Source organism: Enterococcus sp. DIV1094 (genome assembly GCF_017316305.2).
Taxonomy (GTDB): domain Bacteria; phylum Bacillota; class Bacilli; order Lactobacillales; family Enterococcaceae; genus Enterococcus_B; species Enterococcus_B mangumiae.
This window is the reverse complement of the sequence record NZ_CP147250.1, coordinates 2,851,443-3,082,128: the sequence shown is the minus strand read 5'-3', so window position 1 is coordinate 3,082,128 and position 230,686 is coordinate 2,851,443. Positions and strand designations below refer to the sequence as shown.

The 230,686-nt window shown below is 39.0% G+C and carries 208 protein-coding genes, 3 pseudogenes, 1 riboswitch and 1 other annotated feature (2 of these 213 only partly in view); of the genes and pseudogenes, 185 read left to right on the top strand and 26 right to left on the bottom strand.

The window, feature by feature from the left end; all coding sequences use genetic code 11:
• Nucleotides 1–707, top strand: partial view of a carbamate kinase gene (gene arcC, locus DOK79_RS14575; RefSeq protein WP_206857130.1) — the 3' portion only. The gene continues 247 nt to the left of window position 1, outside the view; only the last 707 of its 954 coding nucleotides appear in the window; the start codon falls outside the window, past its left edge; the stop codon is at nt 705–707.
• A gap of 536 nt (nt 708–1,243) precedes the next feature.
• Nucleotides 1,244–2,935: an arginine--tRNA ligase gene (gene argS / locus DOK79_RS14570; RefSeq protein ID WP_206857134.1), complete on the top strand. Its 1,692-nt coding sequence runs from the start codon at nt 1,244–1,246 to the stop codon at nt 2,933–2,935.
• A 104-nt stretch (nt 2,936–3,039) separates the two neighbouring features.
• On the opposite strand, the gene DOK79_RS14565 is transcribed toward argS, so the two are convergent.
• Nucleotides 3,040–3,525 carry an arginine repressor gene (locus DOK79_RS14565; RefSeq protein ID WP_206857135.1) on the bottom strand — a complete coding sequence of 162 codons (486 nt, stop codon included), beginning with the start codon at nt 3,523–3,525 and terminating at the stop codon, nt 3,040–3,042.
• A 371-nt stretch (nt 3,526–3,896) separates the two neighbouring features.
• On the opposite strand from DOK79_RS14565, the gene rpsB reads away from it, so the two are divergent.
• From rpsB to DOK79_RS14470, 19 genes are all read left to right on the top strand, one after another.
• Nucleotides 3,897–4,679 (top strand): 30S ribosomal protein S2, encoded by a 783-nt coding sequence (gene rpsB, locus DOK79_RS14560; RefSeq protein ID WP_010735184.1) that lies wholly within the window; start codon nt 3,897–3,899, stop codon nt 4,677–4,679.
• Nucleotides 4,680–4,775: 96 nt separating this feature from the next.
• Nucleotides 4,776–5,657, top strand: coding sequence for a translation elongation factor Ts (tsf, locus tag DOK79_RS14555; protein ID WP_206857136.1), 882 nt, complete (start codon nt 4,776–4,778; stop codon nt 5,655–5,657).
• Nucleotides 5,658–5,887: 230 nt separating this feature from the next.
• Entirely contained in the window at nt 5,888–6,610 is a 723-nt protein-coding gene (gene pyrH / locus DOK79_RS14550) for a UMP kinase (RefSeq protein WP_206857138.1), read from the top strand.
• A gap of 3 nt (nt 6,611–6,613) precedes the next feature.
• Nucleotides 6,614–7,171, top strand: a complete 558-nt coding sequence (gene frr, locus DOK79_RS14545) for a ribosome recycling factor (RefSeq protein ID WP_206857141.1) — start codon at nt 6,614–6,616, stop codon at nt 7,169–7,171.
• Between the two features lie 179 nt (nt 7,172–7,350).
• A complete protein-coding gene (locus DOK79_RS14540; protein WP_206857143.1) occupies nt 7,351–8,157 on the top strand; it encodes an isoprenyl transferase in 807 nt (268 codons plus the stop codon).
• On the top strand, nt 8,154–8,954 hold the full coding sequence (locus tag DOK79_RS14535) for a phosphatidate cytidylyltransferase (RefSeq protein ID WP_206857145.1): 801 nt from the start codon (nt 8,154–8,156) through the stop codon (nt 8,952–8,954). The genes DOK79_RS14540 and DOK79_RS14535 overlap by 4 nt, the downstream gene beginning before the upstream one ends.
• Nucleotides 8,955–9,154: 200 nt before the next feature.
• Nucleotides 9,155–10,423 carry an RIP metalloprotease RseP gene (rseP, locus tag DOK79_RS14530; protein ID WP_206857147.1) on the top strand — a complete coding sequence of 423 codons (1,269 nt, stop codon included), beginning with the start codon at nt 9,155–9,157 and terminating at the stop codon, nt 10,421–10,423.
• A 60-nt stretch (nt 10,424–10,483) separates the two neighbouring features.
• Nucleotides 10,484–12,193, top strand: coding sequence for a proline--tRNA ligase (locus tag DOK79_RS14525; protein WP_206857148.1), 1,710 nt, complete (start codon nt 10,484–10,486; stop codon nt 12,191–12,193).
• 410 nt (nt 12,194–12,603) lie between these two features.
• Nucleotides 12,604–16,956 carry a PolC-type DNA polymerase III gene (locus DOK79_RS14520; RefSeq protein ID WP_206857149.1) on the top strand — a complete coding sequence of 1,451 codons (4,353 nt, stop codon included), beginning with the start codon at nt 12,604–12,606 and terminating at the stop codon, nt 16,954–16,956.
• A 205-nt stretch (nt 16,957–17,161) separates the two neighbouring features.
• Complete coding sequence (gene rimP, locus DOK79_RS14515) at nt 17,162–17,635, top strand: ribosome maturation factor RimP (protein ID WP_010735193.1); 474 nt, start codon at nt 17,162–17,164, stop codon at nt 17,633–17,635.
• A 22-nt stretch (nt 17,636–17,657) separates the two neighbouring features.
• Nucleotides 17,658–18,845, top strand: a complete 1,188-nt coding sequence (gene nusA / locus DOK79_RS14510; protein WP_206857151.1) for a transcription termination factor NusA — start codon at nt 17,658–17,660, stop codon at nt 18,843–18,845.
• A gap of 23 nt (nt 18,846–18,868) precedes the next feature.
• Complete coding sequence (gene rnpM / locus DOK79_RS14505) at nt 18,869–19,162, top strand: RNase P modulator RnpM (protein WP_086283647.1); 294 nt, start codon at nt 18,869–18,871, stop codon at nt 19,160–19,162.
• Nucleotides 19,159–19,470, top strand: a complete 312-nt coding sequence (locus tag DOK79_RS14500; protein ID WP_206857152.1) for a YlxQ-related RNA-binding protein — start codon at nt 19,159–19,161, stop codon at nt 19,468–19,470. The genes rnpM and DOK79_RS14500 overlap by 4 nt, the downstream gene beginning before the upstream one ends.
• 12 nt (nt 19,471–19,482) lie before the next feature.
• On the top strand, nt 19,483–21,885 hold the full coding sequence (gene infB, locus DOK79_RS14495) for a translation initiation factor IF-2 (RefSeq protein ID WP_206857157.1): 2,403 nt from the start codon (nt 19,483–19,485) through the stop codon (nt 21,883–21,885).
• A 24-nt stretch (nt 21,886–21,909) separates the two neighbouring features.
• Entirely contained in the window at nt 21,910–22,257 is a 348-nt protein-coding gene (gene rbfA, locus DOK79_RS14490; RefSeq protein ID WP_010735198.1) for a 30S ribosome-binding factor RbfA, read from the top strand.
• Nucleotides 22,258–22,769: 512 nt separating this feature from the next.
• Nucleotides 22,770–23,693 (top strand): tRNA pseudouridine(55) synthase TruB, encoded by a 924-nt coding sequence (gene truB / locus DOK79_RS14485; protein ID WP_206857158.1) that lies wholly within the window; start codon nt 22,770–22,772, stop codon nt 23,691–23,693.
• A 7-nt stretch (nt 23,694–23,700) separates the two neighbouring features.
• Complete coding sequence (gene ribF, locus DOK79_RS14480; protein ID WP_206857160.1) at nt 23,701–24,645, top strand: riboflavin biosynthesis protein RibF; 945 nt, start codon at nt 23,701–23,703, stop codon at nt 24,643–24,645.
• Nucleotides 24,646–24,837: 192 nt separating this feature from the next.
• Complete coding sequence (locus tag DOK79_RS14475) at nt 24,838–25,623, top strand: glucose-1-dehydrogenase (protein WP_206857162.1); 786 nt, start codon at nt 24,838–24,840, stop codon at nt 25,621–25,623.
• A 10-nt stretch (nt 25,624–25,633) separates the two neighbouring features.
• Entirely contained in the window at nt 25,634–26,485 is an 852-nt protein-coding gene (locus DOK79_RS14470; RefSeq protein WP_206857163.1) for a GRP family sugar transporter, read from the top strand.
• Nucleotides 26,486–26,531: 46 nt separating this feature from the next.
• On the opposite strand, the gene DOK79_RS14465 is transcribed toward DOK79_RS14470, so the two are convergent.
• The gene (locus tag DOK79_RS14465; RefSeq protein WP_206857168.1) at nt 26,532–26,990 is read right to left on the bottom strand and encodes a helix-turn-helix domain-containing protein; all 459 of its coding nucleotides are present in this window, start codon (nt 26,988–26,990) and stop codon (nt 26,532–26,534) included.
• 1,033 nt (nt 26,991–28,023) lie between these two features.
• Between DOK79_RS14465 and DOK79_RS14460 the strand changes: the two genes are divergently transcribed.
• From DOK79_RS14460 to DOK79_RS14390, 15 genes are all read left to right on the top strand, one after another.
• Nucleotides 28,024–28,284: a PqqD family peptide modification chaperone gene (locus DOK79_RS14460; RefSeq protein ID WP_206857169.1), complete on the top strand. Its 261-nt coding sequence runs from the start codon at nt 28,024–28,026 to the stop codon at nt 28,282–28,284.
• 529 nt (nt 28,285–28,813) lie between these two features.
• Nucleotides 28,814–29,701, top strand: coding sequence for a 6-phosphofructokinase (locus DOK79_RS14455; RefSeq protein WP_206857170.1), 888 nt, complete (start codon nt 28,814–28,816; stop codon nt 29,699–29,701).
• Between the two features lie 508 nt (nt 29,702–30,209).
• Entirely contained in the window at nt 30,210–31,499 is a 1,290-nt protein-coding gene (rsxC, locus tag DOK79_RS14450) for an electron transport complex subunit RsxC (protein WP_206857171.1), read from the top strand.
• Nucleotides 31,496–32,482 (top strand): RnfABCDGE type electron transport complex subunit D, encoded by a 987-nt coding sequence (locus tag DOK79_RS14445; RefSeq protein WP_206857172.1) that lies wholly within the window; start codon nt 31,496–31,498, stop codon nt 32,480–32,482. The genes rsxC and DOK79_RS14445 overlap by 4 nt, the downstream gene beginning before the upstream one ends.
• A gap of 271 nt (nt 32,483–32,753) precedes the next feature.
• Nucleotides 32,754–34,490 (top strand): glycosyl hydrolase family 28-related protein, encoded by a 1,737-nt coding sequence (locus DOK79_RS14440; RefSeq protein WP_206857173.1) that lies wholly within the window; start codon nt 32,754–32,756, stop codon nt 34,488–34,490.
• 441 nt (nt 34,491–34,931) lie between these two features.
• Nucleotides 34,932–35,297, top strand: coding sequence for a DUF4180 domain-containing protein (locus tag DOK79_RS14435; protein ID WP_206857175.1), 366 nt, complete (start codon nt 34,932–34,934; stop codon nt 35,295–35,297).
• A 40-nt stretch (nt 35,298–35,337) separates the two neighbouring features.
• Nucleotides 35,338–35,847 carry an AAA family ATPase gene (locus DOK79_RS14430; RefSeq protein ID WP_206857176.1) on the top strand — a complete coding sequence of 170 codons (510 nt, stop codon included), beginning with the start codon at nt 35,338–35,340 and terminating at the stop codon, nt 35,845–35,847.
• 1,270 nt (nt 35,848–37,117) lie between these two features.
• Entirely contained in the window at nt 37,118–37,372 is a 255-nt protein-coding gene (locus tag DOK79_RS14425) for a hypothetical protein (protein ID WP_206857179.1), read from the top strand.
• A gap of 263 nt (nt 37,373–37,635) precedes the next feature.
• The gene (locus tag DOK79_RS14420) at nt 37,636–38,166 is read left to right on the top strand and encodes a hypothetical protein (protein ID WP_206857180.1); all 531 of its coding nucleotides are present in this window, start codon (nt 37,636–37,638) and stop codon (nt 38,164–38,166) included.
• 401 nt (nt 38,167–38,567) lie between these two features.
• Complete coding sequence (hemW, locus tag DOK79_RS14415; protein WP_206857183.1) at nt 38,568–39,749, top strand: radical SAM family heme chaperone HemW; 1,182 nt, start codon at nt 38,568–38,570, stop codon at nt 39,747–39,749.
• Between the two features lie 233 nt (nt 39,750–39,982).
• Complete coding sequence (gene hrcA / locus DOK79_RS14410; RefSeq protein ID WP_206857185.1) at nt 39,983–41,026, top strand: heat-inducible transcriptional repressor HrcA; 1,044 nt, start codon at nt 39,983–39,985, stop codon at nt 41,024–41,026.
• Between the two features lie 80 nt (nt 41,027–41,106).
• Nucleotides 41,107–41,652, top strand: coding sequence for a nucleotide exchange factor GrpE (grpE, locus tag DOK79_RS14405; protein ID WP_206857187.1), 546 nt, complete (start codon nt 41,107–41,109; stop codon nt 41,650–41,652).
• A gap of 55 nt (nt 41,653–41,707) precedes the next feature.
• Nucleotides 41,708–43,537, top strand: coding sequence for a molecular chaperone DnaK (gene dnaK, locus DOK79_RS14400; RefSeq protein WP_010735218.1), 1,830 nt, complete (start codon nt 41,708–41,710; stop codon nt 43,535–43,537).
• A 341-nt stretch (nt 43,538–43,878) separates the two neighbouring features.
• Nucleotides 43,879–45,045: a molecular chaperone DnaJ gene (gene dnaJ, locus DOK79_RS14395; protein ID WP_206857188.1), complete on the top strand. Its 1,167-nt coding sequence runs from the start codon at nt 43,879–43,881 to the stop codon at nt 45,043–45,045.
• Nucleotides 45,046–45,160: 115 nt separating this feature from the next.
• A complete protein-coding gene (locus tag DOK79_RS14390; protein WP_339092451.1) occupies nt 45,161–46,597 on the top strand; it encodes an IS1182 family transposase in 1,437 nt (478 codons plus the stop codon).
• 48 nt (nt 46,598–46,645) lie between these two features.
• Here the strand turns inward: DOK79_RS14390 and DOK79_RS14385 are convergent, their stop codons facing one another.
• The gene (locus tag DOK79_RS14385; protein WP_206855960.1) at nt 46,646–47,329 is read right to left on the bottom strand and encodes an HAD family hydrolase; all 684 of its coding nucleotides are present in this window, start codon (nt 47,327–47,329) and stop codon (nt 46,646–46,648) included.
• Nucleotides 47,330–47,339: 10 nt separating this feature from the next.
• Nucleotides 47,340–48,116 carry a DeoR/GlpR family DNA-binding transcription regulator gene (locus DOK79_RS14380; RefSeq protein WP_206855962.1) on the bottom strand — a complete coding sequence of 259 codons (777 nt, stop codon included), beginning with the start codon at nt 48,114–48,116 and terminating at the stop codon, nt 47,340–47,342.
• Between the two features lie 226 nt (nt 48,117–48,342).
• Here DOK79_RS14380 and lacG point away from each other — a divergent pair, with 226 nt between their 5' ends.
• The 5 genes and pseudogenes from lacG (at nt 48,343) to DOK79_RS14360 (ending at nt 53,423) form a co-directional block, all read left to right on the top strand.
• Nucleotides 48,343–49,743: a 6-phospho-beta-galactosidase gene (lacG, locus tag DOK79_RS14375; protein WP_206855963.1), complete on the top strand. Its 1,401-nt coding sequence runs from the start codon at nt 48,343–48,345 to the stop codon at nt 49,741–49,743.
• 16 nt (nt 49,744–49,759) lie between these two features.
• On the top strand, nt 49,760–50,077 hold the full coding sequence (locus DOK79_RS14370; RefSeq protein ID WP_206855965.1) for a PTS lactose/cellobiose transporter subunit IIA: 318 nt from the start codon (nt 49,760–49,762) through the stop codon (nt 50,075–50,077).
• Between the two features lie 11 nt (nt 50,078–50,088).
• Nucleotides 50,089–51,364, top strand: a pseudogene (locus DOK79_RS14365) (PTS transporter subunit EIIC); the annotation flags it as partial.
• Nucleotides 51,365–51,459: 95 nt separating this feature from the next.
• Nucleotides 51,460–51,771: pseudogene (locus tag DOK79_RS15535) on the top strand (lactose/cellobiose PTS transporter subunit IIB); the annotation flags it as partial.
• A gap of 20 nt (nt 51,772–51,791) precedes the next feature.
• Nucleotides 51,792–53,423, top strand: coding sequence for a glycoside hydrolase family 53 protein (locus tag DOK79_RS14360; RefSeq protein ID WP_206855967.1), 1,632 nt, complete (start codon nt 51,792–51,794; stop codon nt 53,421–53,423).
• Between the two features lie 59 nt (nt 53,424–53,482).
• Here the strand turns inward: DOK79_RS14360 and DOK79_RS14355 are convergent, their stop codons facing one another.
• The gene (locus DOK79_RS14355) at nt 53,483–54,220 is read right to left on the bottom strand and encodes an amino acid ABC transporter ATP-binding protein (RefSeq protein WP_206855969.1); all 738 of its coding nucleotides are present in this window, start codon (nt 54,218–54,220) and stop codon (nt 53,483–53,485) included.
• A 1-nt stretch (nt 54,221) separates the two neighbouring features.
• A complete protein-coding gene (locus DOK79_RS14350) occupies nt 54,222–55,715 on the bottom strand; it encodes an amino acid ABC transporter substrate-binding protein/permease (protein ID WP_206855972.1) in 1,494 nt (497 codons plus the stop codon).
• Between the two features lie 293 nt (nt 55,716–56,008).
• On the opposite strand from DOK79_RS14350, the gene uvrB reads away from it, so the two are divergent.
• The 10 genes from uvrB to DOK79_RS14300 all read left to right on the top strand — a co-directional run bounded on the left by uvrB (nt 56,009) and on the right by DOK79_RS14300 (nt 69,828).
• On the top strand, nt 56,009–58,003 hold the full coding sequence (gene uvrB, locus DOK79_RS14345; protein ID WP_206855974.1) for an excinuclease ABC subunit UvrB: 1,995 nt from the start codon (nt 56,009–56,011) through the stop codon (nt 58,001–58,003).
• A gap of 11 nt (nt 58,004–58,014) precedes the next feature.
• On the top strand, nt 58,015–60,834 hold the full coding sequence (uvrA, locus tag DOK79_RS14340) for an excinuclease ABC subunit UvrA (RefSeq protein WP_206855978.1): 2,820 nt from the start codon (nt 58,015–58,017) through the stop codon (nt 60,832–60,834).
• A 255-nt stretch (nt 60,835–61,089) separates the two neighbouring features.
• Nucleotides 61,090–62,355: a D-aspartate ligase gene (locus DOK79_RS14335; RefSeq protein ID WP_206856155.1), complete on the top strand. Its 1,266-nt coding sequence runs from the start codon at nt 61,090–61,092 to the stop codon at nt 62,353–62,355.
• 3 nt (nt 62,356–62,358) lie between these two features.
• Nucleotides 62,359–63,075 carry an amino acid racemase gene (locus DOK79_RS14330; protein WP_206855981.1) on the top strand — a complete coding sequence of 239 codons (717 nt, stop codon included), beginning with the start codon at nt 62,359–62,361 and terminating at the stop codon, nt 63,073–63,075.
• 223 nt (nt 63,076–63,298) lie between these two features.
• Nucleotides 63,299–64,183: an RNase adapter RapZ gene (gene rapZ, locus DOK79_RS14325; protein ID WP_010735232.1), complete on the top strand. Its 885-nt coding sequence runs from the start codon at nt 63,299–63,301 to the stop codon at nt 64,181–64,183.
• A complete protein-coding gene (locus tag DOK79_RS14320) occupies nt 64,180–65,178 on the top strand; it encodes a gluconeogenesis factor YvcK family protein (RefSeq protein ID WP_206855984.1) in 999 nt (332 codons plus the stop codon). The genes rapZ and DOK79_RS14320 overlap by 4 nt, the downstream gene beginning before the upstream one ends.
• A 34-nt stretch (nt 65,179–65,212) precedes the next feature.
• Nucleotides 65,213–66,148, top strand: coding sequence for a DNA-binding protein WhiA (gene whiA / locus DOK79_RS14315; protein WP_010735234.1), 936 nt, complete (start codon nt 65,213–65,215; stop codon nt 66,146–66,148).
• A gap of 204 nt (nt 66,149–66,352) precedes the next feature.
• Nucleotides 66,353–67,726, top strand: a complete 1,374-nt coding sequence (locus DOK79_RS14310) for a LuxR C-terminal-related transcriptional regulator (protein WP_206855987.1) — start codon at nt 66,353–66,355, stop codon at nt 67,724–67,726.
• A gap of 23 nt (nt 67,727–67,749) precedes the next feature.
• Nucleotides 67,750–68,052 (top strand): hypothetical protein, encoded by a 303-nt coding sequence (locus tag DOK79_RS14305; RefSeq protein ID WP_206855989.1) that lies wholly within the window; start codon nt 67,750–67,752, stop codon nt 68,050–68,052.
• Between the two features lie 66 nt (nt 68,053–68,118).
• Complete coding sequence (locus DOK79_RS14300) at nt 68,119–69,828, top strand: response regulator transcription factor (RefSeq protein WP_206855994.1); 1,710 nt, start codon at nt 68,119–68,121, stop codon at nt 69,826–69,828.
• A 136-nt stretch (nt 69,829–69,964) separates the two neighbouring features.
• On the opposite strand, the gene DOK79_RS14295 is transcribed toward DOK79_RS14300, so the two are convergent.
• Entirely contained in the window at nt 69,965–70,480 is a 516-nt protein-coding gene (locus DOK79_RS14295) for a DsbA family protein (RefSeq protein ID WP_206855997.1), read from the bottom strand.
• A 301-nt stretch (nt 70,481–70,781) separates the two neighbouring features.
• Here DOK79_RS14295 and nifJ point away from each other — a divergent pair, with 301 nt between their 5' ends.
• The 4 genes from nifJ (at nt 70,782) to glmM (ending at nt 78,041) form a co-directional block, all read left to right on the top strand.
• Nucleotides 70,782–74,462 (top strand): pyruvate:ferredoxin (flavodoxin) oxidoreductase, encoded by a 3,681-nt coding sequence (nifJ, locus tag DOK79_RS14290; RefSeq protein WP_206856000.1) that lies wholly within the window; start codon nt 70,782–70,784, stop codon nt 74,460–74,462.
• Nucleotides 74,463–74,623: 161 nt separating this feature from the next.
• Nucleotides 74,624–75,508 carry a diadenylate cyclase CdaA gene (gene cdaA, locus DOK79_RS14285; RefSeq protein ID WP_010735241.1) on the top strand — a complete coding sequence of 295 codons (885 nt, stop codon included), beginning with the start codon at nt 74,624–74,626 and terminating at the stop codon, nt 75,506–75,508.
• On the top strand, nt 75,505–76,662 hold the full coding sequence (locus DOK79_RS14280; protein WP_206856003.1) for a CdaR family protein: 1,158 nt from the start codon (nt 75,505–75,507) through the stop codon (nt 76,660–76,662). Before cdaA ends, DOK79_RS14280 begins: the two co-directional genes overlap by 4 nt.
• A gap of 23 nt (nt 76,663–76,685) precedes the next feature.
• Complete coding sequence (gene glmM, locus DOK79_RS14275; RefSeq protein ID WP_206856006.1) at nt 76,686–78,041, top strand: phosphoglucosamine mutase; 1,356 nt, start codon at nt 76,686–76,688, stop codon at nt 78,039–78,041.
• 73 nt (nt 78,042–78,114) lie between these two features.
• On the opposite strand, the gene DOK79_RS14270 is transcribed toward glmM, so the two are convergent.
• On the bottom strand, nt 78,115–79,074 hold the full coding sequence (locus DOK79_RS14270) for a helix-turn-helix domain-containing protein (RefSeq protein WP_206856008.1): 960 nt from the start codon (nt 79,072–79,074) through the stop codon (nt 78,115–78,117).
• 95 nt (nt 79,075–79,169) lie between these two features.
• Between DOK79_RS14270 and DOK79_RS14265 the strand changes: the two genes are divergently transcribed.
• Nucleotides 79,170–80,099, top strand: coding sequence for an ABC transporter ATP-binding protein (locus DOK79_RS14265; protein ID WP_206856010.1), 930 nt, complete (start codon nt 79,170–79,172; stop codon nt 80,097–80,099).
• 1 nt (nt 80,100) lies between these two features.
• Nucleotides 80,101–80,859, top strand: coding sequence for an ABC transporter permease (locus DOK79_RS14260; protein ID WP_206856012.1), 759 nt, complete (start codon nt 80,101–80,103; stop codon nt 80,857–80,859).
• Between the two features lie 97 nt (nt 80,860–80,956).
• Here the strand turns inward: DOK79_RS14260 and glmS are convergent, their stop codons facing one another.
• Complete coding sequence (gene glmS, locus DOK79_RS14255; protein ID WP_206856014.1) at nt 80,957–82,765, bottom strand: glutamine--fructose-6-phosphate transaminase (isomerizing); 1,809 nt, start codon at nt 82,763–82,765, stop codon at nt 80,957–80,959.
• A gap of 388 nt (nt 82,766–83,153) precedes the next feature.
• Here glmS and DOK79_RS14250 point away from each other — a divergent pair, with 388 nt between their 5' ends.
• The 7 genes from DOK79_RS14250 (at nt 83,154) to yihA (ending at nt 89,914) form a co-directional block, all read left to right on the top strand.
• Entirely contained in the window at nt 83,154–83,444 is a 291-nt protein-coding gene (locus DOK79_RS14250) for a hypothetical protein (protein WP_206856016.1), read from the top strand.
• A gap of 11 nt (nt 83,445–83,455) precedes the next feature.
• Nucleotides 83,456–84,481: a signal peptide peptidase SppA gene (gene sppA / locus DOK79_RS14245; RefSeq protein WP_206856018.1), complete on the top strand. Its 1,026-nt coding sequence runs from the start codon at nt 83,456–83,458 to the stop codon at nt 84,479–84,481.
• Nucleotides 84,482–84,621: 140 nt separating this feature from the next.
• A complete protein-coding gene (locus DOK79_RS14240; protein ID WP_242543281.1) occupies nt 84,622–85,332 on the top strand; it encodes an RDD family protein in 711 nt (236 codons plus the stop codon).
• Between the two features lie 81 nt (nt 85,333–85,413).
• Nucleotides 85,414–86,349: a hypothetical protein gene (locus DOK79_RS14235; RefSeq protein WP_206856022.1), complete on the top strand. Its 936-nt coding sequence runs from the start codon at nt 85,414–85,416 to the stop codon at nt 86,347–86,349.
• A gap of 152 nt (nt 86,350–86,501) precedes the next feature.
• Nucleotides 86,502–87,788, top strand: a complete 1,287-nt coding sequence (tig, locus tag DOK79_RS14230; protein WP_206856024.1) for a trigger factor — start codon at nt 86,502–86,504, stop codon at nt 87,786–87,788.
• A gap of 179 nt (nt 87,789–87,967) precedes the next feature.
• Nucleotides 87,968–89,212 (top strand): ATP-dependent Clp protease ATP-binding subunit ClpX, encoded by a 1,245-nt coding sequence (clpX, locus tag DOK79_RS14225; protein WP_206856026.1) that lies wholly within the window; start codon nt 87,968–87,970, stop codon nt 89,210–89,212.
• A 114-nt stretch (nt 89,213–89,326) separates the two neighbouring features.
• Nucleotides 89,327–89,914 carry a ribosome biogenesis GTP-binding protein YihA/YsxC gene (gene yihA, locus DOK79_RS14220; protein ID WP_206856029.1) on the top strand — a complete coding sequence of 196 codons (588 nt, stop codon included), beginning with the start codon at nt 89,327–89,329 and terminating at the stop codon, nt 89,912–89,914.
• A 68-nt stretch (nt 89,915–89,982) separates the two neighbouring features.
• Here the strand turns inward: yihA and DOK79_RS14215 are convergent, their stop codons facing one another.
• Nucleotides 89,983–90,132, bottom strand: a complete 150-nt coding sequence (locus tag DOK79_RS14215; protein ID WP_206856032.1) for an SPJ_0845 family protein — start codon at nt 90,130–90,132, stop codon at nt 89,983–89,985.
• A gap of 126 nt (nt 90,133–90,258) precedes the next feature.
• On the opposite strand from DOK79_RS14215, the gene DOK79_RS14210 reads away from it, so the two are divergent.
• The 21 genes from DOK79_RS14210 to DOK79_RS14110 all read left to right on the top strand — a co-directional run bounded on the left by DOK79_RS14210 (nt 90,259) and on the right by DOK79_RS14110 (nt 119,225).
• The gene (locus DOK79_RS14210; RefSeq protein WP_206856035.1) at nt 90,259–91,584 is read left to right on the top strand and encodes a hypothetical protein; all 1,326 of its coding nucleotides are present in this window, start codon (nt 90,259–90,261) and stop codon (nt 91,582–91,584) included.
• Between the two features lie 297 nt (nt 91,585–91,881).
• Nucleotides 91,882–92,634, top strand: a complete 753-nt coding sequence (locus tag DOK79_RS14205) for a DeoR/GlpR family DNA-binding transcription regulator (RefSeq protein WP_206856038.1) — start codon at nt 91,882–91,884, stop codon at nt 92,632–92,634.
• Nucleotides 92,631–93,545 carry a 1-phosphofructokinase gene (pfkB, locus tag DOK79_RS14200; protein WP_206856039.1) on the top strand — a complete coding sequence of 305 codons (915 nt, stop codon included), beginning with the start codon at nt 92,631–92,633 and terminating at the stop codon, nt 93,543–93,545. Before DOK79_RS14205 ends, pfkB begins: the two co-directional genes overlap by 4 nt.
• Before the next feature lie 18 nt (nt 93,546–93,563).
• The gene (locus tag DOK79_RS14195) at nt 93,564–95,492 is read left to right on the top strand and encodes a PTS fructose transporter subunit IIABC (protein WP_206856042.1); all 1,929 of its coding nucleotides are present in this window, start codon (nt 93,564–93,566) and stop codon (nt 95,490–95,492) included.
• A gap of 179 nt (nt 95,493–95,671) precedes the next feature.
• The gene (locus DOK79_RS14190; RefSeq protein WP_206856045.1) at nt 95,672–97,885 is read left to right on the top strand and encodes a hypothetical protein; all 2,214 of its coding nucleotides are present in this window, start codon (nt 95,672–95,674) and stop codon (nt 97,883–97,885) included.
• The gene (locus tag DOK79_RS14185; RefSeq protein ID WP_206856048.1) at nt 97,885–98,409 is read left to right on the top strand and encodes a hypothetical protein; all 525 of its coding nucleotides are present in this window, start codon (nt 97,885–97,887) and stop codon (nt 98,407–98,409) included. The genes DOK79_RS14190 and DOK79_RS14185 overlap by 1 nt, the downstream gene beginning before the upstream one ends.
• A 30-nt stretch (nt 98,410–98,439) precedes the next feature.
• The gene (locus tag DOK79_RS14180; RefSeq protein ID WP_206856050.1) at nt 98,440–99,042 is read left to right on the top strand and encodes a hypothetical protein; all 603 of its coding nucleotides are present in this window, start codon (nt 98,440–98,442) and stop codon (nt 99,040–99,042) included.
• A 21-nt stretch (nt 99,043–99,063) separates the two neighbouring features.
• Entirely contained in the window at nt 99,064–99,315 is a 252-nt protein-coding gene (locus DOK79_RS14175) for an LPXTG cell wall anchor domain-containing protein (protein WP_206856052.1), read from the top strand.
• Between the two features lie 238 nt (nt 99,316–99,553).
• Nucleotides 99,554–101,722: a hypothetical protein gene (locus DOK79_RS14170; RefSeq protein ID WP_206856055.1), complete on the top strand. Its 2,169-nt coding sequence runs from the start codon at nt 99,554–99,556 to the stop codon at nt 101,720–101,722.
• A gap of 576 nt (nt 101,723–102,298) precedes the next feature.
• Nucleotides 102,299–104,503, top strand: a complete 2,205-nt coding sequence (locus DOK79_RS14165) for a hypothetical protein (RefSeq protein WP_206856058.1) — start codon at nt 102,299–102,301, stop codon at nt 104,501–104,503.
• 94 nt (nt 104,504–104,597) lie between these two features.
• Entirely contained in the window at nt 104,598–105,005 is a 408-nt protein-coding gene (locus tag DOK79_RS14160) for a hypothetical protein (protein WP_206856062.1), read from the top strand.
• Between the two features lie 235 nt (nt 105,006–105,240).
• Entirely contained in the window at nt 105,241–107,484 is a 2,244-nt protein-coding gene (gene pcrA / locus DOK79_RS14155; RefSeq protein ID WP_206856064.1) for a DNA helicase PcrA, read from the top strand.
• 20 nt (nt 107,485–107,504) lie between these two features.
• A complete protein-coding gene (gene ligA, locus DOK79_RS14150; RefSeq protein WP_206856069.1) occupies nt 107,505–109,547 on the top strand; it encodes an NAD-dependent DNA ligase LigA in 2,043 nt (680 codons plus the stop codon).
• Between the two features lie 93 nt (nt 109,548–109,640).
• Nucleotides 109,641–109,946 (top strand): Asp-tRNA(Asn)/Glu-tRNA(Gln) amidotransferase subunit GatC, encoded by a 306-nt coding sequence (gatC, locus tag DOK79_RS14145; RefSeq protein WP_010735262.1) that lies wholly within the window; start codon nt 109,641–109,643, stop codon nt 109,944–109,946.
• Nucleotides 109,946–111,418, top strand: coding sequence for an Asp-tRNA(Asn)/Glu-tRNA(Gln) amidotransferase subunit GatA (gatA, locus tag DOK79_RS14140; RefSeq protein ID WP_206856072.1), 1,473 nt, complete (start codon nt 109,946–109,948; stop codon nt 111,416–111,418). The genes gatC and gatA overlap by 1 nt, the downstream gene beginning before the upstream one ends.
• The gene (gene gatB / locus DOK79_RS14135; protein ID WP_206856073.1) at nt 111,415–112,845 is read left to right on the top strand and encodes an Asp-tRNA(Asn)/Glu-tRNA(Gln) amidotransferase subunit GatB; all 1,431 of its coding nucleotides are present in this window, start codon (nt 111,415–111,417) and stop codon (nt 112,843–112,845) included. The genes gatA and gatB overlap by 4 nt, the downstream gene beginning before the upstream one ends.
• Before the next feature lie 9 nt (nt 112,846–112,854).
• Nucleotides 112,855–113,895: a diacylglycerol kinase gene (locus DOK79_RS14130; protein ID WP_206856076.1), complete on the top strand. Its 1,041-nt coding sequence runs from the start codon at nt 112,855–112,857 to the stop codon at nt 113,893–113,895.
• Nucleotides 113,896–114,061: 166 nt separating this feature from the next.
• Nucleotides 114,062–115,426 (top strand): 23S rRNA (uracil(1939)-C(5))-methyltransferase RlmD, encoded by a 1,365-nt coding sequence (gene rlmD / locus DOK79_RS14125; protein ID WP_206856078.1) that lies wholly within the window; start codon nt 114,062–114,064, stop codon nt 115,424–115,426.
• 821 nt (nt 115,427–116,247) lie between these two features.
• A complete protein-coding gene (locus DOK79_RS14120; protein WP_206856080.1) occupies nt 116,248–117,162 on the top strand; it encodes a hypothetical protein in 915 nt (304 codons plus the stop codon).
• A 27-nt stretch (nt 117,163–117,189) separates the two neighbouring features.
• Entirely contained in the window at nt 117,190–118,143 is a 954-nt protein-coding gene (locus DOK79_RS14115) for an ATP-binding cassette domain-containing protein (protein ID WP_206856082.1), read from the top strand.
• 20 nt (nt 118,144–118,163) lie between these two features.
• The gene (locus DOK79_RS14110; protein WP_206856084.1) at nt 118,164–119,225 is read left to right on the top strand and encodes an extracellular solute-binding protein; all 1,062 of its coding nucleotides are present in this window, start codon (nt 118,164–118,166) and stop codon (nt 119,223–119,225) included.
• A 106-nt stretch (nt 119,226–119,331) separates the two neighbouring features.
• On the opposite strand, the gene DOK79_RS14105 is transcribed toward DOK79_RS14110, so the two are convergent.
• Complete coding sequence (locus tag DOK79_RS14105; RefSeq protein WP_206856086.1) at nt 119,332–119,532, bottom strand: hypothetical protein; 201 nt, start codon at nt 119,530–119,532, stop codon at nt 119,332–119,334.
• 2 nt (nt 119,533–119,534) lie between these two features.
• Here DOK79_RS14105 and DOK79_RS14100 point away from each other — a divergent pair, with 2 nt between their 5' ends.
• The 3 genes from DOK79_RS14100 (at nt 119,535) to DOK79_RS14090 (ending at nt 121,592) form a co-directional block, all read left to right on the top strand.
• Entirely contained in the window at nt 119,535–120,887 is a 1,353-nt protein-coding gene (locus tag DOK79_RS14100) for an ABC transporter permease (protein WP_242543279.1), read from the top strand.
• A complete protein-coding gene (locus tag DOK79_RS14095) occupies nt 120,888–121,394 on the top strand; it encodes a metallophosphoesterase family protein (RefSeq protein WP_206856092.1) in 507 nt (168 codons plus the stop codon). It begins immediately after the preceding gene.
• Between the two features lie 69 nt (nt 121,395–121,463).
• Entirely contained in the window at nt 121,464–121,592 is a 129-nt protein-coding gene (locus tag DOK79_RS14090) for a hypothetical protein (RefSeq protein WP_277989376.1), read from the top strand.
• 139 nt (nt 121,593–121,731) lie between these two features.
• On the opposite strand, the gene DOK79_RS14085 is transcribed toward DOK79_RS14090, so the two are convergent.
• Entirely contained in the window at nt 121,732–123,225 is a 1,494-nt protein-coding gene (locus DOK79_RS14085) for a helix-turn-helix domain-containing protein (RefSeq protein ID WP_206856094.1), read from the bottom strand.
• 188 nt (nt 123,226–123,413) lie between these two features.
• Between DOK79_RS14085 and DOK79_RS14080 the strand changes: the two genes are divergently transcribed.
• Together DOK79_RS14080 and DOK79_RS14075 are read left to right on the top strand one after the other, a co-directional pair.
• A complete protein-coding gene (locus tag DOK79_RS14080) occupies nt 123,414–126,032 on the top strand; it encodes a BspA family leucine-rich repeat surface protein (RefSeq protein WP_206856098.1) in 2,619 nt (872 codons plus the stop codon).
• Between the two features lie 156 nt (nt 126,033–126,188).
• The gene (locus DOK79_RS14075; protein WP_339093339.1) at nt 126,189–126,419 is read left to right on the top strand and encodes an LPXTG cell wall anchor domain-containing protein; all 231 of its coding nucleotides are present in this window, start codon (nt 126,189–126,191) and stop codon (nt 126,417–126,419) included.
• Nucleotides 126,420–126,484: 65 nt separating this feature from the next.
• Here the strand turns inward: DOK79_RS14075 and DOK79_RS14070 are convergent, their stop codons facing one another.
• On the bottom strand, nt 126,485–128,272 hold the full coding sequence (locus DOK79_RS14070; protein WP_206856104.1) for an ABC transporter ATP-binding protein: 1,788 nt from the start codon (nt 128,270–128,272) through the stop codon (nt 126,485–126,487).
• Nucleotides 128,259–130,007, bottom strand: a complete 1,749-nt coding sequence (locus tag DOK79_RS14065; RefSeq protein ID WP_206856105.1) for an ABC transporter ATP-binding protein — start codon at nt 130,005–130,007, stop codon at nt 128,259–128,261. Before DOK79_RS14065 ends, DOK79_RS14070 begins: the two co-directional genes overlap by 14 nt.
• Before the next feature lie 100 nt (nt 130,008–130,107).
• Between DOK79_RS14065 and DOK79_RS14060 the strand changes: the two genes are divergently transcribed.
• The gene (locus DOK79_RS14060) at nt 130,108–130,878 is read left to right on the top strand and encodes a MerR family transcriptional regulator (RefSeq protein WP_206856108.1); all 771 of its coding nucleotides are present in this window, start codon (nt 130,108–130,110) and stop codon (nt 130,876–130,878) included.
• 39 nt (nt 130,879–130,917) lie between these two features.
• Nucleotides 130,918–131,147: a binding site (T-box leader), on the top strand.
• An 83-nt stretch (nt 131,148–131,230) separates the two neighbouring features.
• Nucleotides 131,231–132,361, top strand: coding sequence for a 5-methyltetrahydropteroyltriglutamate--homocysteine S-methyltransferase (locus tag DOK79_RS14055; protein ID WP_206856109.1), 1,131 nt, complete (start codon nt 131,231–131,233; stop codon nt 132,359–132,361).
• Nucleotides 132,362–132,866: 505 nt separating this feature from the next.
• Here the strand turns inward: DOK79_RS14055 and DOK79_RS14050 are convergent.
• Complete coding sequence (locus DOK79_RS14050) at nt 132,867–133,895, bottom strand: LacI family DNA-binding transcriptional regulator (RefSeq protein WP_206856113.1); 1,029 nt, start codon at nt 133,893–133,895, stop codon at nt 132,867–132,869.
• Between the two features lie 114 nt (nt 133,896–134,009).
• On the opposite strand from DOK79_RS14050, the gene DOK79_RS14045 reads away from it, so the two are divergent.
• The 3 genes from DOK79_RS14045 to DOK79_RS14035 are packed head-to-tail and all read left to right on the top strand — an operon-like array spanning nt 134,010 to nt 139,039.
• On the top strand, nt 134,010–136,244 hold the full coding sequence (locus DOK79_RS14045; protein ID WP_206856116.1) for an alpha-galactosidase: 2,235 nt from the start codon (nt 134,010–134,012) through the stop codon (nt 136,242–136,244).
• Nucleotides 136,228–138,105, top strand: coding sequence for a glycoside hydrolase family 2 TIM barrel-domain containing protein (locus DOK79_RS14040; protein ID WP_206856119.1), 1,878 nt, complete (start codon nt 136,228–136,230; stop codon nt 138,103–138,105). The genes DOK79_RS14045 and DOK79_RS14040 overlap by 17 nt, the downstream gene beginning before the upstream one ends.
• Entirely contained in the window at nt 138,086–139,039 is a 954-nt protein-coding gene (locus DOK79_RS14035; RefSeq protein WP_206856121.1) for a beta-galactosidase small subunit, read from the top strand. The genes DOK79_RS14040 and DOK79_RS14035 overlap by 20 nt, the downstream gene beginning before the upstream one ends.
• A 43-nt stretch (nt 139,040–139,082) precedes the next feature.
• Here the strand turns inward: DOK79_RS14035 and DOK79_RS14030 are convergent, their stop codons facing one another.
• Together DOK79_RS14030 and DOK79_RS14025 are read right to left on the bottom strand one after the other, a co-directional pair.
• On the bottom strand, nt 139,083–140,810 hold the full coding sequence (locus DOK79_RS14030; RefSeq protein ID WP_206856123.1) for a cache domain-containing sensor histidine kinase: 1,728 nt from the start codon (nt 140,808–140,810) through the stop codon (nt 139,083–139,085).
• A complete protein-coding gene (locus DOK79_RS14025; protein WP_206856125.1) occupies nt 140,807–142,306 on the bottom strand; it encodes a response regulator in 1,500 nt (499 codons plus the stop codon). The genes DOK79_RS14030 and DOK79_RS14025 overlap by 4 nt, the downstream gene beginning before the upstream one ends.
• A 224-nt stretch (nt 142,307–142,530) precedes the next feature.
• On the opposite strand from DOK79_RS14025, the gene DOK79_RS14020 reads away from it, so the two are divergent.
• The 47 genes from DOK79_RS14020 (at nt 142,531) to DOK79_RS13790 (ending at nt 183,816) form a co-directional block, all read left to right on the top strand.
• A complete protein-coding gene (locus tag DOK79_RS14020; RefSeq protein ID WP_206856127.1) occupies nt 142,531–143,820 on the top strand; it encodes an ABC transporter substrate-binding protein in 1,290 nt (429 codons plus the stop codon).
• 367 nt (nt 143,821–144,187) lie between these two features.
• Nucleotides 144,188–145,057 (top strand): carbohydrate ABC transporter permease, encoded by an 870-nt coding sequence (locus DOK79_RS14015; protein ID WP_206856129.1) that lies wholly within the window; start codon nt 144,188–144,190, stop codon nt 145,055–145,057.
• A complete protein-coding gene (locus tag DOK79_RS14010) occupies nt 145,054–145,932 on the top strand; it encodes a carbohydrate ABC transporter permease (protein ID WP_206856131.1) in 879 nt (292 codons plus the stop codon). Before DOK79_RS14015 ends, DOK79_RS14010 begins: the two co-directional genes overlap by 4 nt.
• Before the next feature lie 366 nt (nt 145,933–146,298).
• Nucleotides 146,299–146,982 carry a DUF1538 domain-containing protein gene (locus DOK79_RS14005; RefSeq protein ID WP_206856134.1) on the top strand — a complete coding sequence of 228 codons (684 nt, stop codon included), beginning with the start codon at nt 146,299–146,301 and terminating at the stop codon, nt 146,980–146,982.
• Nucleotides 146,979–147,752, top strand: a complete 774-nt coding sequence (locus tag DOK79_RS14000; protein WP_206856136.1) for a DUF1538 family protein — start codon at nt 146,979–146,981, stop codon at nt 147,750–147,752. Before DOK79_RS14005 ends, DOK79_RS14000 begins: the two co-directional genes overlap by 4 nt.
• Nucleotides 147,749–148,123 (top strand): P-II family nitrogen regulator, encoded by a 375-nt coding sequence (locus tag DOK79_RS13995; RefSeq protein WP_206856140.1) that lies wholly within the window; start codon nt 147,749–147,751, stop codon nt 148,121–148,123. The genes DOK79_RS14000 and DOK79_RS13995 overlap by 4 nt, the downstream gene beginning before the upstream one ends.
• A gap of 198 nt (nt 148,124–148,321) precedes the next feature.
• Nucleotides 148,322–148,993 (top strand): hypothetical protein, encoded by a 672-nt coding sequence (locus DOK79_RS13990; RefSeq protein ID WP_206856142.1) that lies wholly within the window; start codon nt 148,322–148,324, stop codon nt 148,991–148,993.
• Between the two features lie 37 nt (nt 148,994–149,030).
• Nucleotides 149,031–149,480: a hypothetical protein gene (locus tag DOK79_RS13985; protein WP_206856147.1), complete on the top strand. Its 450-nt coding sequence runs from the start codon at nt 149,031–149,033 to the stop codon at nt 149,478–149,480.
• 48 nt (nt 149,481–149,528) lie between these two features.
• Complete coding sequence (locus DOK79_RS13980; RefSeq protein WP_206856157.1) at nt 149,529–150,149, top strand: HAD-IA family hydrolase; 621 nt, start codon at nt 149,529–149,531, stop codon at nt 150,147–150,149.
• Between the two features lie 52 nt (nt 150,150–150,201).
• Nucleotides 150,202–150,606: a DUF1149 family protein gene (locus DOK79_RS13975; RefSeq protein ID WP_206856149.1), complete on the top strand. Its 405-nt coding sequence runs from the start codon at nt 150,202–150,204 to the stop codon at nt 150,604–150,606.
• A 209-nt stretch (nt 150,607–150,815) separates the two neighbouring features.
• Nucleotides 150,816–152,207, top strand: a complete 1,392-nt coding sequence (locus DOK79_RS13970) for an L-cystine transporter (protein WP_206856151.1) — start codon at nt 150,816–150,818, stop codon at nt 152,205–152,207.
• 217 nt (nt 152,208–152,424) lie between these two features.
• Nucleotides 152,425–152,730 (top strand): TIGR04197 family type VII secretion effector, encoded by a 306-nt coding sequence (locus DOK79_RS13965; protein ID WP_339092406.1) that lies wholly within the window; start codon nt 152,425–152,427, stop codon nt 152,728–152,730.
• Nucleotides 152,731–152,759: 29 nt separating this feature from the next.
• Nucleotides 152,760–153,002 carry a hypothetical protein gene (locus tag DOK79_RS13960; RefSeq protein WP_207115340.1) on the top strand — a complete coding sequence of 81 codons (243 nt, stop codon included), beginning with the start codon at nt 152,760–152,762 and terminating at the stop codon, nt 153,000–153,002.
• Nucleotides 153,003–153,018: 16 nt separating this feature from the next.
• Nucleotides 153,019–153,381 carry a hypothetical protein gene (locus DOK79_RS13955; RefSeq protein ID WP_206857207.1) on the top strand — a complete coding sequence of 121 codons (363 nt, stop codon included), beginning with the start codon at nt 153,019–153,021 and terminating at the stop codon, nt 153,379–153,381.
• Between the two features lie 138 nt (nt 153,382–153,519).
• Nucleotides 153,520–153,945 (top strand): hypothetical protein, encoded by a 426-nt coding sequence (locus DOK79_RS13950; protein ID WP_206857209.1) that lies wholly within the window; start codon nt 153,520–153,522, stop codon nt 153,943–153,945.
• A 50-nt stretch (nt 153,946–153,995) separates the two neighbouring features.
• Nucleotides 153,996–154,325, top strand: coding sequence for a hypothetical protein (locus DOK79_RS13945; RefSeq protein WP_206857211.1), 330 nt, complete (start codon nt 153,996–153,998; stop codon nt 154,323–154,325).
• A 343-nt stretch (nt 154,326–154,668) separates the two neighbouring features.
• Complete coding sequence (locus tag DOK79_RS13940; protein ID WP_206857213.1) at nt 154,669–155,178, top strand: hypothetical protein; 510 nt, start codon at nt 154,669–154,671, stop codon at nt 155,176–155,178.
• 577 nt (nt 155,179–155,755) lie between these two features.
• Nucleotides 155,756–156,214, top strand: coding sequence for a hypothetical protein (locus DOK79_RS13935; protein ID WP_206857214.1), 459 nt, complete (start codon nt 155,756–155,758; stop codon nt 156,212–156,214).
• Between the two features lie 926 nt (nt 156,215–157,140).
• On the top strand, nt 157,141–157,524 hold the full coding sequence (locus tag DOK79_RS13930) for a hypothetical protein (protein ID WP_206857215.1): 384 nt from the start codon (nt 157,141–157,143) through the stop codon (nt 157,522–157,524).
• A gap of 385 nt (nt 157,525–157,909) precedes the next feature.
• Nucleotides 157,910–158,107: a hypothetical protein gene (locus tag DOK79_RS13925; protein WP_206857216.1), complete on the top strand. Its 198-nt coding sequence runs from the start codon at nt 157,910–157,912 to the stop codon at nt 158,105–158,107.
• Nucleotides 158,108–158,207: 100 nt separating this feature from the next.
• Nucleotides 158,208–158,615, top strand: coding sequence for a contact-dependent growth inhibition system immunity protein (locus DOK79_RS13920; RefSeq protein ID WP_206857217.1), 408 nt, complete (start codon nt 158,208–158,210; stop codon nt 158,613–158,615).
• A 256-nt stretch (nt 158,616–158,871) separates the two neighbouring features.
• A complete protein-coding gene (locus DOK79_RS13915) occupies nt 158,872–159,237 on the top strand; it encodes a hypothetical protein (protein WP_339092397.1) in 366 nt (121 codons plus the stop codon).
• A gap of 15 nt (nt 159,238–159,252) precedes the next feature.
• Entirely contained in the window at nt 159,253–159,654 is a 402-nt protein-coding gene (locus DOK79_RS13910; RefSeq protein ID WP_242543309.1) for a hypothetical protein, read from the top strand.
• A gap of 107 nt (nt 159,655–159,761) precedes the next feature.
• Nucleotides 159,762–160,151, top strand: a complete 390-nt coding sequence (locus tag DOK79_RS13905) for a hypothetical protein (RefSeq protein WP_206857219.1) — start codon at nt 159,762–159,764, stop codon at nt 160,149–160,151.
• 181 nt (nt 160,152–160,332) lie between these two features.
• Nucleotides 160,333–160,704, top strand: a complete 372-nt coding sequence (locus tag DOK79_RS13900; RefSeq protein ID WP_206857220.1) for a VOC family protein — start codon at nt 160,333–160,335, stop codon at nt 160,702–160,704.
• Between the two features lie 190 nt (nt 160,705–160,894).
• Complete coding sequence (locus DOK79_RS13895; RefSeq protein WP_206857221.1) at nt 160,895–161,833, top strand: rhodanese-related sulfurtransferase; 939 nt, start codon at nt 160,895–160,897, stop codon at nt 161,831–161,833.
• Between the two features lie 194 nt (nt 161,834–162,027).
• Entirely contained in the window at nt 162,028–162,765 is a 738-nt protein-coding gene (locus DOK79_RS13890) for a metallophosphoesterase family protein (RefSeq protein ID WP_206857222.1), read from the top strand.
• A 162-nt stretch (nt 162,766–162,927) separates the two neighbouring features.
• Entirely contained in the window at nt 162,928–165,108 is a 2,181-nt protein-coding gene (locus tag DOK79_RS13885) for a Tex family protein (RefSeq protein ID WP_206857225.1), read from the top strand.
• Entirely contained in the window at nt 165,105–165,572 is a 468-nt protein-coding gene (locus DOK79_RS13880; RefSeq protein ID WP_206857227.1) for a SprT family protein, read from the top strand. Before DOK79_RS13885 ends, DOK79_RS13880 begins: the two co-directional genes overlap by 4 nt.
• A 19-nt stretch (nt 165,573–165,591) precedes the next feature.
• A complete protein-coding gene (locus DOK79_RS13875) occupies nt 165,592–166,350 on the top strand; it encodes a YdcF family protein (RefSeq protein WP_206857228.1) in 759 nt (252 codons plus the stop codon).
• 137 nt (nt 166,351–166,487) lie between these two features.
• On the top strand, nt 166,488–167,822 hold the full coding sequence (gene murC / locus DOK79_RS13870; RefSeq protein WP_206857230.1) for a UDP-N-acetylmuramate--L-alanine ligase: 1,335 nt from the start codon (nt 166,488–166,490) through the stop codon (nt 167,820–167,822).
• Nucleotides 167,823–168,149: 327 nt separating this feature from the next.
• On the top strand, nt 168,150–168,623 hold the full coding sequence (locus tag DOK79_RS13865) for a MaoC/PaaZ C-terminal domain-containing protein (RefSeq protein WP_206857232.1): 474 nt from the start codon (nt 168,150–168,152) through the stop codon (nt 168,621–168,623).
• Nucleotide 168,624: 1 nt separating this feature from the next.
• Nucleotides 168,625–169,305 carry a Bax inhibitor-1/YccA family protein gene (locus DOK79_RS13860; RefSeq protein ID WP_206857234.1) on the top strand — a complete coding sequence of 227 codons (681 nt, stop codon included), beginning with the start codon at nt 168,625–168,627 and terminating at the stop codon, nt 169,303–169,305.
• A 250-nt stretch (nt 169,306–169,555) separates the two neighbouring features.
• Nucleotides 169,556–172,201: a DNA polymerase I gene (polA, locus tag DOK79_RS13855; protein WP_206857236.1), complete on the top strand. Its 2,646-nt coding sequence runs from the start codon at nt 169,556–169,558 to the stop codon at nt 172,199–172,201.
• A 140-nt stretch (nt 172,202–172,341) separates the two neighbouring features.
• Nucleotides 172,342–173,178, top strand: coding sequence for a DNA-formamidopyrimidine glycosylase (gene mutM, locus DOK79_RS13850; protein ID WP_206857245.1), 837 nt, complete (start codon nt 172,342–172,344; stop codon nt 173,176–173,178).
• Complete coding sequence (gene coaE / locus DOK79_RS13845) at nt 173,151–173,771, top strand: dephospho-CoA kinase (protein WP_206857277.1); 621 nt, start codon at nt 173,151–173,153, stop codon at nt 173,769–173,771. Before mutM ends, coaE begins: the two co-directional genes overlap by 28 nt.
• Nucleotides 173,772–173,829: 58 nt before the next feature.
• Nucleotides 173,830–174,162 carry a CsbD family protein gene (locus tag DOK79_RS13840; protein ID WP_206857247.1) on the top strand — a complete coding sequence of 111 codons (333 nt, stop codon included), beginning with the start codon at nt 173,830–173,832 and terminating at the stop codon, nt 174,160–174,162.
• A gap of 466 nt (nt 174,163–174,628) precedes the next feature.
• Complete coding sequence (gene nrdR / locus DOK79_RS13835) at nt 174,629–175,114, top strand: transcriptional regulator NrdR (protein WP_206857248.1); 486 nt, start codon at nt 174,629–174,631, stop codon at nt 175,112–175,114.
• Between the two features lie 22 nt (nt 175,115–175,136).
• Nucleotides 175,137–176,519 carry a replication initiation and membrane attachment family protein gene (locus DOK79_RS13830; protein WP_206857251.1) on the top strand — a complete coding sequence of 461 codons (1,383 nt, stop codon included), beginning with the start codon at nt 175,137–175,139 and terminating at the stop codon, nt 176,517–176,519.
• A complete protein-coding gene (gene dnaI / locus DOK79_RS13825) occupies nt 176,519–177,445 on the top strand; it encodes a primosomal protein DnaI (RefSeq protein ID WP_010735315.1) in 927 nt (308 codons plus the stop codon). The genes DOK79_RS13830 and dnaI overlap by 1 nt, the downstream gene beginning before the upstream one ends.
• A gap of 188 nt (nt 177,446–177,633) precedes the next feature.
• Complete coding sequence (locus tag DOK79_RS13820; RefSeq protein ID WP_206857252.1) at nt 177,634–178,065, top strand: lipoprotein; 432 nt, start codon at nt 177,634–177,636, stop codon at nt 178,063–178,065.
• Between the two features lie 229 nt (nt 178,066–178,294).
• Nucleotides 178,295–178,987, top strand: a complete 693-nt coding sequence (locus DOK79_RS13815) for a tRNA (adenine(22)-N(1))-methyltransferase (RefSeq protein ID WP_206857255.1) — start codon at nt 178,295–178,297, stop codon at nt 178,985–178,987.
• Between the two features lie 2 nt (nt 178,988–178,989).
• The gene (locus DOK79_RS13810) at nt 178,990–180,114 is read left to right on the top strand and encodes a Nif3-like dinuclear metal center hexameric protein (protein ID WP_206857258.1); all 1,125 of its coding nucleotides are present in this window, start codon (nt 178,990–178,992) and stop codon (nt 180,112–180,114) included.
• Between the two features lie 14 nt (nt 180,115–180,128).
• On the top strand, nt 180,129–181,361 hold the full coding sequence (gene pepT / locus DOK79_RS13805; protein WP_206857260.1) for a peptidase T: 1,233 nt from the start codon (nt 180,129–180,131) through the stop codon (nt 181,359–181,361).
• 200 nt (nt 181,362–181,561) lie between these two features.
• Nucleotides 181,562–182,500: a diacylglycerol/lipid kinase family protein gene (locus tag DOK79_RS13800; RefSeq protein ID WP_206857269.1), complete on the top strand. Its 939-nt coding sequence runs from the start codon at nt 181,562–181,564 to the stop codon at nt 182,498–182,500.
• On the top strand, nt 182,481–182,753 hold the full coding sequence (locus DOK79_RS13795) for a DUF1294 domain-containing protein (RefSeq protein ID WP_206857271.1): 273 nt from the start codon (nt 182,481–182,483) through the stop codon (nt 182,751–182,753). Before DOK79_RS13800 ends, DOK79_RS13795 begins: the two co-directional genes overlap by 20 nt.
• 10 nt (nt 182,754–182,763) lie before the next feature.
• On the top strand, nt 182,764–183,816 hold the full coding sequence (locus tag DOK79_RS13790; protein WP_206857273.1) for a lysylphosphatidylglycerol synthase transmembrane domain-containing protein: 1,053 nt from the start codon (nt 182,764–182,766) through the stop codon (nt 183,814–183,816).
• Between the two features lie 129 nt (nt 183,817–183,945).
• Here the strand turns inward: DOK79_RS13790 and DOK79_RS13785 are convergent, their stop codons facing one another.
• Nucleotides 183,946–185,241 (bottom strand): ISL3 family transposase, encoded by a 1,296-nt coding sequence (locus DOK79_RS13785; protein WP_339092378.1) that lies wholly within the window; start codon nt 185,239–185,241, stop codon nt 183,946–183,948.
• Between the two features lie 316 nt (nt 185,242–185,557).
• Between DOK79_RS13785 and clpB the strand changes: the two genes are divergently transcribed.
• The 8 genes and pseudogenes from clpB (at nt 185,558) to DOK79_RS13745 (ending at nt 195,871) form a co-directional block, all read left to right on the top strand.
• Entirely contained in the window at nt 185,558–188,167 is a 2,610-nt protein-coding gene (gene clpB / locus DOK79_RS13780; RefSeq protein WP_206858872.1) for an ATP-dependent chaperone ClpB, read from the top strand.
• Between the two features lie 281 nt (nt 188,168–188,448).
• Complete coding sequence (locus tag DOK79_RS13775) at nt 188,449–188,793, top strand: helix-turn-helix domain-containing protein (protein WP_242543336.1); 345 nt, start codon at nt 188,449–188,451, stop codon at nt 188,791–188,793.
• A gap of 23 nt (nt 188,794–188,816) precedes the next feature.
• On the top strand, nt 188,817–190,355 hold the full coding sequence (locus tag DOK79_RS13770) for a BglG family transcription antiterminator (protein WP_242543337.1): 1,539 nt from the start codon (nt 188,817–188,819) through the stop codon (nt 190,353–190,355).
• A 1-nt stretch (nt 190,356) separates the two neighbouring features.
• On the top strand, nt 190,357–190,806 hold the full coding sequence (locus DOK79_RS13765; protein WP_206858874.1) for a PTS sugar transporter subunit IIA: 450 nt from the start codon (nt 190,357–190,359) through the stop codon (nt 190,804–190,806).
• Nucleotides 190,807–190,829: 23 nt separating this feature from the next.
• Complete coding sequence (locus DOK79_RS13760; protein ID WP_206858876.1) at nt 190,830–191,144, top strand: PTS fructose transporter subunit IIB; 315 nt, start codon at nt 190,830–190,832, stop codon at nt 191,142–191,144.
• A gap of 27 nt (nt 191,145–191,171) precedes the next feature.
• A complete protein-coding gene (locus tag DOK79_RS13755) occupies nt 191,172–192,281 on the top strand; it encodes a PTS fructose transporter subunit IIC (protein WP_206858878.1) in 1,110 nt (369 codons plus the stop codon).
• A 2-nt stretch (nt 192,282–192,283) separates the two neighbouring features.
• Entirely contained in the window at nt 192,284–194,866 is a 2,583-nt protein-coding gene (locus DOK79_RS13750) for a glycoside hydrolase family 38 C-terminal domain-containing protein (RefSeq protein WP_206858880.1), read from the top strand.
• A 66-nt stretch (nt 194,867–194,932) separates the two neighbouring features.
• Nucleotides 194,933–195,871: pseudogene (locus tag DOK79_RS13745) on the top strand (GRP family sugar transporter).
• 80 nt (nt 195,872–195,951) lie between these two features.
• Here the strand turns inward: DOK79_RS13745 and DOK79_RS13740 are convergent.
• Genes DOK79_RS13740 through DOK79_RS13730 form a run of 3 tightly spaced genes read right to left on the bottom strand, consistent with a single transcriptional unit; the run spans nt 195,952 to nt 198,345 of the window.
• On the bottom strand, nt 195,952–196,620 hold the full coding sequence (locus tag DOK79_RS13740) for a hypothetical protein (RefSeq protein WP_206858882.1): 669 nt from the start codon (nt 196,618–196,620) through the stop codon (nt 195,952–195,954).
• A complete protein-coding gene (locus DOK79_RS13735; RefSeq protein ID WP_206858883.1) occupies nt 196,613–197,107 on the bottom strand; it encodes a nucleoside 2-deoxyribosyltransferase in 495 nt (164 codons plus the stop codon). Before DOK79_RS13735 ends, DOK79_RS13740 begins: the two co-directional genes overlap by 8 nt.
• A 20-nt stretch (nt 197,108–197,127) precedes the next feature.
• On the bottom strand, nt 197,128–198,345 hold the full coding sequence (locus DOK79_RS13730) for a GNAT family N-acetyltransferase (protein WP_206858884.1): 1,218 nt from the start codon (nt 198,343–198,345) through the stop codon (nt 197,128–197,130).
• A gap of 148 nt (nt 198,346–198,493) precedes the next feature.
• On the opposite strand from DOK79_RS13730, the gene lepA reads away from it, so the two are divergent.
• The 13 genes from lepA (at nt 198,494) to DOK79_RS13665 (ending at nt 208,498) form a co-directional block, all read left to right on the top strand.
• Nucleotides 198,494–200,329, top strand: coding sequence for a translation elongation factor 4 (gene lepA, locus DOK79_RS13725; RefSeq protein WP_206858886.1), 1,836 nt, complete (start codon nt 198,494–198,496; stop codon nt 200,327–200,329).
• Nucleotides 200,330–200,503: 174 nt separating this feature from the next.
• Complete coding sequence (locus tag DOK79_RS13720; protein WP_206858888.1) at nt 200,504–200,767, top strand: hypothetical protein; 264 nt, start codon at nt 200,504–200,506, stop codon at nt 200,765–200,767.
• A gap of 627 nt (nt 200,768–201,394) precedes the next feature.
• Complete coding sequence (locus DOK79_RS13715; protein WP_206858889.1) at nt 201,395–202,531, top strand: Fic family protein; 1,137 nt, start codon at nt 201,395–201,397, stop codon at nt 202,529–202,531.
• Between the two features lie 360 nt (nt 202,532–202,891).
• The gene (locus tag DOK79_RS13710; RefSeq protein ID WP_206858891.1) at nt 202,892–204,280 is read left to right on the top strand and encodes a C39 family peptidase; all 1,389 of its coding nucleotides are present in this window, start codon (nt 202,892–202,894) and stop codon (nt 204,278–204,280) included.
• Between the two features lie 261 nt (nt 204,281–204,541).
• Nucleotides 204,542–204,901, top strand: a complete 360-nt coding sequence (locus DOK79_RS13705) for a YxeA family protein (protein ID WP_206858893.1) — start codon at nt 204,542–204,544, stop codon at nt 204,899–204,901.
• A 255-nt stretch (nt 204,902–205,156) separates the two neighbouring features.
• Complete coding sequence (gene rpsN, locus DOK79_RS13700; RefSeq protein ID WP_206858896.1) at nt 205,157–205,426, top strand: 30S ribosomal protein S14; 270 nt, start codon at nt 205,157–205,159, stop codon at nt 205,424–205,426.
• 18 nt (nt 205,427–205,444) lie between these two features.
• The gene (gene rpmF / locus DOK79_RS13695; protein ID WP_206858898.1) at nt 205,445–205,612 is read left to right on the top strand and encodes a 50S ribosomal protein L32; all 168 of its coding nucleotides are present in this window, start codon (nt 205,445–205,447) and stop codon (nt 205,610–205,612) included.
• 30 nt (nt 205,613–205,642) lie between these two features.
• Nucleotides 205,643–206,023 (top strand): hypothetical protein, encoded by a 381-nt coding sequence (locus DOK79_RS13690; RefSeq protein ID WP_206858901.1) that lies wholly within the window; start codon nt 205,643–205,645, stop codon nt 206,021–206,023.
• Between the two features lie 39 nt (nt 206,024–206,062).
• A complete protein-coding gene (locus tag DOK79_RS13685; RefSeq protein ID WP_206858902.1) occupies nt 206,063–206,470 on the top strand; it encodes a NusG domain II-containing protein in 408 nt (135 codons plus the stop codon).
• A gap of 288 nt (nt 206,471–206,758) precedes the next feature.
• Nucleotides 206,759–206,923, top strand: a complete 165-nt coding sequence (locus DOK79_RS13680) for a type II toxin-antitoxin system HicA family toxin (protein ID WP_206858984.1) — start codon at nt 206,759–206,761, stop codon at nt 206,921–206,923.
• Between the two features lie 34 nt (nt 206,924–206,957).
• A complete protein-coding gene (locus DOK79_RS13675; protein WP_206858904.1) occupies nt 206,958–207,386 on the top strand; it encodes a type II toxin-antitoxin system HicB family antitoxin in 429 nt (142 codons plus the stop codon).
• A gap of 273 nt (nt 207,387–207,659) precedes the next feature.
• Nucleotides 207,660–208,013: a BMC domain-containing protein gene (locus tag DOK79_RS13670; protein ID WP_206858906.1), complete on the top strand. Its 354-nt coding sequence runs from the start codon at nt 207,660–207,662 to the stop codon at nt 208,011–208,013.
• A 50-nt stretch (nt 208,014–208,063) separates the two neighbouring features.
• A complete protein-coding gene (locus DOK79_RS13665; protein WP_206858908.1) occupies nt 208,064–208,498 on the top strand; it encodes a EutP/PduV family microcompartment system protein in 435 nt (144 codons plus the stop codon).
• A 46-nt stretch (nt 208,499–208,544) separates the two neighbouring features.
• A riboswitch (cobalamin riboswitch) is annotated at nt 208,545–208,736 on the top strand.
• A gap of 126 nt (nt 208,737–208,862) precedes the next feature.
• On the opposite strand, the gene DOK79_RS13660 is transcribed toward DOK79_RS13665, so the two are convergent.
• Entirely contained in the window at nt 208,863–209,771 is a 909-nt protein-coding gene (locus DOK79_RS13660) for a PocR ligand-binding domain-containing protein (protein WP_206858910.1), read from the bottom strand.
• Nucleotides 209,772–210,050: 279 nt separating this feature from the next.
• Between DOK79_RS13660 and DOK79_RS13655 the strand changes: the two genes are divergently transcribed.
• From DOK79_RS13655 to DOK79_RS13570, 18 genes are read left to right on the top strand one after another with little or no spacing between them, the layout of a single operon-like run.
• Nucleotides 210,051–210,332 carry a BMC domain-containing protein gene (locus DOK79_RS13655; protein ID WP_206858911.1) on the top strand — a complete coding sequence of 94 codons (282 nt, stop codon included), beginning with the start codon at nt 210,051–210,053 and terminating at the stop codon, nt 210,330–210,332.
• 10 nt (nt 210,333–210,342) lie between these two features.
• The gene (gene pduB, locus DOK79_RS13650) at nt 210,343–211,152 is read left to right on the top strand and encodes a propanediol utilization microcompartment protein PduB (RefSeq protein WP_206858914.1); all 810 of its coding nucleotides are present in this window, start codon (nt 210,343–210,345) and stop codon (nt 211,150–211,152) included.
• Between the two features lie 20 nt (nt 211,153–211,172).
• The gene (locus tag DOK79_RS13645; protein WP_206858916.1) at nt 211,173–212,834 is read left to right on the top strand and encodes a propanediol/glycerol family dehydratase large subunit; all 1,662 of its coding nucleotides are present in this window, start codon (nt 211,173–211,175) and stop codon (nt 212,832–212,834) included.
• Between the two features lie 12 nt (nt 212,835–212,846).
• A complete protein-coding gene (locus DOK79_RS13640; protein ID WP_206858917.1) occupies nt 212,847–213,524 on the top strand; it encodes a propanediol/glycerol family dehydratase medium subunit in 678 nt (225 codons plus the stop codon).
• Between the two features lie 13 nt (nt 213,525–213,537).
• Nucleotides 213,538–214,044 carry a diol dehydratase small subunit gene (locus tag DOK79_RS13635; RefSeq protein ID WP_206858918.1) on the top strand — a complete coding sequence of 169 codons (507 nt, stop codon included), beginning with the start codon at nt 213,538–213,540 and terminating at the stop codon, nt 214,042–214,044.
• 29 nt (nt 214,045–214,073) lie between these two features.
• On the top strand, nt 214,074–215,903 hold the full coding sequence (locus DOK79_RS13630) for a diol dehydratase reactivase subunit alpha (protein ID WP_206858920.1): 1,830 nt from the start codon (nt 214,074–214,076) through the stop codon (nt 215,901–215,903).
• Nucleotides 215,896–216,255 (top strand): glycerol dehydratase reactivase beta/small subunit family protein, encoded by a 360-nt coding sequence (locus DOK79_RS13625; protein ID WP_206858921.1) that lies wholly within the window; start codon nt 215,896–215,898, stop codon nt 216,253–216,255. Before DOK79_RS13630 ends, DOK79_RS13625 begins: the two co-directional genes overlap by 8 nt.
• Nucleotides 216,252–216,770: a BMC domain-containing protein gene (locus DOK79_RS13620; RefSeq protein WP_206858929.1), complete on the top strand. Its 519-nt coding sequence runs from the start codon at nt 216,252–216,254 to the stop codon at nt 216,768–216,770. The genes DOK79_RS13625 and DOK79_RS13620 overlap by 4 nt, the downstream gene beginning before the upstream one ends.
• Nucleotides 216,771–216,783: 13 nt before the next feature.
• Nucleotides 216,784–217,065, top strand: coding sequence for a BMC domain-containing protein (locus DOK79_RS13615; RefSeq protein WP_206858931.1), 282 nt, complete (start codon nt 216,784–216,786; stop codon nt 217,063–217,065).
• Nucleotides 217,058–217,684 (top strand): phosphate propanoyltransferase, encoded by a 627-nt coding sequence (pduL, locus tag DOK79_RS13610; RefSeq protein WP_206858934.1) that lies wholly within the window; start codon nt 217,058–217,060, stop codon nt 217,682–217,684. Before DOK79_RS13615 ends, pduL begins: the two co-directional genes overlap by 8 nt.
• Before the next feature lie 16 nt (nt 217,685–217,700).
• Complete coding sequence (gene eutJ, locus DOK79_RS13605) at nt 217,701–218,540, top strand: ethanolamine utilization protein EutJ (RefSeq protein WP_206858937.1); 840 nt, start codon at nt 217,701–217,703, stop codon at nt 218,538–218,540.
• A gap of 9 nt (nt 218,541–218,549) precedes the next feature.
• Nucleotides 218,550–219,035 carry a PduM family microcompartment protein gene (gene pduM, locus DOK79_RS13600; RefSeq protein WP_206858938.1) on the top strand — a complete coding sequence of 162 codons (486 nt, stop codon included), beginning with the start codon at nt 218,550–218,552 and terminating at the stop codon, nt 219,033–219,035.
• On the top strand, nt 219,029–219,292 hold the full coding sequence (locus DOK79_RS13595) for a EutN/CcmL family microcompartment protein (protein WP_071867455.1): 264 nt from the start codon (nt 219,029–219,031) through the stop codon (nt 219,290–219,292). Before pduM ends, DOK79_RS13595 begins: the two co-directional genes overlap by 7 nt.
• Nucleotides 219,293–219,305: 13 nt before the next feature.
• Complete coding sequence (locus DOK79_RS13590; protein ID WP_206858941.1) at nt 219,306–220,292, top strand: cob(I)yrinic acid a,c-diamide adenosyltransferase; 987 nt, start codon at nt 219,306–219,308, stop codon at nt 220,290–220,292.
• Nucleotides 220,292–221,692, top strand: a complete 1,401-nt coding sequence (locus tag DOK79_RS13585) for an aldehyde dehydrogenase family protein (RefSeq protein ID WP_206858942.1) — start codon at nt 220,292–220,294, stop codon at nt 221,690–221,692. Before DOK79_RS13590 ends, DOK79_RS13585 begins: the two co-directional genes overlap by 1 nt.
• 11 nt (nt 221,693–221,703) lie before the next feature.
• Entirely contained in the window at nt 221,704–222,819 is a 1,116-nt protein-coding gene (locus DOK79_RS13580) for a 1-propanol dehydrogenase PduQ (protein WP_242543338.1), read from the top strand.
• Nucleotides 222,820–222,833: 14 nt separating this feature from the next.
• The gene (locus DOK79_RS13575; protein ID WP_086334715.1) at nt 222,834–223,553 is read left to right on the top strand and encodes an MIP/aquaporin family protein; all 720 of its coding nucleotides are present in this window, start codon (nt 222,834–222,836) and stop codon (nt 223,551–223,553) included.
• A gap of 24 nt (nt 223,554–223,577) precedes the next feature.
• A complete protein-coding gene (locus tag DOK79_RS13570) occupies nt 223,578–224,768 on the top strand; it encodes an acetate/propionate family kinase (RefSeq protein ID WP_206858943.1) in 1,191 nt (396 codons plus the stop codon).
• Nucleotides 224,769–225,147: 379 nt separating this feature from the next.
• On the opposite strand, the gene DOK79_RS13565 is transcribed toward DOK79_RS13570, so the two are convergent.
• A complete protein-coding gene (locus DOK79_RS13565) occupies nt 225,148–226,164 on the bottom strand; it encodes a hypothetical protein (protein ID WP_242543339.1) in 1,017 nt (338 codons plus the stop codon).
• A gap of 415 nt (nt 226,165–226,579) precedes the next feature.
• On the opposite strand from DOK79_RS13565, the gene DOK79_RS13560 reads away from it, so the two are divergent.
• Entirely contained in the window at nt 226,580–227,374 is a 795-nt protein-coding gene (locus DOK79_RS13560; protein ID WP_206858944.1) for a MerR family transcriptional regulator, read from the top strand.
• A gap of 119 nt (nt 227,375–227,493) precedes the next feature.
• On the opposite strand, the gene DOK79_RS13555 is transcribed toward DOK79_RS13560, so the two are convergent.
• The 3 genes from DOK79_RS13555 to DOK79_RS13545 all read right to left on the bottom strand — a co-directional run bounded on the left by DOK79_RS13555 (nt 227,494) and on the right by DOK79_RS13545 (nt 229,096).
• Complete coding sequence (locus DOK79_RS13555; protein ID WP_206858946.1) at nt 227,494–227,658, bottom strand: hypothetical protein; 165 nt, start codon at nt 227,656–227,658, stop codon at nt 227,494–227,496.
• A 304-nt stretch (nt 227,659–227,962) separates the two neighbouring features.
• Nucleotides 227,963–228,112 (bottom strand): hypothetical protein, encoded by a 150-nt coding sequence (locus tag DOK79_RS13550; RefSeq protein WP_010735353.1) that lies wholly within the window; start codon nt 228,110–228,112, stop codon nt 227,963–227,965.
• A gap of 237 nt (nt 228,113–228,349) precedes the next feature.
• Nucleotides 228,350–229,096, bottom strand: a complete 747-nt coding sequence (locus DOK79_RS13545) for a hypothetical protein (RefSeq protein ID WP_206858947.1) — start codon at nt 229,094–229,096, stop codon at nt 228,350–228,352.
• A 413-nt stretch (nt 229,097–229,509) separates the two neighbouring features.
• On the opposite strand from DOK79_RS13545, the gene DOK79_RS13540 reads away from it, so the two are divergent.
• The 3 genes from DOK79_RS13540 to DOK79_RS13530 form a co-directional block, all read left to right on the top strand.
• Nucleotides 229,510–229,986, top strand: coding sequence for a flavodoxin family protein (locus tag DOK79_RS13540; RefSeq protein WP_206858949.1), 477 nt, complete (start codon nt 229,510–229,512; stop codon nt 229,984–229,986).
• Nucleotides 229,987–230,171: 185 nt separating this feature from the next.
• Nucleotides 230,172–230,372: a cold-shock protein gene (locus tag DOK79_RS13535; RefSeq protein ID WP_206858950.1), complete on the top strand. Its 201-nt coding sequence runs from the start codon at nt 230,172–230,174 to the stop codon at nt 230,370–230,372.
• A gap of 75 nt (nt 230,373–230,447) precedes the next feature.
• Nucleotides 230,448–230,686, top strand: the 5' portion of a protein-coding gene (locus DOK79_RS13530) for a GNAT family N-acetyltransferase (protein WP_206858951.1). Its footprint extends 211 nt past the window's final position; 239 of the gene's 450 nt are visible here — the first part of the coding sequence; the start codon lies at nt 230,448–230,450; its stop codon lies off the right edge, out of view.

The following is a 230,686-nucleotide window of genomic DNA, read 5'->3' as shown; positions in this document are numbered from 1 at the left end:
CGGAAGGCTCAATCGGTTACTGGTTACAAAATGCAATGGGTGAAGTGTTGAAAGAAAAAGGCATCGATAAAGATGTCGTTTCTTTAGTAACACAAGTCATCGTTGATGAGAATGATCCTTCATTCAAAAATCCGAGCAAACCAGTGGGACCTTTCTATACAGAAGAAGAAGCAAATGAACAAATGAAGGCTGATTCTTCCGTAACATTCAAAGAAGATTCTGGTCGTGGCTGGCGTAAAGTTGTTGCTTCACCAAAACCGATCTCAATCAAAGAAGCTCGTGTCATCCAAACATTAGTGGAGCAAGGTGTCATCACGATTTCTGTTGGCGGTGGCGGTATTCCAGTAGTGGAAACAGCGACAGGTCTTGAAGGAAAAGAAGCCGTGATCGATAAAGATTTTGCTTCTGAAAAATTAGCTGAGATCATTGGTGCAGATTTATTGATCGTGTTGACTGGCGTCGATAACGTGTATGTAAATTATCAAAAACCAGATCAAAAGAAATTAGAAACAGTTGGCGTTTCAGAAATGAAACAGTACATTGCTGAAAACCAATTTGCCCCAGGAAGTATGTTGCCAAAAGTGGAAGCAGCGATTGCATTTGTTGAAGCTCGCCCTGCTGGAAAAGCAATTATTACTTCTTTAGAAAACATTGAGAATCTATTGGCTTCAGAAGAAGGAACGATCATCGTTGCGGATGAAGCATAAGCTCTTTCTCACAGTTTTACCTTAACCGTGTGTATAAAATGTCCAGTTGGTTTTTATTCTCCTTTAGACCTCCTGGACATTTTAGGTTGTGAGAAAAGCGCTTTGACCTGAGCAATAAGATAGAAAATCAGAAAATAGCTTCTCATATTTTTTGGTTTTTTAGCTTATTGTTGAAGGTCAGCTTTTCGAACACCGTTTATTTATGAAGAAAACTCTAGCCAGTCGATTGGATTTCTGCTATAATTCAATCAAGTTAAATAAGAACAATGTTTGCTGAACAAGAGAGTAATTGGTGTCATTTCGTTCAAAGCGAGTCTGGGTAGAGTGGAAGCCGGACGAACAAATCCCAATGAAGCGCACTTGGAGAACTCTGTTTTAGACAGACGGTCGTCTACCGATATCAGATGGAGCAGGTCCTTTTTTAGGACAATTGGAGTGGTACCGCGGGAATTCTCGTCTCTAGTAAATTCATGGATAGTATGGATTTGCTAGAGATTTTTTTGTTTTACAGCAAACAATATATAGGAGGAAAATAGATGAATAACAAAGATGTTGTTGCAAAAGCACTATATGAAGTAGTACAAGATGACTTGACGTTGGAGCAAGTTGCCCAATTATTGGAAAATCCAAAATCAGCAGAACATGGAGATGTCGCATTTCCTGCGTTCTCATTAGCAAAAATTTTCCGTAAAGCACCTCAACAGATCGCGGCGGATCTAGCAGAAAAAATCGATGCCACGAATTTTGAAAAGATCGAAGTCGTAGGTCCATATTTGAATTTCTTTATGAACAAAGAAATCATCAGTAAGCAAGTATTAGGTACTGTAGTGAAGGAAAAAGAACACTATGGCGACAGCACGATCGGAAACCAAGGAAGTGTGCCGATCGATATGTCTTCGCCAAACATTGCCAAACCGATCTCAATGGGTCACCTACGTTCGACAGTGATCGGAAACTCGATTGGTTTCATCATGGAAAAACTAGGCTATCAACCAGTACGTATCAACCATTTAGGCGACTGGGGAACACAATTTGGTAAATTGATCGTTGCTTACAAAAAATGGGGTTCAGCTGAGTCGGTAAAAGCAGAACCAATCAATGAGTTATTACGTTTATACGTCCAATTCCACGAAGAAGCTGAAACACAACCTGAATTAAATGATGAAGCTCGTTCTTGGTTCAAACGTCTAGAAGAAGGCGACGAAGAAGCAATGGAGCTATGGCAATGGTTCCGTGACGAATCAATGAAAGAGTTCAACAAAATCTATGATTTATTAGAAGTTCGCTTTGATTCATTGAACGGTGAAGCTTTCTACAATGACAAGATGGATGAAATCGTTGAATTACTTGAAGAAAAACATCTCTTGCAAGAAGATAAAGGAGCAGAGATCGTTGACTTATCTGCTTATGATCTGAATCCTGCATTGATCAAAAAATCAGATGGTGCGACACTTTATATCACACGTGACTTGGCAGCTGCTTTGTACCGTAAACGTACGTATGATTTCAGTCAATCATTGTATGTCGTTGGGAATGAGCAAAGCTATCACTTCAAACAATTGAAAGCTGTTTTGAAAGAACTAGGCTTTGACTGGTCAGATGATATGCACCACATCCCATTTGGTTTGATCACACAAGGTGGTAAAAAACTATCAACACGTAAAGGGAAAATCGTTTTACTAGAAGAAGTATTGAATGAAGCGATCGACTCAGCAAAACAACAAATCAGTGAAAAGAATCCTGATTTGGAAAACAAAGATGTCATTGCAAAACAAGTGGGTGTCGGTGCCGTTATTTTCCACGATTTGAAAAATGATCGTTTGAATACGTTTGACTTCAACCTTGAAGAAGTTGTTCGTTTTGAAGGGGAAACAGGACCTTACGTACAATATACTCATGCACGTGCAATGAGCTTGTTAGATAAAGCAGGTTTTGTCCCTTCTGAAGAGCAAGATTATGCGTTGAACGATGAAAATAGTTGGGAAGTCGTGAAGCTTGTACAGAAGTATCCTGAAACAGTGCTTCAAGCGGGTGAAAAATATGAGCCATCGATTATTGCGAAACACGCAATCAAATTGGCACAAGCATTCAACAAATACTATGCACATACAAAAATCTTAGCGGATGATGAACAAAAAGAAGCACGCTTAGCATTAGTTTATGCGGTGACTGTCTTGCTGAAAGAAGACTTACGTCTATTAGGATTGCATGCTCCGGAAAAAATGTAATAAGTTAAAATTCATTTATCCAATACAAAAGAAAAAAATGCTAGAGGATTGACACAAAAAAGGAGTAGAAATCGCAATTGATTTCTACTCCTTTTTTCTATTGATTATTGGTCAAAAATAGAGGTTTCAGTCGGATGATGCAAAAATTTTTCAACTAACTGCGCATCTTCATCATCTTTTGAAATAATGATCGTTGTATCGAAACCAGCGATGGTACTGACGATATGTGGCGGTTTGATTTCATCTAATACAGCAGCAAACAACGGGGCATTATCTGGTAAGGTATGGACGATGGTCAAAAAATGGACACGTTCCACTTTCAACACGATATCTTCAATCATTTGGATCAAACGCTTTTCATCTTCGCTTTTTGACTCTGCCGATTCTTTTTCTTTGAAAAGAACAAAATGGGACACCCCGTTCTCATCAGGGGCTTTGACGATTTTTAAGTCACGAATATCTCTTGAAATCGTCGCTTGTGTAGCAGAGACGCCCATTTCGGTCAACTTGCTTAACATTTCATCTTGTGTACGGATCGTATAATCTTCAATGATTTGTTTAATTAATATGTGTCGCTCATTTTTTCGCATCCTACTTCTCCTTTAACGAAACATTTCACAAGTATCATAACAAAAAAACGTTGATTTGCCCATCTTTATTTTTGATCTAGCTTTCGATTTTCACGAATGCCTTATAAAAATCTCGCAAAAGAAAAGAATCAAAAAGAGTCTTGAAGAGAAAAGACAAAAAAACGTATAAGTTGATATTTTTTCTTGAAATTTCGTTGCTTTTCAGTTAAACTATTGAATGTTGAGCAGAAAAAGACTATCTTCGGGTATCTTGATCGTCTGTTCGATAAATCCACATTCTTGTTGGATCGTTGGTCGGTGCTTGAAAAAGTTGGCTAGCGAGTTGGAAGACAAGAAGAGGGAAAATAAAAACCAAATCGGAGGAAACAAACATGGCAGTAATTTCAATGAAACAATTACTAGAAGCCGGCGTACACTTTGGTCACCAAACTCGTCGCTGGAACCCAAAAATGAAGAAATATATCTTCACAGAAAGAAACGGAATCTACATTATTGACTTACAAAAAACAGTTAAATTAGTAGATGCAGCTTACGATTACATGAAGAGCGTAGCAGAAGAAGGCGGCGTTGCTTTATTCGTAGGTACGAAAAAACAAGCACAAGAAGCGATCAAAGATGAAGCAACTCGTGCTGGACAATACTTTGTAAACCACCGTTGGTTAGGTGGAACATTGACAAACTGGGATACGATCCAAAAACGTATCGCTCGTTTGAAACAAATCAATGCAATGGAAGAAGATGGAACTTTTGCTGTTCTACCAAAAAAAGAAGTTGCTGGTTTGAACAAACAACGTGAACGTCTTGAAAAATTCTTAGGTGGTATCGCTGATATGCCAAGAATTCCAGATGTAATGTACATCGTTGACCCACGTAAAGAACGTATTGCTGTTCAAGAAGCACACAAATTGAATATCCCAATCGTAGCAATGGTTGATACAAACTGCGATCCAGATGAGATCGATGTAGTTATCCCATCAAACGACGACGCGATCCGTGCCGTTAAATTGATCACTTCAAAAATGGCTGATGCTTTCATCGAAGGTAATCAAGGGGAAGATCAAGTTGTTGAAGAAGATTTTTCAGCAGAAAACACTGCAACTTCAATCGAAGAAATCGTTGATGTTGTAGAAGGCGACAACTCTTCAGCAGAATAATTTTTAAATGATGGAGCTGTTTCAAAGGCTAGGCGACAAGCCTCACTCTCCTTTGAAACAGCTTTTTTTAAAGAAAATAATTAGGAGGAAGTAAAAATGGCAGATGTTACAGCTAAAATGGTAAAAGAACTACGCGATATGACTGGCGTAGGAATGATGGATGCGAAAAAAGCATTGGTTGAAGTAGAAGGCGACATTGAAAAAGCAGTTGATCTTTTACGTGAAAAAGGAATGGCTAAAGCTGCGAAGAAAAACGATCGTATCGCCGCTGAAGGTCTTGCTTCAGTTGCAGTGAAAGGAAATACTGCAGCAATCGTTGAAGTTAACTCAGAAACTGACTTCGTTTCTAAAAACGAAATGTTCCAAGATTTAGTAAAAGAAATCGCTGAACTAGTTGCTGAAAACAAACCAGCTGACATGGACGAAGCAATGAAAATCAAAACATCAAAAGGTACAGTTGAATCTGACTTGATCGAAGCAACACAAGTTATCGGAGAAAAAATCAGCTTCCGTCGTTTCGAAGTAATCGAAAAAGATGACAATGCTGCATTTGGTGGATACCTACACATGGGTGGACGTATTGCTGTATTAGCTGTTTTAGAAGGAACAACTGACGATACAGTTGCTAGAGACGTTGCAATGCACGTAGCAGCAATCAACCCTCGTTATGTAAACGAAACTCAAATTCCTGAAGCTGAATTAGATCACGAACGTACAGTTTTGACTGAACAAGCGTTGAACGAAGGCAAACCAGCGAACATCGTTGAAAAAATGGTTGAAGGACGTTTGAGCAAATTCAAAGCTGAAATCGCATTGGTTGACCAACCATTCGTTAAAGATCCTGATATGACTGTTGAAAAATACGTTGCTTCTAAAGGCGCAACTGTGAAAACATTTGTCCGCTTTGAAGTCGGCGAAGGTATCGAAAAACGTGAAGATAACTTTGTTGAAGAAGTAATGAACCAAGTGAAAAAATAATCCAGTTTACGGACTTGATTAATGGGTACGATGTTTGGTCCAAAGAAAGTGAAGAGTTTTCTTCATTTTCTTTGAGACCGCATTGGCCACATCGCTTATTTGAATGAAATGAGGAGCAGCGACATTCGTCACAGCTCTTTTTTTTAGGGCAAGAGATGTGTGTAGGTATTTTCGTGCCTAAACTATCTGGATATGGTAGAATGTCAATAGAAAATATTGGAGGAATGAACATGGTCACACCAAAATATCAGCGTGTCGTCTTAAAATTAAGTGGAGAAGCTTTAGCCGGAGATGAAGGGTTTGGGATCAAACCGCCAGTTATCAAAGAAATCATCCAAGAAATCAAAGAAGTCCACGAGTTAGGTGTTGAGATGGCAATTGTTGTCGGCGGTGGAAATATTTGGCGCGGTCAAATCGGTGCACAAATGGGGATGGAACGTGCACAAGCAGATTACATGGGCATGTTAGCGACTGTGATGAACGCTTTAGCATTACAAGATACATTAGAAAATGTCGGTGTTCCTACACGCGTCCAAACTTCCATTGAAATGCGACAAATCGCAGAACCATATATCCGTCGTAAAGCAGAGCGTCATTTAGAAAAAGGGCGTATCGTTATTTTTGCCGGTGGTACTGGTAACCCGTATTTTTCTACAGATACAACTGCTGCATTACGCGCAGCTGAAATTGGCGCTGACGTTATTTTAATGGCTAAGAACAATGTTGACGGTGTTTATTCTGCCGATCCAAAAATCGATTCAAGCGCAGTGAAATTCGATGAATTGACACATATGGAAGTCATTGCAAAAGGGTTACAAGTAATGGATTCAACTGCTAGCTCATTGAGCATGGACAATGATATCCCACTACTTGTATTCAATCTTAACGAACATGGAAACATTCGCCGAGCAATCTTAGGTGAAAATATCGGAACAACCGTAAGGGGGAAATAAACAATGGCAGATGCAATTATGACAGAAGCAAAAGACAAAATGCAAAAAGCAGCACAAAATCTACAACGTGAACTTGGACAGATCCGTGCCGGTCGTGCGAATGCGAGCTTGTTAGATCGTATCACTGTTAATTATTATGGCGCACCAACACCGTTGAACCAGTTGGCTTCGATCCAAATTCCAGAAGCACGTGTATTGATGATCACGCCATTCGATAAAAGCGTCCTTCAAGATATTGAGAAATCAATCATGGCAAGTGACATTGGGATCAGCCCAACAAATGACGGAAATGTGATCCGTTTAGTGATTCCTCAGTTGACAGAAGAACGTCGTAAAGAATTAGCGAAAGACGTAAAAAAAGAAGCTGAAAATGCGAAAATCGCTGTCCGCAATATTCGTCGTGATGCAATCGATGAATACAAGAAACAACAAAAAAATGGCGATATCACAGAAGACGATTTGCGTGACTTAGAAAAAGAAGTGCAAACTCTGACAGATAACAGCATCAAAGAAGTCGACAGTATTGCTGCTGACAAAGAAAAAGAATTACTGGAAGTATAAGAATCAACAAAAACAGGTGGACAGTAAGCAATGCTGTCTCCTGTTTTTTACTTTTCGACTAAGAAATACTAAAAAATCCTTTGAATTTGCATAAAAAAAGGGTATACCATAGGAAATAACGTCAGATATTGCTATAATAATAGAGATAGCTGTAATTTTTTAGTATGGGAGGAAAAAGAATGTTACGTTTTTTTCCGCAAAAAAACAAATATATTCAAGAAAAAAGTGAACACCATTTTGATGCTGAGAGGGATATCCCGAAACATATCGCCATCATTATGGATGGGAATGGTCGTTGGGCACAAAACCGTCGCCTTCCACGGGTAGCCGGTCATAAAGAAGGAATGGAAACTGTTAAGAAAGTCACCAAAAAAGCTTCTCGTCTTGGGGTAAAAGTATTGACACTCTACGCGTTCTCTACTGAAAACTGGAAACGTCCAAAAGACGAAGTCAATTTTTTGATGCAATTACCAGTCGATTTTTTTGATACGTTCGTTCCTGAGTTGATTGCTGAAAACGTCAAAGTCCAAGTGATGGGCTACGAAGAGTTGTTGCCTGCGCATACACAAGATGCAGTTCGTCGTGCCATTGAACAAACGAAAGATAATACGGGGATGATTTTAAACTTTGCGTTGAATTATGGCAGTCGGGCAGAAATCATCTCGGCAGTCAAAGCAATCAGTGAACAGGTAAAAGAAAATGATCTTTCTCCGGAAGAAATCGACGAGGAAATGATTGCGGATCATTTGATGACCGGATTTTTACCTCCTGAACTTCGTGATCCTGGATTGGTCATTCGCACAAGTGGCGAAGAACGAATCAGCAACTTTTTGTTGTGGCAGATCGCATACAGTGAATTATATTTTTCAAAAGCATTATGGCCAGATTTTGACGGCGCTCACTTGGAAGAAGCAATTGCTTCTTATCAACATCGGGACCGTCGTTTTGGTGGAGTAAAAAGCGTAGATAAAGGAGAACAATCATGAAGCAACGTGTGATCACTGCGGTAGTAGCGTTAGCATTATTTATTCCGATCATTTGGATCGGCGGCATTGGTCTTGAATTAGTAGCCGCTCTATTAGCAGTCGTTGGTGTCTATGAGCTTTTTCGAATGAAAGGCTTGACACTACTAAGTTTTGAAGGAATCCTTTCTGCTATCGGAGCAGTATTTCTTGTTTTGCCGAAAGAAAGATGGTTTTTCTTTCTACCTGAACAAACGAATGAGTTTATGTTATTTTATTTAACAGTGATGATCCTGTTAGGCGCAGCCGTCTTTTCAAAAAACATGTACACGATCGATGAAGCTGGTTTTCCAGTCGTAACCAGTCTGTACGTCGGTTTTGGCTTTCAGAACTTTGTCAGTGCACGTACAGAAGGAATCAACGTACTATTGTTTGGGTTATTCATCGTTTGGGCAACCGACATTGGTGCTTATCTAGTTGGTCGACGTTTTGGCCAGCGCAAGCTATGTCCCGAGATCTCACCTAATAAAACGATTGAAGGGGCATTGGGAGGAATCGCTAGTGCAGTAGTTGTTGCATTATTGTATTTCTTATTATATCCACCGCAAGAATTGTTTGGTCATGGATTACTGATCATGTTACTTCTGACAATCATCCTTTCGATCGTTGGACAATTTGGGGATCTAGTTGAGTCAGCCATCAAACGTCACTATGAGGTCAAAGATTCAGGGAATATTTTACCAGGGCATGGAGGAATCTTAGATCGATTCGATAGTCTGTTATTCGTCTTTCCAGTCATGTATTTATTTGGATTGATATAAGTAAAAAATTCTGTAAAAGAAGCTTCCAAAGCGGTCAGTCAGCTACGCGTCAACAAGACATGATCGATGAGGAGATTCTTTACAGGATTTTTATTTTTTTACATCTTAATCGGTGCTTGGTGAAGTGTGGATAATATGGTAAAATTAAGTAGTTTTATTTTAACTGAATAAAAATAATGATAAATGTAAAGGAGAATAGGATGAGAACAATTATCACGTTCATTATCGTTTTTGGCATCTTAGTGATCGTACATGAATTTGGCCACTTCTTCTTTGCGAAACGATCAGGAATCCTAGTTCGCGAGTTTGCCATCGGCATGGGACCTAAAATCTACGGTCACCAAGCAAAAGACGGCACGACTTATACATTGCGTTTGTTACCGATCGGTGGCTATGTGAGAATGGCTGGGAATGGGGATGACGAAACGGAAATGGCACCAGGAATGCCGTTGTCACTCTTAATGGATTCAGATCAAGTCGTAAAGAAAATCAACTTGAGTAAAAAGATCCAATTGACGAATGCGATCCCAATGGAATTGATCCGTTATGATCTTGATGAAGCACTGACGATCACAGGTTATGTGAATGGCGATGAAACACAGGAAGTAACGTATGCAGTCGATCACGATGCCTCGATCATTGAGGCAGATGGAACTGAATTGAGGATTGCGCCGAGAGATGTACAATTCCAATCAGCAAAATTATGGCAACGGATGTTGACCAACTTTGCTGGTCCGATGAATAATTTTATTTTAGCGATTCTATTATTCATCGTGTTAGCGTTTATGCAAGGTGGCGTGACAGTCACAAATACGAATCAAATCGGTGTCGTTTCGCCGGATGGAGCTGCAGCTGCAGCCGGTTTGCAAGAAAATGATGAGATTCTGCAAGTGGATGGAAAATCGATCCAAACATGGAATGATCTAACAGCGATCATTACTGAAAATCCAGATAAACCGCTTGATTTTGAAGTCGAACGTAATGGTCAAGTTTCTACGATTGAAGTAACGCCGAAATCGGTTGAGTCAAACGGTGAAAAAATTGGTCAGCTTGGGATACAAGCACCTATGAAAACTGGCTTCTTTGATAAAATCATTGGCGGGACTCAACGTGCATTCAGCAGTTCATTAGAAATATTCAAAGCATTAGGTTCGTTATTTACAGGCTTTAGCTTGGACAAATTAGGTGGCCCTGTGATGATGTTCCAATTATCTTCTGAAGCAGCAAACCAAGGTGTAATGACAGTCATCGGGTTGATGGCGATCTTGTCAATGAACTTAGGAATCGTCAATTTATTACCGATCCCCGCATTAGACGGCGGTAAATTAGTACTGAATATTTTTGAAGGTGTTCGTGGCAAACCACTTAGCCAGGAAAAAGAAGGCGTATTGACGCTCGTTGGTTTTGGCTTCCTGATGTTGTTGATGGTATTAGTGACATGGAATGACATTCAACGATTCTTTTTCTAGAAAAAGTAGGGTATAATGACATGCGTTAGATTATTTGAGGAATAAAGGAGTTTATATATAATGAGACAATCAAAAATGTTGATCCCAACATTAAGAGAGGTTCCAAACGATGCAGAAGTATTAAGTCATCAAATCTTATTACGTGCTGGCTATATCCGTCAGGTATCAGCTGGGATCTATTCTTATTTACCACTTGCGAATCGTGTGTTAGAAAAATTGAAAACGATCATGCGCGAAGAATTCGAAAAAATCGGGGCAGTGGAGATGTTGATGCCTGCGCTTTTACCAGCTGAATTATGGCAAGAATCTGGTCGTTATGAAACATATGGCCCAAACCTATATCGTTTGAAAGATCGCAACGATCGTCAGATGATTTTAGGACCAACACATGAAGAAACATTTACAGAGTTGATTCGCGACGAAGTCAATTCATATAAAAAATTACCTTTGAATCTTTACCAGATCCAAGCAAAATATCGCGATGAGAAACGTCCTCGTTTTGGTCTATTACGTGGTCGCGAGTTTATTATGAAAGATGCTTATTCTTTCCATGCGTCACAAGAGAGTTTGGATGAAACGTACAAAGATTATGAGAAAGCATATACAGAGATCTTCAAACGTTGTGGTTTGGAATTCCGTGCGATCATCGGTGACGGTGGTGCCATGGGCGGAAAAGACTCAAAAGAATTTATGGCGATCTCAGAAATCGGTGAAGACACGATTTGTTATTCAACAGAAAGTGACTATGCCGCTAACTTAGAAATGGCGACAAGTTATTATGTACCTAAAAAATCCCATGAAACACAATTGGAAATGGAAAAGAAAGAAACACCAAATGTGAAAACAATCGATGAGGTGGCAGCTTTCTTTGATGTTCAACCACAAAAGATCATCAAATCTGTTTTGTTCACAGCGGATGAACAACCTGTCTTAGTTTTAGTTCGAGGCGACCATGAAGTCAACGATGTAAAATTGAAAAACTTCTTAGGCGCAGATTTCTTAGAAGAAGCAACAGAAGACGAAGCGAAAAAATATTTAGGTGCTGATTTTGGTTCAGTTGGACCGATCGGCGTATCTGAAGACGTGAAAGTCTATGCAGATCGTCATGTCCAAGATCTGGCAAATGCTATCGCTGGAGCGAACGAAACTGGCTACCATTATATCAACGTCAATCCAGAACGTGATTTTAACGTGTTAGCTTACGAAGACTTACGCTTTGTCCAAGAAGGCGATCCTTCACCAGACAATAATGGCGTGTTAGCATTTACTCGTGGAATCGAGATCGGTCATATCTTCAAACTAGGTACACGTTACAGTGAATCGATGGGTGCCACTGTTCTTGATGAAAATGGTCGTGAGAAACATGTCATCATGGGTTGCTATGGTATCGGTGTAAGCCGTTTGCTATCAGCGATCGTTGAACAAAATGCAGATGAAAACGGCATTAACTGGCCAAAAGGCATCGCACCATTTGATCTACATGTCGTACAAATGAACTTAAAAGACGAATTCCAAACGAATTTGACGAATGAAGTGGAAAAAGCGATGAATGAAGCAGGTTATCAAGTACTTGTTGATGACCGCAACGAACGTGCCGGTGTAAAATTTGCTGATTCTGATTTGATTGGTTGTCCAATCCGTATCACGATCGGTAAAAAAGCAGTAGACGGAATCGTCGAAGTAAAAATCAAGAAAACAGGTGAAATGGTCGAAGTTCGTAAAGATGAACTCGTGAACACTTTACCGATTTTATTGAATCAAGGCGAATAAGCATAAATATGAAAAAGTCGTATCGGTCTGTGAATAGACGGAAGCGGCTTTTTCATTTCCTTTGGTGGATTGTGGGAGACGGTATTCAGGAAGCAGCACTTCAATAATAAGCCAAAAAAATCAAAAATGAAAAAGCCATTTTCGATTTTCTTGTCTTATTATTCAGCGCTGAACGCTTCTTTCACAACCTATGATAAACGGTGTTCGAAAGCCAACTCCTTCAATATTAAGTCAAAAATTGAAAAAATATGAAAAGCTATTTTCTCAATTTCTGCCTTAATACTTGGAGTTGACCGGCTTTCTCACAACCTTGATGAAAATTTCTCCAAAAAGGGTTATACTAGTTAGTATTGAAAAGTAAGGGTCGGAAATGGAATGATTTCTGGTCTTGACAGAAAGGGCGTATATTTTTGTCAGAAAAACGAGAGTTATTTGAGAAGTTATTGGAACAGATCCAATTAGAAGAAACAGAAAAATCACATCCGCTTATTTCTGCTGGTGAAATGGAACGTGTGGTCGTCCATCGTAAATCTCGTCTTTGGGAATTTACTTTACGGTTCCCAGCTATTTTACCTGTCATGATCTATCGCTCGTTGATGCAACATGTCATGCTTGCATTTAAAGAGATCGCTGAGGTGAAGATCACGATCCAAGCGGAGGATCAATCGTATGATGAGCAACTTCTGCAAGATTATTGGTCACAAGCATTAGAGAGTCAGCAATGCGATACGCCTTTAGTACAAAAGGTTCTAAAGACACAAGTGCCGACGATCAAAGACCATAAGGTGATTTTGCCGGTGGATGGAGAAGGGGCTATTGGTTATCTTAAACAACAATACTTGCCATTAGTGGAACAGTTGTTTGTCAGCTATGGCTTTCCTAAGTTCCGTATTGAACCAGAAGTCGATGAACAGCAAGCAGAAAGAGTGCTAAAGCTGTTTGAAGAAAGAAGACAAGAACAAGCGGAAGCATTTATGAAACAAGCTGCTGAAAGTTTGATTGTCCATGAACAAAAGAAAAAAGAGCGCAAAGAGCAGTTGCCAACGCTTGATGGCCCAATCCAACTAGGTAGAAATATTCCAAATGATGAGCCAATCACACCGATGATCAATATTTTGGAAGAAGAACGTCGAGTAACCATCGAGGGTTACGTTTTTGATAAAGAAGTGCGTGAGCTTCGTTCGAAACGTAAGATTTTGACATTGAAGATCACAGACTACACTTCTTCGTTTATCGTCAAAAAGTTTTCAAACAATGAAAAAGATGAACAAATCTTTGAAGCTATCAGTACGGGCAATTGGTTGAAGGTTCGCGGAAGTGTCCAAGAAGATACGTTTGTCCGTGACCTTGTGATGAATGCCCAAGATATTTTAGAAGTTAAACATGCGCCACGTAAAGATTATTCTCCTGAAGATGAAAAACGTGTTGAGTTGCATCTTCATAGCAACATGAGTACGATGGATGCGACGAATAGTGTCGCAGATCTTGTTGCTCAAGCGGGTAAGTGGGGACATAAAGCGATCGCTATCACGGACCATGGCGGAGCACAGGCTTTTCCAGAAGCGCATAGTGCAGGTAAAAAAGCTGGCGTCAAAATTTTGTATGGGGTCGAAGCGAATGTCGTGGATGATGGTGTACCGATTGCTTACAATGATGCCCATGATTCATTAAGTGAATCCACTTATGTTGTGTTTGACGTGGAGACCACTGGTTTATCCGCTGTTTATGATACGATCATCGAGTTAGCCGCCGTTAAAATGTACAAAGGAAATGTCATTGAAAGTTTTGACGAGTTCATCGATCCAGGACATCCTTTATCACGAACGACGATTGATTTGACGGGAATCACAGATGAAATGGTTCGTGGCTCAAAATCAGAAGAAGAAGTTTTACGGTTGTTCTTAGAATTTTCAAAAGACGCAATCCTAGTTGCCCATAATGCTTCCTTCGATATGGGGTTCTTGAACACAAGTTATGCGAAATACAATATCCCAGAAGCAGCGAATCCAGTCATCGATACACTAGAATTAGCTCGATATTTATATCCACAATTCAAACGATTCGGTTTAGGTGTGCTATCGAAAAAATTCGGCGTTAGCTTGGAACAGCATCACCGTGCGATCTATGATGCGGAAGCAACTGGGCATCTTGCATGGATATTTATCAAAGAAGCGATGGAAAATCATGAGATGTATTATCATGACCAGTTAAATGCGCATGTCGGTGAGGGTGATTCTTACAAGCGTGCTCGACCATTCCATGTGACGTTACTGGCGAAAAATCAAGCCGGGTTGAAAGACTTGTTCAAATTGATCTCGATGTCCAATGTCGATTATTTTGAACGTGTGCCGCGAATCCCTCGGTCACAGTTGAAGAAATTCCGACAAGATCTATTAGTTGGATCTGCTTGTGACAAAGGCGAGATTTTTGAAGCCATGATGCAAAAAGGTGTGGAAGAAGCCCGTAATCGGGCGAAATTCTATGACTACATCGAGGTCATGCCTAAAGCTGTTTATGCACCATTGTTAGAACAAGAACTTGTCAAAAATGAACATGATTTAGAAGAAATCATCCGTAATTTAGTAGAAATCGGCAAATCGTTAGACAAGATCGTTGTTGCGACAGGTAACGTGCACTATTTAAATGAAGAAGATGCGATTTACCGTAAAATCTTGGTCAACTCGATGGGTGGGGCGAATCCTTTGAATCGTCATAGCTTGCCTGAAGTTCATTTTAGAACGACGGATGAAATGCTAACTGCCTTCACTTTCTTAGGAACAGACCTAGCCAAAGAAATCGTTGTTGAAAACACCAATAAGATTGCGGATATCTGTGAAGAAGTCGTGCCAGTCAAAGACGAGCTGTATACGCCGAAAATTCCTGGTTCAGAAGATGAGATCACTGAACTAAGTTATACAAAAGCAAAACAATTATATGGCGATCCATTGCCAGATATTGTAGAAAAACGCTTGAAAAAAGAACTGGATTCAATCAACGGAAATGGGTTCTCCGTGATTTATTTGATTTCTCAAAAGTTAGTGCATAAAAGTAATGAAGACGGGTATTTAGTTGGTTCTCGTGGTTCCGTCGGTTCGAGTTTCGTTGCAACGATGACAGGGATCACTGAGGTCAATCCATTGGCACCACATTACTACTGTCCAGATTGTCAGTATTCTGAATTTTATGAAGACGGAACATACGGTTCTGGCTTTGATATGCCTGAGAAAAAATGTCCGAAATGTGGCGCTCGCTTAAATAAAGATGGGCATGATATTCCTTTTGAAACATTCTTAGGTTTCCATGGTGACAAAGTACCCGATATCGATTTGAACTTCTCTGGAGACTACCAAGCAGAAGCCCATCATTACACAAAAGTATTGTTTGGGGAAGAATACGTTTATCGTGCCGGTACAATCGGTACAGTGGCGGATAAAACGGCGTATGGCTTCGTTAAAGGGTTTGAGCGAGATCATAATTTGCATTATCGTAGTGCCGAAGTCGATCGTTTAGCAAAAGGAGCGACTGGGGTCAAACGGACGACCGGTCAGCATCCGGGGGGGATCATCGTTATCCCTGATTATATGGATGTGTATGACTTTACACCGATCCAATACCCGGCAGATGATCAAAATTCTGAATGGAAAACGACTCACTTTGATTTCCACTCGATCCATGACAATGTGTTGAAACTTGATATTCTGGGACACGATGATCCGACAGTGATCCGGATGTTGCAAGATTTATCAGGGATCGATCCCCAAACGATCCCAACCGATGATCCAGAAGTGATGCGGATCTTTTCCGGACCTGACGTATTAGGTGTCACACAAGAACAGATTTATTCTAAAACGGGTACTTTAGGTATACCGGAATTTGGGACACGGTTTGTTCGAGGGATGTTAGAAGAAACGCATCCGACCACTTTTGCGGAACTATTGCAGATATCTGGTCTTTCTCACGGTACTGACGTGTGGTTAGGAAATGCAGAAGAACTAATCAAGCGTGGCGATGCAACACTTGCTGAAGTAATCGGCTGTCGGGATGACATCATGGTTTATTTGATCCATGCTGGGTTAGATAGCGGTATGGCGTTCAAAATTATGGAAACGGTGCGTAAAGGATTATGGAATAAGATTCCTGATGATTTACGAGAAACATATTTGACAGCCATGAAAGAAAATAACGTACCTGACTGGTACATCGATTCTTGTTCAAAGATCAAGTATATGTTCCCGAAAGCCCATGCTGCCGCTTATGTCTTGATGGCGCTGCGTGTCGCTTACTTTAAAGTTTACTTCCCAATCTTGTATTACTGCGCGTATTTCTCTGTTCGTGCGGATGACTTTAATTTAGTCGCGATGTGTAAAGGGAAAGAAGCCGTCAAAGAGGCGATGAAAGAAATCACGGATAAGGGTCTTGATGCTTCTGTCAAAGAGAAAAATCAATTGACTGTCCTTGAATTAGCAAATGAAATGTTGGAACGTGATCTGAAATTCGGGATGATCGATCTGTATAAATCGGATGCAGTGAACTTTGTCATCGAAGGCGATACACTGATTGCGCCATTCCGCGCAGTACCGAGCTTGGGGACTAACGTGGCGAAACAAATCGTTGAAGCAAGAAAAGATGGTCCTTTCTTATCTAAAGAAGACTTAGCAACTCGCGGGAAAGTTTCAAAAACGTTGATCGAGTACATGACGGAAAATGGGGTCTTGAAAGATTTACCCGACGAAAATCAATTATCGTTATTTGATATGTTATAAAAGTCCATTCGAGAAATGAAAATGAATCAAAATGAAAGCAAAGAGTAGTAATGCTCGTTGCAAGTTGGTTATAATGATATGGCTTGTCATTTAGAGCGATTTATGTTATAGTTATTTAAGGTAATGATACTAACTGTGAGTGAGCGGAATTTTCGCTCACTCTTTTTAATGGAATTACGGATCTAATTTTAAGGAGGCGAAATCTTTGAGTAGCGTCGTTGAAACAGTCACAGAAATGGTGACACCGATCTTAGATGAACAAAAGTTTGAGCTGGTGGAAGTAGAATTTGTCAAAGAAGGAAAAAGCTGGTTTTTACGAGTGTTTATAGATAAAGAAGGCGGAATCGACATTGAAGAATGTGCATTTGTCAGCGAAAAATTAAGTGAAAAGCTTGATACGACAGAGCCAGACCCGATACCACAAGCATATTTCCTAGAGGTATCATCTCCAGGCGCAGAACGCCCTTTGAAAAAAGAGGCAGATTATGAAAAAGCACGAGGAGAGTATATCCATGTGTCTTTATATCAACCAGTTGACGGAGAAAAACAATATGAAGGATTTCTCCAATCATTTGATGCTGAACAGCTTACATTGAAGATACGCATAAAGACACGGGAAAAAGAAATTGTTTTTGACCGTAAGAATATTGCCAAAGCTCGCTTAGCAATCCAATTTTAATCACGGAGAGGAAACAGAAAAAATGAGTAAAGAAATGTTGAACGCGTTAGATGCTTTAGAGGCTGAAAAAGGAATCTCAAAAGAAATCGTGATCGACGCTTTAGAAGCTGCGTTAGTTTCTGCATACAAACGCCATTATGGGCAAGCACAAAACGTGGAAGTAGAATTTGAACAAAAAAAAGGTAAGATCCATGTCTATGCCGTGAAAGAAGTCACTGAAGAAGTGATGGATTCACAATTAGAAGTATCATTAAAAGATGCCTTATTGATCAATCCTGCTTATGAAATCGGTGATAAGATCCGTTTTGAAGTCACACCAAAAGACTTTGGTCGGATCGCTGCTCAAACGGCGAAACAAGTGATCTTGCAACGTGTGCGTGAAGCGGAACGTACGATCATCTATAACGAATTCAGTGCATATGAAAAAGACATCATGCAAGGGATCGTTGAACGTCAAGACAAACGTTATATCTACGTCAATTTAGGTAAAATCGAAGCGGTACTATCGAAACAAGACCAAATGCCAAATGAATTTTATCAACCACATGATCGTATCAAAGTATACGTCTCACGTGTTGAGAATACTTCAAAAGGCCCACAAGTCTTTGTAAGCCGTAGTCATCCAGATCTTTTGCGTCGCTTGTTTGAACAAGAAGTGCCAGAAGTTTATGATGGCCTTGTTGAGATCGTCAGCGTAGCTAGAGAAGCGGGTGACCGTTCAAAAGTCGCTGTTCGTTCAACTGATCCGAATATCGATGCTGTCGGTACTTGTGTTGGTCCTAAAGGGCAACGTGTCCAAGCAATCGTGAATGAGTTGAAAGGCGAAAACATGGATATCGTTGAGTGGGATGAAGATCCTGCGGTATTCATTGCCAATGCATTGAACCCTTCACAAGTCGTTGATGTCATTTTCGACGAACAAAATCCAAAAGCTTGTACAGTCGTAGTACCAGATTACCAATTGTCACTAGCTATTGGTAAACGTGGACAAAATGCACGTCTAGCAGCAAAATTGACGAACCATAAAATCGACATCAAATCAGAATCAGATATGGCTGAATTTTATGAGACGCAAGCACAAAGCGTGTCTGTGGAAGCCGAAGAGCAACATGATGAAGCTATCATCCAATCAGATTTGACAGATGATGAATACCAAACGATTGCATTCAATGATGAAACGATCGAAGAAACAGATCAAGAAGAAATTTAACTGTCAGTGAAGGAGGCAAAGAGATGAAACAAAGGAAGATCCCTTTACGCAAATCTGTGGTTTCAGGTGAAATGAAACCCAAAAAAGAGATGATCCGTATCACCCGCTCGAAAGAAGGCGTGGTATCGATCGATCCTACTGGAAAAATGCCTGGACGAGGAGCGTATGTCTCACTTGAGCCGGAAGAAGTACAACAAGCATGGGATAAACATCTCTTGGATCGTGTACTTGAAGCTAAGCTAACAGATGAATTTTATCAAGAACTGCTGGATTATGTCACACACCAAAAAGCCAGAAAAGAGCTATTTGGCGAATGAGTCAAGTCAATCGGCAAAAAGCCATGAATCTTATTGGATTAGCGATGCGTGCAGGGAAAATGATCACAGGTGAAGAATTGACGATTGGAGAGATCCGCCGCCAAAAAGCGAAGATCGTTTTCGTCGCAAGTGATGCCAGTGAGAATACCAGAAAGAAAATCAAAGATAAGAGTTCGTATTACGAAGTTCCTTGCTTTGAGCTGTTTTCTGAGGAAGAAATCACTCAGATGATCGGCAAGCCTCGCAAAGTGATAGGGATCACTGACGCCGGCTTTGCAAAAAGGGTCAAGGAGCTAATTGAAGGTTAGGAAGGTGATTGCATGGGCAATAAACGAATTTATGAACTAGCGAAAGAATGGAATAAGTCTAGTAAAGAGGTCGTTGATAAAGCGCAGAAACTTGGAATCGATGTGAAAAATCACATGGGTGCGATCAGCACACAAGACGAAAAGAAACTGCAACAAGCGTTCAACCAACCACAGCAGAAAAAGCAACCAGTACAAAAAGCAAACCAAAAACCAGCCGGACAGCAGCCAAGTAACCAAAAGAAAACAAACGAACCATCGAACCAACAAAAAAATAAAAGTAACCGCAACTATCAAGATCGCGGTCAAGGGAGCGGTCAAGTGAATCAAGGAAAAAACCAATCAACAAATCAGAAGAGTAACCAGACAGGTGGAAACACTCAAAACCGTCAAGGGAATACTCAAAGCAACAACCAAAATCGCCGAGGAAACAACCAAGGCAGCACTCAAAACCGCCAAGGTACTACCCAAGGTAACAATCAGGGAAGTAACCAAAACCGTCAAGGAAACAACCAAGGCGGCGGACAAAATAGAAACAATAATAACAATCGCGGAAAATTCAACAATAATAACCGCAATCGTTTCAATAAAAAAGGGAAAAAAGGCAAACAGCAAACATCGAACAAGCCAGCAGTCCCACCACGTAAATTCCGTGAATTACCTGAAGTATTAGAATATACAGAAGGCATGAACGTGGCAGATATCGCGAAGAAAATCCACCGTGAACCAGCGGAGATCATCAAAAAATTATTTATGTTAGGTGTAATGGTCAACCAAAACCAAGCATTAGATAAAGACACGATCGAGTTATTAGCAACAGATTACGGAATGGAACCACAAGAAAAAGTCCAAGTAGATATCGCGGATATCGACAAATTCTTTGAAGCGGACGAAGTAGATCCAGACAAATTAGTTTCACGTCCGCCAGTTGTAACGATCATGGGACACGTTGACCATGGGAAAACAACTTTACTAGATACGTTACGTCATTCTCGTGTAACAAGCGGAGAAGCAGGCGGTATCACGCAGCATATCGGTGCTTACCAAATCGATATCGACGGCAAACCGATCACATTCTTAGATACACCAGGACACGCGGCCTTTACAAGTATGCGTGCGCGTGGTGCAAGTATCACAGATATCACGATCTTAGTTGTAGCAGCAGATGACGGTGTAATGCCACAAACAGTAGAGGCGATCAATCACGCCAAAGCAGCCGGCGTGCCAATCATCGTAGCAGTCAACAAAATCGATAAACCAGGAGCAAATCCGCAACACGTGATGCAAGAATTAAGTGAATATGAATTGATTCCTGAATCATGGGGTGGCGAAACGATCTTTGTCGAGATCTCAGCGAAATTCGGTCAAAATATCGAAGAACTATTAGAAATGATCCTTCTAGTTGCTGAAGTGGAAGACTTGAAAGCTGATCCAACGCAACGCGCGATCGGTACAGTGATCGAAGCACGATTAGACAAAGGAAAAGGCCCTGTGACAACTTTACTTGTTCAACAAGGTTCATTGAACGTCGGTGACCCAATCGTTGTCGGAAACACTTACGGTCGTGTACGTGTGATGGTCAACGATTTAGGACGCCGTGAAAAAACAGCTGGACCAGCAACACCGGTTGAGATCACAGGTTTGAATGATGTACCTCAAGCAGGCGATCGTTTCGTTGTCTTTGAAGATGAGAAAACAGCTCGTGCAGCGGGTGAAGAACGTGGCAAACGTGCGATGTTAGAGCAACGTGCAGCAACTAGCCGTGTGACATTAGACAACCTATTCGAAAGCTTGAAAGAAGGCGAACTGAAAGAAGTCAACGTCATTATTAAAGCGGACGTACAAGGTTCTGCTGAAGCATTAGCTGCTTCATTGAAGAAAATCGATGTAGAAGGCGTACGTGTCAAAATCGTCCATTCTGCTGTTGGAGCAATCAATGAAAGTGATGTAACGCTTGCTGCGGCAAGTAATGCGATCATCATTGGTTTCAATGTTCGTCCAACACCTCAAGCGAAGATCCAAGCAGATACGGAAGAAGTAGATATCCGTCTACACCGCATCATTTATAAAGCAATCGAAGAAATCGAAACAGCGATGAAAGGGATGCTTGATCCTGAATTCGAAGAAAAAATCACTGGTCAAATGACTGTCCGTGAAACGTTCAAAGTATCAAAAGTTGGAACGATTGCGGGAGCCTTTGTAACAGATGGTTACATTCGTCGTGATAGCGGTGTGCGTGTGATTCGTGATGGTATCGTTATTTACGAAGGACAACTAGCAAGCTTGAAACGTTTCAAAGATGATGTGAAAGAAGTCAAAATGGGCTTTGAATGTGGTGCAATGATCGAGAAATTCAATGATCTTAAAGTGGACGATGTTATCGAAGGCTTTATCATGGAAGAAGTCAAAGTAGACTAATTTAAAAAAAGGAGGCCGCTCATTATGGCTAACTATCGTGACCGCAGAGTCGGTCAAGAAATTTTAAAAGAAGTGAATGATATCTTACGCAAAAAAGTACGTGATCCACGCGTGGAGAATGTAACGATCACAGATGTACATGTCACAGGTGATCTACAGCAGGCGACGATCTATTATAGTCTTTTATCTGACTTAGCTTCAGATAAGAAAAAAGCGCAAGAAGGGTTGAATAAAGCAAGTGGTCTGATTCGTCGGGAATTAGGACATAACATGAGCATTTACAAAACACCTGAATTGACGTTTGAATTAGATGAATCTGTTGTTTATGGTAATCACATCGATGAATTATTGCGTAATTTAAATAAAGATTAAGAAGCGAACGAACACTTTTTTCGTCTCGTAAGTCAAGAGAGGACGGATACGATCACTGTATCCGTCCTCTCTTTTTATATATTATTGATGTCAGTCCATCATCAAAGAAACAAACACGAAATACAGCGGAAAAATCCAAAATAATAAGAATCATTTTCGAATTTTTTCGCTGTATCGCTAGTAGATGAACTTTGCCGCTTTGTCCGTTTTTGGGGAAAACAGCTTTCATCGATTTAAAAGCATTGATCAGAGATTGATCGACCAGAAAGTTAGCCTACTTTTTACCAGCTAACCACCCGTATAACCAATCAAAAGGTGCAAAGAAAAGATTTTCCATAGGTGCTCCCTCCTTTACAAAAGAATACCATCTTTCTATTTACAACAGTGTGAACTTTTGTTACGTTTATGTTTCTAAAACAAAATAATCGTACATTAATCGATCAAACACGTCAGTTTATACTACTTTGTGTTATAATAATTCAGTTAATACTTAAAAGAATGGAGACCAGATAATGGAAGGCTTATTACCTTTATGGAAAGAACGAGGCATGACTAGCCACGATTGTGTATTCAAATTACGAAAAATTTTACATACAAAAAAAATCGGACATGGGGGAACATTAGACCCTGATGTGGATGGTGTTCTTCCAATTTGTATTGGTAAAGCCACTAAAGTTATTGAATACTTGACGGATTCGGGGAAGACCTACCAAGGAGAGATCACCCTTGGATATAGTACGACCACCGAAGATAAATCTGGAGAGATCGTCGAACAGCAAGCAGTAGTCGAAGCGTTGACAGAGGCCCAAATCGATGAAGCGATGGCTTCTTTTGTCGGTGAGATCACACAGATTCCGCCAATGTACTCTGCCGTGAAAGTCAACGGTCGCCGTTTATACGAATATGCACGAAATAACGAAACAGTGGAACGCCCTGTTCGAACAGCACACATCTATCGGTTTGAACGAACCAGTGAGCTTGTATGGTCAAAGGAAACAGGTACAATTTCTTGGCGCTTTAAAGTAGAATGCGGCAAGGGTACTTATGTCCGGACGTTAGCTGTTGATACAGGAAGTAAATTAGGCTATCCTGCTCATATGTCCGATTTGACGAGAACAGCAAGTGCGGGGATGGATCAATCACAAGCAATCACGCTCGCTCAAGTAGCCGCTTATATGGAAGCAGGAACGATCGAAGAGTATCTTCTGCCAATCGAAACAGGCGTGGCGAAATTCAAACAGGTTGAGATCAATGAGGCAGTATGGCAAAAAGTTAAAAATGGAATGCGCCTAGATTACCAAGTATTTGGTCTGCCAGAGATGCCATCAGAAGAAATCGCGCTTTTTTATCAAGGAAAAGTAGTGAGTATCTATCAACCAAATCCAAAAGAAAAAAATAAGTTGAAACCAAGCAAAGTTTTAAGAAATGAGGTTTAATGTAAAAATGGAAATCATCAAAATCAGACACCCTTACCAAGCTACTCAAATTCCGAAAGAAGACGTCGTATTGATCTTAGGTTTTTTTGACGGTGTTCATTTAGGACATCAGAAAGTCATTGAAATAGGTCGGACGATTGCCCAAAAAGAGGGTCTGAAATTGGCATTGATGACATTCAATCAACATCCGTCAATCGTCTTTAAAAAAATCAATCCAAGCGACGTTAAATACTTGACTACCTTGGAACAAAAAGAAGCAAAGATGGCAGAACTTGGTATCGATTATCTTTACGAAATTGAATTTACTTCTGCGTTTGCTCATCTGGCTCCTCAAGATTTTGTGGATCAGTACATCGTAGGACTAAACGCCAAGTATGCTGTTTCTGGCTTTGATTATACCTACGGACCGAAAGAGATTGCGGATGTTCCTCATCTTCCTGGTTATGCGAAAGGTCGCTTTGAAGTCGTTACTGTACCAAAAGAGCAGCAAGAAGGAGAAAAAATCAGCTCGTCACGTATCCGTGAAGAGTTAGACGCCGGAGATGTTGCAACTGTTGCTAGCTTATTAGGCTATCATTATGAAATCGATGGGGTAGTTATTCATGGGGATGCCCGTGGTCGATTACTAGGATTTCCAACAGCCAATGTCAAAGTCAAAAGTACCGTTCATTTACCAAAAGTAGGTGTCTATGTTTGTGAAATCAAGGTTGGTGACACTTGGTACCCAGCGATGGGATCAATCGGACATAACGACACATTCGGTGATGGCCGTGAATTGACAGTCGAATTGTATATCTTAGATTTTGACCAAGATATCTATGGCGAGCATGTCTATATTCGCTGGCATGAATTTATTCGCGATCAAGTGAAGTTTGATGGCGCAGAAGCTTTGATCGAACAATTGCGAGCAGATGAGCAAATAACTGCTGAATTTTTTGAACAGACGAAGTAATTGAATCAAGTTTTTGAAATGGAAAGAGGCTGATCGTACAGTCTCTTTTTTTGTTTTGAAAATCATTATGCAATTTTCATGGTGCGTATGATTTGCTTTCCCCCACACTGCGTAGTGTACACTGTCTTTATAGCTGATTATAAACAAATGAAAACATTTGTTATTTTCGTAAATAAAGAAAGGATGTCCGTGATGTATAAAGAACTAGAAAACAAAGTAGCAGTAGTAACAGGTGGGTCGAAAGGAATCGGTACAGCGATCTCTCAGCGATTTGGAGAAGAAAAGATGCGAGTAGTCGTAAACTATCATTCCGATGCTGAAGGGGCAGAAGAAGCGGTCAAAACGATTGAACAAGCGGGTGGAGAAGCTGTAGCAGTCAAAGCTGACGTAGGGACAGAAGAGGGCGTACAAGCATTAATCGATCAAGCAATTGAAACTTATGGCCAATTAGATGTATGGGTCAATAATGCCGGGACTGAAAACCAAAAGCCAACACATGAATTAAGCTTGGAAGAATGGGAAACAGTGATGCAAGTCAACTTGACAGGCGTCTTTTTAGGAACAAAGGCGGCCATCAATTACTTCAAGAAACACAATGTAAAAGGCAATATCATCAATCTTTCATCCGTCCATGAACAAATCCCATGGCCAACTTTTTCACATTATGCTGCATCAAAAGGTGGCGTCAAACTATTCACTCAAAGTGTTGCGATGGAATACGCCACTGAAGGAATACGTATCAATAGTATTGGTCCGGGAGCAATCAAAACACCGATCAATGCCGAAAAATTTGATGATCCAGAACAAAAAGCGACAACAGAAAGCATGATTCCCATGGAACGCATCGGAAAACCAAATGAAGTTGCGGCTGCCGCTGCCTGGTTGGCTTCGGATGAATCAAGCTACGTCACAGGTATCACACTATTTGTAGATGGTGGTATGACGCTTTATCCTTCATTTCAAGGTGGGAAAGGGTAGGGATTGATCAATGGGAATCTTGATTGCATTAATACCAGCGATTGGTTGGGGAATCCAACCGCTTGTTTTGAAAAAAATTGGTGGGCGTCCCACAAATGAAATATTAGGTACAGGGATAGGGGCATTGTTAGTTGGCCTGATTGTTCAATTGGTGATGTCACCAGGTGGTATTTCAATTTCCACGTTTTTGATCAGTCTTTTATCGGGATCATTTTGGGTCATTGGACAAATCGGCCAGTACACCACATTCAATTTGATCGGTGTTTCAAAAACAATGCCAATTTCGACTGCGATGCAACTTGTTGGAACCTCTTTGATCGGTGTTTTCGCTTTTGGTGAATGGTCAGGGACAACAGGGAAAATCATCGGAGGTGCGGCGATCGTCTTACTAGTGATTGGCTCGGCATTGACAGCAATCACCGATGGAGGAAGCAAACAAGGTGGAATAACGAAAGGCATTTCGATTCTTGCCTCTACGAGTATCGGTTATTGGGTATATAGTGCATTACCTAAATTAGTCGATGCAGACGGGGTAGCAATCTTCTTTCCACAAATGTTAGGTGTGTTCTTAGCAGCAGCCATCTACGTCGTCTTGAAACAACCTAAAGCGTATGGAGACGATAAGAGTTGGAAAGCAACGATCGTCGGCGTCATTTTTAGTTTAGCCGCATTTGCTTATATATTTTCTGCAAACGCCAATGGGGTGGCGACTGCATACATCATTACACAAATGAATGTGGTAATTTCTACACTAGGTGGTATGGTCATTTTACATGAAAAGAAAAGTAAAAAAGAATTGAAATACACGTTGATCGGATTAGCCTTGATCGTCGGAGGAAGCATGATCACCGTGTTGATATAGAAAAAAACATAGTAAGACATTGAGAAATAAAATGTCTTACTATGTTTTATTTTGGTGTACTCAACCAGATATCTGTTTGTTTTAAAACAGCTTCGTTGAACCAGGCACCAAAACTTTGAACATAATTAAAATTACCACTGATAATAAATTCCACGCATTCATCATCCAAGACATTATAAAAGAAGTAACGATCTTCTTTATTTGAATAAACATCTTGATGATAGCTGATCATCCGATCGCGAAATTGATGCAAAGACTCTAATGATTCGTACTGAAGATAGAATTTAAGGACAACGGCACTTTCTATTACTCGATCGCTACCATCAAAGCTAGGTTTCGTTTTGAAAGAGAATTGAAGAAAATCTGACAGATCTTCTTCAGAAAATCGCCATTTTCCTCCAACTTTTGTTCCATGAAGTTTGCCTTCACGCAAATAATTGCGCACAGATCGAGTCGTTACTCCGAGTAGCTCGGCAAGTTGGTTAACTGAATAATACGGGCCCATCTTTTTTCCTTCTTTCACTTTTATTGTATATTAAAAATAACTATTACTAAGTAAATTTAGATCAATGATTTGTGAAACTAATTGACAATCGATTATATATAATCAATAAAAATAGCTGAAAAAGAAATCAAGGACATCTTTCATGTTATTATACTCAAAATAAAGTATGAAGACCATACGTTTTGAAGATTATTGTTATGTTTTCCTATATTTTCAAATAGTTATCAATAAATAAAAATACCAAGTAAATCATCAACTATCAATTTATTTCGAAAAATTGTACAAATTAAAGCACAGTATACATGTTCTTTCAAAAATAGCTGAAGTCTAATTAGGAAAATCAGCAGACTCTTAAATTTCCTCAGATTAGAAAAGATGAAACATGTAGGAAAATTATGTTTGAGTTCCTACATTTTCCTAACAAATATATTGACTTTTATATTAATAACGTTATACTAAAGTTAGGAAAAAAGAGATGATTTTTTCCTAATTGATGGAAAGGAGGAAAGTGATAGTTAGTCAACAAGAAGGAATCTATCTATGAAGGATGAATGACTCTATATTACGAATTGATGTTATACAATTGATATAGATGCTTCATAGATAAAACAAAGCTTACACCGTTCTTTTTTATTCTAGAAAACAAAGTTAGCACACTAAAAAACTCCCCTTTTTTATATAGACTAACTTTAGTTTCCTAAAAATTCCCTTATCTGCGAGGCAAATTACTTCGTCTATGGTTTGTCTCGCAGTAATCGATTGAATAAATCAACGATGTCAAGGCTTAAATCAGAATGATATAGTTTTTCAATACAATAATTCATACATTTTACATAACGTTTTGAATTGAAAGAAACTATCTATTCGCTTTTAAATGTTTAAAATCAAAGTAAATACAGGAATCAATCACCCAATTAGAATAAGGATACTGTTGTCTTTGAAATATAAATGCAAGGGTGAGAGATGATTATCGTTCCGTTCAAGTAGAGAAATTTTATTGTATTCGAATAGCTAGATACAAGGAGAGAAACCAATGAAGTTAAGCAAAGCAATCGCTTATGAAAAACTAGGTAAAACAATTTATTTATCAGCAGATGACGGAATCCTTCTATTGGAAAATGAAGTAACGACCTATATTTTCGAGCTTCTAAAGAAAGAACAGACCCTCACAGAGATCAAAGAAAAAGTGAAAGAAAAATTCAAGCAAATGAATGAGTATACAAAAGAAGTATCCGATTTATTTATTGAGAATTTTTTAGCGGATCTATTAAACCGAGCAATCATAGTGAAGTGAAGGTTTAAATACATTGTTGCATGTTTGATAATTCAACATCAAACAGCTCTACTTTTTGATATCCTGACATATTTTCTGGTATAGAAGATCTTGCAAAAAGCTTAAAGCTGTTTAATTTTGAGTTATCGAACGAAAATAGAATAATATCCTATCCATCGATCGCAAGTCAAACTTGCGGTCTTTTTTCATTTTGATAGAAGTGAAAAACAGGTTTGAAGATGATAGAAATAGGATATCCCTGTGCTTTTTTCTGTCATTTGAAAAACCTCTATGCTATATTGGAATAAATATGGTATATTTTACTTAAATAGAAATAGCGAGAAAAAATGGCTTTTCGGGAGATGGATCGAAGTATCTAGTCACATCCATTCATTTTTTATCATATAAATGATATCGGTTACATCGATAGTGCATATCTGTGCATCACGATCGTAACCATTTAGACGATAATTGAAAAAAAGATGCGTATTTTATTAAAAAGGATTGGTACTCAAAATCAATGAACAAGTCTAGTGAGGAGAAGACGGATATGGCGAAAAAAGTTGGGATTTTATCGATAGAAGGATATGTAAAAGGAGCAGAACGGTTGGTAGAACAGATTGCACTAGCTGCCCCTGAACAAGAAATCGAATTGCTAGCAATTAGTTACACCGAAGAACAAGTGATAGAAACAAAGTTGGGTCGAAATGCCAACAACTGGCATTTGTTTGATTGTTCGTATTTGAGTATGGTAACTAATCAAGCAAAGTATGAGTTTATACAATCATTAAAAAAAGATAGCTACGATTGCTTGATCGTCTTAGGTGGTACTACGAGTGTTGAGTTTGCAAATGAACTACGCAATCATGGATTTCCAGTAATCACTGTGCCAGTCTCAAACTATTTGGACTATCCGAGTGGTGACTATACAGTAGGCTCGGATACATTTATCAACGGAGTGACGAAAGTGATTGATCGAATCGTCGATACCGGACATTCTCACCAAAAAGTGACGTTTATCCAAATTGATGATACTCACAGTGGGAAAGTAACGAGAGAACTATCTTTGACGAATGAAATCGATGTTTGTATTGCCAGTGAATTTGATCTAACGACGAATAAAAAATATCTGTTGAAACATATGAGCAGTCATCCTATGTACTTTTTACTGAACCGCTCAGTTAGTTCGATCGAATCTTTTGTTGCAACATTTTGCCCCGCCTTATCAGACTATCGAAGCATTGTTTTAGACAATTTAGCGATTGGCCAGTCGATGGTCACTGCTTTTGATCGGATTGCTGTGATCAAGTTGGGACACGCGGTAACTCACTTGCTAGATGATGGGTGTTTGGATGCAGAACTATATTTCTCGAATGGGAAAGTGTTGCTTGAACAATCTCTCTATGATAAAAATACGGAGAAACAAATCGCGAAATAAACAGTGTAATACCTTCCTCACAAGATATCTAATTTATGATGAACCAAATCTTTTAGTGCTAAATGCAATCAACAAGTATAACGATCAGTAGCTATGAAAAAGTCTTAATTCAAAATGACATTTGAGTTAGGACTTTTTTTATTGTTATTTAGCAAAAGCATTAGATAAAAATTTTTATAAAATACTCTTTTATATATCTCCGTAACATGTTATTATATTTACACAAAACAGTTATTTTATGTTAGGTTGTATTCTTTTGCCGTATTTAGAAACAGTCTGGAATATTATAAATTTTAGATTTACTTTGAGCAAACGAGATTAATTTTTCTCACTTGCTTGTCAGATTTAATTTTGTTTTGTATAAAAAATATCTTGTTATTATATGGGGAGAAATGAAAAGATTTGGTTATCGTAAAAAATATGAATGGATCGGATTAGGTATGCAATTAGCATTAGTAGCGATCGGTTTGATCTATTACTTTTGTATCTATCGTTAGGGGAATGAAAAATGAAAATAATAGTAAAGAAACGTTTAAGTGGCGTTCCTCTTGAAAAAAGGAAGGACACCGCGCAAAAGGTTATTGAGAAACTAACACCACCGAAAAAAATTATATTACCAATGTCCATGCATCTTGGAAAACCTGCTAAAGTTGTGGTCAAAGTGGGTGATAAAGTGGCAATTGGTACAATCGTTGGTGAAAAAGACGGACTGATATCTGCCAATGTTCATAGTTCCGTTTCAGGAGTCGTCAAAAAAATTGAAAACCGGATGATCAATCATCAATCAACTAAGGTAGTTATCATAGAAAATGACTTCTCAGATCGCATCGAATCATTACATACAAAAAACAAAGAGTTACATAGCATAGTAGAAAATGCAGGAATCGTTGGTATGGGAGGTGCTGGCTTTCCAACGAATGTAAAGCTACAACCTAATGACGAACACCCTATCCATACTTTGATCATCAATGCGGCAGAATGTGAACCAGCTATTACCAGTGATCGACGATTGTTGATTGAAAAAACAGAAGAAATAATAAAAAGTATCCAACTTATTTTAGATACGTATCAAATTGAAAAAGCAATGATTGCGATTGAAAAATCATCAATGGAAACAATCGCCCATTTGCGTAAAAATTTGACCGACCCACGTATCCAGTTACATATACTCGGTGATCTATACCCACAAGGCGCAGAAAAATTAGTGATCAAACATGTATTATCTCAAGAAATTCCTAAGGATAAGCTACCTTTTGATTTAGGTGTGATCACACTAAATGTAGCGACCGTTCACAGTATTTTTATTGCTTCAGTCAAACAAATCGCTTCCGTAGAACGAGTTGTAACAGTCTCAGGAACACCAATCAAAGAAGGGAAAAATTTGTGCGTACGGATCGGCACACCAGTGGAAGCATTGATTGATGCTTGTGGTGGATTTACGTCCTCACCTCGTAAGGTGTTAAACGGTGGACCAATGATGGGCAAACTGATCCAATCATTAGACGAACCAGTGACAAAAACGACAAATCTGATTTTAGCATTATCTGAAAGGGAGGCAACGATTCCTGAGGAACAAATGTGTATCAAATGCAGTGAATGTGTAAATGCCTGTCCAGTCGGCTTACATCCAATCTTGATCAGCCAAGCATTTCGTCATCAAGATCTACAAACAGCTGAACAACTAGGTGCGTTAAATTGTTTGGAATGTGGTGCGTGCTCATTTATCTGTCCTTCAAAAATCGATTTATTAAAAGATATCAGAGCGGTTAAAAATCAGATCATGGAGGCAAAAAGATGAGTGAACGATATACAGGTAATGGAACGGTCAATGGGCCACATATCCGTAATGGGTGGACAAGTCAGTGGAAAATGAAACAAGTGTTGATTGCACTCTTATTTCCAACGACCGGCGCGCTTTATTTCTTCGGTTGGTATTCTTTGGTGATGATCACTACTAGTATTATCACTTGTGTGTTACTCGAAACACTTGTCCAAAAGGCGACCAAACAACCAGTTACGATCAATGATTTAACAGCTGTGATCACCGGTTGGCTCCTCGCTTTGACGTTGCCAACTAGCGCACCTTTGTGGACAGTAGTTATCGGAGATTTTATTGCTATTGTTCTTGTAAAGCATCTAGGCGGGGGATTAGGACGTAACTGGATCAATCCAGCAGTAGCAGCACGCGTACTACTAAAGCTCTTTTTATCTCCTTGGATCACTAATTGGATCGCCCCAGGACCAGATGCAGTCACGACTGTAACACCACTCGTAGCGCTCGGACACTTTTCTCGAGAAGTTAGTGTAACTACCCCCGAATGGTGGAAACTATTCTTAGGGATCGACTTAGGTGGACCAATGGGCGAAACGAGCAAATTGCTTCTATTAATCGCTGGCGGTTACTTGATCCTGCGAAAAATAATCAATCCATTGGTTCCTCTATTGACGCTAAGCGCATTTTATCTTGCGATTTTGATTTATAGCCAGTTCAATTTTGTTTTTGCCACAGCACATTTACTCAGTGGCGCATTGATCATGGCATCGGTCTTTATGGTTACAGACTATACGACTTCCCCTATGACAGACAAAGGAAAGTATTATTTTGCTATCGGTTGTGGTGTGGTTTGTGCCATTTTGAGAATCGTCTTAGATTTACCAGGTGGCATTGGAGTAGCGATTGTTGTCATGAATCTAGCGGTACCGTTCATTGATCAATGGACCATGCATCGAGTCTATGGTGAGAAAAGATTGAAGATAACTTCAATAATTGATAACAAATAGAACTGTCACCCGACTAGAGAAATTTAGTCGGGTATTTTAATATGTAGTTCTACTTAACTATCTTTTTGTGAAAGAAATCAAAAATTTCACCCATGAATGAAATTTTTGGTTGTAGAACGATTCATTTATTTGCTACTCTACAAGGGATATCGTTTGTTATTTTATCTTGTGTTGAAACAGAAAAAGTAACACTATTCCAAATGATAACGAAATACTTTCTATTTAGAATGATAACTAATCATGTCTAAATGAAAAAAGATTGGAGAGTCAAATGAATAAACTACAACTAAAAATGATGCTATGTTTTCTGGTTCTGTTTTTAATAAACCTACCAGTTAATGCAAAAGCTGAAGCAACGAATGAGTTAGTTGATCGAAAAAATTTTTCATCTCAACACACCGATTGGTTAGATGCAACAGATGTGACTATTTTTGGTGAGCATGCATTACAACATGGAAGCTTAGAAGATCAGTCAGATTCATTACAAAAAATTATCGATCGCACTAATTCTTTAACCAAACAGCTATATATTCCGGCTGGTACGTATATTATCAATAAAAATGTAGTGTTAAGAAGTGGCCTCAAGATCAGAGGAGAAGAAGAGAATCCAACAATATTGAAAAATGAAACAGGACAAAACGTTTATTTGTCAGATGAAAATTATCAGACGAGCCAAAATATTGAGATTCAGTTATTATTTTTCGACGGAGTAGGAATTTTTACACGTTTAGCAAATAATATCACCATCAATGATAATGTGTTTTATCATCCTGTCTCTTTGTACCCGATCAACTTACAGACGTCCAATGGGGCAACCATTCAGAACAATATCTTTATGAGAGACCATGACCATGCAACGCCAGATACAGAAAATCGTGCAATCTATATTGGTGGTTTTTCGACAGTTGGAAGATATGAATATATGGAAAATGTAGAGATTACAGATAATCTATTTGGATTACGGATCAATGAGTTAGAGGCAATCAAGAGCTTTAGCAATCCTGAAATCATCAAAACCATTGATCGTCTACAATCTGCGTTAGAGTCTAAGCAAATCGCTCTTGAACATAATGAACAAAACTATCTTTCTTGTGCTGTCAATTCATATAGTAATTCGAAAAATGTTTTGATAAAAAATAATTTCTTCCAGCAAATGTACGAGAATAAGGATCGATATGGTGTGGTGGGCGATCATGCCATTTATCTAAGAGGATCACAGAATGTTCAGGTTGTAGGCAATCACGTTCGTGGATTGCAAAATGGACCGTATGGTGGATTTAAATTCAAATCAGGACGTGACATCACGATCATGAATAATTATCTACGTAATACAGGTATTATTATGTACGAAACACCAGAATTCGGACTAGGTGATAGTTTTGCTCAAGGGCAAGTAGCTGAGTTATCGAATTGGTTAGTAGCAAATAACGTCTTTGATTTTAAAGAATGGCAGGATAAATACGCGATTGGGATAGAGTATAATCGGCATACTGGAAAAGACAATGTATTTAATGGGGTATTCATTGATAATAAATTTATCAATTACCACAATATTCCTGCTAACCGCAGAAGAGAGCTGCTGATCATGAATCAAGCTTCTGAAGGTTTTAAAGGAGAGACAACGTATGTTTCTGGCAATACACGTGATGACACGCCTGATCGTCAATTGAATGTTGAGTTTTGGTCCTCAGCAGAGTATGAAAAAATGCCAAAGGATTGGAGAAATTTGATTGATTCCACGCTGTATGACCAATATAAAGGAGCGGAAGTACCAATACAAGATGCTTTTCCTATTGGGCAGACGGTTGAGATTGTTTTAGGAGAATCATATGATCCGTTTGATTTTGTTGATCACACCCATACAGAAGAAAATGATCGCCCTGAAATCACTATTTTGAACCCTGAAGTTCTATCAAAGGTTGGTCAACACCAGCTAGAACTAATGCTTTTCTATCCAAATGGGCGAACAGTCCGTGCGATAGCAAATGTGACGGTTCTGTTTCAATAAAAAATTTTAGGTGGTCCCACAAACACGTTGAAACTTTTGGAGAAATTACTTTCTTCCAAAAGTCAGAAGAATTAGAAGCGTTTCTGCCAGATAAAGATTCAGAAGGAGTCATTTTATAAGAAATACTATGTTTGCAGGACCATTTTTGATTGAAAAGGCATTGCCAATGAACTTCGCTAAATAGGTGATTCTAACAAAAGAACAAACGTATGAAGTTGCTCATATTTTTTTGCATTAATAAAATAAACCAAAATTGGTTGCACATAAAAAAATAGCTCGTAAAAATCAAGAAACTGTTCAAGTTTTAGGATTTCACGAGTTATTTTTTTATCGATTTTTTAGCAGTCATATTTGTAACAAAAAATAAGCAGCAAGTAAGTAAAATGTTCCAAAAATGAATCCGCCACTATGATATACTTAAAAAAACAAGAGGTGAGACAATTGTTGGTAAACGTAGTTGAAAAAAACAAAAAGAACATCGTAGTGATTGAAATGGAAAATCATAAACCACTGATTTTTGATACTGCCTCTGCCTTAGATTTGGCAATGTCATTAAATTATCATTATCAAACAACTGATATCATTCTAAGGAAAGAAGCCATAATCAATGGATTTTATGATCTAAGTTCAGGAATAGCAGGAGAAATTTTGCAAAAATATATCAATTATGATATCCATTTAGCAATCATTGGTGATTTTAATGAAGGCAGTCAAGCGCTGAAGGATTTTATTCGAGAAGCAAACCAAGGGAATAATTTCTATTTTGTATCAACTTTTGAGGAGGCTGTGGACTGCTTGGGGAAATGATTGTTTTGAAAAATTATAAAAACTGAAGGAAGGATAGTAAATGAATAGTCAATTAATTATTTTGCGTGGCAATTCTGCAAGCGGAAAATCTACCATCGCATCAAAAATTAGAGCATCATTTCCTCGAGGAGAAGTGATGCTGATCGCTCAGGATGAAGTCAGATTAAACATCCTCAACGTAAAAGACCGCATAGAAAATCCTACGGCTGACTTGATCCAATCCATCGCATTATTTGGGCAAGGGAAATTTAAAATCATTGTGATAGAAGGGATACTAGGCAGTCATATTTATAAAGAGATGTTTGTTGAGCTAGTTACGAATTTTCAACAGAATGCGCATATTTATTACTTTGATATCCCTTTTGAGGAAACAGTGAATCGGCATAAAACAAGAGAGAAAAGTGTCCAATGGGGTGAAACAGTCATGAAAAAATGGTGGCTGGAAAAAGACTATTTGAGATTAGACAATGAAAAAACAATAACTGGTGATATGTCAGAAGAAGAGATTCTCGAAATGATCTTAAAAGACCTCGTAAAATGTAATAGTTAGTTATGTAGTATAACTAAAAATAATCCATACTTTATAATTTTAGAAGGTAAATAATTTGAGCCAGAACAAAGAGAAGAATATTAGAATATAGTTAATAGGATAGAATTCAGAACTTTTGCGTATATTTATAGAAAGCCATTTAATCAAAAGGTCGCTCGCTCATACGTTCCTTAAAGCTTATCAACAGTGTAATTTTGGAGAAAACTGATGAAAGTAGTTGAGAATAAAAAAATACAGGTTTGAACTTATAGACTAAAAGAAAAGAGTGGACAAATGAAAAAAATGTTTTTGATAAGTCAAGTTCTATTAGGTGTTAATACGTTTATGTTGATTGTAATGCCCTTTATTTTGAGTGTATTGAGTAACTTATTTCCTAAATTTGTTGATAGTGATATTGTATTATCATGTATAGGGTTTTCGCTGTTGGGAATATATATTACTGCTCCGTTTGGTGTAATCATGTTAGTGGTATATACTCTATATCTTTGGTACCAAGAAAAAAAGAAAGATCGTTCTAAAACTACTTAATTAGCTGAGGAGTTAAGTAAGGATAAATGACAAAACTAGAAAAATAAGGGAGTGATTTTTGTAAAACATTTATCCTATCGTTAAAAAGACATTTTAATATCCTTCGAAAATTGATTAACAATGCTTGTAAAGGTACATATGATGACTAGAAACTTAGAGGAATTGGAGGGAAAATTAAAAGACTGAAAAAGAACAAGTACAGCAAATCGTAAACAGCGTAAATAATTAGTGAAACATAGCTCGGGTCGTAGAAAAAGTTATTGTTGCTCAAAGTGTTATAACGTCAGTACGAGGTAAAGCATTAGCTGGAGAGTCATTATAGAAAATTTAGATGTAGTATCCGAAAAAGACTATTTTTTTTACATAAACTTTTGACAGTAGATATGAAGAAGGGATTAGGTAAGTAAAAGTGATATATTTAGAGGCTCGAATACTCTTATGTTTCTTAAGTCTCATGTTTTTCAGTATAGGTATCAATTTTTTATTGAAAATAAAAAAATAGTACGAAAAAATCTTGATAAAGGTTTATCAAGATCTGATTATACGAAGGCAGAAACTTATTTAACTAAATATAGGTTTTATGTATATTTAGGATTTTATACTCTTGTACTTAACTTAATATTATTACGTTTTAACTAATAATAAGCATTTTTTATTATTCTAGTTAAGATTCGTCCTTAGACAAACGATTAAATTTATTAAATACATGATAAGTAACGAAAAATTGGAAATGAGGTGTTTTATGTTTAAGAAAATTCGAAACATAAGTATAGTGTTGTTTATAATAAATTTGTTTATATTAGTAGTTGTTCCAATTGTATTTTCGGTTATTTTTAAAATTTCTCCTCATTTAGATCCAAGTCCAAATGGCTTAGGTGTTGTGCCACTACTAGCTGTAATTTTAGGTGTATTTTTTGTGAGAGTAACTGGTCCTATTATGTTTATTATGCTGCTGATCGATATAGCTTGTAATGTAAATGTAAAAAATAGTCTTTAAAATCAGTTGTCGGAGTAGAAATATGTGTTAGATACTTGAAATGCAATTTATACATATTAAAAAAAATGTGAAATTGATTCATGACTATATAGAAAAAGCGACTAAAATTTCAAGTATTAAGAATTGGCAGTCTATGATTTGAGTCTGCTAAATATTTTTATTCGATTATTTAGCAAACAAAAATATAATTCAATTGGTTAAGACTTTGAATAATGAAAAGGTATTTATTTTATGAAAATTCTTGTAAGAGGTGATTTTGTAAAATGATAGATCAAGATCCTTTTGTGCTTAAAGTTGGTTGGAGAGAATCAATAAAAATGATATTTTTTGGAGTATTATTGATAACTCTTACAATAGCCGGACTTATATGGCTCTTTTACCCTTTTTTTAGTGCTGAAGATACATGGGATATGCTGGTTAATAGTATCTTATTTTTAGTAATAGTTTTAACTGGAGTACCATTTTTAGTATATTTAATAAGTGTCCTTTCATTTGGTTTAGTAAGTACAGGATTTTACAACATTGTAAGATTAAAAAAATATGATGGATTGATTTATAGGTTAGATGAAGATGGGTTAGCATATTTTGAAAACAACAAGTATCATTTGAAAAAATGGAATGAAATATCAGATGTAGGCTCTTTTAAGCAAGAAGATACGGAAAATAAAGTACTTTATAAATATGAAATCAAGTTTACAGATGGAACGACTCATGAATTTGATTTAAGAGGGAAATATCCTACGAAGGAATTTAAAGGCGTCATTGAACGTTATTGGTTATTTTACAATCATTGATGGGTGTTTTATGGTCTCGATAAGTAGATGATTCTACATTAGGGTATATGATTTTAAACAGAATGAAATAATGAACTTTCAAAAGCTATTCTATCCGAGTAATCATGAAAACCACACTGGAAATTTACAGCCAAGTCTCCACGACAACTAAAGAAAAAATAATCCAAGAAATCGATTCTTGGATTTTTTAGTGGATTTGTTTGTTAAATACGTTTAGTATGCGTATATAAGAGGTCGTGAAAGTGCCGGTTAGCTCCGATGATAATAAGAAAGCAATTTTCGAAACAGCTTTTCATGTTTTGAAAATTGCTAGCTTATTTCAAGGAGTTGGCACTTGAACACCGTTTAAAGAGTGGTCGAAAAGCAGTACGACTTTTTGACGTAAGGAGAAAGAAAATCAAATGAAAGAAACAAACAAATCCGCAGAACATAAGGTTTCTGCTTATATCCATATCCCGTTTTGTGAGCATATCTGTTATTACTGTGACTTCAATAAAGTGTTTCTTGAAGGTCAGCCGGTCGATGAGTATGTGGAGATGCTGTTAAAAGAAATGGCGATTATGATGGCGCGCCGTCCATTCAATGAGTTGGAGACTTTGTATGTTGGTGGTGGGACACCGACTTCGTTATCGGCGAAGCAGCTAGATCGGTTACTGTCTGGCGCAAGAGAGATTTTACCTTTTAATGAAGGAAAAGAATTTACGGTTGAAGCGAATCCGGGTGATTTGACGAGAGAAAAGTTACAAGTTATGAAGAATTACGGAGTAAATCGTTTATCAATGGGTGTCCAAACGTTTGATAATCGTTTATTAAAAAAGATTGGGCGAAAGCATACGGCAGAAGATGTCTATGAAACGATGCGTTTTTTAGAGGCGGAAAATTTCTCGAATGTCAGCATTGATTTGATTTATGCGTTGCCTGGACAGACGTTAGAAGGCTATCGTGATACATTGGAGCGGGCATTAGCACTAGACTTGCCACACTATTCCTTATATTCATTGATTTTAGAGAACAAAACGATGTTCATGAATTGGGTTCGGCAAGGGAGATTGCAGCTGCCGGATCAAGAGACGGAGACTCGGATGTTTGAAGAAACGATCGAGGCGATGGAGAAACATCAACGTCATCAATATGAAATCAGCAACTTTGGCTTAGCTGGTCACGAATCGCAACATAATTTGATGTATTGGAATAATGACCATTACTTCGGATTTGGTGCAGGAGCAAGTGGTTATTTGGACCATACTCGGTATCGCAACAAGGGGCCGATCCAACATTATTTACGTCCGTTACGTGAAGGTGAATTGCCTGTTTTGGAAAAAGAAGAGTTGTCACGAAAGAATCAAATCGAAGAAGAGATGTTTCTTGGGCTAAGAAAAAAAGTGGGCATTGAAAAGCAACACTTTTTAGCACGTTATGGCCAATCGCTTGAATCGTTGTATCAATCTGTCCTTGACGAATTAGTGGAGGAAGATCTATTAGTGAATGAAAAGGATCGAGTGTATTTGACACAAAAGGGAACTTTTTTGGGGAATAATGTATTCGAGCGGTTTTTATTGGATAAAGAGTTGCCGAGTGTTTAATTGATTGTTTAAATTTTTTATAACCGATAGATAAAAAAACAAATTTACTAAGTGTTTTACGGAGAGAAAGCTTGATTTTAAGGGGATTTGAGTCAATCATTAATTGGTTAGCACTCTGTATGTTAGAGTGCTAAAAAAGTGGGTTCTTTTCCTTGACACTTTTTGGTCTTCTTGCTATATTTATAAGTGGGTTAGCACTTAGAAGATAAGAGTGCTAATGAGAGGTGAGAAAGATGTTGACACAGCGACAAAGTGATATTTTACGTCTGATCATCCAAAACTATACGAGTAGTGGGGTGCCCGTTGGTTCCAAAACGTTAATGGCGGAAGGAGTCGAGGCAAGTCCAGCGACGATCCGTAATGATATGAAGGCTTTAGAGGATGAGGGTCTTTTATTGAAGACACACTCTTCATCTGGACGTATACCGTCTGCGCTGGGTTATCGTTACTATGTGGATCATCTCTTACGACCTGCTCGTGTAGCAAATGATGATTTGCACCAAATTCGACAGTCTTTAAACAAGGAATTCCATGAAATCAACGAAATCATCAAGCAATCAGCTGAGATCTTATCTGAGTTGACTAGTTACACTACTTTTTCGTTAGGACCCGAGATTAAAGATCGCCGTTTGACCGGTTTTCGCATCGTACCATTGAATAGTCGTCAGGTCATTGCGATCGTGGTGACAGACAATGGAAATGTGGAAAGTCAGGTTTTTACTCTTCCTGAAAACTTAGGTAGTCAGGACTTAGAGAAGATGGTTCGTATTGTCAATGATCGTTTGGTCGGTGACCCGTTAGTGACCGTATACAATAAGTTGCGTACGGAGATTCCGATGATCTTACATAAGTATTTCCAAACGACAGAAGGGATGTCTAATCTCTTCGACACAGTTTTGAGTCATGCGTTTGAAGATAAAGTTTATGTAAGTGGCCAAATGAATCTGCTAAATTATGAACCACTGCAAGATGTGGATCAGTTCAAGTCAATGTTTTCATTTATGACAGATACTTACGAACTGACACAGATGATCGTACCGATGGATAGTAAGATACACATCAAGATCGGTTCGGAGTTAGGCAATGATCTATTGCAAAATATGAGTATGATCCAAGCGAGTTACGAAATCGTTGGCCATGGACGTGGGACGATTGCATTGCTCGGACCAACTAGTATGCCTTATTCAAAAATGTTAGGCCTCGTGGATGTCTATCGAAAAGAATTGGCGTACAAGCTTGCTGATTATTACCGCACGCTTGACCGTTCGGATTTTTAACAATCGAAAAAGTGACTGATCGTTCTTTTTCGAACTGAGCGATCAAGCATCTGACTGAATAAGGAAAGGAAGACTGCATCATGAAAGAAAACCAGGAAGAATTAGATCAGGAATTGAATGATACGCAGGTTGATCCAGAAACAGAAGAAGTTGAAGTTTCAGAAGAGGAAGAAATAAACGAACTTGCGAATCTCCAAGCTGAATTTGATGAAATGGAAGATAAGTTTTTACGTGCACGAGCAGAAATCGCTAATATGGCGAATCGTGGTAAAAACGAACGTGAGCAACTGCAAAAATACCGCTCACAAGATTTAGCGAAAAAATTGTTACCTTCGATCGACAACTTGGAACGTGCATTAGCGACAGAAGTTTCGGATGAACAAGGCGCAAGCTTGAAAAAAGGTGTCGAGATGGTACTTGAAAGTTTAAAACATGCGTTGAAGGAAGAAGGGATCGAAAAAATCCCTGCAAAAGGAGAACCTTTTGACCCGACATTGCATCAAGCAGTTCAAACGGTACCGGCAACGGATGATTTACCGGCTGATACGATCGTTGAAGTGCTACAAGAAGGATATAAATTACATGACCGCGTATTGAGACCAACAATGGTCATCGTCGCACAATAAAGTCATGATGGAATAGAAACAAACAACTTTGTAATAAGATAAGGAGACGTTTATTATGAGTAAAATTATCGGTATTGACTTAGGTACAACAAACTCAGCAGTAGCTGTATTAGAAGGAAACGAAGCAAAAATCATTGCAAACCCAGAAGGAAATCGTACAACACCTTCTGTTGTGTCATTTAAAAATGGTGAGATCCAAGTAGGGGAAGTAGCAAAACGTCAAGCAGTGACAAACCCTAACACGATTTCTTCAATCAAACGCCACATCGGTGAAGCTGGTTATAAAGTAGATGTTGAAGGTAAATCATATACACCTCAAGAAATCTCAGCAATGATCTTACAATACATCAAAGGTTTTGCCGAAGACTATCTAGGTGAAAAAGTAGAAAAAGCAGTTATCACTGTTCCTGCTTACTTCAATGATGCACAACGTCAAGCAACAAAAGACGCTGGTAAAATCGCTGGATTAGAAGTAGAACGTATCGTTAACGAACCAACTGCGGCAGCACTTGCTTATGGTTTAGATAAAACTGACCGCGATGAAAAAATCTTAGTATTTGACCTTGGTGGTGGTACATTTGACGTATCGATCCTTGAATTAGGTGATGGCGTATTCGATGTATTATCTACTGCTGGAGACAACCATTTAGGTGGGGATGACTTTGACAACAAAATCATCGATCACATGGTTGCTGAATTCAAAAAAGAAAACGGCATTGATCTAGGTCAAGATAAAATGGCTTTACAACGTTTGAAAGATGCTGCTGAAAAAGCGAAAAAAGATCTTTCAGGTGTTTCAAGTACTCAAATCAGCTTGCCATTTATCACAGCAGGCGATGCAGGTCCATTGCATTTAGAAATGACATTGACTCGTGCGAAATTTGATGAATTGACAGCTGATCTAGTAGAACGTACAAAAGTTCCTGTACGTCAAGCATTGAAAGATGCTGGTCTATCTCAATCAGAAATCGATGAAGTTATTCTAGTTGGTGGTTCAACTCGTATTCCTGCAGTTGTTGAAGCTGTAAGAAAAGAAACAGGTAAAGAACCAAATAAATCAGTAAACCCAGATGAAGTTGTAGCAATGGGTGCTGCGATCCAAGGTGGCGTTATCACTGGTGATGTGAAAGACGTTGTTTTACTAGACGTAACACCTTTATCTTTAGGTATTGAAACAATGGGTGGCGTATTTACAAAATTGATCGATCGTAATACAACGATCCCAACAAGTAAGTCACAAGTGTTCTCAACAGCTGCGGATAATCAACCTGCTGTAGATATTCATGTATTGCAAGGGGAACGCCCAATGGCTGCGGACAACAAAACATTAGGTCGCTTCCAATTGACAGATATTCCAGCTGCACCACGTGGTATCCCACAAATCGAAGTAACATTTGATATTGATAAAAATGGTATCGTGAATGTATCTGCAAAAGATCTAGGTACACAAAAAGAACAAAAAATCACGATCAAATCTTCTTCAGGTTTAACAGACGAAGAAATCGAACGTATGGTAAAAGATGCTGAATCAAATGCAGAAGCAGATAAAGCACGTAAAGAAGAAGTTGATCTACGCAACGATGTCGATGCATTACTATTCTCAGTTGACAAGACTTTGAAAGAATTAGAAGGTAAAGTTGACGAAGAAGAAGTGAAAAAAGCGGAGGCAGCTCGTGATGAATTGAAAGCTGCTGTAGAAGCAAACAACATCGAAGAAATGAAAACAAAACGTGATGCATTGAATGAAATCGTGCAAAACTTGACAGTTAAATTATATGAACAAGCTGCACAACAACAAGCGCAAGAAAATCCTGAAGCAGCACAAGGCGGAGCGGATGATGTCGTAGATGCTGATTTTGAAGAAGTCGATGACGACAAAAAATAATCAGTTCATGTAGTTTCACCTAAAGAGGTCAAGTCCCGCTTTAGAATAAGCCGAAGAATTCGAAAATAGCTTCTCATATTTTCGCGATTCTTCGGCTTATTTCCGAGGGGAGAATTTAGTTTGAGTATTGAAGCATCACTAGTGTAAAGGAATAAGTCATCAGTTGTGGATTTTCTTTGGATCAAGGAGAGAAATACTTTCTTTTCTTCATGCCATAGAAATCAATGATCGATTTTTTCTTCTTTAGTCGATACTTCAAAATTTCCGGTTTTTGTTTCGATCAAAGTGTGATATGATAACAAACGACGTGGAAATGAAGAGAACCAATAGGAGGAAAGCCTATGGCAACAAAACGTGATTATTATGAAGTCTTGGGGCTGTCAAAGGGAGCTTCAGAAGACGAAATTAAAAAAGCATATCGAAAGTTATCAAAGAAATACCATCCAGATATCAATAAAGAGCCGGATGCTGATGAAAAATTCAAAGAAGTTTCAGAGGCTTATGAGATTTTAAGTGATCCGCAAAAACGTGCAGCTTACGATCAATACGGACATGCCGGAACTGATCCGAATTACGGCGCAGGCGGTGGCGGATTTGGTGGTTTTGGCGGCTTCTCTGGTGGAGGCGCTGGCTTCGGTGGATTTGAAGATATTTTTGATTCATTTTTCGGCGGTGGCGGAAGATCAGTTGATCCTAATGCCCCTCGACAAGGAGCGGATCTCCAATATACGATCAATTTATCATTTGAAGAAGCAATATTTGGTATTGAAAAAGAAATCAAATACAATCGTGAAGAGATTTGTCATACATGTAGTGGGAATGGTGCAAAACCAGGAACACAACCGACGACTTGTCATAAATGTCATGGTTCAGGTACGATCAATGTGGAACGTCAAACACCGCTTGGTCGTGTGATGAGCCGTCAAACTTGTGATGTTTGTCGTGGTACTGGGAAAGAAATCAAAGAACCATGTCCGACTTGTCATGGCTCTGGTCATGAGAAAAAAGCACATACGGTCAAAGTCAATGTACCAGCCGGTGTGGAAGAAGGACAACAAATGCGTTTAGCTGGTCAAGGCGAAGCGGGTGAAAATGGTGGACCGTTTGGCGATCTGTATGTAGTCTTCCGAGTAGAAGAAAGTGATATCTTCGATCGTGATGGTTCAGAGATCTATTACGAATTGCCATTAAGCTTCGTGCAAGCAGCACTAGGTGATGAAGTCCAAGTACCAACTGTGCATGGGGATGTCAAATTGAAGATCCCTGCGGGTACGCAAACGGGAACCAACTTCCGCTTACGTGGCAAAGGAGCTCCACGATTGCGTGGCGGATCAACTGGCGATCAACATGTACGCGTGAAATTGATTACACCTAAGAACCTCAATGAAGAACAACGTGACGCCTTACGAGCGTTTGCTAAAGCTGGCGGCATGCATGTTCAAGAGCAACAAGAAGATGGTTTTTTTGATAAGGTAAAAGATGCTTTTGGTGGAAAAAAGCGTAAATAAATAAAAAAGATAGACGTTTATACGTCTATCTCAGATTGTAGACAAAGTACTTATTTATAGTGCTTTGTCTTTTTTTATACGTTAAAATAAAACTATGAATTGGAGGTGTAACCCGATGCTCTCAAAACAAGATATGAGTAAGCGTGCACAGATGGGCTTTTTTGCTCTTGAGGACTTAGTTCCCCAAGACCATTTATTACGACAAATGGATCAGTTTATTGATTTTTCTTTTATTTACGATTTGGTAAAAGATAAATATGATGAAACCCAAGGACGGCCAAGCTTAGATCCCGTTCTTCTGATTAAGTTACCGATGATTCAATACTTTTTTGGTATTAAAAGCATGAGACAAACCATCAAAGAAATTGAAGTGAACAACGCGTATCGATGGTTTTTGGGGTTAGGGTTAGAAGATGCAGTTCCTCATTTTTCTACATTTGGTAAAAACTATACGAGACGGTTCAAAGGAACCACTACGTTTGAACAAATCTTTTATGAGATTTTAGCACAATGTATGACGGAAGGAATCGTTGATACCTCTGAAATTTTTATTGATGGGACGCATATTAAAGCACATGCGAATCGAAACAAGAAAGAATCCGTCGAAGTGATGGATCAAGCCTTCTTTTATACGGAAAAATTGACAAAAGAAATTGAAAAAGATCGAGAAAAACGCCTAAAAAAGTCCTTAAAAGAAACAAACGCAGGAACTAAAATGGCCATGAAAAAAACAAGTACTACTGATCCCGAAAGTGGTTGGTTTCATAAAGGTGAGCATAAAGAAGTTTTTGCATATAGCGCACAAGTGGCATGTGATAAAAACGGCTGGATACTAGGTTATACGACCCACCCAGGAAACTTACATGATAGTCGTACGTTTATTTCTTTATTTAAAAAGCTCAAAGGAGCTTTTACTTTAGATAAATTGATTATGGATGCTGGGTATAAAACGCCAGCAATCGCACAATTACTTCTCGAAGAAAATCTGACCCCTGTTTTCCCTTATAAGCGACCAATGACGAAAGCGGGCTATTTCAAGAAGAACGACTATGCCTACGATGAATACTATGATTGTTATATCTGTCCTAATGATAAGATCCTCTCTTATTCGACAACCAATCGAAAAGGATATTTAGAATACAAAAGTAATCCAGAAGAATGTAAAAATTGTCCTGTTCTATCTACTTGTACAAATTCAAAAAATCATACAAAAGTCATCACCAGACATATTTGGGCGAAAGCAATCGAACGATGTGAGGAAATACGTCATCAAAGAAGTTTTAAAGACCTATATAGAAAAAGAAAAGAAACAATTGAACGAATTTTTGGTACAGCAAAGGAATTTCATGGATTACGTTATACGAATCAAATAGGAATAGAAAAAATGCACATGAAAATTGGGCTTACTTTTGCCTGTCTAAATATGAAAAAACTAATAAAAATCAAAAAAGGGCGAGCAGGAAAGGTGTGTTTTTCTTTAGAAAAACAAAGAAATTTCTCTTTTATTCTTAAAATCGTACATATAAAAAAGACAAACCTCATTTTTACATAAGGTTTGTCTACAATCTGAGATAGACGTTTATACGTCTATCTTTTTTTATCAAATTGAAGGAGTCAAAAAATTAAAATAAAAGTTATCAAAATTCTCAATGATGCTATCTTTTCTCAGTTCTTTCGCAGAGAATAATTGACGATTTTTACCATATGGATCAATTGCGATGATCATACCGATATTCGCTCGTGTGGCTGCTAAAAGTCCTGAGTATGCATCTTCGATGACGAGGCAATCTTTAGGTTCAAGTGCTAATTTTTGTGCTGCTTTTATAAAGATATCAGGTTGTGGTTTACCTGGAAAAGTACCATCATCATAAACGACCTTATCGAAAGAAAACCAATTGGACAAATTAAAAATCTCGAAATAAAATTCGACATTTTCTTTAACTGTCGCGGTAGCGATCGTAATAGGTATATTTTGTTCGTTCAATATATCTAAGGTCGCAATCAAGCCATCAGTGAGGACTAGCTCTTCAGGTTTTTCTAAACAAAGGCTACGATAATGAGCTTCTTTTTCATACGATAAATTTGCTATTTCATCCGTTGTTAAAGTAGGAGATATAAAATAAGCTAATATTTCACTATTTGTTCGACCATGTATGTTTTTAACGATATCTTCGTCAGAAAGTTCTTTTTTTGAATAACGATGAATCATTCGAATCCATGCGGCTTCATGAAGATGTGAATCTTGGAACATTGTTCCATTAAAATCAAAAATAATTCCTTTCATAAGTTCACTCCTAAACTTCATTTTCTAGTGTTTCTGAGATTTTGATTTGAACATATTGAGAATAGTGCTCTTTCACATGTTCTTTGATATTAGTGTCAGTAATCAGTAAATTAAAATCATGTAATTTATAAAAGATATAAAAATCATCACGATTGAATTTTTGATGATCCACTAACAAAAATTTATTTTTCGAATGATTGAGGGCAATCTGTTGTGCTTCGCCTTCTTCAGTACTGTAGGTTGAAATAGCTTCATTATGGACACCATTTGCACTGATAAAGGATTTAGTAAATTTAAGTTTTCTTAGAGTGTCGTTGGTGATCGGACCAACAAAGGCTCCGGTATTTTTTCGGAAGTCACCTCCGACCAACAAAATTTCAGGTACTTCTGCTTGAGCAAGAACTTCAAAAACGGCGTAATTGTTCGTAATGATCCGCAGTTTACGATGGATCAAGTGAGATGCTAATAACTCGATCGTAGTTCCTGGGCCTAAAAAAATTGTGTCTCCTTCGTCGATCAGTTGAGCAGCACTCACGGCAATTTGTTGCTTCTCTTTGATTTGCATGACTGATTTTTCTGTATGTGACAATTCTTGATCAAGTGTATATGTTAGGCTTTGCGCACCTCCATGGATACGAAGCAGTTTTCCTGATTTTTCTAATTCATCTAAGTCCCGACGAACAGTCATATCAGAGACATTTAATTGTTCGATGATTTCATTGACTGTCAGTATTCCTTTTTTATTGACCATTTCACTAATCATCAGTAAGCGCTCTCTTTTTAGCATATCATCACTCCTAATTCATGATTAATCTATCATAAAGTATAACACGAGTCAACAGAAACAAACACGTATAAACATTAACAATCATATAAACAAACATAAAAACACATAGAAATACTAAAATGTGCTTTTTTATGATTGAAAATGTTCGTTATTGTTGACAAATGTTTTGAATGCGATTACAATTCGTGTTGTCATATAAATAGCATAAAAGAAGGTAGGGGAAGAAATGCTAAAATTACCGAAAGATTTCATCTTTGGCGGTGCAACAGCGGCATATCAAGTAGAAGGTGCAACGAAGGAAGGCGGAAAAGGTGAAGTTGCGTGGGATGAATTTTTAGAGAGGCAAGGAAGATTCAGTCCAGATCCAGCAAGTGATTTTTATCATCAATATGAAAAAGATATTGAATTATGTGAGAAGTTTGGGGTGAACGGGTTACGCTTATCGATTGCCTGGAGTCGTATCTTTCCAGAAGGTACTGGTAAAGCCAATGAAGAAGGTGTTGCTTTTTACCATAAAGTTTTTGCTTCATGCGAGAAACATGGTGTAGTGCCTTTTGTGACACTCCATCATTTTGACACACCAAAAGTTTTATTCGATCAAGGAGATTTTTTGAACCGAAATAATGTAGAAGCGTTTGTTGAATATGCTAAATTTTGTTTTGAGGAATTTAAAGAAGTTCGGTATTGGAGTACTTTCAATGAAATTTATCCGGTAGCAACGAATCAGTATCTACTAGGAATATTCCCTCCCGGTATTACCTATGATTTTACAAAGATCATTGCTTGCCTACACAATATGATGTATGCGCACGCAAGAGTAGTGAATTTGTTCAAAGACAATGGGTATGAGGGGGAAATCGGTGTTGTTCATTCCTTAGAAACTAAATATCCAGCATCTGAATCTGAGGAAGATCAACATGCAGCTTTTTTAGATGATGCATTATCGATTCGTTTTCTATTAGATGCCACTTATTTAGGCTATTATTCAAAAGAAACACTTTCGGCACTTGTTGAGATTTGTGAAGCAAATGGAGCAAGCTTTGACTTTCCTGAAGAAGACTTGATAGAAATGAAACGTGCATCCGATCGCAATGATTATTTAGGGATAAATCATTACCAGTGTCACTTTGTCAAAGCGTATCATGGAGAAAATGCGATTCATCATAACGGGACTGGAGACAAAGGAACTTCAGTTTATAAAGTCAAAGGTATTGGTGAACGGATTTATAAAGAAGGGATTCCAAGAACTGATTGGGATTGGTTGATCTATCCTGAAGGGCTATATGATTTATTGCTACGGATCAAGAAAGATTATCCCCACTACAATAAAATTTATATTACTGAAAATGGGATGGGGTTCAAAGACCAATTCGATGACGGCGTGATCATGGACCAACCACGGATCGACTATTTAAAAGTCTACTTAGAATCGTTGAGTCAAGCAATTTCTGATGGTGTCAATGTGAAGGGATATTTTTTATGGTCACTAATGGATTTATTTTCTTGGTCAAATGGCTATAACAAACGCTATGGGCTATTCTATGTCGATTTTGAAACGCAAAAACGCTACCCGAAAGAATCAGCCTATTGGTATAAATTTGTGAGTGAAACAAAGACAATCATTTAAGTTGGAGGAATGAAAGATGAATAAAGAAGAGTTACAAATGTTAGGTTTTGAGATCGTGGCATACTCAGGAGATGCACGAAGTACATTATTAACATTATTAAGGGAAGTTCGTCAAGGCAAGTTTGATCGTGTAGAAGAAGCGCTGAAGGATGCAGATGAAAACTTGACGTTGGCGCACAATTCACAAACTAAAATCTTGGCTGAAGAAGCTTCGGGTAAAGACATGGATATGGGGTTTATTTTTATCCATGGACAAGATCACTTGATGACTACTCTATTGCTAAGAGATTTGATCCAAGATTTTATTGAGCTTTATAAAACAAATAATCACTAGGAGTGAAAAGCATGAATGGGATTATCAAGCAAATCGAAAAGGGTAAACCAATCTTTGAGAAAATCTCACGTAATATATATTTGGGTGCAGTAAGAGATGGTTTTTTAACAGCGATGCCAGCGATTTTATTTTCAAGTATCTTTATCTTGATTGCGGCAGTCCCTGAGATTTTTGGTTTTCAGTGGCCTGAAGATGTATCGACATGGTTGTGGAAGATCTACAATTATTCGATGGGGGTTGTCGGCATTTTAGTATCCACAACTACTGCACGCTGTTTGGCTGAATCGATGAACCGAAGAATGCCAAAAAACAAAATCATTAATACTACCTCAGTGATGTTGGCTTCTTTAGTTAGTTTCCTTTTATTGAGTGTCTCACCGATCGAAGGTGGTTTTTCTACAGAATATATGGGAACAAAGGGTTTACTGGCTTCGTTTATCGCCGCATTTATTACCGTTAATATTTATAAATTTTGTGTTCGAAAAGACATCACGATCAAGATGCCAAAAGAAGTGCCTGGAACGATTTCTCAAACATTCAGAGATATTTTTCCGTTTTCCTTTTCTGTATTTGCGGCAGTGTTGGTCGATCTAGCTGCGCGTAGTTTTTTTGGAATTTCGTTTGCAGAAGCAATCATCACATTATTGCAACCATTGTTTACTGCTGCGGATGGTTATTTAGGAATTGCTGTGATATGGGGAGCAATGGCATTTTTCTGGTTTGTCGGAGTGCATGGTCCATCAATTGTTGAACCTGCGATTGCCGCAATTATTTATGCGAATGTTGAAACAAACTTACAGCTGTTCAATTCAGGAGAACAAGCTTCTCACGTATTGACTGTTGGTCTAGGAAATTTCGTGGGAACGATGGGTGGCACTGGTGCAACATTAGTTGTTCCATTTATCTTTTTGTTGTTTGCGAAATCGAAACAATTAAAAGCAGTGGGGAAAGCTTCCGTGATTCCAGTCAGTTTTGCAGTGAATGAGCCATTATTATTCGCCGCACCAATGATTTTAAATCCTTATTTCTTTGTTCCGTTTTTAGTGACTCCGATTGTAAACGTTTGCTTGTTTAAGTTTTTCGTTGATGTGTTTGGGATGAATAGCTTTATGTATGTCTTACCTTGGGCAACGCCGGCTCCAATTGGTTTAGTTTTAGGGACAGGGATGGGGGTCTTAGCTTTTGTATTAGCTGCCCTGTTGATTCTCGTAGACTTTGCAATTTATTTCCCGTTTTGTAAGGCATATGATGCGACTTTAGTTGACCAAGAAGCGCAACAAGCGGAGAAAGTAGAGTCGGAAGAAAACGAAACGAAAGTGACTGTTACAATTCCAAGTAACCAAGTTCTTGCAACGGAGAATGCTGATTTAGTGGAAACAGGAAAGGAAATTAACGTATTAGTTTTATGTGCAGGTGCAGGAACGAGCGCAATGCTTGCCAATGCCCTGAAAGAAGGTGCAAAAGAATTTCATGCACCAATCAGTGCCTTAGCAGGTGCTTACGGCTCTCATTATGAAATGATGGCAGATTTTGACATGATCGTTTTGGCGCCACAAGTCCAATCTTACTATGAAGACATTAAGGAGGATACAGATCGTTTAGGTATCAAATTGATTGCTACAAAAGGTGCAGAATATATTGGTTTGACTAGAGATCCTGAGAAAGCGGTAAGGTTTGTTTTAGATCAATTTTAAATCAAAGGAGAGATCGTAGGATGAACAAAGTTAAGGGTTGGCTTGTGTTGGTCATAGGGTTGCTTGTGTCATTAGCAAGTCTCATATTCGGAACAAATCAAGGGGAGGCGAAAGAATTGATTCGCGGAGCAGATGTTTCGATTTTAGCTGATATGGAAAAATCCGGAGCGTCTTATTACGAAAATGGTGTAAAAAAAGATGCCTTGCAAATTTTAAAAAATAATGGGGTCAATTATGTTCGTTTGCGATTATGGCAAAACCCACATGATGAGCAGGGAAATTCTTACGGTGCAGGCACAAATGACTTGAAAACAACGATTGCTTTGTCAAGACGCGCAAAAAATTTAGGGTTAAAAGTGTTACTTGATTTTCATTATAGTGATTTCTGGGTCGATCCAGGCAAACAAAATGTCCCTAAAGCGTGGAAAGAGTATAATTTTGAACAACTTGACACGGCCTTATATGATTATACGAAAAGTGTTTTGACGGAGATGAAAAACAACGGCGTATATCCTGACATGATCCAGATCGGAAATGAATTAAACAGTGGGATGCTTTGGCCTGATGGGAAATCATGGGGGGAAGGTGGAGGAGAGTTTGATCGTTTGGCGACTTTCTTGAAATCAGGGATTCGTGGAGTGAGGGAAACGCAACCTGTTGATACTCCAATCATGCTCCATTTAGCCGATGGTGGAGATACGGATGCCTTTACTTGGTGGTTTGATGAAATTACGAAACGCGGGGTAGATTACGATTTGATCGGTCTTTCCTATTACCCTTATTGGCATGGTTCAATGAATGCATTACAAACGACGATGAACATGATCAGTGCACGATATGATAAAGAAGTCAACGTGGTAGAGACTGCGTATGGACACACGACTGCCAATGCGGATAATATGCCAAATGCTTTTGGACCAGAACAAGAAATTGCAGGAGGTTATGCGGCAACACCAGCAGGTCAACGAGAATATTTAAATGATTTGGTGACACGCATTCAAACGGTGCCAAACGAAAAAGGAAATGGCTTTTTCTATTGGGAACCTTTATGGTATAACGGCAATGTCTCTTGGGCAACAGCTGCTGGAATGAACTATTTGGGTGTACAATCTCAAACAGGCAATGAGTGGGACAACCAGGCGATGTTTGATTTCAATGGACAAGCACTTCCTAGCTTAAAGGCGTTTCAAGAAGCAGGAAGACAGCAAAATATTCTCAAAAATCCAAGTTTTGAACTTAATGGCTTCACGAATACACCGGCGAACTGGTCTGTGTGGCGAGGTAATGGTGCAGCAATCGATACGTTTAAAACTGAAACTGGTGGTTTTTCCGGAACGTACAAAGCAACATTTTGGGATGACCAAGCGTATCAAATGTCGATGTATCAAACGGTTAATGGATTAAGCAAGGGAAACTATACATTAACTGCTTATACGATGGCAGGTGGAGAGTTGAGCACTAGTCAGTTGTATATCAAAAATCATGGTGGTAAAGAGCTGAATGCTACGATCAGTAAAAGTGGCGAATGGACAAAGGTGATGATCGAAGATATTCCAATTACTTCTGGTACGAGTGAAATTGGCATTTATGTCAATGCCAAAGCGCAAGGATGGGTATCGATTGATCATATAACATTAGCTAAAAATCAATAAAAAGAAACTCCTGAAAATATCTGGTTTTTCCAGATGTTTTCAGGAGTTTTGTTCTTCGATTAGATATCCAACACCTTATCCAAAAAGTCTTTCGTCCGTTCGTTTTGTGGATTTTCAAAGATTTGTTGTGGTGTGCCGTCTTCAAGGAAGTTTCCGCCATCAATGAACATCACGCGGTTAGCGACTTCTTTTGCAAAGCCCATTTCGTGGGTTACGATGACCATTGTCATGCCTTGTTTGGCTAATTTTTTCATTACGTTCAGCACATCGCCGACCATTTCTGGGTCCAAGGCTGAAGTAGGTTCATCAAACAACATGATGTCAGGGTTCATTGCTAACGCACGAGCGATGGCAACCCGTTGTTTTTGTCCGCCAGATAAGTTATCTGGGTACATATCTTTTTTATCTTCCAAACCAACAGTTTCAAGTAATTTGATTGCTTTTTTCTCTGCTTCATCACGTGACAACTTCTTCAAGTCCATAGGTGCCAAAATGATGTTTTCCAAAACAGAAAGGTGCGGGAAAAGATTGAAATGCTGGAACACCATACCAATGTGTTGTCTCACTAAGTTGATGTCTGTGTTTTTATCCATCAAATGAGCGCCATCGATGATGATATCACCAGATGTCGGATCTTCTAAGCGATTTAAACAGCGTAAAAAAGTACTCTTTCCTGAACCGGAGGGGCCAATCACGCAGACGACATCGCCTTCGTTGATTGATACGTTGATGTCATTTAAGACTGTGTTGTCTCCGTATTTTTTTACAAGATGTTCGACTAAGATTTTTTCTGTCATCTTATTTCACCTTCTTTTCTAAAACTTTCGCTAATTTTGTCAATGCAGTGATCAAAATCAAGTACATCACTGCGATGATCAAGTAGACATACGTACTTTGTGTAGTACGAGCAACAATGATCCGTCCAGTTTGTAACAATTCGACTACACCGATCGCTGAGATGATCGTCGTATCTTTCAATGAGATAACGAATTGATTGACGAAAGATGGGATCATGATTTTGAATGCTTGCGGTAAAATGATTTTTTGCATCGTGCGGTTATAAGAGAGACCTAAGCTTCGGGAAGCTTCCATCTGTCCAGTAGGGACTGCGTTGATCCCACCACGTACGATCTCTGCGATATAAGCACTCGCATTTAAGGTCAATGTAATGATCCCGGCGATAAAGTCAGGAATCGTAAAGCCAACGATACTTGGTAAACCGAAAAAGATGAAGAAGGCAAGTACCATCATCGGAACGCCGCGAATGATATCTACATAGATGCTGGCAACTGTTCGCAATGCACGGACTGGTGACACGCTGAATAGTCCGAAGATCACACCGACGACTAAAGCCAAGGCAAATGAGATCAATGTTAATAGGATCGTTTGCCATAAACCTTTTAATAATGCTTTATAGTTGTTTTGGATCAAGCCAGTCAATGTTGACTCATCAACAGCTGGCGCTTCTTCGCTGTCGTCTGTCGAGATGAATTCATTGATGATCTCGTCATATTGGCCAGTGCGTTTTAGTTCTTTTAATCCTTCGTTGAACATTTGTAATAATTCAGGGTTTTCGCCTTTTTTCACTGCGAAACCATAAGAGCCGCCAGTTTCTCTTTCAATCGGTGTTTCTAACTCTTGCCCATTTTTGATGGCATAACCGATTACTGGGTAGTCGTCCATCATGGCATCGATTGCGCCGACTCTTAAACTATCGTATAACTGATCTGCGGCATCGAAATATTTGATTTCGTAGCCATATTTATCTTGATTTGCGACTAAGAAGTCTGCACTTTCGGTCCCAACTTTTGCACCGACTGTTTTTCCTTCTAAGTCTTCATAAGAATTGATTGAAGTATTGCCTTTTTTGACTGCGATTTGGATGCCGCTTTGGAAGTAAGGATCTGAAAAATCAAACGTTTTTTTACGTTCATCTGTAATCGTCATCCCTGCAATCATCCCATCCGCTTGTCCAGATTCCAATGCTTGTAGTGCAGCAGAGAAACCACGGAAGTCCATACGGATATTGAAGCCGTGCATTTCTGAGATAGCTTCCATCAAGCTGACGTCGATTCCTACATATTCACCATCTGCATTTTGGAACTCAAATGGTGCAAAGGCTGAATCACTTGCGATAACGTAAACGTCTTTTTTAGGTTCTATTTTTTGCATCGTCTCGCTACTTGATGTCGTTGATTGCGTCTCGTCAGCTTGCACAGGTGTGTACAGTGCGAATGTAACAAGTCCTGTCATTATGAAAAGGAATGTCTGTAACATGTTTCTTTTTTTCATAGATAACCTCCTATAAAAATTTCGATAATTTCCAACATTAATACATTATAGGCGAAAAGATATTCTTAACACAAGATTCCGACAAAAAATAATTCAAAAAAGTAGCGATTTGTTACATGTTATGTAATAAAATCTAACATGAACCTTGCGAGGCAGATTTACAATAAGATCTGAAACTTTCAATTGGCGAAAGTATGTTCGCCGTGGTATAATAGAGAAACAAGGAATGCCTTTGCTTTCCTTTTCTTTTTTGTTGAAAAGAGAGAAGGAATGAACGAAAAGGAGGACGAAGAATGATTGAAAGAGATACCTCCCGCCATTTTGAGTTGGTGTCAAAATACCAACCTGCTGGAGATCAACCAGAAGCGATCAACCAATTGGTCGAAGGGATAAATGATGGTAAAAAAGCACAGATTTTACTAGGGGCGACCGGAACAGGGAAAACCTATACGATTTCTAATCTGATCGAAAAAGTCAATAAACCGACTTTGATCATTGCACATAATAAGACGTTAGCTGGGCAATTATATGGAGAATTCAAAGAGTTCTTTCCAAACAATGCGGTCGAATACTTTGTTTCTTATTATGATTATTATCAACCAGAAGCCTACGTTCCTTCAAGTGATACGTACATTGAAAAGGATTCAAGTGTCAATGATGAAATCGATAAATTGCGTCACTCTGCCACCAGTTCTTTATTAGAACGAAATGATGTGATCGTGATTGCCTCAGTCTCTTGTATTTTTGGTTTAGGTTCACCTTTTGAATACCAAAAACAAGTGGTGTCGATCAGACAAGGGGCGGAGATGGATCGTAATCAATTGATAAGAGATTTGGTCAGCATCCAATTTGAACGAAATGATATTGATTTTCAGCGCGGTCGTTTTCGAGTGCGCGGTGATGTCGTGGAGATCTTTCCAGCTTCAAGAGATGAACGTGCGTTGCGCGTTGAGTTTTTTGGGGATGAAGTGGAACGGATTCGAGAAGTGAATGCCTTGACTGGGGAAGTGTTAGGTGAAACTGAACATGTAGCCATATTCCCGGCAACTCACTTTGTGACGGATGATAATCATATGGAACATGCGGTCGCAAACATCAAAGCAGAGCTTGAGCAACGTTTGACCGTCCTACGTAATGAAAACAAGTTATTAGAAGCACAACGTTTAGAACAGCGAACGAATTATGACATTGAGATGATGTTAGAGATGGGTTATACCTCTGGGATCGAAAATTATTCTCGACATATGGATGGACGTAAAGAAGGCGAACCGCCTTATACGTTATTAGATTTCTTCCCTGAGGATGCGTTGATGGTCATTGACGAGTCCCATGTGACGATGCCACAGATCCGTGGCATGTATAATGGAGACAGAGCGAGAAAACAAATGCTTGTAGACTATGGTTTCCGTCTACCGTCTGCACTAGATAATCGTCCGTTACGTCTGGAAGAATTTGAGCAGCATGTCAATCAAATCGTCTATGTCTCTGCGACACCTGGGCCATACGAATATGAACAAACAGATACGGTGATCCAACAAATCATTCGACCAACTGGATTACTAGATCCAGTGATTGAAGTGCGACCGATCATGGGTCAGATCGATGACTTAGTTGGTGAGATCAATGAACGAGTGGAAAAAGACCAACGGGTATTCGTGACTACATTGACGAAAAAAATGTCAGAAGATTTGACGGATTACTTCAAAGAGTTAGGGATCAAAGTGAAATATCTGCATAGTGATATCAAGACTCTGGAACGGACAGAGATCATTCGTGATCTTCGTTTAGGTGAATTTGATGTCTTAGTCGGTATCAACTTATTACGTGAAGGGTTAGATGTCCCTGAAGTTTCATTAGTCGCGATCTTGGATGCAGATAAAGAAGGTTTCTTACGAAGCGAACGCTCATTAGTCCAAACAATTGGACGTGCTGCACGTAATGCAGAAGGTAAAGTAATTATGTATGCGGACAAAGTGACGGATTCCATGCGTCTAGCTATGGATGAAACGTCAAGACGTCGCAGCATCCAACAACAATACAATGAAGAACACGGGATCGTTCCGAAAACGATCATCAAAGAGATTCGCGACTTGATCTCGATCACGAAGGAATCAGAAGATGATGCGAAAGAAACGGTTCAAGTCTCTTATGAAGAAATGACAAGAGAAGAAAAAGCAACATTATTGATGAAGTTAGAAAAAGAAATGAAAGATGCAGCGAAAGCTTTGGATTTCGAGACCGCAGCCAATGTGCGTGATATGATTCTTGAACTAAAAGCATCTGAGTAGGAGGAAGTCATATGGCTAACGACAAAATTATTATTCATGGCGCAAGGGCGCATAATTTGAAGAATATCGATGTGACGATTCCACGAGATAAGTTCGTGGTCGTCACCGGATTATCCGGTTCAGGAAAAAGTTCACTTGCTTTTGACACATTGTATGCAGAAGGGCAAAGACGGTATGTGGAAAGTTTATCTGCCTATGCGCGTCAATTTTTAGGTCAAATGGACAAACCTGATGTCGATAGCATTGATGGCCTCAGTCCAGCGATCTCGATCGATCAAAAAACGACAAGCAAGAATCCTCGTTCAACTGTTGGAACAGTCACAGAGATCAATGATTATTTGCGTTTATTATTTGCCAGAGTCGGTCATCCGATCTGTCCCAATGACCATATCGAGATCACTAGTCAATCTGTTGATCAAATGGCGGATCAAGTGTTGGAGCTTCCTGATCGGACGAAGATCCAAATTTTAGCGCCGATCGTTGTTAAGAAAAAAGGACAACACAAAAAAGTCTTTGAACGTATCCAAAAAGAAGGGTATGTCCGTGTTCGAGTTGATGGCGAAACATATGACGTTAGTGAAGCGCCCGAATTAGAAAAAAATAAAAAGCACGACATTGCGATCGTGATTGACCGGATCGTCGTGAAAGAAGGCGTGCGCTCTCGTTTGTTCGATTCGATCGAAGCGGCTCTTCGTTTAGCGGATGGCTACGTACTGATCGATGTGATCGGTGAAGAAGAAATGCTCTTTAGTGAACACTATGCATGTCCTTATTGTGGATTTACAGTCGGAGAGTTAGAGCCGCGTTTATTTTCATTCAATGCGCCATTTGGAGCTTGTCCGGATTGTGATGGATTGGGTGTCAAATTAGAAGTCGATATCGATCTAGTCATCCCAGATAAAAACAAAACGTTGAATGAAGGAGCGATCATTCCTTGGAATCCGATCAGCTCGCAATATTATCCACAAATGTTGGCACAAGCGTGTGAAAGTTATGGAATCGATATGGATACGCCATTTGAAGATCTTCCTTTGGAACATCAAGAAATCGTGTTGAATGGCACATCAGAGCCATTCCATTTTCATTACGAAAATGATTTTGGTGGGGTCAGAGATGTTGAAACATCATTTGAAGGTGTGATGACGAACATCAAGCGCCGTTACCACGATACGAACAGCGATTTTACAAGAGAACAAATGCGTCTTTATATGACAGAATTGACTTGTAAGACATGTGACGGATATCGTTTGAATCCGCAAGCTTTATCCGTGCAAATCAATGGCACGAACATCGGTCAGACGAATGAGTTGTCGATCCAACATGCCGTTGAATTTTTTGAAAATCTGACATTGTCAGAGCAAGAAAAAGTCATTGCTCGACCAATTTTAAAAGAAGTCAATGATCGTCTGTCATTTTTAGAAAATGTGGGACTTGATTATTTGACACTTAGTCGTGCTTCAGGAACCTTATCAGGTGGGGAAGCGCAACGCATTCGTTTAGCGACTCAGATTGGTTCAAATCTATCTGGCGTGCTTTATATCTTGGATGAGCCTTCGATCGGATTGCATCAACGGGACAATGATCGTTTGATCGGTTCATTGAAGAAGATGCGTGATCTTGGGAATACCTTAGTTGTCGTCGAACATGATGAAGATACGATGCGTGCGGCGGATTACTTGATCGATGTCGGTCCTGGGGCAGGGCATCAAGGCGGGGAGATCGTTTCTGCTGGAACGCCAGATCAAGTGGCAAAAGATAAGCATTCATTGACTGGTCAATATCTATCGGGCAAAAAATCGATCCCAGTTCCCGAAACAAGACGAAAAGGTACAGGCAAAGCAATCAAGATAACTGGTGCTACAGAAAACAACTTGAAAAATATTTCCGTTGAGTTCCCATTAGGCGAATTTGTGGCGGTCACTGGTGTTTCTGGATCAGGTAAGAGTACGTTGGTCAACAGTATCTTGAAAAAGGCACTTGCTCAAAAAATCAACCGTAATTCAGCGAAACCAGGGAAGTTCAAAACGATTTCTGGCTATGAAGGGATCGAAAAGATCATTGATATCGATCAAAGCCCGATCGGACGGACACCACGAAGTAATCCGGCGACTTATACAAGTGTCTTTGATGATATTCGTGACCTGTTTGCTCAAACAAATGAAGCTAAAATGCGTGGTTATAAAAAAGGACGTTTCAGTTTCAACGTAAAAGGCGGACGTTGTGAAGCTTGTCGTGGAGATGGAATCATCAAGATCGAAATGCATTTCTTACCAGATGTTTATGTACCTTGTGAAGTCTGTCATGGGAAACGTTATAATTCGGAAACATTGGAAGTTCATTATAAAGGGAAAAGTATTGCGGATATCTTAGAGATGACAGTGGAAGATGCGGTTGAATTTTTCCAACCGATCCCTAAGATCCATCGTAAGCTGCAAACGATCGTCGATGTCGGCTTAGGGTATGTCACGATGGGACAACCAGCAACGACTTTATCCGGAGGAGAAGCGCAACGGATGAAGCTTGCGAGTGAACTGCATAAAATTTCGAATGGAAAGAATTTCTATATCCTAGATGAGCCAACAACTGGGCTTCATACAGACGATATCGCTCGCTTATTACATGTCTTGCAACGATTAGTTGATGCCGGTAATACTGTTTTAGTCATCGAGCATAATCTGGATGTCATCAAAACCGCAGATCATTTGATCGATCTTGGTCCTGAAGGTGGCGAAGGTGGCGGTACGATTTTAGCAACTGGTACACCAGAAGAATTGGTGAAAGTAAAAGAAAGCTATACCGGTCATTATTTGAAAAAAATCATGCAAAAATAAGAATCGTTATTGTTATAGTTAAAAAAATATTAAAAGAAAGCTTTATGTATTGTTTTCTTTTCACGAGTATTCTAGAATACTTTATATGGTAGTTCTTTCTACACTTATTGGTATAGATAAAAACTTCCTATAAGTTCAATCCGTTCAAAAAAGAATTGAGCAATCGGAGGAGATTCCTTTGATTGCTTTTTTCTTTATGGTATGATATTCCTTGTGTAAATATAAAACAAGAGATTATTAAGTTAGTGAGAGATAATTATGAACAGTAATGAAAAAGAAGCATTTATCCCTATTTTATTAGGTAGCGATATGAACGTTTATGGGATGGCCCGTTCATTTCATGAAGCTTATGGCAAGGTATGTCAAGCCTATGCGTCGAACCAACTAGCGCCTACCCGCTATAGCAAAATCGTCAACGTTGAAGTGATTCAAGGATTTGATCAAGATCCGGTCTTTATTGAGACGATGCGACGTTTGGCAAAAGAAAAGTATACGGATAAAAATAAAAAATATTTACTGATAGCTTGTGGCGACGGATATGCGGAATTGATTTCTCAGCATAAAGAAGAGCTTTCTGAAACATTTATCTGTCCCTATATCGATTATTCACTCTTTGAACGATTGGTGAATAAAGTAAGCTTTTACGAGATATGTGAAGAGTATCAACTGCCTTATCCAAATACATTGATCATCCGAAAAGAAATGTTGAACAATGGCCGCTTAGAACAAGAGTTGCCTTTCGACTTTCCGGTAGCGTTGAAACCAGCAAATAGTGTCGAGTATTTATCTGTCCAATTTGAAGGACGTAAAAAAGCATTTATTATTGATAATCGTGAAGAATTTGATTTGGTATTAGGCCGAATCTATGAAGCGGGTTATACAAGCGAAATGATCGCTCAAGATTTTATTCCAGGCGATGATAGTCACATGCGTGTATTGAATGCGTATGTCGATGAGCAACACCAAGTGAGAATGATGTGCCTAGGCCATCCATTACTTGAAGATCCTACGCCAGCTTCTATCGGAAACTATGTCGTGATCATGCCGGATTACAACGAGAAAATCTATCAAACAATCAAAGCGTTTCTAGAAAAGATCGAGTATACTGGTTTTGCGAATTTCGATATGAAATATGATCCGCGAGATGGCGAATATAAATTATTTGAGATCAATCTTCGTCAAGGAAGAAGCAGTTTCTTTGTGACGCTCAATGGACTGAATTTAGCACGTATTTTAACAGAAGATCGTGTTTTTCATGAACCATTCGTTGGAACAACATACGGAACGAACCAATCAGACAAAGCGAAACTATGGTTGGGCGTACCAAAAAAAGTCTTTATGACTTATGCGAAAGAAAACGAACAAAAACAACAGGCTTTGAAATTGATCAAAGAAAAACGATATGGAACGACCGTCTTTTATGACAAAGACCACTCATTGAAACGTTGGTTATTGATGACGTATATGTTCCGAAACTATATTCCAAGGTTTAAAAAATACTTTCATTCGAAAGAAGGCTAGTTCATGGAGAATTTTTTCAGTATCTTAGGTGGAATGGGTACGATGGCAACGGAAAGCTTTGTCCGCTTGATCAATCATCGTGTCAAAGCCGCCAAAGATCAGGATTATTTGAACTATGTATTATTTAATCATGCAACAGTTCCTGATCGAACGGCCTACATCTTGGATCAAACAAAAGAAAATCCAGTCCCTTATTTAGTAGAGGACATCAAAAAGCAAAATCTACTACAACCGAATTTCATTGTTTTGACGTGCAATACGGTACATTACTTTTTTGATGACTTGCAAGCAGAGACAACGATCCCGATCTTGCATATGCCACGAGAAGCCGCCAAAGAACTTGTTCGACAAAAGACAACAGGGAAAGTGGCTGTTTTAGCAACACAAGGGAGTATTCTTGCTGGTGTTTATGAAAAAGAGATCAAAGCATTAGGATTTGAAGTCGTGATCCCTGATCAATCACTACAAGAGAAAGTGAATTATTTGATTTATCATGAAATCAAAGAGTCTGATCATTTGAATAAAGAACTCTATTATGAGATTTTAGAAGAAGCAGTCGAACGTCTGGATTGTGAGAAGATCATTTTAGGGTGTACCGAATTGTCTCTAATGCAAGAAGTTGCATCTGACAATCCTTATCCAGTGATCGATGCGCAGTCGATACTGGCTGATCGAACGATCGAGCTTGCTCAGGCCGAACGAGTGAAGCGTTCGAATTGATCGTAAAAATAGTTGTGGCTGAAGTTGTTCCACATGGGTTCAGCCGAATAAGCGCGGTAATCCGAAAATCATTTCAATTTTTGGATGCCACGCTTATTTTTTGAAGGAATTGGCTTTTGCCTCCTATTTTTATATAAAAAAACAAAAGAATTTAATTCGAGCTAGCAATGATACGCCCGGGATGATATAATTTTAAAGGAGAACGAGAGAGGAGGCCATACGGATGGCTGATAATTTAGAACTAGTAATCATTACAGGTATGAGCGGCGCAGGTAAAACTGTGGCGATTCAAAGCTTTGAAGATATGGGGTACTTTTGTATCGATAATATGCCCCCAACATTGATCCCTAAATTTTGGGAACTAATTAAGGAATCAGGGAAAGTCACAAAAATGGCACTAGGTGTGGATTTACGTTCACGCTCTTTCTTTGAAGAGATTCAAAGTATGTTGATCGAAATCGAAAATACAAATTTCATCGATACTTCTGTCTTATTTTTAGATGCTTCTGATGAAGAATTGGTTGCTCGTTACAAAGAAACAAGAAGAACTCATCCGATGGCGATGGACGGTTTAGTGACGGAAGGGATTCGCAAGGAACGGGCGATTTTAAATGATATCAAAGCGCAAGCATCTGTTATTATCGATACCACGACTTTGACACCACGACAGTTGCGCGAAAAGATCAATCAAACATTTAAAACAAAAGATGATCAAGGTTTCCGTATCGAATTCGTGTCATTTGGTTTCAAATATGGGTTACCGATCGATTCAGATATCGTGATGGATGTTCGTTTTTTACCAAATCCTCACTACATCGCTGATTTAAGACCATTGACTGGGAAAGATAAACCGGTTTATGACTATGTAATGTCGTTTGACGAAACAGAATTGTTTTATTTGAAATTCCTTGATTTATTAAAGACAGTAATGCCTGGATATATCAAAGAAGGAAAAAGCAGTTTGACAGTAGCGATCGGCTGTACGGGCGGTCAACATCGCTCGGTTGCTTTGACGGAAAGATTGTCTCAAGCGCTTAGTGAAACATATAAAGTCAACGTGACTCACCGTGACAAAGATAAGCGTAAAGAGACGGTGAATCGCTCATGAAAATGAAAACTTACCGAATTCGAAAACCTAAAATCGTTGTAGTCGGAGGCGGTACAGGCTTACCTGTTATTTTGAAGAGTTTGCGTAATCAAGGGGCTGATATCACGGCAATCGTTACCGTGGCAGATGATGGCGGTAGTAGTGGCGAGATCCGCAAATCGATTGCAATGGCACCTCCTGGGGATTTAAGAAATGTCTTGGTGTCATTATCAGATATGCCTCAATTTTATGAAGATATCTTTCAATACCGCTTCAAAAAAGAAGATCAATTTTTAGCGAATCATACCATTGGTAATTTGATCATTGCAGCTGTCGCTGAAATGAGAGGGAGTACTTATGAAGCTATCCAGCTTTTATCTCGCATGATGCATGTGGATGGGCACATCTATCCTTCTTCTGAGACCCCATTGACTTTACATGCGGTGTTCAAAGATGGAACGACCGCAATCGGTGAATCGAAGATCGCGCTTGATCGCAAAAACATTGAGCGGGTATTTGTTTGCAATACAGATGATGAAAGTGAAGCGAAAGCTGGACGTAAAGTGGTTTCGGCGATTATGGAAGCCGATATGGTCGTCTTAGGACCAGGCAGCTTGTTCACTAGTATTTTACCTAATTTAGTGATCCCGGAAGTCGGAGAAGCAATGCTCAAAACTAAAGCAGAGGTCGTCTATATCTGCAATATCATGACACAAAAAGGGGAAACCGAACATTTTACAGATGCGGATCACATCCGTGTCTTACATCAACATTTGGAACAACCCTTTATTGATACAGTGTTAGTGAACACAGAAAAAGTCCCAGAAGACTACATGGATCCAGAAATCTACGATGAATACCTTGTTCAAGTCGCTCATGATTTTAATGGCTTGCGAGAAGAGAACTGTCGGGTCATCTCTACGGACTTTTTAGAATTGAAAAATGGCGGAGTCTTTCATGATGGAGAGAAAGTCGTTGAAGAACTTTTCCGCTTAGTCTTTGGGTCAAAACAATAAAGAAGAATAAACTTATCAAAAGGAGGTGGACAACGTGTCCTTTGCAGCAGAAGTCAAAAAGGAATTGACTGGTTTAGAAGTCCATCGTGAACATGCAAAAGCTGAATTAGCCGCATTGTTACGTATGAATGGTTCGCTTGGCATCGTCAACCAGCAATTCATCTTGAACGTACAGACAGAAAATGCCGCAATTGCTCGTCGGATCTACTCACTTTTAAAAGATCATTATCAAGTACGCAGTGAGTTACTCGTACGAAAGAAAATGAAATTGAAAAAGAACAACGTCTACATCGTTCGCTTGAAGCAAGGAACGAAAAATGTCTTGATGGATTTGGATATCATGGATGGTATGATGTTCAATGGTCATGTGTCAGACGAGATCATGGGGAATGCGCAAAAAATGCGTTCATATCTGCGTGGTGCATTTATGGCTTCGGGTTCAGTCAATAATCCGGAAACCAGTCGCTATCACTTAGAGATTTATTCGATCTACGAACAACATAATCAGGATATTTGTAATATGTTGAATTATTACGGCTTGCACGCACGAACACTTGAAAGACGCAACGGCTATATCTCCTATCTAAAAGGCGCAGAGAAAATTGCGGATTTCTTGACTCTGATTGGCGCAACCAATTCGATGCTACGTTTTGAAGACGTGCGGATCGTTCGTGATATGAGAAATTCAGTGAATCGTTTAGTCAACTGTGAGACGGCTAACTTGAATAAAACCATCGATGCAGCATCAAAGCAAATCGAGAATATCGAGTTGATCGAAGCTCGAGTAGGGTTACAAGCTCTTCCCGAGAAGTTACAAGAAATCGCAGAATTGCGCTTGCAACATCCTGAGGTCAGCTTGAAAGAACTAGGTGAGATGATTCCATCTGGTGCGATCTCAAAATCAGGGATCAATCATCGGATTCGTAAAATCAACGAGTTTGCTGAAAAACTAAAAGAGCAAGCATCTTAATAAAAAAATGGATTGTTTTTTTATTCGATCAATAGATACAAACGCAATGTGGTTTGACTCATTTGTCCTTAGCTTCTAGGTTTCATCGAAGCACTGTACAATGTGGTCAGGCCGCTTTTTTTTCTTTTTCCTAAAAATGGGCGCGAGATTGAACGTTACATACTTATAATAAATGTAAATCAGCAATCATGAGGAGGCTCTATCATGGAAGAAGCGCAGAAAAGTAAGAAACGAAAAATCGATGAACTGTACCCGACAAGACTACTGAAAGAAAAGCGTGATCAATCCATTTATCGAGAGTTAGTATCAGGTCGACTGGAAAAAGACATTATGGACAAGTATCAAATCGGTAGAGAGCGTATATACGCAGCCAAGAAAAAGTTCGCTATCCAAGAAGTCATTCGACAGAAAAGGCAAAAAGCAATTGCTTATCGATTGAATTTGACGGTTGAACAAGTTCGTAAATATCGGAATGATTATATTTATACATCGTTGGCAAAAACAGGAGATGTCGCATCATTAGTCGCTGAATTACAGATGAGTAAAGAGCAAATTTTAAAGATTCGTGATAAAAGAATTGCCAATGAATTGATAAAAGGTTTGAGTTTCGAAGAAGTAGCAAAAGATGCACAGTTACCGATCGATAAAATTCGTTCGATCAGAGACGAACAGATTATCGAACGGTTGAAAGAAGAACATCCGGAGGAAATTGCTAGAGATTTCAAATTATCCATGGAACAAGTATATTTGGTTAAGCAACGTTCCTTGAATTCTAATAGTGAAATCAGTGATTCCTCTATAACGATCAAAGATCTCTTGGAACAATTAGAAGAACGAAAAACGAAGGTACTAAGTTTACTTGAAGAAGGAAAAGCGACAAAAGATGTGGCACAAGAATTAATGATCAGCCAAAGAACGGTCATTGATATCCGCAATCGTGAAATCGAAAAATCATTCGAAAATAAGCAAGATGGTAAAGAAATCAGTCAGCGATTCCATATAGAAATCGAAGAACTCTATCGGCTGAGAGATGTTCGTGTATTGATGCAAAATGATCAAGGAAAGACAAGCACTTTTCTTTCAGAAAGATTTAATGTGTCTCGCTCCAGAGTCGGTTCAATCGTGAGTAGAAATAATTCTTCGAGTAAAATCAAACGTACGAAAGCAAGTTCTCAGAAAATCCCCGATATTTCGACAGTATCTGAAGAGAAGAGACAAGAGATTTTGAAGCGAATCAAAGAAACTGACATAACGAAGACGCTAGGAGAAGAGCTAAAGGTAATCGTTCCGCTGATTTATAAGGTGAGAAATGATGAGATTTTAAAAAAACTGAACCGTGGTGAACATATCCAAGGGGTTGCTGATGAATTCAAAATGAATATCAAAAATGTTCGCGAAGTAATTTTTCGAGGGAATTTGGCCGAATTTCCAAATATCAAGCGTCGGACATTAGATTATTTAACACCCGAACAAGCGAAAACAATTAGAAATTACATCAATCGCAGAATGTCGATTAGAGAAATCTCTGAAGCGCTAGATATCAAAGCCTCCTTGATCAGATCGGTCAAACCAAAATGAAAGCTCAAAAAGGAACATTTAAGATGAAACACCGTGTTACAAAGGAACAAAAACAGCAGATCATGGAAGATATCAAGCACATGAATACATACGTGAATTCTGCTAAATCAGGCGTTAGTGAGTCGACGATCCGTGTTTTGACTACTAGATGTAAAGAAATCAAGGGGAAAGAAATCCAAGAAAGACGAAAAATAGAAAATATACAAGCACGAAAAAAGGTTCAAGAATTAATGGTAAAAGCGAAACAAGAAGCGAAAATAGGTAATATCAAGAAAATCATTCAACAAGCAAAAAACGAAAAAACAAAACGAGTCGCACAGCGGTAGTAACACAGAAAAAGGAAAGAAATTAATTCTACGCATTCTTTGTTCAAGAGAAGGAGGGAATCATCAATGGATGAACAATCAAATACAAAAAAAGCAAAGAACAGAAACAGAGAGTCTAAACCACAAGCGGAAGCGAAAATGCAATTCGTATTAGAGGATTTAAGAAATGGGAAAACATCCCCGTACATCATCAAGAAACATCAATTGACCAATTGGCAAATAAGATATATTAAAAGAAAGCATATCTTGCAACAGATTAAAAAAGGTGTCCATATGGAGGAGATTTCTCACCAATTGAATATGCGGATCGATGATATTCGTGGGGTGCGTAATGATTATATCAACCAGCGTTTGAAAGTAAAGGAACCAGTGGCTTCGATCGCTGAAAAAGTTCAGATGGAACCCAAACATATTCTAGCTATCCGAAATCGGACAATTGTGGAAAAACTTTTGCAAAAAGTGAGTCCCAGAAAAATCGCACATCGCTGGCGCTTGTCTGAGAATGACGTGTCGAGGATTCGTGAACGATCTATCTTAAAACGACTCCGAGACACACATCCAGAAGATATTGCAAAGGCCTTTCGTCTATCCGTTGCAGAGATCGCAAGTATCCGACAAAAAAATGTCCAACCTTCTGAACCAAATGAAACATTGACCAAAGAAAGCAAAATATGGCTAAAAAACATCAAGGAGCAGGAAAAAGAAGTTCTCTCAAGAATAGAGCGAGGAGAGACGACAAGAGACATTGCGAAACAATTGAAAATGAATCAACGGATTGTTAATCGGACACGTATTCGTCATATTGAACAAGCTTTTGAACGAAAAGAAGCAATCGAAGAAATCAGTCGTAGATTTTATACGCCAAAAGATGAATTAAGAAAAATTAGGAATCAGCGGATCTTGGTCTATCGGGAGGAAGGAATCCAATCAGATACTATAGCGAGAAAATTCAATATGAAAATTCATACAGTCCAACGTGTTGGTTTTCTTAATGGTGTGCAAAAACAGCCGAAAAAAAGAGAGAAAACATATACTAAGAATGATGGGAAACCCTTATCTTCTATTCCGGTTGATACATATACAAAGTTTAAAAACGAATTAAGAGCAGGACGTTCGATGAAGGAGATTACAAAGACGCTAAAATTAAAACCAGGTAAATTATATGAAATCAGAAATCATTTGGTTTTGACTAAACTCAATCAAGGTGAAAAAACAGAAGACGTGGCGAAACGATTCAAGACATCGGTGGGCAATATTTATCAAATCACGCTTCATGCGGATCTGACTAAGTACCCCAATATCAAACGACGTACGAACGGTTATTTATCAGAGGAACAATCAAAGGCGGTTCAGGGATTGATTCGAGCAGGAAAAACAAACCGGCAAATTGCTAATTTGCTTTCTGTGAAAGAAACGTTGGTTGTTAGTAAGAGACGATCCATGAAATGCAAAACAAGAATATCCGACACGAAGCGAAGAATCACAGACGAACAAAAGTTAGCGATCTTAGCAGAAAGAAATCGTTTGGATACAGCTGCCAATTCCATCAAACATGGTGTAAGTGAAAAAACAGTTCGTGTCATAGAAAGCCAAAATGACGAAAAGAGGGTCAAAGTCATCAATGAACGGAAAAAAGATGTGGAGAAATTAAAAAAATTCAAACAAATCGAACAGGAGATCAAGCGACGTTCAAAAATCGAGAACATCAAACGAATACTCCAGGAAAAACCGCAACAATTTCGTTCAACCAAACATACTTCTTTGCTCCAACGTTAACAATTAAAAAATGAGACTGTAGCTTGTCATCGAATGAAGTATTCTTTAGATGGCTCCTCAAAAAAACAGACCCAAAAGCGAAGTTGCTTTAGGTCTGTTTTTTGATTTGAATTTCAACCGTAAGTTGGATAATGTGTTATTTCACCAATTCACTCAATTCTTCTTGGCTGATCGATTCATCAAAGATGTGGTCATCGATGATCACAGTTGGAACGAATTGGATGTGCGCAGCATTTGCTTCATCAATGATCGCTTTGGTTGCGGCTTTATCTTCTTGTTCAGTTAAGCCAAGCGTTTCAGTCGCATAGTCAGCGATACCAGCTAGATCAAGTTGTTTCCATTCGTCTTGTGCGTCAAATATCGCCTTGATTTGTTTTAATGCTCGTTCTCCGTCCGTCGTTGTGATATGGTGGTGCATCACATTTCCTTTTTGTAAACTTGGCTTTTCTTTGTCGAATAATTTGATGATTCGTAGCAGTCTTCCAGATTGAACTGCTTCTTCTAAAACATCGAAAGATTCGTTAAACCATTGGCGACAATAAGGACAAGCGAGATTGACAAATTCGATCATTTGTTTTGGTGCATCTTCGTTTCCGTACTTAATTCCAGTCGTCGTATTTGTTTTTGTTGCATCAATAATTGAAATATCCATATTTTAAACACCTCTTTCTTCTATTGTAATAATTTTGAACCAAAAAAGACAATGATTTGTTCAAAAAATAGAAAGGTATGCGGTCAGGTATTCCTTCCTGTGTAAAAGTTGTCTATGGGCAAGGCTCTAAATAATAAAATGCAAAAGCTTTTCCCAAAGTGTCGAACTTATGGATCGAATCGAAGTGCTTCTGTTATCACCTCATCATGTGATTTTTCTTTCAAAATAAGGAGGTTTTCTTGGTTCGTTTACGGTATAATGGTAAAGATAATTTAGATAAATTGAGCAAAGGTGATGAAACATGCGAAAAATGAAGACAATGGATGGGAATACAGCAGCTGCCTATATTTCTTATGCCTTTACTGAATTAGCAGCAATCTATCCAATTACGCCTAGTTCAACAATGGCTGAACTTGTTGATCAATGGTCTGCTTCAGGTAAAAAAAATATTTTTGGACAACCAGTAAAAGTCGTGGAGATGCAATCCGAAGCGGGAGCCGCTGGTGTCGTTCATGGGTCATTGAAAACCGGTGCATTGACAACAACGTATACTGCTTCACAAGGATTACTATTGATGATCCCGAACATGTATAAGATAGCTGGAGAGCTTTTACCGAGTGTCTTTCACGTAGCTAGTCGAGCAGTGACAACGAATGCACTGAATATTTTTGGCGATCATGGGGATGTGATGGCTGCTCGGCAAACAGGATTTGCGATGCTTGCAGAAAGTAGCGTACAAGAAGTAATGGACCTTGCGCCAGTCGCTCACCTTGCTTCTTTAGAAGGAGAGATCCCGTTCGTCAACTTTTTCGATGGCTTTCGAACGAGTCATGAGATCCAAAAAATCGAGGTGTTGGAGTACGATGAACTAGCCCCATTGATCGATCAAGAAAAATTACAAGCATTTCGTGAACGTGCGATGAATCCAAACCAACCGACGACTAGTGGAACGAATCAAAATCCTGATATCCACTTTCAACAACGAGAAACAATCAATCAATACTATGATCGCTTGCCTCAAATCGTCAAAAAATATATGGATAAAATCAATGAATTGCGAGGGACTGCGTACGACCTCGTCACTTATTATGGTGCAGAAGATGCAGAAGAAGTCATTATCTCTATGGGTTCAGTCGCGCAAACGATCCAACAAACGGTTGATCATTTGAATCGAAACGGACGAAAAGTTGGTTTCTTGAATATCCATTTATATCGTCCATTTCCAATCGAAACATTGATCGAAAAACTGCCTAGTTCGACAAAAGCACTGGCTGTCTTAGACCGTAGCAAGGAGCCGGGAGCTGGAGGGGAACCTCTATTACTAGATGTTCAAAGTGCGTTATATGATGCAGAACGTCATCTGAAAGTCATTGGTGGGCGATATGGGATCGGCTCAAAAGATGTCACACCTGATCAAATCGTTGTAATCTACGATGAATTGAAAAAAGAAAAAGCTGAGATGAAGAAACGATTTACAATCGGGATCATTGATGACCTGACCTATCGTTCTCTTGAAGTAGGACCGTCTCTTGATTTAACAGAACCGAACACCTACCAAGCAAAATTCTGGGGATTTGGTTCTGATGGGACTGTTGGCGCGAATAAGTCAGCGATCAAGATCATTGGTGACCATACGGACAAATACGCCCAAGGTTATTTTTACTATGATTCAAAAAAATCAGGAGGCTTGACTGTTTCTCATTTACGTTTTGGGGATACACCGATCCGTTCGACTTATTTAGTGGAGCATGCGGATTTCGTCGCTTGTCATACCCCTGCTTATCTTCACAGCTATGATTTAGTCAAAGGACTGAAACCAAAAGGCACGTTCTTATTGAATACACTTTGGTCAGATGAGCAATTAGCCACACATCTACCGACTCATCTCAAACGGTATTTAGCAGAAAATGAGATTCAATTTTATACGATCAATGCGATGCGTTTAGCCCAAGAAGTCGGTTTAGGTCGACGGATCAATACGGCGATGGAAACGGCATTTTTCAAATTGGCGAATATCATCCCTTTTGAAGAAGTGTTGCCTATTTTGAAAGAGGAAGCCGTGAAGAGCTATGGTCATAAATCAAAGACGATCGTTGAAAAAAATATCCATGCGATCGATCGTACGGTGGAACTGTTGCACAAAGTCGAAGTACCCGCTGAATGGGCAATGTTAGAGCTTCCTAAAAAAGAAATAAACACACAAGATCGCTATGTTAGAGACATCCTTGAACCAATCAACGCGCAAGAAGGAAACCAGCTTTCGGTCAGAACTTTGGCAGAAAATGGTATGACGCGAGGCGACATGCCTTTAGGAACAGCAGCATACGAAAAACGCGGAGTTGCCCTGGAAGTTCCAGAGTGGATCAGTGAACTCTGTACGATGTGTAATGAATGTTCGTTCGTTTGTCCGCATGCTGCGATCCGGCCATTTTTAGCAGACGAAGATGAGCTTGAAGAAGCGCCAGAAGGATTTATTGTTCGAGAAATGCGTGGACCAGATGGATTGAAGTATCGTATCCAAGTTTCTGTTGAAGACTGCACAGGTTGTGGCTTGTGTGTCGAAGCGTGTCCAGCAAAAGGCAAAGCGCTAGTGATGAAGCCGTATGAAGAGCAAAAGAAACAAGCGATGAATTGGGCGTTCGCCATGACGCTAAGACAAAAAGAAAATCCAGTCAAAGGTAAAAACACAGTGTTATCAACACAGTTCAACAAACCATTACTTGAATTTTCAGGTGCTTGTTCTGGATGTGGGGAAACACCTTATGTGAAATTATTGACACAGATGTTCGGTGATCGGATGATGATCGCCAATGCCACAGGTTGTTCCTCGATTTGGGGCGGAGCCGTACCAGCTTCACCATTTACCACGAATGATTGTGGGCAAGGGCCAGCTTGGTCGAACTCATTATTAGAAGATAATGCTGAATTTGGCTACGGGATGCTTTTAGCTGCACAAACTAGACGAGAAGCATTAGCGGAAGCAATGAAAAATGTCATGCCAAAAGTTTCGGCAGAATTACGCCAATTGATGGAAGATTGGTTGGCTCACATGTTCGAAAGTGAAGGAACGCAACAGCGAGCGGCAAAATTACGAGCAGCAATCGAAACTGAACTGCCAGAGCTTCCTGAACTACAAGCAATCTACCAAGAAAAAGATTTGTTTGTCAAAAACAGCCAATGGATGATCGGTGGCGATGGTTGGGCGTATGATATCGGCTTTGGTGGGATCGATCATGTGTTAGCAAGTGGAGCAGACGTCAATATCTTGGTGATGGATAATGAAGTCTATTCCAATACTGGCGGACAAGTCTCCAAAGCAACACCAGCTTCCGCCATTGCAAAATTTTCGGCGAATGGAAAATATGCGTCGAAGAAAGACTTAGGAATGATGGCGATGACGTATGGCAATGTGTATGTTGCACAAATCGCTTCAGGTGCAAACCAAATGCAAACGATCAAAGCATTTGAAGAAGCGGAAAAGTTCCCTGGACCGTCATTGATCATTGCATATACACCTTGTATTGCTCATGGATTATTAGGTGGTATGAAAGAGTCGATCAAAGAAGCAAAAGAAGCAGTAGCTTCAGGCTATTGGTCGTTGTATCGTTATAACCCTGAGTTGCTTACAAAGAATAAAACTCCGATGACGTTGGATTATAAAAAGCCTGATTTTACAATGATGGCTGATTTCATGCGCAAGCAAGTCCGTTTTTCATCCCTCGAAACGATCCATCCGCAAGCAGCGGAAAAATTATTCGACAAAACGATCCAAGATGCGAAAAAACGCTTTTATAATTATGCGGCGATGACTGGTCAATTAGAAAAGATCAAAGCCAAAATCGAGCCAGAAGATGTTATTGACAAGCCAGAAGTCGAAAAAACCAGAGTCAAAAAAGAGCGGACGATCGACCCAGAAGCAGAAGCTAGACGAGCGGCTAGACGTGCGGCTAGAGCAGAGCGAAGAAAAGAGAAGGATCAATAAAGCAATTGGTCTAAACAAAACAACTTTTTAGTGAATGAACAAAAAATGTAAATTTCTTGAAAAAATTGATTTTTGTTAGGAAATTCCAAGCAGATAAGTCTCATCTGGGGAAACATATGATATACTAAAGAGGAAATCTCAAAAGAGAAGAGAGGCTGTCTATGTCATTTCAAATCGGAGAACTTTTTAACTTAGATTATTGGCGACAAATGTTTTCCGGTGACTTGTTTTCTCAGAATTTTTTGGTGAACATACTCGATGTGTTGGTTGTCTGGTATTTAGTTTATAAACTCATTCAACTATTGCGAGGAACAAAAGCAATCCAATTGCTTAAAGGGGTAGGGATTTTTGTTGTTATTCGGATCTTAGCCGAGATCATTGGTCTACATACCTTATCTTGGTTGATGAACCAAGTGATCACGTATGGTGTGATTGCGGCTATCGTCATTTTTCAACCAGAGATACGGCGTGGATTAGAACATCTCGGACGCAGCTCACTTTTCAAACAATCAAAGAGTGAGAAGCAAGAAGATGAACAAATGATCCTTTCTTTCGACAAAGCGATCCAGTATATGTCTAAACGTAAAATCGGTGCATTGATCACGATTGAACGCCATACAGGTTTGGATGAATATATCGAAACGGGGATTGCTTTAGATGCCGATATCACTGGCGAGTTACTGATCAATATTTTTATTCCGAACACACCATTGCATGACGGTGCAGTAATTGTAAAGGATGGAAAAATTGCAGTAGCCAGTGCCTACTTGCCTTTATCAGAAAGTATGTTGATTCCGAAAGAATTCGGAACCCGTCACCGTGCTGCTGTCGGAGTCAGCGAGGCAAGCGATGCAATCACGATCGTTGTCTCAGAAGAAACAGGAGATGTCAGCATTACGTTGGATAACCAATTGATGCCTGGTTTATCTCAAGAAGAATACTTGACGATTTTAAGAAAAAACTTGATCGTTGAAGAAAAGAACAAAAATAAAAATACGCTCCAAACCTTCTTAGATGTGATGACTAAGGGAGGGGATCACAAATGATCTCAAAAGAGAGGCGTAAAAGTATCTTATATGCGTTTGTTGCGTTATTATTCAGTATTGTGCTATATTTCAATGCCAATGGCCAATCTGTCCAAGATACTCTATCAGGAAATGAAGCTTATACGCAAAACGTTTCTGATGTGTCAGTCCAACTTTTGTATGACACGGATCAATATTATATCCATGGCTATGAAAGTACCGTCACAGCCAAGTTATCCAGCGCCAATCGTGTGCAGCTGAATGCAGAAGCGATGGAAGACACAAGGATGTTTCGAGTGACAGCAGATTTGACAGATCTTGGAGAAGGGACGCATGAAGTGCCGCTGAAAGTCAGGAATCTGAGCAGTGCGGTCAAAGCAAAACTTGATCCAGATACCATCACTGTAACGATCGAGAAAAAAGTGACAAAAGAATTTGATGTCACACCATTACTTGAAACGGAAACGACGCCAGCAGGATTTGAATTGAATGATGTTGAACTATCACCTAAAAAAGTGTCTGTCACGACCGGTGATCAGACACTGGAAGAGATCCAGCAGATCGTTGCAAGAATCGATCCTGCGATGATCACTGATGATGGGATCGACACGAAGGTCACGGTCCAAGCATTGAATAGTGCCGGAGAGCCTTTGAGTATCGTCTCAGATCCAGTCCAAGTCACGGCGAAAGCTACGGTAACAAAACCAACGAAAACGGTTCGACTTTATGGGACAGCACAAGGAACTCCTGGCAACAACGTGGAGAGTTATGATTTCAGTTTTTCTGACATTGAAGCAGAAGTCACTGGTTCAGAAAGTCAACTGGCCCAACTGGGAAATAGCATTACGATACCGATCGACATTTCTGGCATCGTTCACCGTACGACAAGAAAAATCGATATACCGGTAGAAAGTGGCGTTAGTATCACACCAGCTTCGATCGATGTAGAGATCACACCGGTCCTACAAAGAGACGATGGGAATACGAACCGTTCAAGTTCAGACGAAAGCTCAGCTTCAAGTGTGGAATCTACACCAGCAAACTCTTCGTCATCGACGACACGTCAGTCGGAAGAGACGCAGTCAACATCGAGTGAAGAGACGAGTGAATCATCAAGCGAGACGACAGAATCAAGTAGTCAACCGAATAGTCAAGAGGATTCATCGGAAAATTAAGTTAAAGGAGCAAATTTACAGTTATGGGTAAATATTTTGGAACGGACGGTGTCCGTGGAGAAGCGAATAAAGAACTAACACCGGAATTAGCCTTCAAATTAGGGCGTTGCGGCGGTTATGTACTGAGCCAACATGAGAAAGATGGAAAACGTCCACGTGTATTAGTTGGACGTGACACAAGAATTTCAGGTCAAATGCTCGAAGAAGCGTTAGTTTCTGGTCTGTTATCTGTCGGGATCGAAGTTTTTCAATTAGGTGTGATCTCTACACCGGGAGTGGCTTACTTGACACGATTGCAAAAAGCTAGCGCAGGTGTCATGATTTCTGCTTCACACAATCCAGCTCAAGATAACGGCATCAAATTTTTTGGTGCAGATGGATTTAAATTAGATGATGACCAAGAATTAGAGATCGAAGCATTGTTAGATGCGGAAGTTGACGAATTGCCAAGACCTTCAGCTGAAGGCTTAGGCACAGTCGAAGAATTTCCAGAAGGTCTATTGAAATACTCACAATTTCTAGTACAAACGATCAATGGGGATCTATCAGGCTTAACTGTCTGTGTGGATGCCGCAAATGGGGCTACAGCAACATCTGTCAACCGTTTGTTTGCTGACTTGGAAACAGATTTCTATACCATGGGAACAAATCCTAATGGCTTGAATATCAATGATGGGGTGGGATCGACACATCCAGAGCGTTTAGCAGAAATGGTCGTCGAAAAAGGAGCAGACGTCGGTCTTGCTTTTGATGGCGATGGTGACCGCATCATTGCAGTGGATGAATTAGGGAACATTGTAGATGGCGATAAAATCATGTTTATCTGTGCGAAGTATCTAGCGGCGAAAAACCGTCTGAAAAAAGATACGATCGTCACAACAGTCATGAGTAATCTTGGCTTCCATAAAGCAGTTGAAGAAATCGGCTTGAAAGATGTCGTTACTCAAGTAGGTGACCGTTATGTCGTGGAAGAAATGCGCAAAAATGATTACAATTTTGGTGGCGAACAGTCCGGTCATATGATCTTCTTAGATTTCAATACTACTGGAGACGGAATGCTTTCAGGGATCCAATTATTGAATATCATGAAACAAACCGGCAAAAAACTATCAGAATTAGCGGCTGAAGTAACGATCTATCCGCAAAAATTAGTCAACATCCGAGTAAGCAACAAAAATGGTGCGATGGAAGTTCCTGCAATCAAACAAGTCATTGAAGAAGCAGAAGCTGAAATGGCTGGTGAAGGACGTATCTTAGTTCGACCTTCTGGAACAGAACCGTTATTGCGCGTGATGGCAGAAGCACCGTCGGATGAAAAAGTCAATTACTACGTTGACAAGATCGCAGCGGTTGTTAAAGCTGAGATTGGAATCGAATAAAACATACGATGCAAAAGAGAATCAATCCTTAAGTGGAGTTGATTCTCTTTTTTTATGTTCAAACGAAGGACGCTTAGTAATTTTTCACATCAAAAAATTCGCCAAATAACGGATCATTGACAATGATTCCCGGAAATTCATTTGTTAGGATGAGTTGCTTGAATTTCCGATAGCCTGTTAACGACTTGAGCATACCCAATGATTCTAAATGATTCAGTGATTGGTCCATCAATCGATGAGCAAGCGCTAGATCATCTTCTAAAAATGCGATCCAACCCTCGTAAAATGGCATGAAGACGGCTTGTTCAATCCGTTCTTCTTCAAAGATCAGTGTTTTCCATAACTCAAACGTATCTTTGGCATAAGCGACTTCTTTTAATAAACAAAAGACCGAAAATATCGTTGGAAAAGTTTGATAGAGAATATCCTTGTTTCCTGAGATTTTGGCAAAGCGTTGGCCTTTTTTGATGGCAAGTTTCAAACAGCGAAACAAAAGAGCAGGTTCCATTCCGACAGCGATTCGGGTAAATAATTTCAGCTCATAAACGCCCCAAGTCTCCGTATTCAATAAATAGTGCTTTGCGGAATCTAAGTAGTGGCTATGCTTTTGGTAGGATGTCAAGAGAGGCGTGCCTTCGATGATCCCCTTTTTCATGGCTAGATCAAAACGAAACAATTGTAACAAATGATCCAGTTCTAAAGAATAGTTGTCCTGATAATAGTTCTGTAATTCATGATACTTTGCTTCTAACTTTGCCCACTCTGTGATGGAATTGATATCCATATATTCGACATATTCGATAATTTCCAGCTGAGAAGCAGAAAAGGTGTTGCCAGTTTGTATCCAGATAAATTCATCAAAGGTCACTTCTAACTTCGACAATAAGCGATGAAATCTCTCGCATGAAATCGTTGTTTTTTCATTTTCGAATTGAGAAAGCAGCGACATCGAAAGCTGATCATCGATTAGTTCTTTGAGTAAGATTCCTTTACTTAAGCGGATCTCTTTGATTGTTCTTCCATATGTTTTCATAAACACACCTTCTTTTTCAATATATTGAACTGTAAGAAACCAGGAATGAAATTTTTTATATAGTTAAATTATCTTATAGAAACGAGGAAGAAGCTATGGAAAAAAAGAAAATAATCGAGATTATCGATCTGAAAAAAAGGTTTGCTGAAAAACAAGTACTAAATGGAGTTGATTTTACAGTTGAACGTGGAGAAGTTTTTGTGCTTTTAGGATCTAATGGAGCAGGAAAAACGACACTTGTCAAAATGTTGACAACGATCCTGCCATTTGATGATGGGCAAGTTTGGATCAACGGGTATGATTTAAAAAAAGAGAGTGCTAAGGTGCGAGAAAATATTAGTTTGACAGGACAATTCGCAGCAGTGGATGAGCTGTTGACTGGCTATGAAAATATGAAAATGATCGCTGAGCTTCGCCATGTGAAAGAGAAGGAAAAGGTTGTCGAGAATCTATTAGAACGGTTTGATTTACAAAAACATAGCCAAGTCCTAGTTAAAAATTATTCAGGAGGGATGCGTAGACGTTTAGATATCGCCATGAGTTTTATCGGTGACCCTCAAGTGATTTTTCTCGATGAACCGACAACAGGCTTAGACCCACAAAACCGCATCGCCACTTGGCAACTGATCAAAGAAACAGCGACAGCAGGACGTACGATTTTTTTAACGACGCAATATCTGGAGGAAGCCGAGTATCTAGCAGACAAAGTGGCGATATTACATGAAGGTAAAATTATTTTAAATGCTACACCACAAGTAATTAAAAACACATATGACAGCCAATCGATGGCAATCAATGTGTTGACCAAAAGTGATTTTTATCAACTTTCAGCACATTTGGATCATCGATTATTATCAATGGATGAAGAAAAACTTTCTGTGACTGTCAATGTAGGGAATGCTTTCAACGATTCGGTTGATCTTCTGGACGAATTAAGACAACTACCGATCACGATCACTAATTTCCAGCAGAGAAATGCCTCATTAGAAGATATCTTCTTAAAGCTAGTACAAGGAGGAGTTTAAAATGAAAGCCATCAGCGAAACGAATACATTATTTAAACGGAATCTGAAGTTATCGTTGCGAAGCTTAGAAACGGTCATGAGTGGGCTATTGACGCCGGTACTGTTGATGTTGCTCTTTGTATATGTACTTGGCGGAGCCATGGATGTGGGGGAGTTGTCTTATGTTGATTTTGTTTTACCGGGTGTATTAGTCCAATGTATTGCTCAAAGTTCCTCTGTTGTGGGGATAGTAGTAAATCAGGATGTACATTCTGGTATGGTCGAGCGACTCTTGACGCTGAATTTATCAAAGTCAGCATTTTTAAATGGGCATGTATTCGCGGCTGCGCTTCGAAGTGTGATGAGTAGCTTCGTCGTTTTACTTGTGGCTTGGCTCATTGGTTTTCGTCCCAATGCCGATCTTGCGGAATGGCTAGTTGCTTGGCTGCTGATTTTTTGTTTTATTCTTGCATTTACCTGGATCTCGGTTTTGTTTGGATTATTAGCAAAATCAGCTGAAATGGCCAGTTTATTTACTGTATTGACCACCGTATTGCCATACTTGAGTGCTGGGTTTGCGCCGACTGACAACATGCCTACAGCGATACGACTATTTGCGGAATATCAACCGATGACACCAATCATCCAAGCGCTTCGAGGGTTATTGTTAGGTTTGCCAAATCCACCATTAGTACAGGCGTTTTTGTGGAGTATTAGCTTGATTTTTATTTTTAGGTTCTTAGCGATAGTGGCTTTCAATCAACGTGTGAGGAAGAAGTAGTTCATTTTCTTGTTACAAAAAATCCCTGTAAGAAACGGTAGTGCATTTCTTACAGGGATTTTTGAACGGTATTTATTTAGCAGTAGTAGCCGAGAGATTACTCAACTGTGACTGATTTCGCTAAGTTTCTTGGCTTGTCTACATCATAGCCGCGTAGCAATGTCGCATAGTAAGCGAGCAATTGAGTAGGGATCACCATAGCCAGTGGTGAAAGATACGCATGGACAGCTGGGATAACCAATTGATCTGTCTCTTTTTCTAAACCATGTGCAGCGATCACTAAGGTCTTGGCACCACGACTTTCTACTTCTTTTAAGTTTCCTCGTGTGTGTGCGCCTGTGACTTCTTCACTAATGATCCCAATAACTGGTGTACCTTCTTCGATCAAAGCGATCGTTCCATGTTTTAGTTCGCCAGCTGCAAAGCCTTCTGCTTGGATATAGCTGATTTCTTTAAGTTTTAATGCAGCTTCTAAAGCGACATCATGGTCATTGCTGCGACCAATATAAAAGGCATTTCGCGTTTCATTAAGAAACTCCGCTGCTAATTCTTGTAATTCATCTTTTTGGGTAATCACTGTTTCCATCGCATTTGCGACTAAACTCAATTCATGAGCAACATCAAACGCCAATGCACGGACATTCCCTTTTCTATTCCCGACTGCTTTTGCAAGTAAAGCGAGTACAGCGATTTGAGCAGTATATGCTTTAGTAGAAGCTACCGCAATCTCTGGGCCGGCATGAAGCAACAAAGTGAAGCTAGCTTCTCTTGATAATGTAGAACCAGCGACATTTGTGATCGTCAATGAAGGGTGGCCTAATTGATTGATTTTGACAAGCACCTGACGGCTATCTGCCGTTTCACCGCTTTGGCTCAAAAAGATAAAGAATGGTTTTTTCGATAGTAAAGGCATCGTGTAACCAAACTCACTTGCTAGATGAACTTCAACCGGAATGTCAGTCATTTGCTCGAAGGAATGCTTGCTCGCTAGACCTGCATGATAGCTTGTACCACAAGCCACGATATAAATCCGGTCACTCGCTAAGAGTTCTTCCATCAATTTATGATCCAAAGGAATGTCATTTTCTTCATTCACATAGGTTTGAGCGATTTTACGCATGATGATCGGTTGTTCGTCGATCTCTTTCAACATATAGTAAGGATATGTTCCTTTTTCAATATCAGAAGCATCGACTTGTGCTTCATAAGAATCACGTTCAACGATCGTGCCAGTCAATGTTTGGATCGTGATAGCATCCGCTTGAACGATCACCATCTCTTGATCTTCGATTTCGACAAATTCTTTTGTATAAGAAAGCATTGCCATGGCATCACTTGCAATGACATTGAATCCTTCGCCTTTGCCGATCAATAAAGGGCTTTTATTTTTTGCAACAAAAATCGTTTCTGGTGCTGTACGATCCATCAAAGCAAAAGCATATGAACCTTCGATGACTTCAAGGGCCTTTTTAAATCCTTCTTGTGTATCTTGAGTTTCTTCTACGAATTTTTCGATCACATGAACAACGATCTCTGTATCTGTTTCGCCGATAAAGTCATCAGCTGCCACGTATTGTTGTTTCAATTCTTCAAAATTTTCGATCACACCATTATGGACTAAAACAAAGCGTCCGCTTTGTGAGTGGTGTGGGTGCGCATTTTTTTCTGCAGGTTCACCGTGTGTTGCCCATCTAGTGTGGCCAATTCCTGCTGTACCAGCTGTTTCTGGTGTTAATTTATCTTTAAGGTTTTGGATTCTGCCGCGAGCTTTGACTAAATGGTCCTGTTTTCCATTTGTGACAAAGATCCCAGCTGAGTCATATCCGCGATACTCTAATTTTTCTAAACCATTGATCAATCCTGGGGTAACATTTTCTAATCCGATCATTCCAACAATTCCGCACATAAAAAAACATCCTACTTTCCGTTATAAACTTGATTTTGCTGTTTCCAGCTGCGTAAGAAATTTTTTGTTCTATCTTCGCAGATAGGTTTTATATTTCTTTTTAGAGTGCAGTCCCTAGGGTCATCCGCCGAATGTTTCGATAAACCCTCTCCTCGTCATCTGTCAAAACAGACCTGGCGCTATTCCTTATTGGTCTAATTATCCTCCTAAAAGTATTTTTCCTGGAAACATCTAAAATAATAACGTTAACGTGTGAGGTTTGTCAACAAAAAAGATAAAATATGTAATTGGTATATATCGAAACGGAACGAAAAGAACAAAAAAACGAAATTCGACTATCTTCTTTACTTTGAGTTCGGTACAATAATTATAGATAGGAGGGAAAAAGATGGAAGAGAAAATAGAAATCATGACGTTGGGGATGTTAAAAAAACAAATTGCTGAATTTGAAAAAACAGAACGTGTGACGGATGAAACTAAAATCTTTTTGGATACCGGCTGGGATAGTATCCAAGAAATTGCCCCTGATGCGCTCGGAATCGAGCAAGCGCAACAGTTTGTCGTTGAAGATGAATTGACCCACGAAAAATTTACTGGTTACACCCTTGAGGAAAAGGCAGAAAAGATGAATGCGACACCTGGCTCTGAAGCGGTGATCGTTATTAGAAATCTATACTAGGAGAGTGTAAAATGAATAAAAAACGTTGGATCGCGGTATTGATTGCTGCTGGTTTATTAGTTGTTTCACTCGTTTCTTCGAGCTTGACACAACCCCAAGAAGAGGCTCAGATGGGCAGTCTCAATAGTTGGTTATATGGCGATGAAGAAATGACACCGGTAGTATTGGAAGAAGGCAGTAGTACGGATCGAATCGTAAAACTATCTGTTGATGGTGCTATTGCTAGCGGAGGATCTTCAGGATTGTTTTCATCTGAAGGTTACAATCATGAAGACTTTTTGAAACAGATCGAAGCGATTGAAGCCGATGAAAATGTCAGTGGGATTTTCTTAGAAGTCAATTCTCCTGGTGGTGGCGTTTATGAAAGTGCAGAAATTGCCAACTTACTAAATAATGTTCGGACGGAACGTGATCTACCGATGTATGTCAGCATGAAAAATATGGCTGCCAGTGGTGGTTACTATATTTCTGCCCAAGCAGATAAAATCTTTGCAACGGAAGAAACAGTGACGGGTTCCATTGGTGTGATCATGTCTGGCCTCAACTATTCGGGTTTACTTGAAAAAATCGGCGTTGAAGATACTACTGTAAAAAGCGGTGCGCTAAAAGATATGGGTTCAGCGACTCGTCCAGAGACAGAACAAGATCATGCGGTATTGCAAGCTTATATCGATAACGCGTATAATCGTTTTGTCAAAGTAGTGAGTGAAGGTAGAAACAAATCAGAAGATGAAGTGAAAAAAGTGGCAGATGGCCGTATCTACGACGGTGTGCAGGCAAAAGAAGCAGGATTGGTAGACGAAATCGGTTTTCCAACAGACGCTTTAGCAGCCATGCGTGAAGACCTTGATTTACAAGACGCTGAGTTGATCGAATATTCAACGAGCTCGACCGGCTTTGGCAATACATGGTTTGGCGCAAAATTAGCAGAATTACAAGGATTACAAGCTTCTGAAACTAGTCAGATCTTGTCATTGCTTGAAAGTTTAGGAACAGCAGAATCTCCAAGAGCAATGTATCTTTATGGAGGTGAGTAAACATGACTGAGAAATCTACTCACTCATCACCAATCGAGGAAATGCCCAAGGATATTGAGGGACCGAAAGTATCTGAAAGCAAGGAGTTATCTCCGGAAGAAGTTTCTAAGGTAGAAGAAAGCAACAATACGACGGATGAAATGGTCACCGCAGCTACTACGTCTGAAGGGCAAACGACGAGCGAAGTAAACGTCCATCGTTCAAATGAAGAACATGAGTCTACAGTGCAAGATAAAGCTACTCAACCGGCTGTCGGACCTGATCCTAGTTTTTCCCAAAAGGTACTGAGTTCCTTTGAAGAAAAACCGTTAACACAAACTGAAATCAAAGAAAATCAGAAAAAATGGCAAAAATATACCGATCAAAAAGCGGAAGAACCAACGATCAATCGCTTTCCCAATTATTTCTTTGCCGGTTTCTGGATTCGCTTTGCTGCTTTTTTGATCGATCTCATTTGTATTGGATCAATCAGCCGCTTAACGTTAGGTATTGCTGTGAACTTAGGCTGGCTCCAAGTATCTGACTCTTATTTAAGTATTTACGGTGCCTTGTCACTGATTGCTTACTTAGCCTATTTTGTTTTGTTGACGAAATGGAATCACGGACAGACGGTCGGTAAAATGATCTTTGGCATTCGGGTGATCAGTTTTGATGAAGAAGAGCTGTCATGGAGTACCGTTCTTGTTCGTGAGGGCGCTTGTCGCTTTATTTTAAGATTTCCACTACTATTTATTGGTTATCTCCCAGTCATTTTCAGCAAGAAAAAGCAGCACATCGGAGATTATTTCTCCAATACGAGTGTGGTGACGATCAACTTGATCAAAGCATTTAACCAAGAGATGAACGCTTGATTTTTTACGTATAGAAAAGGCTGGTTATTGTTCAATAAGTCGTGTTAGACAAATGATAAAACAGTGAAGGGAAGAACCTAAGTGAGACCGATCGATTTTCCTGATAAATACGACAATTTGATGCGTATTGGCCAACAAGCATTAGCAAATCATCAATACAGTCAAGCAAAAGAGCTGTTTGAACGTGCCTATGAACTCGAAGCAACGTTTGAATCGAATACGTTGTTCGTGTTGGCACTATCTGAATTAGATATGTGGGAAGAAGCGCTCCATCAAGCACTCTTACATGAAAAGCAGTATTTAATGAATGAAGAATTGGCCACTTTTTATTTTGATTTATTGATTACAGCAAAAGATTTTTTATATGCGCGTAAACTGATTGCAAGTGCCGATTTCCCTGACGATTTTGAACAAGCGATCTTGTTGAAGATCCAACAGGCAGAAGAATTAGTAGGGCAGATGAAACGACAGAAGATCCGAGAGATCTACCAATTAGTCGAAAAGCTACCTTCTGAAAAACCGACTACCCAGTTGAGTTATATCCAAGAAATCGAGCAATTGCCTTATCACGAATTTATCCAAACAGCCAAAAAATTGATCGTGTTAAAAACGGTCCATGTCCTTGTACGGGCAAAGCTGCTTGAATCGCTTGTCCAAGTAAAAGAACCGACACCAGTTGCTTATTTGACGATCGACGAGGAATTGATCGAAGTCATACCAAAGAAAATGGTACGTCCAGAAGAGCAAACCAGCTATCAACAAATCAAAAAAATGGCTGAAGCTTACGAGCAAGAAGATGCCTTGATGAGCAAGAACTTAACAGAAGAGTTCACAATGCAGTCTGCGATCGTTTATCCGATCTATGATAGTTATATCGGTGATCTTGATAAATGGTTCGAACAAACAGTAGCTAGTTATACAAATCAGCCTTGTGAGGATCTTTCTTCGTCTGAGCAACAAGAATTCGCTGAAAAGAGAAATAAAATAATTACAGAACTATTATTATTCAATACCTAAAAAAACAGATAAAAAGATAAAAAAAATCATGAAAAACGTGGATTCCATTTGTTCAATATGTTTACAATTTGGAAGGGTTAGTGTACTATTTAAAGGTATGCATGAAACGTTTTTGATGTATCAAATGAATTTCTAAACTCGGAGGGAAATAAATGACTGCAACATTCGAAAAAAAAGGCACAAATGATGGTGTTTTAACATTTACGATCGGGCAAGATCAAATCCAAAAAGGATTGACAACAGCCTTTAATAAAGTAAAAGGAAACTTGAACGTTCCTGGATTCCGTAAAGGAAAAGTATCTCGTCAAGTATTCAACCGTATGTACGGAGAAGAAGCATTGTACGAAGATGCATTGAACGCTGTTTTACCAGAAGCTTATGAAGCGGCCGTCAAAGAAGCAAGAATCGACCCGGTTTCACAACCTAAGATCGACGTAGCAAGTATGGAAAAAGGTCAAGACTGGACGATCACAGCAGAAGTTACTGTAAAACCTGAAGTTAAATTAGGTGACTACAAAGACCTAGTGGTTGAAAAACAAGACCGTGAAGTAACAGAAGCAGACGTTGAAGAACGCATCAAACGCGAACAAGAAGCGCAAGCTGAATTAGTGATCAAAGAAGACGCAGCAGCTGAAAATGGCGATACTGTCGTTATCGATTTTGAAGGATTCATCAATGATGAAGCTTTCGAAGGCGGAAAAGGCGAAAACCATTCACTTGAATTAGGATCAGGTTCATTCATTCCTGGTTTTGAAGAGCAATTAGTTGGACACAAATCAGGCGACAGCTTAGATGTAACTGTAACATTCCCTGAAAACTACCAAGCGGAAGATCTAGCTGGTAAAGAGGCTGTCTTCAAAGTAACAGTTCACGAAGTAAAAACAAAAGAAGTTCCTGAATTGGATGACGAATTTGCAAAAGATGTAGACGATGAAGTTTCTACATTAGCAGAATTAAAAGAAAAATACATGAAAGAATTGACTGAAACGAAAGAAAAAGCTGCTGAAGATGCAAAAGATGAAGCAGCAATCAAGTTAGCAGTCGAAAATGCGGAAATCGTTGATCTTCCACATGTGATGGTTCACGATGAAGTACACCGTTCAATGGACGAATTCTTGAACAACATGCAACGTCAAGGAATCTCACCAGAAATGTACTACCAATTAACTGGTTCAACAGAAGAAGACTTGCACAAACAGTTTGAAGAAGAAGCAGAAATGCGTACAAAAACAAACCTTGTGATCGAAGCCGTAGCAGCAGCTGAAAACTTAGATGCTACTGAAGAAGAAATCACTGCGGAAATCCAAGAATTAGCAGAAACTTACAATATGCCGATCGACCAAATCAAACGCGTATTGACAGAAGACATGCTAAAACATGATGTGATCATGAAAAAAGCAATCGAATTGATCACTAGCACAGCAAAAGAAGCAGAATAAGGAAAATTCTTATTCGCATCGAATGGAAAGAGTTCAGGCGTTTAGAAGACGCCCGGACTCTTTCATTTGTTTTACTTCATTGATACTTTTGCTTTTTTTTAAATTATGGTATGATAGGGAAAGACTGTAAAGTCTTTGATAGTTTCTTGCGAATCATCGCAAGTTAAGGGGTGAAGACCATGTATGATAATCCAAGTGGTAATGAGACTGTACGCTGTTCTTTTTGTGGCAAAACACAAGAAGAAGTAAAGAAAATCGTAGCAGGTCCGGGGGTCTACATCTGTAACGAATGTATTGACCTATGTAAAGAAATCATTGATGAAGAATTTTACGAAGAAGCTGTACGTGAGTTTACCGAAGTACCGAAACCTTCTGAGATTCTTGAAGTATTGGATAATTATGTGATTGGGCAAGAACGTGCGAAACGCTCATTGGCGGTAGCTGTTTACAATCACTATAAGCGTGTCAATCAAGAAGCGCAAGATGATGATGTTGAATTGCAAAAGAGCAATATCTGTTTGATCGGCCCTACTGGTTCAGGGAAAACCTTCTTGGCGCAAACTTTAGCGAAAACGTTGAATGTGCCATTTGCCATTGCCGATGCAACGAGCTTGACAGAAGCAGGATATGTCGGAGAAGATGTGGAAAATATCTTGCTGAAACTCTTACAATCTGCTGATTACAACGTAGAGCGTGCTGAAAAAGGGATCATCTATATCGATGAGATCGATAAAATCGCACGTAAAAGTGAAAACGTGTCGATCACACGTGATGTATCAGGTGAAGGCGTACAACAAGCCTTACTGAAAATCTTGGAAGGGACTGTTGCGAGTGTGCCGCCTCAAGGTGGACGCAAACATCCGCATCAAGAATTCATCCAAATCGATACGACGAATGTATTGTTCATCGTCGGTGGAGCTTTTGACGGAATCGAAACGATCGTAAAAAATCGTATGGGCGAGAAAACGATTGGATTCGGTACGAACAACCAAAAACTTTCAGAAAATGAAAGTGTCATGCAACATATCATTCCAGAAGATCTATTGAAATTCGGTTTGATCCCTGAGTTTATCGGGCGCTTACCAGTGATGGCTGCGTTAGAAAAACTGACAACAGACGATCTAGTCCGAATCTTGACGGAACCTAAAAATGCCTTAGTGAAGCAATACCAAAAATTACTTTCACTAGATGACACTGCATTAGAATTTGAACCGGAAGCACTAAAAGCAATTGCGAAAAAAGCAATCGATCGCAATACCGGCGCTCGTGGATTACGTTCGATCATCGAAGAAATCATGATGGATGTCATGTTCGATATTCCTTCGGATGAAACGATCGAGAAAGTGATCATTACTAAAGAAGCAGCCGAACTTACCGGTAAACCAACAGTTATCTACAAAGATTCAGAAAAAAAAGCGGGATAAAATGAAAGGAGCAGTCGTGAAAGTTTTTGAAGCTTTTTCGACTACTCCTTTTTATTTTAGCGAAGGAAGCGGAAATGAACGGATTCGCTATACCGCTTTAAGGAGAGAGAGTATATGAAAGTCCATCATGCGGAGATCGTGATCAGTGCAGTTGCACCAAAACAATATCCGGAAACAGATTTACCAGAGATCGCCTTGGCAGGTCGCTCGAATGTCGGAAAATCATCGTTCATCAATACATTGATCGATCGAAAGAATCTTGCACGTACATCAGGAAAACCGGGGAAAACGCAAACTTTGAATTTTTACTTGATTGAAAATGCCTTGCATTTTGTTGATGTCCCTGGCTATGGTTACGCGAAAGTCTCTAAAACAGAACGTGCCAAATGGGGACAGATGATCGAAACTTATTTGACATCTAGAGAACAACTAAAAGCCGTTGTCTCACTTGTCGATGTTCGTCACAAACCCTCACAAGAAGACATCCAAATGTACGAATTCTTGAAATATTATGATATTCCAGTCATCGTCGTTGCGACAAAAGCAGATAAAATTCCTCGTGGAAAATGGAACAAACACGAAAGCGAAATCAAAAAAGCGTTGAATTTTGATCGTAATGATACGTTCATCTTGTTTTCTTCTGTGACAAAGCAAGGAAAAGAAGAGGCGTGGCAAGCGATCGAAGACGCGATTGCAGAATAAACAAATAAGACTTGAGACTTAGTGTGAAAGGAGAACTTTCAAAAACTAAGACATCAAGTCTTTCTTGTTTATTTCTTTTTTTTGTCTTTTTTTGGTTCGCTCTTTGGTTTTAAAAAGCGGTCGATTTCTTCTTTTGAAGCGACGGTTTTTTCAGGATCAACGCCAAAAGATTCGAATAGTTTGTCTAAGTTGTCGGTACGTTCAAATTTCAATCCCATATTTATCACCTCTGATTTTATTTTAACACGGTACCATTTATTACGCGCTATAAGACGAAAAGTTTTAGTTTTTTTTTATTATTCGTTATAATTTGATTATAAAGAGATTTGAGAGAGGTGAGAAAGATGGTACCAGAAAGAAAAATGATGCTCCGTCTCGTCATAAAAAGAGAACGTGAGAACGAAAAAGAAGAAGCCTATGATTGGTCCGTACTTACTCGTATCTTACTTGTCCCTGAATTTTTTCAATCCTCTCGTCAGATAAAAGAACCGTATACCTTGGTGAAGCTAAAACAAGCATTAGATGAAATTGATGATCGTGAAATCGGTTGGCTTGAAATCATTGAAAGAGATTTCGTTTGTCGCTTTGAGTTTGGCTACCACCACCTTCAAGTCGATTATCAGTTTACTTGGAAAATATTCGAAAAAAATGAATCGGTGATTCGCAATTATCTTCAAACAAAAATGCAAAAACACGGCATTTTTGCCTATATGAGAAGTGTCGAAGAATATCTATACCATAATACACAGTCGATCGACGAGCGATTGACATTTGAATCTTCACAGATGATCGATAAGTTGCCGAAAATCAAAGGGTCTGATGGGCAAGTGATCGTTGATTGCAACCAGTTCCCGGGCTATGATTTGATGGTCGAAGGACGTTGTTTCACTTCTTGTTGGGAAATGTATTATAGTAGTTATTACTATCGTTTGATTCCTAAAGAGATATTTTTAGAAGTTCAGCAAGTGGAAAAGATCACACAATTTGACAATCAAGTCATTGGTATCCAGTTGTATCGTGATCCTTTCCGTTGGCAAAGTGAGACGAACTTAAAATTTCAACAATACTACCGCGATCAATTAGGTTTTGATCATTTATCTTGGGATAATGGGGTAGGCTTATTGAAGGAACCATTTGTCGAATATGCCTATACGAAAGATTCCTTACAATCTGTTCAATATCAAAACCATTTGATGCAACCAACAGAAAAGAAAAAAGCAACATTTTTTGTGACAAGAAACTATGATTTTTCGACTTATGACTATAAAGAAAAAAGAGCGAGAGGCGTCCTTAATCGCCAAGCATTTTTTCCTTGGGTCGATGAAAACCATAGTCAGTTGATTTGTTATAAAGTGATCGATCCAACTTTCACGTTAGATAATGGCATCGATGCTTATACCTATTACATCAATGAATATTTAAACGTAGAAGCACCAGATGAAATGTATCGGGATTATCTGACCTCATTACGGATTTACGTTCCGACCAAGTTTTTATCCGATTTTCCGATGGAAGAAATCAGCGATCGATTATCAACGATCAAATTCAAGCGAATCCGTAAGAGAAAAGGTCGGTTAAGTTTTGATGCGGTCCAAGGAGAAAAACGTCTACGGGTCGTCTTGTTAGATCAAGTGGAATTAACAGGTAACCTATTGATGCAAAAAAATTAAGTCCTTATCAAAAGGGTTCTTCAGTACCAATCCTAATTGCCAATCCATGTACTGAACAATTAAGGATTGAATCGACTGATTTTTTTACTTAATAAAGAGCTGGGAAAATAACCATTCCCAACCATAAATAAAGCGACATCCTCGAAAAGTGGTATTCTATTTTTTGGGATGTCGCTTTCGTTTTTGTGGGTTCAATCACTATACACTCGTTTTTTATTGTTTTTGAATGTTTTTGAACGTATTGTGTTGAATAATAGAATAAAATATGCTAAAATCTATCGTGAGGTGATCGTGGAAATGCTTACAGAAGAACGCAAACAGAAAATCTTGCAACTATTGGAGCAACACAAAATCGTCAAGTCCCAAGAGTTAGTTACTTTGTTAGATGCTTCTGAATCAACGATTAGACGGGATCTTCAAGAATTAGAAGATGAAGGTTTATTGCAACGTATCCATGGGGGAGCAAAAAAAGAGGATCTTTTAGGCTTTGAACAGAATATGAGTGAAAAAACGCTCAAAAACGTTCATGAAAAACAAGTCATCGCTCAATTGGCAGCAGAGCTTGTGAATGATGACGAGGTCATTTATCTCGATGCGGGCTCAACGACATTAGAGATCATTCCATTTTTAAAGGGGAAACAGATAACTGTTGTGACTAATTCGGTAAAACACGCTTCTGCTTTAGTTGATCTGCAAATACCAACCATTGTCTTGGGTGGGCAAGTGAAACTGTCAACAAATGCCGTATTAGGGGCAAGCACGCTCAGTCAGTTAAGTGATTATCATTTTAATAAAGCATTTATGGGAATGAATGGCGTACATCTGGAACGTGGATTTACGACACCAGATCCAGAAGAAGCCGCTGTTAAGCGATTAGCGATTGCGAATGCTCAAGATAGTTATATTTTACTTGATCATACAAAGTTCAATAAACAAACATTTGTTTCTGTTGCACCACTACAAGCTGCCACGATCATAACCGAACGTTGTCCATTAGAATTTCAATCTGCTTATAGCGAACGGACAACAATCAAGGAGGCAAATCAATGATTTATACAGTAACACTTAATCCATCGATCGATTTTATCGTACGTGTTGACGGATTAAAACTCTGTGATTTAAACCGTATGACCGAAGATTTCAAAGTGCCTGGCGGAAAAGGGATCAACGTTTCTCGTATTTTGAAACGCATCGATTCTGAATCGACTGCATTAGGTTTTCTAGGTGGATTCACTGGAAACTTTATTTCTGACTGGTTAAAAGAAGAGCAGATCGCGACCGCTTTTACGCAAGTAGAAGAAGATACGCGGATCAACATCAAACTAAAATCTGATTCTGAAACAGAGATCAATGGACAAGGACCGATGATTTCAGATCAAGCAATCGACCGTCTAAAAGCAGAATTAGCCACCGTTGGAGCAAACGACATCGTGGTGTTATCTGGAAGTACGCCTGCAAGTTTACGTGCCGGATTCTACCAAGAGTTGATCGAGATCATCCGTGAAAAAGGGGCAGAGTTTGTGATCGATACGACGGGCGATGACTTGAAGGAAGCCTTGAAAAGAGAACCATTATTGATCAAGCCGAATAATCACGAATTAGCTGAATTATATAATGTAACTTTTGATTCAGTCGAAGACATCCTTCCTTATGGTAAGAAATTATTAGAAGAAGGAGCGAAAAATGTCTTGATCTCAATGGCAGGCGACGGGGCTTTATTATTTACAAAAGATGGCACTTATCGTTCAAACGTCTTAGTTCGTCCATTGAAAAACTCAGTTGGTGCCGGAGATTCGATGATTGCTGGCTTTATCGGTTCATATAGCAAACAGGCAGATGCGGTGGAAGCATTCAAATGGGGCGTGGCATGCGGCAGCGCGACAGCTTTTTCAGATGATTTAGCGGTTCGCTCGTTTATCGATGAATTATTACCAGAAGTAGAAATTACTAAAATTGATTAATATCGTGGGGGGTACATCATGGAAATCAAAGACTTAATGATCAAAGATGCGATGATCATGGACCTACAGGCAACTGATAAAAAAGGTGCCATCGATGAAATGGTCCAAAAAATGTATGATGCAGGTCGCATCTCAGATATCGAAATTTATAAAGAAGGAATTTTAGCTCGTGAAGCACAAACATCTACTGGTTTAGGTGACGGCATCGCGATGCCACATGCGAAAAATGCAGCAGTGAAAGAAGCAACTGTTTTGTTTGCGAAAAGTAACAAAGGGGTAGACTATGAAGCGCTTGATGGTCAACCAACTTTCTTATTCTTTATGATCGCTGCACCAGAAGGAGCAAACGACACGCATTTGCAAGCATTAGCTGCATTGTCACGTTTGCTGATCGATCCAGATTTTGTTGGGAAATTAAAAGAAGCTGCAACACCTGAAGAAGTCCAAGAATTGTTCCAAACAGCAGAACAACAAAAAGAAGCTGAAGCAGTAGCGGAACAAGAAGAAGCAGCGCAAACAGTTTCTTCATCAGACAAAAAATTTATCGTTGCAGTAACAGCGTGTCCAACAGGGATCGCACATACGTACATGGCAGAAGATGCGTTGAAGAAAAAAGCCAAAGAGATGGGCGTAGAGATCAAAGTTGAAACAAATGGATCTGAAGGTATCAAAAATCGTTTGACTGCTGAAGACATTGCACGTGCAGACGGTGTCATCGTTGCCGCTGATAAAAAAGTCGAAATGAATCGTTTCGACGGAAAAGAATTAGTCAATCGCCCAGTAAGTGACGGTATCCGTAAAACGGAAGAATTGATCAATATAGCAATCAGTGGTTCAGCGCCAGTTTTCCATGGTGATGGAAAAGAAAATGCGGCAGATGAAGGAAATGCGGATGGTACGATCGGACAACGAATCTATAAAGATTTGATGAACGGTGTTTCTCACATGCTACCATTCGTTATCGGTGGCGGGATCGCCATTGCCTTATCATTTATGGTGGACCAATTCATGGGTGTACCACAAGATCAATTAGCAAACCTTGGGAACTACAACCAAGCAGCGAGCTGGTTCAATCAAATCGGTCAAGCCGCATTTGGCTTCATGTTACCAGTCTTAGCTGGATTTATTGCTTCAAGTATTGGTGATCGTCCTGGATTGATCGTTGGTTTTGCCGCTGGAGCATTAGCGAATACAGGTGGCGCAGGTTTCTTAGGTGCATTGATCGGTGGTTTCTTAGCTGGTTACGTAATCGTCTTCTTGCGTAAACTCTTCAAAAACTTACCGAAATCACTTGAAGGAATCAAAACGATTTTATTCTATCCTGTCTTCGGGTTATTGATTACCGGTTTCTTGATGTTGATGGTCAACGTACCAATGAAAGCAATCAATGATGGGTTGAATGCTTTCTTGTCTGGACTTAGCGGTTCAAATGCAGCACTACTAGGCGCATTACTTGCTGGAATGATGGCTGCCGATTTAGGTGGACCAATCAACAAAGCAGCTTATGTCTTTGGTACAGCTACTTTAGCAACAACGGTTGCCACTGGTGGTAGTGTCGTAATGGCTTCTGTTATGGCAGGAGGGATGGTTCCGCCGTTAGCGATTTTCGTCGCAACACGTTTGTTCAAAAATAAATTCAGCAAAACAGATCAAGATGCTGGCTTAACAAATATTGTTATGGGGCTTTCGTTTGTGACAGAAGGTTCGATCCCATTTGCTGCAGCTGATCCAATCAGAGCGATTCCAAGTTTCATTATCGGTTCAGCATTGACCGGTGGATTAGTTGGTGCATTCGGTATTAAATTGTTAGCACCACATGGCGGAATCTTCGTTGTATTCTTATTAAGTCATCCGTTGATGTACTTGTTGTTTATCGCAATTGGTGCAGTTGTATCTGGCGTTATTTATGGTTGGTTGAGAAAATCACCAACAGTCAGTGAAGCATAAGTTTACAAGCATAATACCTTACTAAGGAAATTTACTTCTTAGTAAGGTATTTTTTTGTATAAAAAAACAAAAAACATATTGTTTGACTTTATTACGTCCCTCATAGTATCATCGTTTTGTTATTAATATTTAATATTATTATTGCTATTTTATCATTTTAATTCCATTAGGAGGGAAACATGTATAAGTCAGGAAAAACCTTAATATTACTAGGGTTATTTTATTTATTTTTTTCGCATGGACTTGATTTACATGCGCATACAGAAGAAACAGATGTTATTTATATCGAGGAAACAGAAGCTACAGATTCGGGGGTTGAAGAATTAAAAAATAACGAAGCGTATCATTATGAAGATGAGGTTGATACGGATGTCTCTGAAGAGAGCGTAGAAATTGAGGAGGAAGAGATACATATCGATAGTAGTCAGGAAGCACCTGAAGGACATGAAGCAAATGAAGCAAATGAAGCGTTGATGCCATTAACAGGCAATGGAACAGAACAAGAACCATATACTGCTGGAACAGCAGCGGAGTTAAGAAGCGTCCTCCAAACGATCCGCACAGACCCTGGAACAGGAACTTATCACATTTTATTAACAGATAATATCTTTTACAATGCCTCGGATGTATTTGAAATCCATAAAGATGTCGTAATTGATGGGCAAGGATTTCACATGTTATACGCTAACAATGCAAGTACGGCTGCAGGCGATACAGGTTTTAGAATAAGAGTTTCTGGTGTACAAGCGACTGTGAGAAATCTGAACTTTGGAAGTGATACACTCACAGATGCTAATGGACAAGTATATGACAATAATACGTATTATGGCGTCCTAGGTTCTGCGGGAACCGATAATATCCGTTTTGATGCAATTTTTGAAAATGTGAACTATTTTGCACGGAGGGGTGCGCAACCACTTCTCACATGGAATCGACAATCGCGATTTATTTTCAAAGGAGAAAATCATTTTATTAGTCGCACTGGGACAAATAGTCAAGAATTTATGGAAGGCTATAATATCACCTTTGCAGAAGGATCTAAAACAACGATCGATCACCAAACTGAAGTTAACTTAGGGTTTATCTTTGCATTTGGTACTGGCGGTTCTGCTGGAAGTGATGGTCGAATACGAATCAATGTGGAAGAAAATGCCGAAGTGAATATCCTTTCTTCAAAACAGCATTTTACCTTTGGTGCGCAAGTGATTTTTACGATTGCAGAAAATGCTAAGTTCCATTATAGACAAACAGCCAATCGAGCTTTGAGTTTTTCCAATAACCAAGCGGTAACTGTCAATATCGATCCGAATACACAAGCTACTTTTTTAAGTAACGGTCAGATCAATTCAGGCAATACCGTCAATTTTAATGTGAATGAGCCAGATTTTATTCGTTTTCAAAATCTTTCGAGCTCAACTGGACTTTTTGCACGAAACATGAATTTTAACCGACTGGATAGTGCGGGTGAAGCAACGGGTGGGTATAACTTTTACTATATGAATCAAAATCAGCGACTAGTAAGAAGAGGGATTCCAGGAGCATCATCAAGAGTTTTAGCAAACAATCAATTTAGTCACTCCGGATTACGTCATGCGATCTACAAAAAGCGAACAAATTTTGACTTGGCGAATACGGCGGATGTCGGAATTGGCAGAAGTAAACTAACGACGACAATCGATTCGTATGATCCTGCTGGGCGATTGGTCACAGATGTGGAATATAAACTTAGCAAGGAACGATTATGGAGCGGTGCTTCGATTACAGAAACCAGTGCCCAAACGGCAATCGAACAGGCAACAGAAAATACACCTGGCATGGTTGCGACAAATAAATCAACCAACTTATCTTGGCAAAACGATGAATTACGTGCAGGCACTTATTACGTATACGCACGAGTAACGACAGCAATCAGTGATGATCCAGAAAAGCTACTTTTTGCAAGTGATAGTTTCTGGCAAGAAAAAGAAGTCGTTATTGAAAGAAGCCCGATCCATGTTGTGGTTCCTTTAGAAAAGTTATTTGATGTTCGTGAAACGGGTGAGTTTTATAAAGATGAACATAGCCAGCCAATCGTCAGTCATAGTAATTTTCCAATTGATTTTACAGTCACCCACGTTGCTGACCATTCCGTTGACCCGACGATCACTTTAGTGGATGAGATCATCGAGGAAGGCAAGGATGATTTAGTACTGAATCTAGGTGTGACCAATGGACAAAAATTAGGACCATTATTGGTCGGTGAAAATAAGCTAGATACAGTTTCATTAGAGCCGTTTTTAGACGAACCATTAGAACTTTTTCTAAAAGGAGAATTTAGAGGATCCATCTTCAAAAAACATCAAACCGATTTTCGATTAACTTATATACTAACTGCACAAGGAGCTGAGGACTAATGGAAAACGCATCGGATAAACGAAAGAAACAAATAATCATCATACTCGTACTACTTTTATTACTGATAGTCGGTTGGCTAGCCTATCAACATTTCTTTCCAGAAAAACCTGAGCCGGTCACGCTCGTCAGTGGCGAATTTTTGCCAGACGGGAAAGATGCACAACGAATCTCAGAAGACGAGTTAGCGGAATTAGCCCAAACAGCTGCTGACAGAAGCAAATTCAATCTAATGATTTCACCGGAGGCAACGTTTAATCACCGAACCCTTCAAGGTGAATTGATGATCAAAAATCCACTCGAAAATGGCCACCCAATCAATGTGGAAATACGGAAAAAGAGCAATGATGAACTTGTTTATACATCTGGAGCTATTCAGCCAGGGTATGAAATAAAAGAAGTGACGCTTGAACAGTCACTAGAGAAAGGAGAGCATCCATCTGTAGCAATGTTTAGTTTGTATGATCCAGATACAAACCAGAAAAAAGGACAAGTAGCAGCTGGAGTGACATTAGTCATCGAATAAAAATAAAAAAATAGATAGGGGAATATCAAAATGAAGAAGAAATTATTATCTAGTTTATTAGTAGTAGGAACAAGCTTAGGAGCGTTAGCACCAGCAACGATCTTAGCGACTGATGTTATTGGAGAACCAACGGCCGACATTACGATCAATGGCTCACTTGGATTAGACAATACAGATCCTGAAGAAGAAATTGAGGAAGGTAATACGAATTGGATCAACGTTACTTTAGATACAGCAACGATTTTCTATAATCTTTCCGGAACAACTACCATTGATTCACCAACATATAACATTGAGAATAATTCAGGTCGCCCGGTAAAAGTATCTATTCAGAGCTTTACTCAAACAGATACATCTAACATTAGTGTCATTGATAGTTTGAACTTTGTTTCAAGCCTTGGTGGGAGTGCGATAACTCAGTCACTTATTAATAGTGGGAATGTTGAGGCCTTTGGGTCACCAGTTGAACTCTTTACTTTAGCAAATAGTGAAGGGAACTTGACAGAAGATGGCAGTGGAACAGACAGTAAGTCTACGACATTCAAGTACGAAGGGACTGTATCAGGAACTAGTATTGCTCGAACAAATCCAGCATTCACACTGACACTTCAATTAGACGCAGTACCATTTTAAACTTAAGATAGAAGGGATAACATGAGTACAACAACGATTGAATTGAACGGGATGTTAGGTGTGACAGAGCAAGCGCCAACACCAAAAGAAGAAACACCTTCACCTGAAACAAATTCAACGATTCGTTCCGAAGTGAAGGTGGTTAACCCTTTACCAAAAACAAATGATCAAACTGGAATGTATCTCTCGCTTTTAGGATTCGTGCTTATTCTACTTGTATGTTGTATATGGGCGATCAGTCGCAACCTGAAAGACCATAAGCTAATAAATTGAGATAGAAAAAATCCATGATGGCTATCTATTCCGCTCGTTTCTGACACATTTTGTGGTAGAGGGACAAGAGAAAGAATCAATTTAAGCCTAGGCTTAGGTTGATTCTTTTTTCTAAATGATTATCTCATAATTTCGTTGATTTTCCATGCTATTTTTACAAAATCTTCCTTACTGTTTTTTTGAAATATTGAAAAAATAGTGTGAAGTTTTTTAGCCTAGCCTCAAAAAGGAGGACGTTATGAAAAAAATAGTAAACATTCTGTTGCTTTCTATTTTTATATGGAGCCATCTCTTTCCGTATCACTTAATCTATGCAGATGTCGAAACCCAGTTGGAGTCTTCCGATGTAGAAGCAATCACAGAAGACTTTTTGACCGATGATAGATTAAATGAGGATCAGGAAAATACGGAGGATGTGGTTGAAGAAGTTAACAGACCAGAAGAAAGTGACGATCCAGTCGTACAGTCTGAAGAATTAATAACTACAGCAGAGCCAGTCTCGCCTTATAGCGGTACTGGAACATCTGCTGATCCATTTACCACTGGTTCAGCAACAGAGTTGATCACCGTGTTACAAACCATTACCAATACAGCCACTCTTGGCCCCTATTACATCTCACTGACAGCGAATATCGTTTATCAGGACACTAATTCATTTAGTATCGACAAAGATGTTGTTATTGATGGTCAAGGCTTTTATATGTTGTATTCTAATAGTTCAAGCACCTCAGCGCTAGATACTGGCTTTCGTGCTAAAACCTCTGGTGTGACAGTCACTTTAAGAAATATCAATTTCGGTAGTGATACACTCATGGATGCGAACAACCAAATTTATGCGAACAGCACCTATTACGGGATCATTGGGGCTATTAATGATGCGACTACTTTTCATGCTATATTAGAAAATGTCAATTACTATGCCCAAACAGGCGCACAGCCTTTCATCTCCTGGAATCAACAATCAACTTTTACCTTTCAAGGGGAGAATACATTTGTTGGTAGAGCGGGAACAAATAGCCAAGAATTTTTAGAAGGGTATAATGTCATTTTTGCAGAAGAGTCGAAAACCACGATTGATCATCAGACAACCGAAGCCACAGGATTATTTTATGCTTTTGGAGGTGGCAGTCCAACAGATGGGCGTTTACGAATTACGATTGAAGAAAATGCGGAAGTAGAGATTATTTCGACTAAACCATATTTTACGTATGATTCTAATGGTGTGGACTTTACAATTTCAGACAGTGCGAGACTTTACTATACACAGGTAGGGGCAAATTCGATGTATTTTTCTAATATTGTCCCAGTGATCTTCACAGTTGGGAGCGAGGCTCAAGTTTCTTTTGTGAATACGGCAACATTTAATTCAGGAAATACAGTGACTTTCAATGTGAACGCACCTGATTACATTCGCTTTAAAAACGCAGGTAGTGCTGGCGCAGGGTTGTTCTCAACTGCAATGACATTTAATCGACAGGACAGCACTACCGGTGTAACTGGGGACTATCGCTTCAGCTATTTAAATGCAAGTAGCCAATTGCAGGAAAAAGAAGTAGCTGGCCCATCGTCCAGCACATTGAACAACAGCTACTTCAGCAATCCTCAATTAATGGAAGCAATCTATCAAAAAAGAATCGAAGTGACTGATTGGAGCAATGTACCTGATGTAGCCGTGAATCAAAGTGAACTGACGACAACAATCAATAGCTTTGATCCGCCTACACGGACAGTGACTACGGTCGAGTATAAGTTAAGCGAAGAGAGTTTATGGACCGGAGCAGCTATCACAGATGCACAAGCGCAAACAGCTATCGAAAATGCGACACTTGCGACAAATGGGGTAATTGCAGTCAATACATCCACTGAACAAGTCTGGACAAATGAAGAACTACAGGCAGGCACCTATTATGTGTATGTGAAACTGACTGGAGCCATCAGTTATGACCCCGACGTACAAGTGTACACGACGGAGAGCATGTGGTTTGAAGCAGAAATCGTCGTACCAAAAAGTCCAATCAGTGTGGAAGTTCCTTTGGAGTTGATATTTGGAACAAAAGAAGCAGGGGCATTCAGTGCCAATGATTCGGCTGAACCAATCGTTAGCCAGAGCAATTTCCCAATTGATTTCACGGTCACAGAAGTAACCGATCAATCGGATGAAGCAACGATATCTCTAGTCGATCAGCTATCTGTGAACGGCGAAAATGAATTGATACTCAATTTGTCGAAAACTGATGGACAATCTATTGGTCCAATGCTCGTTGGTGAAAATGAAATCGACGCAATTGGCATTCTCCCTTTTTGGGAAACCTCCTATGATCTTTATTTAAGTGGAGAGTTCTCAGGACCGATTTTTAACAAACATCACCCAAGCTTTCTATTTACGTATCTGTTGACGGTACAATAGACTATTCAGATGAAAATAAATCGTTTTTCATTTCTAAGCAACCAAAATCAACTTGATGATGGTTGCTTTTTTTGTGCAAATTTCAGTTTCTTTAATTATATTCTAATCTTGAGAATACACATGTATGAGTGCTTAGTTGTCGATTTTAAGCAAGAGTATCATAGATGATACTAAAAAATTATTTGTTATTATTTGTTAAGAGAAAAATAATAAAAAATATATTTTATGTGGATAAAATGGCGATTTAATAGAATTGGATAGACTGTTAATCTATTTTTATTCATTTTTAAGAAGTTTCTCTAATAAGATTTTTTTATATAAAAATCGTTATGTAAGAGTGGGGCTATAGTATGTTTTGACTAAAAAGAAAAGGATATAGTATTCTTTTTTTGTAATCTTAATCTAATCTTAATTTAATGTTGTAACAAAGGAGCGAGGTCAAAAAACGAATTATTAGTCAAATAAAGAAATAACCCTAGATGGAGAAAATAAAGTGATACAAATGATCAAAAATGTATAGCTAATTTAAAGAAATGTGGGTAAGCAAGAACACTATAAAAAGAGAAGGAGGCTATCATGGAAAAACTATCAAGATTACTCATCTTCATTTCCATTATATGTTTGACTAGCTCAACGATGAGTCAACACTATGCTTTGACAACTAGGATTGAAAACAGTGGACCAATAACTGTAAATAGTTCTGACAGTGCGATAGCAGAAACTTCGGAAAATACCAGTACTGAATCTACTACGCATTCAATTGAAGAGCCAGAAAAAATGGCTAGGGCAGAACAACAAAGCTTATCCGATAAAATCAATCAAACTTCCGTGTTAGAAAGTGGCTTAAATGTAGAATCTGAACAATCGATAACTGCTTATGTAGGAACTGGGACGGAGTCCGATCCTTTTTTGGTAGGTTCTCAAGCTGAAATGACAAGTGCATTATCCATAATCCGAAATGATTCAGGAACTGGACCTTATTATATCGAATTAACTGGAAATATTGTTTACACTGGACTCAATATTGTTTTTAGCTTCTACAAAAATTTGATAATTGATGGGAAAGGTTATTATTTATTGCATAGTAATGATAGTTCATCAGAAGCGGGAACATTATTCAATGCGGCTACAGCAGGACTGACTATAACATTAAGGAACATTAATTTCGGTAGTGATACTTTAATGGATAATAACGGAATTATTTACGATAGAAATCCAGCTCGCTCAATATATAGCGAATATCAATCTAGTTCATATTACGATAGACTTGAGGTGGTTATTGAAAATGTTCATTACTATGGAACAGTATATTCACGAGTGATTAACTCAGCTAAAGTTACTTTTAAAGGAGATAATTCCTTTAGAAATGCTGGGAGATTTACAATCCATAAACAAATTCTCGTTGCTGAAAATTCGACAACATTAATTGATGATTCAGCATCAACTGAAACTAATACATCTAGAGCCGCTTTTTTAAGTTTAAACAATCTTGATGAAGATGTATTAATCCTTGAAAGAAATGCTGAGTTATCCATAATAACGCATGCTCCTAGTGCAATATACGTCGACAATCTTGCGACGGTTGATATAAAAGATGAAGCGAGACTATTTGTTCATACGTTGCACCCTACAGCGTATTCATCACACATTGTGCAGAGCAGCGCAAGTCCTCATGCTAATATGACTATAAGGGTTGGACAAGATGCTACAGTCGTACATGAGAGTCAATCGGTTATTGGCAATGTTTATCATTTTTGGGTTAACAAACCGAAATATATACTATTTAGATCTAAAACGAGGGAAACTACAAGATTCAGGGGATATTTTAGAATTTTTCGGCAGGATAGAGCAAGTGATTTCGGTGGAGATTACCAAGTAAACTATCTATACGGTGGAAATCGCTTACTTACTACACCGGTATTTTTCGGTAATACTGCACTAGTAGACATGTATTATGTAGATAATGGTACTTTAGGATCGTATGACATCATCTACCAACCAAGTTTTATAATTAATGATATTCAGGTAGAACCAGAGGTGGACTTAGATATCAGTAACTTGAACATTACAATAAACGCAGTCTCTCCAGTGGAGCGTCCATTAATAAATTATAATTTTAAATTAAGTAGGCAACGATTATGGACAGGCAGTTCACTCAGAACACTAGACGCTCAAAGGATAGTTGAAAGTGCTACGCTAAGTACAAGTGGGGTTGTTGCTGTTCAATCCTCAGCGACTGAAGGAGTTTGGAAAGAACAAAAACTACAAGCCGGCACCTATTATGTATACCTCCAAGCCACTGGACTAATGCAAGAAGACCCCTCATTAGCTCATTTACCAAGTTCAAGCTTATGGTATGAAGTTGTTATAGAGGTACCAAGAAGTCCGTTAAATATCGAAGTTCCTTTAGAAAAAATATTTAAAGTTCGGGAAGAAGGGGAATTTGATACTATTGAACTATCTAAACCAATCATTAGCCATAGTAATTTCCCAATTAATCTAACAGTAACTGAAGTCGTGGAACATACCACAGATTCACCTGTAACGTTGGTCAATGAAATTTTACCTGATTCGGATAAACATTTACGTTTGCACTTAGCATCAACAGATAATCAAGATTCTGGTCCTTTGGTTGTGGGAGAGAATCAAGCCTCACCTATAGAAATACCCCCGTTCTTCGACAATCCGCTCCATTTGTATCTCAAAGGACATTATGTCGGAGGGCTTCATGTGAAACATGATGTCAGCTATTCATTTATCTATCAGTTAACGGCAAAATAACTGAGTTAGACAATCGTCATTTTTAGAAAAAAGATTTCTTGTAACAATTGATAGTCGCTTTTGCCACCATGACTTAAGAAAGGTAAGGGATATCATGGACACAAATATAGAACTAAAAGGAGAATTAGGTGTTTTAGAAAGTCGACCGCCGACTGAAGAAAGCAAGCCTCCTGATGAGAGTAAACCACCAACCGAAGATAGCAATCCACCGACTGAAAGTAAGCCATCTACGGAACAAAGTAGTTCTTCCGATGATCGGACATCAACTACCGATCAGACGTCTTCCTCTGAACAACGGGAACAGACAAAGGACACCAGTGCGGTTGTGCGAACAGATACTCAAAATACGAATCAAGTTCCAATCAAAGTCGAAACGCAAACGATCGATTATTTCCCTAAAACGAATGAACAAGCTGAACCGTGGTTTGTTTCTTGGGTAGGTATCTTCCTAGTAGCCGCAGTCATCAGCTATCATATCATTGATCGTAAGATGAACAAATGAATGGACAGAAGAAAGAGAACTGAGGCGAGCATCAACGCTTCAGTTTTTTTGTATGGAGAGAACGATTCATGGTGCTAATAAGTTAGTACTGTTAAGTGATTGTACTTTTACTATTGAAAGTGTTTCAGAAGTAGTCGTTCGCAAAGGTTTTCCGTCAAGATGAAGAAACTTCACTTTATTGCCTATCCGGATAATGCTATAATTAGAAGGATTGATAATAGAAAGGATGTTGTACATGTCATCCAAAGCAAACTTACTAAAGGGGATGAATCCTCGTCAACAAGAAGCAGTCCTACATACGGATGGACCGTTATTATTAATGGCTGGTGCAGGTAGTGGGAAAACACGCGTACTTACGCACCGAATTGCTTATTTGATTGAAGAAAAAGAAGTGAATCCATGGAATATCTTGGCGATCACCTTTACCAATAAAGCAGCAAAGGAAATGAAGGAACGGGTCAATGCCATTTTAGAAACTGGTGGAGAAGATGTTTGGGTCTCGACCTTTCACTCCATGTGCGTCCGCATTTTAAGAAGAGATGTCGATTACATCGGGTATAATCGCAACTTTACGATCATTGATTCTTCCGAACAGTTATCGTTGATGAAACGGATTTTGAAAGAATTGAATATCGATCCTAAAAAATACGATCCGAGAAGTCTTTTAGGCACGATCTCGCAAGCGAAAAACAGCTTGTTGTCGCCGGAAGCTTTTGCAAAGATGCAGGGCAGTTATTATGAAGAAATTGCCGCGAAATGCTATGCGGCATACCAAAAAGAACTCCAATACAACCAATGCATGGATTTCGATGATTTGATCATGAACACGATCCGTTTATTTGATGAGCATCCAGACTCATTGACGTATTATCAAAATAAATTTCATTATATCCATGTGGATGAATATCAAGATACGAACCATGCGCAATACACGTTGGTCAATCAATTAGCTGGCCGTTTTAGAAATCTTTGCGTAGTGGGGGATGCCGATCAAAGTATTTATGGTTGGCGTGGCGCGGATATGCAAAATATCTTGGATTTTGAAAAAGACTATCCAGATGCGGCAGTGATCTTGCTGGAACAAAATTATCGTTCAACGAAAACGATCTTGAATGCAGCGAATCAAGTTATTGAAAACAATCGCAATCGTAAACCGAAAAACCTTTGGACAGAAAACCAAGATGGCAATAAAATCACTTACTATCGAGCAGATAATGAGCGAGATGAAACACGTTTCATTGTCGAAAGAATGCAAGAAGAGATCCGATCGAACAATCGGAATTATGGCGATTTTGCGATTCTTTATCGGACGAATGCGCAATCACGTGTGATGGAGGAAACGTTACTGAAAGCCAACATCCCATACAAAATGGTTGGCGGTCACAAATTCTATGATCGTAAAGAAATCAAAGATGTTTTGGCGTATTTAAATGTGATAGCAAACCCGCAAGATTCATTAAGCTTTGAGCGGATCGTTAATTCACCAAAACGGGGGATTGGACCAGGTTCAGTGGAAAAACTCCGTAGCTTCGCAACGATGCACGAGTGGCCTTTGTTAGAAGCAGCTCGAAATGTTGAATTAGCGAATATCGGTGGAAAAGCAGGGACACAATTAGGTTCTTTTGGTGAAATGATGCATCAGTTGACTGAAATGATTCCTTATCTGACAGTGACAGAGTTAACAAAAGAAGTCTTGGAACGTAGTGGCTATTTAGATGATCTAAAAATCCAAAATACATTAGAATCACAAGCACGTATCGAAAACTTGGAAGAGTTTTTGACGGTGACACAAGAATTTGATAGGCAGTTTGAAAAAGAAGGGTTAGAAGATGCCGACTCACCAGAAGATAAGTTGGTCGTCTTTTTAAATGACCTCGCACTTGTTTCAGATATCGATAGTTTAGAAGAAGAAACAAAACAAGTCACGTTGATGACTTTACATGCGGCTAAAGGACTAGAGTTTCCAGTGGTATTTTTGATTGGATTGGAAGAAGGCGTCTTCCCACTTTCCCGAGCATTGATGGAAGAAAGTGAATTGGAAGAGGAGCGCCGCTTAGCTTATGTAGGAATTACCAGAGCGGAAGAAGCATTGTTTGTGACCAATGCATTTTCACGTACGCTATATGGTCGTACACAATACAATCGCCCTTCACGATTTTTAGAGGAAATCGATCAAGAATTGTTGGATATCCATGGGATGCGTCCGACACCAAGTGCTTCACAGCCTTCACCTTTTCGCGGGAAACAAACTGGAACGACGTATCAGCAACCGACAAAGACCGGTGTTTCAGCTAAGGTGGCTACCGGTGGTGAAACAGGTGGTTGGAAGCCTGGAGATAAAGTCAAACATAAAAAATGGGGACCTGGAACAGTGGTCAGAGTTACTGGCGACGCAAAAGACCTTGAGCTTGATATTGCTTTTCCAAGTCAAGGGGTCAAACGTGTATTAGCCGCTTTTGCACCAATCGAAAAAGTTTAGTTCAATAGGGGGAGAAAAAGATGGAACACGAAATGACGATCGATGAAGCGACAAAAAGAGTAGAAGAACTTAGAGTGCAGTTAGATCGTTGGTCTCGTGAGTATTATGTGTTGGACCAACCAACAGTGGAAGACTATGTCTATGATAAGACCTATGCTGAGTTAGTGGCGATCGAAGAGCAATATCCAGATTTGATCACCGCAGATTCACCGACACAACGAGTAGGTGGGAAGATTCTTTCCGCATTTGAAAAAGTCACACACGATATTCCATTATATAGTTTAAATGATGTTTTTAATAAGGAAGAATTGTTAGCTTTTGACCAACGTGTTCAAAAAGCAATCGGTCATCCAGTCGATTATTGTTGTGAATTGAAAATCGACGGTCTCTCAGTGTCGTTGCGTTATGAGAATGGGGAGTTTGTTCGTGGTGCCACTCGTGGGGATGGTTCTGTTGGTGAGAATATCACGGAAAACTTGAAAACGGTGCGTTCTGTCCCGATCCAATTAAAAGAACCTATGAGTATTGAAGTGCGTGGCGAATGCTTTATGCCAAAACGTTCATTTGTTAAATTGAATCAAAAAAATGAAGAAGAAGGCAAGCCAGTCTTTGCGAATCCTCGGAATGCTGCCGCAGGTTCATTGCGTCAATTAGATTCCAAGATCACAGCGAAAAGAAATCTCGATACGTTCTTATATACCGTCGCAGATTTCGGACCGATGCAAGCTACTACGCAATACGAAGCCTTAGAAGAATTAGATAAGATCGGGTTCCATACGAATCATGAAAAACGTCTTTGTCAGTCGATCGACGAAGTTTGGGCATTCATTGAAGAGTACCACGAAAAAAGAAAAGACTTACCTTATGAGATCGACGGCATCGTGATAAAAGTCAATGATTTTTCATTACAAGACCAACTAGGCTTCACAGTCAAAGCACCTCGTTGGGCGACTGCCTATAAGTTTCCGCCTGAAGAAGTGGAAACAGTGATTGAAGAAATCGAATGGACAGTGGGACGGACTGGTGTGGTGACACCAACAGCGATCATGACACCGGTTCGTGTGGCTGGAACGACAGTGAGTCGCGCGAGTCTGCATAATGGTGACTATATCCAAATGAAGGATATTCGTTTGAATGATACTGTTCAAATCTATAAGGCAGGAGATATCATTCCAGAAGTCGCACAAGTTATTTTAGATAAACGACCGGCTGACAGTGAGCCTTACCCAATGCCCGAGCATTGCCCCGTTTGTCACAGTGAGTTAGTCCATTTAGATGAAGAAGTTGCCTTGCGTTGCATCAATCCAAAATGTCCAGCGCAAATGAAAGAAGGCTTGAACCATTTTGTTTCGCGCAATGCGATGAACATCGATGGCTTAGGGCCGAGAGTCTTGGAACAGATGTACGACAAGAAATTGGTGGCGGACGTTGCAGATCTTTACAAACTAACTGAAGAAGAACTATTAACGCTAGACAAGATCAAAGAAAAATCTGCTAACAATATTTTGACTGCGATCGACAACAGTAAAGATAACTCGGTGGAACGGTTGATTTTTGGTTTAGGTATCCGTCACGTTGGGGCGAAAGCAGCGAAGATCTTAGCGGAGCATTTTGGCGATTTAGAAACTTTGAGTCGTAGTGATTTTGAATCGATCATCCAGCTAGATACGATCGGTGACATTATTGCGGACAGTGTCGTGACATATTTTGACAACGAAGAAGTCCACGAATTGATGGAAGAGCTGAAACAAGCAGGTGTCAATCTTGAATACAAAGGGATTCGTTCGACACAGTTGGAAGAAGTTGAATCACCGTTCAAAGATAAGACGATCGTGTTAACGGGTAAATTGACGCGCTTCACGAGAGAAGAGGCGAAAGAAACGATCGAGAACTTAGGTGGCAAAGTCACTGGCAGTGTTTCGAAAAAAACAGATATTGTTGTTGCCGGCGAAGATGCAGGTAGTAAATTGACGAAAGCCCAAGAGTTAGGAATCGATATCTGGACGGAAGATCAAATGGCTGAAGCCTTGGCAGAGAGTCATCCTGTCGGTGAAGAAGATTAAGTTTTTCAGATAAATTTCAAGAAAGAATTTCAGAATGCGATTTTCTTATGTTAAAATAAGAAGCAAAGTTTTCATTTAGAAAGAAGGGGTACTATGGCGATTAGTGAAGAACAAGTAAAACATGTAGCGAAGTTAGCCAAATTAAAATTTGCCGATGAAGAGCGCGCAGGTTTTACTGATCAATTAGGAAAAATCATTGACATGGTAGAAATGCTGGAGGAAGTAGATACTGAAGGCGTACCATTTACATCAAACGTCGTTGAAACAGTCAACGTCATGCGACAAGACCGGGCACAACTAGGTTGGAGCAGAGATGAATTATTGAAAAACGTACCGGAAAAAGAAGATGGTTTCATTAAAGTACCAGCAATCATCGATAACGGGGAGGCTGGCGCATAATGACAGAATTATACAATCGTTCATTAGAAGAACTACACGACTTATTGGTTTCAAAAGAAATCACTGCACAAGACTTGGTGAAAGCAACCTTTGATCGTATCAAAGAAACAGAACCTGAGATCGATGCGTTTATCACATTGAATGAAGAAAAAGCTCTAGCGCAAGCTAAAGCCTTGGACGAAAAGGGCATCGACGAAAACAATGTTCTTTCAGGTATTCCAATCGGTATCAAAGACAATATCGTAACGAAAGATCTTTTGACGACAGCAGCATCAAAAATCCTTTATAATTTTGAACCGATCTATGATGCGACAGTCATGGAAAAAGTCTACGAAGCAGATATGATCCCTGTTGGTAAATTGAACATGGACGAATTTGCAATGGGCGGAAGTACCGAAACTTCTTATTTCAAAAAAACGAAGAATGCTTGGGATCAAACAAAGGTTCCTGGAGGATCATCTGGTGGTTCAGCGGCAGCTGTTGCGGCAGGACAGATCCCAGTCTCTTTAGGGAGTGATACTGGTGGTAGTATTCGTCAACCAGCAGCTTTCAATGGAATCGTAGGGATGAAACCAACGTATGGTCGCGTTTCACGTTTCGGCTTGATTGCATTTGCCTCTTCTTTAGACCAAATCGGCCCAATGACTCGTACAGTCAAAGACAATGCATTAGCTTTGACAGCCATCAGTGGCTACGATGAAAAAGATGGTACTTCATCAGGTGTCTCTGTCCCTAACTTTGCAGAAGGCTTGACTGGTGACATCAAAGGCATGAAGATCGCTATACCTAAAGAATATTTAGGTGAAGGTGTCGACGAAGGCGTGAAAGAAGCGATTCTTAAAGCCGCTGAAACTTTCCGTTCTTTAGGTGCTACTGTAGAAGAAGTCAGCTTACCTCATTCAAAATATGGTGTGGCTGTTTACTATATTATTGCTTCATCTGAAGCAAGCTCAAACTTGCAACGTTTTGATGGAATCCGTTATGGTTACCGCTCAGAAGATGTGAAGAACTTAGATGATGTCTATGTCAACTCACGTTCTGAAGGTTTCGGAGAAGAAGTAAAACGTCGTATTATGTTAGGGACTTTCTCATTGAGTGCCGGCTATTATGATGCGCATTTCAAAAAAGCAGGACAAGTTCGTACGCTGATCAAGCGTGACTTTGAAAAAGTCTTTGCAGACTATGATTTGATCATTGGCCCATCGTCACCGACTGTGGCATTTGGCCTTGGTGAAAATATCAACGATCCAATCACGATGTACATGAGTGACATCTTGACGATCCCAGTGAACTTGGCAGGACTTCCAGGTATGTCTGTTCCTGCTGGCTTATCTGAAGGACTACCAGTCGGCTTACAGATCATCGGGAATTATTTCGATGAAAAAACGATGTACCAAGCAGCTTATGCGTTTGAGCAAGCAACTGAGTTCCACCGTCAACAACCAGCAATTTTAGGAGGGAAAGCCGAATGAATTTTGAAACAGTCATTGGACTTGAGGTCCACGTTGAATTAAAAACCAACTCAAAAATCTTCTCTCCAGCTCCTGCGCATTTCGGTGCTGAACCAAACAGCAACACCAATGTGATCGACTGGGGATACCCTGGAGTTTTACCAGTAATGAATAAAGCAGCCTTAGAATTTGGGATGCGTGCGGCGTTAGCGTTGAATTGCGAGATTTCAAAAGATACGCATTTTGACCGCAAAAACTATTTCTATCCAGATAATCCAAAAGCGTATCAAATCTCACAATTTGACCAACCAATCGGTCATGATGGTTGGATCGAGATCGAAGTCGAAGGCAAAAAGAAAAAAATCCGTATCGAGCGTGTACATCTAGAAGAAGATGCAGGTAAAAATATGCACGGTATCGGCGGCTATTCTTATGTCGATCTAAACAGACAAGGAACACCGTTGATCGAGATCGTTTCAGAAGCGGATATGCGTTCACCAGAAGAAGCCTATGCTTACTTGGAAGCATTACGTTCAGTGATCCAATTTACTGAAGTCAGTGATGTAAAATTGGAAGAAGGTTCAATGCGTTGTGATGCCAATATTTCTTTACGCCCATATGGCCAAGAAGAATTTGGAACAAAAGCAGAATTGAAAAACTTGAACTCTCTTTCATTTGTCAAAAAAGGGTTAGCATTTGAAGAAAAACGTCAAGCGAAAGTATTGTTATCTGGTGGAGAGATCCAACAAGAAACACGTCGCTTCGATGAAACGACGAACAAAACGATCTTGATGCGTGTCAAAGAAGGGTCAAGTGACTATCGTTACTTCCCAGAACCTGATATCCCAAGATTCGTGATCGATGATGAATGGATCCAACGAGTGAAAGCAAGCTTACCAGAAATGCCAGCTTCTCGCCGTGAACGTTACATCCGCGAATTAGGTTTACCAGAGTATGATGCAAAAGTATTGACACTATCAAAAGAAATGTCTGATTTCTTTGAAGCAACATTAGAAAACGGAGCAGACGCCAAACAAGCATCAAACTGGTTGATGGGCGAAGTTTCTGCTTACTTGAACAGTGAAAAACTAGAGCTAGCTGAAACGAAATTAACACCTGAAAACTTAGCTGGCATGATCCGTTTGATTGCAGATGGCACTATCAGTTCTAAAATTGCGAAGAAAGTTTTCCGTGAGTTGATCATGAATGGCGGAGAAGCACAAAGTGTGGTTGAAGCAAACGGTTGGGTCCAATTATCTGATCCAGCGAAATTATTGCCGATCATCAATGAGATCTTAGATAATAACCAACAATCGATTGAAGATTTCAAAAACGGAAAAGACCGTGCAGTCGGTTTCTTAGTCGGACAAATCATGAAAGCAACAAAAGGACAAGCAAACCCAGGTGTGGTCAACAAATTGCTAAATCAAGAATTAGCGAAACGATAGAGGGATGCTATGAAAAAAGCGCGTGTGATCTATAATCCGGTTTCTGGGAAAGAACTGTTAAAACGTAATCTAGCCGACATCCTCCAAGCATTGGAGGAGTCCGGCTATGAAGCGAGTGCTTTTGCAACGACTCCAGAAGAGGATTCGGCAAAAAATGAAGCACGACGAGCGGCTGAGGCAGGTTTTGATCTCGTGGTTGCAGCGGGCGGCGATGGGACGATCAATGAAGTGGTCAATGGGATCGCCCCACTTGAAGTCAGACCAAAAATGGCGATCATTCCAGCTGGAACAACTAATGACTACGCTCGCGCCTTGAAGATCCCACGAGATAATATCAAGGCAGCAGCTGAAGTCATCAAAAAGAACCAAACAGTCAAAATGGATATCGGTCAATCTGACAACAGCTATTTTATCAATATTGCAGCTGGCGGCTATTTGACAGAACTGACTTACGAAGTGCCTTCTGAATTAAAAAGTATTTTTGGCTATCTTGCTTATTTAGCAAAAGGAGCAGAAATGTTGCCACGCGTCAAACCGATCAAGATGCACTTGAAATACGATGAAGGAGAATATAAAGGCAATGCCTCCATGTTCTTTTTAGGTTTGACAAATTCTGTCGGCGGTTTTGAACAAATTGCCCCAGATGCGAAGTTAGACGATGGGAAATTTTCTTTGATCATCGTCAAGACGGCGAATATTTTCGAGATCCTACACATTGCAGCATTGATGCTCAATGGCGGAAAACACGTAGACGATCCAAGAGTCATCTACACGAAAACAAGTTTCCTTTATGTAGAGACAGAAGACAATGCGAACCGTCCGGTCATGATCAATTTAGATGGTGAATATGGTGGAAACGCACCGATGAACTTTAAAAATCTTCATCAACATATCGAATTTTATGCAAACACCGATCAAATTCCAGATGAGGCAATTACTGGTTCTGAAGAAGAAGAACTAGAAGAAGTCAGCAAAGAATTTGTAAAAGAAGTAGAACGTTTGACGGATGAAGATATCGATGGCGATGGTAAAATCGCAGACGAAGAATAGAACTGAGCAAGATTGGATGACTCTTAGAAGGAAAAAACAAGGATCACTATGATTACTGGCTTTTTCCAATAGACTGAAAAGGGCTGGGAATGAATGGATCTCCCAGCTCTTTCCTTTGTTGATCGAACAAAATTAGAAACCATTCAAGAAGAATAGGAGTAATGAAATGACACAAACAATTAAGAAAAATGAACGGTATACTGTTGATATCATCGATTTAAGTTACGAAGGGTTGGGTGTTGCCAAAATCGACGGTTATCCTTTATTTATTGAAAATGCTTTGCCAGGTGAACAAGTGGAGATCCTCGTTGTAAAAGCAGGAAATAAATTTGGCTACGGTAAAGTGGAAAACTGGTTGACGACCTCACCAGACCGCCAAGACATCACTAGTAACGTTTTATTGCGTACAGGAATCGCTCCTTTAGCCCATTTGAAGTATGATCAACAATTAGCATTTAAACAAAAACAAGTCGAACATGTCCTGACTAAAATCGCAAAAACGCCTGAAGTCCAAGTGCAACCGACGATCGGTATGGCAGAACCAACAGGCTATCGTAATAAAGCTCAGATTCCTGTTCGTCGTGTTGACGGCGAATTAGTAACTGGTTTTTACAAGAAAAATAGTCATGACTTAGTGGAGATTGAAGATTTCTTTATCCAAGATCCACAAATCGACCAAGCGATCATCAAGGTAAGAGAAATCTTGCAACGTTTCCAAGTACGCGGCTACAATGAAGAAAAAAATGAAGGTCAAATCCGTCATATCATCGTTCGTCGCGGGCATTATACGCATCAAATGATGGTCGTTCTAGTCACTCGAAAAGAGAAATTTTTCAAATCGAAAGAAATCGCTGAAGCAATCCATGAAGCTTTACCAGAAGTGGTGTCAGTGATCCAAAATATCAATGAAGAAAAAACAAATGTCATTTTAGGTGAAAAAGAGAAAGTCCTTTTTGGTCAATCGTATATCGAAGATCAGTTACTTGGTAAAACGTATCGTATCTCTTCTAAATCCTTTTACCAAGTCAATACAGTACAAACCGAAGTACTGTATCAAAAAGCAATCGAGTTTGCTGAATTGAAAAAAGACGATGTCGTGATCGATGCGTATTCAGGAATTGGAACGATTGGATTATCTTTAGCAGATCAAGTAGCAAGCGTTTATGGGATGGAAATCGTTCCAGCAGCGATCGAAGATGCCCAGTTCAACGCATTGACAAACAAAATCGAAAATGCCCATTATGAAGTGGGCAAAGCAGAAGCAGTTATGAAGAAATGGCAAGACAAAGGGATCAAACCAACCGTTTTAGTTGTCGATCCTCCAAGAAAAGGGTTAGATGCTCGTTTCATTGATTCAGCAATCGACATGGCGCCTGAACGAATCGTTTATATCTCATGCAATCCAGCAACGTTTGCCAGAGATGTGAAGTTGTTTGCGGAAGATGGCTATAAGTTAGAAAAAGTCCAACCAGTTGATTTGTTCCCACAAACGCATCATGTGGAATGTGTCGGGTTACTACGTAAAGGTTAATTCTTAATGTAAGACGTTTCTTTCAATGGAAACGTCTTTTTCTTATCCATTCAAATTTTAGAGAGTAAAATAATCGATAAACTCTGTTGCTACAAAATAACATGTATCTTTTAAATTTCTTCCTATAAAATAGATAGTGAATAATAAAATACAAAATTGACATTCAAAAATGTATGATAAAAAATATCATTAATAAACCGCTGATTTACAAGCAAGTAACACAAACAGTTAATGTTAAAAGAGTCTTTACATGTGGAACGTTTGATTTTGAAGACTATAAAAAGATCTTTAAAAGCTTTTGGGGACCGATCCTGAATCGGTTTGCAGGGCCAAAGGTTGTGAAATAATAGCGTATTGATTCTTCACATATATGCACGGTTGTAACAACTAAAAATAAACGAACTTTCGAATGGATAGGTAGTGAACTTTTATTTATTCTGATCGATGACTATCTTAAAACTTCCAATTGTCTTTAGTGATTCGAGATACTTCTCTCAATGACTGATTGAATAATAGCGATTCTTTACATCGTTTTCGTAAAGGAAACATAAATTAGGCATTGATAAAAAGCGTTAAAAATATACAGTAAGTCAATCGCTGTGTATTTTTAACGCTTTATATGTGTGCTTTACTAATGTCTCCATAATAAGTGAAGGAGTGAATAGAAAGCTTGTTTTTTACTATACACTTTTAAATAACGTTTTATATTAGAATTTTTACATATTTTTGACTGGATATTCACTTGATGTTTACTGGAAATTGACAAATGATTATTATAATAGATTTGTAACAGAGAAAAATAAACAGCTAAGAGGTGTAAGATGACGTATTTGTTAAAGATGACAAACAAGAAATGGATGATGGTAGCTTTACTTTTTACGATAGGAATCAGCACACTGACTTTTTTTTCTGAAGATGTCGCTTCTGCTTCATCAGAATCAATGGTGGATACAGAAGTGAAATTTTTACTTGAGCCTACGCTCGTTTTAGATGAGGATGGTCAATTATCTTCTTCTTTTTTAGAAACACTTGATTTAACTGTCAATCGCCAACGTCGAATCGATATGCAATTCATGGATACATTGGAGCAAGATTTCAATGATCAAGGGTGGATTCATCGAATCAGACAGCGAAACTGGCAAAATAATTGGCAATTAACCTATAGAAAAAGATTTCCGCTTGCTTGGCCGGTAACGGAAAGAAGTATCCAAGCAGCTTTAAAAACAGCGGAAAATGAAGGATTTACAGAAGAGGACTGGGAATTTGAGATCGATTGGAGCTATGATTCAGCAGTTCTAAGTACATCTTCAACAAAAACGGTCGATTTACCTCTTGGTGTACGTCCAGGGGATTTGCCTGATACATCCCTTGCACGACGTTTGTTGATCGATAACCAACCTGCTTTAGTGCCGGTTATTGATTACGATCAATTGATCAATCAAACATTGATCCATGGGCCTGTTTATTTTGATCGTTATGAGTTCTCTGTACCAGAGCTTGGCGGAAGCAATGCATTAAGAATCGAAGTTTTACCGATCAAAACAGAAGATGGTCAAGGAATTGAATATATTGTAGAAGCTTCTTTCGTTGGAGAAAATCAAGAATTAGCAGCAACAGAAAAACAACGCGATTACTTGTTCGCTCGTCTTTCGACTATGGATAATCTAGTTGTACCAAAGAGTGGTTTAAGGACGTCAACGATCTTACAAAGATATAAACATACACAAAATGTCTGAAACATCGCACATTTAGGGGGAGCAAGAGTGAGGATCACCATAAAAAATTTGAAAAAATCATTTGGTCCAACGGTTGTCACAAATATGGATGAGTTGACCTTTGAAACAGGGAAAATCACTACGATGTTGGGGCCTTCTGGTAGTGGGAAAACGACTCTTCTGCGGATGATCGCAGGTTTAGAGACTCCGGATTCCGGAGAAATCTGGTTCGATGAACAGTGTGTTTTTTCATCAGAAAAAAAAATCAGCCTTTCGCCAGATAAACGAGAGTTAGGTTTTGTGTTCCAAGATTTTGCACTATGGCCTCACTTGACAGTATTTGAAAATGTCGCTTTCGGATTACGAGCGCGCAAACAAAAAGACCAGTTAAAAGATCGAGTCATGCAGGCGATAGAGACGGTTCAATTAAGTGGGTTTGAATCAAGATATCCGCATCAATTATCTGGTGGTCAGCAACAGCGTGTGGCGTTTGCCCGAGCGATCGTAGTTGAACCGAATTGTTTACTATTTGATGAACCGATGTCTGCTTTGGATGCGGTACTCCGTAATGAGATGCGGATCGAATTGCGAAATTTGGTAAATCAAATCGGTATCACGGCGATTTTCGTCACCCATGACCAAGTGGATGCGATGAGCATGAGTGATGATGTGATCGTGTTGAATGAAGCAGTGTTGCAACAAAAAGGAACACCAGAAGAAATCTATCATTTTCCGAAAAATGAATTCGTCGCGCGATTTATCGGGCGTTCTAATTGGCTTGACACGAACCAAATGTTTCGACCTGAGTCAGTCAGCTTAACGCCTGATCCGTTGGCTGAAAAGTATCAGGTCGATGTGATCTCAAGTCAGTTTATCGGTCAGGGGTATGAACTCTGTTTAGAAAAGGATAAACAACGCTGGTATGTCGTTTCAAGTCATAAACCGCAATCAACAAGTATAGCTATTTACGTAAAGAAAGAGCATATTTTACAAATACTATAGAAGAATGAGGGAAGAAAACGATGAAAAAATGGTTAGTCGCAGGTGTAGGTATCTTATCGATCATGTTAGCTGGATGTGGTTCAGCAAGTGGAGATACGTCAGAAAATGATTCTAATGCTTCATCAACGAGTGGCGCGCAAGAGGAAACGGAAGCAACGGATCTGTCGGGTGAAGTGTATGTCTACTTACCTAGTCCAGCAAATCTTGGCGATCAGTTGGCAGCAGACTTTGAAGCGCAAACAGGAGTTAGAGTCAATGTCTTTCAAGGAACAACGGGAGAGATCTTAGCTCGCTTGGAAGCGGAATCGGCAAATCCGGTAGCGGATGTCATCATGCTCGCTTCATGGAGTGATGGTCTTGGTTTGAAAGCTGATGATGCGTTGATGTCTTATACGCCAGAAGGAGCAGATAACCTTCATGAAGGTTGGACGGATGAGGACAATATGCTCTTTGGCGCAAGTGGCTCAGCGGTCGGTGTCATTTATAACACGACGTTATTCCCGGAGTTGGATGCAGACTGGGATGAACTAGCTTCTGATAAGTATCAAGGTGAATTAGCCTTTCCCGATCCTGAAAGATCTGGCTCTGCTAAAGATTTCTTAGCAGGTTTTATCAATAATAAAGGAGAAGAAGCGGGTTGGCAGACTTGGAAGGATTTAGCTGCGAATGGAATGACGATACCAGGTGCCAATGCAGCAGCCCTTGAAGAAGTAACTACTGGTGCAAAAGGCATCCTTGTCGGTGGGGTGGATTGGAATGCCTATGATTCGATCAGTAAAGGTGAAGCTTTAGAAATCTACTATCCTGAAGGTGGAACGATCGTTAATCCACGTCCAGCAATGATCCTCAATTCAAGTCGAAATGTAGACAATGCGAAAGCTTTTATGGATTATCTATTATCTGATCGTGCGCAACAGCTGATCAGCGAAGCCTACTTGATCCCTGGCCGAAGTGACATCACGAGTACGCAACGTGAAAACTTAGCCGATATCAATACGCTTGATGTGGATTGGGATTGGATGATGGAGCATTCTTCTGATATCACGAGCGAGTTCTTGTCTCTAGTGGAGTCTGCGCAATGAAATTAAACGCTAAAAAATGGACATATGGGGCGGTCGCCCCCATATGTCTTCTCTTATTCATTTTGACGGGAATCCCTATCGGTGTCATTTTCTATCGCGCCTTAGTTTATGAGGGGACACTTGACATAGGACAAACGATCCAGACCATCATGAATCCAGATAATTTGCAGACGATCACAAATACGTTGTTATTAGGCATTGCGGTCGTGATCTGTTCGACTGTACTTGCCTTGCCCCTCGCTTTTTTGACAGTTAGGACAAAGATCGCCGAGAAAAAAATGGTTAGATATCGTCTTGCTGATCCCATTTATGACACCACCTTATATCGCATCGATGGGCTGGATCTTATTTACGCAACGGCGGGGTCTCTTTCAGCAAATGTTTCCTTTTACCGGAGATTTTTCCGAAAACTTTTTTTCGTTCTGGGGAATCGTTCTGACGATGAGTTTTCATCTTTTTCCTTTTATTTTGACGATCTTAAAAAATGCGTTATTGAATATTGGGACTAGCTTGGACGAGAGTGCGGTGATCTTTGGCGGTGGCTTTTTTTATCGGTTACGCCGTGTCACGTTACCCTTGATCACTGGGAACTACGCTATTGGAGCCTTACTAGTCTTTGTAAAAGCTGTTTCGGAATATGGTACACCAGCAACGATCGGTCAACGTATCGGCTTTTCTGTCTTTGTCACCGCGATCCATCATAACGCGACGATTGCTCCGATCAATTTCAATGCAGCCGCAAGTCTGTCAAGTTTACTGATCTTCATCTGTTTTTGTATTTGGTTCTTACAAAATTATGTGACGGCTAAGAAATCTTATAAGTTAGTTGGCGGAAAAGGCACGAAACTTGTGGTCAAAAAACTATCCGCGCATCAGAAAATCGCCGCTTGGGGTTATATCATTGCGTTATTAGTTGTCGCCATCGGTATTCCTTATTTTTCAGTCGTGATGACCTCATTGATCCGTTTAAGAGGTCAAGGCATGGCTAGTGGAAACTTTACACTCGCTCACTATAGCCAACTCTTGACTGAGAATCCTCGCGCGGTACAAGCATTCAGGAATAGTTTGTTTTTAGCATTTTTTTCTGCAACGATTGCAGCAGTTTTAGGTACCGCCTGTGCTTCGATCATTTACTTTAGTCAAACGAAATTTCGCAAGGTATTACATGTGATGAGTTTATTACCAGACATGTTGCCAAGTATCGTCTTTAGTATTGGTATCATGATTTTTTGGAATAGTATTTTCCATATCATTCCGTTGTACAACCATATCGGGATCATGCTATTAGCTTATGTCACACTTTTTCTTCCTTTTTCAGTACAGTACGTAACTTCTTCTTATACACAGATTGCTGATTCATTGATTTGGGCAGGTAGTGTATTTGGCGGTACACCTTTCTATGTTTTTCGACGAATCATTTTTCCTTTACTTTTGCGTGGGATCTTTGTTGGCTGGATGATGACCTTCATCATATCGTTTCGTGAATTAGTCACAGCGAGTATTTTATCCCCGCCAAATACATTGGTGGTTTCCACTTTCATCATGCGGGAGTTTGAACAAGGAAGTGTTTCAGTAGGTATGGCGATGGCTGTCTTGACGGTTCTGTTTACGACAGGTACATTGGTCATCATCAATTCATTTTTAAGACGGGAGGAATCATAGGTGCAAGCATTGATTGTTAGTGACAGCCATGGGGCGACAGAAGAGCTGCAATCACTTCGACAAAAATATGAAGGAACTGTCGATGTCATGCTTCATTGTGGCGATTCTGAATTACCAGAAGATCATCTAGCATTACAGGGCTTTCAAGTAGTGAATGGCAATCGTGATCTGTATGGTTCAACATTTCAAGAAGAATATCTAAATGAGATCAAGGGAACAACGATCTATATGATCCATGGACATTGGCATGGGATCAAATATTCTTTTGAACAAGTGGCAAAACGAGCAAAAGAGCTGAATGCTCAGATCGCTTGTTTCGGTCATTCCCATGTCCGAGAAGCAGCAATGGTTGACGGAGTACTCTGTATCAATCCAGGCAGTTTCCGTTTCCCTAAGCGCTATCCTGAAAAAAGCTATGTGATCTTAACGTGTGAGGAACAAAAAGATATTGTACATTTTTATAATGAAAAGCATAAAGAAATCGATAAGTTTGAAATTTTCAAGTAAAAATGTGTTACAATAGCGAAGTGTTTATCACGATAGCGAAAAAGTGAATAGAGTAAATGAGGGATACAGATGAATTCAAAAGAAAAAATGCTTGAGTTAATCAAGAAAAAGCAAGGTGGCGGCCGAGTGGAAAAAATGGCAGAGCCTAAGAATGATCGTCGCAATATGCGTAAAGGACCAAAAATTTATAACAAGTAATCGCTTTTCATAAAAAGCGATGTGTCCAATAGTTGGAGCCACATGGTCAGCCCATAAGCGTCAAAAGCCGAAAGTAGCTTTTGACGCTTATTTTTTTGCTGAATCGTGTACATTTGATCGTGAATTTCCGATAGCTTGATCAAAAGAATGAATGATGGAGAGAACGTTCGATCAATTGTTTTTTTAAATGCAACCATTCTTCCTTTGTCGGCACTTGAGCGATTTGGATCAACTCACATGATAATGTGCTCTCCAACTCATAATTACTGACGACAAGAGAGGCGTGTAATTCGTTTATCTTTAGTTGCGTAACGGGTTGGTCGATGAGAAAAAGGGCGTTGTACTGTTGCGGTAGCCATTTTTTGATCATCGTGATCAAAAAATTGTCATAGCCAGCATCCCCGTGAAAAGCAAAAATGATTGGTTGTTTCTTTATTTTTTTCGAGTACTGAGTAGAAAATTGGATCATACTTAAAGACAATGAAACTTCTCTTGTATGAGTTAGTGGAACGAGTTCTTGCCAATCCCGCTGAATCAAGCGGTTTTCCCATGAAAGGTGAAGGTTTTGAAAACGTTGGTCTACTAAATGGTCGATGGATAGAGAGTGCTTCTCAAATTGATCTGTGAGGACTCTTAATAAGTGGAGGTTGGCTAAATAAGCGCTCATCTGCTCAATGCCCTCGTTGTTTGTGCCATCAATCAGTGGTTCTTCTGATAGCCTTTGCTTGATCAAGTTTTTCATGTTTGTTTCTTCTTGATAGTGCGTTGCTGTGTGTGCCATTGATTCGTGCCACTTTGGTGAACTGTAGGAAATACAATGGATAACAATCAAATAGACCCATGCAAGTTCATTTGTAGAAAGCTGCTGAATACCAAGAGTCTTTTTTAAAAAAGGCATGATTTTTTTTTCAAATCTTTTGAAGCTTTTTCTAGACTGGATGGTAGTCAATGTTTCTTGAGGGATCTCGCCCTTTTTACGGCGCAACCAGCGTTCTTTTAAGATGGACAACCAGAGCATCGCACGAAAATTACTAATATGTAAGTGAGATTCAAATGCTTGCTGCAATTCAGCAAACATGACTTTATGTGTTTCTGGAGAGAACAAATATGTATGATCCGTAACAATGCTTCGGCGAAAGCACATATAGAAATTAAAAAAGAATAAACGAATATCATTTTCTTTACCGAGCAGATCCCCGTTTTTAGGTGAGAATTGGATTCGGTGATTGATTAATTCAAGATTCATATGGCGGATGTTTTTTCGTAAGGCAGAACTTGATAGATGATACTCTAAACGCATGGCTTCAAACGATTGATGAAAGCCACGAAGGCTGCGGTCAATCAGCTTATAAGTGATCGTTTCTCTCGCAAGAAGTAGAAGAAATGTATCCAATGTTTCTCCATCAGGAATCTTTAATTGGTAACCGATCATTTTGATTGAAAGTAATTGAATCGTCGGTGGTAGCTTCGCACGTAACGCTTGAATATCTGTACGGAGAGTAGGGGGCGTACAGCCTATTTCTTGAACTAACTCTGTTATTGAAATAATCTCATTTCTTTTTCTCAAATAAGTAAGAATCTTGATCTGGCGATGCAATTGTTTATTTTCATGTAGTTTGAAAAAAGTTTCCATTCGCTGCTCCTCTCGTTTACTTGATTCTCCTTTGATTGTTTTATTTTAGCTTGCTTATTTCTCAAATACAAACCCATTTCCAAATTTTTTTTTCAAAAAAAAAAAATAAAAAATTTTCTCTAGTGAAATAAGTTAAAATTTAGTTGGATGTTTTTTTATCTTTCTAAATTAGAGGAGTTGAATAAGCAATGGACCACAGAAAAATCTTAAAAGTGACCGCTTCGATGTTATTACTCATGAACGCATCCCAACAGAGTATCATTACATTTGCCGATCACTTAGACAGTGGACAAATGACAGAAGAGGTAGCCAGTCCGACGATTGAAGACCAAACAGAGGACGTCACGATGGAAGTAGCAGAAAGTGAAGAGCCGGAAAAACAAGAAAGTGAGAGCCCAGAATCCTCAGCAACGGTTCCGTCAGAAGTGCCGACAGAACCTACGACAGAGGTTACGCAAGAAGTCAAGACTGAGGCAGAGCAAGCAACTGTCGATTCCACGATTGCTCCAGCTGTGGAAGAAGTAACTGCACCTTCAAATGAACCAGTGATCCCAGATCCCAATGCTCGGACGGTTTGCGAAATACAGGGTGTAGAAGATCAAGTTATTTCTGGTGTATTCGGTACCAGTCAATGGCGGATCGACCAGGAAGGCGTTTTGTACATAGATTCAGGAACTTTAGGAGAAACAACGATGGCTGCTCGGGCGCCTTGGTTTTCCAATCGCTCACTGATCAAAAAAATCGTTTTTACAGGACCAGTAGTCGCAAATGCTGAATCATTAGGGTTATTTTTTGACCTGAATCAGCTAACGACGATTGAAAACCTAGCTAATTTAGATACAAGTCAAGTCACGAATATGGATTATTTCTTTGCATGGTGCCGCCAACTGACATCATTAGATCTGTCCACGTTCAATACTCAAAATGTTCGCTCCATGAATTATATGTTCAATGGTTTGTCATCTATGACCTCATTGAATTTGAGCAGTTTCAATACAGCGAACGTCAGTGACATGAGTCATATGTTCTATGGCATGTCTGCATTGACTTCATTGGATCTATCCAGTTTTGATACGTCGAATGTTTCGAACATGAGTTATATGTTTTACGATTGTTCCGCTTTAACATCATTGGATGTGACAGGCTTTCAAACAGCAAACGTGACGAATTTCAGTCATATGTTCCGTGGCTGTTCAGGGTTGAGTCAACTTGATTTATCGAGTTTTGTGACGAGTCAAGCGACTGATATGTCCTTTATGTTCCATGGCTGTTCAGGGTTGCAGGCGCTGGATGTGACTCATTTTGATACGAGCAATGTCGTATTTATGCATTATATGTTCCATGGTTGTTCTGGTCTGACAGAACTTGATGTAAGTGGATTCAATACAACGAACGTCACTTCGATGTATTATATGTTCTTTGGTTGTTCGGGTCTGACTGAATTAGATGTTTCGAACTTTTCAACAAGTAATGTGACCACGATGAGTTTTATGTTTGCAGAATGTATCAATTTGCGTTCGATCGATGTCAGCCGATTCGACACAGATAGCCTACGCTTCATGCGAGGCATGTTCAGAAACTGTCAAAATATCACAGAGCTTGATCTTTCGTACTTTAAAACGGGCAGAGTTCAATTGCAACAAGAGATGTTTGCTGGAACTTCATCTTTAGCCAAGCTTTCATTAGGAATCCAGTTCTATTCATTGAATGAGACAAATATTCCGGAGCTTTTAGCAACAGATGAACATACTGGCTATTGGCAAAATGTGGGAGCAGGTACTGAAGATATCCCGCTTGGTAACCACGTATTAAGTTCCTCTTCATTGATGGCGACTTATCAAAACAGTATGGCAGATACCTATGTATGGCAACCACTTGCTGGTGAGTCGATCCGAGCAGTCGATTCAACGATCTATGTTGGCGATAGCTGGGAGCCGATCGACAATTTTGTCTTAGCTACAGATGAAAATGGTGAATCGATCCCATTTGACGAAAGTATGGTCAGTGGTGAGGTCGATACTACGACAGCAGGTGTCTATCCGGTGACTTATACCAATGGTTCTGCTAGTCAAGAGATCAATGTGACTGTCGAAGAAAGTCAAGAATCTCTTCAAGTTGTCGATTCAACGATCATCGTTGGCGACACTTGGGTGCCAAGTGATAATTTTGTTTCAGCAACGGATAAAACTGGGGCTTCTGTTCCGTTTGATGTGAGTATGGTCAGTGGTGAAGTCGATACGACACAGGTAGGCGAATACAAAATCACCTATACACATGGGGCGATCAGTCATGAAATCACAGTGACAGTCGTTGCGAGTCAAGAAGCAATCAACGCAACTGATTCAAGGATCCATACAGGTGATGTTTGGCATCCTCGTGACAATTTTGTCTCCGCAACGAACAGAGCAGGCGAAACTGTTCCATTTGATGAAAGCATGGTTTCAGGAACCGTTGACACTGGAAGAACAGGAAACTTTGTCATTACATATAGGAATGGCGAAGCATCTCAACGAATCACAGTGACGGTCGTTGAAAATAGAGAAACGATCCAAGCTCAAAACGGTAGTATTTACGTCGGGGATACATGGGACCCAAGTGATCAGTTTGTGTCTGCCACGAATAAAGACGGCGAGATGGTCGCTTTTGATAAAAGCATGGTAACTGGAACCGTTGATACAACAAAAGCAGGTGATTACCCGCTCACTTATACTAATGGTGGAGCGACAGAAGAAGTAGTGGTCGTCGTGAAAGAAAACGGTGAAACGATTGTGACGAAAGATCTTCAGTTATATATCGGAGATACGTAGAAGCCAAGCGATGGTTTCGTCTCGGCAACCAATCGTGCAGGATTTTCAGTCACCTTTGATGAAAGTATGGTATCAGGAACTGTTGATACGAACAAAGAAGGAACTTACACGATCACTTATACTAATGGCTCAGTTTCAGAAACAAGTCAAGTAACAGTGAGCAAACGAGGCGCTGCGGGTGGAAATGGGAACGCAAGCGGAGAAAATCAGGAAAAGAAACAAGCTAATTCTACTGCGACACAACAGAAGAAAGCACAAGAAAATACGGCGAAAAACTTACCAAAAACAGGTGAGTTGCAATCGAGCGCCAGCATTCTTGGTTTAGCGATCGTCAGTGGAACAATTGCTGCTTACATCTACAACAAAAAGAAAAAACGTAAAACTTGATACGATCAATCAAAAAAGCCAACTTCGCTTCGAAATATTCCTAGACGAAGTTGGCTTTTTTCTACTTAATTATTTTGAAATTGGCTATGGTATAAGCTTGAGTAAAGGGTTGGTTGTTGTAGTAGCTCTTTATGGGTTCCTTTTTCAATGATGTCCCCATTTTGCATAACTAATATCATATCCGCATGTTCGATTGTCGAAAGACGATGAGCGATCACGAAACTTGTACGATTTTTAGTTAAAGCATTCATCGCTTCTTGAATCAAGGCTTCGGTACGTGTATCTACACTCGATGTTGCCTCATCCAAAATGACGACCGCTGGATTAGCTAAAATGACCCGCGCAATCGTCAAAAGCTGTTGTTGTCCTTGTGAGATCGATCCGTTTTCGCTTGAAATAATCGTGTCATATCCTTGAGGCAAGGTGCGGATAAAATGATCGCATTGGGCAATCTTAGCTGCCTGGATGATTTCTTCTCTTGTTGCATCTTTCTTGCCGTAAGCGATGTTTTCTGCGACAGTTCCTTCAAATAGCCAAGTATTTTGTAAAACCATCCCGAAAAGATGACGTAGCTCTTGCCTTGGCAGATCAGTGATGTCGTGATCGTCGAATAAAATCTGGCCATCATTGATTTCATAAAAACGCATCAAAAGATTGACAAGTGTCGTTTTTCCAGCACCAGTTGGTCCGACGATCGCAACTGTTTGTTTTGGTTTCACGGAGAAGTTAACATCTTTCATCAATGGTTTTTCTGGTGTATACCCAAAACGGACATGTTTGAATTCGATTGCTCCTTGTGGATGAATGATTGGACTTTCTACAGCACGATCGATTGCTTCTTCAGGTTCATCCATGATTTCAAAAATCCGTTCGATCGAAGCCATCGCGGATTGGACCGAATTGATGACATAAGAAGCTGTAGAAATTGGTTCAGAGATCTGATTGATATATTGTAAGTAGGCTTGTAAGAAACCAATCGTGATGCCACCAGTTAAGACAGATGAAGCGCCAATGATCGCACTAACGATGAATGCCAATTGATTGATCAAACGAATCGCTGGATAGATCGCAAAATTCATAAATTGTGCTTTTTTGAATGCTTGGGATTGTTTTTCATTTACTTTTTTGACTTCTTCAATCGCTAATACTTGCTGATTAAAGGCTTTGATCACTAGATTACCAGTCAAATATTCTTCCGTTTTATTATTAAGTTCGCCCAATTCTTCTTGGTTGTTATCAGATATTTTTTTATTCTTATTGGCAAATTTTGTCGTGACGATCGCGCTAGTGACAATCAAAACCAGGACAAGAAAAGTCAATTTTATATCGATATAAAACAGCATGATACCAGCTAAAAGGATCGTCACTAGGGAAGTGAAAAATTGATTGATCCCTGTTAACAATACTTGTGACAGTTGATTCAAGCCAGTTGTTGTCCGACTAATGATATCGCCTACTTGATGTCGATCATAAAAAGCCATCGGTAAGGCTTTGAATTTTTTGGTGACTTCTTTACGCACTCGTACTGTAACACGCTCACTCAATGAAGCCATTGCCCATTCTTGGATAAAGGAAATAGCACTACTCAGCAAAGAAAAAAGGACCAACAGGATGACAGGTAAAAGTAATGTTTCTTTCACATCTGTTGTAGTCATGTGGTTCAAACCAACTGCTTTGATACGTGCTAAAAGTTGATCGATCCCGATACCCATGATCAAAGGCATCGCAACGACGAGTGTGTTACCGATCAAGCTGCAAAATAGTGAACCATAGAAGATTTTATGTTCAGGTTGGATCATTTTCCAGAAACGTTTTAAGCTTTGTTTTTTTACAGTTGTTTTAGTCATTTCCATCAAATCCCTCCTTCAAAATACCTTGTGATTTCGCAAATTCTTGGTATGATCGATTGGTTTTCAATAATTCTTCATGCGTTCCTTGTCCGACGATTCGACCTTGGTCTAAAACAATAATATTGTCAGCATTCATGATAGTACTCAGTCTTTGCGCAACAATGATCAGGGTTTTATCCGCCATTTCTTGATGCAAAGCGCGACGTAATTTGGCATCTGTCCGATAATCCAGGGCAGAAAAACTATCATCAAAGACATAGATTTCCGCTGGTTTGACTAAAGCTCTAGCGATACACATTCTTTGTTTTTGTCCGCCAGAGTAATTATCGCCTCCTTGGGCAACAAAGCTATTCAACTTGTCAGGCAGATTTTCTAAGACTTCATCCAATTGTGCAACACGGACGGCTTTCGCCAGTTCTTCATCGGTAGCATTTTTGTTGCCCATCAGTAGATTGCTTAAAATCGTTCCACTAAATAAGAAAGCTTTTTGCGGAACATAGCTGATATAACTTCGGAGTGTGTCTTGATTCATCTTTGTGATCGGTGTACCTGCTAATTTGATTTGTCCGCTTGATACATCGTTTAGACGTAACAACAATTTCGCAATCGTACTTTTTCCTGAGCCAGTACCACCAACGATTGCTGTCGTCTTTCCTTTTGGTACGACAAAATCAATGTCTTCCAACACAGGATCAGCTGTTTCGTTATAACGAAACGTAACATTTTCAAAAGATAAAAAAGCTTCATCTGTTGGATCAAAAGTCAATTTTTCTTGTTTGTCGGGATCTTTGATCTCAATGTCAGCATGTAAGACTTCTTCGATCCGTTTGAGACATGACATGGATTTTGGCACGATGACAAGCACCATGGCAGCAATCATCAAATAGGCAAGTGTCAACATCGAATATTCCACAATAGCTGTCACTGTTCCGATTTGTAAGGTGCCGTTAGCCACCAAGCCTCCACCAAACCATAGAATCGAGGCATAAACGATACCCATCAATAAAAAGGCGATTGGTGTGACCCATGCAAAGATTCGATTGACGCGGATCATTTGTTGCGCATAATTTTTAAATGTTTGATTTGTTCTGTTTTCTTCATAGTCTTGATTGTTGAACGCACGGATCATATTCACGCCAGTAAAAAATTCCCGTAACGTCGTTGTGATACGATCCATTTTTGGTTGGATACTCAAAGATAAAGGTGTTCCTTTTTTCATCAAAAAATAGATGACTACCGCATAGACGAAGATCGAACCTAGTGTGATCACTGTCAATTTGACTGAATGCTCCAACATCATCAAGATCGTAAAAAGTGAAATGATTGGTGCTGGGATGATCATCTGGCAGAACATGACGATCATTTGTTGTACGTTGTCGACGTCATTAGTCATTCTTGTCAAGAGTGATCCGGTGTTGAAATGGTCGACATCTTTCATCGATAATTGCTGGAATTTATCAAAAAAAGTTGCTCGTGTTTGATAGCCAAATCTTGCAGCTAGCAACGCAGAATAGTAACTTGAAGCAACAGCGGCAAAAGAACCGAGTAAGGCAACAAGTAACATTTTTAGCCCGATTTGTTGGATTTGACTCACTTCACCGCTAGCAACCCCATGGTCAATGAGATCAGCGACTAACTTTGGTACGCCTAGTGTTCCTAGAAGTTGTAAACAAATAAATAAGAGAGTAAGTAAAGCAATCCCTTTATTGTTTTTGATAGATGTTTTTAACAAGTTCATGATGTTTTCCTCCTTTTTCCCGACAAATACGAATTCTACACCTTAAAGCTACTTGAAGGTCAAGAGGAAAAAGCATACACTGATCATTGAGGTGAAGTGTATGAAAAAACTCTATTCAATTGGCGAAGTCTCCGAGTTGCTGAATATACCAAGATCAACGATTCGCTACTGGGATGCAGAAGGGTTGATCCACGCAGCAAGACAAGAAGAAAATGGCTATCGGATGTTTGATATTGACGCGATTTTTCAGGTCTATGACATCAATTTTTATCGAAATCTTGACATTCCAATCAAGCAAATGAAAAATCTTTATAGTAAATCCTTGAATGAGCTATTTGAGACTTTAGCTGAAACGGAAGAGCGATTAAATGACGAGCGAAAAATCTTAGAGCAAAAACATAAGGAAGTATTATCAAGAAAAAACCAGTTAAAGGAAATGATCGATAGTGAACCAGACGAATTTCCAGAAGAAGAGATTCCTTTTCAAAAAATTGTCGTGGCAGCTTCTGATGACATTCTCTATTCAAAGGAATATCTAAAAAATTATTCAAGTTTTGTGATTTATTTTCCAGAAAATAGCCAGAACAGTATTTATGGATTCTGTACGGACGAACACACGAAAGAACTCCCAGGATCACAGACGATCTGGCAAAATGATCTTGAAAAAAAATACGTACGCTTTTTATTGAAAGTGCAAGTGAATAACACAAAAAACAATAATTTATCTGAAGTAAAAGAAAGCTTGCTTGAGCAAGGCTATCAATCGGGACAGACGATTGGTCAATACTTATTGACCCACACGACAAAAGAAAATCTTTCCTTTGAATATTACCGAGCATGGATCGATGTGAGTGAAGACGAGGGGAATTAGTTGACATTGTTAGTGAATCATGGGATATTATTGAACAATATCAAAGCGTAGAAGAGAAGAGTAACTAATGGGCGAAGGATCAAGAGACTCCGGACGGTGAAAAAGGAGACCAGAAACCTTAGTGAAGATGAACTTGGAGCTTGTTTTACTCAAATTCAGTAGAACCGGATTGCGACCGTTAACTCGCCGGATATCAATTGGTATCGTTGAGGCATTATTTGTGAAAATGATGTAAATAAGGGTGGTAACGCGAAGCATTCGTCCCTTTTGTCAAAATTGGCAAAGGGGATGAGTGCTTTTTTAGTTGCATCCGTTTATCTGCTACTGCGCAAAAATAAGGAGGAATTTTTTTATGACTAATCGAACAACATCCCCATTTCGCTATGATATCGTTGGTAGTTTTTTACGCCCCGATCAATTGAAACAAGCACGAAAGGCATATAGCGAATCGCTTATCTCAGCTGCCGAACTGAAAGAGGTAGAAGATCTAGCAATCATCGATTTGATCAAAAAACAAGAAACGGCTGGATTACATGCGGTGACAGATGGTGAATTTCGTCGAAGCTGGTGGCATTTAGACTTTTTCTTTGGCTTACAAGGAATCGAGTTTTTTGTACCTGATCGGGGGTATCAATTTCATGGAGAAGAGACACGTCCAGGAACAGTGACCGTCACAGAAAAAATCAGCGGGGGGCATCATCCGTTTGTGGAGCATTTTCGATTTACGCGTGCGCATACAAGTGAAGGAATCGAAGTAAAGCAAACGATACCAGCTCCAGCTCAATTATTAGTCGAACTGTTACGTCCTGATATCCTACCACTTGTTCGTGCCATCTATCCAGAAAACGATGAACTTTTTCAAGATATCGTTACCGCTTATCGGCAAGTGATCGCTGACTTATATGAAGCAGGTGCCAGAACGATCCAATTGGATGATTGTACTTGGGGCGTATTAGTAGCACCTTTACCAGAAGGATTTTTAGCAGAGAGTGATAAAGAGGAAAGCGAGATTCGTAAAGATTTGGCGCAGACCTATTTACAAATCAATAATGCGGTTCTTGAAAATCAACCACAGGATCTGATTTTGAATACTCATGTCTGTCGTGGAAATTATCACTCTACTTGGGCAGCAGCAGGCGGATACGAAGCGGTTGCTGAGCCATTATTTACGGACGAAAACGTACATGCCTATTATTTAGAATATGATAACGATCGTTCTGGCGGATTTGAACCACTTGCTAAAGTGAGTGAAGGAAAACTCGTTGTTTTAGGGTTAGTTACCTCAAAATCCGGCGAACTTGAAGATCGCCAAAAAATCATCGAGCGGATCTATGAAGCCACTCGCTATATCCCTTTGGATCGACTATGCTTAAGTCCACAGTGCGGCTTTGCATCAACTGAAGAAGGCAACATCTTGACTGAAGAAGCACAGTGGGAGAAAATCGCCTTGATCAAGGGTATTGCAGAAGAAGTCTGGAATTAAAAGATAGTTGAAGTTTAAATAACTAAGTATATTTTTATGATATAAAAGCAGAGAAGACACGAGCGAATCGATGATTGATTCGTGGTGGCTTCTCTTTTAGTTGGTTTCCCAACTTCCGCCTTAATGCTTGGAGCTAAACGGCTTTCTCACGACCTTTGGTAAACGGTGTTCGAAAGCCAACTCCTACGACATTAAGTCGAAAGTTGAAAAAATATGGAGAGCTATTTTCCCAACTTCCGCCTTAATGCTTGGAGCTAAACGGCTTTCTCACGACCTCCTATAAACGGTGTTCAATGAGCTGACCTTCAACACTAAGCTAAAAAATCGAAAAATATGAGGAGCTATTTTCCGATTTTCTATCTTACTGCTCAGGTCAGAACGCTCATTTCACGACCTCTAGTAAACGGTGTTCAAGGCGCAACACTTCGGACATAAGACAAAAAATAAAAAATGAAAAAGCCATTTTCTATTTTTCTTACTTATGCCTCTGTGCTGATCGCGCCTTTCACGACCTCTCTGGCACAAAGCTTTCTCTTACTACTAAACGGGTGGGGTAGGTTAGGATGATTGGTTCGTCGCGGATTTGATCGATTCTTTCGACGGCTAAGCGAACGGCGGCTTTGCCGATGGATTTGGCATTGATTTGGACGGTGGTCAATCCAGGTGTTAATTTACTGGCTGCTTCAATGTTGTCAAAACTTGCGATCACGATGTCTTTGCCGATGTTCACTTGATATTTTTTCATCGCGCGGTAAACACCGATCGCCATCGGATCGCTGCCAACAAGTAAGGCGGTTGGCAGTGGATCGGCAGTTTGAATCAATTCTTCTGCTAGTCGTTCGCCGTCTTCTTCTGTCCAATTTCCAAGGTAGTGGGTGCTGTAGTCTTGTAATTGATGATCGGTCATGAAATGTAGATAGGCACGTACACGTTTTTCATCTTGATTGATCGTTTTGCCTCCTCGTTCATCCATATCGACTTGATAGCCTCCGATATAAGCAATCCGTTGGTGGCCATTTTCTAAAAATAATTCTAAAACAGCTTTGGTCATTCGTTCCAGATCACCATAAACCATATCGACTTCTTGTTGGATGTCAGGGTTATCGACGACGACCAAATGCTGATTTTGTACTAATAAATCAGTGATCGATTGTTTTGTCACTGTTCCTACTACAATGATCGCGCCTAATTGATCCAAATCTTTCCATTCTTTAGGATCATCTGAGAGATTGTAGATCCGATTCATACCGATATGCAATCGATTGGCTTCTTCTTCCAACCCCATACGTAATTCTTTATAATAAACATCTTGTTCTTCGCTCGCTTTGCTGATCGTAGAGATCACACCAATCGAGGGCATTCGCTTTTTGATATATTTTCGTTTATTGATATCATAGTTTAATTTTTCAGCAACTTCAAAAATCCGTTTCTTTGTTTCCGGTGCAACATGGATCGTCTTGTCTTGATTCAATACGCGTGAAACAGTCGCTGGAGAGACATTCGCTTTTCTTGCGACGTCACGAATCCCAACCATAAATAATCACTCCCTAAAAAAATCTAAAAAAGTTATTGACAAATTTGTTTAGTAAACAGTATACAGGAGTTAGCTGAAAAGTAAACGGTTTCTAAAAATTTGTGAGGTGAAAAAATGAAGAGACGATCATTGATTGAATTTGATCCAGAAACAAATGTCTTCCATTTGTCGAACACATTGATTTCTTATGTGATGAAGATTGAAGAATCTAACGTGTTGAGCCACGTTCATTTTGGGAAGAAAGTGAGTAACTATTCTGGCAATAAAAAGTATCCGAGAAGAGATCGCGGATTTTCCGGGAATGTTCCTTTGCACGAAGAACGCGCCTTTTCAAAAGATACGTTGCCACAAGAATTTTCTGGACATGGAAGTATGGATTATCGGATACCGGCGACGATCATTACACGCGAGAATGGGTCAAGCTTACTTGATTTAAGATATGAAACATATCAAATCCTTCAAGGCAAACCAAAGCTTGCAGGGTTACCGCAAACGTATGTGGTGGATGAGCAGGAAGCACAAACGTTGTGTATCACGTTGAAAGATCGAGAATTACCGATTTACGTGGACCTTTTTTATACCATTTATGAACAACGAGGGGCAATCATTCGTTCTGCCAAGTACCGTAACCAAACTGGTCAAACGATCTGGCTGGATAAAGCAGCCTCTTTTCAATTGGACTTGACGAATTCAGGAAGATTTTCTGAAGTGATTGCTTTACCTGGAGCACATGCAAGAGAACGTTTGATTTCACGGCAACAGATCACCGACGGAGTGAAAACATTTGAAAGTCGGCGAGGGAGCAGTAGTCATCAAATGAATAATTTTATCGCTTTGACACATTCGCATACAACAGAAACTCTTGGAGAGGCGATTGGTCTGCAGTTTATCTATTCTGGTAATCATGCGTTTGAGATTGAGAAAGATCAAATCGATCAATTAAGAATCGTTGGCGGCATCAATGCCTATCAGTTCCAATGGCAGATTTTAGACGAAGACGAGTTCCAAACTCCTGAAATGATCCTTTCTTATTCTGATGAAGGACTAAATGGAATGAGCCACGTACACCATGCGTTATTGCGCGAACGAGTGGCTCGTGGGAAGCATCAATATGAACCACGTCCGATTTTAGTCAACAACTGGGAAGCCACTTATTTTGACTTTACTAGCAAAAAGATCGAAGCACTGATCGATGAAGCAGCAGATTTAGGCATGGAAATGTTCGTATTAGATGATGGCTGGTTTGGCAAAAGGGATGCGGACACTTCTTCTTTAGGTGACTGGTTCGAATATGAAGGCAAACTGGCAAATGGGTTGAAGGGAGTGGCGGATTATGCGCATGAGAAAGGACTTAAATTTGGCTTATGGGTTGAACCTGAAATGATCTCGTTGGATTCGGATCTGTACCGACAGACACCAGAATATTTGATGCAAGAACCAAATCGCGCACCTGCAGCCTCACGATCACAATTTGTCTTGGATTTCACACGAAAAGAGGTCCGAGATTCGATCAGTCAACAATTACGAAAGATTTTCGATAAGGTACCGATCGATTATATCAAATGGGATATGAATCGCTCGTTATCAGATGTTTATTCTGCATACGTTGAGAATCAAGGAGAAGTCTATCACCGCTACGTTCTAGGTTTATATGATCTATTAGAAGAGTTGACCACCGCTTATCCTGATATTCTTTGGGAAGGCTGCTCAGGTGGTGGGGGACGTTTTGATGCAGGAATCCTTTACTATATGCCGCAATCATGGACGAGTGATAATACTGATGCAGTGGAACGTATCGACATCCAATATGGAACGAGTCTTGGTTACGCGATCTCCTCAATGGGCGCACATGTTTCAGCGTCACCTAACCATCAAAGCGGCCGTGTCACAGACTTAAAGACAAGAGGAGATGTGGCAATGAGTGGTGTCTTTGGCTACGAACTCGACTTGACTGTGCTAACACCACAAGAAAAGGCAATCATCAAGAAACAGATCACCCTGTATAAAGAAATACGCCAGACGGTTCAACAAGGGAGATTTGACCGCTTAGTGAATCCTTTCGAACAAAATATTGCGGCATGGCAGTTTATTTCTCCTGATAATAAAGAGGTCGTTGTGTTTATGGCTCGCAGATTGACCTCTGGACAACCGCCTTTTCAAGAAATTCGCTTAGTCGGTTTAGCGGAAGGGAGGTATCGTGAGAAAAAAAGCTCACTGATTTATTCAAGTTCGGAGTTGATGACGATGGGGCTGTATCTCCCAGATTTTTATGGAGATTTTCAGACAGAAATGTTGCACTTTGAAAAAATAGCTACAGGAAAGGAAGAAGAACATGCAAGCATTGATTGATTGGTTAGATGATCCGCAAGTGTTTCGAGTGAATCAACGAGACGCACATAGCGATCATACGATCTATGGTTCAAAAGAAGAAACGAGGAGTCAAAGTTCCCGCATACAGTCATTGAATGGCGAGTGGCGGTTTTGCTTTTCCGAAAATGCGGAAAAACGACCAAAACATTTTTTTGAAAAGGATTTTGATGATCGTTCCTTCGGTCAGATCCAAGTGCCTGGTCATATTGAACTAAGTGATTTTGATAAGATCCATTATATCAACACGATGTATCCTTGGGAGGGGCATGAATTTCGTCGGCCTGCTTATACCACTGCTTCAGAAAAGGAAATGGCAGGGATGTTCTCCCAAGCGGAAGAGAATCCAGTGGGTTCTTATGTCACAACGTTCCAATTAGCCGAAGGGTTGCAAGGTAAAGATGTGACGATCCGTTTTGAAGGGGTCGAACAAGCGATGTATGTATGGTTGAACGGTCATTTCGTCGGCTATGCGGAGGACTCATTTACTCCGTCCGAATTTGATTTGTCGCCTTATTTGGAAGAGGAGAATCGTCTGGCTGTTGAAGTCCATAAACGCAGCACGGCAGCGTTCTTAGAAGATCAAGATTTCTTCCGTTTCTTTGGGATTTTCCGAGATGTCGTCTTGATTGCGCGAGGAAAGAATCATTTGGAGGACTTATGGTTGCGTCCAAAATTAGACGATACGTATCAAAAAGGAAAATTAGACGTATCCTTATCTTTTGAAAATATCAAAGATGAGAGTCATTTACGGATCAGGGTGCTTGATTTAAAACAGCAAACCATTTACGAAGAAGAACATTCGCTCACTGAAAAGATGGAGCTTACCATGGATATCGGTGATGTGACCTTGTGGGATCATTTTTCACCCAATCTTTATACGTTTGAAATTGAAACAAGTGATCATGATGGCGTAACTGAATACGTCGAGTATCCATTCGGTTTTCGAACAATCGAATTAAAAGATAAAGTGATGTATCTTAACGGGAAACGCTTGTTCATCAATGGCGTCAATCGCCATGAATGGAGTGAAAAGACAGGGCGTGCGATCACCTTGGCTGATATGGAAAAAGATCTAACTATTATCAAAAATGCCAATATCAATGGAGTGCGGACGTCTCATTATCCAAATCAAATTCCTTGGTATTTTCTCTGCGATCAAGCGGGAATCCATGTGATGGCAGAAACCAATTTGGAATCACACGGTTCATGGCAAAAAATGGGGGCATTTGAACCTTCATATAACGTACCAAGAGGGATACCACAATGGCGCGAAGTGGTTTTGGATCGAGCGAAAACCAACTTTGAGACGTTCAAAAATCATACGAGTATCTTGTTCTGGTCGTTAGGCAACGAGTCGTATGTAGGTGAGAACATCGGCTTGATGAATGAATACTTCAAAACGGTTGATCCAGATCGCTTAGTACATTATGAGGGGAATTATGTTGATCCCGCATTTGAAGCGTCGGTTTCCGATATAAAAAGCAGTATGTATGCGTCACCTGCGGCAGTGGCTGATTATTTGGAAAATCAAGCGGAAAAACCTTATATCTTATGCGAGTACATGCACGATATGGGAAATTCGTTAGGTGGCTTAGGTTCTTATATGGCACTATTAGACAAGTATGAGATGTATCAAGGCGGCTATATTTGGGACTTTAAAGACCAAGCCATTGAAGTACTTGATCCAATCACGAACCGCAAAGTCATGCGCTATGGCGGCGATTTTGATGATCGTCCAAGTGATTATGAGTTTTCAGGAAATGGTATTGTTTTTGCAAATGGACAAGAAAAACCAGCATTACAGGAGGTAAGATACTATTATGGCAAATACAGCTCCTAAATTAAGGGTGATCTACGGCGACTGTACCTTAGGGATCAAAACAGAAGCTAAGCACTATATTTTCTCTTATACACGAGGCGGTTTGGAATCCCTCAAAAAGCATGGGAAAGAATGGCTTTATCGCGAGACGCAACCGACATTTTGGCGTGCGTTGACGGATAATGATCGTGGTAACGGTTTTGGTTATCGTTCAAGTATGTGGCTTGGGGCTGGGCTTTATCTAAAAGTAGCAGCGATCAACGTCAAGATCGATGAGCAAGCGATCGAGTTGCCGATCTCCCCTGCCAACAATCGCTATAGTAATCAAGAATATGCCGATTCAGTCGAGATCACATTCACCTTAGCTGTCAACACCACCCCTCAGACGACGGTCGATATGACTTATCGTGTGGATGAAGGAGGAGATCTTCAAGTCAAGATGATTTATCATGGCAAAAAAGGGCTGCCTGAACTACCAGTACTAGGATTTCGGATGATCATGCCGACAAAAGCTACTCATTTCGAGTATGAAGGACTGTCAGGCGAAACTTATCCTGACCGGAAAGCCGGTGGCGTACCGGGGGTGTACCGTGTCGAGGGATTACCGATCCCGCCTTACTTGGTTCCGCAAGACTGTGGTGTTCATATGGATACTAAGTGGGTAGAGATCACTCGAAATACTACGTTGAACAATGCCGATAAAAGCCAGGATGAATTTTCATTACGTTTTGAACAAGCTGATCAACCTTTTGCTTTTGCGGCGTTACCGTTCAAAGCAGAGGAGTTGGAACAGGCAACACACATGGAAGAGCTGCCCCCTGAACGTCGAACGGTTGTTACGATGTTAGCAAAAGTCCGAGGAGTCGGTGGTATCGATTCTTGGGGAGCGGATGTAGAAGAACCGTATCATATCAGTGGCGAAGAAGATCACGAATTCAGTTTTATCATCAAGTAAGAGCGTTAGTTGAAAGAAGAATAAACTCCCTCTAAACATCTGATTAAGGATGTTTAGAGGGAGTTTTTATGATCGGTAACGTGATCGTAACAGAAGTGCCAACACCGAGGACAGAATCAATGTGCAATCCATAGTCTTCACCGTAAAGTAATTGGATTCGTTCGTGCACATTTTTGCTTCCAATGCCTGAAAAGTAATCCCTATTTTTTGGTGACTGTTCTGTATCATAGCCATCACCTGTGTCTACGACTTCAAATGTCAAGGTATCTTCTCTGATCATGGCATATAAAGTGATGAAGCCACTTTTCTTTAGCTGAAATGCGTGTAAATAAGCATTTTCAATGATCGGTTGGATAATCATGTTAGGCATATACAAGGAATAAAGTTCTTCAGGAACCATGATTTTTGTTGAGATCGCCTCACCATAACGTAGAGTCAAAATCGCAATATAGCTTTTCACACTTTTTAATTCTTCTTCTACAGGGATGATCTCATTTTTATTACCGATCGTACTTCGTAAAAGATCGATAAAACTGTCGATGCCGGAAACAGCTTTTTCATTTTCTTGCTGCCAAACTAAAAATTTAAGACTAGTCAGCGTATTATAAATAAAATGAGGTTGGATCTGAGCTTGCATGGCTTGGATCTCTAATGCTCGTTTTTTCTGTTCATTTTGTAATGATTGTGTATGGTTATCACTGATCGTCGTCAATAGCTGATTGATCGTAGTGGACAATGTTCGGATCTCATACGTACCTTGGACTGGAACAGAAGTAGCAACCGGTTCCTTGATCTGCTTCAACGAATCCACCAATTGATAGATCGATTTGGTGTTGCGATTCAAATAAATATAGACGACGATCCCGCCTAAAAATAGGATTGCGATATTATAGAGAATGATTGGCAGGATCACGCCCATCTGATCAGCAATCGAATGGACATTGACCTCACTGACTAAGGCAGAGTTTTGCCGATAAAGTGGCAAACGTGTGATCCGTTGGTTCGCTTTTGTCAACGTTTCGTTTTCGTTCAGCTGATCAAAGGAATCAAACGTCGTCCCGATTCGATGCGCCAGATTAGAAGCAAAGATTTTTTTGTCATCTGTCACAAAATCGATCTGAGTGATTTGCGGATCGACGGACTGACTGAATATTTTTGCTAGTTCATCAGAGGTGATCGCAACGACCGCATAGCCATAAGTTTGATTCAATGTGGATCTAAGCTTTTTGATGAACAGGACACTCGGTGAATGTTTGTCACGTTTCGTTAGTCCAAACTGGGTAAAGACCATTTGTGTTGCCGTTGGATTCGCATTGACTTTCTGAATCAACTCTAACTGAAAAAAATCATCAGCAGTGAGATCACTCACCATGTCATTACTGATAAACATCCGACCATTTTCACCAAAAAGAAAAATATCATCTTTGATGTTTGGAAAAATCGGTGCTAAGGAATCATTCATTTTTTGTACCGTTCGTAGTTGATTGATTTTTTCCAAAGTGGTTTGTTGGCCTTCTTTAAAATAACCTTCTACCGCAGAACTCTCAGCCAATAAGGTCAACGTATTCTCTATATTATCATTCAGTGTTTCAAAATCATGTTGGATCTTTTGTAAGGTCATGCGATTGGATTGATCGAATTGTTCAATATAAGCTTCCCTTGAACGGTGGTAAATGAACAAAGAAATAGTAGCGGCTTGCGCGAACAAGGCAATAAAAAGAATAAGCAAAAGCTTGGTCAACAGCTCATGTTCTCTTAGTTTTTTTATCATACCGTCAACATCCCTTTACGGTATTGCGAAGGAGTCAAGCCAGTTTCTTCTTTGAATACCCGCGAGAAATAACCAATCTCTGTAAAACCGGTTTGTTGACAAATATCACTCAATGAGAGATTGGACTCTTTCAATAACATTTTCGCTTGATTGATGCGGACTTTTTTCAAGTACTTGGTAAAGTTGATCCCATATTTTTCTGTAAAGATCGTCGATAAATAACTATAAGAAAAATGATACTTTTCGGACAAGGTCTGTAGACTCAGATCTTGATGATAATGATCTTGCACATAGTCATAGATCAACGTCAAAACATCCGAATTGTCTTTTCTGAAGGTAGTAGTCACTTCACGCAATAGTTTTGTCGTATTATTGACGATCACCACCAATTCCTCCCAATTGTCTGATTGGGTGATCTGAGCTGGGATCGTGATTTTTAAAGTCATGATTTCTTTTCTTTTTTCATGTTCCTCGGCGATCGCATTGATCAAGGCATAGAGTCGATTGATGATTTCATGTTTTAAATAACTTGGCTGTAACCGTTGCTCGAGTACATTTTTCATGTAGCTTTCCAATTCTTCGATCGCAGATAAAAAATCTTTATTCATGATCTTTGTCAAATAGCTTTTTGTTTGTTGTTCATAAGAAGATAGAAGCGGTAATAATTGTTCTTCAGAAATCAAAGATTGCTCATTGAGATAAAAGCATTGCCCGTTGCTTTTTTGTTTCAACGAAAGAAAAGCAGGATAAATATTTTCGAAGGTAAGTTCTCCAGATAACACATAAAGACAAGCGTCCGTCTGATGATCTTCCTGAAAGTGGGTGACAAACTGTTCAAAGGCTTCCCTTGAATGAGCGTTGATCAGATAACCAACATCATTGGCGGTCGTAAAATAAGGGAAGACGGATACATCCTGATTCGTATATCGTGGTGCTTCAGCACTTAATTCCTGGCTACGACGATGTTTTTCTGCTGGTTTTTCTTCGCAATACACTATGAAAAAAGCGTCGTGTTTGAATGGTTTACGTGTAATCCCCGTATCAAGGGAAGAACCTGCTAAATAATTGCTGATTGCTTGACTCGTTTTTTCAAGTTCTGACAAACGAGGTTTCTTTACTTCTGCGGATTGCTCTACAAGACTTTTCAGAGAAGCTAGAAATTCACTGGGATTCAATTTTGGTTTTAATAAATAATCCGAAACGCCCTCTTTAAATGAATCTTTGACCAATTGAAAGTCATCATAGCTGGATAGCACTAAGATTTTTGCTTCGGGCTGTTCTTCCTTGATCAAGCGAGAAAGTTCAATCCCATTTAAGTCTGGCATCATCAAATCAGTCACGATGATATCAAGTGGCTCTTTTTTGATAAATTCAAGTGCTTCTAACGGTTTTGAAAACGCACCTTTTAACTGAAAGCCGTGTGTTGGCCAATCGATCAGGGTACTTAGACCATGGAGAATGGTCTGTTCATCATCGATCAATACGATATTTTTCAATGTTTTACCCCCTAACTCCATATTTGCGTAAATTAAAAATACTGGGAAACGTTTACAAATGCAAGTCTAAAATTCCAATCAAAAAGGAATCAGAGATCAAAATTGTACTTTTTTCTTATTTTAGGATATTTTTCTTAAGAACGATCATTAATAAAGAAAACGCTTGCAAGTCTGTTATGATAGGCGTGTAAGAAAAACAAACACTAAAAGGGTGGGGTAAAAAAATGAAACTAAAAAAATTATTCGCTAGTGCATTCGCCTTAACAGCAGCAGTCACACTTTTTGCCGGTTGCGGCAATTCTTCCAGTGATGCTTCCGGAAGTGAGGATAAAGTAACGGTCTGGGCATGGGATGAGGCATTCAACATCAAAGCCGTCAACGAAGCAAAAGAGTTTTATGAAAATGAGGATGTTGACGTGGAAGTAGTAACGATGTCCCAAGATGATATCGTGCAAAAATTGAACACAGCCTTAGCCAGTGGCAATACGGATGGCTTGCCGAATGTCGTGTTGATCGAAGATTATCGCATCCAAGGCTATTGGACTTCTTATCCAGATGCCTTTGCTGATTTGACTGATATTGTGGATGAAGACAATTTTGCCGCATATAAATTTGCTGTAAACAAAGTAGACGACAAAATTTATGGCGTGCCTTTCGACTCAGGTGTTACAGCTAACTTCTACCGAACAGATATCTTGGAAGAAGCAGGTTATTCGGAAGAAGATATGCAGAACTTGACATGGGATGATTATTTACAAGTTGCAAGAGATGTCAAAGAGAAAACAGGGAAAAAAATCTCCGAAGTCAATCCTTCTGATTTAGGACGTGTTCGGATGATCATGCAACAAGCTGGTGAATGGTATACATCAGAAGATGGTGAAACCGTGACGATCGAAAACAATGAGTCATTAAAATATGGCTTAGAGTTATTTGCGGCCTTGCTGAAAGAAGATCTAGTCGAACAAACATCTGACTGGAATGCGGGAGTTACAGCAGTCCAATCAGGCGCAGTTGCTTCGACACCAACGGGCGCATGGTACTCATCCACAATCCAAGGTGCAGAAGATCAATCCGGCAAATGGAAGATCGCACCGATTCCCGCATTGCCTGCTAACATGCAAAAAGCCCAAGCTTCCAACTTAGGTGGCGCAGGCTGGTATGTCATCAAAGGCGTTGCTGGTGAAGAAAACGCAAAAGATTTCTTGCAACAGACATTCGCAACGAATGAGGAATTGATGGGTAAACTAGCAGAAGAGATCGGTTTAGTATCGACGATGTTAAGCGCAAATGACCAAGAAGCATACCAACAACCGTCAGAGTTCTACAGTGATCAAAAAGTCTTCGACGACTTTTCAAAATGGACAGCAGAGATCCCAGAAGTCAACTATGGACATGAAACGTATGCGATCGAATCTGTCGTTGCTGAATCATTAAGCAGAATCATCAACGGAGAATCAGCAGATAAAGTGTTAGCAGATACGCAGAAACAAGTGGAAGCGCAGTTAGCAAATTAACAATATAAAGTATAACGAAAATTCATTCGCTATATCTTCAAACAGCTCGTTCGTTGTTTGAAGATATAGTGTATTACTAATCGATGAAGCGGATAGTGAGTAGCAATAACTCTTGTCCTTTATGACTGAATAAATGGTGTACAACATAACCTTCAACACTGAGATAGAAAATTGCAAAATCCGAAAACTATTTTTCAATTTTCTATCTTACTGCTTAGGTCGATGCAGTTTTTCAAAATGTATGGGTGACTGAACCAGCTGCTGAAGAAAGCCTGCCAAAATTTCGGATGAGAGAGTGTCTACATTGTCTGAATTTTGTGAAACGTGATATTTCTTCTATGTATGTGCAATGAAAGTGGGGAATAAAATGAAACAAAAGGATCTATTTAGAAATGGCAATGCGTTTTTAGTACTTCCAGTGATCATGATTTCGATTATGGTTTTTGTCCCAATGGGATTGGCGTTGATCACTTCTTTTCAAAGTGGTCCTCCTGTAAATATGACCTTCAACGGTTTAGGAAATTATCAACGGATGTTGGGCGATTCGACTTTTCGTAAAGCATTTTTCAATACCTTTTTATACTTATTAGTACAGGTTCCTGTCATGTTGTTTTTGGCATTGTTCATTTCTAATCTGTTGAATGATAAAAAATTGAAGTTCAAAGGATTGTTTAGAACAGCAATTTTCTTACCATGTATCACATCAATGGTCAGTTATTCATTGATCATGAAAAGCTTATTTTCTCAATCAGGTCTAGTGAATAATCTGTTGGTTGGGATTGGCTTGATCGATAATCCGATTGGTTGGTTGACACACCCATTTTGGGCAAAAGTGCTGATCATCATTTCGATCACATGGCGCTGGACAGGCTATAATATGATTTTCTTTTTATCTGGTATGCAAAATATCGACCCAGAAATCTACGAAGCCGCAGACATTGATGGTGCCTCAAGATGGCAACAGTTCATAAAAATCACGATCCCGAACTTGAAACCGATCATTTTGTTTACATCGATCACTTCAACGATCGGTACTTTACAATTATTTGATGAGGTTCAAAATATCACAGGCGGTGGCCCGGCAAATGCAACAACGACATTATCTCAATATATCTATAATTTGAGTTACAAGTTTACGCCGAATTTCGGTTATGCCGCAGCGGTTTCTTTCGTCATCGTCGTATTTATCGTCTTATTATCCATTATTCAAACGAAAGTAGGGAGTGAGAAACAATGAGAGAATTGACAAGTACGCAACCACGTTCGGTCGAAAAAAAGCAAGTAAGTATCTCACGCTTATTATTAAGTATTTTTAAGTATACATCCTTGATCATTGTGTCGTTTATTTCAATTTTCCCATTTGTCTGGATGATTTTAGGCATGACGAATACAGCGGTCGACATCAGTTCAGGAAAACTGATGATTGGTGAAAATCTAGTCATCAACTTTCAAAATCTCTTTTCAAATGATTTGAATTTTTCTCGTTCATTACTGAATTCTGCCTTGATTGCTGTCGTGACAACTGTTTTCGCCTTATTGATCTCTTCCATGGCGGGCTATGGCTTTGAAATCTATAAGAGTAAAAGAAAAGAGTATGTGTTCAATATTTTATTACTTTCGATGATGGTTCCTTTTGCAGCATTGATGATTCCACTCTATCGGATGTTTTCACAATTGAATGGAACGATACTAGGAATCAATAGCTTTTTAGTTGTCATCTTACCTTCAGTGAGCACCGCTTTTTTGATTTTCTTTTTCAGACAAAATGCAAAATCATTTCCTAAAGATCTAGTGGAGGCGGCACGATTAGATGGACTCAAGGAATTAAGTATCTTCTTTCGGGTTTATTTACCAACAGCCAAAAATACGTATGCCGCAGCAGCGATCATCACATTTATGAGCAGTTGGAACAATTACCTTTGGCCATTGGTTGCTTTGCAATCTCCAGACAGAAGAACAGTTCCTTTAGTATTGTCTGCCATGGGCGCTTCTTATACACCAGATTATGGTATGATCATGAGTGGTCTTGTGATTGCGACCTTACCAACCGCCCTTGTCTTTTTCATTTTGCAAAAACAATTTGTCCAAGGGATGATCGGCTCAGTAAAATAGGTCTGAAATATCTTTTTCATAAAAGATCATCTGAATCCTATAAAATTTCCTATCAATAAATAATAGTAGTAATCACAAAATTTTAAACATGTTTATAACTTTTGTTATTTAAAAACATCTTCAATATAAGTGATAAAAACCAGAAATAGTTTATATGTTTTTGGTTTTTGTCGCTTTTTATTACATTTAAGCCTTTTTTGAAATGAAATAATCCTCGTTCATTGTATGGTTCACATTATTTTAGTTAGTTGATCGATGTTTTTTATTATTCTTTTTAGAAATCTTTACATAAATTTGATATCGCTTCCTTTTTTTCTCGTAAACTTACTTTTAATCAGGTAAACTAGAAGTAAAGGAGGAGGATACATGAAGAAAAATTTTAAAGAAGTAATCATTGCGATCATGCCTATGACAATATTGATCGTTATCCTGACCTTTGTGTTTGCACCTTTAGATGCTGAAACCATGGGAAGATTTGTTCTTGGAGCAATCATGATGATGGTTGGCATGAGTCTCTTTTTATTTGGTGCTGATTATTCGATGATGGAAGTCGGTGACTTGGTCGGCAAGTATATGATCAAAAAGAAAAGTCTACCGATAATCATTAGTCTGGGGTTTTTGATTGGGATCGTGATCACGATCGCCGAACCGTCTGTGCAAGTATTGGGTCAGCAAGTTTTCGATATTTCTGATGGAGAGATCGGTCGTGTTTTATTGATCGGCATCGTTAGTGTGGGAACTGGGGTATTCCTAGCTTTTGCGCTTTTACGTGTCATATTCAAGCTTTCTTACTATAAATTGATGGTGATCGGTTACTTAGCCGTACTTATCGCTTCCTTTTTCACGAGTAATGAATTTATGCCGATTGCTTTTGATGCAGGTGGAGTTACGACAGGACCTGTGACAGTTCCTTTTATTTTAGCATTAGCTGGTGGAATGACGAGTATGATCCGCCAAGGAAAAAATGAAAACGATAGCTTCGGGATGGTCGGTATTGCGTCACTCGGTCCGATTTTAGCTGTCATGATCCTGGGGGTGATCTTCCAGTGAGCTTTTTGATTACTTTTTTTGATGGTATCGGTCAAGTCGGATATGAGGTCATTCTCGCTGTGGCACCGATCGTCCTGCTCTTTGTGCTGATGAATTTTCTTTCGTTCAAAATGAGAAAGAAACGCTTTTTAGATATCATGAAAGGTTTTTTGATCACAACGATAGGATTGATTTTATTTTTACATGGGGTAAATGTTGCCTATGTTCCTGTAGGGCAGCATCTTGGCGGAGCAATTGCTGCGTTAACGAATAATCAGATCCTCATTCCTTTAGGTTTTGTGATGGGCTTTTTAGTTGGCTTTGCAGAGCCGGCGATCCATGTCATGGTAAAGCAAGTGGAGGAATTGAGTGAAGGAAGGATTCATGCAAAAGTGATGTTAGCAGTGATCTCAATAGGGATCGGTCTGGCAGTTGGCTTATCTATGTGGCGCCTATTAGCTGGTTTTTCTCTCTACTATTTCTTGGTTCCTGGTTATGGCTTAGCTTTTGTCTTGGGGGCAAAAGTGGATAAAATTTTCCTCTCCATGGCTTTTGATAACGGAGGAGTTGCCACAGGGCCGATGTGTTCGACCTTCATTTTGTCCATGAGTGTGGCGATCGCGACACAAATCGACGGGCGAGATCCAATCATTGATGGCTTCGGCGTTGTCGCAATGATTGCTTTGACTCCGATATTATCAACCTTAGTTTTAGGCTTCATCTATAAGCAAAAAGATAAAAAAGATCAAAAAAACAAAGAAAAATTACAGAAATTGGAGGAACAACAATGAACGATTTGGTCGCGCTGAATCTTGAAATGATCGTTACGATCGTTGACGGTGGTATTGGAGAAGATGTAATTGATTATTCAAAAAAAGCTGGCGCATCAGGTGGAACGATCTTACATGGACGAGGCTCAGGTGTCCATGACACAGGTAAATTTTTAGGATTGGATATCTCACCAGAAAAGGATGTTGTGTTGACATTAGTGCCAGATAGCTTGACGAACGAAGTGATGGATGCCATCGGAAAAGGCATCAAGATCGATATTCCAGGAAATGGTATTTGCTTTAGCATCGATATCGATAAAGTGATCGGTATCACGAAAATCCATCAGTATCGTGAAGTCGTTGAAATGAAAGAATTATTAGAAGATAATTGAGTATAAAGCTTGATGAGAGACGAACTTTTTCGTGAAAAACGAAGAGAAAGTGCCGTTTGTTCTCGTTAAGCTTTTATTTTACTCATTCGTAATACCAATCAAGATTAACCAAAAAATAAGATTTTATGAAATCTCCTGCATATTCCCACACAAACCGTTGAAAATATGCTATTTTGTAGTAGAAAAAGGGGGAGAAGAATGAATTTTTTAGTTGTTTTAAAAGATGCGAGCCTCAAGCGTTCGACATTCATCTATACACAAATCGATGAACAAAAAACAGTATTGCATTTTTCGCCGGAGTTCCATTTAGAAGGGTTGACGATCGGGGAAATCTACGAAAAAGGTGGTATAGAAGCTGCGAAGCAATTTTTTGCTCAAGAACTCCAACTCCCACTGAATGACTATCTTGAAGTATCATTAGCTGAGTGGGATAAAGCAGTCGCAGAACTTTTTCCTCAAGGAATCAATGTAGAGACAGATAAAGCGGAAGTACATTTAACCGTAAAAGATCTGCAAAGTCAGATGCGTTATCGAATCGATGAAGAGGGATCTCTTTCGATTTTTCAGCGGCAGCAAAAGATCTTAAAAAGTTTTTTAAAACAAATCAGCCGAAAACGGAATTTGTTTAAAACAACTCAATTATTAAAAAAATATCCAGAGTTATTACAAACATCGATCCAGTTTCCACAATTACTTTCATTGATCCGTCGCTTTGTTCGCTTGAAGGAGATTCAATCCAAAAAGCTCACATTGCCTTTACAAGATACCTTTCGGGTAGTAAAACGCGAAGATGAAAAAAAATTGATCGTGATCGATTTTATGCGCAATCGTCAAGTGTTGCAACAAATGGCGATGGAAAAGGCCAACTAGGGCTTTTTCTTTTTGAAAAAAAGAATGGAGAAATACAATGGGACCTATCTGGTTACAGCGAGTAATGAAAGCTCAACAAAAATATCAACAAGTGATGAAAGGAAGGTATGCACGTCTTGACCAATTGAATCGTTTCTTTTTGATTCTAGGATTACTATTCTTTGTGGTTAGATATTGGCTGCCTTTTGGTTTAGGCTATCTACTTTTCTTTGTTTTTATTTTCCTAGTCATTGGACGATTTAGCTCAAAGAAAATCTATGTCCGTACGAACGAAAATCAAGCATATTTAAAAAAGACAGTCACTTTCAAGAATTGGTTGTCAAAAACAAGAAATAAAATGACACGTCAGTCCGAGCAACAAACTGCTACTACCTATACGATCTTTTCATGCCCAACTTGTCAACTCAAACAACGGGCGCCAAAAGGGAAAGGTGAGATTCGAGTGACTTGTAAGAAATGCGCTACGCAATTCACAACAAAAGTATAAGAAGTTTAATGGACTGATAGCTAGTTAGATAAGAGGAGTAAAAGAATGATCGAGAATTACATTTGGGATTTTGATGGCACACTATTTGATACGTATCCAGCAATGGTCGAGGGTGCGTTCCACGCATTAAATGATTTTGGTATCAAACGACCAAAAAATGAAATTTATCGTGTGATGAAGCAAGAATCAATGAGAAAACTGCGGGAAAGCTATCAGTTAGAAGAAGCGGCTTTTAACCAGCTATTCCACGAGTATGAACGGCAATATCAAGACATGTCAGCACCATTCAAAGAGACGGAAATGGTTTTACGTCACTTGAAAGAAAGTGGCGCAAAACATTATATTTTGACGCATCGTGTCACGGCTTCTACATGGGAACTTTTAAAAAACTTTGATTTAGCTGATTTGGTTGAAGAGGTGATCGGTATCGATCAAGGTTTTGCAAGAAAACCAGCACCTGATGCTATCCTTCATCTGATCGACACATACAAGATGAAGCTAGAGAAAACGATGATGGTAGGGGATCGCAAACTAGACATCGAGGCAGGGATCAATGCGAACGTCTCCACTTGTTTATATGATATCGATCATTTTTTAGGAGAGATACCTGCAGATCACACCGTTGCCAATCTAGCGGATATTTTGATGATCAAAAAGAATACAGAATAAGTATCCCCTTTCAACTTTAGTTATGCTATAATTTAATCAGAGGAGTGATAAAATGGAAATTAGAAGACAAAAAGAAGTAGTAGAAGCCTTTCATTATGATTTTTTAAAGCCTGATCAAGAGGTACAAACAGACTTAAAAGTAGGTTTCTCACCACTAAAAGAGACAATTGAAAACTATCCGAAAGAACATAGCATCGTGGGTGCACGTTTAGAATTTCGTTTAGTATTTGATACATATGTGTTATCTGGAAGCGTTAGCCAAATCAACCATATCTTGAATCGTAAGGTCCAAGATCAAAACGACGTGACACAAGAAGAGGTCGATGAATTAGTTGCACCACTTTTTGAAATGGTCAAACGTCTTGCATACGAAGTAACAGAGATTGCTTTAGATGCACCAGGAGTAAAATTGAACTTCCAATCAGAAAAAGCAGAAACAGAAAAGGCAGAAAATTAAACAAAAAACACCAGTGATAGTTATTAGCTATCACTGGTGTTTTTTTCTATTACTAATTGTAAGCAAAAGTAAGGAAAAATTTCGGAAAATAGTCTAGAATGAATTAGTCACTGAAAAAAATATTTTCAGGAGAAGAGCTGAAGAGTTCTTCTCGGGAACCTTTACTTCCTTAGATGGACTTGTCATTACAAATTAAGAGGAGGATGAAAATGACAACACTCATCACAGTTTTAGTGGTTCTAGTTTTTGCGGCATTATTATATGTGTTTTATCGTATGCAAAAGCGCCATGCAAAATTTTCAACACGGGTTTACACAGCGTTGGCTGCCGGTATTGTATTCGGGGGCGCGTTGCAACTGATTTTCGGAGTAGAAAATGAGGTCATCACACAATCGATGGATTGGATCAGTATTGTTGGGAACGGCTACGTTAGTTTCTTACAAATGTTGATCATGCCTTTAGTCTTCGTTTCGATCGTTGCAGCTTTTACAAAAATGAAAGTATCTGAAAAACTGGGTAAAATCAGTGCAACTGTACTGACAACTCTATTAGCGACAACTGCTATTTCAGCATTGATCGGTATCGGCTTGACGATCGCCTTTGGTCTTCAAGGCGCAGAATTCACTCAAGGCGCAGCTGAAACTGCCCGTATCTCTGAATTGGCGGCACGACAAGAAACAGTGGAAGGGTTAAGTATCCCACAACAAATCTTGTCATTTATTCCTAGAAATATCTTTGCAGATCTTGCCGGAACTCGTGCAACAAGTACGATTGCGGTAGTTATCTTCGCTGCATTTGTTGGGGTTGCTTACTTAGGGATCAAAAGAAAAGCACCGAAAGAAGCAACATTCTTTGCTGATATGATCGATAGCTTGTACCGCATTGTCATGCGTATCGTGACGTTAGTCTTGCGTTTGACACCTTATGGCGTGTTCGCATTGATGACTAACGTGATGGCAACAAGTGACTTTGATGCAATTCTTAACTTAGGGAAATTTGTATTAGCATCTTATCTGGCATTGTTTGCAGTCATGATCGTTCACTTCTTGATCTTGATGGGTGTGAAGGTCAGCCCAATCGACTATTTGAAAAAATCATTTCCAGTACTAAGTTTTGCGTTTACTTCCCGTTCAAGTGCAGGTGCTTTGCCATTGAACATCGAAACACAAACAAAAGCACTTGGTGTGGATGAAGCAACAGCAAACTTCGCTGCCAGCTTTGGTTTATCGATTGGTCAAAATGGATGTGCGGGTGTTTATCCAGCCATGTTAGCGACAATCGTCGCACCAGCAGCTGGAATGAATGTCTTCAGCTTAGAATTTATCTTGCTACTTGTAGCCATCGTGACAATCAGTTCATTTGGGGTAGCTGGTGTCGGTGGTGGAGCAACATTTGCCTCATTGATCGTTTTAGGTTCAATGAACTTACCAGTAGCGATCGTTGGTTTAGTTATCTCAGTTGAACCATTGATCGATATGGCTCGTACGGCAGTCAATGTAAGTGGTAGTATGGTAGCAGGTATTGTTACTAGCGCACGTATCCATGATCTTGATCGCGACGTTATCAAAGACGAAGCAAAAGTCGTTGACGTGAATGCTTAATCGTTAAAATGAAAAGTGAGAGCGAAATGCTCTCGCTTTTTTTATACTACAAATATATTCCGAAAAGTGAATAGACGAAAAAATCATTTTAAATAAGCACTGATCAATAAGGTAACAAGACCTATCTAATGAAATTTTCATCCACTGGAAGATTATATATTGATATAATGTAATGTGTAAGCGTTCCATCCAGTCTATAGAATAGAGGAGGAAATTCATGACGACATTCAGCAGTAATTCTCAACAAGCCCAGCAGTCCACTTCTAAAATCAACAGTGCAACCACACCTTTACAACAATCAACATCGCTTCAAAATGACACACGTACCACGCTTATTGGCAATCAAGACATTCAAATTAGCCTCACATCCGCCAAAAACTTTGCCAGTCAAATCGCCTCAGCCATTTCAAGTGTAGCCAATCAGTTACAGACAATCGCCCAAGTTTTTTCTACACTAGACACTCAGTTAAGTCGAGATCTTTTCAAGGAGAGACGATTGAATTTAATAGTAAAACTAAATTAGAAGTTCACTTTTCAAAACATGGTTCAGAAATGCAACAAGTTTTAAATAAAAATCACTATTCAATAGTTGAGTATTTAAGAGAGGCAAATCATGTGATTAAAGAGGGACAATTTGTCCCTGAAATGAACGGATATTTCAAACTGGTTGGTGGAGAAGGAAGTGCAAAGTATGCATTTGTAGGATTAGACAGAATAACTGGGAACATAACAACCTTGCACTTAAAGTCTGTAAAAGAACTCGTTAAAAAAGCACCTAGTTTAGGTTTGGAATAATAGGAGATGTTACAAAATGATTAATATAAGAAAAGTAAACTGGATAGATGAAGACTCAGGAGAAGCTGATATTTTACTTTCAGATGGCTTATATTCCATTGAATGTTTTTGTAGTGATTGTGATGTATCAGAAGGTGATATGTTCACAGATATAATTTATGGATTTAACATCAAACACATTGTTAAAAGTTTAAATGAAGAATATACAGTACATAAAAAAACTGATTACTATCATGTTCAGGGAGAGCTTATAGATTTGAAAAACAAAATTCTTCAAATAGGAGAATTTAAAATCGATTTGTCAGATGGGGATATTCCAAAGGATATAAAACAATATGAATATTTAGAAGCTGATATTGCAAGAATTGATATTTACTAAGAAATGTACTGAACCAATGAAGATATAAATTGTAAAAATTAAAAAACTTAATAAACATAGTGGATTTTATGATGAAAATCTTATAAATAGCACCCATATTCCGATTGAGACACCATAAAAATAGAAAGAGGTATCTTAATGGATTGGTTAAATACTCTAAAAAATCAACAGAAAAATAAGAATGACAAGTTAGAGGCGGTGGGCTATATAAGGGACATTTTAGAATATGGTGATATTTCAAAGAATAATGCTAAGAAATTTATCGATATTCTGGCTGTCCAAGCTACGTTACAGGATGATGATATAAAGGAATTAATATTAGATGCAATATTAGAAGGGTCGAAAAATCCAAATCTTGAAAAGTCAATTGACTTAAATCCAATTATTCATCGCTTAACTGACTTCAATGATGAATGTTTGAGTTATATCTTAAGCTTGCTGGGAAATTCCGAGAATGTAAAATATAGACAAATTATTGAATCGTATAAAGGAAACTCGAGATTAAAAGAAGACGTTGAAGAAGCATTGTCAGAACTAGATTATCGAATAAAACATAATAAATAAAAATGATATATTATTGGCGAATTTGATGAAATATGTGGAAGTGAGGACTAATGTCAGTAGGATTATTTAAGTATGATGGAGATATCTATGAGGAAAACTCTGAAGTTATATTAAGTGAAAATATCTCCTCAGAACCATTTTATGAAAGGTATTGGGAAAAAGCTATAAAAGAATTAGGTATCAAATATATAAAAGATGGTGCGGAATTTGATCATACTAAATTAGGAGTTGTTATGGAAGAATTAGATTTACTGAAGAGCTGGGCGATAACAAATCTTCAAGGAGAAAATCAAAAATACATGACCGCTAGAATAGAACATTTAGAAAAAGTTATCCCTAGTTCTTTCATTTCAGAACAAGATATATTATATATTTTTTAAAATGAGACCGATGAGCTAACTGATTTTTTGCGCTCATTTACTGGTGAGTCATATAATTTATAACTACAGCAAATAATTTATACAAATGCTAGCATTCCAGTCTAACAAATCAGTGAATCACTTGATGAACGGTTATTGTTGTAAAAAACAACCCATAGAATCACTCATCATACTTAATAGGCTTGGTCTGTGAACCCACGAATGATTAGTTCTCCACCTAATTATAGATACAACTAATCAACGAATCCAAATGCAGAAAAAATTTGAGGTTATTAAGCTATGCATATGAATTATATTAAGTATCAATATTTATTAAGACGATTTGAAAAGCTTGAGAAATAGGGTGGAAAAAATTTTTGAGATGAAATTTAAAATAGTTAAAGATATTTATATAGAAAATTTTATCGGAGAATATGGCTATTTTAGTGTCACAATTGATAATGAACACTATGGGATTATCCTTGAAGAAGAAGTAGAAGATTTTACTGTATCTCTATACGATTGGTTTGACAGTTTTTTAAGAGCTTTAGAGATTTTAAACACAGAGAGCTATGTTTTGATTAATGATATTGAATCTTTTAATACGTGGATAGAAATTTATAGGGAGAAAGAAATTCTATCTATTAGTAAAGTTTCAGGTGCTAAAGTGGGTCAAGGAGGATGGATTCGCACAGAGAAACTTTCAAATCCGGATTATCAATTCTGGAAAGATAAAAAAATGCTATTCTCTGACTTCAGAACAGAAGTATTAGAGAAATCAGAGTATTATTTATCAGAAATAATTAAACTAAATTCTTTGCAAAATAAAAACATTCGCAACTTTAAAAAATTAGTAGAGAAATTGAAATTATAAACCTTAGAAAAATAGTAAGCATGGTATTTCAAGTTAAAAAAATCATCACATGAATGAATCCTACTGATGGTTTTACATACATATTCAACTCCTGATCCATAGTCTATGAAGAGAAATCATGAGATGATAAAAATGTTTTAGATTGAAAACTACTACCAAGCGTATGTAAAGTTTATAAATCAACATGACTTTTATTTCACCGATTGAATTTAAAAAAAATGGGAATAGACAGTTAATAGCCATTGATAGTGAGGAATATATTGTTTCATTTGCTGACCTATCTTTGGATAAGGAAAATTCAAGGTTAAGTAGAGGTAGATATGAAGACTAGTGAATGATTTTTTGTAAAGTCATAGGGTTTAAGATTACGTTGGCACCTCATAGTAAGTATCAATGACTTTACTTTTAGATAAAATAATAAATACAGCAATACTGATTAAAGATAGTAGTTTAAGAATAGACTTCGCTGAGAGTTTGAAGGAGTAATTAGAGGATTCAAAGATACATGAGAACCAGTTATTGATATATCGACAAATAAAATTGTTCATTATAATTTTGTAAATAAATGGGGTGAAAAATGATAAAACTAAATCTAAAATCTGAGAATGAAAGAATTAACGGACAAGTAACGTATGATGAAAAGGATGGAAATTTAGATTTTAATCCTAGATCAAATGCAGATATTTTATTACTTATCAGTTATATGAATATAGGTTTTGATTCTATTCAAAAGTCTGCTAATCAAGTTTGGGGATACACGCCGAAAGAAAGTTGGATTAAAAAAGATTTACTTTTACCTTTACATATTCAGAAAGGGAAAGTTGAACTAGAAGAGAATTTAGAATCAGGTTCATGGAGGCTAGATAAAAAAGAAGTGTGGCTTACCTATTATGACTTAAAACAAAATTGGTTATGCTTTGGAGACTTCATGCATGATAACAATGATAGATGTGTAGAGTTTCTTGAGAATGTGCTTGCTGTGGTCGATAATGATCAGTGTCTAAAATCGTTATGGATTAAACCATATTTTAAATAAAAGTCGAAGAACGGCAACAAACAAAAAATTCCCATTAGAAATACAATATAGCATCATAGAAGATTGAGCTAATTAAAATTTATATTTATGGTGTGCCAATAAGTAGGAATTATCTAATGATGATTTGAAAAATGTATCAATCGGCTCTTCTGATATTTTAAAATGGGGAAGAAAAAGTTATGAAATAAATTAGCTGATAAAACACCATTTAATTATATAACTACTGTAAGAGAAAGCTTTTTACAAGGTCCAAATGGAGGTGTTTAAATTGAGTCGGTTTAGGATGGCGTTGGCGTATTAGTAGTAAATATTTAAGGTGGGAGATACGTGAATTTATTCGAAAAAAAACTTATGAATCAGCAATAGAATTAAAAGAGAGCTTAGGAAAAAAATCTTTCTTACTCGGCGAAAATATAGCCGAAAGCAACCAATTTATAAAAATTAGTCATAGTTTAATTGACGTAGGATTTATATACGATGATTTGGGATTAGAACCTCAGATGTACCTATCAACTAATTCAAATAAAGTATTTTTAGGAATAAATAGTCTTTCCGCATGTTTAGATTCTGCAAATCTGTCGGTGTCTTTTGAAGAAAACTTACCTTCTCTATTGTATGAAATAATGATAGATCCGAACGCTAAATACATTGTGTTTATTTGTGAGCTGGATATACTCGTTTACGAAAGCAGTGGATCATTATTATGGCATATTGGATTCAGAAATATTGTTAAAGATTATTATTTAAAGAGGAATGACTCGATCGTTATTGAGTGTGAAGATGGTGATATAACAATTTTTTCTTTAGAGTCAGGGAAAATAAAATGAATAGATCAAATCGTTACCCATTTTGTCTTATCTTTTCAGTAGTATGATAAGTATAAATATAGAATTTGACTCTATTCAAAATCTAAAAGGAAGATTATAGTGAAAGAAAAACAACTAGCAAATATCTTACAATTGTACGACAAACAACAAATATTTAAAATTGCAGACTTCTTAATTTCAGAAATAGATAAAGATAACCTGCAAGATACAATAGATTTCGTAGTTTCTAATAATAGTTACGATAGTAATTTTAAAGAGGTGATGTATGAAGAAGATGAATACGACAGAATATTTTTAGAAGGTAATCAATATTTATTAGCTAGTTCTGAAGGGGAAGTAACGATAATAGATATGATAAGTGAGGCTCATGGGGTTAGTACAAAAGATACCCGAGTAAAATTTATTGAAGAAAGTTTTATCAGGCTAATCACGAATAAAGAAGAAACACTTGACTGGATAAAAAAATATAGGACGTATAGGTAACGCAAATTAGTGGATGTTTTTTCTGTAACGATCAATGAGCTGAAGATACATAAATAAAAGCGAATAAAAAAGTATCGTGTACTACCCCTATTACATTGAATATGGCTTTAAGGGCTATACTATAAAAAACTGATGTTTAAAAGTAAAGAAGTTGTAGATTTCAACCTAAGAATTTCTGCATTAATTAGATGGTTCATTATTAATTGGAGTAAAGATGATGACAGAAAAATTTAAAATTTTAATCAATGAGCAAGAAATAGATGAGTTGATGGAAACTTTTTTTGTGCAGCTAATAGAAATCTAAACAAGTTATTAAATTTATTATCTAATAAGGAAGGATGGGGAGAAGAGGTTATTTTTTGAAAATGATTTAGATGACTACGATATGGCACAATTGCCTAAGCCGCTAGATGATAAACATGTATTGATTGAGCTGGCTTCTCCAGCTGTAGAAGTAAATCAGATAGTGTATTTAGATTTTGACACTTTTTACAACTATTTGGATAAAAACGTAAGAAAAGAAACAAAAAAATCAGATGATAGTGAGTTAATCGGATTATTGAAAAGAGTTAAAAAGAGTTAAAAAGAGTTTAGAAATATAATTTATAGGTTTACTTAGAGCCATTAAGACGAGAATCTCAGAAATATAGATAACTTATTTATGAATATGGATGGATAGATCAATGGCAGAAAAAATAAAAGATATTTATCATATAAATGACGATTTTCCTATTGTAAGCAAGAAGTATGATATTTGGTTAAATAAATTATTGAATAAAACAGAAGATGATATAGATGAAAATGATGTTTACACAATGTTTTCTCAGCATGAGGTTGAGGAGTTAGCAATAAAAAAAGCGTTAGAATTTATAATAAACGATCCATTGGCTGGTGAATTATGGGACGGACAATTTTTAGAACAGTTAGCAAATGTGTCGATTGAGAAATTGAAAAAATATACAAAAGAACTAAAAGAATTACCTTCACACATAGATCAAAATATAGATATTCACCTGTGGGATTTTGCTTTTGAAAGAGACGAATTTATGGAAAAATATGAGCAATTAAAAAAAATAATTTCTAACTTGTAAACTTTAGAAAGAGCGAAAAGATACTTGGAGCCAAAATCAATAGTCAATCAACAGAAAACATTCTTCGTAAGAAATAAATGTCTTTACCTTGCAATCCGGTGATATATGGATCACTGAAACTAAATATTCCCTATTACGCATCGCATCAAGTATTACTGACTAGAGGCTTAAAACAGGTGAAGAACAGTACGATACAATAACTGAAAAAAGCAGGGAATATCATTACAGAACAATTAAATAAAGGTCAATGGAAGGAATGGATTCTATGATTGACAATAGGTTTTATGAAGGTTTTGAAGGAGAAGCGGAGCTTTCTTTTGTAGCTACTGATAATAAACTTATCATTTGGAACGGCTATTTTGAAGCTATTTTAGATCATTTATTAGATTGTAATGTCGAAAAAAAGGGGATGGTGAAAGAATATTTTCATCATGAGGGATGGTATGATGATTCACCGTGGTTGATCAAGGATAAGTCGCTTACTATTGATCAATTAAGGTGTTTCGATATCAGCAAGATCAATCAAACTTCAATAAAAGAGATATTAGAAGAAGTAGTACAATCAATTGTTTTATTTTTAGAAAATAATTATTTGAGTACAATCTATATCAACTATGAGTAATAATTTTGGAGGTAAATGTTGAATATTGAATTATTACAAAAGAAAATTGATGATACGAAGTACTGGGATATGTCAATATTGGATATTCAAACTCAGTATTTTAATGACGAAGTATACATTTTTATAGAAAATGATGAAGAAACTTGTTGGAAAATTTGTTTTTTATCTTGTTATAAAGTTAGTTATGAGACCGATGCTAATTGGCGAAAGATAGATAACGTAAAAGAGATGCGAGGGGGACAACTTGGCTATGATGGACAAGATATCTCTTTGAAAAAATATGAAGGAAATCAGAACTTCGTGGAATGTTTCCTTGATCTATCGATTATGACAATGAATATCGTTTGTAAAGAGATTCAGGTGGAAAAATTAAACATGGAAGAAAATCGATTCTTTTGGCAAGAAAGATCAATTTGAAATAAATGCTCTGGTTTCTAAAGAAAGTTAGAGAATCGAGCAGTAGCAAATCAACCGATTTACCAACAAGAGCAATCCACGTAACTATTTAAACTAGGAGCATGCGCATGTATAAACTACTTTCCATAGAAGCATCAGTAGCTACACGGAATTTAGTGTTGGAAAATTTAGATACAGCTACAATTGATTTATGTTTTGATGATTCTGCTGTTACTAGTTTTAAAAATTTTGATTTTATGCAAATAAATGAAGTATATGATTGTAAAATTTTTCTTTTTGGTGAACAAGATGATAGTGGTGAAAAATTTCAGTATATAAATGATGTTTCAATCGGCAGAACAGTTTTATCAGAAGTTGCAAACGAAAAAGGGGATGTGTACTATATCAATAAAATTTCTGCAAGTGAGTCCTTTAGTAAACAAAAAAAGTTAAGTTACAAATGTACTCGAAAAGATCTTATCCAAGTGAATACTATTATTCATGCAGCTTTCGAATAATGCTATATTAAAATATTTTTGACTGATTGCTCTCATATAGAAGAAGCTTGAACAGTAAAGATGAGTTCACTTATAAAATGAACGACATAAATCCCCCTTCTCATCCGTATGTCTCTAACATAGATTTTCAGTATAAGCTATGCTAAACTAGCAAAGACGAAAAAAGTGGAGGAATGAATGAATGTTTACGAATGAAATGAAAATAATGTTATATGTCGATGACGTCGAAAAAAATGCTACGTTCTGGCAGCAGATTGGTTTTGTGGAGTTGGATCGTCAAGAGATGGATGGTACGTTGATTATTGAGATTGCCCAATCGAAAGATGCTGATACAGCGTTTGTCTTATATGATCGTGAATTCATTGAACAGCATTCACCAGGAACTGCTACTGGCGCACCGTCTTTGATGTTCTATAGCGAAGGGATTTTTGATCTATACAAAAAGATGCAAGAATTAGAAGTGACATTAGGTGATCTGGTTCAACTAGGAGAAGAATATGTCTTTAATTTTGCCGACCCTGATGGCAATTACTTTGCTGTGACTGGAAAATAAATTAGTAAGAATGAAGTGAGGACTCCGGCTGGAAATTTCAGTCGGATTTTTTGTGACCTTAGAAATATAATTACAATAATTATTTTATGTAAACTGACTCTTGCGCATAATTACACAAGCAGAAAAATCGTCATTTCATTTAGACTTCTTTATACTATTATGGAATGAATTGTAGGAAGGAAGTAACTAAATGGATTACCAAGTACTATTATATTATAAATATACAACGATCACTGATCCCGAACTTTTTGCGAAGGAGCATCTTGCTTTTTGTAAATCTTTGAATTTGAAAGGTCGTATTCTTGTCGCAGAAGAAGGAATCAACGGTACGGTTTCTGGAACAATTTCAGAGACTGAGGCATACATGGAAGCGATGCTAGCAGATGAACGTTTTGCAGATACATTCTTCAAAATCGATCCTAGCGAGGGGCATGCGTTCAAAAAAATGTTCGTTCGTGCGCGTCCTGAACTTGTTTCGTTAAAACTAGAAGATGATATTGATCCGAAAGAAATGACAGGGGCTTATTTGTCACCGAAAGAATTTAAAGAAGCGATTCTGGATGAAGATACTGTTGTCATCGATGCACGGAATGATTATGAATATGATCTTGGTCATTTTAGAGGAGCGGTTCGTCCGGATATTCGTAGTTTTAGAGAACTGCCACAATGGATTCGCGATCATAAAGAAGAATTCATGGAAAAACGTGTCGTGACTTACTGTACAGGTGGGATTCGCTGTGAAAAATTCTCTGGTTGGTTAGTGAGAGAAGGATTCAAGGACGTAGGTCAGTTACATGGTGGTATTGCGACATATGGTAAAGATCCAGAGGTCCAAGGGGAACTATGGGATGGCAAAATGTACGTTTTTGATGAGCGTATCGCGGTCGACATCAACCACGTTGATAAGCAGATCGTTGGTAAGGACTGGTTTGATGGTACGCCATGTGAACGTTACATCAACTGTGCAAATCCAGAATGTAACCGTCAAATGTTAGCATCCGTTGAAAATGAAGAAAAACATCTAGGCTCATGTTCCGTAGCATGTGCAAAACATCCAAATAATCGCTATGTGAAAGAAAGAAATCTTTCTACAGAAGAAATCGATGCACAATTAGCAGCGTTTGCTTAATTCGTTTTTTTTAGAACTTAAAATAGAAGGTTAGCGACCATAAAATAAAATGAGAGTCATGAAATTTGTTTTGCAAATTTTCGTGGCTCTCATTTTAGCCTGAAATCAAGCGGTTGTTCCTTTAGCAAAGCGAAAAATGTTGCTACCTTTGAGGGAGAAATTGAGCTATAATCAAATGAAAAGGTGGTGTTATCATGAATCAACCATTTGTTTATGCAATCGGTGATGTCCATGGAAGTTATGATCTTTTTCAAAAATTACTGACGTATTACGATTCACGTATCCATCAATTAGTGTTGATTGGTGATCTAAATGATCGCGGGCCAAAAACAAAAGATTGCTTGCTGTTAGGCATGAAGTTAGCAAAAGAGACGGGTGCGGTGTATTTGCGAGGAAATCATGAAGAATATTTCTTACAATTTCTCCAAGACCCTGAAGATTGGTATCCATCTTATTTACGAAATGGTGGAAGAGAAACAATGGAGAGTCTCTTACATCCAGGTGCAGCAGAAGAGTATTCACCGACGGAGATCGCGATGATGATCCGTTCAAGATATTCAGAACTAGTTGATTTTTTATGCAATTTACCTTTATATTACGAATGGAAAGATTATCTTTTTGTTCATGCAGGTGTTGATTTAACCAAAAAAGATTGGCGAAAGACAAGTCCTAGTGATTTTTTATGGATCAGGGAACCTTTTCATGAGCGAAAGAATTTGACTGGTAAGACGATCGTATTTGGTCATACGATCACTCCATTGCTCCATGGGGATATGCAGACGACCGATTTATGGATACGAGATCAGAAAATAGGAATCGATGGTGGAGCTGTTTTTGGTGGCTCGATGCACGGTGTTGTTTTTGATCAAACTGGAATCATCCAAGATATCGAGTATCAAAACAATCAAGGTCCATGGCAACCTCGTTATTGACAGAAAAGGGCTGGAGAGCATTCTTATCCAGGCCTTTTTAGTTACATTTAGAAATACGAGAATCTATGATAAAATAGACCAGAATGACTTTTTTCGATTCTTGCTATTTATAAGTATAACCGAGAGCAAGTTTCGATTTTGACTTAGAAAAGAGGCTATGTAATGACAGACAAAGTAAATCCAACGATTCTAGATCTTGTAAAAAAAGAATTGGCAGATTATCAAGCAAAGCAGTTATCGACTGTTTTAAATTTATTAGCAGAAGGCAACACGGTGCCATTTATTGCTCGTTACCGCAAAGAAATGACCGGAAGTTTAGACGAAGTACAAATTCGTGAAATCGAAGAGCGCTATGCTTATTTAGAAAATCTTGAGAAACGTAAAACAGAAGTTTTGCGTCTGATCGATGAACAAGGGAAATTGACACCAGAATTACAACAAAGTATTACGCAATCAGTGAAGATGCAGCAAGTAGAAGACTTATATCGTCCTTACAAACAAAAACGAAGAACGAAAGCAACGATTGCCAAAGAAAAAGGCTTAGAACCGTTAGCCACTTGGTTATTGACGCTTACGTCGGCGGAGGTTTTGGCTGAAGCAGCGAAATACGTCACTGAGGAAGTCCCTACGCCGGAAGAAGCATTGCAGGGCGCACACGAAATCATTGCGGAGCAAGTCAGTGACAATGCAAAATTCAGAACATGGGTCCGTTCATATACGTACAACAAGGGACTTTACGAAAGTACGGTCAAAAACAAAGAAAATGACGAAAAAGGCGTATACGAAATGTATTACGAGTTTTCTGAACCTATCCATAAAATCGTTTCGCATCGGATCTTAGCTACTAATCGCGGGGAAAAAGAAGAAGTATTGAAAGTCAGTTTAACGGTTGATGAAGCTGCAATTTTGACTTACTTGGAAAAACAATTGATTCATGATACAACTTCCCCTTCTGCTAGCTATGTTCGTTTAGCGATCCAAGATAGTTATAAGCGATTCATCCAGCCAGCGATTGAAAGAGAAGTTCGTAATGAGTTGACCGAAAAAGCCGATGAACAAGCAATCGCTATATTTGGTGAAAATTTACGTAACTTGTTGTTACAACCTCCTTTGAAAGGAAAAGTTGTCTTAGGTTTTGACCCGGCTTACCGTACAGGCTGTAAATTAGCAGTCGTTGACGCGACAGGTAAAGTGTTGGCGATCGAAGTGATCTATCCGCATAAACCAGCTAATCAAGCAAAAAGAGCCGAAGCAGGCCCTGCATTTGTAAAATTGATCGATCAGTATCAAGTGGATATGGTTGCGATCGGTAATGGTACTGCTAGTCGTGAATCGGAGTTGTTTGTTGCGGAACAATTGAAGTTAGCCAAACATCAAGCTTTTTATGCGATCGTCAATGAAGCAGGCGCTTCTGTCTATTCTGCGAGTGATATTGCTCGGAAAGAATTTCCAGAGTTACAAGTAGAAGAGCGTAGTGCTGTATCGATTGCAAGAAGACTACAAGATCCATTGGCAGAATTAGTGAAAATCGATCCTAAAGCAGTCGGAGTCGGACAATACCAACATGATGTTTCTCAAAAAAGATTAGCTGAACAGTTGGACTTTGTTGTTGAAACAGCTGTCAACCAAGTAGGGGTGGATGTCAATACGGCTAGCCCTCAGTTATTGCAGCATATTTCTGGACTTAACAAGACGACTGCACAAAATATCGTGACTTATCGTGAAGAGCAAGGGGCTTTTGCTTCTCGGGTGCAATTGAAGAAGGTCCCACGTTTAGGACCAAAAGCATATGAACAAGCCATTGGTTTCTTGCGTGTACCTGGTGGCAAAAATGTGCTTGATAATACCGCGATCCATCCAGAAAGCTATCCAGTAGCAAAAGAAATCTTAAAGGCGAATCAACTATCTGAAAAAGATTTAGGAAGTAAAGAAGCCATCGAAAAATTAAGTCAGCTTTCACCGCAACACTTAGTGAAACAAGTACCGGTCGGTGAAGAAACGTTGAAAGATATTTTAGAAGGCTTGACTCAGCCAGGAAGAGATATGCGGGATGAAATGCCTGCACCGCTATTGCGTTCGGATGTATTGAGTATGGAAGATTTGAAGCCGGGTATGGAATTAAAAGGAACGGTTCGGAATGTGATCGATTTTGGCGCATTTGTTGATATCGGTGTGAAACAAGATGGCTTAGTCCATATCTCCAAATTAAGCAATAAGTTTGTGAAACATCCAACTGATGTCGTTTCGGTCGGTGATGTAGTGACTGTGTGGATCGAACAAGTGGACACGAACAAAGGGCGTATCAGCTTGACGATGCTTTCACCTTACGAGGAAAAAGCGTGACGCAAGAAGAATTACAGCAGTTGGTCGAAGAGGTTTCGTTGACCAGCTTCAATCGTCCGTTCAGTCATGAAGCAAAGTTCAATCAGCGGTTGAAAACAACGGGTGGCAGATATCATTTGAGCGATCATCACTTGGATTTTAATCCGACAATGTTTGCGGCAACCAATCAAGAAACGATTATCGGGATCATCAAACACGAGCTGTGCCATTACCATCTCCACTTGACCGGAAAAGGCTACCGTCATCGTGATGCGGATTTCAAACAGTTATTGGCAATGACCGGTGGGTTGCGCTATGCACCAGCAACCCCTTCAAACCGAAGACAAAAAATTGAAAGCTATCAATGCCAACGTTGTGCCAACTGGATCTATCGTAAAAGAAAAATCAATACAGATCGCTATTTATGTGGAAGTTGTAGAGGACGTTTGGTATGGAAAGAAACCACGTATTCGAATGTTGAGTAATGCATGAGGAGTGAGAGAAATGACAGATGAACAAGCAAGAAACGCTGACTGGAATCGTTTATTGGCTTTTTTAGCAGAAGCCGATCCACAGAACTATTCGGAATTAAAAGCCCCAATGCTGATTTTAGCTGGAAACTGCTTGCCTGTTTTAGCAGATGAAGCGGCAAAGGCTTATTTGAACCAGCAAATTGACCAAATCGTTTTAGTCGGTGGGATCGGACATGCGACGAAGTATCTCTATCGAAATTTCGAGAAACAAGGGTATGATTTTGAACAAGGATTAAGCGAAAGTGAACTTTGTGCCAAGTATCTTATTGAAAAATATCATTTACCTGAAGAAGCCATGCTATTAGAAACGAAATCGACAAATAGTGGTGAAAATGCTTTGTTTTCCTATGAGTTGTTAAGCAAACTTGGCTCTTTACCTGAGCGAATCTTGTTGATGAATGATCCTACTTTGCAACGACGAACAAAGGCAACTTTTGAGAAAGAATGGGGCAAGACATCGGTAGATTTTTATAATTATGTGCCGATTCTTCCTCAAGTGACAGAAAGTACCAAGGGATTCAGTTTCTCTGATCAAAGACTAAATGACTTATGGCCTGCTGATTATTTTCAAGCATTGGTGTTAGGAGAAATGGTTCGTTTGAAAGATGATGCCCAAGGATATGGTCCCAATGGGAAGGGGTTTATCGGTCATGTCGATATCCCAGATGAAGTGTGGTCTGCTTATTTACGTTTGATTGCGATCAATGAAAAAGCGTCGCTCAAAAGGTGATAGGAAAGCTGATAGCTAAGTAATAGAGGGGCATCCGAATAAATTTGGTTGAAATTTTTTATCGTTTATAAGATAATGGGTTTCGTGTTGAATGTATGAATAAAATAATGGATGATAGTTAAGAGAAGAGGATTCAAATGAAAAATCAAGAAAACTTGTACCACTTTGTTGGTATTAAAGGCTCAGGAATGAGCTCGTTGGCACTTGTATTACATGAAAAAGGGTTAGATGTTCAAGGATCAGATATTGAAAAATATTTCTTTACTCAAAGAGATTTAGAAAAAGCCAATATTCCGATCTTGCCGTTTAATGCAGAAAACGTGAAACCAGGAATGATTGTAATCGCGGGCAATGCATTTCCAGATTCGCATGAAGAGATCCAACGAGCAAAAGAGCTTGGGTTAGAAGTGATCCGTTACCATGATTTTATTGCCGATTTTATCCAAAATTATACGAGTATCGCTGTCACTGGTTCCCACGGGAAAACAAGTACGACAGGTTTATTATCTCATGTATTGACAGGTATTCGTCCCACAAGTTATTTGATTGGTGACGGTACTGGCCATGGTGATCCAGAGGCAGAATTCTTTGCTTTTGAAGCATGTGAATATCGTCGTCACTTTTTGGCTTACTCACCTGACTATGTGATCATGACGAATATCGATTTTGATCATCCTGACTATTACACAAGTATCGATGATGTTTTCTCTGCTTTCCAAACGATGGCAAAACAAGTGAAAAAAGCGATCTTTGCTTACGGAGATGACGACTATTTACGAAAATTAGAAGCAGATGTGCCAATTTATTATTATGGCATGAATGAAGATGACGATATCCAAGCAAGAAATATTGAACGTACGACCACTGGTTCAGCATTTGATGTGTTCCATGGGGATGAATTTGTTGGCCACTTTACAGTTCCAGCATTTGGAAAACACAATATCTTAAATGCCCTTGGTGTCATTGCTGTTGCTTACTTTGAAAAATTAGATGTCAAAGAAGTGGCGGATGAAATGTTGACATTCCCTGGTGTGAAACGCCGTTTTAGTGAAAAAATCGTGGCTGACATGACAGTCGTTGATGATTATGCTCACCATCCAGCTGAAATCAAAGCAACGATCGATGGCGCGCGTCAAAAATATCCAGATAAACAAATCATTGCGGTCTTCCAACCACATACATTTACTCGTACGATTGCCTTGATGGATGAGTTTGCGGAAGCGTTAGATTTAGCGGACGAAGTATATCTATGTGATATCTTTGGTTCTGCCCGTGAAGAACAAGGGGACGTTAAGATCGAAGACTTAGGCGCAAAAATCAATAAAGGCGGTCAAGTAATCAAAGAAGACAATGTGTCGCCATTGCTTGACTATCATGAAGCAGTCATTATTTTTATGGGTGCTGGCGATGTTCAAAAATTTGAACAAGCTTACGAAAAATTGTTGAGCAGTACGACGAAGAACGTTCTTTGATCATTTAACGGAAAAAGAATTTAGTGTCAAAGAGGTTGTCTTGTGACGGCCTCTTTTTGCGTTTAGTTGCGGATGATTTTTTCTTAAAGCTCGTCTGTTTCTTTTTTAGTTATTGAATCTATCCGGCGTAGTAAAAAAATCTTAAAATATCCAGACAAAATACGACCGGTTTTTGTTCAATTGTGGTATAGTTCTCGATAAATAACGTATGGCAATTCATGCGCTGACTTACATAAGTGAAAGACATAAGCATGTTCTGTAACTTGCGTTTTTTGTATGATTTGGTACAATTGGTACGAATGAATAAATAAACTGGAGGGTTTAAACTTGAACATAAGTAAACCGCGTAAATTAGGAAAAACAATCAATGAGATCGAGGAAGGTGACTCGTTATCTTTAACAGAATCAATCGAAGATAACCAGTTATTATTGTATTTAGGATTAACAAATGATGCCAACCCTTTATATATCCAACATGATTTTGCACAGAAAACGGAATATCATCAACCAATCGTTCCATCTGTGATGTTAATGGGAATCATTACAAGTGCAGTGTCTAAACACTTGCCTGGTCCAGGTTCTCATGTGGTGAATTTTTCAGCTAATTTTGTCGAGCCGGTTTTTCATTATGAAACATTGACGTTTCAGTTTGAAGTCATTCGAGTGGATAAAATGAAAAATGTCGTGACTATTTCAGTGGAGGCAGCAAATACACAAGACAACCGTGTGTTAGATGCCGTAGTCATGGTCCAACCACCAGAATTAGAGCAAGAACCAACTCTTGAAAGTGAAGGTGAATAATATGAACAATCAAATTATTTCAAATAGTATCAACCGCTTTTATGCGAAAGTCTACGGATTTTTAGGAATCGGTCTAGCGTTAAGTGCGCTCACTTCTTATCTAGCGATCCAAGTCTTTCCATATCAAGTAGCAAGCTTTATCAACAACTTCCCATTAGGTTTTATGGGATTATGGATTGTCCAAATCATTTTGGTGTTAGTTTTAGGCACGAAAGCTCAAAAAAATCCAAGCTTAGCCATTGGCGGATTCGTCGCATATTCCTTGCTGAACGGTCTCGTTTTAGCTGTCACGTTAGCTTTCTATGATATTGGAACGATCACGACTGCTTTTATCTCAGCAACAGGGATGTTTATTGGGATGTCAGCGATCGGGATGTTTACGAAAAAAGATTTGACAGGTGTTGGTCGTGCGGGAATGGCAGCATTGATCGGTGTAATCATCGCGATGGTCTTGAATGTCTTTATCTTGAGAAGTAGTGCCGTTGAACTGTTTATCTCATTACTACTTGTAGTGATTTTTGCAGGGATCACAGCTTACGACAATCAAAAGATCGGTAATGTTTATGTCCAATCAAATGGGCAAGCAAATAGTGGCGTTGCCGTATTCTTAGCACTTCAACTATATCTTGATTTCATCAACTTGTTCTTAGCGTTCTTACGAATCTTTGGACGCAATAACTAAGCAATCAAGAAACATGGTGTAAGAGATAAAAATAGTGAATAACGAGAGAATCCACAGAGTTTGATGATCAAATTCTAGTGGGTTCTTTTTTTGTTCGATTAATGGTTTAGAAACCATTCTCAATTTTCTATCTTCCGCCTTAGTGCTGACCGCTTTTCTCACAACCTTTGCCTTGTCCGTTTTTTCTTTTCGCATTCTTAGGCATTCTTTGTTAGAATGAGAAAGAACTTTATAGTAAGGAGTTAAGCGGATGACAAAAAATAAATTATTACTCGTTGACGGAAATAGTGTGGCATTTCGTGCATTCTTTGCGCTGCACAATTCGTTGGAACGTTTTAAAAATCGTAATGGGTTACACACAAACGCTATTTATGCCTTTCATAATATGTTTGAGAACGTCATGCAAAAAGAACAGCCGACGCATGTTTTGGTTGCTTTTGATGCAGGAAAAACAACATTTCGAACAGAGATGTATGCAGAGTACAAAGGTGGACGTTCAAAAACACCGGGAGAATTCAAAGAACAAATGCCTTATATCCGTGAACTTTTAACTGGACTAGGCGTGAAATATTACGAGCTGCCAAACTATGAGGCGGATGATATCATCGGGACCTTAGCAGAAAAAGTAGATAAAGAAAAATTTGATGTGGTTGTCTTATCAGGTGACCGAGATTTGACACAGCTGGCATCAAAAGAAATCAAAGTCGATATCACAGTGAAAGGTGTAAGTGATATTGAAAGCTATACGCCAGAACACGTAGCAGAAAAATACAATGGACTTACACCAAATCAGATCATCGATATGAAAGGGTTAGCAGGTGATGCTTCAGATAATATCCCTGGTGTAACTAAAATCGGTGAAAAAACAGCAATCAAGCTGTTGAACCAATATGGCTCAGTAGAAGGGATCTATGAGCATATCGACGAAATGAAACAAAGCAAGATGAAAGAAAATCTGATCAATGATAAAGAGCAAGCTTTCTTATCTAAAAAATTAGCAACGATCGATACCGATGCACCTGTGGAAGTCGATATTGACTCTCTTGCATACCAAGGGAAAGATTTGGAAAAGTTAGTGCCTTTCTTCAAAGAAATGGATTTCAAACAATTCCTTGCTAAATTAGATGTTGTCGAAGAACAAGCAGAAATGAAAGATATTTTGTTTGAAGTCGTCCATGAGTATGATGAAAGCATGTTCCAGACGAATATGGCTTTATATGTCGAAATGATGGGAGATAACTACCACACAGAAGACATCGTTGGTGTTGCTTGGGGAACATCAGAAAAAATCTATGTCACAAATGACTTAGCGATTTTTGAAAATGAAGCATTTCTTTCATGGATTGAAGATAAGACGCGTTTGAAAAATGTCTATGATGCGAAACGTACGTATGTAGCATTGAACCGCTATGCGACCAAACTACAAGGAATCGATTTCGATGTCTTATTAGGTGCTTACTTATTGGATACCAATGAGAAAAGTGACGACATTGAAGGTGTTGCTACGCATTATGGCTATCATGATATCCAGTCGGATGAAGCGATCTACGGAAAAGGCGCAAAGAAAGGATTGCCAGAAGATGAAGAAGTTTTCTTTGCTCACTTAGCACGGAAAGTTTCAGCAATCAATGGGTTGACTCCTAAACTAAGCCAAGAACTTGCAGAAAAAAATCAAGAGGATCTTTTCCGCAAAATGGAATTGCCTTTATCGATCATTTTAGCTGAAATGGAGATCAGCGGGATCAAAGTGGATGCCACACGTCTGCAAGAAATGAAAATCGAATTTTCAGATCGTTTACGAGAGATCGAGCAAAAAATCTATGAAGAAGCTGGTGAAGAGTTCAATCTGAACTCGCCAAAACAATTAGGTGTGATCCTGTTTGAAAAAATGGGTCTACCAGTGATCAAGAAAACGAAAACTGGCTATTCAACAGCTGTTGATGTCTTAGAACAATTACGTGAGCAAGCACCGATCGTGGATGATATTTTGATCTATCGTCAAATCGCTAAAATCCAATCGACCTATGTCGAAGGCTTGTTGAAAGTGATCCAATCGGATGGAAAAGTCCATACTCGTTACGTTCAGACATTGACACAGACAGGTCGTTTGAGTTCGGTCGATCCTAACTTGCAAAATATTCCGATCCGTTTGGATGAAGGGCGTAAGATCCGTCAAGCCTTTGTTCCGCGAGATAAAGATTGGTTGATTTATTCTTCTGACTATTCACAGATCGAATTACGTGTGTTGGCCCATATCTCAGATGATGAGCATCTAAAAGCTGCCTTTTTAGAAGGGCAAGATATCCACTCAAGTACTGCTATGCGTGTATTTGGGATTGAAAAAGCAGAAGATGTGACACCAAATATGCGTCGTCAGGCAAAAGCAGTCAACTTTGGTATCGTTTATGGTATCTCTGATTATGGTTTATCGCAGAATCTAGGGATCACTCGTAAAGCAGCACAACAATACATCGATACCTATTTTGAAAAGTATCCTGGTGTGAAAGAATATATGGAACGAATCGTTCGTGAAGCGAAAGATCAAGGTTTCGTGGAAACTTTATATCATCGCCGTCGTTATTTGCCGGATATCAATTCAAGAAACTATAACATTCGTTCATTTGCAGAACGTACAGCGATCAACACGCCGATTCAAGGAAGTGCGGCGGATATCTTGAAAATCGCCATGATCGAATTGGACAAACGCTTGAAAGAATCGAACCTCCAAGCGACGATGTTACTTCAAGTACACGATGAACTAGTATTTGAAGTGCCAGAGAGTGAATTGGAAATGTTAGATAAATTAGTGAGTGAAGTAATGGAACAGGCGGTCGCCTTACATGTCCCATTGATTACAGACAGCAGCTGGGGCAAAACATGGTATGAAGCCAAATAATTCTATACTGTTACACCGATAAACAAACATCGAGGGAAGCTCTTGGGTCGGTTTCGTTCGATTCAAGAGTTTCTCTTTTTTCGATAAAAAAGAACGTGCGAGTTCAATCAAATAAGTAAAAATTGCAGGTGAGAAAAAGCATGCCCGAATTACCAGAAGTTGAAACGGTCCGCAAAGGATTAGAGAAATTAGTGAAAAACAAAAAAATCAAAAACGTCCAAGTGTTGTGGCCGAGAATCATTGAACAACCAGAGGTACCGATTTTTGAAGCAACCTTAGTTGGTGAAACTATCGAAGCAATCGGTCGTAGAGGGAAATTTTTGATTTTTCATTTAAGTCATTATGACATGATCTCTCATTTACGTATGGAAGGAAAGTATCAATACGTTGAAAACGATGAACCAATCGATAAACATACACATGTGATTTTTTCTTTTGAAGATGGCAGCCAATTGCGTTACCACGATGTCCGGAAATTTGGTCGTATGACGATTGTGGAAAAAGGTGCGAGCAATACGTATAAAGGAATCTTGAAATTAGGTCCAGAACCTTTACCAGATTTATTTTTATTGAAAGATTTCACTTTAGGTCTACAAAAATCACATAAAGCCATTAAACCATTATTACTTGATCAAAAACTTGTTACTGGTCTTGGAAATATCTATGTAGATGAAGCGTTATGGGAAGCGAAGATCCACCCAGAACAACCCGCAGATTCTTTACGTCCTAAAGAAATCAAGCTGCTTCGTCAAGCAATCATCGATGTGTTATCTCGAGCAGTTGAAGCTGGTGGCACAACGATCCGAAGTTATCTCAATGCGTTAGGAGAATCCGGTAGTTTTCAAGTAGCGTTACATGTTTATGGTCAAACAGGCGAGTTGTGTGTGCGTTGTCAAACACCAATCGTGAAAACGAAAGTTGCGCAAAGGGGGACGCACTATTGTCCAACATGTCAGAAACTAAGAATACCCAAGTAGGATTTGTGTTAGGGTTGACCGGTGGGATAGCGACAGGGAAAAGTACTGCGGCGGCTGTATTTCAGCAATATGGTTTTCCGGTGATCGATGCAGATCAAGTGGCAAGAGAAGTCGTTGAACCAGATACACCTGGACTCCAGGCGCTGGTTCAAGCTTTTGGAAAAGAAATACTGCAAAAGGATGGTCAATTAGATCGGCAAAAACTTGGCCAATTGATTTTTGGTTCTGCGACCGCTCGTGAGCAATTGAATCAAGTATTGGATCCATTTATCCGCGGGAAAATCACTGAAGAAATCGTGAAGAACAAAGCAACACATCCGTTGGTGATAGTTGATATTCCATTGTTATTTGAGGGACATTATGATGCTCAAATGGATGCTGTTGCAGTCGTTTATATTCCCGAATCTCAACAAATCGACCGATTGATGGCACGGAATCAACTAACGAAACAAGAAGCAGAACAACGGGTCAAAAGTCAATTATCCATTGAGGAAAAGAAACGTCGCGCAGATATTGTATTCGATAATCGTCAAACAAAAGAAGATTTATCGGACGAAATCAAAAAATGGTTGTCGTTTAATCGCTTTCTTTGAGTAAATTGCAACATTTTGCTATGCTATTTATATAAAAGAAAGAGGGGGAGATGATACGATGGGTACATTCAAAAACCAAAAAGACAAGGTAGTAGGTTCTGCGAAAGAAAAAATTGGCGAGATTTTCCATAAAGAAGACTTGCTGGAAAAAGGACAGATCCAAGCGGAAGAAGGGAAGATCCGTGAAGATGAGTACCGTGCTAGAATTGCTGAATTAGAAGATCAACATGCTGAAAAAGAGTCAAAACGACAAGATTTGACTAAAGAACGTCAAGATCCTGAAGAAATTCGTGAAGAAAACCAAGACCCCCAAATGGATCATCGCTCAACAGAACAAAAGATCGAAGAAGAGCGTATGAAACGATACACCGGCATTGAAGAAAAGCTGTAAAGCTTTTTAGAAGTCAAAATGACACAGAAAATCAAGAAGAAAAGAAACAGACTGGTCAGACCATGACCAGTCTGTTTTCGTTTGTCTACAAGAAAACACAGCAAATCTTTCACATCATGCGTTTTTTTGACTAGGACAGTCGCATTGTGGAATTGTTTCATGTTATACTAAAAGCAGTAATAAGAAAACGTTTATTACGATCCACTTGATCTTTTCTTAGAGACTCCGTGGATGAAAAAATCAACAGATACTCAGCAATGAGGTTGTGAAAAGTACGTTGACCTGAGCAGTAAGTTAAAAATTGAAAAAAATCTTTTCATATTTTATAATTTTTAAGCTTAGTGTTGCAACTCAGCGTTTTGAACACCATAGATTCTTTCTGGTGTGACGAGTTGACTGATGTACCAACTTCATCTGATTCAAACAAATAAGCGATCAAATTACACCAAGAGAGGTGAAAATTACGATGAGATGTCCAAGATGTCAACACAACAATTCAAGAGTGATCGATAGTCGCCAAGCGGACGATGGTCGAGCAATAAGAAGACGCCGCGAGTGCGAAAAATGTTCCTTCCGCTTTACTACCTTTGAACGAATCGAAGCAGCACCACTATTGGTCATCAAGAAAAATGGTGAACGTGAAGAATTTAATCGTGATAAGATTTTACGAGGCCTGATCCGTTCGGCTGAAAAACGGCCTGTTGCGATGGAGCAAATGGAACAAATCGTCAACCATGTAGAAAATCGAGTAAGAAGTCTTGGCGAAAATGAAGTTTCAACGAATCTGATTGGCGAATATGTCATGGAAGATTTAGTAAACTTAGATGAAATCGCCTATATTCGTTTTGCAAGTGTGTATCGTCAGTTCAAAGATATGTCTGTCTTTTTAAAAGAGCTGCAAGATATTGTCGATAAAGCAAAAGATACAAGCAATAACGAAAATGACGCGTAATTAATAAAGGAGGGTGTATTCCTTGGAAAATGCGTGGAAAGAATTACAACCGAAAAATATTTACCAAGGAAGAAAAAGCAGTCCTTTGAAAGAAGAAGGAAAGTCTGCCTTGTTATCCCTTTACCAACCTTTGATCGGCGGAGAAGCGTTGAGTCTGTACTTGACGTTATACTCTGAGATCTCGTTAGAAACTGGGACAGGTCCAGAAAGCTTACATGCTGATCTATTGAGCAGTTTGAGTTGTGGCTTACCACAATTTTATGAAGCACGAAAGAAATTAGAAGGAATCGGTCTTTTAGAAGTTTATTTCAAAAACGATGAAAGCTTAGGCAGTTGTTTTCTTTATGAGCTGTTAGAACCGATGGATGTGACCGCCTTTTTCAACGATACGTTACTTTCTTTTTTACTTCTAGAAAAAGTCGGTGAACGTCGTTTTAGCCAATTGACCAAGTTATTCGAACCAAAAAATCTTTCGCATGAAGGGTATCAAAAAGTCACTAAAAAGTTTTTGGACGTGTATCGGTTCAATGAAACAGTCTATGCAGCAAATCAAGAACAAGTGGAATCGATCCAACAAAGATTCACACCAAGTGAAACAAAATCACTGATCGAAGAGTCTAGCTCGTTTGACTGGACGTTTTTGACTGATTGGTTGAAGAAACAACATATCAACCAATTGAACGAAGAAGTCCTTCAACAAGTCAAAATGTATCAGCAGCTCTATGGTTTTGATGAGCTGACTTTAGGAGAACTGATTTTACAGTCCTTTGATTTTACAACAGCAGAAGTGTCTTTAAAAGAACTCCAAAGAATCGTCTTAGTACGCCAGCAACAACAACGTACATCACAGCAAGCAGACAGCACCTTAGATCCGGAGGAACCGCCTGAAATGAGTACGGCAGTCAATCAAGCTTTACCTAGTGCGGCACAACAATTGATCCAAGTGGCACGACAAACCCCACCAATGCGTTATCTCGAAGCGATAAAAAAAGAAAAAGGCGGGTACGTCTCTAAACAAGAAAATTGGCTGTTGCAAGATCTAGTTTCACAATCCGGTTTATCTAGCGGTGTTATCAATATTTTGATCAACTACGTATTAGTCATCAAGAATCATGCAAGCTTAAATGCGAGCTTTGTCAATACGATTGCGAATGAGTGGGCGCAAAAAAAGATCAACACCCCTGAAGAAGCCATCGAACATCTTCATACCTTGAAGACAAAGGCGAAACAACCGAAGACGACCAAACAAAACAATTCCTCAAATTATCGACGCAATGTCCGAAGAGAAAAATTACCAGATTGGGTCAATCAACCGAAAGACGAAACACAAATCAGTACAGAGAAAAAAGCCGAGATCGATCGTCGCTTTAAAGAGTATCTGGCTAAAAAGGAAGGTGAGAGCTAATGGAAGATGTGGGAAAAGAACTGAAGAAAATCATCAGTAAACGCAACTACCAAGAAAAATATTCCGAGATGATTGCTGAAGTTTTGAATGATGCGGATGTTCAAGCCTTTCTGTCAGCCCATCAAGACCGATTGACTCAAGCAGATATCGAAAAAAGTTATGCCAAACTTTATGAATACGTACAGGAAAAAAGGAAATATCAAACAAATGACCCAACCATGATCGCTCCAGGATATGAACCTAAATTGACTTTGAATTTCCATTACGTCGATGTGACGTATGTACCGACAGAAGCACTTTTAGCTCGTCAAAAACAAGAAGAAATCAAGAGTCGTGTCAAAGCAATGGATATGCCAAAAGACATCCAGTCTGCTTCCTTTGAAAACTTCGAACGAACAGATGGACGTGGATATGCCAGCTTAGAAGCATTAGACTTTGTTGAACAATACTCAGCTGATCCTAAAAGCTTCCATAAGGGATTATACTTGGTGGGCAGTTTTGGTATCGGGAAAACCTATCTTTTAGGCGCAACAGCAAAAGAATTGGCGATCAAAGGGTTTACGACCACGTTGGTTCATTTCCCAACGTTTGCAGTTGAAATGAAGCAAGCGATCGGCAAAGACCAAGTGGCGGAAAAATTGGATGCTGTGAAGAAATCACCGATCTTGATGATCGATGATATCGGAGCAGATGCAATGAGCAGTTGGATTCGTGATGAAGTTTTTGGCGTGATCCTACAATACCGCATGCAAGAACAATTACCAACTTTCTTTTCATCAAACTTCACGATGAACGAATTAGAACAGCATTTGACTGTGACACAACGTGGCGATGAAGAACCATTGAAAGCAAAACGGATCATGGAACGGATCCGCTATTTAACAAAAGAGATCGAAATGACAGGACGAAATCGCCGAAATGGCTAATGTCTCAATCGATCATCGACAAATTACAGGTTGGAGTATCTACTCTACTGTCACTGATTTTCACCTTTTCAAATAAAATTTTCATAAAATGAACAAAGTTAAGATGAAACGAATCCATGGACTTGAAGAAATAACCGGATGGAATCATCAAAAACGAGTAACGCAAGAAATTACACGGAGGATATATGATGAAAGCTATTTTAACTGGTCTAGTTGCTGCCGGTCTCTTATTTACATTGACAGGCTGTGGTAACGAAGAAGGAAGTACAGGTTCAATCGATTCGATCAATGCAGAATCGACAGTGGAAACAGATAGTTCTACCGAACAAAAACAAAGTGTATTTACTGGTACGATCGAAAGCTTCGGTGAAGCTGAAGGTGATGTTTATCAAATCACCATCAAAGATGTAAAAGAAATAGAAGATCCAGCGAATATTGGTTCTTCATTCAGCAATGATGGCGTGATCTTGAATGCCTCAGTGGATCAAATCACTGGTGGTGTCGATTCCTTGAAAGAAGGAGAAAAAGTCGAATTCAAATTAGTCGAAATGGCAGTTATGACAATGTCGATCCCGCCACAAGTTCCTGGGAATTCGATCATCGAGATCACTGTTCAATAATGAAGTAAAGAAATCGAACAACGTTTTTTTGATTGATGAATGAAAAAGACTGGGACAAATGCCCAGTTCTTTTTTCTATTACACGTAAACAAGTGTTATGATAGGTGTTAGAAAAAAGTTGTCGAATAAAATAAGATAACAACTAGTAAGTTTATGCTTATAGACATGTTTTGGCTAAAGGCATAAAAATTGTTCATAGCCAAGCATTCAGTAGTTAAGGAGTGGAAAAATGAATCACACAGATTTATCGAAACGTCTTGAAACTGTCGGACGTTTCGTACCAGATGCTGCTCGTCTAGCAGATATCGGTTCAGATCATGCTTATTTGCCTGTTGCATTAATGCTAAAAGGTAAAATCGACTATGCGGTAGCCGGAGAAGTCGTTAAAGGACCTTTTGAATCAGCGAAACGACAAGTGATGAAAAATGGATTGGCAGATCGGATCGAGGTACGCTTAGCCAATGGATTAGATGCAATCGAAAAGAAAGATCAAATCAATGCGATCACGATTGCAGGAATGGGTGGTTCTCTGATTCGTGACATCTTGGAAGCTGGGCGACAAAATCAGCGAATATCTGGTGAGGAACGTTTGATCTTACAGCCTAACATTGGGGAGAAAACCTTGCGAACATGGCTAAAGGAAAACAACTACCAAATTATTGCAGAAGAGATCCTCGAAGAAAATAAAAAAATCTATGAGGTCATCGTAGCAGAAAAGAAAGAGCAAACGATCGATTATTCGAAAAAAGAGTTGATGTTTGGTCCACACTTACTCGCAGAGAAAAACGAAATATTTTTAGCAAAGTGGCAACGTGAGTTGAAACAACGTGAAGTGATCTTAGAGCAGTTAAAAAATGCGAGTGAAAAAAACAGACGGGAGACGATCCAGCAAGAAGTGGATTGGATCAAGGAGGTTTTATAGATATGGCCATCAAAGCGCAAGAGTTCATCAAAAAATTTGAAAGTTATTGTCCACAATGGTTAGCAGAAGAAGGCGATCCTGTGGGGTTGCATATCGGTACTTTGGATAAACCAATCGAACGTGTCATGATGACATTAGACGTCCGTCCAGAAGTTGTTGCTGAAGCCATTGAGAAAAAAATCGATCTTTTGATTGCCAAGCATCCGCCAATCTTTCGACCAGTCAAACGCTTGATCACTGATTCTCCGCAAGAGAAAATGTATGCTGATTTGTTAAAGCATGATATTGCTGTTTATGCGGCGCATACGAATATGGATATTATCGAAGATGGCTTAAATGATTGGTTTTGCGAAAAACTAGGACTTGACGTAACCGGCTATCTTGTCAAAACGCATGAACAAGGTTATAAAAAATTGATCAGTTATCTGCCAGTCGACGATGCCCCAAGTTTAAGGGCTGCTTTAGCCAAAGCAGGTGCAGGTGAACAAGGCGTATACGACAGTACAAGTTTTACTTCTGTTGGACAAGGTCGTTTCCGACCAAAAGCAGGGGCAAACCCAACAATTGGTGAAGTGGGTCGTCCCGAACAAGTCCAAGAAGCAAAAGTTGAAGTGATTTTCCCAGAATCAATTGAAAAAAATGTTTTAGAAGCGATGTTTGCAGCGCATCCTTACGAGGAACCAGCCTTTGATCTATTCTCGATCGATGCCCCAGTCAAAACATGGGGACTTGGTCGTATTGGTGAATTACCATTGGAACAATCATTGGATGATTTTGCTGAACAGGTGAAAGAAGTCTTTCAACTAGACGGTTTACGTGTGGTTCGACCAACAACAAATCCGCAAAAAATGATCAAACGCGTGGCAATCTGTGGCGGTAGTGGGGAGAAATTTTATCCCGCAGCGCTAGCACAAGGCGCAGATGTCTATATTACGGGGGATATTTATTTCCATACCGCACAAGACATGCAAAGTGCCGGATTGGCGGCAATCGATCCTGGTCATTATATCGAATCATTATGCAAAGAAAAATTTGTTGAAAAGTTTGAGAGTTGGAAAAAAGAAGAGAATTGGCAGGTTGACTTTTTTGTTTCAGAAACATCAACCAATCCATTTGAATTTAAATAAAAGGAGAGTCATCTATGTACGAAAATCTATTACCACGTTTTTTAAGATACGTCAAAACGGAAACACAATCCGATCCAACAAGCAACACTACGCCATCTACTCAAACACAAGTAGAGTTTGCGCAAGTATTGAAAAAAGAATTAGAAGATCTAGGCTTATCTGATGTGACTTACAATGCTGACAACGGCTTTGTGATTGCTACATTGCCAAGTAATGTCGATCATGACGTGCGTTCGATCGGTTTTATTGCACACATGGACACAGCTGATTTCAATGCGGTAGGTGTCAATCCGCAAATCATTGAAAACTATGACGGTGAGTCAACGATCGTGTTAGATAAAGAAGGTCGTTTCACATTGAATACCAAAGACTTTCCTAATTTAACAAATTATGATGGGCATACATTGATCACAACTGATGGCACGACTTTATTAGGTGCAGATGACAAAGCCGGGATTGCAGAAATCATGACAGCGATGGAAATCTTGCTTAAAAATCCTTCGATCCCTCACGGTGAGATCAAAGTTGCCTTTGGTCCAGATGAAGAAATCGGTGTGGGTGCAGATAAGTTTGACGTCGAGCAATTCAACGTGGACTTTGCTTACACGATCGATGGCGGGCCATTAGGAGAATTACAGTATGAAACATTTAGTGCTGCACAAGCGAATATCACGATCCAAGGGAAAAATGTCCATCCTGGTACAGCGAAAAACACAATGATCAATGCCTTGCAATTGGCGATCGATTTTCATAATGAATTACCAGCAGATGAAGTACCTGAAAAAACTGAAGGGTACGAAGGATTCTTCCATTTGATGGCATTGACAGGCAGCCCTGAAGAAGCGAAGATGAGCTATATCATCCGTGACCACAAACGTGAGTCATTCGAAGCACGAAAAGCAATGATCACAAGCATCCAAGAAAAAATGAATCAACGATTTGATCAAGAACGTATCCAAGTAGACATGTATGATCAATATTACAATATGCGTGAAATCATTGAAAAAGATATGAGTATCGTTGATTTAGCTGAAAAAGCGATGATCGAATTGGAAATCAAACCAGTGATCGAACCAGTACGCGGTGGAACAGATGGTTCAAAAATCTCTTATTTAGGGATTCCAACACCGAATTTATTTGCCGGTGGCGAAAATATGCATGGGCGTTTTGAATTTGTCTCACTACAAGTGATGGAAAAAGCGACTGATGTGATCGTTAAAATTGCAGAATTGAATACACAAGCGTAATCGCTCTGTTTTCAACAAATAAAAAAGAGTAAAATTCAAACAAACATTTGGGATTGTTGGTTGATTGCCAGACTAAGTTGGCATATGATTGAAACGAGGGGACTTCGGTCAGCACTCGTAACACTGTTCATTGGGGGAGGGTGAGTGTTTTTTGCATCCATCCCCCTTGTTTTTTGCAGGAAGTAGGAGGAATAAGTCGCATGAAAAAATTACTCGTGTTTTATAACAAAAGTTCAGGAAGTGACGAAGGGGAAGACTTAGCAAACTGGTTCAAAGACTATGTTGCTGAACATCGTCCAGAACTTGAGGTCTACTTAACTGAAACTGGACCATCGATCAAAGATGAAACATTGAGACAAAAAGCGAAAGAACATGCAGTAGATACATTGGTCATCATCGGTGGCGATGGCACCATCCACCATATCATTCAAGCGTTCCAAGATGAGTTAGACCAGTATCAAGTTGGTTTATTGCCAGGTGGAACGATCAATAACTTGGCGAAAGTGTTGGGCATTCCTTTTGAAAAAGAAGAAGCCGCAGCAGCGATGTTAGAAGAATCGATCCGTAAAATCGATTATGGGAAAGTAAATGATAAAGTAGTGATTTCTACTTTGACGATCGGTATATTAGCCGACACAGCCGTTTGGATCAGTCAAAAAGAAAAGCAAAAGTATGGTTCATGGATTTTTATCAAACGTTTCGTGAAATTATTATTGAAAAAGAAAAAATATCATTTAGATATCAAAACAGAAGAAGAGCATTGGCAAGGAAAGACACAATTACTAACGATCACGATGTCCAACTCAGTCGGAGGATTCACTCGTTTCGATGATTCCGCAGCACCAGATGATGGCAAGTTCCACATCACCATCGTGCCTTCATTAGATTTTTTCCGTTTTGCTTTTTATTTACCTCGAATGATCAAAGGAAAAATCTATTCTGTTCCTGGTATCAAGTACATGACTGCAAGTCAAATCAATATCCAAGCACGAGAAAAGAAAGTAACGACTCGAACAGATGGCGATACGACAGACGACTTGCCGATCGAATTAAAAGTCATTCCAGAAGGTATTGCGATCTACGTACCAAAAGAAGAAAATCAATCGTTGGAGGAAAGCGATGGAAGTATTGATGTATAATCCCTTGTGGTTTTACTTGTTCATTGTCAATGTGTATCTTTTTGGCTTGATGGGGTATGATAAACGTCAGGCAAAAAAAGGCGCATGGCGTGTTCCTGAAAGTAATTTGTTGTTTGTCAGTTTGTTAGGCGGAGGTTTAGGTGGTCTGATCGCTCAGCGTGTATTTCGCCACAAAACCAAAAAAGTAAAGTTCACGGTCGTTTTCATACTAGGAATTATGATCGATCTCATCTTGATCTATTTTTTCCATTAAGGAGTCATACATGTCTACTAAAGGAACAAAAATCAAAATTATCATTAATCTATTATTAGTAACTACTATTCTTGCTATTATTTATTATTTGATCAATCAATCTTTTGCAGATATTTTTAAAGAGTTGCTTTCAACAAGTGTCCAAGTACTTCTGGCAATGTTTTTTTTCGGCACACTTTACCAAGTCGTTGAAGGGCGTTCGATCAAAGAGATTGCAAAACCTTTTTCTGACTCGTTCAGCACAAGCGATGGCTTCTGGACTTCTTGTTATATTGCCTTTTACCGAATCGTTTCTTTCGGGACGGGTACACTGATTTCTGAAATTTATTTTTACAATAAAAAAGGGATGAAATTTTCTCAAGGAGCGGGAGTCACTGCGCTGCATATGATCATGTACAAACTAGCAGTGATCACTTATGCGGTCATTGGCTTGATCGTTCAATTCTCCTTGTTCTACGAAAAAGCGCCAAATATGATTTGGTTCATCATTGCAGGGATCATTTTAACGGCTTTGATCATCTTATTTCTAGTAACGATATCTGTGAGTTTGAATCTGCAAGTCTTTTTCGTCAAAATCTCCAATCGGTTATTCAAAAGTGACCGCCTGCGAGGCTGGGTCGATACGTGCAACACGCAAATTTATTCTTTAAGAGAAACTGTACAAACGATCATTAAAGACCGCACTGCGTTGGTCAGGATCTATTGTTGGAACCTATTGAAACTACTATGTTGGTATGTCATGCCCTACCTTTTTCTAGTAGAAAATCATCCAACACTTGATTTTCTTTTGACATTTTCATTTATTAGCTTTGCAGTCGTCTTGTCAGGAGTGTTGCCAACACCCGCGGGCATTGGTTCGTTTGAGTTTGTTTATCTTTTACTGTTTCGTCCAGTGGTTGGAACAGTTGATGCGGTTTCTTCCTTATTGCTTTACCGATTTGGTTCGTTTATTTTACCTTTCATCTATGGTTTTTTCTATGTGATTGCAGAAAGACGGAACATCTTACGTCAAGAAATCAACGAAGTAAAGGCAGAAAAAAAGCGTGCAAAAGGAAAAATCTGATTTGCTTTTGATACTCATATACTTAGAATCCGGAAGAAAAAATCTGGCTCTTTGTCAATAAGGACTGATGAGTGCAATCAAGTGAAATCCGGAAGAAGAAGTGAACACTTCTTCTCCGGATTTTCTTCGTTATTTGACGTGAATGACTTGATTCGTCAAAAAGATTCGGATGCGCATGTTCTCAAATGATTTAAAGCCATAAGACACTCGTTTGAGTGTTTTGATGTGGGTGTTTTTTGCTTCAATTTTCCCATTAGAGTAAGGATAAATCAAAGAATGACGAATCCCTTCTTCATAGCTCAGAAGATTTTGTAGTTTTAGCCGAAATTCTTTATCTAATGTTTCTGGTAACTGATGCAAGAGAGTGAAAAATGACTCGTGGTCTTTGTCACGAAAGGCATCCGCTAGTTCATGGAACGCTTGATAGGCGACTTTCAAGGCAGTTGAAGCACTTAATAAACGGTCAAGCACCATGGCTTCTGTCAGGTAAGGATACTTTGGGGCACGAAAGCTATGCCAAGTTTTATATTCTGTGTGGTTGATATTCTTCCGATTTTTGGTGAGTAAGCGCCAATGGCTTTTTAATTTCCTTGGCATTGTCCGATTGCCCGAAGCAATCAGGCGTTTCATTTCACGGACACGAAAATCTTGGAACGCTTGATTCATGTGTTTGATCACATGAAAACGATCAATGACCAGTTTGGCATGAGGAAATACTTTTTTTGTTAGTTGAAAATACGCCGCATTCATATCAGTAACTAAATAGTCGACGTCAGATGGATTCACACATGTCTGGAAATAAGTGGTCAACCGAGACAATTTTCGAGTGGGTAAGATATCAACTAATTGCCCGGTTTCCCCATCGGCACAAATAAAACTCATCTTATCTTCTGAGGATACATGGGAACGAAATTCATCGACCATCAATACTTTGGGCAGGTGGCGCTTGGCTTGTTTTGGTAAATAGGTTTTTAACGACTTCAAAATACGCGTCACCGTTGGAATAGACACCTGGCAATGCTTTGCGATAAAAGATAAGGAGACCTTTTCGGTGAGTAAAGCAATGATTTTCATTTTTACATGCTCGGCAATCGAATGATTTGGCCGAACAAAATAGCTTTGGGCTGTCCAATGGGTATGGCAGTTTCTACAGTGATAACGTTGTTTCTTCAGCCGCATGATTAGCGGTAAATGGTTGAATTGATCGAAACGAATGCAGGTCATTTTCTTGCCATTTTTGACAATGACCGTTTTCCCCTTCGAATCTCTCACGGCAGAGCCACAAGTCAAACAAGCAGAAGTAGGAGGAGCTAACACTGCGTCAATAACTAAAGTATTGGTTTGATGGAACGTTTCGTAAGAAACATCTTGGATGGTTAAATATTTATCTGTTAATCGGAGCATTTTTTTGATAGAATTTTCCATAGAGCATATCGTCCTCTCAGTTGTTTATTTTGTGGTGATTTAATCATACTAGAGAACGATATGTTTTTTAATACCCAAAAAGAAAAAGTGGACTGACGAATCAGAATTGATTCATCAGTCCACTTTATTATAGAGCCAAAAATCTTCCGGATTCTATTTGTTTTTAGTGAGTATAATCTTTGACCAAAGCTGACCAAATGAGTATAATAAGCATGTAAAGGTCAAAGAAAACGAGACTTTAGACGGATTGATTCGGACTAAAGACAACGCTATAGTTGACTTTGACTAAACAACTTCTACCATAGGAGGAAAATATATGAATAGCGAAAAAATGACAACTACGCTCCAAGAAGCGATTGCAGAAGCACAACAAGTAGCAATGACAAGAAAACACCAAGAAATCGATATCGTCCATTTATGGAAGATTTTTTTACAGCCAAATCATTTTGGACGTAATCTTTATACGGATGCAGGGATCGATGCAGACGCATTTGAACAAGAAATCGATCGAGTGTTAGATGAATATCCAACGGTTTCAGGTAGCAATGTCCAATATGGTCAAAACCTTAGCCAAAATCTTTTTCATTTATTGAACGAAGCCGATCAATTGAGAGAAAGCTTTGGCGATGAATTCTTATCGACTGAGATCGTGCTTTTAGCTTTGATGAAATTAAAAAATTACCCCTTGACTGTTTATTTGACAAAACAAGGGCTGAATGAAAAAGAATTACGTAAAAATATCGAAGACATGAGAGGAGGAGAGCGTGTGACCTCTAAAAACCAAGAAGAACAATATAAAGCGTTAGAAAAATATGGTGTCGATCTAGTGCAACAAGTCCGCAGCGGAAAAATGGACCCGATCATTGGTCGAGATGAAGAGATACGTGATGTGATCCGTATTTTATCACGTAAAACCAAAAATAATCCAGTGTTGATCGGAGAACCTGGGGTTGGTAAAACAGCGATCGTTGAAGGATTAGCCCAACGAATCGTACGTAAAGATGTACCTGAAAACTTAAAAGACAAAACGATTTTTTCTTTAGACATGGGCGCCTTGATCGCTGGAGCAAAATTCCGTGGAGAATTTGAAGAGCGGTTAAAAGCAGTCTTAAAAGAAGTCAAGAAAAGTGATGGGCGGATCATCTTATTTATCGATGAGATCCATAACATCGTGGGGGCAGGTAAAACAGAAGGCAGTATGGATGCCGGTAACTTACTAAAACCGATGTTAGCGCGCGGAGAACTTCATTTGATCGGCGCGACTACGTTAGATGAATACCGTCAATATATGGAAAAGGATAAAGCGTTAGAACGCCGATTCCAAAAAGTATTGGTCAAAGAGCCAACTGTCGAAGATACGATCAGCATTCTTCGAGGATTGAAAGAGCGCTTTGAGATCCACCATAGCGTCAATATCCACGATAATGCTTTAGTGGCGGCAGCTACACTATCCGACCGTTATATCACCGATCGCTTTTTACCTGATAAAGCCATTGATTTGATCGATGAAGCAAGTGCTACGATCCGCGTGGAAATGAATTCCATGCCAACTGAATTGGACCAAGTTACTCGTCGGCTTATGCAGTTGGAGATCGAGGAAGCCGCTTTGAAAAAAGAATCTGATGATGCAAGTAAGAAACGTCTGAAAAATCTCCAAGAAGAGTTGGCAGATCTTCGAGAAGAAGCCAATGCGATGAAGATGCAATGGGAAACAGAAAAAGAAGAAGTAAACACTGTTTCGTCAAAACGTGCAGAAATCGACAAAGCAAAACATGAGTTAGAAGATGCAGAAAACAATTATGATCTTGAACGTGCCGCTGTTTTACGCCATGGAACGATTCCACAATTAGAAAAAGAACTACAAGAATTAGAAGCCAAAACGAAAGACAGCGACATCAAGATGGTGCAAGAATCTGTTACTGAAAATGAAATTGCCCAAGTCGTTGGTCGTTTAACAGGGATTCCAGTGACGAAACTAGTGGAAGGTGAAAGAGAAAAACTGATCAAGTTGAACGAAACACTCCACAAACGTGTCATTGGCCAAGATGAGGCCGTAGATGCAGTCAGTGATGCGGTGATCCGCTCACGCGCTGGGTTACAAGATCCTAACCGCCCATTAGGTTCCTTCCTCTTCTTAGGACCTACAGGTGTAGGGAAAACGGAATTAGCCAAAGCATTAGCAGAAAACTTATTTGATTCTGAAGACCATATGGTGCGGATCGATATGAGTGAATATATGGAAAAACATGCCGTCTCTCGTTTAGTAGGAGCGCCTCCAGGCTATATCGGCTATGAAGAAGGCGGACAGCTTACAGAAGCGGTGCGAAGAAATCCATATACGATCGTCTTGCTGGATGAAATCGAAAAAGCTCATCCAGATGTCTTTAATATTTTATTACAAGTACTGGACGATGGCCGTTTAACTGATTCAAAAGGTCGTGTCGTTGACTTTAAAAATACGGTGATGATCATGACAAGTAACATTGGTTCACAATTGTTACTTGAAGGCGTCACAGCAGAAGGGACGATCCCAGAAGAAGTCGAAGAACAAGTGCGAACGATCCTACGTGGTCATTTCAAACCAGAATTCTTGAATCGAATCGATGATACAATTCTCTTTACGCCACTAAGTCTAAATAATGTCAAAGGAATCGTTGAAAAAATGGTCACTCATTTGGCTCACCGTTTAGAAAGCCAAGATATTCTCTTGGAAATCAGTGATGAAGCGAAAACGTGGATTGCCGAAAATGCGTATGAACCTGCTTATGGAGCTCGTCCATTGAAACGATTTATCACAAAAGAAGTCGAAACGCCATTGGCAAAAGAAATCGTAGCTGGAAAAATCATGCCAAAATCAAAAGTAACGATCACTTTGTTTGATAATCATTTAGCATTCGCAACAGAAAGTTTACCCGAAGAGGAATAACAGCAACTGTTCAACCAATTCTGTTGGTTGATGGAGTTGAACCCAGAACCTGTCAAAGCAGAGGACTTTTCAAATAGTCTCTGCTTTGACAGGTTTTTTTTTTCGTCTATACTTAATAAACAATTGCTTAAATCTTCGTATGATCCGACGAATTTAGAATAAGACGGAGAGTAAACCAAACACTAATCCTATGAATTACTGTATTCAAAACGGTAAAAGTAAGTGTTTTCATAAAATGTAAGAGAAGCTAAGATAGTAAATGTAGATGAGGTGATAGAGTGATGATCAATGAACGGGAAAAAGCAATCATTCAATATATTTTGATGAACCAACATACGACGATCACAAAAATAGCGAAACACATGAATTTATCAAACAAAACAGTTTCACAATCACTAAAATTGATCGATGAACTCTTTCGTGATACAACGATCGAACTAATCAGAAAACCACGAATCGGTGTTTCGATCATCGGTGATCCAACAGAGATTTTACGTGAGCTTGATACAACGACTGTGGCAACAGTTCCAGCTTCTAAAAAAGAGCGGATTCAATTCCTTTGTTTTGAACTCTTGAAAAAAAGACCTATTTCACTCGCCAAGAACTACAAGATACATTATTCGTAAGTAAATCTACATTAGAAGGTGATATGAACCAAGTCCACGAGATTTTCCGTCATTTCAATGTCAGCATCGATCGTTTACCCGGTAAAGGTTCCTTTTTGAACTTATCGGAGCAAGAAAAGAGGCGCTTAGCATTTGATTTGATTTACTATTTTTGGGGGAGTAACTGGAAAATCACCAAAAAGAAACAGCTATATCTACACTCGATCCAAGGGATTCCTCCTTTCGTCAATGATTTTATTGACATGAACAACATTACATTGGTCGATACGTTGTTGCAAGAATATCTAAAAGACGCACGAACAAAGTTGAATGATACGACCTATCATTCATTGCTACTCCATCTGTTGATCATGATCGATCGAGTCAGAGAGGACAACTATTTAGAAACGGAAGAAGTGTATGGAAAAATAAGAGAAAATAAACCGTTCGATTTATTTATTCTTAAACTAGAAAAAGCTTTTTCATTGACGTTACCTTCATCTGAAGTCCACTATATCCAATTACATTTGGAAGGCGATACATTGCTTGAACAAACGACACAAATGAAAGAAGTGACGGACAAACGGATTCGGCAACTGATCCATGAAAATGTAACCCTTTACAGTGAAAACATCCTTTTAGGGTTAGTCATGCACATCAAAGAAGCTGTCCTACGCATCCAAAAAGGACTGTTGATCCATAATCCGTTTTTACAGGATGTGAAGAAAAATTTTCCAGCATCCTTTACGGAAGCGATTCAACTCGCGAATGCATTGAGCCAAACTTTCGCGATCAACGTACCAGAAGATGAAGTCGCTTTTATAGCTGTACACATCCAAGCAATGAAGGAACAAACTGAAGAAAAACAGCAAAAGAAAATCAGTGTCTTACTTGTTTGTAGCAGTGGGAAAGGAACATCACAACTTTTAGCCGCTCGTATTCGTAGAAATTATGAAAAAATCGAGATTTCGCGGATCCTTTCGATTCAAGAGCTGATGCAGACATCGATCTATGAAGATCTAGTGATATCGACAGTCAACTTGAATCTGGATACGATCCCAACGATCAATGTTTCGCCTGTGCTGAACAAATTAGAACGCCAAAAAATTGAGTTGTTTCTAGAGAATGCACAAAAGAAATCTGAAAAATCAATGAATCACTTTGCGAACTTGATCAAAGAAGACTTGATCTTTTTGGATCATTCATTTGCGGATTATCAAGAAGTAATCCAATTTATTGGGAAACAGTTGATCGAACAAGGGTATGCAGAAGAAGAAATCATTTCTTCTTCTTTAAAAAGAGAACAGCTTTCTTTCACCTCTTTTGGCAAATTTGCGACACCACACGGGGCCCCTAAATATGTCAAAAAATCGGCAATCGTTTTTTTACGCTTGGCCAATGAATTGATGTGGGGAGAAACGAAAGTCAAATATTTATTTTTCATCTGTATCAAAGATGAAACAGCGCAAGAGCTTGAAGAAGTCTACGATACGATGCTGGAGATCATCGAATCTGGTGAAAAAAAATATTTATTAAAAGGAACAAAAACAGAGATCAAAAACTATTTGAAAGAGGAATTTTAATATGAGCATTGCAACTTTATTACCTTCTAATCATATTTTTCTAGATATGGAAAGTACCAATAAAGAAGACACGATCCACCAATTAGGGGAAGTGTTAACGAATAACGGACTAGTCAGCAACAAAGAAGCTTATATCCAGTCTGTGTTAGAAAGAGAACAACACTCAACAACAGGGATCGGCAATAACATTGCTATTCCACATGGGAAAAGTGAGGCAGTGATCGAACCATCAATCGTATTTGCTAGACTGAAACAGCCAATCGATTGGCAATCATTAGATGAAGAGCCAGTTTCAGTGGTGATCTTATTGGCGATTCCAGAGTCACAAAAAGGCGACACACATTTAAGAATCTTATCTGAAATTGCGATGAAATTGATGGACGATGAGATTACTGCACAGCTAAAAACTGAAACAAATAAGGAACAAATCGCCAAACTATTGAGCGAATAAACAAACGAAAAGAGGAAAATAAGATGAAAAGAAAAATTATTGCAGTGACAGCTTGTGCTACAGGTGTCGCACATACGTACATGGCAGCCCAAGCATTAAAGAAAGCAGCGGCAAAACGTGGCGATTTGATCAAAGTGGAAACACAAGGAGCGACAGGTATCGAAAATGAACTAACTGAAAAAGATTGTAACATCGGCGAAGTCGTTATTTTTGCAGTAGATACAAAAGTTAGAAACGAAGAGCGCTTCAAAGGAAAACAGATTTTAAAAGTACCAGTTGCAGCACCAATCAAGAATGCAGAAAAAGTCATCGAAGATGCACTAAAAATGGTCGACTAATCAATTATTCGTGGGGGAGAGAAAGTAATGAAAAAAATTGCAAGTGAAATCAAAAATCATGTTTTAACAGGAATTTCTTATATGATACCGTTAGTGATCGCTGGAGCGGTCATCATGGCCATTTCTCGTGTGGGCGGTTCATTTTTCGGTATTGTCGATATTTGGGACGGTTCACATGGTGAAAGTGCCAATGCAATCATTCGTTTATTACACAGTTTAGATGGTTTCGGCGGAACAGCTCTAGGTTTGATGTTCCCAGTGATCTCTGCATTTATTGCCTATTCGATTTCAGATAAATTAGGAATTGCTCCTGGTTTAGTCGGAGGGATGTTAGTCAAAGATATCAATGCAGGCTTTTTAGGTGCCATCGTATCTGGTCTGATCGCTGGTTATGCGTGCTTGTTGATCAAAAATAAAATCAAATTACCAAAATCAATGGCTTCAGTAGTTCCAGTATTTCTTGTCCCAGTATTAGGCACGTTGATCACCGTTCTTTTAGTCAATTACGTGATCGGGACACCATTTGCAGCATTGAATGTTGGTTTAGAATCATGGTTGAACGGATTAAGCGGCGGTAATGCGATCGTTATGGCAGCAGTAGTTGGTGCAATGGTTGGCTTTGACTTAGGCGGACCAGTCAACAAAGCAGCAGTGACAACAGCAATGGCACTATTGACAAGTAATGTCTATGCCCCAAATACAGCGGCACAAGTCGCAATCATCATTCCTCCAATCGGGTTAGGACTAGCAACGATTTTTGCTAAAAACAAATATAACAATGAATTAAAAGAAGCTGGAAAATCAGCAGTGATCATGGGTCTTGTCGGTATTTCTGAAGGAGCGATCCCATTTGCAGTAGAAAATCCATTGAAAGTGATTCCGATCAACATGATTGGTTCTGCTTTAGGTTCTGCGATGGCCGTTGGTTTAGGTGCAGTGAATACCGCACCGATCTCAGGCTTCTATGGCTGGTTCACCGTTGAGAAATGGCCAATCTATGTGATTTCGATTGCGACAGGTGCGTTGTTCATTGCGATCTTAACTAGCTTACTACGTTCAAAAGATGCTGGACAAGAAGTAGAATCAGCAGTTGAAGAATTCGATGAAGCTGCTTGGGAAGAACAGTGGGAAGCTTAACCATGACAAACATACACATTGTAAATCACACACATTGGGATAGAGAATGGTACTTTACTTCAATGGATTGCATCGTTTTAAGTGATCAGTTGTTTACAGATGTCTTGGAAGAGTTGAAAAGACAACCTAATGCTACATTTGTATTAGATGGACAGCTTTCGATCTTAGATGATTACTTGGAACTTTATCCAGAGAAATTACCAGAGATCAAAGAATTAGTTGCGAAGGGTCAATTATTTATTGGCCCTTGGTACACACAAACCGATGCTTTTTTTGCATCAGGAGAGTCGATTTTAAGAAATGCAATGGTCGGTGTTTTTGAAAGCAAAAAATACGGCGAGCATCTACCAATCGGTTATCTGCCAGATACCTTTGGTTTCAATGCACAAATGCCAACGATCTTAAATGAAGCAGGTTTTGACAATATCATTTTTTGGCGGGGCATCGACTTAGGTGAACATGTACAATCGCCTTATTTCAAATGGAAAAGTTTAAGTGGGGAGAATAAATTGTATGCTGTGAACTTTCCGCAAGGATATGGTGCACAACAACAATTAGAACCGACAAAAAGCTATGTGGAAGGACGTTTAGATAAAGGCATCGATTTTATCAAAAGCTACGCAGACGAAACAGATATCCTGATTCCAACAGGAAATGATCAATTAGGGATCATTTCGTCTCTAGAAGAAAAAATCGAGAAAATCAATGAAATCGGGAAATATAACTATCAAACAAGCACCTATCAAGAGTTTATGAGATTGGTTCGTCAAAAAGATTTAGAGGAATATCAAGGGGAATTTCGTGCGCCTGTTTTTGCTCGTGTGCATAAAACGATCGGTTCTGTTCGGATGGATTTGAAACGTGAGATTTTCAGATTAGAGAACAAGCTAACATTAGAAATCGAGCCGATGTTAGTGATTGCTAAGGAATTAGGCATCGTTTTAAGTAATCGTTTAGTGATGAAAGCATGGAAAAAATTGTTCGAATGTCAAGCGCATGATAGTCTAGCTGGCTGTGTATCAGATAGTGTTGCACAAGATATCGCGCATCGGTTAAAAGAAGTATCAGAAATTTGTGATAGTATCGAGAATTTGGTATTGAAAAGAATCTCTGAAGGATTACAGTTGACCGATCAGCAATTTCTGATTTTAAATACTTCAGCTACGCCATTCAAAGGGAAAAAAGTAGTGAAGCTCATTTCAAAAGGCAATCAGATCGAAGTATTAGGTCATGAGTCTTCTGTCATTTCAATGGACTATGTGCCTAGTCGCCAAAATATCATGGAAGAAACTCCTGCGGGCAATCGTTTTATCGAAGAACCAGGATACTATATTTTACAAGTAGAAGTTGCTTGCTCATTTGATGGATTAGGCTATCAAGTGTTTGATTTCGTTGAACAGACATCCGTCGATCTGCCTGAGATGAATCCATGGACAACACTCACAAAAGGGAAATATTCCTTGAGTTTTGAAAAGGGGCAGCTGGTCTTTTCAGATGGCAAACAAACGATTCAAAATTTCTTGACAGTCATAGAGGATAGCAACGCAGGGGACACGTACGATTATTCCCCGATACCAAACGATCACCCATTCGCTTTGACGTTTGATTCATGTAAAGGAACAGAAGATACTTTGGTCTTAGAAGGCAAACTAGAGCTTCCTTATACGTTGGAAGAACGGATCAAAGGTCAATCGACAACAAACTTCGCTTACCAACTTACTCTACGTTTAACGGAACAAGGAGAAGTATTAGGCGCACTCTCTTTTGAAAATACTGTTTTAAATCACCGTGTCCGAATCAAAACAAAGCTGAGTCAACCAATCGAGAAAGTCGTTTCAGCAATCCAATTTGGTTACTTAGAAAAAACGAATCGCTCAATGACCGATTGGGAGCAAAAATACTCTGAGATGCCAGTGAATATCGAACCATTTGAAAAGCAAGTGATTGCATATAGTCCAGAAGAAGCACTTGTGTTTTATACAGAACAAAGTAAAGAATACGAATATATCGATGATTCGTTATATGTCACAGTATTAGCTACGACTGATTCATTAGGTAAACCCGATTTGATGTACCGACCAGGCCGTGCGTCCGGCGATACAACGAAAAAAGGTCATATCATGATGGACACGCCGCTTGCGCAAATGGAAAATCAACTGATCGATTTTACTTTCTCCATTCGATTGGAATCAGCAGATATTTCTGAAAACACTTTAGTGACCTGGAAAACAGAAAAAGAACAACCGTCGATTTCTTATCAGCTACAAGATTTGAATTATTTTGTTTATCGAATCGACAATAAAATCCAAAGTAGAATCCAGCCACTTGTTTTAAGTGAACAAACGTATACCCAATTCTCTTTGACTTTAGAAGAGGGCTTGAGCGTTAGTGCCATCCATCATGCGTATTACACAGAAGGAACAGTGATCCGCTTCGTCAATGCAACGAAAGAAGCGCGTTCACTTGATCCAGAAAAGCTTTTCGCAGGATATGGCTACACACGCATCAATGCCTTGGAAGAAGAAGTAGAGGATACAAAAATGATCAGCTGCTATGGCTTAGCTAGTTATTTGTTAACAAAATAAAAAATATGTTGAGGCACAAGTAGAGGAACGTGAGTTGCTTCTGGAACACCGTTTATCGGCGGTTGTATGCAGGCCGTCCATCGGGTTTTAGAAGTGACGAACTGGCTACTTGTGTCTTTATTTAGTTGTGAAGTTGAAAGAGGAGAAATTATGTCGATACACCTTTTATTTTTAGCGTTGATTCCAGCACTCGGATGGGGAATGATGCCGATACTATCTAAAATCATGGGCGGCAAGTCTGAGGAACAGTTGATTGGTACAACGATTGCTGCATTATTGTTTGGCTTGATCTTTAGTTTGACTCAACAGGTAACTTATTAATTATCTGCATTTATCATTTGTTTTTTATCCGGCGCATTTTGGGCTGTCGGACAATACTTTCAGTTCCGTGCGTTAGAAAAAGCAGAAGTATCAAAAGCGATGCCGATCTCTGTAGGGACACAACTCGCGTTTGTCACACTCGTTTCTGGTATTTTTCTATTAGAGTGGACGAGTGTCTTTGTCGCACTCCTGTCGATTTTAGCACTAGCTGTCATTTTAGTTGGGGTATTGTTGGTGACAAAAACAAGCAAAGGGAAGGGCGCAGTGGCAAAACAAGTCATTCTCTTTTTATGTATTTCTTCTGCTTTTTTGATGCTCTATGTAACGATCACAAGTTATTTTGGTATCCATGGAGCACAAGTTTTCTTGCCACAATCCATTGGCATGTTCGTTGGGGGAATCATCATCTCAATGAAAAAGATCACTCAATTGAAACTCAAAGCCATTACTCGAAATATCGTTACCGGAAGTTCTTGGGTAATTGCTAACACGACATTATTTGCAATATCTTCTTCTTTAGGTGTCGGTGTCACTTATTCGTTCTCGCAAATGAGCCTACTTGTGGCAACCTATGGAAGTATCATTCTTTTAAGAGAAAAGAAAACCGCAGGAGAAAAACGATCGGTTTATTTTGGGACACTGGTATACGTAGTCGGTGTCATTGGAATGAGCCTTTTAAAGTAAAGAACCAAAAAAAGTGACAAGGGATGTTGTTTGATCCCTTGTCACTTTAATTATTTATTTGTCTCGAATAGTGTTGTCGATCAGTGATCCAATTTTTGCAATCGGTAACTCTCAAAATGCATCGGGTCTTTTTTCACTTGGACCCACGCATAGATGCCCATGATGAACGCCCCAATCGTGTTCGTCAATAAGTCACCCATCGTATCCATCAAGGCTTCACGTCCGACAAAAAGGGTACCGTCAGAAGCAGCAAACCGTTGCAGGTTCATGCCTAAGAATTGATCGCATAAGAACTCCCAAAACTCCCAGAAAACACCGCATAGTCCAGCAAAAGCAAACCCGAATAAAAGAAACAACCACGGACTAGTCTTTTCGATTGCCGCATCTTTCAACAAGAAACCAATCAAACCATAACCTAATGCAGTCAGAACCATTGGGCTAACTGCGTGTAGGATTTTATCCCAAAATGAAATGATGCTGATCAAATGTAATCCTGTTCCTAAAAAGACAGAGATGAACAAGAAAAACCAATAAAATAAAACAATCGCATCAGGCACATGGATCTTGAATAATCGGCGGACGATTTGTGGTAAATAAATCAATAGGATTCCTGCTAATGACTCAACGATAAACGTAATTCCTTGAGTCGTTGAATATTTGTTCGTCACAAATTCGAAAATATTGTAACCAACAACGAAGAATCCAAAAATCGTTAAGGCGAGTTGCACTTTCTTCACTGTCTTACTCATGGATGTTTCCTCCTGCTAGATAAGATTCCAACGCTTCGATCAACGCTTCTTCAGAAGAAACAATCGTACCGTTCAATTTGATCAAACCAACCGTATAAAGGTTCAAATAATGGAACTGATTTTCACCGATGTGTTGCAATGCATCTACTTTTTTCGGATGAGTCGCTCCTTGTTGGCGAGAGTCGGTATATAAGCCAATAACTGGAATACCCTTTGCATAAGCTACCCCGATTTCAGAAGCAACACCGGCATCGATCGTTAGTCCGTCTAAGAGGGCAATCATCAAATCGCTTTCCAGAACTTTTTCTGTATCTGCCAAGGCAATCATTTTGCTGTCTGCATAAGCAGTTTTGTCATTGATTGCTTCGTTTTCTTGTGGAAGGTAGATCGTCAAATCAGATGATATCCCTCGGATTTTTTTTGCAAGAGATTCATTATAAAGTAAATCTCCTTTTGCAAAGAGTGGCGCTGCAAAATAAATATTCATTTGTTTCAGTCTCCTTAATATTAGAAATAGTCACTGAAGTAAGCTTCCATGTTCGGGATGATCTGTTCAAGTATCTTGACCATCTCCTCGTCAGTTGTTAAACGCTCGATTCGAGCAAGATAAGAAGCACGACGATAATTCATCATTAGGCACGTCAAAGTTTGGATATCTAAGCGAACTTCTCGCCCGATCGGTTCATCAACGATCGATAGATCACCATTTTGCCAACTCAAGCCGAACACACCATTATTCCAAGGTGCAACGGCATCTTCCACGACAAAATGGAAATCTTCTGCTGTACCAGAAAAAGGAAATCGCTGGATAAATTCTTTCACGTCAACGATCCTTGCCATAAAATAAGGCTCGATCTGTTCTTTGATCTGGCTATCTTCTAACAAGAAAGCAAGTGGTTCATTTTTATAGATATCACCATGTACCCAATAAACCATGGAGAAGTGGGCAGAGATAAAATTCCACAATCCGTTCCGTGCTTCTTGATTCAGATAAAACATCTCTTTCACGTGGAATACTTCTTCTGCGACCCAATAAAACAGTACACCAGTTGGTTCATTGTTGCTATTATAATAGATCGCCGCAGTTCGTTCTTCTTCATTTTCGAAACGCCAATATTCTTCCCAGTGAAACGCACTACAGAACAATGCTCCGTGATTTTTACTGGCAAATTGTTGATACACTCGAAAAACATCTTCGTGATCGACAGGTACTCGTTCAACAATACCAGAAACAGGCACTTGTTTAGGTAGCTGCGTATCACGTATTTTAAAGGATAACTTATCTGACATAATTTCCCAACCTTTACGCCTGTAGTAGGGAATGTTGTAAGGATAGAGATAAGAGATCCACTGTTTATTTTTACGCATGTTGTCTAAAGCCACGATGATCAAGTCTTGCATCAATCCATGATTAGCGTATTCAGGATAGGTGCCGACACCAGTCACACCACCCATTTGGTAATGTGTTCCGTGGATATTGACTTCACAAGGATAGATCGCGATTTGAGAAATCAGTTTTTCTTTATGAAACCAACCGAATACATTGGATAACTCCAGGATCGGTCGCTTTGAACGCACGAATTCCCGTTTGTTTTCAAAACCACTTTCTTCAATATCTGAGTCAGTGACTTGAAAAACATAGGAGAGTAACTCATTGAACTGGTCAACATGTTCCTCCGTGACAGGCTTCAACTCAAAATTTTCTCTAAAATCTGTTTGGTCCATTTTTTCAACTCCAATTTATTTGCTTGTTCACAGTATAACAAAAGTTTCTAAAAAAAACTTCTAAAGTCCTTAGAAGGAAAAAGTCTTTAAATTCCTCCTTTTCGTTGGTATAATGAAAAGTGCTGATTATATGAAAAGAGGAGACGCTATGGATATAAAGAAAATGAGACAACGCCAAGAGCAAATTCGAAATTTTTCGATCATTGCTCATATCGACCATGGGAAATCAACATTGGCCGATCGGATTTTGGAAAAGACGAACACTGTGACGTCTCGTGAAATGCAAGATCAGTTATTAGACTCCATGGATTTAGAACGCGAACGTGGGATCACGATCAAACTAAATGCCGTAGAATTGAACTATACTGCAAAAAATGGCGAAACGTATATCTTCCATTTGATCGACACCCCAGGGCACGTCGATTTTACCTATGAAGTATCACGAAGCTTGGCTGCCTGTGAAGGCGCCGTCTTAGTCGTGGATGCCGCACAAGGAATTGAAGCACAAACATTAGCCAATGTTTATTTGGCATTAGACAATGACCTAGAAATTTTACCAGTCATCAATAAAATCGATCTACCAGCCGCAGATCCAGAGCGTGTACGTAATGAAATCGAAGAAGTGATCGGTATTGATGCCAGTGAAGCAGTGTTAGCAAGTGCAAAAGCTGGGATCGGTATTGAAGAAATACTGGAACAAGTCGTTGAATATGTACCAGCACCTTCTGGCGATATCGAAGCACCTTTGAAAGCATTGATTTTTGATTCTGTCTATGACAGTTACCGTGGGGTCGTATTGAACGTCCGTATTACTGACGGTATGGTCAAACCAGGTGATAAAATCAAGTTGATGAGTAATGGTAAAACGTTCGATGTAACTGAAGTCGGCGTGTTCTCACCAAAAACGATTGCTCGTGACTTCTTGATGGTCGGTGATGTTGGTTATATCACTGCCAGCATTAAAACAGTCCAAGATACAAGTGTGGGGGACACAGTGACACTGGCGGATAACCCAGCTGCTGAAGCATTGCCTGGCTATCGTAAAATGAATCCAATGGTCTATTGTGGGTTGTACCCGATCGACACATCACGTTACAATGATTTACGTGAAGCCTTGGAAAAACTTCAACTGAACGATGCTGCGTTGCAGTTTGAACCAGAAACATCACAAGCACTTGGCTTTGGTTTCCGTTGTGGTTTCTTAGGATTGCTTCACATGGATGTTGTCCAAGAACGTCTGGAACGTGAATTCAATCTTGAATTGATCACGACAGCACCATCAGTAATCTATCATGTCAATAAAACAGACGGTTCAATGGTCGTCGTCGATAACCCTGCTGATTTCCCAGAACCAGTAACGATCCAAGATGTTGAAGAACCTTTTGTCAAAGCACAGATCATGGTTCCTAATGAGTACGTTGGTGCAGTCATGGAACTTTCCCAACGCAAACGTGGCGATTTTATCACGATGGACTATTTAGATGATTACCGTGTCAACGTCGTTTATAACTTGCCATTGTCAGAGATCGTTTTTGATTTCTTCGACAAACTAAAATCAAGTACAAAAGGCTACGCCTCACTTGATTACGAAATGTCAGGGTATCAAAAGAGCAAGCTAGTCAAAATGGATATTTTGCTAAATGCTGAAAAAGTCGATGCACTAAGCTTCATCGTTCACCGTGATTTTGCGTATGAACGTGGAAAAGCAATCGTTGAAAAACTGAAAAAATTGATCCCTCGTCAACAATTCGAAGTACCGATCCAAGCAGCAATCGGTCAAAAAATCGTTGCCCGTTCAGACATCAAAGCCTTACGTAAAAACGTATTGGCAAAATGTTACGGTGGTGACGTTTCCCGTAAACGTAAACTTCTTGAAAAACAAAAAGAAGGTAAGAAACGAATGAAACAAATCGGTAACGTCGAAGTCCCACAAGAAGCTTTCATGGCTGTTCTGAAAATGGATGAGGATGAACCGAAGAAATAGTAAGGGCTGAGTTCTATTAAAGAGAATTAATCGAACAGTTCCGCGCAATAAAGTTGGATATATTTAGAAGACCTTAACGACATCATTTTGAAGATGTCGTTAAGGTTTATTTTTACTATAATAGAGGTAAATCATAAATATCCTAAACTATCTAAAGATTGGAGTTGCTACCACATGAAAGTATCTTTATCTTTAATAATTGATACCATTGCAGAAATAGTAGAACCGGACTGGACACAGGAATTTGAAGAATCTTTAATTACAATGACTAGAAAATTAATTAGATCTGGTGACCTTTATATCATTAATAAAGACGAAATAAATAGTTTAGAAATAGATCAAGAACGAAAAGATAAAATTTACAAGCAAATCTCAGAGTTTACTGGTGAAATGCCAAAAGATGATTTTGATATATTTGTTCAGTTTCGAACCTCTTGATTTTAACAATCTTATTCTAAAAGGTTAAGTGAGTCGTGATTATGCATTTTAGAATAGAGTGATGATGAAACTTGATTTATTTTAAAAGACTATATAGGTTATATTAAAAAAGTCAGACTTATTACCTCGCTAAAAATAGGCAAATAGAGGATATAAACAAGATATGGATTGTATTTTGAAAGAGTTGCGAATGAATGGCTTCTATGTTCCTCTGGATAAAAAAATATATGATGAGAAAACAATCGACATGTGGTTAGTATAGTTATGATAATACAAATATGAGTGGGGAAAAGAGAGAATCTTACATATATACTCCAATTAATCTAAGCTAAACAATTGTTACTGGAAAAAGAAAAAGAACAAGAACTAAAGATTCATATTTAATAGTAAATAGTTAGTTAATAGATTTTAAAAAAGAATCAACCTGAGTCTTTATGCTTAGATTGATTTTTTTTGCGTATTTGAATTCTAAAAGAAACGGTTTCTTTAATGAGGAAAAGCCCTATGCTCAAAAATCAGGTATTATTATATATTTATAAACCTCATTTCATTCTATTTGATTAAAAAGGTTAATATTGATCAAATAGAATGAGATAATTTGCTTATCAAATTCTATGGAGGTCAAAGATGGTTGCAATTAAAGGAGTTGAATTACTTCCACCCAAAGTAACTATGGAACAGGCATTGAAACTTTACAGAAAAATAGCGAAAATAAAATCTACAGTAGGCAAGTTGAACTCAGAGCTAGAGCATTCTATCGTAAATTCTCAACTAATACAAATGCTGACACTTAATGAATCTGTGCAATCTACAAGAATTGAAGGGACTCAAGTGACCTTTGCAGATATGATTGAAGACGCAACTAAGAAAAATAAAAGTACCGAGGCAATTGAAGTAGAAAATTATATGAGAGCCTTATCTGAAGGAATCGATTTAATTACTAATGGAATGCCAATTTCGTCACGCTTGATTAAGCAGCTACATGCTGTTCTAATGGGGAAAAACACTCGTGGAACTACTTCTTCTGCAGGCGAGTTTCGAACAATTCAAAATTTTATTGGCCCTACTAATAAAATGGAGGACGCAGTATATATTCCAATTGGTGCGCACGAAATTGGAGAATACATGACGAACTTAGAGTATTATATTAATGGAGAAGAACACCATTCTTTTGAACATAAGGATGTTTCAGATATGGAATATTTACTAGATGAGAATTCTGATCCGCTAATTAAAACAGCAATTTTGCATGCGCAATTTGAATCAATCCATCCTTTTTTAGATGGAAATGAGCGAATGGGAAGAATCTTGATTGTACTCAGTACAATGAAAGATGGTTTGATAAAACATCCTGTATTTTTTGTAAGTGAGGAGCTAGAAAAAGAACGTTTACGATACTATAATTATCTAAATGGCGTTCGCGGAAAAGAAGCAGACTGGTTCGGCTGGATTGACTTTTTTTTGGATACTTGCCAAAGGATGTCAGATAGTATGTTGCATAAGCTAGAGAGTATTACAGAGTTAGCAAGAATTGGTATTAAAGAAATTAACTCACAAAGCGGAAAAATCAATCATATATGGATGGCTACTTTTAATAAACCATATATTACAGTTAGTGAAGTTGCGAGTAATCTAGGTATTGGCGTTTCAACTGCAAGAAATGGCTTAAATCACTTAGTTGATTTGAAACTAATTGATGTAGATAAAGCTAAAAGAAAAAATAAGGTATATGTTAATTATGATTTGTTACGTATTCTTGGGTAGAGAATAATCAAGATATAACTACTTATTAATTTAAAGGTTAGATATAAATTTTTAAGTTAATTGAAAATAAAAACGAGATAATAGGTAGTTTCTATCAATTAAGATCAATAATTCAACTAAAGAAATCTGGAATACGAAGTAAGTACTTCTATTTCAGATTTTTTTGTTATTTCCTCGTATGTGATAAATGGAATAGTCTTGCTTTTCATTTATTTCTGACCAATCTTTTTACTCGGACAAAAAAATAGATTCATGTATAATTTAATCAAGAGTTTATATTACTATTGTTATAATATTTTCGAATAACATCATATGTTAAAATCTATTGCTATTTTTTGTTCATTTATAAGGAGGAAAAAGATGAAACGGGGATCTATCACTAAAGGTATATGTGGGGGCATGATAGTTGCTATTCTATCGAGTTCGTTTGGCATGAGTCAAGTGTTTGCGGAAGAGTCGTCTACAGTGGATACCACCACAGAATCAACTCAAACATCAGGAGTCGCACAAGTCCAAAATACAGAAGCAAATGAAGTCAGTCAGAAAACAGGAACGACTGAAACAGTAATACCGACACAAGAGTCCCAACAGACACAACAAGTACAATCGAGTGAAGTAACAGAAGTGCAACCAGAGCAACCACAAACCGCAATCGTCGATGGGGTAGAGGTGATTTTGGAAGCTCCGGAAAAAGCTGGTAAAAATGAAGCTGATGTTACGCAAGCGCCAAAAGAGGAGTTGATCGAAGGTTCACCTAGACTTTTTCGTGCGGCAGTGCAAACGATCCCAATGTATCGGTTGTTCAATCCACACAGTGGTGAACATTTTTATACGAGAGATACTGGCGAGCGGGATAATCTGAGAAGGATTGGTTGGAATTACGAAGGAGTTGGGTGGCAAGCTCCGACAAATGGAGATCCAGTGTATCGTTTGTACAATCGTTATAATGGCGAACATTTTTATACATTGAACGCAAAAGAACGCGATAGTATCACGAAACAAGGATGGAAATATGAAGGAATCGGTTGGTACTCATATAAAGGCGCGAATGCTATCCCGGTCAGTCGTTTATATAGTAAACGGGTGAACTGGCATCATTACACATTAGATGAAAACGAGAAAAAAATCATTACAAAACAAGGTTGGGTCTATGAAGGCGTTGGTTGGTATGCGGTTGGAAATGGGCAGCAAAGTCAAGATGACTATAAATTATTAGGTGTGAAAAATTATAACCAGTATGCTTTAGGTGCACCAAGTGGCTGTGAAGGGGCTTCTTTATTACAAGCTCTTCAATACAAAGGAAAAATCACTAACTGGAGTTTGACTCAATTCTTGAACACGATTCCTAAATCACCAAATGGCAATCCGAACAGCGGCTTTGTCGGTAGTCCTTTTGTCGAAAATTCATGGACGTACTCTGCAATTTACCCTGCACCTTTGACGACATGGGGCAAAAAGTATGGAAATGTCCAAAATATTTCGGGCAGCTCCATGAATACGTTGTTAAATGAAGTCAAAAATGGAAATCCTGTTGTTGCTTGGGTCACGATCAATTTCCAACCGATTCGTTGGGGGAATTGGAATTTTGGTGTTGCAGCAAATAATAACCATGCGGTAACTCTTGATGGGTACAACAAAGGAAGTAATCAAGTCCACGTTTCAGATCCTATCAGTGGTTCTTATTGGATGAATCGAACGACATTTGAGAATATTTACAATGCACGTAAATATGCGGTAGTCGTTAGATAGAATCAGTAAAACTTAAAAACGTACGAAATAGGGTCCATAAAAAACGCTTTTTTCATAACCTGTAAAATCCCAGAATAACTTTGCTTATTTTGGATTTTACAGGTTATTTTTAGTATCTATTTTTAGCGAAAGCTTGAGCAGTGGCTTATAAAAAAAGCTCATTACGTTAATGTAAGTTAAACATAGGAAGAATAGATTTCGCCTCATCATCATATTTAGTATGATTTAGAAAGAAAAAAGAATGAGAAAGTGGGAATGGTGATGGGTAAACTAGTCAAAGGATTATTGGTAGTTGCACTTGTTTTAGGAATAGGGGCATTTTTTATCGAATCAAAAACAGAAGGATTTCAAGCATTAACGGATAATTTTTTATCTGATAAAGAAGTAAAAGAGTATTATGTTAAAACGAGTACTGGCGATAAAAAAGGAAATGATTATCTCTATACTTTTGATGGATACGATGAAGCCGGTAATCAGCAAACAGTGAAAAAAATGGTTGATCGCGAGTTACAACAAGATAAATACTTAAAAATCGATGCAAAAGGTCTTCAAGGAAAAGGTTGGAGTGAAATACCAGAAAATGAAGTGCCAGCGAAGGCATTGGAAAAACTCAACTCGTAATGTTTCAGTCGATAAATTTGATTTGACATTAATTACAAACTAATAGGATGAAAGCTCACTAAGATGTATTTAGTTCATACATGTCAGGGGGCTTTTTTTATATTTAAAAAGATGTCAGTTTAAGGTCTTGCTTCATTTCGACCGATTAGTATTTCTTTTTTGACAAACCAAACTAGACGTGGTAAAGTAGTTCTACTCAAAACGTAATTATTACGATTTGGATAATATAAAGTGAAATAAAGGAGCAGAATATTAGTGGCAAAAAAATCAAAAATTGCAAAAATGAATAAGCAAGTAGCTTTGATCAATAAATATAGCGAACAACGTCAAGAGTTAAAAGCAGCAAAAGATTATGAAGGGTTAGCTAAGTTACCAAAAGAGTCTAATCCTAATCGTTTGAAATTAAGAGACCTGACGGATGGCCGTCCTCGTGGCTATATGAGGAAGTTCGGGATGTCTCGAATCACGTTTAGAGAACTGGCTCATCAAGGATTGATCCCAGGAGTTAAAAAAGCAAGTTGGTAAAATAGGAGGAAAACAGTCATGGCAGTACCAGCAAGAAAAACATCCAAAGCAAAAAAACGTTTACGTCGAACACATCAACGTCTATCCAAACCAGAGATTTCTTTTGATGAGTTGTCCGGTGATTATCGCCGAAGTCATCATGTTTCGTTAAAGGGCTATTATAAAGGGCGAAAAGTTATCGAATAAACGATTAGTCATTCAAGGAGGTCTCAAGAGATGGAAATTATTTATCCGCCATTAGTCGAGCAAGGAATCAAGTATTATTTGGAAACAGAAAACGAGCCTACTGTAGACAAAGGTGAATTCTATCGAGCAATGGTCGATAAGAAATTGATCACAGAAACTGGACTTCCAACACAACATGCGATTGATCAAGGGTTTATCAAAGACTATTACGAAAAACAGGACCTGTCTTTTGATGAATTTCTATCGATCTATCCATTTTTCCAAGAATATGACTCTGGTTTGTTCAAATGTATTGACGGCTTCTGGGAGATTCCTGTAGACTTGAAAGCAGAATTGATCGAAATGCTTGAAACAGATCAACTAGAGTATGATGACGCACAGCAAATCAACATCTACTTGGAAGATCGCTGAGCATTAAGAGAAAAGAAAATCCAACAAAGGACAATCTAAATGAACAACTTTCGTAAAACAGGTATAAAACCTTGGGATATCATCATTATTTTTGTGTTGATCGTGGCTTCTTTAGTACCGACAATCGTATTTGCTTTGTCATTTGATAAAGAAGAAAGCGAAAATAGTGTCAAGTATGCGGTAGTCAAAATCGATGGCAATGAAGTTGACCGTTTTGATTTAGACGATATCAGCAGTAAGAAGGTGACCTATCACCCATCTGATACACAATATAACATTGTTGAAATCAATGAAGGTAAAATCAGAGTGAAAGAAGATAATAGCCCTGATCAAATCGCGGTAAGAACCGGTTGGATCTCAGAACCAGGACAAACCAGTATTTGTTTACCTCATCGACTAGTGATAACTATCGAACAAGAGGGGCAGTCGGATTATCATATCTATTAAGTAAAGAAAAACTACTATTGTCAGCTTGGATAAAGTTGGGGGTAGTAGTTTTTTGCGGTTTCACTCCAAGTGATGTGAGATGTCGCTGAAAAATAATTTGGAAGATATAAAGTATTTGATCTGTAAAAGAAAGAGTTGGGCTAGTTTTAATGTATCAAAGCATTGAAGTTTCGTTATACAAGTAGGATAAACTAATAAAAATTTAGCATTTTCTCCCCACACGTGTTAGTACGTGCTATAATATTTTTGTAAGGGAGTATAGTGCAAAAGCCGCTTACAGGAAAAGAAATGCTTAGGTTATTGAAGGAAAATGGTTGGATTGAGCGAAGGCAGGAAGGCTCTCACCACCACCTTTATAAGGATGATGTTAGAATTACTGTTCCTGTTCATGCCAATCAAGATCTCGGTCGAGGACTTGAGCAAAAAATTTTGAAAGATGCGGGATTGAAATAATCTCGCATTTGGCTAGCAGAAAGGGGGAACTGAAATGTTAAGCGAGCCTTTAGCGAAAACATATCCTGCTATTTTTAAACCAGAAGAAGATGGTGGTTACTTCATTGAATTTCCTGATATCCAGGGGGCTTACACAGGGATCAATGAAAATGATATCTCTTATGGAATCGCAATGGCAGAAGAGGTTTTAGGCATGGTTTTGGCGGATTATATCGAGCATGGAGATTCACTACCAAAGCCAACCCCGATCAATCAGATTTCTATAGAAACAGATTCCTTTACGACGTTGATACGTGTAGATGTTGCTAAATATTTAAAAGACACAGAATCGATCAAGAAAACATTAACGATCCCAAGATGGGCGGATACCTTAGGAAAACGTGCTGGTATAAATTTTTCGGTCTTGCTAACAGAATCGATTGCAAATAAAGCCGATGATATCCTCCATCCAAGAAAAAAATAATAGATAAGGCAAGAACCAAAATAAAGCATTATCTGTTTACCTCATCGACTAACGATAACTATCGAACAAGAGGGGCAGTCGGATGATCATATCTATTAAGTAAAGAAAAACTACTATTCTCAGCTTGGATAAAGTTGGGAATAGTAGTTTTCTTCATCGGATGAAAAAGCTTTCATAAGTCGCAAATATTTGTTACTTCCTCAAATCAAAGACAAAATACTTCTATTTTTCTATGCTAGAATATAGTTATTATTAGATAGTAGGGGGAGGCAAATGGTGGCAAACGAAAGACAAATCGAACGAACGATCCAAGAATACGTTCCAGGAAAACAGGTCACACTCGCACACATCATCCCGAATGCTGATCGTGAAGTATTTGTAAAGCTTGGATTGAGCGAGGCGAGTAATGCAATCGGTATTTTAACGATCACTCCAAGTGAAGCGTCGATCATCGGTGCAGATATCGCTAAAAAATCAGGAGATGTGTCGATCGGTTTCATGGATCGATTTAGTGGATCAGTTGTTTTTACTGGTGAGGTTTCTTCTGTTGAATATGCACTGCAACAAGTCATCCAAACAATGAATACGGTTCTAGGGTTTGATATCCCTGAGATCACAAAAACATAGGATATCCGCAATCACTGATTGTTGATTCGCGAGAAACGGCAGGTGAAAAAATGCGTCGGGTGATTTTTATTGGACAAACAGGTAGTGGTAAAACCACCTTGTCACAGTGGCTACAAAAGAAAGACATTTCTTATCATAAGACTCAACAAGTGTATTATCTGGATGATTCAATCGATACACCTGGCGAGTTCATGGAGAATCAGTTTTACTATAATGCGTTAGTCAGCGCTTCGATCGAGGCAGAGGTGGTTGCATTCGTTCAAGATATTACAAGCGCTCAAAATTATTTTCCTCCTTATTTTTCATCAAGATTCAACAAAGAAGTAATCGGTGTGATCTCAAAAGTTGACTTAGCAGATGAACAGACACGAGCAAAAGCCTGTGAATTGTTGCAATTAGCTGGTGCATCTAAGATTTTTGAAGTTTCTACCATAACAGGTTTTGGTTTAGACGAATTAGAGAAACACTTGTCTACGAAAGGATAGGTGGCAGAAATACGGTTTAAAATAAAGTGCTTCTGTTATCTATTGACCATGATTGTGAAGTAATGTATAATTGGAAATAATAAAAATATAAACACATGATGTTAAGGGAACAAGGTGAGAATCCTTGACAGACCCTTTTTACTGTATATGCAGACGACCCCTCATTTAGCCACTTACGGGAAGGCGAGGTAGTAGGATGAAGCAAAGTCAGGATACCTTACATGATGTGAAAGTGATTTTATTGGGAAAATCATTTTGCGATTCAAACCGATCAATAGACGGCTTGTTTGGTGAAGTGTTTTTTCGAAAACACTTCATTTTTTTTATTGAAAAAAAGACAGTCGGCCAACTGTCTTTCAGTGGATCAGCTCTTTCTTCTAAATGAAGCGGGAGTTGTTCCGGTCTCTTTTTTGAATAGTTTACAGAAATAACTTGGCTGAGTGTAGCCAATACGGTAGGCGATTTTTTGCACGCTCAAATTCGTTTGAAGCAGTAATTCTTTTGCTTGTTCGATCCGTTGTTTATTAAGGTAGTTAACGAAACTGATCCCTAATTCTTTTTTGAAAAGTCGGCTAAAATAATAGTGACTCAAATAAACATGGTTTGCTACTTCATCTAGTGTGATGTTGCGCGAGAGATTCTTGTTGATATATTTGATTGCTTTATTGATTTCTCCATGATCGGAGTTAGCTTCTTTATTCTTAGTTTTACCTGTTTTTTCTTTCGGTGTACTGAGATTGAATTTGATCCGATCTCTAGGATGGTCTTCTTCTTTTCCGTAATGTTCAGCGATCGTTTCAAAAAGTGAAGCGGCAGCCGTGATTTGTTTCTTATTCACGACACGTACTTTATTACGTGCATGCCTCAGTTCAGCATAGTCCTTCCAATTCGTGATCGATGGGTGGATGCGATCGATTTGATTTTCCTTGATATCAGCTACTTGTACTTGACCAAAAAGTGCAAAGCCATGTAGTTGTCGATCGTATATCAGAGGTAAGGAGATATCAGTCAAGCCAGCATGGCATTGATAGATATGTGGTTTTCCGGTTTTTGATGCTTCTAAACCGCCATAAGCATCACATTTTTGGCACAGATGTTTCAATTGTGGATTTGCGCGTATGGTTTGGCAAAAAGGAGAAAAATTAAACAAATTTGACGTTTCTTTACCGTGGATATCAACTAATACAGCGCCATAATCGACTGCTAATGCAAATTCTTCCATTATCTTGGTAAGTCTATCTAAATAAATTCCTTTTGGATGACCTTGAATCATGCAACAGCCCCCTTTCATCGCACTAATTCTAACAGAAAAACACTAGTTATTGTACAAAACATCACAAATAGTACGATTTTGACTATCAAATGACAAGATTTTAATAGATTGTTTCGCTTAAATTATTAAAATTTAAGCTTATTTGTCGTGTTTTCTTTTTTTATTCACAGCAAATTATTATTATTTTCTAAATTCATAAAAAAAAGATGGAACAATTATTTTCCATCTTTTTTTTATATGATGATATTGTAAGCGCTACTAAAATTAGGAGGTATGACAATGGGTCAAGAAGCTTTAGGCATGATTGAAACTCGAGGATTGATCGGTTCAATCGAAGCAGCAGATGCAATGGTGAAGGCAGCGAATGTAACGTTGATCGGCACTGAAAAAATCGGTTCAGGTTTAGTCACTGTAATGGTCAGAGGAGATGTAGGTGCGGTCAAAGCCGCAGTTGACGCTGGCGTTGCAGCAGCAGGGTCTGTTGGGGAAGTCGTTTCAAACTACGTGATTCCTCGTCCTCATTCTGAAGTTGAGAGAGTACTCCCAAATTTAACTGACTGAGGTGATCTGAATGGTTGATAATAATGCAGCAGTAGAAGAAATCTTAAAAAAGGTTTTGAATAAAATCGAATCAAATGAAACAAAGGAAAATACTTCGGGGGGAACAAACAAAATGATTGAAAAACATTGTGGCTTAACAGAATTTGTCGGTGCATCAGAATTTGGCGATACGATTGGTTTGGTGATTGCAAATGTTGATTCATCTTTATTGGATACGATGAAATTAGAGAAAAAATATCGTTCAATCGGTATTGTGGGTGCTCGTACAGGTGCTGGGCCACATATCTTGGCGGCTGACGAAGCAGTTAAAGCAACAAATACAGAAGTGATCTCAATCGAAATGCCTAGAGATACAAAAGGTGGCGCTGGTCATGGATCGATCATCATTTTCGGTGGCGATGATGTTTCAGATGTGAAGCGTGCGGTTGAAGTGACATTAAAAGAAGTAGATACTCGTACGTTTGGTGATGTTTACGCAAATGAAGCGGGCCATATCGAATGTCAATATACTGCTCGAGCGAGTTATGCGTGTAACAAAGTATTTGGTACTCCAGTGGGTAAATCATTTGGTTTGATCGTTGGCGCACCAGCGGCGATCGGTGTAGTAATGGCAGATACAGCAATGAAGGCAGCGAATATCGAAGTTGTTAGTTATGCAACACCACAAAATGGCCAAAACTTTTCAAATGAGGTAACGATGACATTTAGTGGCGATTCAGGAGCTGTACGTCAAGCGGTGATCTCTGCGCGTGAAATCGGTATCAAATTATTAGGTACATTGGGCAGCGAACCAACGAATGATCAGCCATCATATATTTAAATTGGAGAGTGAGTTAATAGATGAAATCGAAACGATTTGAAGAATTATCAAAAAGACCTGTAAACCAAGATGGATTTGTTGATGAGTGGATAGACGAAGGTCTGATCGCCATGCAAAGTCCCAATGATCCAAAGCCAAGCATCAAGATCGTTGCCGGTGAGGTCGTTGAATTAGATGGAAAAGCAAAAGAAGATTTTGATTTGATCGATGCGTATATCGCGCAGTATGGCATTGACATCACACGTGCAGAAGAAGTAATGCAGATGTCATCCAAAGAATTAGCGAATAAAATCGTTGATCCAAACATTTGCCGTGAAGAAATCATCCAATTGACGACTTCAGCAACACCAGCAAAAATCAATGAAGTTGTCGGCTACATGAATGTGGTTGAAATGATGATGGCCGTTCAAAAAATGCGTGCACGTCGTCGTCCAACAACACAATCTCACGTAACGAACTTACGTGATAACCCTGTTCAGATTGCTGCGGATGCCGCTGAAGGCGCTTTACGTGGATTTGATGAGCAGGAAACAACAGTCGCGGTTGCACGTTATGCACCGTTTAATGCAATCTCGATCATGATCGGTTCACAAGTGGGACGTCCAGGCGTATTGACACAGTGTTCATTGGAAGAAGCAACTGAGCTTGACCTTGGTATGAGAGGGTTCACTGCGTATGCTGAAACGATTTCGGTTTATGGTACAGAGAAAGTATTTACTGATGGCGATGATACACCTTGGTCAAAAGGGTTCCTTGCTTCATGTTATGCGTCTCGTGGCTTGAAAATGCGTTTCACTTCTGGGACAGGTTCAGAAGTACAAATGGGTTATGCAGAAGGCAAATCGATGTTGTATTTAGAAACTAGATGTATCTATCTAACAAAAGCAGCGGGTGTGCAAGGACTGCAAAATGGTTCGATCAGTTGTATCGGTATCCCAGGTGCGGTGCCTTCAGGAATCCGTGCGGTCTTAGCGGAAAACTTGATTGCGATGTTGCTTGACCTTGAAGTGGCTTCTGGAAATGACCAGACATTCTCTCACTCAGATATCCGTAGAACAGCTCGTTTATTGATGCAATTCTTACCAGGAACTGATTATATTTCTTCAGGATATTCTGCGACTCCAAACTATGACAATATGTTTGCGGGTTCAAACTTTGATGCGGATGATTTTGATGACTACAACATCTTACAGCGTGACCTACGTGTTGATGGTGGATTACGTCCAGTAGAAGAAGCAGAAGTGATCAAAGTTCGTAATAAAGCAGCAAAAGCGATGCAAGCGTTATTTGCAGAATTAGGGTTACCAACGATCACAGACGAAGAAGTAGAAGCAGCAACTTACGCTCGTGGTTCTGATGACATGCCTGCTCGTGACATGGTTCAAGATATCAAAGGAGCAGAAGAGTTGTTAGCGAGTGGGGCTACTGGGTTAGATCTAGTGAAAGCTTTATCTAAAACAGGTTTTGAAGATGTCGCTGTCAGCGTGTTGAATCTATTGAAACAGCGTGTTGCCGGAGACTTCTTACAAACTTCTTCTATCTTTGATAAAGATTGGAATGTCATCTCTGCTGTCAATGATAAAAATGACTATGCAGGACCAGGAACCGGGCATCGTCTAGATGGCTCAGAGTGGGAAAAAGTGAAAGCAATTCCTAACGCAATCAACCCGCAGGATATATAGGAGGAGTATGAAATGGCAGAAATCAACGAAAATTTATTAAGATCGATCATTCAAGAAGTCTTGACTGAAATGGATACAAATAAAACTGACCAAACAGTAGCATTCAAAAGTACACCGTCTACTGTTGCAGCGGCAGATAACAACTCTGAATCTTGGTTCCGTTCCATCGGTGTTGCTCAACCCGGCAATGCACCAGATGAAGTGGTTATCGCAGTTGGACCTGCATTTGCGGCATCTCAAACAACGAGTATCATTGGCTTGAGTCATAAAGATATCTTGAAGCAAATCATTGCAGGGATCGAAGAGGAAGGCTTAAAAGCTCGTGTAGTCAAAGTGTTCCGTTCTTCAGACGTGGCATTTGTTGCGGTTGAGGGAGACAAGCTTTCTGGTTCAGGTATTTGCGTGTCGATCCAATCAAAAGGAACAGCGATCATTCACCAAAAAGATTTACAACCATTGTCAAATCTTGAATTATTCCCACAAGCACCACTGATCACACTTGAAACGTATCGTGCGATCGGTAAAAATGCAGCGAAATATGCAAAAGGGGAATCACCAAATCCAGTTCCGATGATGAACGACCAAATGGCACGTCCAAAATACCAAGCACAATCTGCTTTACTTCACATCAAAGAAACAAAGCATGTTGTCATTGGGAAACCAGCAGAAGAAATTGCTGTAACATTATAACGAGGTGAAACAGATGAACGAACAGACATTAGAAAGCTTGGTAAGAAATATCTTACAAGATATGAACAATAAACCGACTGGAACAACCGAAGTTGCAAGTGGCACCCAAGCGACGACTGCTGACTATCCAATTGCTGTCAAACATCCAGAATGGGTAAAAACAAAAACAGGCAAAACATTAGAAGATATCACACTGGCCAATGTATTGAATGGCTCGTTGACACCCGAAGACTTGAAGATCACACCATCGATCTTAAAAGCACAAGGTGAGATTGCGCACAGTGCCGGACGTAAAACTATTTCTTCTAACTTTGATCGTGCCGCAGAATTGACAGCGGTTCCTGATGAGCGTGTTTTAGCAATGTACAATGCGTTACGCCCGTATCGCTCAAGCAAACAAGAATTGCTGGACATTGCGGATGAATTGGAAACAAAATACAATGCGAAAATCTCTGCTGCTTATTTCCGTGAAGCAAGTGAGCATTACGAAACACGTAAGAAGCTTAAAGGGGATAATTAAGAGATCTTCAGTTATCGGGAGGAATATGCATGAAACGTATTATAGGTATTGATATTGGAAATTCCTCAACGGAGATCGCACTTGCAGAGATCGATAAGAATGATCAAATTCAATTTCTACAATCGGCTATTACTGAAACAACGGGGATCAAAGGAACGAAGAAGAATCTCTTTGGGATCTATAAAGCAATCAATGAAGCTTGCGCAAAAAATGATCTGACCATCTCCGATATCGATTTGATCCGTATCAACGAAGCAACGCCTGTCATCGGTGACGTGGCGATGGAAATGATCACTGAAACGATCATCACCGAATCAACGATGATCGGTCATAATCCTAAAACGCCTGGTGGGCATGGTTTAGGCGTAGGGAAAACGATCAAATTATCAGAATTAGTCAAAAAAACATTCAGCGATGACGACTATGTCGTCGTCGTTGAAAAAGAAATCGAATTTGACCAAGCGGCGAAATGGATCAACCAGATCGTTGAAAATAATATTCGGGTCACAGGTGCGATCCTTCAAAGCGATGATGGGGTGTTAGTCAATAATCGCTTGACCCATAAAATCCCGATCATTGACGAAGTGGCGTACATTGAAAAAATCCCATTGGGTATGTTAGCTGCGGTTGAAGTAGCGCCAGCTGGTCAAGGGGTTGCTCAGTTATCGAATCCATATGGTATTGCGACTGTATTTGAACTTGATTCAGAAGCAACGAAAAGTATCGTTCCTATGGCTCGTGCGTTGATTGGCAACCGTTCTGCCGTCGTGATCAAGACACCACAAGGCGATGTGCAAGCACGTGTGATTCCAGCAGGCAGCATCGAGGTCACGGGAGGGAATCGTCGCAAGATCGTGGAAATCTCTGCTGGTGCAGAAGATATCATGACGGCGGTGAGTTCTTTTGCCGAGATCGACAATGTGACTGGTGAATCAGGTACAAACGTCGGTGGAATGTTGGAGAAAGTTCGGTTAACGATGGCGAATCTAACGGAACGTCCGCTCGCAGAGATTTTCATCCAAGACTTACTTGCGGTCGATACTTTTGTTCCAATCGAAGTCAAAGGCGGTGTTGCCGGTGAATTCTCAATGGAACAGGCAGTTGGTATCGCTTCAATGGTCAAATCGGATCATTTGCAAATGTCGAAAATCGCACAGTCGATTGAAGAAGATTTGAAAACACCGGTTGAGATTGGCGGTGCGGAAGCAGAGGCGGCGATTCTAGGGGCTTTGACGACGCCGGGTACAAGCACACCTTTAGCGATTTTAGATTTAGGTGCTGGTTCTACCGATGCGTCGATCATTGGGGATCAAACCGTTTCTGCTACTCATTTAGCTGGTGCGGGAGATATGGTGACATTATTGATCAAGTCGGAGTTAGGGATTGATGATATTTATTTAGCCGAAGATGTCAAAAAATATCCTTTGGCAAAAGTAGAGAATATTTTCTATATCCGTCATGAAGATGGCAGTGTGCAATTCTTTGAGGAACCTTTAGATCCTCACTTATTTGCAAAAGTTGTCGTTGTCAAACCAGAAGGCCTCATTCCGATTCCGCTAGATATTTCAATCGAAAAAATCAAATTAGTTAGACAGACAGCGAAAAAGAGAGTGTTTGTCACAAACACGATCCGAGCATTGAAACGTGTCAGCCCGACTGGCAATATCCGTGACATTCCATTTGTTGTGATCGTCGGAGGTTCGGCGCTTGATTTTGAGATTCCTCAAATCGTGACAGATGCGTTATCTCACTATGGGTTAGTTGCTGGGCAAGGGAATGTGCGTGCATGTGAAGGTCCTAGAAATGCCGTCGCTACTGGCTTGATCCTTTCACATCTGAGGGGGAATGAACATGGATAGACCTTCGATCATCATCTACGTAGATGGAATCGACGAAGCAATCTTGACCTCATTACTCTATGGGATAGAAGAAGAGAGCATTCCGTATAAGTTAGAAGCAAAAGCGTTCAATAATGCAGCCCAAGCGGCATACGAAGCGGCTTTAGCTTCTCCATTACAAGTAGGGATCGGCGGAAGCAAGGATACACTTTGCTTACACCATAAAAGCTTGAAAAGAGAAGCACCTTATCAAGTATTGCAACATGTTTCAATCGTCCCTTCCACGATTTTGAGAAACTTAGGAAGCAATGCTGCACGGATCGTCAAAAGCATTCCGTTAAAATCACTGGAATTATTGGAGGTGAATCAATGAACCAAGCAATTGGATTGATCGAATCAACAGGATTAGCCAGTGCTATCAACCTTTCTGATATCATGGTGAAATCCGCAAATATTGAACTTTTGAGTATAGAAAAGACTAAAGGATTTGGCTGGATGACCGTTATGGTCCAAGGCGATGTTGGTGCTGTAAAAGCAGCAATCGATGCCGCAAAATCCGCCGCGATCTCGATGGATGCCTACGTCTCTTCTCTGGTTATTCCAAGACCAGGAGACAATATTCTTCATGTCTTCTCTTCAAAAGAAGAGAAAGCTGAACCAAAGCAAGAAGAAGCGCCTGTCGCTAAGGTTGAGGAAACAGCAACGAAGCAAGAATCCTCAGCTGAAAAAGCTGTAGAGCCGAAGAGTGAAGAAGTGCCAGTTATCAAAGAAGATAAAACGACACTTCCTACAAGTCCTGTCGATACAGTGTCTGACAAAGCTAAAACCCCAAAAGATCCACCAAAAAAAGGAAACAAAACTGGGGCAAAGAAAAATAAAAAAAACTAGGAGGAACACATAAATGAATGATGCATTAGGAATGATCGAAACAAAAGGTTTAGTAGGAGCTGTTGAAGCAGCTGACGCAATGGTCAAAGCAGCAAACGTACAATTGATCGGAACTGAAAAAATCGGTTCTGGTTTAGTAACGATCATGGTGCGCGGAGATGTTGGCGCAGTCAAAGCAGCGACAGATGCTGGTTCTGCTGCGGCTGAACGTGTAGGGGAAGTGGTTTCTGTACACGTGATCCCACGCCCACATCATGATGTGAATAAACTATTAGCTGGTCAAGACAATGCTTGATTTTTCAAAAGCTGAGTTGAAAGAAATCGTCCGGAAAGTGATCGCAGATCTTGATCAAACCTTTCCGATCGGGATCTCAAATCGTCATATCCATCTGACACCAGCTCACTTTGAACAGCTTTTTCCTGGACAAAACATTGAGCGATTACGTGAGTTGAAACAACCTGGGGAGTTTGCAGCAAAGCAAACGGTGACGTTGATCGGTCCAAAGGGAAAGATCGAACGAGTAAGAATCCTTGGTCCGTTTCGCAATCGTTCACAAGTGGAAGTTTCAAAAACCGATGCGCGTCTGTTAGGAATCAATCCACCAATCAAGCTTTCTGGTGATCTTGACGAAGCAGTTGAAATCACTTTGATGACTGAAGCTGCTACGATCACGATTCCAGCTGCCATCATTGCACAACGACATATCCATTTGAATCTTAAGGATATGAAACGTTTGGATCTGGCTAAAGATGAGTTGGTGTCAGTCGAAATTTTATCTGGTGAACGAGCAACTGTCTATCATGAGGTTGCCTTACGTCCACATGAAAAATTTATTATGGAAATGCACATCGACACAGATGAAGCGAACGCAGCCAATGTGACTACTGAAACTAGAGCAAGGATCATTCGTTGATCAGAAGGAGCAAGAGATGCAAGGAATTGAGAAAGCGAACCAGTTATTAGAATCTTTCGAAAAAATCGTCCATTCTTTTGTACCAACTGATCATACAGCGGCTGATGGCTATAAAGTAGGCGTCGATCTGGGAACAGCTTCAATCGTATTAGTTGTTTTAGATGCCAACAACCAACCGTTATTCGGGGCTTTCAAAGAAGCGAAGGTGATTCGAGACGGTTTGGTGGTTGATTATCAAAAAGCGGTGAAAATCGTCGAAGCTTTGCGGGAAGAAGCGGAGGCTGCTTTAGGGTTTGAACTGAAAGCAGCTTCCGGGGCTATCCCCCCAGGAACGATCGGTAACAACAAAAAAGTAGTAGCAAACGTCATTGAAAGTGCGGGGATGGAAATCGATCAGTTAGTGGATGAGCCGTCAGCGGCTGCCTTGACACTTGATATTTCAGACGGTGCAGTCATTGATATCGGGGGCGGAACGACGGGCATCAGCATCTTAAAGAATGGCGAAGTTGCATTCGTTGATGATGAACCCACTGGCGGAACGCATATGACGCTAGTGATCGCAGGGTATCACGGAGTGGACACAGATGAAGCGGAGAAAATCAAGAGAAATCCCAAAAATGAAGCGGAGAATTTTACGATTTGTCGTCCAGTGATTCAAAAAATGGCGACGATCGCAAAAAATATGTTGGATGCACATCCAATCGAGCCGATTTTTGTTGTCGGCGGGGCTGCTTATTTTACACAGTTCGAAGAAGAAATGAGTAGTGTCATTGGCAAGGAAGTATTGAAACCCATTCATCCGCAATTCGTTACACCGATCGGCATAGCGATGGCTTCTGAAGTCATCGTGGAATAGGAGTTTCGTATGGAAGAAATTATTCAAAAAGTGGTTGATTGGCTCATCAAAAGAGAAAAAAGTACAGTGATCGTATCAGCTGATGCGGTCGATACCGATTCGATCAAACCTTTTCTGTCGAATAAATTTGTCTATGTCAAAAATTGCGACTGTTTCTTTTTAACGAATTTCGCAAGAAAAAATGAGAGTGATCCATTTGTACGATGGCTATTTCGTAGCTTGGACTACGGTTGCGAGCTTAGATTTCAATGCTCTTTTTCGGATCTGACTTTGATACCTGAAGAAATCTTCCACTATAATGTCGAAGTTTATACAGCTACTGAAAAACCATGTTATGCCTTTTCGAATCGGTATATCACTTATAAGCAAGTGGCTGTTCTGCCGAATCATGCAGTGTTGATTCTTTCAATGAAACAAAACTTTACATTATTGGCACAAGAAATCATTCAGGAAAAACAGATAACTGTTTGTAAAAGGAGCGGATCTCAATGTTAATGGGAAAAATAATCGGTAGCGTTGTGTCTACTCAAAAAGATTCCTCTCTTGTAGGCAAAAAACTAATGATCGTTCAACCGATCAATGCGCAAAAAGAGGCAGTACGTTTTCAACAAGTAGCAGCTGATACTGTAGGTGCTGGCATTGGTGATTATGTTCTGTTGAATAGCGGCAGTTCAGCGAGACATTTATTCTCGGAACCATCAGAAGCGGTCGATTGTGCGATTGTTGGGATCATCGATACATTTGACATGTAAGGGAGTGAAAAGAATGCCGATCTATACAAAAACTGGTGATAAAGGAATGACCAGTCTTTTTGATGGGACACGAGTCAAAAAAGCGAGTTTAAGAGTTGAAGTTTATGGAACTTTTGATGAATGCTGTGCGCAGATCAGTTTGGCACAAAAAATGTTGAAAAACCAGGAAAGCCAACTTGCGCTAGACTGGATCCAAAATAAACTTTTTCAGATGAATGCAGAATTAGCAACAGCGACGAAAACTGATAAATTGGTCAACAAAAGCGATCTGATCTCTATGGAGGATATCCGACAATTGGAAATTTGGATCGATAAAAAAACGGCGAAGTTACCACCGATCCATGAATTTATCTTACCGGGGAAAAGTTTAGCTGGGGCGCAACTTCATGTGGCTCGAACCGTTTGTCGTCGAGGCGAACGTGTACTTGATCGTTTCATGGAAAACGAAGAAGTCCGTGCAGAGCTTAGCAAGTTTGCTAATCGTTTGTCGGATTGCTTGTATTCTTTTGCCCGTGAGGCAGATCATGAACAGGAACAAGAAGCGCTGATCACTAAAATCATTCATCGTTATCAAGAACGTGTGCAACAGCCAAAAGTCAAACCTGACTTTGAAGAGATCGTGCACGCTTGTATCGATCATGCGAATTGTTTGAGCGTACCTGTTTCTATTGCAATCGTTGATAAAAACGGGGCTTTGAAACAATTCTATCGAATGGACGATGCACTGATCGTTAGTGAAAGCATGGCGATCAAAAAAGCCTATACAGCTGTTTCGATGAAAGCTGATACGCATGAACTAACAGAGTTGGTACAACCAAGCCAGCCGCTTTTTCAACTAGAAACCTTAAGTGATGGAAAACTTGTGACATTCGGAGGAGGCTTCCTTCTTAAAGATGGACAAGGGAACATCATTGGTGGTGTCGGCGTGAGCGGTGGTCGTCCAGATCAAGATATGGCGATTGCAACAAAAGGAATCAAAAAGTTTAAGGAGCGAGCATGATGGGCGAAGAACAATTAAAAGAACAAATCATGAAAGTGATTCAAGGAATCCTTTTAGAAGAACCAACTACCGCAACTGCTTCGACTTCTTCTGTCGGGATCTTTCCAACAGTTGACACAGCGGTTGCAGCTGCAAAAACAGCACAAGAACGTTTGGATGACTTGTCATTGGAACAACGAAAAGCAATTATTGCTGCGATTCGTACAGGGATGACGCCACATATCGAAACAATTGCTCGTGAGACGGTTGAAGAAACCAAAATGGGAAGATATGAAGATAAGATCCAAAAATTAACGCTTGCGATCAATAAGACACCTGGCGTGGAAGATCTTGTAACTGAAGCGGTCACTGGTGATAATGGAATGACACTTTATGAGTTATCTCCATATGGGGTGATTGGTGCGGTGACGCCAAGTACCAATCCAGCTGAAACATTGATCTGTAATGCAATCGGGATGATTGCAGCAGGAAATGCGATTTATTTCAGTGTCCATCCAGGGGCAAAGCGCATTTCTGGTTGGGTTGTTTCAAAATTGAATGAATTGATCTATCAAAGTTGTGGCATCCATAACTTGGTGGTAACGATTGAAAAACCTTCGATCGAAGCAGCGCAAGAGCTGATGAGTCATCCAGACATCTCATTGTTAGTGATCACTGGTGGACCTGGTGTTGTGCGCCAAGCAATGAAGAGTGGTAAGAAGACGATTGCAGCGGGGGAAGGCAATCCGCCCTCACTTGTCGATGAAACCGCAGACCTTGATAAAGCAGCGGCGGATATTGTTTTGGGCGCATCTTTTGATAACAACATCTTGTGTACAGCAGAGAAAAGTGTTGTTGCTGTCGAACAAGTGGTTGATTACTTGATTTTACAAATGGAAAAACAAGGGGCTTATTACGTAGGGGATGAACAAATCATCCAACGATTGATCGATAAGATGATTGCGGAAAATGGGGCACCTAATCGACAGTTTGTTGGGAAAAATGCGAGTGAGCTTTTAGCTGCTGTCGGTGTAAATGTATCAGCGGACATTCGCGTGATCATTATGAAAACAGATAAAAATCATCCGTTTGTTGTCAAAGAAATGTTGATGCCGATCTTGCCGATTGTGACAGTGAAAGATTTTGATGAAGCCTTACCGACGGCTTTAGGAATCGAAAACAAGTGTCATCACACGGCAACGATGCATTCGCAAAATATTCAACGATTGAACCTTGCAGCGAAGAAATTCCAAACATCGATCTTTGTAAAAAATGGTTCTTCTTTTGCAGGATTAGGGTTTGGTGGAGAAGGTCCAACCACATTCACGATTGCAACACCAACCGGCGAATGTACGACGACTGCTAGAAATTTTGCTAGAAAACGTCGTTGTGTGTTAACGGACGGATTTTCGATTCGTTAGGAGGAAACAGTTTGAATAATTGGTCAATGAAAACAAAGGTTGCTGTAACAACGAACATCGTAGAAAGGTTCGAACATTTTGCAAATGAAACCGTTCTATTCGTTTTTGATCCTTTTTTGAAAAGTAATCAAAAAGTACTTGAAATGATTGCTTATTTAGAACAGAAAAATCGTGTGATCACATTTACCGAGATCGTTCCTGATCCACCAATTGAAAAAGTAGTGAAAGGGATGCAAATTGCTATGCAGGCTGAACCGACTGTCGTGATCGCAATCGGTGGTGGGTCTGCATTAGATACTGCTAAAGGAATCATTTATTTCTATCAGAAGGTAGCAAAGCAAGCAATCAGTTATTTTGTGGCGATCCCAACAACTAGTGGGACTGGCTCTGAGGTGACTAGTGCAGCTGTGATCACCGATACAGCAAATAAAATCAAATATCCGATATTTGATGAGCAGCTGGTTCCTGATGAAGCCATCTTGTCAATTGACTTTGTGCTGACAAGTCCGCCTTCGATCACTGCTTATAGTGGATTGGACGTTCTGACACATGCATTAGAAGCTTTGGTAGCGAAAGGGCGAACCAATTATTCTTCTGCGCTTGCAGAAAAAGCAATCGGTCTTGTCTTTTCGAATCTAGTCGAGTGTGTAAAAAATGGGCAAAATGAAGAAGCTCGCGTGCAAATGCATGAAGCAGCTACTCTAGCTGGTGTCGCTTTTGACAATGCTGGCTTAGGTGTTTGCCATGCTTTAGCTCATCAAGTTGGCGCGCTTTTCAAAGTTCCGCATGGTTTGGCAAATGCGATGTTGTTGCCGCATGTCATTTTAGCAAATGCCAAAGATTGGACAGCAAAAGCTTTATACGCAGACGTGTCACGAAAACTTAAATTGTGTACGAACGGTCTCTCAGACGAAGTGGCCGTGATCAAATTAGTGGATGCAATCAAACGATTGAGTAAAGAATCTGGAGTCCCAACAACTTTAGCTGAATGGAAAGTTGAGGAGTCAAGCGCTCATCGAGTAGCCGATCAAGTCGCTGCCAATGCTGCCAATGATTTTACTTTCCAATCGAATCCGATTGCTTTCAATCATGCACAATTAAAAGAAATCTATCAAAAAATCGTTTAAAAGGGGAGCATAAAATGGATAATACAGTATTGGGTGAATTTATTGGAACGTTAGTCTTAACACTTTTCGGTTGTGGTGTTGGTTGTAGTATCAACCTAAAGAAAACCTTAGCAAAAGCAGTTGGAGCTAACTGGGTATTAGTTGCATTTGGTTGGGGCGTTGCCGTAATGTTAGGGATCTATTCGGCTGGCTATTTTGGTTCGCCAGGGCATTTGAATCCTGCGGTTTCGATTGCTTTTGCAATTGGCGGGCTTTTTGAGTGGAATATGGTCGTGCCATTTGTCTTAGCCCAGTTTGCAGGCGCATTCTTAGGTGCGTTGATTGCCGCTATTTCGTTTATGGCGCATTTCAAAGAAACTGGTGCTGATGAAGGGAACTCGGTAGGTATCTTTGCCACAGGTCCAGCCATCGATGCACCAATTGCGAATGTGATCAGTGAGATCATTGCAACATTTGCATTTATCTTCACCTTATTGTTACTTCCAGCAGGAGACTTCCCAGGAGGATTCCAACCGGTTGTCGCATTATTCTTGTTAGTCGGTATCTCATTCTCATTTGGTTCAACAACAGGGTATGCTATCAACCCAGCTCGTGACCTTGGTCCGCGCTTGATGTATACATTGATGCCTTTGCCAAATAAAAACACTGACTACAACTGGAAGTACGCATGGGTGCCATTAGTAGGTCCAATCGTTGGCGCAACGATTGCTGTGCTTTTAGTAAATATTCTGTAAAAGATTAGATTGAGGGGTAAAGCATTGAAAGAATTAATTATTGCGATCAATTCAGGAAGTTCTTCCTTGAAATTTCAAGTGTATGAGTTTCCTGAAGAAAAAATGATCGCCAAAGGATTGTTTGAACGAATCGGACTGGCGACATCAATGGATTTGACGTATTCGTTAGACGAAGCTAAAAACAGACGCTCTGTTGAAGGAGAAACGCATGAAGATGCAGTCAAGTTCTTATTAGAATTTCTATTGGAACAAAAAATCGTTGCTGATCTATCAGAAATCACTGGGGTTGGCCATCGTGTCGCTCATGGTGGAGAATTCTTTAAAGGCTCATGCTTAGTGGATGACGAAGCGTTAGAAAAAATCAAATCGCTCGCTCATTTAGCTCCGTTGCATAATCCAATCAACATCATGGGAATCGAAGCTTTCAAAAATAATCTGCCAGCTTGTCCGCAAGTGGCGGTGTTTGATACGTCATTCCACCAGACGATGCCAGAAGAAAACTTTCTGTATCCAATTCCTTATCATTTGTATGAAGAAGAAGGGATTCGCCGTTTTGGTTTCCATGGCACAAGTCATCAATATGTGGCGGCTGAAGCTGCCAAGTCTTTAGGGAAAAATGTGGAGGACTTAAAAATCATTTCTTGTCACTTAGGAAATGGTGGGAGCATTTGTGCAATCAAAAATGGACGATCCGTCATCACGAGTATGGGATTCACTCCTTTAGCAGGGATCATGATGGGCACTCGCTGTGGCGATATCGACCCTTCGATCGTGACGTATCTAGGTAGAGAAAAACAGATGAGTTTTGCAGAAATCGAGCAAATGATGAACCAAGAATCTGGTTTCAAAGGGGTTTCTGGTATCAGCAGTGATGCTCGTGATATTGAGGAAGCATTTGAACAAGGAAATCCAAAAGCGATTTTAGCGATGAACATGTTTTGTGGTCGAGTAAAACAAACGATCGGTTCGTATGCTGCTGAGTTGGGTGGACTTGATGTGTTGATCTTCACTGCAGGGATCGGAGAAAACTCACCAATCATTCGCCAACTAGCTTGCGAAGGCTTGTCATTCTTTGGCGTAACAGTTGATGAACAAAGAAACAATTCAAGACAATCAATGATCAGTCAAGAAGACGGACAGGTTGCTGTCATGGTCGTACCAACGAATGAAGAGCGAATGATCGTACGTGAGACAAATCAACTGATTGCGAATTAAGACAGCAAATAATCAACCTCCTTATGAAAAGCTGGAATCGCATTCTGAGAGACTTTAAAAAGTTTTTTTGAATGTTTTTCAAAACGATCATCAGTTGTCTGATTTCATCCATTATATCTATAACTGTTAAAAGTTTTTTTGGTGATCAAAAGAAGATGTATGATGTAGAATCAATCGAAGTGTAAAAGCTTAGGTTGGTTCTTTTTTTATTGGAGTGAAGAGAGGGGACATTAAAATAAACCATACCAACTGAAAATAGAGTAGACGATTTCAGCTGGAACGGTTTATTCCTTAGAGCGAGGCGACTATATTGAAGTAGCCACATAAGCATGAGTGTAATTAATTTATAGATCTATCAATCGATGCTTGATTTCAAAGATTATTGTAATTTGAAAAAGAGTCGATTGGTAAAATCATTGAATTCGATCAGTGTGTCATCTCCGATTGGAACGAGTAATGCAACTTTTCCTTTATCTGATCCACCTTCGTATAGATCTTTACTGCCAAATTCTTCGTTACCTAAGTAACTATACTCGTCTTGATTGACCTCTTCACCGGAAGAACTAATTGGTACAAATAAGGAAAGCCCGCGGTATGGATAATCTTGACTCCCTTTATTGACGGTCATTTCCACATCGAACATCACCCATTCTTTTCCTTCTGGGGCTGGTTCATTGAATTCGTTGAGGCTGACCATATGATTAAACGCCTCTTCGCCACGAATCACGTTACTAACCGTTATTGTAAGATTAGCTTCAATGTCTTCATAGTCATCATCATAATATACCGTATCGAAAGTAATCGGTGTGCCTAGTGGAACAGGATTTGAACGTTTTCCAAAAGCGGAATCGCCTGATAGATTATCCGAGTCGCTTAATTCGGTCGAGTTATCTGTGATATCAACAAGTGATGAATCATCTGTTTCGGATGTTTGTGTTTCTGTGCTGTCTGAGCGAGTAGAAGAGGTTGCTGTTTTGCTTTTATCGTATGGTTTCAAAACGAGTTTTTCATCTGTTTCACTACCTTCGACGGGTGTTAGAATAATATTTTTATCTTCTTTAGATACTGTATATTTGGCAGTACCTTCGTCATTTTCCCAAGTCATGGTATTGCCTTCTAAACTGTATTCGATCTTAAATTCAAATTCTTCGATCATGGATTTTGCTAATTCTTCGCCAAATGCTTCCCATTCATTCGTAGCTGTCGATTGATAGGAAGAAGGATCGATACGAAACGAGATAACATGATTTGAAAAAGAAGCAATCACGTTTACTTCCTCCATATCCTCGATCAACCAATCATTTTCTTTTAAATCATCAACACTGATTTGCCTTCCACAGGCAGTTAGAAATAGCAGAACGAATAACATAATGGAACGACTAACGATTTTTTTCATTTTCTTCCCCCAAAAATTTATTTTTACTACTATGTAAATATGTAGTAGTTACTAAAGGATGAATCACTAATATGATGTGAAAGCCTATTCATTTCTGGAAATATTTTTTATTATATCTTCTTTGGTTTATCATCGAAAACACATTAATATTATATCTTTGTATAATGAATAATACAAGACTATGTTCGAATATATTTGTTTTTTTAAGATAGAACGAAAGAACCGATTGGAAATAGTTCGAAACACCATTTATAACAAAGAGGAAAGGAGAAGGGCAGATGTGAATAATTGCAATTCTTGTTTTATTTGTTTGTTAAAAAATAACAAAAATATGTAAAGTGTTTCGTTTTTTTATGGTATAATCAATATCTAAATACTTGATACTAAGCCGTATCTGACATGTAGGAGAATGGAAATGAGAGAAACTGACATAAAAAGTGAACTGTTGTCTATCGGAGAATTGGCGAAAATCACCGGTGTCAACATTAAGTCATTAAGATATTATGAGCAGATTGGGGTCCTGTTGCCCGTGTATGTCAATCCAAGCTCGGGTTACCGCTACTATTCATTAGCTCAAGTGAGTGCAGTTGAACTGATTCAAGCATGTGTAGAGATCGGTATACCGTTAAAAGAGCTGCACCGATTTGGCGATTCCAAAAGTTCAATCGACTATCTTTCTTTTTTGACCTATAGTGAAGAACTAATGAAGCAAAAAATCGATGCGCTTCAGCAAAACTTAAAAGGCATGCAAGCGTTGAAAGAGGAGGTCGAACTCCTTAAAAAATATCGACATTCAAAAAATCAACATATCCGGAAGATGAATGAGAAATATCTGTATGTTTTTCCTTATCAGCCCACTGATAATAAAAAGACGCTTTATACAGAAGCGGCAAAATTATTTGAGCGTTCGCTTGAAGGTGGCTATGAACCTTTATATGATTTTGGTTTTCTCTATGAGTTTACAGACGAAAATATTCAACAATATATGTTTTTAGAGATCATGCCTACAACAAATATCTGTGAAAATATCAAAGTTTTACCAAGTGGGCAGTATGCCTGCCGTTTTACACCTAAAAACTATGGTGAAAATCTTCCAGAATTGTTTCCCGAAATATTTAGTAAAAAAGGAAAGGTTCTTGCGATCGAAGCAGAAGCGGCAACGGGAACATTAGAAGAAATCATCTATGAAGCCAGAGTTTTTATTGACTGAGGACTGACTCATATAGAATTTAAAGTCAATGAAGAAAATAAGTAATGGTGGGTAGAAAAACATAATGAATATTGAAAAAAGAGCCAGTAGATCCGGCTCTTTTTTAATGATCGAAGCTTTTATTTTTCTTGATTTGATCGACGTTTTTTTTCGAGTATAGTCAATCCACCAACGATGATCAGAACAACAAAATAAGTTGTCCAGCTGATCAAATTGAAAACTAACAAGACTAATCCGACGATCAAACATAATAATAGCGTCCAAACGGTTAAATTTTTTTCCATAAAAGGGAGAAAACAAGTAAGAAAATCATTGATGATCCATTTTGCTTTCTACACTAAACCTCCTTGCGCTAAATTTCATACTTAGTAACAATGTTTCTATAAAAATAAATTTTAGCATAACTTGCTTCAATACTGCTAGTCTTAGATCATCATTGAAAGGATCATGTATGTTGAGCGCCGTGTGAGGACTTATAAGATAAGAGTCGAAGAGGGGATACATATAATTAAAGACACCTACTTTGACCTTCAAGTAGGTGTCTTTATTGTGAACTAGAGTTGCAATCGTCCATTCGGGGTTTCACTCCTATGCGGATTTTTTAAGTTCTTGCACTGCTTGTTCGATCGTTACACCAGTAGCTACGCGATTGCTATCCTCTTTGTCAAAAACGACGAAAAGATTTAAATCGGTGTTAAGAGTGACACGATATTGTAGTTCTTTGTTATAGAATGTCATAGTCATTCTCCTTTCTGTTGTTCTTATGAAAGGCAACGATACGTTGATAACGAAATTCCATAGTTATTATAGCACAGATGGATGAATAGAAGCAACTGTATCTTTATTAAATAATAATTATTATTATATGGAGCGGGGGATAGACTGCATGCTGTTTTCTATTCTAAAAAAAGTATATAAAAAGCCGTATAAAAAATAGGGGGAACCCCATTTTTTATACGGTATAAACTAAGTTTTTTAAAAACATTTTTCGCAAGGAGTCAATCCACGTGCCAACGCTTCGCTCATTGTTGCTGGATAATAAGTGCCGTTACCACATTTATGGGTGTGGTATTTCTTTCCAGTGCTTGTGACAAGGACTTGTCCTTCATTCGCTTGGGCTTGTTGTGCCTCAGCAGCAGCTGCTTGTTCTTGTGCCACTCGTTGTGCTTCAGCGGCAGCAGCTTGTTCTTGCGCCACTCGTTGTGCTTCGGCTTGTTCAGCAGCTACACGTGCTTCTTCAGCAATCCGGGCTTGCTCAGCTTCTTGTGCAATTCTTTCTGCTTCTAATCGCGCTTGTTCTTCTTGTGCTTTTCGTTCAGCTTCTTGCTTTGCCTGTTCTTCTTGCGCTTTCTTTTCAGCTTCTTGTCTTGCCTGTTCTTCTTGTGCTTTCTTTTCAGCTTCTTGTTTTGCTTTTTCTTCTTGCGCTTTTTTCTCGGCTGCTAGCCTTTCTTCTTCTTTCTTTTTTTCCTCTGCTTTTTTCTGTTCAGCAGCTTCTTCTTCATCGCTCGGTTGCGAACTTGTTTCTGTTGTAGCAGTGTCCGCTTTGGAAGTCTGTTCGGTTCCAGATCCACAAGCACTGCTGATCAATACAAAACCGAATAAGGCACTCAGTAAAATCAAATGACGCTGCCAATTCTTTTTGCTCTTTTTGTTTGATAGACTAGGTAATAGTACACCAATCATCAAACTCATAAACCCTAACAATAACATCAATAAATCCATTTTTTCCTCCTGTTTCTAAACCGATCACTTTCATACAAAGCTCCCCCAAATAAAAGTGAATGGTCGATTTACGGTAACTGACCGTATTCTCTATGTCGGATTCGAACCGACAAACCCAGTTAGAGAGTGACATTTCAATAGAAGAAAGACGAAAAGAAGTAGTGTGCGTAATGTTATAATTATATAAACTAAAGATAACAAACAATAATTATTTTATCATTACAAAAACAAAAATAATAGACAGATTTTCTGGTATCATCCATTTTAATATTTGTTTTATTAATGTAAAAAATGTTATATTTAAATAAGAAAAGTATTGTTTTGATATCATAATCGTTCTAATATAGAAAATATCTCATTTTTAAGTTAACAAGGGTTGTTGCGGTGAGAGAAAGAAGATGGGAGGAATGAAAATGAATGTTTTATTTATCAATGCAAGTCCTAATAAAAACGGCATGACTGCTAAATGGGGAGAAAAAATCTTAGCTGATATCAATTATTCGGTCTTGCATTTAGCTGATTACCGAATCAACCAATTAGGACAAGTAACAGGAATAGACGAATTTCAATTAGTGATGGATGTAGTAGCGAAAGCGGATGTCTTGATCATTGGGACACCAATTTATTGGTGGGATGTGACGGGTTTATTAAAAACATTTATCGATCGTTGGACGGATTTGTTTCAAACTGGCTTGGATACCGCAGAAGCACCGTTATATCAGAAACCTATTTTTTGGTTTGTACAAGGGGCTGCTCCAGAAGAAGCCATTGATGGAATCAAACAAATGTTAATGAATATCAGTGAGCGATTCCTAATGAAAAATCAGGGAATCATCTATCAGAAAAAAGACATTCCTTTGTTCAATGAAAAAATCAAAAAGTTACATTAGATTGGTAGATGTAAATGTTGCGAGGGTTTATAGTTGTGTTTTCTGAATCACCATGCTATAGTAAGTAAGTAATCTATTTTGAAACGTAATTTGAGCTATAACTTAATCATTATAAGACTCCTTTTGCCTATCAAATATTTATTGCACTATAAACGTACGTTGATACGTATCAGGAGGAAATATATATGAATAACGGTACAGTAAAATGGTTTAACGCAGACAAAGGTTTTGGATTTATCACTGGTGAAGATGGAAATGACGTATTCGCTCATTTTTCAGCTATCCAAGGTGAAGGTTTCAAAACATTAGACGAAGGTCAAGCTGTGACTTTTGATGTTGAAGATGGACAACGTGGCCCTCAAGCAATCAACATCGTTAAAGCATAATCAAACATTTATGTTTAACTGTTCTTTCATTGAAAGGACAGTTTTTTTATAATCATTTTTAAAGGAGTGATGAGCTTGAATTTGAATTTTAGAAGTATCGATCCAGAAGATTATTCTACTTGTTCCGAAATTTTAGTTGCTGCGTATGGTGGAGCCCCTTGGTTCAATCAATGGACAAAGGAAGAAGCCTTGCTTAGGATCCGGGCGACGATGAGTGGCATCAATGCGAGAGGGTACATAGTCGAAAAAGATGAACAGATCATCGCAATGTGTTTAGGTAGAATTGATTATTATTACGATAATTGGAAACAATT

Excerpts from the sequence above, each read along its gene's own strand:
- DOK79_RS13960 (WP_207115340.1), top strand. The coding sequence starts at position 152,760 with ATGCAACAAGTTTTAAATAAAAATCACTATTCAATAGTTGAGTATTTA.
- DOK79_RS13790 (WP_206857273.1), top strand. The coding sequence starts at position 182,764 with ATGTCTACTAAAGGAACAAAAATCAAAATTATCATTAATCTATTATTA.
- DOK79_RS14240 (WP_242543281.1), top strand. The coding sequence starts at position 84,622 with ATGGTCACCGCAGCTACTACGTCTGAAGGGCAAACGACGAGCGAAGTA.
- clpX (WP_206856026.1), top strand. The coding sequence starts at position 87,968 with ATGTATGATAATCCAAGTGGTAATGAGACTGTACGCTGTTCTTTTTGT.
- DOK79_RS13810 (WP_206857258.1), top strand. The coding sequence starts at position 178,990 with ATGGCCATCAAAGCGCAAGAGTTCATCAAAAAATTTGAAAGTTATTGT.
- DOK79_RS13535 (WP_206858950.1), top strand. The coding sequence starts at position 230,172 with ATGAATAACGGTACAGTAAAATGGTTTAACGCAGACAAAGGTTTTGGA.
- DOK79_RS13970 (WP_206856151.1), top strand. The coding sequence starts at position 150,816 with ATGACAACACTCATCACAGTTTTAGTGGTTCTAGTTTTTGCGGCATTA.
- DOK79_RS13655 (WP_206858911.1), top strand. The coding sequence starts at position 210,051 with ATGGGTCAAGAAGCTTTAGGCATGATTGAAACTCGAGGATTGATCGGT.
- DOK79_RS14265 (WP_206856010.1), top strand. The coding sequence starts at position 79,170 with ATGGAAAAAAAGAAAATAATCGAGATTATCGATCTGAAAAAAAGGTTT.
- DOK79_RS14080 (WP_206856098.1), top strand. The coding sequence starts at position 123,414 with ATGGACCACAGAAAAATCTTAAAAGTGACCGCTTCGATGTTATTACTC.
- eutJ (WP_206858937.1), top strand. The coding sequence starts at position 217,701 with ATGCAAGGAATTGAGAAAGCGAACCAGTTATTAGAATCTTTCGAAAAA.
- DOK79_RS14045 (WP_206856116.1), top strand. The coding sequence starts at position 134,010 with ATGAAGAGACGATCATTGATTGAATTTGATCCAGAAACAAATGTCTTC.
- DOK79_RS13935 (WP_206857214.1), top strand. The coding sequence starts at position 155,756 with ATGATAAAACTAAATCTAAAATCTGAGAATGAAAGAATTAACGGACAA.
- DOK79_RS14040 (WP_206856119.1), top strand. The coding sequence starts at position 136,228 with ATGCAAGCATTGATTGATTGGTTAGATGATCCGCAAGTGTTTCGAGTG.
- DOK79_RS14175 (WP_206856052.1), top strand. The coding sequence starts at position 99,064 with ATGAGTACAACAACGATTGAATTGAACGGGATGTTAGGTGTGACAGAG.
- rpmF (WP_206858898.1), top strand. The coding sequence starts at position 205,445 with ATGGCAGTACCAGCAAGAAAAACATCCAAAGCAAAAAAACGTTTACGT.
- DOK79_RS13590 (WP_206858941.1), top strand. The coding sequence starts at position 219,306 with ATGCCGATCTATACAAAAACTGGTGATAAAGGAATGACCAGTCTTTTT.
- DOK79_RS14470 (WP_206857163.1), top strand. The coding sequence starts at position 25,634 with ATGGGAATCTTGATTGCATTAATACCAGCGATTGGTTGGGGAATCCAA.
- DOK79_RS13785 (WP_339092378.1), bottom strand. The coding sequence starts at position 185,241 with ATGGAAAATTCTATCAAAAAAATGCTCCGATTAACAGATAAATATTTA.
- DOK79_RS14250 (WP_206856016.1), top strand. The coding sequence starts at position 83,154 with ATGGAAGAGAAAATAGAAATCATGACGTTGGGGATGTTAAAAAAACAA.
- DOK79_RS14010 (WP_206856131.1), top strand. The coding sequence starts at position 145,054 with ATGAGAGAATTGACAAGTACGCAACCACGTTCGGTCGAAAAAAAGCAA.
- grpE (WP_206857187.1), top strand. The coding sequence starts at position 41,107 with ATGAAAGAAAACCAGGAAGAATTAGATCAGGAATTGAATGATACGCAG.
- ribF (WP_206857160.1), top strand. The coding sequence starts at position 23,701 with ATGGAAATCATCAAAATCAGACACCCTTACCAAGCTACTCAAATTCCG.
- DOK79_RS13595 (WP_071867455.1), top strand. The coding sequence starts at position 219,029 with ATGTTAATGGGAAAAATAATCGGTAGCGTTGTGTCTACTCAAAAAGAT.
- DOK79_RS14350 (WP_206855972.1), bottom strand. The coding sequence starts at position 55,715 with ATGAAAAAAAGAAACATGTTACAGACATTCCTTTTCATAATGACAGGA.
- DOK79_RS13910 (WP_242543309.1), top strand. The coding sequence starts at position 159,253 with ATGTTGAATATTGAATTATTACAAAAGAAAATTGATGATACGAAGTAC.
- DOK79_RS14105 (WP_206856086.1), bottom strand. The coding sequence starts at position 119,532 with ATGGGATCAGCAAGACGATATCTAACCATTTTTTTCTCGGCGATCTTT.
- DOK79_RS14180 (WP_206856050.1), top strand. The coding sequence starts at position 98,440 with ATGAAGAAGAAATTATTATCTAGTTTATTAGTAGTAGGAACAAGCTTA.
- tsf (WP_206857136.1), top strand. The coding sequence starts at position 4,776 with ATGGCAGATGTTACAGCTAAAATGGTAAAAGAACTACGCGATATGACT.
- DOK79_RS14050 (WP_206856113.1), bottom strand. The coding sequence starts at position 133,895 with ATGGTTGGGATTCGTGACGTCGCAAGAAAAGCGAATGTCTCTCCAGCG.
- DOK79_RS13950 (WP_206857209.1), top strand. The coding sequence starts at position 153,520 with ATGGATTGGTTAAATACTCTAAAAAATCAACAGAAAAATAAGAATGAC.
- DOK79_RS13715 (WP_206858889.1), top strand. The coding sequence starts at position 201,395 with ATGGTTGCAATTAAAGGAGTTGAATTACTTCCACCCAAAGTAACTATG.
- glmS (WP_206856014.1), bottom strand. The coding sequence starts at position 82,765 with ATGTGCGGAATTGTTGGAATGATCGGATTAGAAAATGTTACCCCAGGA.
- DOK79_RS13615 (WP_206858931.1), top strand. The coding sequence starts at position 216,784 with ATGAATGATGCATTAGGAATGATCGAAACAAAAGGTTTAGTAGGAGCT.
- DOK79_RS14110 (WP_206856084.1), top strand. The coding sequence starts at position 118,164 with ATGAAAAAATGGTTAGTCGCAGGTGTAGGTATCTTATCGATCATGTTA.
- rnpM (WP_086283647.1), top strand. The coding sequence starts at position 18,869 with ATGAAACAAAGGAAGATCCCTTTACGCAAATCTGTGGTTTCAGGTGAA.
- DOK79_RS13630 (WP_206858920.1), top strand. The coding sequence starts at position 214,074 with ATGAAACGTATTATAGGTATTGATATTGGAAATTCCTCAACGGAGATC.
- DOK79_RS14020 (WP_206856127.1), top strand. The coding sequence starts at position 142,531 with ATGAAACTAAAAAAATTATTCGCTAGTGCATTCGCCTTAACAGCAGCA.
- pyrH (WP_206857138.1), top strand. The coding sequence starts at position 5,888 with ATGGTCACACCAAAATATCAGCGTGTCGTCTTAAAATTAAGTGGAGAA.
- DOK79_RS13635 (WP_206858918.1), top strand. The coding sequence starts at position 213,538 with ATGAACGAACAGACATTAGAAAGCTTGGTAAGAAATATCTTACAAGAT.
- nifJ (WP_206856000.1), top strand. The coding sequence starts at position 70,782 with ATGCGAAAAATGAAGACAATGGATGGGAATACAGCAGCTGCCTATATT.
- pduL (WP_206858934.1), top strand. The coding sequence starts at position 217,058 with ATGCTTGATTTTTCAAAAGCTGAGTTGAAAGAAATCGTCCGGAAAGTG.
- DOK79_RS14270 (WP_206856008.1), bottom strand. The coding sequence starts at position 79,074 with ATGAAAACATATGGAAGAACAATCAAAGAGATCCGCTTAAGTAAAGGA.
- DOK79_RS13915 (WP_339092397.1), top strand. The coding sequence starts at position 158,872 with ATGGATTCTATGATTGACAATAGGTTTTATGAAGGTTTTGAAGGAGAA.
- uvrA (WP_206855978.1), top strand. The coding sequence starts at position 58,015 with ATGGCTAACGACAAAATTATTATTCATGGCGCAAGGGCGCATAATTTG.
- DOK79_RS14300 (WP_206855994.1), top strand. The coding sequence starts at position 68,119 with ATGGATGAACAATCAAATACAAAAAAAGCAAAGAACAGAAACAGAGAG.
- gatA (WP_206856072.1), top strand. The coding sequence starts at position 109,946 with ATGACAGAATTATACAATCGTTCATTAGAAGAACTACACGACTTATTG.
- DOK79_RS13645 (WP_206858916.1), top strand. The coding sequence starts at position 211,173 with ATGAAATCGAAACGATTTGAAGAATTATCAAAAAGACCTGTAAACCAA.
- DOK79_RS14085 (WP_206856094.1), bottom strand. The coding sequence starts at position 123,225 with ATGGAAACTTTTTTCAAACTACATGAAAATAAACAATTGCATCGCCAG.
- cdaA (WP_010735241.1), top strand. The coding sequence starts at position 74,624 with ATGTCATTTCAAATCGGAGAACTTTTTAACTTAGATTATTGGCGACAA.
- DOK79_RS13875 (WP_206857228.1), top strand. The coding sequence starts at position 165,592 with ATGACAGATGAACAAGCAAGAAACGCTGACTGGAATCGTTTATTGGCT.
- DOK79_RS13585 (WP_206858942.1), top strand. The coding sequence starts at position 220,292 with ATGGGCGAAGAACAATTAAAAGAACAAATCATGAAAGTGATTCAAGGA.
- DOK79_RS13750 (WP_206858880.1), top strand. The coding sequence starts at position 192,284 with ATGACAAACATACACATTGTAAATCACACACATTGGGATAGAGAATGG.
- DOK79_RS14170 (WP_206856055.1), top strand. The coding sequence starts at position 99,554 with ATGAAAAAAATAGTAAACATTCTGTTGCTTTCTATTTTTATATGGAGC.
- dnaK (WP_010735218.1), top strand. The coding sequence starts at position 41,708 with ATGAGTAAAATTATCGGTATTGACTTAGGTACAACAAACTCAGCAGTA.
- dnaJ (WP_206857188.1), top strand. The coding sequence starts at position 43,879 with ATGGCAACAAAACGTGATTATTATGAAGTCTTGGGGCTGTCAAAGGGA.
- DOK79_RS14460 (WP_206857169.1), top strand. The coding sequence starts at position 28,024 with ATGAAGTTAAGCAAAGCAATCGCTTATGAAAAACTAGGTAAAACAATT.
- murC (WP_206857230.1), top strand. The coding sequence starts at position 166,488 with ATGAAAAATCAAGAAAACTTGTACCACTTTGTTGGTATTAAAGGCTCA.
- DOK79_RS13820 (WP_206857252.1), top strand. The coding sequence starts at position 177,634 with ATGAAAGCTATTTTAACTGGTCTAGTTGCTGCCGGTCTCTTATTTACA.
- DOK79_RS14215 (WP_206856032.1), bottom strand. The coding sequence starts at position 90,132 with ATGGGATTGAAATTTGAACGTACCGACAACTTAGACAAACTATTCGAA.
- DOK79_RS14380 (WP_206855962.1), bottom strand. The coding sequence starts at position 48,116 with ATGCTAAAAAGAGAGCGCTTACTGATGATTAGTGAAATGGTCAATAAA.
- DOK79_RS13575 (WP_086334715.1), top strand. The coding sequence starts at position 222,834 with ATGGATAATACAGTATTGGGTGAATTTATTGGAACGTTAGTCTTAACA.
- DOK79_RS14310 (WP_206855987.1), top strand. The coding sequence starts at position 66,353 with ATGGAAGAAGCGCAGAAAAGTAAGAAACGAAAAATCGATGAACTGTAC.
- DOK79_RS14465 (WP_206857168.1), bottom strand. The coding sequence starts at position 26,990 with ATGGGCCCGTATTATTCAGTTAACCAACTTGCCGAGCTACTCGGAGTA.
- DOK79_RS13770 (WP_242543337.1), top strand. The coding sequence starts at position 188,817 with ATGAACCAAGTCCACGAGATTTTCCGTCATTTCAATGTCAGCATCGAT.
- DOK79_RS14165 (WP_206856058.1), top strand. The coding sequence starts at position 102,299 with ATGGAAAAACTATCAAGATTACTCATCTTCATTTCCATTATATGTTTG.
- hemW (WP_206857183.1), top strand. The coding sequence starts at position 38,568 with ATGAAAGAAACAAACAAATCCGCAGAACATAAGGTTTCTGCTTATATC.
- DOK79_RS14525 (WP_206857148.1), top strand. The coding sequence starts at position 10,484 with ATGAGACAATCAAAAATGTTGATCCCAACATTAAGAGAGGTTCCAAAC.
- DOK79_RS14330 (WP_206855981.1), top strand. The coding sequence starts at position 62,359 with ATGGAGAATTTTTTCAGTATCTTAGGTGGAATGGGTACGATGGCAACG.
- DOK79_RS14420 (WP_206857180.1), top strand. The coding sequence starts at position 37,636 with ATGATAGATCAAGATCCTTTTGTGCTTAAAGTTGGTTGGAGAGAATCA.
- DOK79_RS13925 (WP_206857216.1), top strand. The coding sequence starts at position 157,910 with ATGGCACAATTGCCTAAGCCGCTAGATGATAAACATGTATTGATTGAG.
- DOK79_RS13885 (WP_206857225.1), top strand. The coding sequence starts at position 162,928 with ATGACAGACAAAGTAAATCCAACGATTCTAGATCTTGTAAAAAAAGAA.
- dnaI (WP_010735315.1), top strand. The coding sequence starts at position 176,519 with ATGGAAGATGTGGGAAAAGAACTGAAGAAAATCATCAGTAAACGCAAC.
- DOK79_RS13660 (WP_206858910.1), bottom strand. The coding sequence starts at position 209,771 with ATGATTCAAGGTCATCCAAAAGGAATTTATTTAGATAGACTTACCAAG.
- DOK79_RS14390 (WP_339092451.1), top strand. The coding sequence starts at position 45,161 with ATGCTCTCAAAACAAGATATGAGTAAGCGTGCACAGATGGGCTTTTTT.
- glmM (WP_206856006.1), top strand. The coding sequence starts at position 76,686 with ATGGGTAAATATTTTGGAACGGACGGTGTCCGTGGAGAAGCGAATAAA.
- DOK79_RS14185 (WP_206856048.1), top strand. The coding sequence starts at position 97,885 with ATGGAAAACGCATCGGATAAACGAAAGAAACAAATAATCATCATACTC.
- DOK79_RS14430 (WP_206857176.1), top strand. The coding sequence starts at position 35,338 with ATGAATAGTCAATTAATTATTTTGCGTGGCAATTCTGCAAGCGGAAAA.
- DOK79_RS13965 (WP_339092406.1), top strand. The coding sequence starts at position 152,425 with ATGACGACATTCAGCAGTAATTCTCAACAAGCCCAGCAGTCCACTTCT.
- DOK79_RS14355 (WP_206855969.1), bottom strand. The coding sequence starts at position 54,220 with ATGACAGAAAAAATCTTAGTCGAACATCTTGTAAAAAAATACGGAGAC.
- rsxC (WP_206857171.1), top strand. The coding sequence starts at position 30,210 with ATGAAAATAATAGTAAAGAAACGTTTAAGTGGCGTTCCTCTTGAAAAA.
- DOK79_RS14370 (WP_206855965.1), top strand. The coding sequence starts at position 49,760 with ATGAATAAAGAAGAGTTACAAATGTTAGGTTTTGAGATCGTGGCATAC.
- DOK79_RS13895 (WP_206857221.1), top strand. The coding sequence starts at position 160,895 with ATGGATTACCAAGTACTATTATATTATAAATATACAACGATCACTGAT.
- DOK79_RS13800 (WP_206857269.1), top strand. The coding sequence starts at position 181,562 with ATGAAAAAATTACTCGTGTTTTATAACAAAAGTTCAGGAAGTGACGAA.
- DOK79_RS14445 (WP_206857172.1), top strand. The coding sequence starts at position 31,496 with ATGAGTGAACGATATACAGGTAATGGAACGGTCAATGGGCCACATATC.
- DOK79_RS14500 (WP_206857152.1), top strand. The coding sequence starts at position 19,159 with ATGAGTCAAGTCAATCGGCAAAAAGCCATGAATCTTATTGGATTAGCG.
- pduB (WP_206858914.1), top strand. The coding sequence starts at position 210,343 with ATGGTTGATAATAATGCAGCAGTAGAAGAAATCTTAAAAAAGGTTTTG.
- DOK79_RS13860 (WP_206857234.1), top strand. The coding sequence starts at position 168,625 with ATGAACAATCAAATTATTTCAAATAGTATCAACCGCTTTTATGCGAAA.
- rlmD (WP_206856078.1), top strand. The coding sequence starts at position 114,062 with ATGACACAAACAATTAAGAAAAATGAACGGTATACTGTTGATATCATC.
- DOK79_RS13755 (WP_206858878.1), top strand. The coding sequence starts at position 191,172 with ATGAAAAAAATTGCAAGTGAAATCAAAAATCATGTTTTAACAGGAATT.
- DOK79_RS14070 (WP_206856104.1), bottom strand. The coding sequence starts at position 128,272 with ATGGAAATGACTAAAACAACTGTAAAAAAACAAAGCTTAAAACGTTTC.
- sppA (WP_206856018.1), top strand. The coding sequence starts at position 83,456 with ATGAATAAAAAACGTTGGATCGCGGTATTGATTGCTGCTGGTTTATTA.
- DOK79_RS14060 (WP_206856108.1), top strand. The coding sequence starts at position 130,108 with ATGAAAAAACTCTATTCAATTGGCGAAGTCTCCGAGTTGCTGAATATA.
- DOK79_RS13775 (WP_242543336.1), top strand. The coding sequence starts at position 188,449 with ATGATCAATGAACGGGAAAAAGCAATCATTCAATATATTTTGATGAAC.
- DOK79_RS13565 (WP_242543339.1), bottom strand. The coding sequence starts at position 226,164 with ATGAAAAAAATCGTTAGTCGTTCCATTATGTTATTCGTTCTGCTATTT.
- DOK79_RS13685 (WP_206858902.1), top strand. The coding sequence starts at position 206,063 with ATGAACAACTTTCGTAAAACAGGTATAAAACCTTGGGATATCATCATT.
- DOK79_RS13680 (WP_206858984.1), top strand. The coding sequence starts at position 206,759 with ATGCTTAGGTTATTGAAGGAAAATGGTTGGATTGAGCGAAGGCAGGAA.
- argS (WP_206857134.1), top strand. The coding sequence starts at position 1,244 with ATGAATAACAAAGATGTTGTTGCAAAAGCACTATATGAAGTAGTACAA.
- coaE (WP_206857277.1), top strand. The coding sequence starts at position 173,151 with ATGTCAGAAACTAAGAATACCCAAGTAGGATTTGTGTTAGGGTTGACC.
- DOK79_RS13720 (WP_206858888.1), top strand. The coding sequence starts at position 200,504 with ATGAAAGTATCTTTATCTTTAATAATTGATACCATTGCAGAAATAGTA.
- DOK79_RS14205 (WP_206856038.1), top strand. The coding sequence starts at position 91,882 with ATGCTTACAGAAGAACGCAAACAGAAAATCTTGCAACTATTGGAGCAA.
- DOK79_RS14385 (WP_206855960.1), bottom strand. The coding sequence starts at position 47,329 with ATGAAAGGAATTATTTTTGATTTTAATGGAACAATGTTCCAAGATTCA.
- lacG (WP_206855963.1), top strand. The coding sequence starts at position 48,343 with ATGCTAAAATTACCGAAAGATTTCATCTTTGGCGGTGCAACAGCGGCA.
- DOK79_RS13710 (WP_206858891.1), top strand. The coding sequence starts at position 202,892 with ATGAAACGGGGATCTATCACTAAAGGTATATGTGGGGGCATGATAGTT.
- DOK79_RS14055 (WP_206856109.1), top strand. The coding sequence starts at position 131,231 with ATGACTAATCGAACAACATCCCCATTTCGCTATGATATCGTTGGTAGT.
- DOK79_RS13760 (WP_206858876.1), top strand. The coding sequence starts at position 190,830 with ATGAAAAGAAAAATTATTGCAGTGACAGCTTGTGCTACAGGTGTCGCA.
- DOK79_RS13640 (WP_206858917.1), top strand. The coding sequence starts at position 212,847 with ATGGCAGAAATCAACGAAAATTTATTAAGATCGATCATTCAAGAAGTC.
- DOK79_RS13975 (WP_206856149.1), top strand. The coding sequence starts at position 150,202 with ATGGAAATTAGAAGACAAAAAGAAGTAGTAGAAGCCTTTCATTATGAT.
- DOK79_RS13890 (WP_206857222.1), top strand. The coding sequence starts at position 162,028 with ATGAATCAACCATTTGTTTATGCAATCGGTGATGTCCATGGAAGTTAT.
- uvrB (WP_206855974.1), top strand. The coding sequence starts at position 56,009 with ATGATTGAAAGAGATACCTCCCGCCATTTTGAGTTGGTGTCAAAATAC.
- DOK79_RS13840 (WP_206857247.1), top strand. The coding sequence starts at position 173,830 with ATGGGTACATTCAAAAACCAAAAAGACAAGGTAGTAGGTTCTGCGAAA.
- DOK79_RS14260 (WP_206856012.1), top strand. The coding sequence starts at position 80,101 with ATGAAAGCCATCAGCGAAACGAATACATTATTTAAACGGAATCTGAAG.
- rbfA (WP_010735198.1), top strand. The coding sequence starts at position 21,910 with ATGGCTAACTATCGTGACCGCAGAGTCGGTCAAGAAATTTTAAAAGAA.
- DOK79_RS13945 (WP_206857211.1), top strand. The coding sequence starts at position 153,996 with ATGTCAGTAGGATTATTTAAGTATGATGGAGATATCTATGAGGAAAAC.
- DOK79_RS14535 (WP_206857145.1), top strand. The coding sequence starts at position 8,154 with ATGAAGCAACGTGTGATCACTGCGGTAGTAGCGTTAGCATTATTTATT.
- DOK79_RS13995 (WP_206856140.1), top strand. The coding sequence starts at position 147,749 with ATGAACGATTTGGTCGCGCTGAATCTTGAAATGATCGTTACGATCGTT.
- truB (WP_206857158.1), top strand. The coding sequence starts at position 22,770 with ATGGAAGGCTTATTACCTTTATGGAAAGAACGAGGCATGACTAGCCAC.
- DOK79_RS13920 (WP_206857217.1), top strand. The coding sequence starts at position 158,208 with ATGGCAGAAAAAATAAAAGATATTTATCATATAAATGACGATTTTCCT.
- DOK79_RS14160 (WP_206856062.1), top strand. The coding sequence starts at position 104,598 with ATGGACACAAATATAGAACTAAAAGGAGAATTAGGTGTTTTAGAAAGT.
- rseP (WP_206857147.1), top strand. The coding sequence starts at position 9,155 with ATGAGAACAATTATCACGTTCATTATCGTTTTTGGCATCTTAGTGATC.
- DOK79_RS13900 (WP_206857220.1), top strand. The coding sequence starts at position 160,333 with ATGTTTACGAATGAAATGAAAATAATGTTATATGTCGATGACGTCGAA.
- nusA (WP_206857151.1), top strand. The coding sequence starts at position 17,658 with ATGAGTAAAGAAATGTTGAACGCGTTAGATGCTTTAGAGGCTGAAAAA.
- DOK79_RS14320 (WP_206855984.1), top strand. The coding sequence starts at position 64,180 with ATGAAAATGAAAACTTACCGAATTCGAAAACCTAAAATCGTTGTAGTC.
- DOK79_RS13765 (WP_206858874.1), top strand. The coding sequence starts at position 190,357 with ATGAGCATTGCAACTTTATTACCTTCTAATCATATTTTTCTAGATATG.
- DOK79_RS13990 (WP_206856142.1), top strand. The coding sequence starts at position 148,322 with ATGAATTTTTTAGTTGTTTTAAAAGATGCGAGCCTCAAGCGTTCGACA.
- DOK79_RS13670 (WP_206858906.1), top strand. The coding sequence starts at position 207,660 with ATGGTGGCAAACGAAAGACAAATCGAACGAACGATCCAAGAATACGTT.
- lepA (WP_206858886.1), top strand. The coding sequence starts at position 198,494 with ATGGATATAAAGAAAATGAGACAACGCCAAGAGCAAATTCGAAATTTT.
- rpsB (WP_010735184.1), top strand. The coding sequence starts at position 3,897 with ATGGCAGTAATTTCAATGAAACAATTACTAGAAGCCGGCGTACACTTT.
- DOK79_RS13740 (WP_206858882.1), bottom strand. The coding sequence starts at position 196,620 with ATGAGTAAGACAGTGAAGAAAGTGCAACTCGCCTTAACGATTTTTGGA.
- pfkB (WP_206856039.1), top strand. The coding sequence starts at position 92,631 with ATGATTTATACAGTAACACTTAATCCATCGATCGATTTTATCGTACGT.
- DOK79_RS14210 (WP_206856035.1), top strand. The coding sequence starts at position 90,259 with ATGGTACCAGAAAGAAAAATGATGCTCCGTCTCGTCATAAAAAGAGAA.
- DOK79_RS14005 (WP_206856134.1), top strand. The coding sequence starts at position 146,299 with ATGAAGAAAAATTTTAAAGAAGTAATCATTGCGATCATGCCTATGACA.
- frr (WP_206857141.1), top strand. The coding sequence starts at position 6,614 with ATGGCAGATGCAATTATGACAGAAGCAAAAGACAAAATGCAAAAAGCA.
- gatB (WP_206856073.1), top strand. The coding sequence starts at position 111,415 with ATGAATTTTGAAACAGTCATTGGACTTGAGGTCCACGTTGAATTAAAA.
- DOK79_RS14015 (WP_206856129.1), top strand. The coding sequence starts at position 144,188 with ATGAAACAAAAGGATCTATTTAGAAATGGCAATGCGTTTTTAGTACTT.
- DOK79_RS13985 (WP_206856147.1), top strand. The coding sequence starts at position 149,031 with ATGGGACCTATCTGGTTACAGCGAGTAATGAAAGCTCAACAAAAATAT.
- DOK79_RS14360 (WP_206855967.1), top strand. The coding sequence starts at position 51,792 with ATGAACAAAGTTAAGGGTTGGCTTGTGTTGGTCATAGGGTTGCTTGTG.
- gatC (WP_010735262.1), top strand. The coding sequence starts at position 109,641 with ATGGCGATTAGTGAAGAACAAGTAAAACATGTAGCGAAGTTAGCCAAA.
- DOK79_RS13795 (WP_206857271.1), top strand. The coding sequence starts at position 182,481 with ATGGAAGTATTGATGTATAATCCCTTGTGGTTTTACTTGTTCATTGTC.
- DOK79_RS13675 (WP_206858904.1), top strand. The coding sequence starts at position 206,958 with ATGTTAAGCGAGCCTTTAGCGAAAACATATCCTGCTATTTTTAAACCA.
- DOK79_RS14065 (WP_206856105.1), bottom strand. The coding sequence starts at position 130,007 with ATGAACTTGTTAAAAACATCTATCAAAAACAATAAAGGGATTGCTTTA.
- DOK79_RS14425 (WP_206857179.1), top strand. The coding sequence starts at position 37,118 with ATGTTTAAGAAAATTCGAAACATAAGTATAGTGTTGTTTATAATAAAT.
- DOK79_RS13620 (WP_206858929.1), top strand. The coding sequence starts at position 216,252 with ATGAACCAAGCAATTGGATTGATCGAATCAACAGGATTAGCCAGTGCT.
- DOK79_RS13550 (WP_010735353.1), bottom strand. The coding sequence starts at position 228,112 with ATGACATTCTATAACAAAGAACTACAATATCGTGTCACTCTTAACACC.
- pduM (WP_206858938.1), top strand. The coding sequence starts at position 218,550 with ATGGAAGAAATTATTCAAAAAGTGGTTGATTGGCTCATCAAAAGAGAA.
- pepT (WP_206857260.1), top strand. The coding sequence starts at position 180,129 with ATGTACGAAAATCTATTACCACGTTTTTTAAGATACGTCAAAACGGAA.
- DOK79_RS14130 (WP_206856076.1), top strand. The coding sequence starts at position 112,855 with ATGAAAAAAGCGCGTGTGATCTATAATCCGGTTTCTGGGAAAGAACTG.
- yihA (WP_206856029.1), top strand. The coding sequence starts at position 89,327 with ATGAAAGTCCATCATGCGGAGATCGTGATCAGTGCAGTTGCACCAAAA.
- DOK79_RS14295 (WP_206855997.1), bottom strand. The coding sequence starts at position 70,480 with ATGGATATTTCAATTATTGATGCAACAAAAACAAATACGACGACTGGA.
- DOK79_RS13955 (WP_206857207.1), top strand. The coding sequence starts at position 153,019 with ATGATTAATATAAGAAAAGTAAACTGGATAGATGAAGACTCAGGAGAA.
- rapZ (WP_010735232.1), top strand. The coding sequence starts at position 63,299 with ATGGCTGATAATTTAGAACTAGTAATCATTACAGGTATGAGCGGCGCA.
- DOK79_RS14035 (WP_206856121.1), top strand. The coding sequence starts at position 138,086 with ATGGCAAATACAGCTCCTAAATTAAGGGTGATCTACGGCGACTGTACC.
- pcrA (WP_206856064.1), top strand. The coding sequence starts at position 105,241 with ATGTCATCCAAAGCAAACTTACTAAAGGGGATGAATCCTCGTCAACAA.
- DOK79_RS14190 (WP_206856045.1), top strand. The coding sequence starts at position 95,672 with ATGTATAAGTCAGGAAAAACCTTAATATTACTAGGGTTATTTTATTTA.
- DOK79_RS13905 (WP_206857219.1), top strand. The coding sequence starts at position 159,762 with ATGTATAAACTACTTTCCATAGAAGCATCAGTAGCTACACGGAATTTA.
- DOK79_RS13690 (WP_206858901.1), top strand. The coding sequence starts at position 205,643 with ATGGAAATTATTTATCCGCCATTAGTCGAGCAAGGAATCAAGTATTAT.
- nrdR (WP_206857248.1), top strand. The coding sequence starts at position 174,629 with ATGAGATGTCCAAGATGTCAACACAACAATTCAAGAGTGATCGATAGT.
- DOK79_RS13560 (WP_206858944.1), top strand. The coding sequence starts at position 226,580 with ATGAGAGAAACTGACATAAAAAGTGAACTGTTGTCTATCGGAGAATTG.
- DOK79_RS14305 (WP_206855989.1), top strand. The coding sequence starts at position 67,750 with ATGAAACACCGTGTTACAAAGGAACAAAAACAGCAGATCATGGAAGAT.
- hrcA (WP_206857185.1), top strand. The coding sequence starts at position 39,983 with ATGTTGACACAGCGACAAAGTGATATTTTACGTCTGATCATCCAAAAC.
- DOK79_RS13555 (WP_206858946.1), bottom strand. The coding sequence starts at position 227,658 with ATGGAAAAAAATTTAACCGTTTGGACGCTATTATTATGTTTGATCGTC.
- DOK79_RS14280 (WP_206856003.1), top strand. The coding sequence starts at position 75,505 with ATGATCTCAAAAGAGAGGCGTAAAAGTATCTTATATGCGTTTGTTGCG.
- DOK79_RS14100 (WP_242543279.1), top strand. The coding sequence starts at position 119,535 with ATGACACCACCTTATATCGCATCGATGGGCTGGATCTTATTTACGCAA.
- DOK79_RS13815 (WP_206857255.1), top strand. The coding sequence starts at position 178,295 with ATGAATCACACAGATTTATCGAAACGTCTTGAAACTGTCGGACGTTTC.
- DOK79_RS13545 (WP_206858947.1), bottom strand. The coding sequence starts at position 229,096 with ATGGATTTATTGATGTTATTGTTAGGGTTTATGAGTTTGATGATTGGT.
- DOK79_RS14475 (WP_206857162.1), top strand. The coding sequence starts at position 24,838 with ATGTATAAAGAACTAGAAAACAAAGTAGCAGTAGTAACAGGTGGGTCG.
- mutM (WP_206857245.1), top strand. The coding sequence starts at position 172,342 with ATGCCCGAATTACCAGAAGTTGAAACGGTCCGCAAAGGATTAGAGAAA.
- DOK79_RS14030 (WP_206856123.1), bottom strand. The coding sequence starts at position 140,810 with ATGATAAAAAAACTAAGAGAACATGAGCTGTTGACCAAGCTTTTGCTT.
- DOK79_RS14090 (WP_277989376.1), top strand. The coding sequence starts at position 121,464 with ATGAATTCAAAAGAAAAAATGCTTGAGTTAATCAAGAAAAAGCAAGGT.
- DOK79_RS14455 (WP_206857170.1), top strand. The coding sequence starts at position 28,814 with ATGGCGAAAAAAGTTGGGATTTTATCGATAGAAGGATATGTAAAAGGA.
- DOK79_RS13625 (WP_206858921.1), top strand. The coding sequence starts at position 215,896 with ATGGATAGACCTTCGATCATCATCTACGTAGATGGAATCGACGAAGCA.
- DOK79_RS13705 (WP_206858893.1), top strand. The coding sequence starts at position 204,542 with ATGGGTAAACTAGTCAAAGGATTATTGGTAGTTGCACTTGTTTTAGGA.
- DOK79_RS13540 (WP_206858949.1), top strand. The coding sequence starts at position 229,510 with ATGAATGTTTTATTTATCAATGCAAGTCCTAATAAAAACGGCATGACT.
- ligA (WP_206856069.1), top strand. The coding sequence starts at position 107,505 with ATGGAACACGAAATGACGATCGATGAAGCGACAAAAAGAGTAGAAGAA.
- DOK79_RS13730 (WP_206858884.1), bottom strand. The coding sequence starts at position 198,345 with ATGGACCAAACAGATTTTAGAGAAAATTTTGAGTTGAAGCCTGTCACG.
- DOK79_RS13735 (WP_206858883.1), bottom strand. The coding sequence starts at position 197,107 with ATGAATATTTATTTTGCAGCGCCACTCTTTGCAAAAGGAGATTTACTT.
- DOK79_RS14440 (WP_206857173.1), top strand. The coding sequence starts at position 32,754 with ATGAATAAACTACAACTAAAAATGATGCTATGTTTTCTGGTTCTGTTT.
- infB (WP_206857157.1), top strand. The coding sequence starts at position 19,483 with ATGGGCAATAAACGAATTTATGAACTAGCGAAAGAATGGAATAAGTCT.
- DOK79_RS13665 (WP_206858908.1), top strand. The coding sequence starts at position 208,064 with ATGCGTCGGGTGATTTTTATTGGACAAACAGGTAGTGGTAAAACCACC.
- DOK79_RS14120 (WP_206856080.1), top strand. The coding sequence starts at position 116,248 with ATGACGTATTTGTTAAAGATGACAAACAAGAAATGGATGATGGTAGCT.
- DOK79_RS14565 (WP_206857135.1), bottom strand. The coding sequence starts at position 3,525 with ATGCGAAAAAATGAGCGACACATATTAATTAAACAAATCATTGAAGAT.
- clpB (WP_206858872.1), top strand. The coding sequence starts at position 185,558 with ATGAATAGCGAAAAAATGACAACTACGCTCCAAGAAGCGATTGCAGAA.
- DOK79_RS14540 (WP_206857143.1), top strand. The coding sequence starts at position 7,351 with ATGTTACGTTTTTTTCCGCAAAAAAACAAATATATTCAAGAAAAAAGT.
- polA (WP_206857236.1), top strand. The coding sequence starts at position 169,556 with ATGACAAAAAATAAATTATTACTCGTTGACGGAAATAGTGTGGCATTT.
- DOK79_RS14195 (WP_206856042.1), top strand. The coding sequence starts at position 93,564 with ATGGAAATCAAAGACTTAATGATCAAAGATGCGATGATCATGGACCTA.
- tig (WP_206856024.1), top strand. The coding sequence starts at position 86,502 with ATGACTGCAACATTCGAAAAAAAAGGCACAAATGATGGTGTTTTAACA.